This window comes from Tardiphaga sp. GW821-FHT12E02, from assembly GCF_058807155.1.
In genome coordinates, this window is the sequence record NZ_JBXAQK010000002.1 from 1 (window position 1) to 226859 (window position 226859).

Here is a 226859-nt window from a genome sequence, read left to right on the forward strand (position 1 = left end):
CCATGGTCTCCCGCATCGCACAAGGAGTCGTCGATGCAGGACATGGAACAAGCTATCCGCGAGCGCGCCTATCACATCTGGAACGATGCCGGTCGTCCGGAGGGCGATTCGGAGTCGTTCTGGCTGAACGCCCAGCGCGAGCTGATCGCGGAATCGCTGGCGCAGATCGCCAATATCAAGGCCGCAGCACCGAAGAAGGCTACCCGCGCGAAGGCGACGTCGCCGAGGAAGCGCAAAGTCGCCTGAGCGGCCACGTTTGTGTCCTATCGGCGCTCGAAGGGCAGGCGGTGAGCCATCTTCCAGGGGCCGCTGAGATATTCCCAGACCAGAAGCCCGAGCACTTCGCCGTCGCGTGGGGTGAAACCACTATCGAGCGTCCTAAACAGATCGCGGGCCTCCTTGGGAGGCACCTTATTCTGGACCGTCACGTGGGGCGACCAATGTTGTGTGTCCTGACGCGAAAATCCGTCGACCATTTCGTCCCTGAGATCTTGCCGCAATCGCTCCAGTTCGCCTGATGTGGCGCGGATCGCGCTGCCGAAGCCCAGGAAGGTGACGCCGGAAAACGCGATCTTCATCGGGCCTGATGGAAGCGGGATCGCGAGCAGGCGCCCGATGTGCAGCGGCGATAACCGATGAAACATTGTGAGATGAGCAGACAGGACGTTCCGCTCCGGTGGAAAATGCGCTCGTCGTAGGCCATCCAGCCACGCAAAACTCTCTGCATCCAGTTCGGCTGTCAGAATGAATGCGGGGCGGTGCTATCGGTCATCGCTAGATCGGCAATCCGAGTTGTTCGGCCTCGTCATCGTTACGTTGCAGCGACGACAGCGAAACGCCCAGCAATCGAACCGCCTTAGGTATCGGCGAGACGCCCCTCAGCAACTGGGTGGCGGCGCGCTCCAGGTCGTCGCGGCTACTGATCGTAGCGTCCGTCGAGCGGCTCCGCGACACGATCTCGAAATCGAAGAACTTGACCTTCAACGTGACGGTACGCCCTCGATTTCCGGTCGATTCGCAGTGGCGCCAGACCTTGTCGATGAGTGGCTGCAGCGCTTCGATCATGGCGTCGAGCTCCGTCAAATCCTCGAAAAAGGTGTTTTCGGCGCCGACGGACTTCCGAATTCGGTTGGCACGAACCGGCCGCTCGTCGATGCCGCGCGAGATCCAGTAGTAGTAGGTCCCCGACTTCCCGAAATGAGCTTCGAGGAACGCTCGGGTGTGATTGCGGATATCGAGCCCGGTCCGGATGCCGAGCGCGTTGAACTTGGTCGCGGTCGCGGGGCCGATGCCGTGGAACTTGCCGACAGCGAGGTTCTCGACGAACGCTGGGCCCATTTCCGGAGAGATGACGTATTGGCCGTTGGGCTTGCGGTGATCCGAGGCGAGCTTGGCGAGGAACTTGTTGTAGGAGATCCCGGCCGAAGCGTTGAGACCGGTCTGCTCCTTGATCTTCGCGCGGATCTTCAGCGCGATGTCGCGGGCCAACGGGATGTTCTGCAGGTTCTCGGTGACGTCCAGGTACGCTTCATCCAGCGATAGAGGCTCGATCACCGGCGTATGCTCGGCGAAGATCTCGCGTATCTGCTGGCTGATCGCCTTGTAGACCTCGAAGCGCGGTTTCACGAAGATCAGGTCCGGGCATTGTCGTCTGGCCGTGACCGAGGGCATCGCCGAGCGGACGCCGAACTTACGTGCTTCGTAGCTCGCCGCGGCCACGACCCCCCGCTCCCGTGATCCTCCGACCGCGACGGGCTTTCCGCGAAGGTCCGGATTGTCCCGTTGCTCGACGGACGCGTAGAAGGCGTCCATGTCGACATGTATGATCTTGCGGGGCTGAGCCGCGATCGGTCTATCATCGGTGTCGGTCTCTAGCATTCCGGCTGAACTCGCTTCGGTTACGCGTCCGTTCCGGATTGGAAGCTGAAGCCGATCAATGCGAACAGGCAGGCCACGCTGAAGCCGTGCATCGAGATGATGGATCGATATTCGGCGACGCTGTATGTCGCGAGCGGCGGTCCGACAGCGGGGTCTAGCAGGAAGTAGGCGGCGAACGGCAGTGTCAACACGACGAGCATCACGTATCGTTCGCCGGGTCTGAACAGCAGCGCTGCCAGCAACACGCAGGGCAGCAGGAAGAGTTCGACGCCGGTTTCGGTTCCGATCAGTTTGACGGCAAGTATACCGTTCAGCGTTCCGATCGTTGGCAGCAGAGCACGGCCCAACATGGAGTTGCGTCTGGAGAGTGCAGGGACGATCGCGAACACTGGCATCGTGATGAGCGTGATCCACGCTGGCCAGGCGGACTCGCCGACGATGGCGTGCAGATACAATGGATAGAACGGCTGGTTGCCCGCGATGACGAGTGCGACCGTGTTGGCAAGCGCCACGCGCGGGTCGGGGCTGGCCTTGTAGGCTCGGAGGGCGTTCAGCAGGGAGATCAGCACTGATGTCTTTCGTCGTTCGGGAGATCATGCGCGAAAGCACGGGTCATTCTTCGGAGACGCCATCGTTCTTCACGCCACGGGCGACGATCTGCAACGCGCCGTCGAGCAGCGGTCGCTGCAAGTCCTTGGCTTCGTCCCAAGGAGCGCTCATCCAGACGTCGACCTCTTCCGGCTTCGTGAGGATCACGGGCATCGCCTTCGGATGAACGGCATGCACCTCGGCATTGGGATCCGTCGTCAGGAACGCAAACAGATGGTTGGTGGTTTCGCCCTCCTTGATAATCCGGACCGATGTCCAATTCGTCCAGAGACCGGCGAAGCAGACGAGAGGCCTGGTCTCGTCGAGCGCGAACCACACGTCGAGTTTCGCGACCTTGTCGAACTCGCTGAACGACGAGAACGGCACGATGCAGCGGTGCTCGACGCCGAACCACCGCTTCCAGTGCTTGCTCGTCGTGTTCCGGATGTTGGTCGTGCCCTTGTCGGGCTCCATCCGGAGCAGTTCCTTGAAGTCGTATTGCCTGCCCTTCGCCGCGAGCTTCTCTGCACGCGTCGTCGCCTTCTTGAATATCGCCTGCGATGACGAGGGCATGCCCCAGCGTAGCATCGCGAGCTCACGACCGCCGTCGGCGTTCCGGACGATCGGCGCCATCCTGTCGGGAAAGATGCCCGGCATGGAAGGCAGGTTGCCGGTCGAGTCCTTCGTGACCGCGAAGAGCTGCCGGATCGCGTCCTGCGCTCTCGTCATCGAATAGAGGTTGCACACCGGCGGTATCCTTTTGCTCGTGGATCGAGCGCGAAAAATTTATGTCAGCGCAATTCGTCAGCGGATTCAATCGACTGAGGAAAATCGACTATCGAGCGCGGCGAAAGCCGCGTTGACTCCTGCTTCATCTATAGAACATATCATGAACAATCAATTCAGCATCGGGATCACGGCGAATGAGAGGGGCCGCATCGGACGTTCTGGCCGATCTGCGCGCGCGTGTTGGACGACTGGAGGGCGCGACCACACGAAAGCGGTCCGTTCTGCCGTTCGGGGTGAAAGCGATCGACCAAAAGCTGCCTGATGGAGGGCTTGCGATCGGCGCGCTCCACGAAGTCGCTGGCGGCGGCAATGGGGCCGTCGATGGCGCTGCGGCTGCATTGTTCGCGGCGGGGATCGCAGCGCGGACGAAGGGCCAGGTCCTTTGGTGCGTCACGCGGCATGACTTGTTCGCCGCAGCACTTGCTCAAGCCGGCCTGGCGCCGGAGCGTGTGATCTACGTCGAGACGGGCGACGAGAAGGCGCTGCTGGCGAGCTTCGAGGAGGGTGCACGACACGGTGGTCTCGGAGCAGTGGTCGCTGAGGTTTCGCGCTTGTCGATGACTTCGTCGCGCCGCCTCCATCTAGCGGCGGAAGCTTCCGGAACGATGGCGATCGCCGTGCGGCGTTGGCGGCGTCAGACGGAAGCGGCTGATTTCGGCCAGCCGACCTCGTCGGTCACGCGGTGGCGGGTCTCGGCGCTCCCGTCCGAGGTGTTGCCGGTCCCGGGCGTCGGCCGGGCCAGATGGCTTCTTGAACTGATCCGATGCCGCGCCGGAGAAAGTGCGGATTTCGTTGTGGAAGCCTGCGATGCCGAGGGTCGTCTCGATCTACCTGCCGACCTGGCCGATCGATCGCATGATGCGGGCGATGGGCGCCGCCGCGCCTGATTGCGCTAAACCGCTCGTCCTCGTCGGCCAGCACGGCCGCCAACGGATCGTGACCGCCGTCAACGCCGCTGCGGCCGTCGTCGGCCTACGGGCGGGGATGCCGGGGACCAAGGCGCATGCTCTCGTTCCGGATCTCATCGTGCAGCACGCCGATCTTGACGCGGATGCCAAGGCACTCGACCGGCTGGCTGCGTGGGCGCTGCGCTATTCGCCTGTAGTGGCGACCGATGCGTCGGACGGTCTCGTCATGGACACCACGGGAGCCGACCATCTGCATGGTGGCGAGGCCGTGATGGCCGCTGACGTCGGAAGGCGGCTGCGCCAGGCAGGCATCCTGGCAAAAGTCGCGATATCGGATGCCTGGGGCGCTTCGCATGCCTTGGCGCGCTTCGCTGCCGACGAGAGCATGGTGTCGCCAGCGGGGACCGCGCAAGAAGCTGTCGAGCGGTTGCCGATCGCGGCGCTACGTCTGCCTGCGGACATCGTGCGTGATCTCCGTAAATTGGGCTTCGAGCGTATCCATAATCTGCTGGCGGCACCGCGGGCCCCGCTGGCGCTGCGGTTCGGGCCTCTGGTCGGGCGAAGGCTCGATCAGGCCGTCGGGCAGGCCTCGGAGCCGATCGATCCGATCCGGCCAGCGGAGATGATCGAGGTTAAGCGGACCTTCGTCGAGCCGATCGGCGCCGCGGAGACCATCGCGCGCTATGTCGGCAAGCTGGTCGTGCAATTGAGCGCCGCGCTGGAGGAGCGCGGGCTCGGCGCTCTCCGTGTCGATCTCGTCTGTCATCTCGTCGACGGTCGCATCGAGGCCGCCAGGGTTGGCACGGCGCAGCCGGTCAGGAGCGTGCAGCGTCTTACGCGCCTGTTATGCGACAAGATCGAAACGATCGATCCCGGCTTCGGCATCGAAATGCTGCGGCTTGCGGCGACGTCGGTACAGCCCTTCGCGACCGTGCAGTCGAGCTCGTCGTTGATAGAAGCCGCGCCGCCGGACGTCACGGATCTCGTTGATATCCTCGCCAACCGGCTGGGTTCACGATCGCTGTTCCGGATGGCGCCGGCGCAGAGCGACGTTCCGGAACGCGCCTTCGTGCGCGTGGCCGCGAACGCGCCTGCGACTGCGATCGTCTGGCCGTCCGAATGGCCGCGGCCTTCGCGGTTGCTGCCGTCTCCGGAGCCGATTCAGACCGTGGCTCTCCTTCCGGATCATCCGCCGGTGAGCTTCACCTGGCGGGGTATTCGCCGGCGGGTGAAGCGTGCGGACGGTCCGGAACGGGTGTTCGGAGAGTGGTGGAAGCGCGATGCCGAACTCGCCGCTGTCCGCGACTACTTCCGCGTCGAGGACGAGGGCGGCGAGCGGTTCTGGATCTACCGCGCCGGCGACGGAGAGGACGCCGCGACCGGATCCCATAATTGGTATCTGCATGGGATCTTCGCATGACGGCGCGGTATGCCGAGCTCCAATGCACGTCGCACTTCTCGTTCCTGCGCGGAGCGAGTTCGGCTGAAGAGATATTCGCCCAGGCCGCCATTCTCGGCATCGAGGCGGTCGCGATCGCCGACCGCAACACAATGGCCGGAATCGTCCGGGCCCATGAGGCAGCGAAGGCGACCGGCACGCGTCTGATCGTCGGCTGCCGGTTGGATCTCGTCGATGGGACGTCGCTGCTCGTCTATCCGACCGATCGTCCAGCATATTCTCGGCTCTGTCGCCTGCTGTCGATCGGCAAGAAGCGGGGCGGCAAAGCGAAATGCGTGCTCGAATGGACAGATGTCGTCGATTGGCAGGAGGGGGTCATCGCGGTCCTCGTTCCGGATCAGGCCGACGACGCCTGCGCGCTGCGGCTCCGGAGGCTGCGGGACGTGTTCGGCGACCGCGCCCATCTGGCGCTCACGCTGCGCCGGCGCCCGAACGATCAGTTGCGGCTGCATGAGCTCTCTAGCCTGGCGCAGCGCTACCGCGTGCCCACGGTGGTGACCAACGACGTGCTGTTCCACGACCGGTCGCGGCGTATCCTGCAGGACGTCGTGACGTGCATCCGCCACGGCGTCACGATCGACGAGGCCGGCTTCCGGCGCGAACGCCACGCGGACCGATACCTGAAGCCGCCCGAGGAGATGACACGCCTTTTCACGCGCTATCCGGAAGCGGTGGACCGCACGGTCGAGATCGCGAACCGCTGCCGGTTCAGCCTGGACGAGCTCGCCTACCAGTATCCGGAAGAGCGCACGATGCCGGGCCTGACGCCGCAGCAGGCCTTGGAGCAACTGACCTGGGAGGGGGCCGCGGGCCGATACCCGGAAGGGCTTCCGGACGAAGTCGTCGGTAAGTTAAAACACGAACTGCGCCTGATCGAGCGCATGGACTACGCGCCGTACTTCCTGACGGTGAATTCGATCGTCCGCTTCGCCCGCAGCCGCGACATCCTCTGCCAGGGGCGCGGCTCGGCGGCGAACTCCGCCGTCTGCTTCGTGCTCGGCATCACCTCGATCGATCCAGGCCGCAACGATCTGCTTTTCGAGCGCTTCGTATCCGAGGAGCGCCGCGAGCCGCCGGACATCGATGTCGACTTCGAACACGAACGCCGCGAGATCGTGATGCAGTGGGTCTACGAGACCTACGGCCGCAATCACGCGGCCCTTTGTTCGACGGTCATCCGATATCGGGCCAAAGGCGCGCTGCGCGACGTCGGCAAGGCGCTGGGGCTGACCGAAGACCTCATCAAGATGCTGTCGTCGCAGGTCTGGGGATGGTCGGAGGAGGGCGTCGAAGCCAAGCACGCCGAGGAGCTCAATCTCAATCTTGGAGACCGCCGGCTTCGCCTTGCGCTGGAGCTTGCCCGCGAACTGATAGGGGCTCCGCGACATCTCTCGCAGCACCCGGGCGGCTTCGTGCTGACGCACGACCGGCTCGACGAGCTGGTGCCGATCGAGCCTGCCGCCATGGTCGATCGCCAAGTGATTGAATGGGACAAGGACGACATCGACGCGCTGAAATTCATGAAGGTCGATATCCTGGCGCTGGGCATGTTGACCTGCATGAAGCGGGCTTTCGGGTTTCTGAAGGACAAGAAAGGCATCGAACTGGATCTCGCGACGATCCCGTCGGAGTGTCCGAAGACCTACGCCATGATCCGGCGGGCGGATACGCTCGGGACCTTTCAGATCGAGAGCCGCGCGCAGATGTCGATGCTGCCGCGGATGAAGCCGAGGACCTTCTACGACTTGGTCATCGAGGTCGCCATCGTGCGGCCCGGCCCGATCCAGGGCGACATGGTCCATCCCTACTTGCGCCGCCGGGAGGGGAAAGAGGAGGTCGTCTATCCCAAGCCTGAGCTTGAGAAGGTACTCGGCAAGACGCTCGGCGTGCCCCTGTTCCAGGAACAGGCGATGCGCGTCGCCATCGAATGCGCCGGCTTCACGCCGGGCGAGGCCGATCAGTTGCGCCGCGCGATGGCGACGTTCAAGTTCACTGGCGGTGTCTCCAGGTTCAAGGCCAAGCTCATCGACGGCATGGTGGAGCGGGGCTACGACCAGCAGTTCGCCGAACGCACCTTCGGCCAACTCGAAGGGTTCGGCAGCTACGGTTTTCCGGAAAGCCACGCGGCATCTTTCGCATTGATTGCCTACGCGTCGTCGTGGATGAAGTGCCACCATCCGGACGTATTCTGCGCCTCGCTACTGAACGCGCAACCGATGGGCTTCTACGCGCCGGCGCAGATCGTGCGCGACGCCCGCGAGCACGATGTCGAGATCCGGCCGGTCTGCATCAACGCGTCGAGATGGGATTGCACGCTGGAGCCGGCACGCGACGAGATGTTCGCCGTCCGCTTGGGTCTCCGCATGGTGCGTGGATTGGCGAATAAGGATGCCGCGGCCGTCGTCGCGGTCCGTGCCGACCAACCGTTCTCGTCGATCGACGACCTCTGGCGCCGGACCGGCGTCCCTGTCTCGTCGTTGGTGGAGATCGCGGAAGCCGACGGGATGCGCGAAAGTCTCGGTTTGGCGAGGCGGGAGGCGCTATGGGCGATCAAGGCACTGCGTGACGAGCCGCTGGAGCTCTTCGCTGCCGCTGCCGAACGCGAGCGTCGTACGGTCGCGGAGATCGTCGAGCCCGAAGTCGAGCTGTCGCCGATGACCGCCGGCAGCGAGGTCGTCGAGGACTATCGGCACGTGGGCCTTACGTTGCGTGCTCATCCGGTCGCATTCCTGCGCGAAGAGCTGACCGCAAGGCACATCGTCAACTGCGCGGATGCGATGTGTGCCCGCGACGGCAAGTGGCTGACGGCGGCCGGTATCGTCCTCGTCCGGCAGAAGCCTGGCTCGGCCAAGGGCGTCATGTTCATCACGATCGAGGACGAAAGCGGCGTTGCTAACCTCGTCATCTGGCCGTCGCTGTACGAACAGCAGCGCCGGATCATCCTCGGCGCATCGATGATCGCCGTCCAAGGACGCATCCAACGGGAGGGAGAAGTCGTCCATCTGGTGGCGCGGCAATTGACCGACCTGTCGTTGGATCTCGCCGGGGTCAGCGATCGCGAAGAGAGATTTACGCTGCCCCACGGTCGCGGCGACGAATTCCATCACGGCGGCTCGCCCGACGCGCGCGGCCTGCCGCCGAAGGGGCTTCGCACGCGCGACATCTATATTCCGGACCTTCACATCGACAGCCTACGTTTCAAACCGCGAAATTTTCGGTGATAGGACGCCCGCTCGTGGCACAAAGCGGCCATACATGACGCGGTACATGTCGAAAAAGGATCGTGGGAAATCGGTGCAGGTTTGGGAACGTGCGCTCGCGCGCGTGTCGCTTAAGGAGTTAAAGAACACGTTCCTGGCGTCTGATCCTGCTATTAAGTCCGAGACAAAGCCCAGGGAGTAAAACCTACCATCGTACTTTTCGGCAAGGATACCCAGTTCACTGTCAAATAGGGCGTCCGCAAATAACCTTCCAGGTCAGAAATCCCTTAAGGTTTGCGATCAAAAGCGCCGACCGACTTGAGATTAGCGCGGACTTGGCGGACGCCGTCGAACTGCTTGCCCAACGATCTCGCTTTTTTCTGCACCGAAGCCGTTCCGCGATTGAGGGCGGCGGCGGCACGCATCAGGGTCGCGGCTTCTTTAATCAATTGAAGCAGATGTGCGATGTCTTCTTCGGTCCATCTGCGAGTGATCGGCTGTTTCGGCATACTATGTTTTCGGTGGCTTCAATTCGCTCGCAAGCCAGCCCTTGGCTTGCTCCATCGGATCTGGCTCAATTATCGCCTGGACAAAGCTGCATTGCGGGCACTTGTAGGCGTGCGCCACATAGCTGCTCTTGTCAGGGGCCGAACGTACCCACGCGGAAAGCGAGCCGCATTTTGGACAGGGCGGGGTGCGTAGGCGTGGCATGAAACAGTATTAGGGGACTGTCGATGGCGATCCCAGTCCAGACGGGCGACATCCGAACTTTGCCTGGATGGATTGAGATGCGAGAGCGCCGAGTGCCGCTGTCTCTTCAGACAACCGTCTTTGAATGTATGACCGTTCTAAATCCGTCAGTTCGGTTCTCAGAATGCGATTGTAGCGAGCGATGTTGTTTCGATATGTACGCGTTCGGGCCAAAATCTCATCGGTCATCATCGTCACCAGACGTGTATACGGGTTTGCCTTTTGTGTGGGCCATAGACGGCCGAGCAGTAATTTATAACTTGATCAAACGCCGTCAAGATTCAGATTTTGGTTTGCAGGACGACACCCACGGATCATTTTGACGCCTGTGATGGATTTCTGGAAAACGGCGTCCTGTGTGGAAGCGACGATGCATACGATCTGCCCACTCATGCAACGCGACAGCTTCTACGCCGGCTGAAATCAATGCCCGAAGTCAGACCGCGACTGGAATGTCCTCAATGACGGGCGGTATTTCCGTGTCGCGTTCCCGACACTCAATTTCAGTTCTGCCTCCGTCAATCGCGTGAGGCATCAGGTGGTGACCGCGCTGCTCGGAGCAGAATGATGCTTCTTTGTCGAGGAGGCTAGAGGCAGGCCTTGCTCCGCAGAGACAATCAATCTCGCCGCAACCAAGGCAGTCGAGAATCTCCGGCGTTAACATTCTCGTTAGGTCGGTTGTCTTGCCAGATTGAAGGCCGTTCGCTTCGGGCAATAGGAACGGAAGTTCTTTGATACTCTTCTGCCAAAGCGACGATATGTTTACGCCGCTTTGGTTCGCTGATGTTCAAGTAAGCAACAATGAGCTTCAGGGCCTCGTCATCAGACGCTCGGCCAAAATTCCACATGTTCCCACTCCCACGCCCTATAATGGCGCTTCAGTGGGCCAACCTGGCAAGCGCACGGTATCCCGCCAAATCCTATTCGCAAGTTAAAAATGTTCTGCTCGTCGAAAATGGGCGAGTGTCCGGTAGATGACTCATCTTCGCTGCGAGGTCGCAATTTCGATTCGCTTCGGTCTTCAAGCAAGCTTGCATCATCAAAGCACTGCAATGACGACCCTAGGGCGGAACACTGCGCGGCGGCGTCAGTCATTGCGATACGACAGCTATTTTGAAACTAGTGTTGTTGTCCGGGCGGATTGTGCCCGACAGTCCTCGCATTGGAGGCGCTCAACCTGTTTGTCGGATCGCTTAGGGTGAGGACCGCGTCGATAAGCGATCATTCGGCCTCCGCATTTTCCGCACGTCTCGCCACTTTGGGGCGCTTGTGAAGTGTTCACTGTTTATCGGCCTTCGCCGCCATGCGTTCGGATTGTCTAGAGAATCGCTCCTTGTCTATCTCAGACTGGCCAAGTTGTTTGGTTTGAGCTGCGTCCATCACGGCGATGATTGCATCTGTATGTTCAACGCCCTCTCTGACCGCAACGGGCAACCGTCTATTGGGCAGAACCAAAAGCCAGCTCATCGATCTGAACTTCTCGTAACGGAGGGGATCATCGTGCGATCAAAGTGACCATCGATGTCCCGGCTAACGCGAAACATATACAAGCAAGCAGCCCAAGGCCGATGATCGTCTTTTCAAGGTTGCAGATCCGCCTTCCCCGGGTGGGCCTGCTCGCTCGAAACGCAAAACGCCTTTGGAGCTCATTTGTTCCGAGGCGGTCGGGGAGATGTGCTGCCACCAACGATAAGCGTGGGCCCGCGCTGACCGCGTTAAGGTAGTGAGCATAACGGCCAGAGAAGGTGGGACCCGAAAGCTCTCAGCACTGCTTCCGCGTTGTGCTGGACTAACCCGGCAAAAACTTAGAGGGACGACTGCATTATCCGCCGTTCCAGCCAAGGGATTTGCTTCAAGTTCGACCTTCCTATCTCACACGCCCGTGACTGCACTTGCCGGCAATACGCTGCGCGAATGTCGGACAGTCGCGTCCCCGCACATCCTGTAGCATGGCCGCTCATGGCGCAAAGCGGACGTCGAAGATCAATGTCGGCAAAGGTGTTCGATATCACGTCGCTTAAATCATCTTGACCTGCTTCCTGGTCGATTGTCTGGAGCAATCCTTGCTCAGGTTGAAGCAGACTCCAGATCTTTCATCTTTTGGATCATGAGAGGGTCGCGAAGTGCTGCGGGCGAGGTCAGAAGCTGATTAACTTCGAACATAAGCCGGTGAACTGACTCGTCATCGGCGGCGAGTCTCTGCAATTGGCGGCCGAAGTTAAGCCGATGCTCAAAGTTTTCAGGACGTTTACCGCGCGTTTTCGGATATACAAAATCGCCTTCAGCCGCCGTCCAGGGGGCTGCTAGGACGTTCGGAATTGCCGCAAAGTATGCAGAGGCTAGAGATGAAAGCGTGGACTGCTTGCCGATGTTTTCGTCGAGCAATCGTCTAAGAAGAACAGCTTGTTGTGCAGCCACAGTCATCCCTTGCCCTAGCGCGGGATTAAAGCGGCAGATTGCATCACCAAGCGGCAGAAGACCGTCAGGAAAGGTCGCAAGAGTGTCGAAGTTCCTGCGGATGCTCGAGGGAAAAACGAAGCGGTGGATCGGGCCTACCTGAACTGCGGTCCGAATTGCTTCGTACACCGTAGACGTCCGTAGGGATCTCGCAAATTCCATAAAGCCCATCGGATCATCGGGAGGCATATCTCCATGCATCCCGTTGAGAGAAACCTGCCAACGGTTGTTCTCGATCGGGAAGAGAAATGCGCCGCGGCCGCGTTCGAAATGGGGACGATGAATTAGGCCTCGCCAAGTGTGCGTCTCATTAGGAGGAATCTCGAATAGTGCTGTGGCGTAACTGACATCAATGCCAATTTCGATTTCCTCAGGCTTTGAAATGCCAAGTTTATCTAGAAGGTCGAGCGTTGGGCTGCCGCGCGACGACGCGTCGATAACTAGATCTGCGTTAAGCAGCTCCTGTCGACCATTCGCTCCGATATAGCGGACGGCGCAGACTGCAGAAGTGCCATCGAGCACTTCTAAGCCGAGGACCCGGCTCTGCGGTTGAAGTGCTATAATGTTATCGCGATGTACCGAGTGCCTGATCGCAGATTCCACCAAGGGTCTGCTCATGCAGAGCGTGTGATATCCCAAATCCCGCTGCGGCCAAGGATCGAGGCCTGGGGTTTCCAACAAAATATCAAATCCGACGCGCGTTCGAATTGCGCCAGCGGACTCAAGCTCCATTTCAATATCTGGGAAAAGCTCCTGTAGTGCATTCAATCCAGCTCTGAGGAGAAGGTGCGCCTGTCTGCAATGCGGCGTACCAATACGCGCTTCCGGGCCATCCGGCAAAGGATCCCGTTCGAGCACGGTGACCTTTTCAAAGTGCGCAGACAATGCTTTCGCGGCAGAAAGTCCTGCTATACCAGCACCAATGACTATGGCGTGTGAGCAGCGCATAGCTTCTCCAATATATGGTCTAAGGCGCACTGCAATCATTAAGAGAGGGGAGTAGGACCGAGCCGGTTCCCGTCGAAGCGCCTTTAAATGATCGATCAAAGCAATCGCGTCTATTCTAGCAATAGACGAAATGTCAGCGAATATTATTGGCACGTCAAGGCCAGTGGGAGCAGAAGGTAGATTAACAGCCTGCGCGGTTGTGAAAACCTATCCGCGAGAAGCGAGGGAAAGCGTATAGCTACAGATTTGAAATGGTCTTGTGCGGGGCTCGCGTCCGCTTCTGCGCAGTGCTGCCCCGGCATCATTGATGAATACAGGATGATCAAGACAAAAACCGGAGTGCTTGCAGACTTGTCGTCTCGAAGTATCACGCTAGGAACGATCGGTTGCTCGGGTAGGGTTAGACGCTGCCGACGGCGCTATCCCCAGTCACTCCCCGCCGCAACTCGTCATTCCGAGCCCGGCGTAGCTCAAGGTTTGTTGAGGCGGATACTCTGGCTTTAGTCGCTTGCACTTTCACTGCGGCCTCTGACCGCTTCAGCGTTTTGGCGACTTTGGCCACGGACCATCCGGCCACAAAGAGAGCGACCAGCTTCTCCCGCTCAGGTTCTGTCCATTTCCGTTTGGGTCTGAGAGTGATTATAGGAACGTTTGACACAGGCACATTCTAGCAAGGCCCGTCGCTAGTCGGCAAGACTTCGCGCCTTACCCATATGCTTGAAAGAAATCTCGTCGAGACAATAAACTGAGCCGAGATGTGCCTTCTGACGTCACCAACACCGAACCTATCCCATCATCGCCCCAGATCATGTGGCAGAATGGCTGGCTGGTTGTCCGTTGGGCATAGCACAAGCGGCCGATAATGGCGCAAAGCGGCTCTTCACATCGCTTATAGAGGTGGCGCGCACCGGGGTCCGTAAATTGTCGGAGCTGCTGCGATCCGCAGCCGCTCCGACGCGTGTGGGACGAGCCCGAAGGTCAGGCAGTCGCGGCCGTAGCGGTTGCGAGTCGCGATAGGAATGCAGCGGGCGACCCAGCATTGCGGTCAAGCGTTCGACGTCGCCCTGGTCCGGGATCAGGCCGTCGCTCACATAACGCTCGGCCATCAGGCGCATTTCATAGGCCATCCATGGCGGCATGAAGGTCGCCATGTTCTGCTCGAAACCGCTGGGATCGTCGCCGCCATAGACGATCGGGCGGCCCAGCGCTTCCGACCAGATCGCGGCGACGCTCGCGCCGGTCAGCGTATCCGGGCCGACCAGGTTGATGGTCTCGATCGGCAGCTTGCCCGGCGCCTGATCGCGGCGGATCAATTCGATCGCCGCCACCTCGGCGATGTCGCGGGCGTCGACCATGGCGATGCCCTTGCTGCCGATCGGGTTCGGATAGATTCCGTGGTTAAGGATGACGTCCTTGATCATCACTTCGTTGTCGATGAAGTAGGACGGCCGCAGGATCGTCGCGTTGAAATCCATCGCCTGCAGCATGCGCTCGGCGCCGGACTTCACGGCAAAATGCGGCACGTTGACCGAGCGATCGGCGTGCAGCACTGACAAATAGACCACTCGATCCACGCCGGCTTCGCGGGCGATATTCAGGGTGATGATCGCCTGGGTGAATTCGTCGCCGGTTACCGCGTTGAGCAGAAACAGCGTGCGAACGCCTTTGAACGCGGCGCGCAGCGCGCCGATGTCGAGCAGGTCGCCTTGAGCCACTTCGACATGGGCCGGGAAATTGGCTTTGGCGGGATCGCGGGTGAGCACCCGCACGCTGGCGCCGCGATCGACGAGTTGCTGCACAACGTGCCGGCCGACACGGCCCGTGGCGCCGATAACGAGAATGGTCATGGATTTCACTCCTGATTGAGAAAGCCGGAATGGCATGGCTCACAATATTGATCCATACTGATGCTAATAGCCGTCGAATCTGGACGTGCTGTCTCACAGGTGGAACGATATGGACCTGCTGGCCCTTGCCGATTTTAATCTGGTGGCCCGTCACGGCGGTTTTGGAAAAGCCGCCCGAGCGTCGCTTCGCCTCAAGGCGACCCTGTCGCGGCGCGTCGGGGAACTTGAGGCCAGCCTCAATCTGCGGCTGTTCGAGCGTAGCGCCCGCGCGCTGAAACTGACGCAGGAGGGACGCGCCCTCTATGAGCGGACCAGCGCCTTGTTGCTCGAACTGGACGAGACCGCGGCAACCATCGCGTCCGGTGGAACGAGGCCGCACGGGCGGTTGCGGATCAGTGCGCCGTTACTGTTCTCCCAGACGGCAATGGGCAAGATCGCCGGCGAGTTCGCGGTAAAATTCCCGGACGTCAGCCTCGAAGTCACGGCCGAGGATCGCGGCGTCGACATGATTGAGGAGGGCTATGATCTCGCGATCCGCGTCAATCCGGCACCGGATGAAAGCCTGGTCGGTCGCGTCTTCTTGCATGACCGTCTGATCGTTGTCGCAAGTCCATCCCTTGATCGCGGTGCCGGGGACGCGCCCATCCCGGCCATCGTTCGCGGCGGCAGCCATCTCGTCGAAACATGGGACGTGGTGACGCCCTCCGGCAAATCGCGGCTCACCGCGCATCCGATCCTCAGATTGTCGACGCTGCCGATGATCCGCGACGCCGTCCGTTCAGGCGCAGGCGCCGCGCGCCTTCCGGTCTCGCTGGTGAAGCACGACATCGCGGCCGGAAGGCTGCTGCATTGGGCGGACGTCGAGGGGCCGGAGATCGCCCTTTGGGCGCTCTATCCCTCCCGCCGCCTGCTCAGCGCGCGCGTATCGGCCTTCCTCGATTTTTTGAAGGCCGCGTTTCCAGAGGGAACGCCGGACGAACTTGCGAGCTACGTTAGCGACGGTTGATGGAAGTTGCGCATGACCGAGTAGAGTTAATCGATAGGCAGCTTCTGGCGCAAAGCGGACATTCTGCTTGCAAGTGCGATGGCTCGAGCGATGACAGATCGCCTCCCAATGTGTCGCATAACGTAAACGGCCTGCCGGTAAGGGAAGGCCGTTCGTCAAAGTTATCCGAGCGGTGTTACTCGACGATCTGCACAACGCGACGAGTGCGCGGATCGACCAGCACCGTGCGGTCATTCACGACGGTGTAGCGATATTCTCGCACCGACGCATAGTCATCTGGCACGTCGTAATAGGTCACGCCATCAGCTGGCAGCACGGTGCCGACGGCGACCGGTTCAGCATAGGTGTACGAACGGACGTTGCGGCCTCGGACATAGGTGCGGAAGCGGGGACGGTCGTCCACACCAAGCACGCCAGCTACGCCGCCGACAACCCCACCCACTGCCGCGCCGACCGCGGCGCCTACCGGACCAGCAGCGCGTTCGCCATCACGGGCGCCACGCTCCATGCCACCAGGGACGCCCTGAGCCATGACAAGCGAGCAGGTCGCCATCAGAACCGCGGCGGTCGCGAGAGTTTTGATATGATGAGACATTGCTGAACTCCTTGGATCAAAGATCCGTGCTTAAGTTGCGGTGCGGCACTTTGTTCCGGCAGCATACCGGTCATCTACAAAACGAAACGCCGCCGGACGACCGGCGGCGCTTGCGTTACCTCAGGAAGAGGATCAGCAGGATGATCGGAAGAGGGATTCCAAGTAACCAAAGAAGGATGGGCATAGCGAAGCTCCTGTTTGATAGAAATCAGCGACGACGCTTCCAAGTGCCGTCGCGAAGACCGCCGCCTTCCGTGGCGGCGAGACTTGCTGAGAAGGCGCCAATCAGCAAAGATGCGGTGAGCCAGAAAGCGAGTTGCATGGCGGCCTTGCGAGCAGCATCGGCAGCGGCCTTTGCGTCGTTGACGACATCAGTGACCCGCTTGTCGGCGTCAGCTTCGGACAGGCCAGTGCGGGCAGCGATGACCTTGACCACGTAGGAACGATCCGCCGGCTTAACTTCACCGCTGCGCAGGCTTGATGCAAAGATACGCGAAAACTCGCTGCGGCTGGCGTTTGAGTCACCATTGGGGGCAGGGGTGTTGGGACGAAGCAGCGTGTCAACGTAAGTATCGACCGGACCCGACTGAGAAGCGGCCGCAGTTGCACCTGCAGTTACGCCGGAAGCGGCGCCTCCAAGAATGGTGGAAGCAGGCGCCGCAAGCAGAATGGCGCCAAGAACGGTTGCGAATGACCAAGCCAGGAAGCCGTGGGCCGTGTCGCGGAAGTAAACCTCGTCGGTGTGCACACCGACCCAGCGCGACCGCAGACGGCCGGCCAGATACCCGCCGACGGACGACGAAATCATTGCAATCACCACCAGATACAAGCCCGTTGTAATTTTGAAAGTCGTGGCGGACGCGCCAGAATTGCCCCAGGGCGAAACGACCGAAAGGCCAAGGCCGGTGCCAAACGCCAGAAGGACGAGCGTCAACGCCAGCGACACAGTCGCGCCCGCGGCAACCGCAGGCCAGGATACGCCAGCCACTGCTGGCTCGTCGGAGCCGCCAGCCGGCGTCACTACCACAGTATCAATCATGCTTAGTCTCCCCACAGCTCCCAGCGAACTATCTGCCCATTCAAGATGCAATCGGGCTCAAAGTTCCCCGTCCTGCCTGCATTCGGAGAACGGCATGGAAAGAGCATGGCGCAGGTCCTACGGCCTGACATGTCCTAACCGTCCCAAACTGGTGAGGCAGAAGCGCCTCACCAGCAGGAGAGCTTACTTCTTCTTGTTCAGGTTCTGCGCCATCTCAAGGTGATGCTGCAGATGAGGCAACGTCTTGCCGGCCCAGTCCTTCAGCTTCGCATCATCGCCGCCCTTGGCGTAACGCTCGAACAAAGACACTGCGTCCTTGTGCGCACTCACCTGCATGGAGGCATAGTCGGCGTTGAAGTCTTCCGGCTTGGCGTCCTTGAGCTTATCGACCTTCGTTTGGTGAGTGTCATCAAGCGCCGGCGGGATCTCAGCCTTCACGCCGGAAGAGACCAGCGCCTTGAGTTCGGTCGAGGTTTTGGTGTGGTCGGTGATCATCTGCGCGGCAAAAGTCTTGGCGTCCGCATCACCGCGCTCCTGCGCGAGCTTGGCGGTTGCGATTTCGGTTAGGTCGCTGAGCGCGGCTTCCTTTACGAAATCGCCGGTGCTTGGCGCCACGCCGAGCAAGGAATTCACGCCGGTCTTCTCACCGACCGATTGAGCGGAAACGGCGGAGCTGAACGCGAGCGTCAGCACGGCAGCTGTTGCGAGCAAGAATTTGTTCATGAGAGCATTCCTCGGTACGACCAACACCTGTTTGCAACCGGAAATGTCCATTCACGAAGCTTGTTCCATTCCGCAAAAAAGCCCGGCGCGCCGGGGAATGCTGTGGGTTGGCGCGCCGGGAGCCAAGCAAAGCGGATGGGATCTACTGTGCCGACAATCCATATGATCATCCCTGCCGACTTCGGGCCAGCACTTTTGCTGAGAGCTGTGGACAGCATGCTGTTACACCAGCATGACGCGTTACGTTCTCTTAACGGTCGCAGGGCACCTTAACGCACGCTCGAAGATAGCCCATGATGAGATGACATCACCAGGAGGTTTAGTGTTTCGCGTTCTATATGTGAGCTCTGCGACAGATCCTTTTAGCGCCCAGGATTTGACCCGGCTTCTCGAGGAAGCCCGCCGCAACAACGCTGCGGCCAAAGTCACCGGCATGCTCGTGTATTGCAAAGGGGAATTTCTGCAGGCCCTCGAAGGGCCACCCGCCGCCGTCCGCGATACGTTCGCCCGCATCGAGCGGGACCAGCGGCACCGCGACATCCTCCAGCTGCAACGAGGAGACGCTGGCCGGCTGTTCTCCAACTGGGCGATGGGCTTCAGCAATCTGGACGGCCGCTCGGCAGGCCCCGGCCATGTGCAGGTCAACGACCGGCTTAACCTCCGACGCCTGGATGCGCTTGCCGCCCTCGACTTTCTGACCGCCAGCGCTGCGGAGCAGGATTGAACGATATCGGCGTTCGGCAATTCACACGGTGAAGATCGGGTAAGTCGCAGATCTCGCGTGAGGAATTCAATGTTTGTGGTCGAGGTGTTTGTGCCTCTTTGCGATGACGATGGCTGGGGCATCGGCAACGCGAAGGTCATCGAAGTACGGAGGCAGCTGTTTGACAAGTTCGGAGGGCTGACGGTCAAACCAAGATCTCCGTCGCAAGGCTACATCCGGGAAGGGACGTCGCCCGCCAAGGATGATCTCGTTGTGCTTGAAGTGACGGTGCCGAAGCTGGACCGCGCTTGGTGGGACGCATTCAAGGCAGATCTAGAACAAAGGTTTCGACAGCTCGAGATCCAAATCCGGGCCACGGAGCTCGACCGGCTCTGACCGGAACAAGTGATTTGAGCCGTTGTTCACTTTCGCCAGCCAAAAGGGCTGAGCTTTAAGGAGACAAGAGACGTGGCATTGCCTGGCAAAACCGAGATGGCGCGGGATCGTGCGCCGCTGGAAGAAGTCCTTGTTGCGCTCGAACGCGCTCGATTAGCCCTCAAGTCTTTTCGACAAACCGGTCAGGTGCGGGACACTCAGCGCCTTAAGCGCTCGGCCAAAGCTTTCCGCGATGTGCTGCGGATGACGCGATCCGAAGCTGAAGCGCTTAAAAGTACGTGGGACAGGACAGTTGAGGGTCCCCCTTCGTCTAAAATGAAATGAACGATCACCTCATTTTCTGGCTGGGGATACTTGCCGCCGGCCTCACGTCCCTCTCGTATTGGCCGCAGGTGCAAAAAGCACTGCCGCCAGGTGCGACGAAGGATTTGTCGGTTAAAACACTGATTGCACTCACTGCCGGACTTTCCTGCTGGGTCGCTTACGGCGCCTTCAGGCAGGACATCATCATCGTCATTGCGAACAGTATCGGTGCCGCATTGGCTGCGACGACGCTTGCCTGCAAAATCCGTGACTCGAGACACTAAAGTTCGTTGGCCAAGAGGCGCGGCGGATCTTCCAGAAACGTCGTTGGATCGCCCGCGGCGCGCGCCTCATCAATGCAGGCGATGAGGAGCCGTTTCAGACCGAGCTGATCAAACGGTTTAAATGTCCGCGGATCAAGCCAGCCTTCGAAATACCGATCAAGATATCCAATTCCAGCGCCGTTATCTTCCACCCACGCCGGTCCTGCGAGACGGGACGGTCGTTCGGCCAATGACCGATAATCGTCCCGCGATCTTGCGCGAATGCCAGAATGCTGGTGCCGTCCCTCGGCGCGCTGCGCATGGGCTGCACGGCCTGGCCATATTCGAAGAGCACCTGCTCGATGCGCATCTAACTGACCTTGCGGGAAGGGGAGGGGTTGCCGTTGCGGCAACCCCCGTTCCTTAGGCGAGCTCCTTCTCGGCATCGAGATTGATGGCCGAGATCGCCAGTTTGGAAAGCGCCTTGTCGGTCGCCTTTTCCTCTTCCAGCGTCTGGTCAAGAAGCTTGACCGCTTTGTCGAAGCCGAGCTCGGAAGCCCAGGTGCGGATGGTACCGTAGCGGGCGATCTCGTAATGTTCGACCGCCTGTGCCGCAGCGACCAAGCCTGCGTCGAGCGCCGGCATGTCCTTGAACTCTTCCATGATCTCGGCGCCTTCATCGGTGATGCCGTTGATGGCTTCACAGGTTTTGCCGCGGGCCGGCTTGCCGATAATCTCGAACACTTCTTCGAGCCGCTCGATCTGCACCATGGTCTCGTCGAGGTGCTTTTCGAAGGCCGCCTTGAGATCAGGCGACTGTGCCGCCTTTGCCATCTTTGGCAGGGTCTTCGAGATCTTCTTCTCGGCGAAGTAGATGTCTTTGAGCGTGTCGTAGAACAGATCTGCCAGCAGTTTTGCTTTTTTCGCCATAACTGAGCCCCTTCAAGCTGAGTGAAACGCTTTGCATAAGCTTGAGAGTGGAAGATTGTTCCGGGGTCGTTGCAGCTACGCAGAAAGGAGTGCCAGACGCAGTATAGCAGCCGCTGATGAATTGCTTCTCGGCTTGCAACCCTACTACGTGCCGGCCGCGGCATAACAGTGTCGCGCCCGCCTGCTGTTCAACGTATTGGTGTTCGTTCGCTCGAGGCGAATTGCTGATGATGGGGGAACCCGCGTTCGTTCAAATGCGTTTGCGCGCGCTTTCACAGCAATAGGAGGACACCGACGATGCCGAGTGCAGCGCTGCAAGCACAGGACTTCAAAAACCCGGCCATTCTTCTTTCCGGGACGGTCGATAATGACATGTACAAGCAATTCAGATCGCAGCTTGAAGCAGCAAGCGGCCGAGATCTGGTCGTGGCAGAACTTTCGACTCTTGGCGGAGATCCTGAGGTCGCCCGGATGATGGGTGAGGGCATCCGCTTTCACAGCGATCTGTCTCCTGAACGCCGGTTTGTGTTCCTCGGCAAGGCGCCATCTATTCGGCCGGAGTGACATTCATGAGCTTCTTCGCCCGCGAGAACCGCTATGTGCGGCGCGGCAGCCGGCTGATGGTCCATGAGCGCAAGCTGTCGAAGACGCTGACGATCGACGGGCCGCTCACGGCATGTCTGGCCAACATACAGGGGACCTTGAATGAGATCGAATGCTCCATTGCAATTCAGAACGAGGGTTTTGCGAACCTCGTGCACGGCTCGCAGGTTTCCCTTGAAGAAGTCGTCAAGCGCGCGCCGAGCAACTGGTACCTCGAAGCAGAGGAGGCAAAGCGGCTTGGCATCATCGAAGCTGTCATCTGAGATATTCGGCGGAGCCGCCCTTTCGATGCAGTCGAGTATTGCAGGTATCTTGCATGCCGATGACTCGAAGCTTTCAGCATGCGTCCGGTTAGAAGCGCCACGTCATGAAGTATACTTTAAAAGTAGGTCGGCGACGGTCTACCAGAATTGCGATCGATGAAGCCTTTCTCAATGCTCTGGATGAAATTGCCACTACGGAGGGCACGTCCAGGGCGGCCGTAGTCAGGAGGATTGCGGCCAGCCATACGGGACCAAACCTGTCTTCAGCCGTCCGCGTGTATGTGGTAGAGCATTACATGCGGGAAAGCCGTTGCACCGCTGGTCAGGCCCGAGGAAGGACTGATTGACCTGGAGGTGCGCACGGCTGGCGGCCCCTGCGTCTAAAGCCAACGCGGCAGCCGCTTTCGAGCGGTTGCCGTGTCCGTTTAAATGTGGATGTCGGCAAGTCGGCGGCGCTGCTCCCACGCCGTCTGCCCGACCGCGCGGGTCTTTCGGAGAGGCCTGGGGAGGGCCGATTGCGACGGACAGGGCGGCGTGCCGTCGCCATCATCCAACATCTTCAAAGCGTTTATGATGTCGCCGATCCTGACCTGCGTGGCTGATCCGGGAATTTGGCGAAGCCATGGCTTGCCCTCGACGGCAAAGGCGTCGGATGCCCAGGTCGCTAAGATGCACCGCTTCTGCAAGGTGTCGAGGAAGAAATTTGCCAGGACTTCGCGGGGATGCGTAAACGTACTGGCAAGAAGAGAGTTTGCATGGATCTCATTCATTGAGCTGACAGGTGCTGTCATGCTGGCCTCCTAACTCCTTTCGATAAGGCTCGATGCGCTGCTGCGGCGTAGGTACGCCACAGCAGCAGTGACGATTGATCAAGCAGCCTTAGACGTCAGCTGCTCAACGTTGGACCGTGCCGATGTCGCGATTTCGATCTTGCGCGGCTTCTTGGCTTCCGGCACCTCGCGCAGCAGGCCGATCCGCAGTAACCCGTTCTCGAAATGGGCGCCGGTCACCTGCACGTGGTCGGCCAGATTGAATTGTCGCTTAAAGGCGCGGCCGGAGATGCCCTGGTAAAGGAAGTCGCGTTTCTGCTCCTCCCGGCGTCCTTCCACCGTCAGCACGTTCTGCTCGGCGGTCACCGACACGTTGTCTGGCGTGTAACCGGCGAGAGCGAGCGTGATCTGGTAACGATCGTCACCGACGCGCTCGATATTATACATCGGGAAGGCATCCTCGTTGCCGCGCTGGGCGGAGTTTAAGGAGTCGAAGAGGCGATCAAAGCCGATGCTCGAACGCCAAAGCGGGGCGAAGTCATGATTGGTCATAGCCAAATCCTCCAATGAGCAAAATGGGTATGAACGGACGTCGGACGCTGCCGGCGCCCGCCTCGCGCCAGGCCCTGGTGGCGCCTGGCGATTCCGAAAATAGCTAAGCCCCCCGGCAAGTTTCAAGAGGAGGCGAGAAATTTTTTTTAAGCGCCGTTCGGTAGCTTTAAGCGCAATGCCGCCCTTCCTAATCGGCACGACCAGGTGCCGAGGCAAAGCGCGACGATCTTCGTGTCGTTGGGTTACCTATTGAAGGAACGGATCACCAGACTTCGGATTGGATCGATCAGGCAACTCAGAAAGAGATCGAACATGATGAAGTTTGTGACATGCGCGACCGCAGCAATTCTATTGGCCGGCACGTTGTCGGGCGCTACTGCAGGGACATCCCACAAGCGGAACGTCAACCGAGGGATGACTTCGCAAGACGGAATGACAACCGGGCAAGCGCGGTCGGGTACCTACACGGGTGGCAATGCCGCGCTACAAGGTAACAACGGCAATTCGGGCCAGGGCAGCAATTCGCTCGGCCACATAAAGGGCGGCAACATCGGCGCTGGCAAATAATAGCGTTGTCACACTGTGTAGAGGAACGACCGCTGGGGCGAGCTGCCCTGGCGGTCTTTTCTTTGATTAGCCTCGGGTCTGTAAAAATGAAAAGACGCCAAGCACAGCGAGCGCTCCAACAAGCACCCAGACGATCAGGCCAATCGAAAGTGCTTTTGCAGCTGTCGGTGTGCGGTCGTTGGCCGGCGTCTCATGCTCCGAAACAGCTGTCTCTTTCTGATCTACCATTACGATAACCCCTTACGTGGGTTGTTTATGCCCATAAGCAAAAAGCCCCGGTTTCCCGGGGCCCGTGCTTAGTTTCCGCCGCCTGCGCCGCCACCAGCGCCGCCGCCGGCACCGCCACCGCCAGATGTCCGGCCGGCGTCGGTGTTGCTCGGCGCGTTGGCGCCGCTGTAGGTACCGGACGCTGCGTTCGATCCGTTCAACGAGCTTGCGTTGTTACCGCGTTCCGATCCAGTCGCGACCGGAGCTGCGCCCGTCGTCCCCGTAGGACGATCGATGGCGGTTCCGCGCGCATCGACGTCGGGCTGAGTGACACCAGTACCGGTCGAGTTCATTTGAGGCGCGCTGGGATTGGCTCCGCTTTGAGCCAGGGCTGGAGCCGCGCTGAGCATGGCGACGGCTGCAATTGCAAACATCTTTCTCATCAGGTTTTTTCCTCTCCAGTTTGTAACTCTGGTGAGAATTCAGCATACGGCGCTACGTTCCATAGGAGCTCCTGGAACGTCGCCGCAAACCGCAGGTTGCTCGGAAGCCTCGTCTGAGGCGTTCCTCTGTCCCTCCGGGCCTGATGCGTTTCGGCGCATCAGGTTCTGGGAGATCCACATGCACCGGCCACGGCTTCCCATCATAGCACTCGCATCTGCGGCAGCATTCGTCATGCTACTGCTGTATGCTACGAACTATATGAGGCTGGACGGCGTCCGATCACCGCCCGATTCCGCATTCAGGCCGGACAAGTCGAACTAGGATGACGATCGGCCCTTGCGATCCGGTCCTGGCTCAAGGGCCCCTGTCGATCGAAGACCCGCACGTACCAGACGAACGCCCGCAAAACTTTTGCCGAGCTCCCGCGCATTTTTGAACGGAGGACGTGCCGCGGTTCAAGGCGCTGGCGGCGCGTAGAAGTGTTGCCCCTTCCTCAAGTAAGACGCTCAAGCGAACGACATCTTCTTCAGTCCATTTCTTTGTAATAGGACGCATGGGTTCTATTTGGTGGGGGGTCAATTCGCTTCGAAGCCAACCTTCGGCTTGCTTAATAGGAACAGGTTCGACGACCGTGTTGATGAAATTACATTTCGGACATTCATAACAATGCGTGACAAACCCCTTATTGGGCGGCATCGAACGGACCCAGGCCGTCACAGCCTCGCACTTAGGGCAGATTGGCGTCTTCGTCTTCGGCATAACAGGCTGAAAATATCGGCCGTTTGCATGGCCGCAATAGAAAAAGTGGAAACGGGCAGAGCCGCCGAACGGTGAACGAAGCCATCAATCGCTTGATCGTTCACTCACAGGCCAAACAGGGCTTTAGCCGGAAATCGGTATACAGCTATGACAAGCTGCCCGCTGGCGGACCGGACCGGATCAAGAACGCGAAGCGCCCGCAGGGCCTGGCCTAGAGGCGGGCGGGACCGCATGCCAACCCGCCTGCGCCATCGCTTGCCTGCGATCACTCACGGCATAGTGGAATTGCTCGAGTACTAGACCAAACGCTAACAAAGACGCATTGCCTATCGCGCCATCCTGAAAGTACTCGAGCGTCCGTTCAAGAATGTCATCCGCCTGTCGCTGCAGAGCAGCAAGGCTCTCGTCGTCGGCTGCGGTGCGCGCCGAAGTTATCAGTTCCAGCACGCGATCCCGGGCTTTGAGATATTGGTCCCGCTCCTCCCGCTTAAGGTAGCTGCGCAGCCATGCCCCTGAAGATCCGAGGCCGGAAAGCAGAAGAACGGCCGCCCAGATCAGGTCACTGTAGCGCTCCAGAAAGGTGCGGTCTGATCCCTCGATATATGCGGCCGCGCCGGGATGTGGGGGAATAGGCGCATCCTTGTCGGTGTCGGGTTTCGCAAGGGAAGCCAGAGATGGTGCCTCCCGAAGCAGTTCAGGCCGGTTTTCGAAAAGCTGCCTACTGAGTGCTACGATTGACGGCCCGTCAAGCCGCTTGGGCGCGACGATCAACTTGTCGACGCTCAACGTTTCGACAGCGTCACTCGGCCGGGGAGGGGCCGAACGTATTGGGCGGGATTTCTGCAGAGGCAAGTCCTTGAAATTTTTTGCTGATGGCCTCCGATCCCTCGATCGCTAGGATGTGCGGCTCACCCCGAAGCCGGGCCGTCAAGGCGATGGCGTCGGTGAGTGCTTTGCTGGTCAACCCTCCGACAGCCGCGAATGCGTCGTTGCGCGCGTCGCGGATCGCGCGCTCTGTCGCTTCTAAGGGCGTGTCGGCAATCTCGACCCTGTCAGCGGCAACACCGGCTTCGCGGAGCACCAGCTTGAAAAGTGCGACATCGGTACTGCCGCCCAGTACAGCCACCTGCCTACCTGAAAGCTGCTTGATATCTTCGATCTTTTTGTTCGAAGACTTTCCCGTAGGGGCGGGATGAGGCGCCGACCAGATGACCAGAAACTCTTTGCGCAGGATGGCCACAGCCGTGAGATCTGCGGGAAGCGTCGCATCGGAGCGTGCGACGGCGAGCTCAGCCTTTTTGCTCATAACGGATTCGATTGCTGTCGGCTCGTCTGCGGTCTCGGCAATGGAAAGACGGACAGGGTCCCGATTGCGCGCAAACGTCCCGGCGATAACTCTAAGAGACCGAACTTCCTCCACCGGCACGGCAATGCGCAACTTGGTCGGACGCATCACGTAATAGGCAGCTGCGGCAAGAAAGGTCGCGCACAGTAAGCTGGCGACTGCGAGAAACCAGGCGAACGCTCGCGCGCTGCGGCGCCGCTTGCGGGTTTTCTGGGAAGCACTTTGCATCGCTTGCGCTTGGGACGCGCCCCATGTCTGCGGTGATCGTTGCCGCTCCAATCATCGCTCGGAGCCTTGGTTCCCGAGATCACAAATCGTCGAGCAGTGTGCGCGCACCTTTTCAGCCAGATCATTGATCGTATAGGTCTTCGGTAGGAGATGCGGAGCACGCCGTTGTGTACGATCGCGTTGCGCGTATAGCCGGTCGTAAACAGAATCTTCGCGTCAGGCAGCAGCTTGCGAACAACCTTAGCAAGCTCGGCGCCCGTCATTTCGGGCATGACGACGTCCGTAAATACCAAATCCGGCCGCGTACCGCTCTCGATAGGCCGGATGGCGGCGCAGCCTCGCGCTAATCGAAGAGCGCGGTTAGCTTTTTCGGCATCGTCGGATCCGTGCACTTGTTTAACGAGTGCGGATCGGGTGTCCGCCTCAAATGAGACGAGCGACGGTTTTCGCAGGTTTATAAGCGAGGTAACTTAAAGGGTCGCTAATGGGAAAACCGATCGTTAAGAGTTGGCGTCCAGAGGACGTTACTCTGCTTCTTAAACTTGCGGCCAGCGGAGCCACCTTACTGCGGGCATCGGCGGCGCTGGGTCGCCCAATAACTTCCGTGAGGAAGAAAGCCCATCAACTGGGAACGACATTTCCCGGCGTCCGACAAGTCCGCGCCGCGCTTCGCGAGACAGGTGCCATCGAGCGACCTCGAACTCGGTAGAATTGTTGAGCGAAGCCTCCATCAGAGGCTGAGCGGCTTCCGCAGATGCAGATAGGTCGGCTGAAACTGTCCGATATCCGATAGCATCTCCCACTCGCGGATTATGATGCGTCCATTCCGGAGATCGGCGGTGCCATTCGCTCGTAGTTCCGCCAGGGACCTGTTGACGGTTGCCAACGACAGCCCCAGCGTTTCACCCAATTGCCTCAGGCTGATCGGGGCATGGCATTCGTTGCTCGTCGTAAGTTTGGCGGCCTTCGACCGATAAACCAACTCGGAGAAAAGATGGGCCATGCGCGCGGTGGGACTGCGAGAGCTGTTGTTTGTAATCGCTTCGCGGAAGATCGCGGCGTCGATCAAGGTTTCGCGCCAAACGGCTCCTGCGAGAGACGGTCGTCGTTCGAAAGCCGCAAAAAGGTTGGTGTGAGGAACTAGGCCAACTACGGCAGATCCGATTGCGCATACCGCGTGGTCCATCTGATCTACGAAGAGCGCCTGGGTATCAGGAAGATCGCCGGATAGATGATAGGATAGATATTGGCGCCTCCCATCTGGCAGTAGGTGATAACGCGCGACCAGACCTTCGATCACAAGCGCGGAGGACGTCGGTCTGTCGCCCTGCCGTACGATATCGTCGTCCGGACGCAGCACTCGCGTTATCACAGGTAGCCTGCGAATTTCTGCGACATCGCGGGTCGTCAGTTGTGAATGCTCTGAAAGCTTACGGATCATCAGTTCAGCGGGTCGAATGAATGCCTCCCGTAGTGCCTCACGCGCCTCATCTCACGTTGGCACGGTGTTCTGTAGCGCTTCCACGATCCAAATATAAGTCGCCGAGCAGGAACAGACCACTCGAGCGCCGGTTCAGAGAGCACCACAACCGAGGAGGTAGCACGATGTTCCTTCGTGTCGATAAACTGCAGGCTGAGCTTCCGATCCCCAAGGCTCCTAACCCGAACGCGGGAGCTGCACTCCAGGAACTTCTCGGCGGCAAATACGGCGAGATGTCCACTCTCAATAACTACATGTTCCAGAGCTTCAATTTCCGTAGCAAGTCGAAGCTCCGGCCTTTTTACAGCCTCGTCGCCGCCATTACGGCAGAAGAACTGGGGCATGTCGAGCTTGTCAGCAACGGCATCGCAATGCTCAACAACGGTCCGGGGGATCCGACTGAAGGCGTCGATCTCAGCGGTGCGCCGTTTGAGGACATGCAGGATATCCGTCTTGCGGCATCATTCCTGTCCGGTGCGGGTGGAGCGATGCCGATGAACAGCAACGGCGTCTCATGGAACATGGACTTCGTGACCTCGAGCGGCAACGTGATCATGGACCTGCTGCATAACTTCCACCTTGAGTGTGGCGCACGCCTCCATAAGCTTCGAGTGTATGAGACAATGACGGAGCCCACCGGACGTGAAGTCTGCGGTTATCTGCTCGTGCGCGGCAGTGTTCATGCTCACGCCTACGCGCTGGCCATCAAGAAGCTGACCGGCGTCGAGATCGAGAAGATGCTGCCAGCACCGAACATCAACCTCGATAAGATTCCGGAATGCCAGAAGTACCTTGCCGAGGGATCCCACCGTCGTCTCTACACGTTCAGCCCGAAAGACTATGTCGAAATGGCTGGCATTTGGGGCAACGGCGAGATGGCTTTGCCGGGCGATCCTGTTGGCGATCTGGAGGTCGTAGAAGGTATGCCGGACGGTGCAAAGATTGCTGACCTTGAGGGGACGCCATCTGCCTTCGCACCGGACTACGCTCCGGAAGAATTCTACGAGATCGCATCGAAACTGTACAAAAAATCACGTTGACCGCACAGGCGGGGACTTTGTCCCCGCCTTCGTCGCGACTGGAGACTGATGTGGCAAAAACGACAAGTTTGGTCGGCAAGGCGTTAGCGGGCTTAAAGGCTGCGGCTGCGGGAGGCCGAGGATCCGCCGCGCCATCGGGATCTTCGGAGAAAATCGTCGCGGTACCGGAAATCTCGGTATTTTCCGAACTCCCGTTCGCGCCCGTTGGAAAGATTGGCGGCATTGGGGTGAACATTATCACCAATTCCACTGAAATCGTTCCGAGGACGCCTCCGAAGAAGGCGGCTTCGAAAAAACCTCCGGCGCCCAAGGCCAGCAAATCCCCGAAAAAGAAGTCGGCTGTCAAAAAGGCCGTGAAGCGTAAGAAGGCGAGGTAATCCGCATGCGCTTTGTCCCAACTGCAATTCATGGTGCCACCGATTATGTCGTCGGCTTCCTTTTGGCAATGTTGCCGCTGTACCTTGGATGGTCAGGAACAGGCCGTTTTGCATTCATCGCATTGGGCGTGTTCGTGATCCTTTACAGCACCTGCACGGATTATGAGCTTGGTCTTTATCGCTTTCTCCGTATCCGCTTTCATCTGATGCTCGACCGCATCCTCGGCGCGGCATTGCTCTTGGCGCCGACAGTGTTTCGAATCCCCGAAAATCACCGCCCGCTGATTTATGCGATCGGCGTGCTTGCATTGCTTCTGGCCGTAACGACCCGTATTCGAGCCCAGGGCACCCAATCAAACGTAGCTATTTGAGGAGCGGATCATGAAGGCATTGTGTTGGCACGGCAAAGGCGACATTCGATGCGATAGCGTTCCCGACCCGAGAATCGAACATGGCCGGGATGCCATCATCAAAATGACGGCGTGCGCCATTTGCGGCTCGGATCTCCATTTGATGGACGGGTACATCCCGTTCATGGAGAAGGGAGATATTCTCGGCCATGAATTCATGGGCGAAGTCGTAGAAGTCGGTCCCGAGAACAAGAAGTTGAAGGTTGGTGACCGCGTCGTAGTGCCATTCACGATCTGCTGCGGTGACTGCGAACAATGCCGAAAGGGTAATTGGTCGGTTTGCCAGCGCAGCAATCGCACGCCTGAAAACGCGGAAAAAGCATTCGGGTATGCGACTGCCGGATTGTTCGGATACTCGCACTTGACGGGCGCTTATGCAGGCGGTCAGGCCGAATATGTCCGCGTCCCTTATGCGGATGTGTCCCCGATCATTATTCCCAACGGCATGACGGACGAGCAGGCCTTGTTTCTGGGCGATATCTTCCCGACTGGATGGATGGCGGCCGACAATTGTGAAATCGAACCTGCTGACGTTGTCGCGATCTGGGGATGCGGGCCCGTCGGTCAGTTCTGCATCAAGAGCGCATTGATGCTCGGCGCCGCGCGAGTCATCGCCATCGACAACGTTCCGGAACGCCTCGCGCTGGCGAAACTGGCTGGCGCCGAGATTATCAACTTCGATGAAGAGGATGCCACGATCCTCGAGAAGCTGAAGTACATGACCGGCGGCAACGGCCCGGACAAATGCATCGACGCCGTCGGCGCCGAGTCACACGCGACCGCTTCGTTCGATGCTGTTATCGACAAGGCCAAGGCTGCCGTTTTACTCGGAACGGATCGGCCGCATGCGCTGCGCGCGGCGATCATGGCTTGTCGTCCGGGTGGTATCGTTTCGGTGCCCGGCGTGTATGGCGGGTTCCTGGATAAGATCCCCTTCGGCGCCGCCATGAACAAGGGCCTGACGATCCGTACCGGGCAGACCCACGTGAACCGCTACTCGCTTGACCTTCTTCGTCGCATTGAGGAAGGCGAGATTGATCCCAGCTTCATCATCACTCATCGTGCGAAGCTCGAAGACGGCCCAGCCCTCTATGAGACCTTCCGCGATAAGAAGGATGGATGCATTAAGGTCGTTCTTACGGCGTAGGAAAAAAAATGGCGATAGAACTGCGGCTGAAGAGCCGGCCTGTGAGATGAGTGGCATGCATTCCAAACCGCCGAAGTCGTCTACAGCAAAAACACGACGTCGTTCATCCAGCGCGTCGCCTCCGCCGATATCGTCCGATGCTCCGTTAGGTCAGTCAGCGCTCTATCTGCTTGAGGTCTGGCGCTCCGCAGGCCGCGCCGGATTGATCTTTATTTGCAATGACGAGCGCCGCGCGGAACAATTGGGCGCTGCCGTTCACGCATTCGAGCCCAGTTCCGGGGTTGTGGTGCTGCCAAGCCTCGGACCGCCGGCAATGGATGGTATCGAACCGTCGCCGGAGATCGCAGGGCGGCGCAGTTCGGTGCTGCGCCGTCTTGCTGAGGCGGAAGGCGCACTTGTAATCACCACGGTCGATGCTCTCGTAAGACGGGTGCCGGCGACGGAAACTATGTCGACATCGGCGTTGCACCTGTCGAATGGTGGGCCGTTCGCCGAAGACAAGGTGCGTGAGTTTCTGACTGGCAGCGGATATCTGGTCGATGAGCGGATCGAAGCGCCTGGCACCGCGATCTTTCTCGGCAATGCGCTTGAAATCTTCCCAGCGGGCGCGCTCGGTCCGGTGCGTATCGGATACGAGGCAGACCGGGTCACGGATATGCACCTCTACGATTTGACGGATCAGAGAGATCTCGATGCAATCGACGCGGTCGTGATCGATGTGGTTGATGAAACCAGTCCATGTGGGGCTGAAAAATCCGGAGGCTTGGAGAAATCTCGGATCGCGACGACGGTTTTCGACTATTGCCCGTCTTCAATAGTTGTCGTTGATCATGACGTGGAATCGCGCGCGAAACGGTGGCTGAGCCGTGTCGACGACGAGGAGGCGTCGACCGTCATGTCCCTCGACGAATGGAAGAAACATCTTTCGCGTCGCAACGCCGTTGTCCTGCCCGTGACATCTTCTGGGTCAGAGTCGCGAACGTTCTTTAAAGAAGCCGCACCCACGAGAGCCTTCCGGCTGTTTCTTAAGCGGCAACAGGATGGTGGTCGTCTGGTGATCTTTACGGCTGCGTCGAAGCGGGATCTGCGGGCAATGGACCGACGGGCGGGATTGGCCAGCACCCTATGCTCGGACTGGAAACAAGCCACCGCGCAAGCGAAGCCCGAACGTCCTGCAGCGATGTTTGCCGATCTCGATTGTGGTTTCGTCTGGGCCGACAGCGTGGTGGTTGTGGCTGCGGCCGATCTCCTTGGTAGCCGGGCGACGCATCAGGACATCATGAGGGTTGGTCGGCGACGAAGTTTCGGTGATCGATCTCTGTCGCCGGGCGATGTCATCATCCACATGGACCGCGGCATGGCCATTCTGCGGGATCTGGTCCCTTTGTCGGCGGCCGGTGTTCCGGACGCGGAAATGATCCGGCTGCAATTCGCAGACGATGACCACGTTTTGCTGCCATTATCGGATCTCCGATCGATCTGGCGCTATTCGTCGGATTCCGATGGCGTTTCCCTCGACAAAGCCGACGGCTCGTCATGGCTCGAACGTCGTTCGCGAGCCGAAGAGGACATTGCGGCGACAGCGGAGCACATCGCCGATCGCGTGAGCGAACGTCAGCAACGCCGGGTCGATCCCATCGTGCCAGACGTCGCGGATTATGAGACGTTTGCCGCGGCCTTCGATTACATCCCCACAGCCGATCAGGCTGTGGCCATCACCGACGTCCTGACCGACCTTTCGTCCGATAGTCCGATGGACAGGCTGGTGTGCGGCGACGTTGGATATGGCAAGACAGAAGTCGCGCTGCGTGCGACCGCAGCAGCCGTGTTCGCGGGAAAGCAGGTTGCTGTGGCCGTGCCGACGACGGTGCTGGCCCGACAGCATTTTGAGACCTTCCGTCATCGCTTCGCGCCGTTCGGCATTGAGGTGGGGTTGCTGTCACGCTTCACGACGGCCGCCGAGGCCCGCGCCATCAAGGCGACGTTAGCGGAAGGCTCGCTATCCGTCGTGATCGGAACCTATGCATTGGCCGCCAAGGGCGTCAAATTCAAGGACCTCGGCCTGTTAGTGATCGACGAGGAGCAGCATTTCGGAAAGGCGCAAAAGTCCAAACTCGAGGCGCTGGCTGAAGGTCTGAATGTGCTGACCATGACGGCCACTCCGATCCCCAGAACCTTGAATGAAGTGCGCGCAGGATTGCGCGCGCTTAGCATGATTGCAACGCCGCCGGTCAGACGTCTCCCGGTCATGACCATCGTCGAGCCATTTCACGAAACGACTGTCGCGGCCGCACTACGCCGCGAACATCGGCGCCGTGGACAATCCTTTGTCGTATGCCCACGGATCGAGGATATTGCGCCGATGGCACAGCGTCTTAAGGACGTGGTGCCGGAACTTAAAACCATCGCGCTGCACGGCAAAATGCCGGCCGCCGATATTGACGCTGCGATGATGAGTTTTGCTGCGGGTGAAGCCGACATTCTGCTCGCAACCAATATCATCGAAAGCGGCTTGGATCTTCCGCGAGCCAACACGATCATCGTGTGGCGTTCGGACAGGTTCGGCCTGGCGCAGTTGCATCAGTTGCGAGGCCGGGTGGGGCGCCGAAGCACAAGATCGTTCGCCCTGTTTTTGACTGACCCCGAAAATACCGTCTCGGGTGCAGCGGCTAAACGGTTGGACATGCTGAAGAAGCTGCGTGACCAGGGCGCTGGCTTCTTGGTCAGTGAAGGTGACATGGATATGCGCGGAGGCGGAGACCTGCTGTCGGACAAGCAGAGCGGACACATTCAGCTTCTCGGGACCGAATTGTCTGGTCATTTGCTCGATCGGGCGGTGAGCCGAGCTGATTTGCCGCCGGAGCTCGAGCAGCGTCCGGAGATCAATCTCGACATTCCGACCTTGTTGTCGGCCTCTTACGTCAAGGATGCAGGCATTCGTTTGGAGCTTTACGGCCGCATCTTCCGCGCAGGTAATGACAGTCAGTTGGAAGAATTGGAAGACGAGATTGACGAGCGTTTCGGAGATCTGCCAACCGAAGCTCAGAACCTTTTTGGCTTAGCGCGCTTCGGACTTGCCTGCATTCGGCAGGTATTTTGAGCGTGGATGCCGGACCAAAATCCTTGGCGGCTACATTTGACGAGGAACGTAGTGACCAGCTGCCTGAGATTTTCCCGGCCGAAGATATGCTCGAGTGGACTAATGACCGTTTGATCTATCGCCGATCGGCGCCACCGTCGGAGCGGGTGTCGGTTCTCGAAGCGTTTGTTGCTACGGTCGGACGCGTGATTGCTACGGATGTCGGCAGGAAGCGCCCCTCGCCATCGCGCAGAGCACGCAGCGAACAGCAGGGAGTATGATCCCTGACTTTATGCCATGGATTGGCGGTCTGGTAGCCGCTATGACGTCACTTCTATCTTCCGCAGGTCCCAAAGACATAGCTACGCGGCTCAACCGAATACTCGTCTATTAGGCTGCTTAACTCGCGAACTAGGGGACTTTGAGTTGGGTCGCGTTGTGTCGTTCTTAAAGGGAGCCAGATGTTGGTTTTGTCCAACGGCGTGCGTGCTGCGCTGGCCGCGGTGGTTCTGTGCAGTAACGTGAGAGACGCTGGCGCAGCGGAATACGGCCGCCCGCAGCCTTGATCTCCGCCTTACATCTGTAGCTGGAACGGTGATCGTAATCCGTCATTAGCGTCAGGTAAGACGTCGTGCGTGTCGCACGAGGGATGTTCGGAGATATATGATGGATATGGAAATCAAGGCTGTTTTCAAAGATCGCCGCGCTGCTGATCTCGCGCTTGAGCATCTCGTTCAGGAGGTCGGGCTGGAAAGAACAGACATCTTCATCGTGGCCCGCGGCGGTCGCAATACATCGGGAACGGAGCCAGCCGGTGCCGATGCTCAAGGTAGCCTCGCTGAATCCAGGACTGCGGCTCCTGCGTTGGAAGGGCAGATCGAGATGTCAGTTGGCTGTGATCAGGACAAGGTAGAGCGTGTTTCCAAGGCGTTGCAAGAGAACGGTGGATCAATAATCTAGCGCGCTTAGTTCTTGACCGGTCGGTTTCAACAACGGTTCCCGCATCATTGCCTATGGTAAGGTTTCAAGGCCTGCAATTGGGTTCGGTATTTCGCCCGTCTATTCGCTCCGATGAAGTTAGAAGCGCCGACGAAATTCGATAAGCCACTGGAATAATCTGGATCAAAAACGCTGTTCGCACGTCATCCAGCAGCGAAGGCGCCATACGGCCCCAACCGCTACTCTCGCCTTGCGGTCCGACCACGCCCCCAGCAGTCGGGCCGCTTGTCATTACTTAGTGGAAATCATGCCAAACAAAGAAGACGACCGGATAGTCGAGACTGCGACGGAAGCTCGCCAGGGCGAACGCGGACCTTCGGTTTTGACTCTGCTGGTGGTCAGTGTAGCTCTCGCGCTGGCAGCAATGGCTGTGGTGTGGTTCGTGTTCTTTCGAACGTAGTAATACAATCAAGCGCCGATGAGCTCTAAGGGGTCTCAATCAGGACTTCTAAAAATAGCGAATAATCCATGGATATCGGAGGGGGAGTCTTATGCTTACAGAAGAACAACTTGGAGTCTTGCGAGACATCGATAATTCGGTCGCGTTTGACGACGCGATCAGGGCTAAACAATTAGTTTTGGATGGTTACGCTGAAAAGGACGGCGATTTGTATCGGCTCACATCTAAAGGCGAAAAGAGCTTGCTGGATAACGGCGCGCTCGATCCGGGAGTTTGATCGGCGAGACGAAGAAGACTTTCCTGAAGCTTCAGATACAGCCTTGCTTGACTGCGCCCTAGAGTATTGTGGCCGTCTCCAGCCGGTGTCGTCGACCAGAAGGCACCGCGCGCCTGCACGGTGCATGTATCGTGCAGATTGGCGCGGTCAACCAGGCTGCTCATGGCATGCGGTACTTGCTGCAAAAAGGCATGCTTCGTAAACTGTGAATCGTTTTCGGTCAGTATGACGACATTATATGACACGACGACTCAAGGTGCACAAACATGATCGACCGACTGTCTTTTTCGCTGTCCAAGTTGCGCACAGTTTGACATTGCTCATTGCGTTCGGCGCACTTGTTCTTCTGACGGCATGGCTTCCCATGGTGCTGAAGGAAGCACCTTTGTCGCTTCCAATCGTCTGTGTTTTGATCGGCGCCGTCGCAGCTTGGATGCTTCCCGAGCTTCACGTACCGCACCCTTCGGCCAATTTGCCTTCCGTCGAGAAAGTCACGGAACTGGTGGTGATCATCTCCTTGATGGGGGCGGCTCTGAAGATCGACAGGCGCCTCGGGTGGACGTCTTGGATTACGACTTGGCGCCTTTTGGCGTTTGCTATGCCGTTGACGATCGGTGCACTGGCAGTCGCGGGGTATGGGATGCTTGGACTTTCCGCTGCATCTGCGCTGCTCCTTGCCGCGGCGCTTGCACCGACCGATCCGGTCCTCGCAAGCGATGTCCAGGTTGGGCCGCCAAAGTCAGGCGCAGAGGACGATACCCGCTTTGCGCTGACATCCGAGGCTGGCCTGAATGATGGGCTCGCCTTTCCCTTCGTCATGTGCGCGATCGCCATGGCGCAGGGGAACGGCACCGGCGATTGGTTGATACATTGGGTTGCCGTAGATGTCGCCTGGCGTCTGGGTGTTGGTGTCGCCGTAGGCGCCGCGCTAGGATACGGCTTGGGATGGATCGTCTTCCGCATCCCCAACCGTGCGGAGCTGTCCCGCACGGGAGACGGCTTCGTGGCATTGGGCATCACCGTCATTGTCTTCGGAATTTCCGAGACGCTGCATGGCTACGGATTTGTGTCCGTGTTCGTGTCCGGACTCGCGCTACGGGCGGCCGAGCGCGACCACGAATATCATCAGACACTGCATGATTTCTCCGAACAGCTTGAGCGGCTCATGATGATGGTCCTTTTGGTTCTGTTCGGAGCTGCGGCGGCCTCCGGAGAACTGCTTCGGGCACTAAGCTGGAATTCCGTAGTCTATGCACTCCTCGCGATATTCGTCGTTCGGCCAATACTCGCCTGGGTTTCGTTGTCCGGGACGACATGTCCGCCATTTGAACGCGCGACGATCAGCTTCTTCGGCATCCGCGGGATCGGGTCGATTTATTACCTAGCCTTTGCTCTCCAGAAGCACGACTTTGACGGAGCGGACACGATGTGGAGCACCGCCTCGCTGATCGTGCTCATTTCTATCATCCTGCATGGCGTGACCGTTACTCCGATGATGCGTCTGATCGATCGGCGTCAGGAGAAGGGCGTAACGGATCGCGAATCGAAAGCAATTGCAGAAACGAGATAGGTCACAAACCTCCGGAACGATGCAGTACTCGATCAGTCCGATCAAAGACTCCGCTCCAGATAGAGGCATCTAATCTCATGTTTGTATCCACCCTCGTTATGATGACCGAATCTACCCTTTTGACCATGGAGGCGAGTCGCGTCATCGCGCTACGAATGCAGGTTTTCATGCTCGGCGGCGCCGGTGCCCTGCAGGAAGCGGATCTGATGGTCAAGGAGAAGACGACGGCGTTTAATAAGGCGATGGTCGATCTATCCAATGGCGTTCCACAGTCGAGCGTACGGTCGGATATAAGAACGGTCGTGCAAGCCAACATCCGACGCCTGGCCGCTGCGTCAGCGTGAAGAAAGCCGGTTCGCTGTCGCAGCTAAAGTTCCGAAGCACGCTGGCGCTACGGGCCGAGGCTGGCTGCCGGAAAGCCTCGGTGGCAAGCATCGGCGCGCTCCATGATGCCTCTGAAGGTTGTTGGACAATCGAAGGCATCGTGCCTGGCGAGGCAAGGCAACTGGATATCGACCAGGCGAGAGGGGCGGTCCTTGCAAGGCTCAGGTCTGAGTATCGTTTGTTGTCCGACCAAAGACCTTTTAAGGAGCGCAATGATGATCAAGGGCGTCCTGTCTGATGTTGACGGCAGACTGCTCAATTCCAACTTGGCGCGAAGATCTCTCACACCAGCATTTTGTGCTGTATGACTAATAGCAATAACCCCTCGGAACTTCGGGAGAAAGCCAAGCTCGCACGTCGGCTGGCCAGCGGTGCTAGTCAAGACCACACCCGTGAGTATCTCCTCGCCTCGGCCTACGGATTAGAGAAACTAGCAGACGCGGCGCAGAAAGTTTTGCCCTCTGATCCGAATGACCTCGTAAACAAGTAACGACGCGCACAGCCTAGGTCTACGGCTCGCTCTCTCGCATGGAGAAGTGTGAGCCATATCCCCTGTTACCGCAACGCCGACCTGTTGGTCATCGAACGCCGGATCCAAAACGTGATGGCCTGCTTGTCCAGCCGGCACGGAGGCGAAGTCTGGACCGAACAAGTGTAGCCTTCTGTCGCCGGTTGCGAGATTTGTCCGGCCGTGCACGAGGTCGCAGATCAAGCAGCACCGGCTTGTCTTTTTATCCTCACCTGACGGAGGAATAATGATCAGAACTGCGCCGTCGTAGGCGTTTCAGCTAACGGCATCCGACGCAGCCAAACTCGCTAAGGAGGCGACGAATAAAGCAGCGCACCGTCTCTTGGAGATGGTTCACGGTTAGACTGTACGATCAGAGACAACAGCACGCTGTACGCAATTTCATTCATTGTGAGCCAAGAACTTGGCTAAGCAGGAACGATGGTTCAAAGCGAGCTTTATCCTCGTACGCATACACACAGACACGCATGATTGAGCCTACATGTTCATCCAAGCAGCCGACTGCGCATTGAACATCTATGGCGCATTGTCAGGCCACTCCGAGTTTCCGGGCGTCCGCGACAAATTGACGGTTCACCTGAGCCAGCTTCGCCGGGATGGAGAGACTGAATATCATAAGCTAACTGTGCACGGACTTGAGTTTCTCCGCCAGGAAGATCTTCGGCGCGACAGTTAATTAGAAGAAGCGCCGTATGAACTAGCTAAGAGCGATGAAGCGTCGCCTTCGATTAGCTCCTAGGGCGCGGATAGACGTAAACTGCGCGGCCGCTGCTTTCATGTGGATGCGCCAATGCAGTCAACAACAAAGCCGTTGAAATAGGCGTCCTGTGCTGGGGCGCTGAAGTTCCTTCGGGACGCGAACAATTCCTGCTCTTGATGCGGGAACCACCGGAGTACCATTTGCGTTATCAGATGTTACCAGGGCGGATGTACCTGTGATTACGCATGGCCTCGGTCCGATACCGGGGCCTTTTCTCATGGGGGGAGGGGTCGAATGGAAGACGTCACAGAATTGAGGAAGCTTGCGCAGATCGCGCGTGAGTTGGCTACCACAGCCTTCGATTTCGGTGCCCGCGAAAGGTTCACCGCAGCAGCGGCAGAATATGAGGAGCGAGCGAGGCTCAGCCTCGACATCCATGATGCCCCGGACCTAGTGCCCGCTACGTCTTGAAGAAGACGAACCAAACTAGGGCCATTGCTGCCGACGCGAGAGCTACGCTAACGACCAAAAGCGTTAAGACCGAAGGTCCTCGCTCGCCTTGGCGGGCTTCAGTCGCGGTCTCGACGATCCGTCCGTCTTCTTTTTGCGGCATGGGTTTCCGATCTGATTGAACCATGCTTGGCATGGCGCCAGGTTCAGGCCCCGCCCCTAAGCTGGGGGCTGGAAAGAGCGGGACCGTCCCCGCGCCAACGGTCTCGCCGGATCGCCGGCGCGCAGACTAAACTGCTGTTGCCTACCTAGTTCCCTCAAGCCAATGATCTCGTCTTGGAACGACGGAAGTGGTTGCCCATTGGGCTCTAAACGGAGACTTCCATGGCGAACGACATGCACACCGACGGCCGCGACACCGGAAGCGGCGCGTACGACGCGGTAACTCCCCTTAAAAAGCAGCCGACCGACCATGCCGCGCATCCTAACGCTGAAGGACACGTGGATACTCCTGAGGGCCTGCTGCGCGACCGCCAGGGACCGCTGAACGCCCGCACCGGACGCAAAGCCACTGATTAGCGGAGAGCGCGATGCTTGAAGAGCAGATCGTCGAGGCCATCAAGGTTGAGCTGTAACGGCAAGCGGCCGACAAGGCGACGGATTTGTCGATAGACACGACCAAGGGTTTCCGCGTGGACGGCGTTATCGACCTCGACTCCCTCGCTATGGCGATTGCTGGGAGTGTCGCTGGTGGCCCATGACGTCGAAACCAATCCCGTCAAGCTTCGCCTATTGTCCGAACGAGCAAAGCGACTTGCTGGTGGCGTCCATGATCCGGAGACAAAGTCTCGTTTGACCGAACCGGCCGCAGAATATGAGCAGCGGGCCAAAGATCGAGATGGACGAAGGCACTGGCCAATAGGGTAATTAGCCCGCCCCGAAATCAATTGAGCTGACCGTTTCCATGACCGCTTCTGGCGCAAAGCTGACTTCGCGGATCAATGTCGGCAAAGGTGTTCGATGGCGGCCAGCACGATCCAAACGCTGAAGGGATGCCGTCAGGCGCAGTATCCCTCCCGAAGCCTTACCTTTCGGCCATATGATCAGCGGGATGGTCTCTAGAATGAAGAACACCGTTTTGAACGGCGTCTAGGACGTATTTCCAGGCGACCGCCGTCCGCGGGCATCTTCCGGCTTTCGGAGCATGCGCATTCTCTATGACATCGGCATAGACATCGTTAAAAGGTATGCAAACGCAAGCGTTCGCTCCTTTTGTCGAGAGATCAATGAGCCTGGTGAAGACCTCCAAGATTTCCAAAGCCGCGGCCAAATCTCAGGCTTCGTCTCGCAAAGCTCCGTCAGCTCCTAAGTTGGGGTCACGTGCGCAGGCTTCTGCAGCCGAGCCCAATGCGGATCGGGTTGCGGAGCGGATTGCGGCCGCTACGGAAGAGCTTGCCAGCGGCCTGACCCAGGCGTCGGCGGCAGCAGAAGAGCTGCAAGGGGCCATGCAACAGATTGCCGTCGGTGCGGACGAAGCGGCGGGCGCCTCCCAGGAACAGCTCTCGGCCATCCGGAATATATCTGGCAACCTGGCCGTGGCGCGGAGCGAAGCGGACAATTCGCGACGGAAGACCGAAGCGACCCAACTCCTGCTGGCCGATGTGGCCGCTCAGATCTCCGTCTCCGTTCGCGCCATCGAGAAGAATGCAGAGCGGCAGATGGCTTCGGGAAAGGTCATCTCCGAACTCGAACGTCGTGCCCAGGACGTGGGGGCCATCACCGGCACGGTGAGCAGGATCTCGGACCAGACCAATCTCCTGGCATTGAATGCCGCCATCGAGGCTGCGCGCGCCGGCGATCAGGGCCGTGGTTTCGCAGTCGTGGCGGACGAAGTTCGGGCGCTTGCGGAGCAAAGCGACAAAAGCGCCCAGGAAGTTCAGGGTCTGGCCGAAGAGATCGCGGCCAATGTCCGAACTGCCGTGGATATCGTTGGGACTGTCGTGAACGCGGCGACCATCCAGGCCAAGGCGGGGGCCAGTGTTGTGGATACCCTGGCGACGATCCGGGAAGATATGGCCCAGCTGTCCGACGGAAGCCAGCAGACGGTCACCGCGTCGATAGGAGCCGAGCGCGCCGTTCTGGAAGCCCAGAAAGGCGCGGAATTGGTCGCCGGCGCGGCCGAAGAACAGGCGTCAGCCGCCAACGAGGCGCAATCCGCCATCCGTGAGCAGGCCAAAGCCCTGAGCCAGGGCCAGAGCGCAGCCGAGTCACTCGCAGCCCTTACGGAGGATCTCCACACCGGCAAGGCTGCGACGTCCGCGCATGAGCAGATCGCGAACATGGCGGAAGAGCTGTCAGCCACGATTCAGGAGCTGTCTGGCGCAGCGAGCGAGATCTCTACGGCGGTCGAGCAAATCAACCGCGGCGCTCAACAGCAATCAGCGGCGGCCCAGCAGACGTCGGTCGCGCTGGCGCAAATCGAGGACAGTGCGCAGCTCGCAGAAAAAAAAGGGCTTTCGGCGAGTGCACGAGTCACGGACGTCCAAAAAAAGTTGACCACTGCCACGTCAACCGTTGAACAACTGATCGACGGCGTTGAGCAGTCACTGAGCGAGACCCGCAAGAGCCTGACCACGATCGTCCAGCTCGAAGCAGTCGGCCGCAAGATCGGTAAGATTGTCGATTCCATCGGTCTGGTCACCGTTCAGACCAGCATGCTTGCCGTCAGTGGTTCAGTCGAGGCAGCGCGGGCCGGCGATGCCGGCCGCGGCTTTGCGCTGGTTTCCAACGACATCCGGGGGCTGGCGCGTGAGGCGTCCGACAGTATCGAGCGCATCAAGGACTCGGTGGAAAGCATTCTCGATCAGATATCGCTGCTTCGTCGCGATCTCGAGCAGATCATCGCCGCCGCTGAGATCGAGGTCCAGAACAACCGCTCAGTTGCGAAGGCGCTCGCGAATGTGACCGAGGATCTGGCTGCGTTGAGCGTCGCCAACCATGCCATCGTCGAGGGTGCCAAGAAGATTTTGGAAGCGGCCACCGGGTCCGCGCTGGCAGCAAAGCAAGTCGCGGCCGCGGCCGAGGAAGCGGGGGCGGCCGTGCGGCAGGCGGCGACGGCGTCGGCCGAACAGGCGCAGGGCGCGGACGACCTCGCGGCCGCGATCGAGGAAATCGCATCGCTCTCCAGTGAGCTCATGCAGTAGCATGCCGGACCACGACGCCGAACACGGTGCCCGTTACCTGACGTTCCGGTCTGCGGGACGTCTCTACGCCGTCATTGCGGACAAAGTGTCCGAGGTGGTCAGAATGTCGCCGCTGGCGCGCGTCCCCCAGGCGCCGAAAAGTCTGCTGGGGCTGACCAATCTGCGCGGAACAGTGGTCCCTGTCGCTGGCGTACGCAGCCTGCTTGGACGGAGCGAGATCGCGGTGTCCGATCGGTCGCGTTTGGTCGTGCTCGGCGGGGCAACGCCCGTCGCCCTGGCGGTCGATGAGGTCGCATCGCTGGAAACCGTCGATGCGCGCCACGTCAAACTCGCCGAGGCTGACATGTCTGCGGAAGCGGACGAGCAGTTAGACGGAATCTTCCAAACCAGGACTGGCATCACCAAGATCCTGAACATCGACGCATTGCTGGCCAGGGCCTTTCCCCGAACAACAGCACGTCGTGCCACGGGAACGGCCACCAGGGCGGCAGTCGCGGTCCCCGTGTCTTATGCGGCAGGACGACGCCTGGTCACGTTTCTTGTCGCTGGTCAGGAATATGCGCTGTCGCTGGACGCCATCCGTGAAATCGTGCTTGCTCCGGACGATCTGACGCAAGTGCCCGGCAGCGATGAAGCCGTGCGTGGCGTGATGGCCTATCGCGACAGACTGCTGCCATTACTGTCATTGCGCGTTTTGCTCGGTGTCGGCGCCGCGGCGGAGACCGGCAGGACGGTGATCGTGACTGCGGTGCGGGGCGTGATTGTCGGCCTCGTCGCCGACAGCGCACGTGACATCCTCACGGTCGATCCGCAACGCGTCGAGCCGGCTCCGAAGGTGTTGAGCGCGCGGGCAGGTGGAGAAGCAAGGATCCAGGAGATCTACCGTTCTAGCGAGCGGCGCCTGATCTCCATTCTGGTTACAGAAGCGCTGTTCCGGGAAGACGTCATGCAGAAATTGTCGCAAGCCACGGCAGGAGCCACCGCGATCGGCAAGGCCGTCACCAACACACAGACGGCCGAGCTGCGCTTTCTGGTCTTCAGACTGGACGGCAATGAGTTCGCACTGCCGATCGATGCCGTCGGCGAGGTGGCGCGTGTGCCTGATCAGATCACCAAATTGCCCAAAACACCAAAATTTCTCGAAGGCGTCATCAATCTGCGGGGCGCCGTGCTGCCGGTCATCGATCAGCGCCGGCGTTTCGAGATGGCGCCATCGGACGGCGGCGCGAGCCGGCGCCTGGTGGTCGTGACGTCGCAAGATCATCGCGCCGGGCTGATCGTGGACGGTGTGACCGAGGTCCTTCGCTGCAGCGCCGAGGCCATTCAGCCGGCACCGGATCTCACCGGCGGTGCGCTCTCGCTGGTCGGTTCGGTCATCAATCTCGGCGGGGCGGGACGGATGGTCCTGCTGCTTGATCCCGCTGAATTGCTCAGCCGAGCGGAGCGCGGCCTGTTGGATTCGTTTAACGGGACCCCGTCGGCCAAGGGCGGGCGGCCGTCAGCTCAGTGATCAAGATCCTTGTCGTTGACGATTCCGCGCTGGTCCGGAAGCTTCTGGGCCAGATCTTCTCGACGCAGGACGACTTTCAGGTTGCTTTCGCGCGCAATGCCAAGGAGGCGCTTGACTCCATCGCCGCTGCGGTGCCCGACGTCGTGACCCTCGATGTCCATATGCCGGACATGGATGGGCTGCAGTGTCTCGACCGGATCATGATCGAACATCCCTGTCCCGTCATCATGGTTTCATCGATGACCGCCGACGGCGCGGATGCGACGCTGGAAGCGCTGCGCCTTGGCGCGGTCGATTTCGTGGCAAAGCCAACGGGCGCAGTTTCGCTCAAGATGGATGCGCTTGCGCCGGAGCTGGTCAGCAAGGCGCGACAGGCTGCTGGTGCGAAGTTGCGGACGTCGTTGCGGCTGCGCGAGCGCATCCGTCATAAATCTGCCGGTTTGCGCTCGGCGCTACCGCGCAAGGCAGCCGGCCCCAAACTCCAGCCCGCGGCCGGTGAAGGTCTGGTCCTGGTCGGCACCTCCACCGGCGGTCCGCCTGCGCTGGAGGCGCTGCTGGTGCCGCTCCCGTCATCCTTCCCGTGGCCGATCGTGGTGGCGCAGCATATGCCTGCGACATTCACGGGATCGCTCGCCCGCCGCCTGGACAGGATCTGTAGCCTCACGGTCAACGAGGTCGTCGCCGCGACAGCCTTGAAACCGGGACACGTCTATATCGGGCGCGGCGACGCCGACATCATCGTCTCCAGGCGCAAGGGGGGACTGGTGGCGCTGCCGGCACCCGCTGAGGCTGGCTATCCGTGGCACCCCAGCACGGACCGTTTGGTCCGGAGCGCGCTGAACCATGTCGATGCCGGCCAGTTGGTGGGCGTACTCATGACCGGCATGGGAGACGATGGAGCGCAGGCAATGACCGTCCTGAACAGCAACGGTGGACGGACCATCGCCGAAGCCGAAGAGACCGCCGTGGTTTGGGGAATGCCCGGCGAACTGGTGAAAGCGGGCGGCGCCGACTTCGTGCTGCCATTGCCCGACATCGCTGCGCAACTGAGAAAGCTGGTGCCTTGAATGCCCTTGATCAAAGGCAAATCCAACCAGCCCAACGATGAAACGACCGGCCGTGAAGCCGGGCAGGCGGACATCGCTGCCGCGATGTCGGGTGGAACGGTGGATGAGCGCTGGGCAGCAGTACGCGCCGCTGCGAATGTACCGGCGGGTCTGGATATTCTCAGGCACGCGCTCACGACCGAGACCGTGTCGCGGGTGAGAGAAGCAATATTCACCGCGTTGGCCAGGATCGGGACGCCGGCGAGCGCTGCGGTTGTGGCGGCCTATGTCGGATCGGATGATCCGGAAATGCGCACGGGTGCCCTCGACGCGCTACGTGCGATGCCCGAGGCAACGGCGCGTCACCTGCCAGATCTGCTGCGCGACAGCGACCCCGACGTGCGCCTGCTGGCATGTGAACTGGTGCGCAACCAACCGACTGAGGCCGCCAACGCGCTGTTGTCGTCCCTGCTTGCCGACGAAATGCAGGCCAATGTCTGCGCTGCGGCGGTCGAGGTTCTTGCCGAAATCGGCGATCACGCAATCCTGCCTGTCTTGCAGGGCTGCGCGGCACGCTTTCCGGACGATCCGTTCCTGGCATTCGCGATCGGACTGGCCAGCGATCGCATCGGTTCACAAGCGTCGTGCCGTGGCTGAACCGGCAACCATCACCGAGGACGAGTTTCGAAAACTCGCCGAATTCCTCTACCGGCGTACGGGAATGGTCTTCAATGAGGCGAAGCGATATTACGTCGAGCGGCGCATCCTGGACAGGATGGCTGCGACGTCGAGCGATACGTTTGCCGGCTATTTCATAATTCTTCGCGGCGAGATGCGGCGCGAGGTCGAGCATCTGATCAACGCCTTCACGGTCAACGAAACCTATTTCTACCGCGAAGACCACCAGCTCGAATGTCTTGCGCGCGATCTTTTGCCGGACCGGGTCCGGTCCAAGCGGCCGGGTGAAGCGATTCGGATCTGGTCGGCGCCCTGTTCGACAGGCGAGGAGCCCTATTCGATCGCGATGTGGCTTCTGGAAAACTGGCCGCTGGTGGATACCTACGACATCGAGATTGTCGGGTCCGACATCGACACGCGAGTCCTGGAGGCTGCGGCCAACGGCACCTATGGAAAGCGCGCGCTGATGCGCTTGCCAGCCGATGTCATCGCCAAATATTTCCATCAGGTCGACGAGCACAACTGGCAGATCCTCGATGACCTGCGGCAATCGGTGCAGTTTTCGCGCGTCAACATTATGGAAACCCGCGAGACCCGACCGCAGGGTCGGTTCGACGTCATCTTCTGCCGTAACGTGCTGATCTATTTCGACGACGAATCCCGCCGGATCGCCGCGGAAAACCTATTCGAGAACCTGCTGCCTGGCGGCTATATCTGTCTCGGGCACACGGAGTCGATGAGTCGAATTTCTCCGCTTTTCGAAGTGTGCCGGTTTTCCGATGCCATCGTCTATCGGCGACCGAAGGAGGGACGCGCATGACCGCAAAGCGTGTACTGGTCGTCGATGACGCCTCGCTGATGCGCGCCTATTACAGGCAGGCGCTGGAGCGCGCAGGCTATGTCGTCGATGAGGCGTTGAACGGTCTCGAGGCTCTGGAAAAAATCCTGGTGCAGCCGTTCGATCTGGCGATCGTGGACGTCAACATGCCGCAGATGGACGGCATCACCTTCATCAAAACGCTACGCGGAAAAGACCTTCCCACATCAGCCGTCGCCGTACTCGTTACCAGCACCGAGGCGAAGGACCGGGACATCCTTGGTGCCCGGATGGCCGGCGCAAACTACTATTTGACGAAGCCCATCAGTCAGGAAACGCTGATCGAGCATGTCGTACTTCTCTGTGGTGCTGCGTGATGGATGAGTTTGTCGAGCAATTTCTGGTCGAGGCGCGCGAGCTTGTCGAGCAGGCGACGGTGGCGCTGGATGCCCTCGACCGGGGCGGCGAGAAGCCGCGCGAGATCGACAGCCTTTTTCGCGCAGTGCATACCCTGAAAGGCGCCGCCGGCATCGTCGAATTCGACGCTATGGGCCGGGCCATGCATGCCGTTGAAGACGTGCTGTCGCGGCTGCGGACCTCACCGGAATCGATGCCGCCGACATTGGTTGTTGACAGCTATGCCAGCATCGACCAGGTGACGCGCTGGCTCGACGAGATGCAGGCGAGCGGCGAGCCACCCAAAAATGCGGATGCGGCCGCCGACGCCATCATCCGCCGTTTCGACAGAAGCTCACATGGGTCAGGTACCGAGCCTTCGCAGGTCGCGGATCCATGGCTGGACCGGCTGCGCAAGGCCCATCCCGTGCGATTCGTCGAAAGCGTTTGTGCGTTTCTGTATTGCCCGGCGCAGGACGCGTTTTTCGCGGGCGAAGACCCGCTGGCGGTCGCTGCAGCTGCGCCCGGCGCGAAAACTATGGATCTGTGGCTGGCGAATGACGTCGCGTTCGATGAGTTCGATCCGTTCAGTTGCGCGCTGCAGATAGTCGTGCTGTCGGACGCTCAGGCCAGCGAGACGCGTAATTTCTTTCGTGATCAGATCGACCGGGTCGAGATCATCGATCTGAAAGGACCCGCGAGCAGCCCGCTTTCGCCAACCGCTCGCGCGGTGCTGGACGCCCAACTTAAGATGCTCGCATTCGATGCACAGCACGGTGACGAAGGGCGTGTCGAAGCCGCCGCTAGGGTAGCCGTCAACGTCTTGCGCATCGCTGGCCTCCAGGAGAATGCTTCCGCAGTGGAGACAGCGCTTGCAGCACCGTCGGTAGATCGGCGGCGAGAAGGCGTGATGGGCCGGATCCGGGACGCGGTGGTGCAGCGCGACGACGTGATCATCCAGCACGAACCGGCACCACAAGCGGCCGTGGCTGCAACCCGGTCATTGCGCGTCGACATGGATCGTATCGACGCACTCGTCAATCTGACCGGCGAATTGACCGTTGTGAAGAACGCGATCGGCCACATCACGGGATCGCCCCCGGATCAGGTGGATGCAAATGCCATTCGCGTGGATCTCCGGAAACAGCACGATTTGCTTGAGCGGCTGGTGCAGCAGTTGCAAAGTGCCGTCTTGCAGGTGCGCGTCCTTCCGCTTCGACATGTGTTCCAGCGCTTTCCGCGTCTGGTGCGCGAAATCTCCGCGACGCTCGGCAAGCCCGTTGCCTTCGTGATGGAGGGCGAGGCGGTCGAGGCCGACGCCACAGTGGTCGAAAGCCTGTTCGAGCCGTTGCTGCATCTCGTACGCAACGCGATCGGCCACGGTGTCGAGCACGCCGTCGATCGCTCCGTGGTGGGCAAGCCTGCGACCGCCCGGATCACGCTGCGGGCACATCGCCAGCTTCAAAACGTCGTCGTCGAGATCGAGGATGACGGTAAGGGGATCGACATCGAACGCGTCCGGCAGACCGCCGCGGCCCGGCAACTGGCGTCCACCGACGAACTCGCCCGGATGACCGAGGCGGATGTCGTCGCGCTGATCTTTGCACCCGGGTTCTCGACGGCGGCCGAGGTCACCGGACTGTCGGGGCGCGGGGTCGGTATGGACGCCGTCAAGAACGCGGTCGAACGCATGGGCGGGACGGTGACGGTCGAAACCCGTGCTGGCCGCGGCACGATCTTTCGCCTCGTCCTTCCGTTTTCTGTGATGATGACGAGGGTAATGACGGCAGAAGTCTCCGGACAGGTGTTCGGCGTGCCGCTCGAAGCGGTGGTGGAGACCGCGTCGGTCGCAAGAGGTGCCATCAGCACGATCGGCGCCGGACGCGCGATTGTGTTGCGAAACCGCACTCTTCCGGTCCTTACTCTTGCTGCGGAACTCGGGCTTCCTGCCAGTTTCGAAACTGCCTCCGAGGCCAGGTTGATCGTCATCGCGAACAGCGACCAGCTCGTTGCCGTCGAGGTCGACAGGCTCGGCGAACGGATGGACGTTATGTTGAAGCCTCTGGAAGGATTGCTGCAGGGCATGAAGGGAGTTGCGGGGACCACTTTGCTAGGCGATGGCCGAGTATTGCTCGTTCTGGACGTGCAGGGGCTGTTCGCATGACCGTTGCCTTGGAAAACGGGATCGTTGTCCTCAGTGGCGATTGTCCCGCCGGAGACGCGGAGGAGCTTCTCCAGCACCTCCTCGCCGAGCCGGCTGCCGCCATCGACTGGCAACGATGCGACACCGCGCATTCCGCGGTCATTCAAGTCCTTCTTGCCGCCCGGCGTCAGATTTCTGGGCCTCCGGGAGGCGAATTCCTCCGATCTTGGGTCGAACCAGCGATAACGCGGGCGCGGAGCAGCATTTGAGCTTCCGGAATGGCCACGAAGGTGCGAAACAGCCAGTCTCATCTGCCTTGGCGGCCCCTGATGGACGAAAAATGACCCGCAAGCTCTTGATCGTAGACGACAGCAAATTGGCCCGAATGTCGGTAGCGAAGGCCCTTAAGGCTCTCTATCCCGACTGGGTGCGCGTTGAGGCCGCCAATGCCGACGAAGCGCTCGCCTTGTCGCGCGATGACGCTTTCGACATCGCTTTGCTCGACTTCAACATGCCCGGCCGCGATGGTCTGGATCTGGCGGGTGACCTCCGGAAGGCGCACCCGACCATGCCGGTGGCAATTATTTCCGCCAACCACCAGACTGAAATCGTGGCGCGCGCGACGGCGATCGGCGCCACGTTTCTGCCGAAGCCGCTCACCGAACAGGCTCTGTCCGACTTTCTGAAAGCTTCGCTCAATCAAATCGAAGCATCGAACCGATGACGGACGACCAGGCGAATATTCTGACAGAACTGCAGCTTGATGCGTTGACCGAGCTCGTCAATCTTGGCGTCAGCCGGGCTGCGACAAATTTGCGGGAAATGGTGGGCGCTCAGGTACACCTGTCGGTGCCCAATGTTACCTTGGTGAACCGGGCCCGCGCGATTGCCATTCTTGCCGAGCGCGAGAGCGACAATCTGGTCGCGGTGCACCAGGTCTTTGAAGGCGACATCGGCGGCCGGGCGCTCCTGATCTTTCCGGAGACGAAAAGTCTAGAACTGGTACGGGCCATCACCGGTGGCGACCTGCCGCTGGAGGACATCATCGAGTTGGAACAGGAAGCCCTCGCCGAAACCGGCAATGTCCTGCTTAACAGTTGTCTCGCGACCATTGCCAATATGCTAAATCGCAGCCTGAAAATGTCGTTGCCGGAAGTCTTGCGCGGCAATGCGGCGACGTTCTTCAGTCTCGAACCGCCTCCCGAGGCCGGCGACGTGGTGATGTTTCTCTACATCACTTTCGCCGTTCGCGAACGCGACATCAGCGGCTACATTGCGATGATCATGGACCTGCCTTCCCTCACGGCACTTACGCATCTGCTTGACGAATTCATCGAGCGGGAAGCAGGCTGACGATTTCGATGACCCAGGTCGATCATGAGGTAATGAGGTCGGCTCTCGATGCGCTCGATGCGGGCGTGGCGATCCTTGACGCTTCACAGCGCGTGGTCGAGTGGAACGAGTGGCTCGTCACCGCGAGCGGCCTTCCGCGCGCGCAGATTTTGGGAAAGACGCTGCCCGAGATATTCGGACACGACCTCTCGAACAGGCTCATGACGGCGATCTCGGACACGCTGGCTCTCAATTCCTCCAGCTTTCTGACCTATTCACTCAACCCAAAACTATTTCCGTTCCGGACGCGCGCCGGAATTCCGATGCTGCAGAATATCACCATTCGTGCACTCGGATCGGCCGCAAACACGCAGTGCCTGATCCAGGTTCTTGATGTGACGGCTGCGGCGCATCGCGAGAAAGTGCTGCGGGAGCGTCAGAACGCCCGCTACGATGCCGTGGTGGAAAGTGCTCCGGATGCGATCCTCACGCTGGACGTAGACGGCGTCGTGCGGTTCGCCAACTCCTCTGCCGAGCGTGAAATCGGCTATACGCAAAAGGAACTGATCGGCCAGCGTCTTGAGATGCTGTTTGATGATCGCTCGGCGTGGGAAGAGCTGCTTCGCAATGTGCTGCAAGGCGAGCGCTGGGTGCGATCGCGCGATCTGCTGGCGCGGCACAAGGATGGCTCCGAAATCCATCTGGAAATTTCTGTTGCGAGATGGGTGAGTGCCGGGCGCCCGCTCGTGACCGCAATCTTGCGCGATGTGACCGAGAGAAATCTGGCGCAACAGGAACTGCGAACGCTAAACCTGACGCTCGAGAAGCGGGTAGCGGAGCGCACCGAGGAGCGCGATCAAGTCTGGCAGGTCAGTCAGGACATGCTGGGCGTGGCCGACACGCAAGGGATCTGGATTAGCATCAATCCCGCTTGGGCTCGCACGCTGGGATGGCGGCCCGACGATATCCGCGGCAAGACGCTGGCCTGGCTTCAGGACGCGGCCGAAAGCGCTAACAAACTCTCGGAATTCGTCACGCTGGCCGCCATCGGGCAGACCTTCCATTTCGAAAACAGCCTGCGAACTCGGGATGGCGACTATCGCGTCCTGTCATGGACAGCTGTGCCGGCCGATGGTTTGATTTACTGCGTGGCGCGCGACATTACGGACCAAAGGCGGCAGCAGGACGCCTTGCTCAAGGCCGAAGAGGCGCTGCGTCAGTCGCAGAAGATGGAGGCCGTGGGCCAGTTGACCGGCGGGCTGGCGCACGACTTCAACAATCTTTTGACCGGCATTTCGGGCAGCCTAGAGCTTCTGCAGCTGAGAATCTCCCAAGGGCGCCACAAGGACGTCGAACGCTATATCTCGACGGCGCAGGGCGCTGCCAACCGCGCGGCAGCCTTGACGCACCGACTACTGGCTTTTTCACGCAGGCAAACACTTGATCCGAAGGCAACCGACGTGAACCGGTTGATCTCTGACATGACCGGTTTGATCGATAACACGGTCGGTCCAAGCATCGAGACGACTATCACTGACGCTCCAACTTTATGGACGACACTGGTCGACCCAAATCAGCTCGAGAATGCGCTTCTGAATCTCTGTATCAACGCACGTGATGCAATGCCCGAAGGCGGCACCCTGCATATCGCCACAGGAAATCGTTCATTCGTTGAAGCAGATGCGCAATTGCTGGAAATGCATGGCGGCGACTACGTCTGTCTTTCAGTTACAGATTCCGGAACAGGAATGCCCGACGACGTCATCGCGCGTGCCTTCGATCCATTCTACACGACAAAGCCTTTAGGGCAGGGCACAGGCCTCGGCCTGTCGATGATCTATGGCTTCGCTAAGCAGTCCGGTGGACAGGTCCGTATCTCTTCGCACGTGGGTGCCGGCACGAACGTGGAGATATTCCTTCCCCGCCACGACCAGCGTGAGGTCGAAGCGGAAGTGGCAGTGGATCTCGCTCGCTCCCCTCGAGCCCAAGCGGGCCAAACGGTACTCATCGTTGACGACGAACCGTCCGTGCGGATGCTCATTACCGAAGTGCTCGCCGAATTGGGCTATACGTCGATAGAAGCGTCCGAAGGATCGAGCGCGCTCCGCGTCCTTGAGTCAGACGTACGCATCGATCTTCTAGTGACGGACGTCGGTCTTCCCGGCGGCATGAATGGGCGGCAGGTCGCCGACTATGGTCGGATCGCGCGTCCCGGCCTCAAGATTTTGTTCATCACCGGCTATGCTGAAACATCGGTGCTGGGCGGAGCCCAGCTGGATGACGGAATGGGCATTCTTACCAAGCCATTCGCTATGGACGGACTTGCGTCGCGGATCAAAGAGCTGATTTCATCGAATTAGTCAGGGACTCGCGGGATTCTGCCTGATCATCGAGGCGGATCATGGCAAACTGTCATGGTCTCCTTTTGGCGCAAAGCTGACATCCGCAAAAGAGCCTGAAATCTACTAACATGCGCGTTTGCTCGCAACCGTATCGCCGCGCATCCTAGCGGCAGGCTGCGGCTTTGCGATCGCCAATCCAGTCCACGACTAGGTTTCCTCACTGCGCATCAATGAGCGCGGACTCTTCGTGCACTGTCACGGTTCGACCTCCGCCAGAACGCCGCTCGCGCATTCGGGATCGGCAGCTTGGCGTGCGTTACCGTGGATGACCAGATCTGGGAATAGGGGCGAGTAGCTTTCGCATCAAACCTGAAAATTTTCAGCGATGGAAAATCCGGCGGATTTAAACCGGCAAGAATTCCGGTAAGCTCTGCCGAGTTTCTCGTGACTAAGAAAAGCGCGTTACAATGTAATCCATATACGAAAGTGCTTCGCGTCCCTGATTGATTGTCGCATGCTTTAAGTGCCCTGCGCGCTCGTCCAGTGCTGGCAGGAGGACCGGCGCCCATTCGGGCCATCTTCGCATGGCCCACTCTCCAGCGGCGCTCTTGCCGATGATTTCGCCAGTTTCAAGCGTTGCCGCCATGCGGGACACGCCGAGAACTCCCCACGATAGTGCGGCCGCATTCAATTCCTCGTCTGGCTTTCGGGTATCGACCTTCGCCTTCGCCTCTGCCATCCAGCTCCGCCAGTAACCTCGAAGGTTTGATCGGATCCAATTACCCGTTGATGTCCGGTCGGCGACAATTCCAAGCGTAGAAGGCTGGAGCTCCAAAGATCGTCAGGCCGTGTTCAACAAGGCACTGGCGGAGTACGGGGTTTAGGTCGCCAGATGGCTTGTCGCTGCTGAAGACGCCGTTGACGACAAACGGAATGGGCAATCCGTCGGCCGCAGGCGTATTCAATTGATGCCGCGTGGCGTATACACCATCAAAAAACGGAGGAGCCTGAGACATCAATCCAAGATGGAGCCCGGCAAGAGATTCAATTTCATCGCGAGATGGCTCATTTTCGAGGAGCCAAACAGCGTCGATGCCGCTCTTGCCGTTCAGGAACTCACCTAAGGCGATTGATCCGACGATGTACATGCCCGAAAGAGCAGGATGCCGCTTACTACTAGCCAAATAATTGATATTGGGAGACAGCCTGCTTTCAAACGGTCATTGTTGAAACGCTGTGCCCTATCCGGAACTAACTACATAGCAGTGTAGTGCCGGACTACCGGGTTTCAAAGAAGGCTTCTTTGCAGAAACCTGGATATCTCTGATACGTACATCAGCAATGTTCTCGATGCGCGCCGACCTGCCTAAATCGTTCTAATGGATTCGAGTGTGCGCCTTTTGATTTCGTGCGCTGCTTCTTCTGGGGTGGAAATGACGACGCCTGGCTTTTTAAATCATCCCGGAAGCGTTGTGGCCGCCGAAATCAAGGCTTTCGACTGGCAGTCAACGTCCCTCGGAGCATTCGAGGAGTGGCCAAAGTCGCTTCAGAGTCTCATCGCAGTTATGCTCGGATGCCCGACGCCTATGTTCCTCGCATGGGGGCCTGACCTGCTCTCGTTCTATAATGACGCGTATAGGCCAATCCTCGGGTACCGTGCCCAAACAGCGACCGGAAAACCATTTCCGGAACTTTGGCGAAGTCTCTGGGCCGACATTTCACCACTCGTGGACGAAGCCTTGGCTGGCCGAAACACTCGCGTCGTGAACATGCGGCTCGATCTTAGCCGCGAAGGCGTTCCGGAAGAGAGTTATTGGACGTTCTCCTACTCGCCAGCTTTTGACGACGACGGCAAGCCAGCCGGGATGCTGTGCATCACCGAGGAGACAACGAGTACGATTCTGGCGATCCGCGACAGGGAAAGCGCGGACGAACGCCTTCAGCTTGCATTGTCTGCGGGCAACAGCATTGGGGCATGGGACTGGGACGTCCCAAACAATATCGTGCGCGCTGACGCCCGTTTTGCCGTCTTGTACGGCGTCGATCCCGCCAAAGCTGCGGCCGGAGCGTCCATCGACGAGTTTTTCGGCGGAATTTACCCGGATGATCTGCCTCGTGTTCAAGCTGAGATCGAATCAGCCTTGGCAAGCGATGACCTGTTCCGGTCGGACTACCGACTATTGCGTCCCGACGGATCAATAAGGTGGGTGTCGGCGCAGGGCCGATGTATGCGTGACGGCGAGGGAAGAGCCGTTCGTTTTCCCGGTGTCAGCTTCGACATCACTGATCGCGTTATGGCAGACGCCGCATTGAAGGCTGCAAAGGAAGAGCGGGACTTCGTTATCGATTTGACGGCGAGACAACGCGCCGCCACTGACCCGTTTGCTATCATTCGATTGTCAATGGAAGCGCTTGGCAAGCGCGTCGGCGCGGACAGGGCTGGCTTTTACAGGCTGCTCGACGCCAACAGAATGCAGCATACAGGCGGTTGGTCTGATGGAGTGCTGAAAACCCTGATCGGAGAACAGCCAACCGGCGCTTACGGTGCTTTTGCCGAAAACGAGCGGCGTGTTGGCCGCACACTCGTATTCAGCGACAGCCGTTACGATTACGACGGTCGGATACGCTCATACAACGAAGACGGCGTATTAGGCGGGATATGCGTACCCCTTTCCGATGAGGGGCGTTGGTCGGGCGGCATCTATCTTCATCAGGCAAGCGTAAGGGCTTGGACGCCTTCCGAGATTTCACTCGTCAAGGAAATCGCAGGTCTGACGGCGCAAGCCGTCGAACGAGCGGAAGCAAATGTCCGTCTTACGCAGCGCCTCGATCAGCAGGAATCGGCACTCTCGAATGCCAATATTCTTGTTGCCGTACAATCGAAAGAGCGGCTCGAGGCCGAGACGACGATCCGGCAACTCCAGAAAATGGAAGCGGTTGGTCAGCTGACAGGCGGGATCGCGCACGACTTCAACAATATGCTTGCGATCGTGATCGGAGGGTTGAACTTCGCCCAGCGGAAGCTTGCTCGTGGCGACGTTGAAATCGGGCGGCACCTCGACAACGCCATGGAAGGCGCAACGCGCGCAGCAGCGCTGACGCAGCGATTGCTCGCCTTTTCGCGTCAACAACCATTGGCGCCGGAAGCCATCGATACCAGTCGTCTGCTTAGCGATCTTACCGAGCTTCTGGCACGAACCCTAGGCGAGCAAGTTGCTTTGGAGACCGCGCTTGGGGTTGGCGTTTGGAAGATCAATGCCGATCCTAATCAACTCGAGAACGTGATTATCAATCTGGCAGTCAATGCGCGCGACGCGATGCCCGATGGCGGCAAGCTTACCATCGAAACCTCAAACGCATCTATTGACGAAGACTACGCGCGTGACGCGGATATCAAGGCCGGACAATACGTCTTAATCGCCGTAAGTGACACGGGCACCGGAATGACGGCGGACGTCTTGGCGAAGGCTTTCGATCCCTTCTTCACGACCAAAGGGGTCGGGAAGGGGACGGGCCTTGGTCTCAGCCAAGTTTTCGGTTTTGTCCGTCAGTCTAATGGTTACGTGAAGGTCTACTCGGAGGTGGGCCACGGCACGACGATCAAAGTCTACTTGCCGCGGTTCTGGGGGGAAGCGGCCAAGCCGGTCATCAAACGTGCGACCACGGCGGTGCATGTTGGAAAACCGACTGAAATTATTCTGGTCGTCGAAGACGAGAACCGGATGCGCAACTTCACGGTCGAGGCATTAAGGGAGTTCGGCTACTCGGTTCTTCACGCCGCCAATGGCGCTGAGGGGTTGGCAATCCTGGAGAGCGAACAGGACGTGACTCTGCTGTTTACCGATATTGTTATGCCTGACATGACCGGCCGCAAACTCGCGGACCGGGCTTTGCAACTACGCCCTTCTCTGAAGGTCCTATACACGACCGGCTACACGCGAAACGCTATCGTTCACAACGGTGTTTTGGACCCCGGAACCAACTTTATCGCAAAACCATTTCGCCTTGATCAGTTGTCGGAAAAGGTCCGAGAAGTTCTCGATAGCCAGCTCCAAGAATGAGGGCGCCACTAACTCATAGGACCGAACTGCTGAAATAGCGTGTAACTCCGTTTATTCTTGCGAGAATGAAGTGGTGGGTGGGTCGGCTCTCACCTGCACGCTTACGTTCATGCCGATTTCATCGTTAGTGTTTCCGTAGTAATACCCGGACAGCGGTGTAGCTTGCAGTGGCGTACGGGCCACGCCGACACGGATTAGATCGCGATTGCCCACGATGCCGTTGGTAGGATCGAACTCGGCCCAACCGGAACCGGGAAGGTAGATCTGACACCAAGCGTGTGTGGAGCCGCCACCGAGCCGCGACGTCTGGTCACGGTCCGGTACGTAAACATATCCGGTGACGAAGCGTGCGGCGAAGCCAAGCTGACGCGCGCCCTCCATCATGAGGAGCGCGAAATCACGACAGGTGCCCTCTCGGCGTGCAATCGTTTCTCCGGGTGTACGCGTGCCTAACACCGTGCGGCGATTATATGCAAATCCGTCGCGGATAGCCTCATTCAATGTCATGAGCAATTGCCCGGTCGGTGTACGCGCGTTCGCGTGCATGAACGTTGCAAGCCATTGCTCAACGCAGTCGTCTTCCGCGTGATGGCGCCGCATATACGGGGCGAGGTCTGGGAGCTCTTCCTCGGAATAATCGAAGGGGTGATTTCTCGCATACTCTTCGATGCTAAAATCCGGCGAGTCTTCGGGGCGGTGGTCGATTAATAGCCTGGTTTCAAAACTCATAGACGTGGTTGGCGCGTCGAATTCCACGTGAGTGATGCAGTTTCCGAATGCATCGTGCGTCCACCGGATATCGACCGGCGTCGGCAAAACCACCAAGTTGCTCGCGAGTAAACGCTGGTCGAAACTGTCCCTCGGCCTAAACATGAGCCTGTGGATACCTGGCACGATCGGGTTTCGGTAGCTGTATCGGGTGGTGTGCTCCACAGAAAAGATTGTCATGGCGGATAGATAGATCCTGCTGGTCGAAGCTGTTCTGTCGCAGCGTCTGCGTGATTTGGCCTACTTTATAAGCGTCTGATCCTTCCGGGATAGCGGAACCCAAAGAAGCCCAAGATCTTAACAACCGGAAAAATGGAGGTTGGTTCGTGAAGATCGAGGCGGGCTACGATATAGGCTTCGAATGCGACGCAGAGGTGCCGATGCTGCTGATGCTCTCGGTCCATCCGAGCCGCCATCATGATTTAATTGGCGAAGCCGACACGCATTTCTCTCCCACAATTGCTGCACGTGACTACGTCGACGTTTTCGGCAATCTATGCACAAGGCTGACCGCACCAGTCGGGCCTTTGCGTATTAAAAGCCATTTCATCATAGCCGACAGCGGAAGCCCTGACGAAGTCGCGTGTAACGCGAATCAATGGGAAATCGACCGTCTGCCAGACGATGTCTTGGTTTATCTGCTAGGAAGTCGTTACTGCGATACTCAGAAGCTGATCGATCTTGCGTGGCAGGAGTTCGCATCGGCGACGCCGGGATGGGAGCGCGTCCAGGCTATCTGCGATTACGTTCACGACCGAATTACGTTTGGCTATCATCACGCGCGAAACGACCGCACCGCTGCGGAAGGCCATGAAGAGCGGATCGGAGTCTGTCGGGATTTCGCGCACTTGGCGATCGCCCTCTCCCGTTGCATGAATATCCCTGCCCGGTATTGCACCGGTTATCTGGGCGATATAGGCGTGCCGCGGGACCCGGCTCCTATGGATTTCAGCGCCTGGTTCGAGGTTTTTCTGGGCGGGAAATGGTACACGTTCGACGCGCGGCATAACATTCCAAGAATTGGACGCATCCTTATAGGACGTGGGCGCGATGCTGCCGACGTGGCTATCTCCACTTCATTTGGCAATGCACGGCTGACGCATTTTTCGGTCGTTACGGAGGAGTGCGCCTAACATACCGTATTTCAAACTGCTGAAGATCGGATCACCGCATCGCTGAGCCCCCACGCCGCTGCCGGAGTCGAGTATGCTGTGGCATGGAGAGAAGGGTGGATCGACGAGGTCAGCGGGAGCCCTTAAAAGGCGCTACGGTGTTCTGCCCATTGTCTCGTTCATCTTTGGCCTCATCGACACTAATGCTCAACGCAACCCGGTACTATTTTTCCCCAGTATCTGAATTGTCGTTTGACGCCGGACGATGCAGAGACAAAAACTCTTCGTTTTCGGCGAGCTGTATCCAAGCCAGGGCCTGTTTGACTAGCTCGGTTTGCTCGACGATATCGTCGGAGTTTTCCGTTCGGCGAGCCAGCTCTGCAGCTCGTTTACGGTACGACCATGATTGGGGCGTCGGGACATGATCGACCGTTGTCTTTCCCAGCAGGATGTTCCTTACATAGTCTAAATAGGTCGCGTCATAAAACAGCATGTGGCTGCACGTGATGTTATTTGCTCGACGATTTCACGCACCTTTTGCGCGGCGCAGCGGTTAAAACCACAAACTCACAGAATTATTAGAAGTTGCATTGCGCAAATGTGCATGCGCGGTCTCGGCAAGATAGCCGACTATCGGATTAAGGGATCACCGATTTCTTCTTAATCTCGGTAACGAGCCGATGCACTTCGTAGAATGACAACATGGCGAGGGGTAAAATGATCCGCGCCTTCGGCTTTCACAGCGACGCCCATCTCGTCGAAATTATCATTGAGGTGACGATGTTCGAACATCAACATTCCGTCTTTTGGAATTGGACGGCAGCAGAGTGCACTCTCAGTCACCGAAATCAGCCAAGGGTAGCGCGGCGATAATCGAATCCACCAGATTGCAAGCGCAATGCTAGTTATTCCGGGCTGTCCAGGTCCTGCCTCTTCACTTGGGCGATGTGGTTTTCAAGGTCGCTGACAAGTGTCGCGATGCGTTCTTTTGTGATGGGATCAAGAGTTGGGATAAGCATCCGGCGCGCTTGTGCCAGCCTGCGGTACAGTTCCTCGATGCCTACTTCGCCAAACAAATCGACCACTCCGCAGCGCGCGACTGTATACGACGTGCGCTACAAATGGTTCTTAGGAACCGGTATTTTTTGGGGGCAACACCGCGATCTTGCGGTCGAGTATCCACAATTCTACGCCGCATTCGACGCCGAGACTGCCAGCGGCCCTGATCGCGGCAGCGTCGTTGTCCGCAACGATAATCTGGGACGACTTATAGTGTCCGTCGGAACCGACGGTGTAGGCGCGATATTCGGGCATCAGACGGGCTCATGGATGAGCGCGGCTCTGGTTGCCGTCGATCATGATGATCGATGACATTACCAAGAGAGCCTCTCTCAAATTGAAGGGTTCAGCCGGCTCACGCCCGAACCGCTGAGGTCGGATCGAACTAATGTTCATTCAGCGGAGAAATTGAGTGGCGCGCGGTTGTCAGGGCTTCCTCGTTTTCAGCAAGCTGGATCCAAGACAGCGCCTGGTGGAGCTGTCGGAGCATCTCATCGACATCCTCGATCTGGTACGCTTGCCTGCCGACTGCGGAAGCCCGCAGCCGGTAAGTAAGGGACAGCGGCGATACGTGAAGATTTACGGACACGCCTGCATCCACTTCTTTGATCAGTAGCGCTGTCGCTGCGTGATAGCGCCCCAAACGAATAGGACGATGATAGCGCCGACGGTGGCGCCGATCAGACCGGCACCTTCACCGATCCGATACCAACCGAGCGCTTGCCCGAGGAAATTTGCGACAACCGCGCCAACTATGCCGAGCAGCGTCGTCATGATGAAGCCGCGAGGCTCATTTGGTCCGGGCATAATAAACTTGGCGATGATGCCAGCCAAAAACCCAATAACAATGGTCCAGATAATTCCCATAGTGCACCTCCGCGTCTCGTGAGAGCGGAACCTATTGGTGGACATGCTGTTCTGCAATGATGCGCGATGACCACGGTCTAGTGCAGTTTTACCAATTTATATGATCTTTATCATGCTACCTGCACGGTTTTCTTATGCCGCATTCGGTTGATCGCACTCAGCTTCAGATGATCATTGCCGGTTTGAGCGAAGGCGTCATGATCATTGAGAACGATCAGACAATCGCATGGGCGAACGACGCTGCATTGGCGATGCATGGCGTGGCCGATATCCGAGCCTTGGGTCGCACGGTCGATGATTATCGAACCCGCTTCTCGCTCCGCTATCGCAACAATCACGTTTTGGAAAGATCTCAGTATCCAGCCGACCGCGTGGTTGCGGGCGAGGTCTTCGTCGATGTCGTGGTTGTGGTCAGCCCGGCATCAGATCCGGAAAACGAGTGGGTCCACCAAATCCGAAGTCTCGTGATAACCGACAAGAAGGGCGAGCCGGATTGTCTTGTTCTCGTCATGGCTGACGTAACCGAGCGATTCGCGGCCGAGGCTCGTTTTGAGCGAACGTTCAACGCCAATCCGGCGCCGGCTTTCATCTGTCGCTTGTCAGATCAGATCGTCGTCAAGGTCAATCAAGGCTTTCTCGAAATGATGGCGCTCGAGAAGGATGAGATCCTCGCCCAGCCTTTAAGCAGAATCGACATCTTCGCCGAAGCGCCCGACCCGGAGATGCTCGCCGAGCGGCTGAATGACGGGCGTACTGTCCCTCAGACCGAACTCGTCGTGCGTACCGGAGATGGAGGGCGCAAGCTGGTGATCATGGCCGGGCAGCCCATGGAAGTCGGCGAAGAAGATTGCATGCTTTTCACGTTCGCAGACCTCGACGCCCGCGAAAAGGCGGAGTCTGCGTTGCGTCAGAGCGAAGAGCGATTCGCGAAAGCTTTCCAGCTATCGCCGGTCGCGACCGCCTTGATGAAGCTGGACGAGGGCACATTTCTGGATGTGAACGCTGCATTCACGACGCAGTTTGGCTTCGGAGAAGCAGAACTAATCGGGCGTCGCCCACGCGACATCGAACTCTGGGGCGATCCAGACGCGAGACAGGAGTTCGAGAGCAAGATCGTGCAGACCGGAACTGTTGCATCGCTTGAAGCGAGTATGACCTGCCGCAACAAAAATGAGCTCTACTGCATCGTGTCGGCTGAGACCGTCACCATCGCTGACAGCAAATGTATCCTTGCAACATTCCTGGACATCTCCGAACGGAAGCGAACCGAGCGTGAGCTCATGCAGGCGATCGACGCCGCGATGGCCGACGCATCATGGCTGAGCAAGGGCATTATCGAGAAGCTGGGGGCACTTCGCCGTCCGGCTGCGGAGACAAAGGCGTCGCCGATCAAGGATCTGACAGTCAGAGAACGAGAGGTTCTAGTCCTGATCTGCGAAGGATTGACGGACGCGAATATCGCAAAACGTCTGTCGGTATCCCTCAACACTGTCCGCAATCACGTCGCGTCGCTCTATCGCAAGCTCGGCATCCATCGTCGAAGCGAGGCGGTGATTTTTGGACGTAAGCACAATCTCGGTCCGAAAGATGAGTGAATATGATGTTTTCGCACCATGCATATGAGACGTCCGCACTATTGGCTGATGCGGTCGGGCTGCCCAGTATCTGTGTCGTGACGCAAAGCACTATTCGATGACCGAGAAGTTTCCCAAAGGTGCGAAGCAGCAAGCCTCCGGATCCATCAAGGAAGCGCTTGGCAAAATAACCGGCGATGACGCGATGGCGGCAGAAGGACGTGCCGACAAAGCCTCGGGAAAAGCAGAGGCTGCCGAGCCACGCAGCGAGAAATCGAGCAGAAAGTGAAAGCGAACCGGCCGTTCGGCGGCCGAATGGAGATCGAGCATGGATTTAGATCGCGTTGAAGGCGTCGCGAAGGATGTCGCGGGCAAGGTGACCGAGATTGCTGGCAACGCAGTCGGTCATGAGAGGACGCGTGCCGATGGGGTAGGCCTGCAGATTGAAGGTAAGGCGCAGAACCTCTACGGCCAGGCGAAGGACGGAGCTCGCGAACTCGGAGATCGAGCTGAGGACGCGCTACAACAAGCAGATGACTTGGCCGACCGCGCAATCGCCGAGGGAAAACGCCAAGCGCAGCGTGGCGCCGATGAATTCGAAGACCTGGTCAGGGAACGACCGGGCAGGGCCATCATAGCAGCCCTCACTACCGGGTTTCTCGTCGGACGGCTGTTCCGAAAAATGTGAGATCGCGCGTCGTTGATGCGCGCCGATGTATTTTAATGATGCTTGGAGTTACTGATGACCGTAAATGCTCTCGATCAGAACCACTTCGACGCCGGCGCCACGGCTTCACGCGTGGGCGACAGAGATGTGCACACCGTTGTTCTCAACGAAATTTCGTGGGGCGCCGTATTTGCCGGTGCTGTGATGGCTCTGGTGATCCAAACCATCCTGAACATGGTAGGTATCGGCGTCGGCCTAGCATCCGTCGATGCGGTCGCCGGCACGTCGCCAACCGCAAGCACTCTCACCGTCGGCGCCGGTGTTTGGGTGGTAGTTTCCGGTATTGTCGCGTCGGCAATCGGCGGTCACCTTGCGGGCCGTTTATCCGGTAAGCCGATACCGATGACTGCAGCCTACCACGGGCTGATGTCGTGGGCTGTGTCCACTCTTGTGGTGCTTTACGTTATATCGTCGGCTGCGACCGGTGTCGCTGGCGGCGCGCTTAGCACCGTATCCTCCGCCATCGGCGGCGCAGGGCGCGCTGTCGGTGCGGCCTCTCAGGCCGCCGCGCCTGCGCTCAATGACATCAATGATCCGTTGAAGCGGATTGAAAACCAGGTTCGAGACGCATCCGGCGGACAAGACCCTGCTGCGCTTCGCGACACGGCCGTCTCTGCGGTCCGTGCAGCGCTGGTCGGCAATGCCGACGAGCAAGCGGCCGCGACCGCCAGGGCGACCGATGCCCTCGCGAAAGCGCAGGGCATTTCGCAGGATCAAGCGCGACAGCAGGTAGCCGACATGCAGAAAAAATATACGGCCGCTCTTGAGAAGACGAAGGAGCAGGCCAAGGTTGCTGCAGATGCGACAGCCAAGACCGTTTCAAGGGGCGCGATCATCGGTGCTGTCGCCTTGCTGCTCGGCGCTCTTGCAGCATTCTTCGCAGGAAATGTTAGCGCAGTTGCGACGTTCACCGGACTGACTGGCACTCGCAGGGTTTGAGGTTAGGTGGAATAAAAGCTAGGGAGTGGCTTTGCTGCGCCCTAGCTCTTCCTTCAATCTCTAGTACAGGCTGCGATAAGAGCTACCGAAGAGGGACGTGACGCATGACAGTTTACGCTGAGAAAATCGAAGATGCGATCTCTCAGGGAGATATCGATCGCCTCATCCGTTACGCGTATGGAGACACTTGCCGCTGCCATACGATTAAGGGCGAGCCAATGTGTGTGTGCAAGATGTTCGGCGCCGCTCTTCGCGAGAAGATCGTACCGCGCGCACTATTTCAGGATAGGATCGAAAGAACAACCGGGATCAAGTGAAGCTCAACCGAAGCTCGTTCTCATCAAAAAAAAGGGCCGCTCAAGCGGCCCTTTTCGTATTCGAACGCTCAAAGTGGTTTTCTGAGAGTATCGGCTGTCTTATCGACCGCGTCCTTTGCAGCGTTCTTCGCGTCGCCCATGGCCTGTTGGGCGTCGCCTTTGGCTTCCTGCGCTGCGCCTTCAACCTTCATCTTGTCTGAGCCCGTCACTTCGCCAATGCCCTGTTTGGCCTTGCCGATGGCTTCGTTGGCCATACCTTTAATCTTATCCGTGGTACCGCTCATGAGATTTCCCAATCTGAATAATGAAACAACGATCGACAAACTTACATGGCCACCTGCTGGTTCCTGTTGGGTGGATAATATGTCGACCGTCAGACAATCATGATGATCGGCAGCTTATTTTCGTCATGCTGTGATTGGCCGCAACGCTGGAGTGCAGGTAAATGAACGTCAGCTCCGAAGTAAGTTGTTACCGCGGACTAATGGCGTAGGAACGATTGGTGCACGTGCACTGTTGTGCTGCTCCATAGGCGCGGGAGCGAAAAGTGCTGACGAATCTAGCTAGAAAGATTGAGCCGCGGCCGCCACGAGATCGAGATCAGATCGAAGAGATCGTCCTGGCACTTCTCGTCATCTCAATTCTCGTATTGTCTATGCCAGTCTTGTTTCATTTGGACGCATTATAGGGCACGTCAAGAACGAAGTGTAAGCCACCTATAATCCTTTGATCGCAGGATTGCTTTGGTCCGGCAGTTCGCTGCGGTTTTCGCCCGTCTTGCAGCGTGCCAGACCAATGAGATGCCGCTAAGTAGGTAGAGGCTTGTTGGGCGATCTGATGGAGATGCTTCCCACATTCTCGATTAAAGGTCTGCCTTTTGGGGCTAGACCCGAAGTGGCATTGGAACCAAAAGTCTGCTCTGAGTCTTGTAACGCGCCGAAGGTCACGCGTCGTTTAGTGACCTTGCGAGGGTGGCATATTCGACGGTGGCTGTCTTTTCGATCAGATTTCGTGGTGGCGCAAATAACGCTTATGGATATCTTTCAACGGTTCAGTTTTGCTAATCTCGCCCTCTTGGCAAACGATGGTGCGGTATCTGAGACGCTCCTAAGTTGTGCCACCGAAAGCCTTGAGCCGGTTATAAGTTTCAAGAGTGGTTTCTGACATATGGATACGACCCGCGTCGAAGCAGAGACGACTTACAATTCCGAAATTATCGCTCACGACTTGGTCAGCCTAGAAGGCGATGCTGACCTGGATCGCATTACGGCCTTTGCGGCCAAGCTTTGCGACGCCCCCATATCCCTCGTGAGCCTTATCGGTCCAATCACACAGCGTTTTGTGTCAGATCACGGCTTGGGACAACGCGGGACGCCGCGCGCCTGGTCTTTTTGCGCTCATGCAATGGAAGGCCCGGACGTCATGGTCGTTCAGGATGCGACCAAGGATGATCGATTTTCCGCAAACCCCCTTGTGACCGGAGATCCCGCGATCCGCTTTTACGCCGGTGCTCCGCTCCGCTCTTCGAGCGGCATCTCGCTCGGCTCGCTTTGCGTGATTGATAATGTCCCCAGAGACGGTCTCACCTCATTGCAGTTGGACGGACTGCGATTACTGGCAAATCAAGTTATGGTCGTCTTTCGCGCGCGAAAGCAGATGAAGGCAGAAAAGGACGCGCAGGCGAAAGTCGAAAATGCTCTTTCACAAACGGAAGAGAAATTTAGAATTCTCGCCGACACCATGCCTCAGATGGTATGGTCAACATTGCCCGACGGCTTCCACGACTACTACAATGCTAGGTGGTACGAGTTCACTGGCGTCGCGATGGGATCGACGGACGGTGAGGGGTGGAACGGAATGTTTCATCCCGACGACCAAGAACTCGCCTGGAGCAAATGGCGGCAATCATTGGCCACCGGCGAGCCATATGAGGTAGAATACCGTCTCAAGCACACGAGCGGCGAGTACCGATGGACACTTGGGCGCGCTCTGCCTATGCGAAGCAACGGTGGAGACATCATACGGTGGTTCGGAACTTGCACCGATATTCACGAACAAAAGTTGCTGATGCATCAAAAGGAGATCGTCAGTCAGGAATTGAGCCACCGCATCAAAAATATTTTTGCCGTCGTCGGCGGGTTGGTCGGGCTTTCGAGCAAAGCGTATCCGGAGATTAAAGACGTTGCGCGCGACCTTCGCGCACGCATCGTTGCCTTGGGTAAAGCGCACGATTTCGTAAGGCCGCACAGTGCCAAATCGAAGCCGTTGGCCGGGCAAACCAGCTTGATCGGGCTCTTCGAAACACTATTGGCGCCATATGCGGCTGGTAGAGCCAGAGTGACGTTGCAAGGTGTCGATCTGGCGATCGATGACAGGTCTGCTACGCCCTTAGCCCTCATCTTTCACGAACTTGCCACCAACGCCGCCAAGTATGGCGCTCTCTCGGAACCCGATGGCGTCGTCGAAATCCATATCGAGGATTGCGCGGGCGATGTTGCCATCAGTTGGACAGAAAAGGGCGGTCCGCCCGTTGCGGCTGTGCCCGGCGTTGATGGATTTGGCTCGCAATTGATCGAAATGAGCGTCAAAAGCCAGCTCGGCGGCAACATCGAACGAACGTGGTCGTCAAACGGCCTGAACTTTAAGGCAATCGTTCCTAAATCGTCGTTGAACCGCTCACATCACTGAAAAGGCTGATCTCAGGACTGATCAGCTCAGATGTCCTTCCAGCCGCGAAGTTTGCAACCGCGACGATCGCGTCTTCGCTAAAAGGTTTGCGTATGTACCCGATGGCTCCATCGGCTTTGGGATCGATCTGACCTGGATTGGCGGTGACATAGACGATGCGTATGCCGTACTCGCGCGAAAGATCATACGCAACCTGAGGGCCAGTCCTACCATCCCGAAGATTGACGTCCACGAAGGCGATCTTCGCTAGTGGCGCCGCGGCGAGAGCCTCACGACGATCAGCAGCAATGCCGACAACGTCATGGCCTGCTTCCTCGAGAACACGTTCGATATCGCCGGCAACAAAAATCTCATCTTCCACAATCAGAATGGACGCCACGAAGGTTTCCCGGGAGTTGTCTACAAGGTCTGGCAATTCTGGGGGAGCACAGAAGTTCCATCAAACGATGTCATTTTTAGGAATGTGCGCATTCTTGCCGCGGGGCTCATCTACTCATTGTCTTGGGCGCGAGCACTGCGAATCAATCGGACTGTAGAGATGGCGGCATCCCTTACTAATGTATCGAGAGGTGGAGCCTCAGCAGTCTTCTTACTCTTCAGGCTTGCCGGCTGGATAAGAGCGGACGTCCGCAAATGGCGCAAAGCGGACCTGAACAGATCGGCTACGTCATGTCTTTGGTCGGCGATTAAAGAACTCAACAAGACTGCTTAGCAACGGTCACGACCGGCACCCCTTCCTTCAAGAGTGCAACCATGTTTGCGAACTCGGCTTCCGTCCATTTCCGACGTGACCGCAAGGTGCGTTTCATCGTTATTGCCCCCCTTTAGCAAAGCGCTTTCGCGAAAGGAAAGACTTTGGCACGGGCGCTGGTACACGTTCAGCGCGACATCGTCCTGGAACTGAACGCATACTGATTGGGTTTGGACGCGACGCCGCTGAAGTCGCGATTTTCACCCCTTTCGGTGCGCACGTTTGATGCATTTCTTTGTACCCACCAAGGAGCGCTTCTCTTTTCCAAACAATCTCTAGCCGCACCGTTCGCGATTTCCATCGATACCGAGGCTGAAAACCGAGAAGATGGTGCTTGACGCGGCAGTCCTGACATCTCCGTGACCGCTGAACCTCCGCGGACGGCTCTGCGTAACTGAGGTGAAACAGAGGCAGTTATGAACGCGAATGAGTATTTGAAAAAGTCACGTGAGCTAATGATGCTTGCAGAACGAATGATGTCCGGCAAGGAGCGCGATCGTCTGATCCAAGAAGCTGAGGAATTGGGGCGCCGGGCGCACAGCGCCGGCTGGGGGCGAGGCCAATCTCCGAGCTCCCGACTAACGGCGAGAGCCCCGCCAGGGGGGACGGGGCTTCCTCAGTCCGGAGGCGACAGTTAGCGCGCTGTTGAACGTCGCTCACTGACAGGATGAACCAAAGCTACATTCAAAGCGGCGACATCCGGACAAGCAAAAGCCCCACGCTGGGGAGGGCAGGCGCATTGGTGCTGGAGGATCCTTGGTCTGCACTTCCGCTGCTGTTCCCCGCCACCTTGGCCAAATGCCGCTACCGATGCGGCGATAACTGATGCGACAAGAGCTGTCACCTGCTCACAGCTTCGTCATTATTTCCGTAAGCGAACAGGAAAGGTCTCGTAGAGGATTTGTACTGCGCTTGCGTAAGCCGGTTTGGAAAATGTCCGCAGAAATCGACGCGAAACGCTGCAGCTTTATGTCATCGCTGAGCTGTCGATAAGTTCCGGTCGCGTTGAGTTCAGATTTTATGAACTCATGAACCCTTGTGCCCACGCACTGTGGTTTAACATCACCAGTATAAAATCAACCTTCCGCATCTCATTGAACCGACCGCAGGTATCGAAGCCAGCGCCCATCGCGATATTGTCTCTGTCTTTTAGAGAGGGTCAGCTCGAAAACTAGAAGAGTGGCAGCAAGTAGGCGCTTTTCAAAAGTTTCACTAGAACTCAAGCCGCGCAAGGTATCTACAGCCGAACGATGCGTCAGTCATTATTCGCTTATTGATTATCATCGAATTGCGGGCTCGCGGTCACTTCTCCCAACGGCGTCTCAGGTCTGAAGGTGGCCAGCAGGTTGCTGCCGCGCCAAAGCTCTACGACACAATCTACCGCCAGTCTCCGCGCCGTGATCACCGCCTCAGGACCCTCGATATCACCCGGCAAGTCCAGTCGATTAGACACTTTGCCTGCGCTATCGAGTTCGTATATCCGATAGACGAACATGTGAGCCTCCAGGCATCTGGATCGAGATAGCAGCTACGACGTCGGTCTGGCGCCACCTAGCCCGCGTTATCAAATAGGGAAGCGAAACGTCGTGCTGCATCGATCGGTCAAGTACGACATTCAAGAAGTCGAGCCAGGCTTGTGGTTTTGGACTATCCATCAAGGCAACAAAGCCATCCGGGGTCTCGACCAGTTTCGCAGTTACGAGGCGGCTGTGTCTTCGTGCATAAACGAGATCAACAATGGCCTTGAAAGGTCGCGAAATCCGCGCGTCAGTTAATTGTTCGGCTCGAGATCACGTATTCGAGCCTTCATCGCACGTACCCCCGGAAAACTCTTTCCAAGTTCGCGAGCTTTTTTCGTCACCGAGCTCGAAGGCCGGTTGAGGGCGGAGGATGCCCTGAGGAGGGACGCGCCTGCGTCTGCCAAAGCGATGAGCTTTGCGACATCCACCTCAGTCCAAAATTTTGTAATAGAGCTTTTCGACATGTGCGCTGGTAACATGGATGGGGTCCCAACAGTGTCCGGTGCGCGACATAACGGCAGCATCTAATCGAACAACGGCCGGCCTGCATTCTGATCCAGGAGAAAGCGCCTTTGCATAGGTGCTCATTGATTCAAGGCTTGTTAACGTCGGCTGGGCAGGGTCCTACCTATAGCAAGTTGAGGGTGGGATGCTCGACGAGAAGATCAAAATCAAATGCACAAGATGCAGTTCGGTCTTCCGAGAGCGCGGTAGTCGGATCCAAAACGGATTCCAGGTCAACTGCCCTCAATGCAATCGCCTGATAACGTTCGACACCTCATCAGAGGACCCAAACGTGCGCAAAACTTTGCAGGCTACTAGGGCCCTGAAGACTGCACTGGAGAGCGCGCAGAGCCCAGATGCGTCGGCACAATTGCGTCATTCCTATTAAAGCGGATCACGATGGCTATCCGTGGATTGATGTTGGCTTGATCGCTATTCTTCGAAGCGCTTATATTCAACCTCGTGCGAGTCACTATCGGGTCTGCGAGGGGCGGGGAAGCCGTCGAGACGTCGTCTCGCAGGCTGCGTCAAGCGAGCGCTCAAGTTAAAATATGGATACCGCCCTCTCAGCGCGTGTAGAGTAGCGGCAACTTCGATATCAGAAACTGACACCGGGCAGCCGCTCCAATTCGCGATAAGGTCTCTGATCGGAAATCGTTTTGTCGAGGTGTCACTGGTTCTCGCTTGTGCGTCGAGCCATTCGTAGGCAATCCGTATGAGATCATCATGCGCGTGATGAATGACAAGGCTGCCCCAGTAGGTTGTCTGGCGCTTTCCCTTCGCAATCTCTTCGGCGGTTAAATTCATTGCCGACGACTAATCGAGCATGGGCCGGCCTGCCTTTTCGTTAAGCAGGTAACGCTCCATGCGCATGATAAAATCTCGATCAAGCTGTCCGTGCGGAGAATCGTCACAGGCGTCTGCCATCATAGTCAAACCCATAATCAGGTCTGGAAAGCTCGCCTCTGAGGCAAGCCGCAATGCCTCGTCGGCGCGTCCTTGCTTGCATAGAGCCATGAACATTATTGCAGCGCTGTCGGTCTCATTCATAGTTGGAATCAACACCCTCCTGGGGAAGCTTTACCATCCCCGGGATTGGACGCAAAGTGCCGCTGAAGTGCTTTTGTGCCGGTTATTTGGGAGCGAAGAAGGTTCTCTTCGTTAGGTGAATTGTAGCTGTCGCCGGGGATCAGTCGTTCTCAGCGGCGCGATCGTCAATTAAAGGATTAGCGACCAAAATATCGTCAATCTTCGCGCTACGGCGTTCTGCCCACTCAGTCTTTAGTTTGCTCAGCAATTTTAGTTGGTAACTAAACAAAAGACGTCGTGTATCCCCGGCTCTTGGATCGCGATGGATTAGCTCGTAATTGCTTGCTACAGCCGATGTAACGTCACAAAAGACCCAATACAGAGCCTCGTCCATGTCGGCAGACGTGCGTACATCGTAGCGTTCGCCTCGCTCGACGTAAAAGTAGTGGAACTTCCCGTCATACTCAATTTGAGCCCAACCAAAATCGGCGCCAGTGTCGGTGGGAATGAACTCTCCAGGCACGTCAATGATCTTCGCAAGAGATCTGATGCGGGAGTATAGCTGTTCTATTGGAGGCAGCGCCGCATCGGTATCGATGGCTTGACTTCTTCCTAGCCACATTTTGATTGCTAGTGTTACCGGCTGAAGGCGCAGGTCTGGAAACTGCAGAAACGTTGCAGAGATGGAGATCAAACCAAGGAGCGCTCCGAACAAGACAATGAGAATTGCAACAAGAGTTGAGAGTATCGCTCAGCCAAGGAGTTGCAACGATGATCGTCGGGTCGGTAGCCACGAGCACGCAGCTGCTGGGATCGATCCTCTAATGCGACAGGTGAATCGACTAGGATGTTTCATGACTCGAGCAATATGCGCGGCCACGACCATTGGTCGGCGTTGGTGCGATATCGTTCAATCTCGATGGAGGTAATTGCGTCATCCATCCCATCACCGTGCCGCTTACTGGAGCGGTGACACAGAGCGCCGTCGGCCGGTGAAAAGTCGCCAGGTGGTCGCCGTCATCCAAGTGATAAGCCATCCAATCACGAACAGCAGGAGCAGCGTTAGTGGGAAAAGCACCAAGTACGCGCTGGACCATGACAGAACTTCTAAATGTTTGAGAAGTCCCGTGCTGCCGAGTATGGCCATACTAGGAATAAGCGGCAATTGAGTGAAAACGAAAGCTCCCTTCTGATCAGTGCTGGTATAAACGACGACCCAACAAGCCACGGTCGCCGCGATGTATAAGCCGCAAAGGACAATGCTGAGTAGATGTCGTTTCATATCGGTTTCCCCTCGCTCGGACTCCATCACCGCTCGCGCGGTCGTGCGGTAGGGAGCCATCTTTTTCGCCAAATGCGACATCCGTTTTGCCAAAAGCTCTTCACTTAAGTCTGCTGCAGTCTCCAGTAGATGGGATAGGCATTTATTTGTAGTGGCCCTGTGACCGCTCCTGGCGCAAAGCTGACATTCTTAGGAAATGCGGATATACGGTGAGAGTCGGACAGTTGCGGCAACGACGCACCCGCACGTCATTCGGCTTGCGGCGTCTTTTCCTCGGTCACAGAATCTCTAGGCGGAAGAACGCGAGCGCAGCGTTCGCTCAGGCGCTCCCGGTTGTCGTGGAGACATTCCGAGACACGCCTAGTGTCCGGAATGGCATCGAAGCACAAGGTGACTGCGTCGCGGGTGCACGCACGTCTTTGCTCGGCGGTCCCTTGCGAAAATGCCACCGTCGCCACCGACAGTACAGATAGGGAGCATACGGCGAGTAGGCGCATCGTGTCTCCTCCAATCAACGTAGAGTCGAACCAGAAAGGCCAACGCGGTCGTCGAGCCACAGTCGCCGCTATGCCGATGCAAAGCGCGACGAAGACAGAGCCCGCTCCTCGTCTCGCACGTCTGCTATCTTGCTGGTGACGCCAGTGCTGTCCCATCGATGATCAGCGCTTGCGGCTCCAGAACGGTTCGATGCGCTGCGCATTGCGGATGAATATTGTCATCACCACAACACCCAGACACATCAGCACCGCCTGCAAGATGTATGTCGCGTTGTCGCTCAGCCCGAGCAGAATGCCAAATGCCCAGCCGCCGGCGAACGCTGCCCCGAAAACCTCGGCGCCGATGAGGATCGCCGCGGAGATGACGGTGAGAATACTCGGCCAGTGTATTGTATTTGGCTTGTTGTTGTCGGACTTCGTTGCTCCAATCGCCGACTGGCTATCCCTGTTCGCCTTAAAAACAAAGGGCCTTCGGCGCGTCATCTTCGTAGACCTGCCTGAAATGTGAGTTGCAGTCACGTCGGCCGCGTTGGCGTCTTACTGATGGCAAGCGCGGCTACGCCGACCATCCCTGCAGCGAGCGATCCGAGGAGGACTCCGACTTTGACTTCGTTCTGAAGGAGCTCGTCATCCGGGAACGCCAGTAATCCGATAAAGAGGCTCATCGTGAAACCGATGCCGCAGAGCAAAGAAACTCCATAGACCTGAGGCCAGCTCGCGCCCGCTGGGGGCCGCGCCAGCTTTAATGCGACCACACCCCAGCTTGCCAGGAACACACCGATCTGCTTGCCGAAGAACAAGCCCGCCGCAATGCCAAGCGTCACCGGCGCCATCAGCACCGATGCTGTCATGCCAGCGAAAGACACGCCTGCGTTTGCGAAACCGAAGATCGGAACCACAAGGTAAGCGACCCATGGTTGAAGGGCGTGTTCGAGAACGATGAGCGGCCGGTGATCTTTGCCGCCCTCTGTCTTGCGCGGCAGCGGGATCGCAAAGGCGAGCAGCACGCCGGCTAAGGTCGCGTGAACACCGGATTTGAGCGTAAAGAACCACAAGAAGACACCGGGGATCAGATAGAGCCAGAGCGACTGCTGCCCGATCAGTTGAAAGGCGAAAAGCATTACGACAACGGCGCCGGCAGCCATTAGCCAGCTCATCTGCAAGTTGTCCGTATAGACCAGCGCAATAATCGTAATCGCGCCCAAGTCATCGAGAATAGCAAGGGCTGTAAGGAATATCTTGAGCGAGACTGGGACACGTTTGCCCAGTATCGCAATCGCACCGAGCGCGAATGCAATGTCTGTCGCCGTGGGTATCGCCCATCCTCTCGCGGTAGGAGCAGAAATGCCGTTGATGAAAAGATAGACGAGTGCTGGAACAAGCATGCCGCCAAGCGCAGCGACACCCGGCAAGATCCGGTCTTCCCACTTCGCCAATTGCCCTTCCAAAAGCTCGCGCTTGATCTCCAGGCCCACGAGCAGAAAGAAAACTGCCATGAGCCCGTCGTTGATCCAGTGCAGAGTGGATAGCCCCGCGATCTTCACATGGAGAGCATCGAAATACAGAGGCGCCAGCCGCGAGTTGGCGACAAGCAAGGCGGCGCTGCGGCTAACATCAAAACGATGCCGCCAGCGGCCTCATTGGCAAGCAGAGCGCGGAGCGCCGAGGTCGGACCGGAACGGGGTAAAGTCATGCGGCTGGGTCGCATGCACCTGCTGTTCGGACAACCCTAATCGGTGTGGCTCATTGTCACTTTTGCAAGTTCAGCGAAAGCTGATCCCTGTGACAATCTGGACGAAGAGCAGCAAGAAACTGCCAACGCTGAGTATTCCGAAAAAAGCCTGCATGCCATCACCTCTGTAAGCAGTTACCTCCACGTTTATGGTTAATGCTCTGTAAATTTTTGGATGAGCGCGTCAGCATGACGCGATCGCCAAGCCGTAGGTATCGGCCACTTCTGTAAGCCAGCGTGTTAGAAAGCGCGCCCCGCATCGACGGCAAATTCAATGAGGGGCCGCCCAGAAAGGTAGCGCGTTCAATCCGCGTGAGGGCGAGGCTGTGGTTGTCGGCGGCTTATGTATCCGACTGAACAGGAATTTCGCCGAAATTTTCGCCAATCGGCAAGGGCGCCGTTCGGATTAAACGAGAATCTTCAACCGCAGCTTGGCGGTGCTTCACCGCTTCGCGGTATACCGGATCCCTAAGCATCTGAACGAAGGCATCGACGCTTGGGTATTCAGCAATGAAACAGTGGTCCCAGCGTTCATGCGCAGGTCCGATGAGCATCAGCTCGAATCGACCTTGCCAGATTATTCGCCCGCCGAGGCGTCGAAAGACGGGGCCACTTTCTTCGCCCTAACGCGCATAGGCTTCCGCACCCGTCGCTGTGCGTAAATCCGGATACTTGGCTTCAGGTAGCAGTCGCACCAAGTTCAGCATCTGTATCGCGCCAGGCCGATCATTCTTGCGAAAGAGCGAAAATGTCTCCTTAGTCGGATCAACGAAACCTTGAGCCATTTTTACCTCCAGTGATTTTATGCCTCAGAGAAACACAAACGATGCCTGCGAGAACGACTTTTGGATCCTCAGGACTGCATAGCCAAGGTGCAGCGAGTCCACTAGTCCCGCGTCTGGGTTTGCGTCATTTCGTAAAGACAATATGCGCAAAGCGGACATTCATGAGCTTGGCAGTTCGCTTTTCAGAACGTGACATTTGACATGACGAGTTCGCCTTGGCGCAATACGTGGCCTTTAGAAGTTCCAGCGATTGGCTTCGCATCACACCGGTTGTCAGATTAGATCTCGGGGTATTCAATGAGACTGAAACTGGATTGGATCGCCAAGGACGTTGCTAATCAGCTTTGGTTCACCGTCGCACTTTACTGCTTACTCGGCGTCGCAGCCGCCCTCAGTGCGCTTTTTCTCGATCGCCTCATTCCTGACGCCGTGTCGAGCCGCGTGGGCGCCGACGCCGTCGATCGCATTCTCGGCATTATCGCAGCCAGCATGCTCGCTGTCGCAACATTCTCCATCTCGACGATGGTTCAGGCCTTTGCCTCGGCGGCCACGGGAGCGACGCCCCGCGCAGCCCAACTGGTCGTCGAAGACAGGACGGCCCAGCGCGCCCTTGCTACCTTTATCGGCGCTTTTGTCTTTAGTCTGGTCGGATTGATCGCGCTGTCCACAGGCGCTTATGGCTCGAGCGGGCGATTGATCTTGTTCGCAGCCACTGTTGTCGTCGTTGTTCTGATCGTTGTGATGCTGCTGCGCTGGATCCATCGTTTGTCACGCCTCGGGCGCCTTGGCGAAACCATTGATCAGGTCGAGCGGGCGGTGAATAAGGCGATTGATGATCGTCGCCAAAACCCTTGTCTTGGCGGCAGGCGGGCGCCATCGCTGGAGCCGCTTGGAACGCCCGTCGTCTCTCGGAAGATTGGATATGTCCGGCGGATCGATATCGGCGGGCTCTCACGCATTGCAGAACGCGGCCAATTCGACATCTGCGTCACGGCGCTTCCAGGAACCTTTGCGACATTGGACCGCAGGCTTGCGGTCATGGTCGCGTGTCACGACGACGAGATCGCACGGGAGGTCGCCAATTGTTTCCAGATCGGCGACCAGCGATCATACGACCAGGACCCACGCTTCGGGTTGATCGTTCTGTCAGAGGTGGCGTCGCGGGCGCTGTCACCGGCAGTCAATGATCCTGGCACTGCTATCGACGTCATAGGGACGATGGTGCGTGTCCTTTCGAACTGGGCGGATGGAGCTGATTGTCCGCGCGATGAGATCAAGTATCCGAGGATATTTGTGCCAGCCGTGGCAGCGCGTGATTTACTTGACGACGCTGTCGCCCCGATTGCCAGGGATGGTGCCGGACTGGTGGAGGTGGGTATGCGTCTGCAGAAGGCGATGCAGGCATTAGCGAATCTTCGCAACGCAGAGATGGCCGAAGCCGCGACGGCACATGCGGAACTGGCTCTTGCTCGTGCCACACAAGCCCTTAGCTTTGCTCCTGACATCCAACGGTTGAGCAGCGCTTCGACTAGGGAGGCGTAATGGCACCATCGTCTCGAAGGCAGGAGATCAACGCTAGGCGCAAACCTTTCTTTGCCCAAGGTCTCAATTCGTTCCTCGTACGTCGTGATGAATTAGGGACATGCAACGCAATAGTTCGCGCATCAAAGCTTACTGTTGAAAGAAGGGCGGTTGCAGGAGTGCTGGAAGGAATTGAAAGCGGGATCTTGCCAACGATTGACCACCGAGGGTGACATGGCCGTCGGACGGAAATTCCGGCGGCCATGTCGATCGATAGGCTTACTTCGGATATTTGAACTCAGGCGCGTTCTTCAGGGTGTCCTTATTTGTATCCATGGTGGCGGTCCACTTCTCCGCCTTCGCATCGTACATCATCTTCACCGAATCCGGAGCCACGGCGACATAGCGCTCTCCTACCCCAAGGAAGCCGCCAACAGACAGGATCAAGGCGCTGATCTCCTTACCCTTAAAGGCGATGTCGCTGATTTCGCCAATCGTCTCTTTTTGATTGTACATGACGTTGAGCCCCTTGAGCTTCGACGTGAACACCTCATCCTTTGTGACCGTGGCAAACTTGGCGGCATTAGCTGCCGGGGCCGCTGGTGTCGTCGTCGCAGTCTGTGCGAGAGCGGGAGATGCGAGCAGGGCCAGCGATGCAGCGGTCATAAGCAGTTTATTCATAGTGTTCTCCATTTCGATCCAGAAGGTAGGATCGATGGCGTAGCAACCGACCGTCTGGGTTATCGTTCCTCGCGGCCTTGTCAGGATTTTCCGCAATTGATCCTCTCACCGATGTCGCTTATTACGGTCGAATGAATTGCACGGAAGCGTCATGCGAAAATTTCAGTGGGCGTGGACACCGGAGGAAAATGCCAAGCTGATCGAGCTTGCCGATAGCGGGGCGACACTGATGCGAGCCGCAGCTATCCTCAACAGACCGCAGATCTCGGTGCGGCGACAAGCAGCGGCGTTAGGCCGGTTTTTGCCGAGCGCGACGAACGCTCTTTCAGGTGCAGATGTCGTCAGAGCGATGCAGACGTTTGGCAAGGACGATTAGCGGCGCCTGGGAAGCGAGAGGCGCGCTGCGTATCAGCGAGATCAGCCTGTACCATCTCCCCGTAAGAAGCAGAGAGCAAGCCGTTGCAGGTGAACGTCAAGACGTTAATGACTAGAACGGCAATTGTCGTGATGTTGGGTTCGGTATTCATAGTGGAAGCCGACGCCGAGCCGGCGCGCTCACGGGGACCGGTCAAGCTACGCGCAGCACCGGACGCGAGCTTTGCAGTAATCGACGTCATTCCAAGAGGAGCACGTGTCGATACACGGTACTGCATCAGCAATCGCTGGTGCAGGGTCATATGGCGTGGGAGTATTGGCTGGGTGGAATACCGTCAACTTCGACTGCTCAGCAGGAAATCTTGAGTTGGCGCGCGGCAACGGTCGTGTTCGCCACAAGCGAACGCAGCCGTCAATGTGCAATGACCGTCGGCACCTCCACGCGGGATAATATCGAGCGCGTCACGCCGCCGAAAACCAGTTCCTTGAGCCGGTTGTGGCTGTAAGCGCCGATCGCAATCAGATCACATTGCAGGTCATGCGCAGTTTGTCGCAATACGGTAGCGATAGGTCGGCCGGCTGATTGTCTCTGCTCCACGCTGACATTGGCCCCATGACGACAGAGATACTGTGCGACGTCCGCCCCCGGTTGTTCACCATATAAGGCGTTTTCATGAGCATCAACAACCGTAACGGTGACAGACTTGGCTCTTTTGATAAGCGGCAACGTGTCTGTAATAGCTCTGCGTGCCTCTCGACTGGCGTTCCATGTGATCATGATGTTCTGTGCAACCGGCGCGGTCCGATGCCAGTCGTCTGGGACGATTAGGAAGGGCACGCCGGTCTTGACCAGCATTGCGTCGGGCGAAGACGCATGGGACAAGCCGTCGGGTCGGGAGTGGCCGACAATTACAAGATCGGCATGCAGTGCGTGAAGTCTCGCGATTTGATCTGCCTCCATCTCGCGAATAGCGCGAAACTCATGACTTAGGCCTGTTGGCCTGAGCAACTCATCGAAAGCGCGTTTCGACCTTTCGTGAGTGGCGGCTTCCTGCGCACTGTGGCGCTCAACCATCTCCTCAACGGCGGCAGTCCCTCGCGTGTAATCAATCGCCCCGCTGGTTCGCGTCCAGAGCGGCGGGGACACGGAAATGCCGATGAGGTGTGCTTGGTGTTGCTCTGCCATATTGAGCGCATAAGCCATCCGGGTATTCATTCCGGAGGTGGCGTCGAGAAACACGATGAGAGATTTGATCGACATAAGCGGTTCCTCAAACGCCACACGCCGATCTCTTGCCGAGCGGAAATCAGCGCTGGAAGGTCGGACTCTTTCCATATTTGCGCGAACGATGCCTCAACGCGCAACAACCGCTGCCACAAACTGCGAAGCGCCGCCCGCCAGCAACACGGCGATGATGGCTGGATATATCAGGGCAAGGCCGCTCCGCGTCATGAAGAATGGACTTTGCCCGTACCGATTCGGCAGGCCGCAATAGGCGAGCGCGGCGCCTGACATCATGAGCAGAAGTCCCAGCAACAGCGGATTGTGCATCTGTCCCTCGATCGGCGTCTTCAACGATCGAGACAAGTTGATGCATTAAGAGGCTGACCACCAGTCAGGCGGCGCGAGTGGATGTCAGGATTTTCCTGCCATCCACTCTGGCTCACGTGAATGCTGCCTATGGGCACGGATGACGATTGCCATCGTATCCCAAATAGGTGCCAGAGCCCGGATCGTACGACTTGTAGCGGTTCATGCAGTAAGCCTCGTCGTTGGCCGCTCGCGCGTTGCTATTTGCAATAGCTCCACCAATGATCGCTCCTGCAGCAAGGCCGCCGAGAGCCGGTCCCCATCCTGGGCCCCGATTATAATAACCGTGGCGCCATCCACGATGCCCATGATGCCATCCACGCCCCCTCCACCGGATATCGAGGACGTTGTCGTTCCGATCCGTGTGTGCAGCCTGTGCCAAAAGGGGCGCAGCTGACGCTGGCCCGGCACTTGCGAAGGCGCTTGAGACGGCCAGCAAAGTGGCTGCGAGTACCAAGGTTGATCTCATGCAGATATCTCCTGTATGTGTGCCGATTGACGCGACGACAAACCCCGGAGACATTAAGAGTTTCAGATAAAGCCGGTACGCTGGCGTACACTATGTGCCGTTGGCTATTCGCTCAGGTTGTCCAGCCATCTATGAGCAATCCCGTATCGGACGATTTCCGCTCGCGTGCGCAAGCCAAGTTTCTCCAGGGCGCGCGCCTTGTGAGTCTCTACGGTCTTGACGCTGATCTCCAGGCGGCCGCCTATCTCCTTGTTGCTGAGTCCTTGAGATATCAACTGAAGAACTTCGGTCTCGCGCTGGCTTAGCTCCGCCGCCGCAACCTTACCAAGACCGCCGCTGTCGCCGGGTAGATCCGGAATTGCTTTGCCTGCGATCGCAGGATCGAGATAGACGCCGCCACCGTCGATGGCACGGATGGCACGGATCAGCTCGTCTGCAGCAGAGCGCTTGAGGAGATATCCCTTAGCTCCGGCCTTGAGCAGCGGCTGGACATAGGCACGATCTTCGTGAACCGTAAGCGCGAGCAATTTTACGCTCGGCACTTTTTCCGCAACTTGCTTTGCCAATTCCAGCCCGTTGATCTCTGGCAACGATATATCGATAACCGCGATGTCGGGCTTGCGGTCGCTGATGAGCCGAAGCGCCTCGGTTCCTGTTGTCGCTTCCCCCACGACATCAATATCGCTGACATTATCCAGGAGCGCCTTGATCCCTGCCAAGACCACCGGGTGATCATCGGCCAAAGTGATTCGGATGATGCTCATGTCGGACCTGCTGCAGTGACAAGCGATATTGCGATGAAGATGGTCGTTCCCGCGTTTGGTTCGGATTCGATGGTCATGGTCCCCGAAATCAGGCTCAAACGTTCGCGCATTCCCGAAAGACCGAGCCGCACCGGCATAGGCTGACCTGCAGGCTCCGAGGGGACGGGATTGAACCCAATCCCGTCATCCTCGACGATGATCCGCAGCTCCGTCGCCCGCCTATCGATCAAGAGGCTGACATTCTTGGCCCTCGCATGCTTGAGGATATTCGTCAACGCTTCCTGGACCACCCGGTAGACGACAATCTCGATGTCGGAGGGCACTCTCGTGACCTCACCAGAGATCTGCAGATCGAGCACGATGTCGAAACGTGTGCTCCATTCCGCCGCAAGCGCACGCAAGGCATCATGCAAGCCGAGATCATCGAGCGCAGTTGGCCTCAGATCCGCTGCGACGCGATGTATGTCGCGGCCTATGTCGTTTGCCAATTTGCGCAACCATGCGATGCGGTCGTATCCGGGCTTGCGGTCACCTGTTTCGATCGACTGCTCAAGGTTCTTGAGGCCGAGAAGCAATCCTGTCACGCTCTGACCAATCTGGTCATGTAATTCACGCGCAATCCGGCGACGCTCGTTCTCCTCTGCCTGGGCCAGCCTGAAAAGCAGTTGCTGGCGTTCAGTTTCAGCTCTTTTCGCCGCATCAATATCAATGATGACGCCAAGGACAGTCCGCGTTGTGTCGATCTGCGACGGTCGCCCTGTAGCGCGACGCCATTGGAGTTCGCCGCCATCCGAGACTGTTCGAAATTGAACATCGACCAATCGGTCCGTGGAGCATTGGTCAAATGCACCGGCAACGATAGCTTGATCGTCGGGGGCAACACCTTTCAGAAAGGCTTCCCGACTATAGCGTTTGTCACCTCCAAGCGGGGGATCGTCAGAAAGATGGAGTAATTCTCTGCATCGCGTGGACGCAACCACGTCCCCACCTTGCGTGCTCCAATTGAATACGCCCATCGCGGCGGTGTCGATGGCCAGCCGTCGTCGCTCTTCGCTCAGACCGAGCTCTAGCGCCGCTTTGGCTTCCTGATCACGTCTCCTTTGAGCGATATCACGGCCCGTTAGCCAGGCAAGTATAACGGCAACACAGAGACTACCTGTTCCACCTGCAGCAAGCAGATATCCTGATCGCTTCACCGGCGCATTTAATGCGTCGGATGGGATTCCAAAATGAACCGACCAACCACCGGTGCCGGGCAACGTGCGATAGATCGTATCTACCTCGATCCCATCCAGCGATCGGCCTACATATGAGCCTTCCGGGGCGCGCTCGATTGCGGCTCGGACCGAAGGGCTCGCAGCGCTTCCGAGTTCAAAATGCCTGGCCAACGTGCGCGCGACGATATTGCCTTTGGCGTCCACGACTTCACCGACCCATCCCTTCGGTGCTCCCGCGCTGCGTAGTATCTGACTGACGGCGTCCGGCACGAGAGCAACGGTAAGAATATAATTGACCTTACCACCACGCTCCACAGGGGCCCGAAGCGCGATAAGTCGTTTTCCTGAAATGGGCCCCAATGGCCCGATCCCACCGATGGCAGCCTTTTTTGTTTCCATGACCTTGTCGAAATTGTCGCGATCGGCGGTCGCACCAAGTTCCGAGCCCATGGGTCTGAGAAGGTTTAGTACCTGGCGGCCGTCACGGTCCACAAGCTCGATGGTCTCCCACAACGGACGGGCGTCCTTGAGACGCTTGGCCTCACGGTAGAACATAGGAAGGTCCGGTTGGTCGAGTGAAGCGGATGCTGCGAGTGTGTCGGCGACCTCGATCTGAGTCACGAGTTCCGAAGAGACCCGCGTCACAACACGATCGAGCGTATCGAAGGCCGCGTTCAGCGACGCCGCGCGCTCCTCACGGGCGCTGAGAAATATCACCCAGCCCCCAAACACCAGCAATGGAATCGCCGCCGCCATGACGAGCAGAATTAATGAGTGGCGAGCAACGTGTGAGTGAGAGGCCATGATGTCCCTTTGATCGGCCCGCCGACGTTAACGATCTGCTTTGGATAAGCAATTCGCGTTGTGATGGGTGTCACCGCGCTCGGTTGTCAGGATTTCCCCGACCCTGAGGCGTGCTGCGCCTGACTGGCAGGTATCACTTCGGCGCTTAGGTTAGTGCTTCGAAGGCTGGAAACAATTTCTCCCTGGACGCGAAGGGATCGAATGCTCGCTTTGAACGATACAAGTCACGACCGGCCGAATATCGCTCGCGAGAGTGTCCCGGCTCTCTGTAACAACAAACTTGTCGCAGGTCTTCCGGTGGCCTGTCAGTCAGCCATCTTGCGTCACGCGGAACCGACACTGCTGGAGACGCGTCAGGTGCTTCAGGAGCGGAACGCTCAGCTGCAGAACGTCTATCTGATCGAGAGCGGCATGGCTTCGATGGTGGCCAAGGCGGACGAGGGGCGCCCGACAGTCGAGGTCCAGACCCTCGGTGTCCACGATTTTGTCGGCTTGCCGCTATTGCACGGAGCCGAAGTCTCTCCTCACCGATGCATTGTGCGGGCTTCCGGAATGGCGCTTCGCATCAATGCGAGATCATTCAGAGAGCTGCTTGCGATCCAGCCGGAATTTCAAAAGTGTCTCCTACACTATTCTCACGACATGGCCACACATGCTTTGCAACTCATCGCATGCAATACAACGCATAACCTGCGACAGCGTCTCGCCCGCTGGCTCCTCGTCGCGAGCTCCCGATTAGAAGCAGATCGAATCGACATCACTCATGACGGATTAAGCCGAGCAATTGCAGTCCGACGCGCAGGTGTCACCACTGAGATGGGTCGCTTGGAGCAGGTCGGTCTCATTCGGCGAAGTAGGGGCGCCATACTTATTGAAAATCGCAAGGAACTTGAAGCGACCGCTTGCGCTTGCCATCGGCTGTTGAGATCCGGAAGCTCACATTCACCTATCTCTACTCATGCGCAAAGTCGGTGTGAGGCAGTTCATCCCGTTGACATTTCGCAGACGAAGCGCAGGTCGTCTCTGTTGATCGAGCCTGCTTGGTTGCAATCATGAGCAATGCAAAGCGAAACACGGCCGCTAAGACCCTCGCTTCGATGACGATGGAAACGTCTCGCGAGGCCGGTAATGACAATCGCATCAACTTACATGATCTCCGAATGAGCAACAGGCAGGAGAGCAACCGCGACGCAGTCGTAGTGGTGCTCGCAATCCTAACACTGATCACATTGTTACCGTTCTTGCTGATTTAAGCGTAAAGCGATGAGGAGGAAATATGAAACGGACTGAAGGTACTTGGGATAGTGCCACCAAGATCAGAGCAACTATCGACGCAATGATCGAGGAGGCGGCACGTCGGACTGCAAGCGCTGCATTCGAGATGATTGAGCGATGCCGCCGAGTGGCGAGGCAGGCAGACGGCGGAACATTTTGCGTCAACAGGCGTCGTCAACCTTCTTCGCGCCGGGGACGAGCACCGATCAATCGTCAAAAAGCCATGCTCCGCTGATCCCGGCTCGCGCTTTTAGAACCTCCAAGCCTGTAGATCATCCATGAATCCTTTGCGGCTCGCTGTGATTGCGGTCCTTCTGCTCGTATCGCCATCGCCCTTTGGTTTGAATGGCAGAGTCTCTCCAGCCGCCGCCGCGCCGGGCGACTCCAAAGCCACACCTACAACCTCGGCGAAGGAAGCGGTCGCTCCAAAACGGGACGACGATCTGCCGACAGTTCCAGCGCCGGTGTTTCCGGATGCTCAAGGCAAGTTGAATTCCTGGAAGGAAACATTGGACACGGCGGCGCAGGCGCTCCGATTTCGCGTGATTTCCGAGACAACGCTCGATGACCTGCGCGATCGCGCTGGTCTCGTTCAAGCAGGTGTCCGCGAACTCATCGGTGAAATGACGCCAAAACTCGACGAAGTTACGCAACGCGCTGCGGAACTGGAACCGAATGCAGCGGATGCGGCATCGCAGTCCGATGACATCAAGCTGGAACGCGCCAAGTTCCTGGCGGAAAAAGTGGCGCGGCAAGGCATCGTTCAGCAAGCCAGATTGCTGAACGTGCGCGCGCAGCAAGTCGCTGACGCCGTCTCGGACCGACGCCGGGCAATTTTCACGGACTCAGTTACAGAACGCTCGCCCAGCGTTTTAAACCCTTCGTTCTGGATGGACCTTGCCGCGACCGTTCCCGACTCCGTATCGCGATTTCGCGAGCTCGTGTCGCGCTGGATCAATAGCCTTGCGTCGCAGCCGTTGCGTGCTTTCTCGGGCGTTGCGATCGCAGCTATCGTTGTCTTGGGATTCTTTCTTCCGCCCGGCCGTCGTTGGCAGTCGCGCTGGACGTCGCGCGACCCGCAAGTCGCCACTCCGCCGGAATTGCGCAAGGCAGGTAGTGCGGCGGCGATTGTTTTCGTTGGCACTGTGATCCCCGGAGTCGCGCTACTTGTCCTCTATCACGCCTTGATCGCGCTGGGCGTGCTGCCACTCGATGTTGCGGGAATCGTCCGCGCACTTTTTGTGGGAACAACATTTGCAGCCTTTTTCTCCAGCCTTGCGACCGCCGCGCTGGCACCGGGACGCCCATCATGGCGATTGATCGAAATCGAAGATGCGGTCGCCGAGCGTGTCGTGCCGTTGGCCGTCCTGCTCGGCTTTGCCGCGGCCGTTGGCGTGCTCATCGACGCGACCAATCGAGCGATCGCGGCACCGACCGCGTTGTTGACCTTTAGCCAGGCCAGTATCGCTTTGACCAAAGCCTTCCTGTTCATCGCGGTGTTGCGCGCATTTGGACCAGCCACGACCGATGAGGATGAAACGGCCGTTGCGGATGTTCGAGGTCGCTCGGCGTGGCGGCTACTCATTCCGCTCGGATGGCTGGCGGCCATGGCTACGGTCCTCGCCGCCATCAGCGGATATGTGGCCTTTGCGCGCTTCGTGACCGGGGAAATGACGATCATCTGCGCGGTGCTGATGAGCTTGATCTTGCTGAGCCAGCTGAGCGACGCGCTCGTCAGCGCAACCTTCGCCTTCCAGGGGCGGACAGGACGGTTTCTGCGGCAGACAGCCGGTCTCGGCAATGCGGCGGTTCGTCAGATCGCCACGCTGATCAGCGGAGTTCTGCAACTGGCCCTGATCGGCCTGGCCGCGTTCACGGTGCTGGCCACATGGGGCATCAACTCCGATGATGTTCTTGGCTCCGTCTCGTCGGCTTTCTTCGGCTTCTCGATCGGGCAATTCACCATCTCGCCTTCGGCCATTCTCGGTGCCATCGTCGTTCTTATTTTCGGCATGGCAGCCACCAGGGCGTTACAACGATGGCTTGATGGCCGTTTCCTTCCCGAAACAAATTTGGATCTTGGCGTCCGCAGCTCGATCCGTACCGGCGTCGGCTATCTTGGCATCATCCTGGCCGTGATTGTCGCCCTGTCATATGTCGGGCTCAACCTGCAGAACATCGCGATCGTCGCGGGCGCGCTGTCTGTCGGTGTCGGCTTCGGTCTGCAGTCCATCATCAACAACTTCGTCTCGGGATTGATCTTGTTGGTCGAGCGGCCGATCAAGGTCGGGGACCGGATCGAGGTTGGCGCCCGTATGGGGGTCGTCAAACGCATCAACGTCCGCGCTACCGAGATCGCAACCTACGACAATGTTTCGGTCATCGTGCCAAATGCTGATCTCATCAGCGGCCAGGTCGTCAACTGGATGCACGGTAGTTATACGGCGCGCCTGTCGGTCATGGTTGGCACCGCATATGACACGGACCCTGACCAGGTCATTGCCATCCTGCTCGATATCGTCGGCCAGCATGAGCGGGCTTTGAAGACGCCCGAGCCCTTCGCAATTCTCGGCAATTTCGGCGCGGATGCGCTGGAATTCACTGTGTTTTTCCATGTCGGTAACATCAGCACCGACGCTGGGGTGGCCAATGATGTTCGATTGGAAATCCTGAGGCGCTTCAAACGCGAAGGCATCGAGATCCCCTTCGCACAACGCGATCTTCGACTGCGCGACCTCGATCGGATCGAGGCGATCTTTCGTCGGGCGGGACAACCTGACTCCAAAAGCGAGGGTACAAGTGGATAGAGTTGTCGGTTATCACCACGTTCTGCAGCCGCGCTATCGGTTTGAGGTACGACATCATGGCGGCGGCTGGAAAATCCTGGACAATGAGAACGGTGCTTTCGTGCCGGTCAGTCCAGGGCACAGCGATGCCGTACTGCGAGGAGAGGCTCAATTGATCTGCGACTGGCTGAATCAGGCCTGGCAGCACTTTTGCTCGCAGCCATGCGCGAATTGGCAACCAGTAGATCCAACTGCGTCGAGGCGATGTTAGATCTACGCTTGGTGCGGTGTATCAGCGCATGTACGCCAAACCTCGCAGCAACCAGTGATCCTCCTGGAGGGGAAGAAGTTGTCTCATCGGTCACTATGTTGACTTCGCCGTAGATCGCGTGATCTCATTTGGAAAAATAATCCATCACTGCTCGATGATGAATATAGGAGGAGCCTCGATGCCCGATCATGGCAAGACCATCAACCGACGCAATCTTGTGGGGGGATCGCTGGCAGCGGCATCGGCATTAGCAATGCCTGCGATCGTAAGTTCAGCCAACGCTCAGGAGAAAGTTTCCTGGAAAGTACAGGCCCATTGGCCCAAGGCGTCGGGGTCTTACAACGACAGTCTCGGCGTGTTGCAGAAGGAGCTCGAGCAGCGAACCGGTGGCCGCTTCAAGCTTGAATTGTTTGGTGCCGGCGAGATCGCCAAAGATCGCGAGATCTACAATATCGTGCGCCGCGGCGTCGTGCCGATGGGGACGATCTCGCCCGGCTATGTGCTCGGCGAGGCGCAGGCGATGGGCCTGTATTACGGCGTCCCGGGTGCGCTGCGCGAGAGCTGGGAAATGATGCATGTCACCAAAAATCTCGGCATCGAGAAGATGGTGAATGGCGAGCTGCAGCCGAAAGGTGTGATGATGCTCGGTGACAAGGCTTATCCGACAGAGATCGTGTTGAAGAAAAAGATCACCTCAGTCGCGGATCTCGGCTCGTTAAAAGTTCGCTCTGCGGGGACGATGCTTGAATATCTTGCCGCAGCAGGCATGGCGCCGCAGCAAGTCGCCGGGCCCGAGATCTATCAGGCGATGTCGACGGGTGTGGTCGATGGTGCCCATTGGGGCGCTGCGGTCGGTGCGTTATCGATGAAGTTCTGGGAAGTCGCGCCATTTCACATGAAGCCTGCACTCGGCTTCACGAACGATGTCTATGTCTTCAATCTCGCGGCGCTGAACAAGCTTCCCGCCGATCTTCGGCTCATCCTGACGTCACTCGTGGAGGAGCGCTATTACCGGCGGACGATCGAATACCTTCAGCAGGAAGCCGTGGCTTTGAGCACGGGGCGGGCAAAGATGAATGTCGAGGTCGTCCGTTTTCCGGATGACGTTCTGAAGAAGCTTTCCGAAGCCTCGAAGGTCATCATGCAAAAAGAGATCGACAAAGGGCCTATCGCGGCGGCAGGCGCCGAGGCGATGAACAAGCTGAGAGGCGACCTGGGCTACGTCTGACAACGGACCTGTCGATGATATCACCGCTAGTATGCATGGCTGCGCGCAGGGGGAGGCGGGTTCGATCCGCATCCCCGCCGCCGCTCAAGAGGTTCGGATGACGAGATGCTGAAACTGGCCAGAGCTGTGACATCGCTGAATGCGGTGATCGGACGGGTTGCCTCATGGCTGATCGTGCCGATGTTCGTCCTTCTGCTCGCCGACGTCGTCATGCGCTATGTGGTCGGTCGAGCCGCGATCTGGACGGCGGAATTCGCCCAGCTCATTTTCGGCGTCTATGCCGTCATCGCGGGCGGCTATTTGTTGGTCGAACGCGCGCATGTCAATGTCGACATCATCTATGGCCGCTTTAATCGCGTGAAGAAGGCCATCGTCGATCTCGCAACGTCGTTCCTGTTCTACATCTTCATGGGCGTGCTGATCTATCAGGGGATCGATATGGCCTGGGAATCGGCGGCGCAGGGCGAGACGTCGTCGAGTATCTGGGATCCGTATATCTGGCCCGTCAAGATGGTCATTCCGGTGGCCGGCATTCTTCTGCTTTTGCAGGGCGTCGTGCGAACGGTGTCGGACATCCGCACCGTAAATGGGGCAGAGAACGATCCGGCCACATTCGGCAAGCAGGCCTCCGACGAACCCACTCATTGAACGAACGGACCCATCGTGTCAGTCGAGCTTCTCACACTGCTGTTCTTCGGCTCTCTGCTATTCTTCCTTTTTGTCGGAACTCCGCTCGTCTTCACCCTGGGCGGCATCTCCTGCATCTTCCTGTATTTCACGATGGGGCCGGTGGGCTTCTATATCGTCGCCTCCAAGTTCTGGGACTCGATGATGAGCTTCACGCTCATCGCCATCCCGATGTATGTGTTCATGGCAATGCTGCTGGAGAAGTCCGGTGTCGCTAATAACCTCTACCGGATGATGCATGTCTGGTTTGGCGGATTTCGCGGCGGCCTCGCCATCGGAACTGTCGCAATTTGCGCGGTATTCGCTGCGATGAGCGGCATTAGCGGAGCTGCGGTGGTTACTATGGGCACGATCGCGTTACCGCGGATGCTGGAGCGCGGCTACGATAAACGTCTGGCAGTGGGGGCGATCAATTGCGGTGGCGGCTGGGGAATTCTCATTCCGCCGTCAATTCTAATGGTGCTCTATGCGATGTTGACCGAGGTCTCGGTCGGACGACTTTTCGCATCGGGCATCGGGCCCGGAATTCTTCTGTTCGCGCTTGTGTCGATCTATATTGGCGTTCGTGCTTGGCTCCAGCCTTCGCTTGCGCCGGCGTTGCCGATGGAGGAGCGCGGCGACTGGCGCTTGAAGCTAGAGTCGCTGAAGGCGGTGTTTTTGCCGTTGTTCATCGTGGTCCTTGTGCTTGGTGCGATCTTCGGCGGTTTTGCGACTCCGACCGAAGCGGCTGCGCTCGGTGTTTTCGGCGCCCTGATGGCATCCGCCGTCCACCGCAAATTGACGATAGCGGTGCTTAGTGAAGCTGCGATCCAGACATTGCGGCTCACCGCATTGGTGATGTGGATCCTATTCGCGGCGCATGCGTTCTCGACAGCATATACGACACTCGGGGCCAATGAGCTCATGAATCAGCTGATGACCCTCGTGCCCGGCGGAAAGTGGGGCTCACTGGCGTTCATGCTAGTCGTGTTGCTGATCCTCGGAATGGTGTTGGACCCGGTCGGCATCATGTTGATCACGTTGCCGGTGTTCCTGCCCGTGATCCAATCCTATGGTTTTGACGCAATCTGGTTTGGCGTGATCTTCATCATCATGATGGAGATTGGATACATGACACCGCCTTTCGGCTTCAATCTATTCTATTTGAAGAGTGTTGCGCCTCCCGAGGTGACAATGAGCGACATTTATTGGTCGGTAATTCCCTATGTGCTCGTGACGATGCTCGGAGTTCTCATCATTATCTTGTATCCAGATATCGCACTGTACCTACCGAACTTGTTTTTTGGTCCAGCGAAGTAGGATGTACCCACACCGGCCATTCTCAGCTGGGGCGTCGATTGTACGCCTGCCCGTAAACCCTCGATTACGTACCGGCACCGTCATCGCCCAAAGCGAACGCCAGGCAGGCCTCGCGACGCCGCGGCGGCGATGTTCAATCCGCCGCCTGCTATAAAAGTGCCAGTCGGCCCGGTTCGGTGACCTCGACCTCGCCGTCGCGGTCTTCGACCCATTTAAGCTCACGCAACCGCTGAATCTTGGTCAGTCACGCGAAGGAATCGGTGTCGGCGGGCAATGATGTCTCTCAAGGCCCATCGCAGATCGATTTCGTCAATGATCTCGTCCATGGCGCGCTCTGACGCGGTGTCAGTTCAGGGTCCAGATCCTGAAGTTCAACGCCGCTGCGAACGATATCCATAAGAGATAGGGCACCAGTAACGTGTCCGGAATCCAGTCGACCTCGAGCGCCATGATGACGGTGAACGTCAGCGTGACGGCCAGTAGCGAAATGATGACCAGCCCGCCAGTGATGTCGTGCCGACCGAAAAACACGGGCGACCAGATCGTATTGAGGACGAACTGAGCTGCGAAGCCGATCAATGCAGCCGTCCGGGTAGGAGACGGCTCGGCCTGCCAGAGCAGCCAAGCAGCGACGGCCATGAGCAAGTAGAGAATGGGCCAGACGATCGGAAAGGAGGCCCGCGGTGGCGTCCAGGACGGCTTCGCTAGGCTCGCGTACCAAGTCGGGATTTCGGGCGTCGTCACTCTCGCACCGAGCGCCGCTGCGCCGAAGCACAGGCCAAGCGTAACAGCCAGGGCCAAGAGCGAATTCGTACTGAAGGACATCGGAGAACCGCAGGTTTTCAGAGACGCCGACGATACGTCGGCGTTGCATAGCCGAGACCCGGCGACCGGGGAATGCTGGAGGGAGTGCGCCGGGGTTGCCCGCGGAGGATAGGGTCCCGTCGGACGCTCCATCAAACCATCGAGTTGAACGAACGACTAGTGGCAAGGACTTTCAGCACGGCGGAATGCTCTTACGCGGTCACCTCGCGGACCCAGAACGCTGGTACCACCTTCAAAAAGATATTGAACCACGACGATTCACGATCCCGGATCGGGGCCGCCTCCCGACGAGAGGACTGGAGGCTCGGGCGGACATCGACGGATCGCGGCAACGGACCGCAACCCATTGCGTTTCAGTGGTCATCTGTTGCCCTGCTCGTCGAGGGGCACCTCATCCCAGGGACGGTAGTAAAGCTTGCTGCACTCGTCCCGCAGCACGCCGCCCTGGATCGTGAGATCGTCGCGATACGCCTTGGTCACGAACTCCAACGTGTCGATGTGCCTGGCTTCGAAATACATCCGGTGGACGTCCTCGCGCCCCGCGCCGTAGACGATACGCCCGACCTTCGACCAGATCGACGCCATGGTGCACATGCCGCACGGTTGCAGCGTGGTGTAGAGCGTCGCGCCGCGGAGCTCGCCGTTGTCGAACTCGCGCCCTGCCTGCCGGATGGCCTCGATCTCCGCATGAGCGACCGCGTCGTGGTGCTCGGCAACATGATTACGTTCAGCGGAGATCACTTTGCCGTCCATGACGATGACGCAGCCGATCGGCGAGAGCGAGGGATCCGCACCGTTCTCGGTCGCGATCCGCAGCGCTTCCCGCATGAATTTCATGTCGCAGTCCATGGTCACGTTCGTCGCTCCTCTGGCACGGGAGTTCTGAACCCATGAACGCGTCTCTGGTTCGATCGACGGCCCCGGGAAGCACATCCTGCCCGGCAGCAGCCCGCCGGGGAACTAGGGTGAGGTGCAACGATTGTGACAGGCGATATGCAACGGAGCTCCGACATGCCGACCGATCATCCCAAGCCGCCTTTCCCGTCCCAGAAGCAGTCCACCCCGGGCTCTACGGCTGCCATGCAGCCACGGCCGGATCACGGCGAGACGAGCTACAAGGGGGCCGGACGGCTGAAGGGGATGAGGGCCGTCATCACGGGCGGAGACAGCGGCATCGGGCGCGCGGTCGCGATCGCCTATGCCCGGGAAGGCGCGGATCTCGTCATCGCTTATCTGAGCGAGAATGCCGACGCCGACGAGGTGAAGGAACTTGTCGAGGCCGAAGGCCGCAAGGCGGTGCTGGTTCCAGGCGACATCACGGACCCGGTGCATTGCAGGAAGATCATCAAGACCGCCGTCGACGAACTTGGAGGCATCGACATCCTGGTCAATAACGCCGCGCACCAGGCCACCTTTAAGGACATCGGCGACATCAGCGACGAGGAGTGGGACCTGACGTTCCGGACCAACATCCACGCGATGTTCTATCTGACCAAGGCGGCAGTTCCGCATATGAAGCCGGGGCGGGGTGCAATCGTCAACACGGCTTCCGTCAACTCCGACATGCCCAACCCGATCCTCCTGGCCTACGCCACCACGAAAGGTGCGATACAGAATTTCACCGGCGGCCTGGCACAGCTGCTCGCCGAGAAGGGCATCCGCGCCAACGCGGTGGCGCCGGGGCCGATCTGGACGCCTCTCATCCCTTCTACGATGCCGGATGAGGCGGTGAAGTCGTTCGGCAGCCAGACGCCGATGAAGCGCCCGGGCCAGCCGGCTGAACTCGCGACGGCCTATGTGATGCTGGCAGACCCGTTGTCGAGCTACGTTTCGGGGACAACTATCGCCGTCACCGGCGGCAAACCCTTCATCTGAGCCCGAGATGGCGCTGCGACACCCCGTAACCCCGGACGGCCGCTACTTCATCGTGAAAGGGCGGCGTTGGCCTTTGGCGGATCCGAACGTTGCGGAAAGCGAAAAGTCCGCGCTGGAATCCGAACTCAAGCGTATTTGGCGCGCGGTGAGGACGGCGAAACGGAATGTCGACACCGAGGCGGAAACCGCGGCCCACCGGGACGTGGACGACGCCAAGTATGCACTGGGCGAACGTGGTCCCGTCTGCTTGACGACCGGCGATGCGGATCTCGACCGGCATCTAGTGAAGAACACGTCCTACACGAACCGGTGCGCGACCCTCGAGGCCGTCGGCAGATCGTGCGAGGCGTCATGAAGCGGGTTGAACGTGATCGGTCCGAAACACCTCGGCTAGACGACTTCGTCCGCGTCCGTGGCGCACGCGAGCACAATTTGAAGAACGTGTCCTTAGACATTCCCCGGAACGCCCTGGTTGTGTTCACCGGCGTGTCCGGATCTGGAAAGTCGTCGCTGGCGTTTGGCACGCTGTATGCCGAGGCGCAGCGGCGTTACCTGGAATCTGTATCTCCCTATGCGCGACGTCTGTTCAATCAGATGTCCATCCCGGAGGTCGACGAGATCGAAGGCCTGCCTCCGGCAGTCGCGCTGCAACAGCAGCGTGGCTCCCCGACGACGCGATCCTCCGTTGGAAGCGTGACCACGCTGTCGAACCTGCTGCGCATGCTCTACTCGCGCGCCGGCGACTACCCGCGGGGGCAGGGCCTTCTGTACGCAGAGTCGTTTTCGCCGAACACGCCGGAAGGGGCTTGCCCGAATTGCCACGGCATTGGCCGCGTCCATGACGTCACGGAGCGGACGATGGTTCCGGACGACAGCCTCACCATCCGCGAGCGCGCGGTCGCGGCCTGGCCGAGCGCCTGGCAGGGCCAGAATCTCCGCGATATTCTGGTGACCCTCGGACACGACGTGGACACGCCATGGCGCAGGCTTCCGAAGAAGACGCGCGACTGGATCCTGTTCACCGACGAGCAGCCCACCGTTCCGGTCTATGCCGGGTACACGCCTGCCGAGGTGAGGCGTGCGCTGAAGCGCAAGGAAGAACCGAGCTATCAGGGCACGTTCACGGGCGCCCGCAAATACGTGATGCAGACGTTCGCCACCACGCAAAGCGCGATGATGAAGCGGCGCGTAGCCCGGTATCTTCTCAGCAGCGATTGTCCGGTTTGTGGCGGCAAGCGCCTGAAGCCGGAGGCGCTGTCCGTCAAGTTCGCAGGCCTCGACATCGCGGAGATTTCCAGTCTGCCGTTGAAGCGGCTTGGCGATCTAATCCTACCTTACCTCGACGGAGAGACGCCGCGCTCGGTCGACCATCCAGAGAAGGCCATCGTGATCCGGCGTATCGTGGAGGATCTGGATGCGAGGCTGGCCGTCCTGCTCGACCTTGGTCTCGGCTATCTCGCTCTGGAGCGCGGCACGCCTACGCTCTCGCCCGGAGAATTGCAGCGTCTTCGCCTCGCAACGCAGGTCCGCTCCAATCTTTTCGGCGTTGTCTACGTTCTGGACGAGCCTTCCGCGGGTTTGCATCCTGCCGACACCGAGGCCCTTTTGCGTGCCATGGACCGGCTGAAAGCTGCCGGCAACTCGCTGTTCGTCGTCGAACACGAACTGGACGTGGTCCGGCACGCCGACTGGATCGTGGACGTGGGTCCGGGCGCCGGTATCCTCGGCGGAGATGTGCTGTACAGCGGCAAGCCCCTAGGGCTCGCGGACATCGAGCATTCTCAGACGCGGCGCTATCTTTTTGCTTCCGGCGCGAGGCCCGAGCGCCGTCAGCGGGAGCCGCAAGGTTGGCTTCGATTGCGCGGCGTCACGCGAAACAACCTCGACAACCTGGACGTCGATATTCCGATCGGCGTGTTCACAGCGGTGAGCGGAATTTCCGGCTCGGGCAAATCGAGCCTCATCAGCCAGTTCCTGGTGGATGCGGTGGCGGGCGCTCTCGGACAGGATCACGGCGGTGAAGGCGTCGTGGCGGAGAAAGCCGATCTTCTCGAAGATGAGATCGAAACACTCGGCGGCCGTATAGTCGGAGGCATGGACGAAATCCAGCGGCTGGTCGTCGTCGATCAGAAGCCGATCGGACGCACGCCCCGCTCAAACCTCGCAACCTATACCGGACTTTTCGATCATGTCCGAAAGCTGTTCGCGGCCACGAAACAGGCGAAGACCCGGCGCTACAACGCCGGTCGTTTCTCGTTCAACGTCGCCAAAGGACGCTGCGAGACCTGCAAGGGCGAGGGGTTCGTCAGCGTGGAATTGCTGTTCCTTCCGAGCGTGTACGCGCCGTGTCCCACTTGTCAGGGTTCGCGGTACAACGCCAGAACGCTCGAAATCAAGGTCCGCGGCAAATCGATCGCCGACGTGCTCGCCATGACCGTGGACGATGCATTCGCGTTCTTCACCGACGACGCGGCGTTGCGCCGTTCGCTCGGCGTCATCCGCGAGGTCGGCTTGGGATACATCCGCCTAGGGCAGCCGGCGACCGAGCTGAGCGGCGGTGAAGCGCAGCGCATCAAGCTCGCTACGGAACTGCAGCGCGGCCAGCGCGGCACCACCCTGTACGTGCTGGACGAGCCAACCACCGGCCTGCATCCGTCCGACGTCGAGAAACTAATGAAGCAGCTGCAGGGTCTCGTCGATGCCGGCAACACGGTGGTCGTCGTCGAGCACGACATGGCGGTGATAGCCGAGAGCGACTGGGTCATCGACATGGGTCCAGGTGCAGGAGACGAGGGCGGGCAGGTGGTGGTCGCCGGGGTCCCGACGCTGGTGGCCGCGACGAAAGAAAGCCGGACCGCGAGTTACTTGAGCGCCGCGCTGGACGAATAGCCGCGCGACTAAAACTCGGAAATCGCGCTCAGCATCGACGTGGTCGATCTCGGCACCAGTTTTCGGTTGAATTGAATGCCACGATGCATTGCGGATCGGAATACTCGCCTCGCATGAGATCGGAGATGACCGTTTCGAGATCAGTGCCGGTGATGTCAGCCTCCCGCCACACGCACCGCCGGTACCATGGCAATCGACGACGAGATACACGTTGTCGTGGACACCACCGGGCACGGCAGACGGGCTCCAGGCTGCACGCATAACGCAACTCCACTACTTACGGCAGGCTCAAGATATCTCCGATCGATTGGTTTCGGCGGGTTGCGGAACCTGCTGACAGCGTGTTGGTTTTGCTAGTGCCGCGGTATTGCGGTGGCGACCAGGGAGATGGACATGGCGACGAACAAGCCGACCGGCGACAACGCTCGCAAAGGAGCGGTCCGTAGACGTAGTCAGACGAAAACCACAATGGGCGGCGCAACGACCTGGACGAAACGGGACACGGCGTCTGGCGAGTTTTTGGCCGTAAAGAAAGCACCGAAAAAGACCGCGACGGCCAAGAAATTGGCACCAAAGAAGGCGGCAGCAGCCACGAAGAAGAGCGCCAAAAAGACGACAGTAGCTAAGAAGTATAAAGGCGTGCGTCGCGAAAAATGAGGGTTCGAATCGAGCGATGGAAAACCCCATCGCTCTATTCGTGCGAGTATTTACGCCGCAACCGAAGCCGGTTCGCTCACCACCTGCAAATCACTTGTCAGGGTAGGGGCGAGCGGCGCCTCGTTGTCGCAATCCCGACATTCGAATTCGGTTCGCCCGTATAGAACGGCAAATGGCATCAGGTGAAGACCGCAACGGTCGCAGCGAAATGTCTGGCTCAAACGAATTTCCTTTATTTTCGAGCACAGAACGCCGGAGCGGAACCATTGTTCCGCGAATGTGTTTGGATTTTCTCAAACTGGGGAATTTAAAATGCAAGATGCAATCGATCGCGTGATGAACACTTACACCATGATTGCAAACCTCAGCCCTGAGAAGGAACGTGACCTTCGACGGGCTGTCACCGCGCATCTTTCCAAATTTCCTGAGACCGATGCCAATGTCCTTGCGGTCGAAGGACTCCGTTTCGCCCGTGAAACGGCGGCCTAATCCATGAGAAATGTTGATCGTATCCGGCTCATTAGGCGAGCTTTCCCGCTAGTCGCCAGCGAACGCTGCCTTCATACTTTCACCGGACTTCGGCTCTCCGCGGACCGGTAGATCGCTTCCATCAGAAGCTGGTCGCGCAATCCTTCTTCACCCGGCGTGTTGGGCCGTGAGTTCTGTAGAACGCAATTGGCCATATAGTCCATCTCCGACGCAAAGTGGTCCCGATGCGCAATTTGAAGCTCGGTTTCCGTCTCGAACCGGTCCTGCGCTTTGACGATGCGCAATCGTTGGCCGCGATAGGGAAATGCGTTGTCCAGCAAGAGGCTTCCACCATCGAGATGGACCGCCATCCGGGAGGCGCGGTGCGTTCCGTAACTGGTCGATAGGTTTGCGAGGGCGCCCGACGGAAAGCGCATCAGCCAAGTGACAGTTTCCTCAACCTCGGTGAACCGCGGATCGCCGCGGGTAGACTGCAATTGAGCCTCGACTTCCGTGGGCTCCTCGCCCAGCGTGGCTCTCGCAGCATTGAGGCAATAAAGGCCGATGTCCGGCAGCGAACCGCCGCCGGCGAGCGCCTTCTTGAGCCGCCACTGATCGGGATCGCTCTGGTTTTGGGAGTTGATGGCCTCGATGATCTTGGCAGGTCCCAGCTTTCCGCCCTGCACGCGTCTAATGACTTCAAGATGGTGCGGTTGGTATCTGCAGCGGTAAGCGATCATGAGCTTTACGCCGGCGTCGGAGCAGGCGGAAATCATGGTCCTCGCGTCTGCCGAGGATGTCGCCATCGGCTTTTCGCAAAGGACGTGCTTTTTGGCTGCGGCTGCCCTCAACACCCATTCCTTGTGCATCGAGTTCGGCAGTACGATGTAGACGACCTGAACGGCCTCGTTTTCCGCAATGCGGTCGAAGTCGTCGTAGCTGTAGAGGCCGTTCTCCGGGACGCCGTATCGGGCACCGATATGCTTCAGCTTGTCCGGGCTGCCCGAAACCAAAGCGGTCAGACGGCAATTCTTTGTGCTGGCGAACGCCGGAAGAATCTCTTCGACCGACAGGCGGCCGAGAGCCACGACCGCAAATCCGATGCGCTTTTCCGGAGGCAGCGAGCCCTTGTCGGAATTCGGGGCGGCTTCGGACCCAGCGGCTATGGGCGGAAAGACGACATGACCGTTCTCCACGGTGCCGGTGTCTACCGAACTGGGGGCCGCCGACGCGGCCGTCAAGCGGCCGCAGGTCGCAACCACGGCCGCTGATGTCAGCGACATCATGAGACGACGGGACGGGCGGAATGATTTTTGATGAAACATGGTGACCTCCGGTCGGGTAATCGTCGGGGCGAAGCCACGTTCCAACGCAGTGCGCAACCAACTTGCTTAGGTCGAACGCTCGTCCACCGGAATTCATGGGCGTGGTTACGCGTGGCGAGAGACCGGCAAAACCGGGCAGGGTGCAGCTTGGTTTGAGGGGCAGGGTGCGTAACACAAAACGCGCTCGCCAGAACCAAAAAGCCCAGGAAGCCGTTAGCTCCTGATGTCGCGTGCCTTCGCTTTCGTCAACGCCGCTTCCAACGTCGCACGCTGGCGATCCCAGCGCTGACTTTCTGCGTCTGCGCGCCTCTCAATGGCGTCGCGTTCGGATTGGATGACTGCGGTCTTTTCTTTGTGGTCCGCTTCCGCGGAATCAAGCGCTGCTTGTGCTTTAGCGATCTGAATTGTTCGTCGCTTCAGCGATTTCTGCCTCGCGGCTGCTTCCTTGCGTCGAGCTTCATCGCGTTTTCTTTGCTGGCGGTCGAACATTTCGGCCGCTTTGCGCGATCGAGCGTCGTCGACTGTCGCGGCCTTTACACGGCGCTTTGGCCGTTCTCGAGAGACGCGTCCGTTGGTCAGATTTGTCGGGAGGCCACTGGTTTCCTTGAAAGCGCCATTGGTCCCCACGGGCCTTCGCAGCACGATGCCAGGGGTTGCGATTGTCGCCGATACGATTTCGGGATCGTGCGTTTCCTTCGCAAAACCTTGATGGAAGAGGTTGCTGTCGGCGCCCCAGATTTCAAGCGCGGCTTTCATGGAAGGGGCGGCGACCGCCAGATCATAGAAGCCGATCGAAGTCTGGTAGGTCTTGAGCTTGCGGACCATCAATCGCAGGCCGGGCAGGTGTCCGCCAGCCCATCGAGGACCTTATCGATAGCCTTTAGGCGTTCCTTCTTGTTCTTACCCGAGAACTTGCGCTGTTCCGCGATCGATCTCGCATATTCGACTGCGTGATGGCTATGACGGAGCCGGAGATAACCATGATCCGCACACGGTGCGATCGCGTGCGCCTCAAGCAAAATGTTGGTCGCCCACATAGAGAGCGTTTCGGCATCATTCTTGTTCTTCGCCATGATTATTTCCCTCGTCGTCGGTTGCTGTTGCTTGCGGCGTTCGGCGTTGACCGGAAAATCAAGTCGCCTATGACATGCCGTTCCTGCGTCTCCATGCTTTCCGCGACGAAACGCTTCTCATCGGCCCAGTCGCATCCCATTGGGTCGGCGAGCGTTGCGAGGCGACGGGCCTCCTCCTCTGTATCGGCGGGAACAAGCGCCACCATCCTGCTGGCCTTTAGCAGGTCGTCTCCACTGGGCCGCAGACGAAAGAGCCTATTGGTCTCCTCGACGATGACGGGAGGTGCCGCTACTTCAGTGATATTGTCGTGTTCTGACATGCCGGGAAAACGAAACGACCGGAGCGGGGTTCCAGCATGCTCCCGCACGGACCGATGCGAGGCTTGCTCTGGTCCGATCGTGGCTTCTCTGTATTCGATTATGCAGGAGGTCTACGGCGGCTACGGGCTATCGCTTAGTCTCGATCACGCCAGCCGATCTCAGATTGGCTCTCACCTGGCGAACACCATCGAAGCTCTTTCCGAGCGATCTCGCTTTCTTTTGCACGGACGATGTTCCCCTCCTGAGGGCAGCAGCGGCGCGCATAAGCGTTGCGCCTTCATCGATCAGTTCGAGAAGACGAACTTCATCCTCTGCCGTCCATTTCCGGGTTATAGGTTGCTTCGGCATGGCTAGGAATTCGGCGGTTTGAGTTCACTGGCCAGCCAGCCCTTTGCAGCCTCCAGCGGATCTTGTTCGACGGTCACTTGTATGAAACCGCATCGCGGGCATTCATAAGCGTGCGCGACGAACCCCTTTTTGTCGGGCGTGGATCTGATCCATGTGGCCCGCGTGCCGCACTCGGGACAGGATGGGGTTCGGTTACGAGGCATCGGGGAATGTGCTTCAGGCCGCGGCCGACGGCGATCCGAATTCTGACCGGATCACGCCCAAGGTTGGAGGAAACGACTGCGGGGCGAGGGCTTCAAGTGCGGCGCCTTCCTCGGCCATACGCCGCTCGATGAACGACCGCTCCAATTCCGTGAGCTCGGTTTTTAGGATTCGACAGTACCTAGCGATGTTGTTGCGGTGCGTTCGAATGCGAGCCAGGACTTCATCGGTCATGTCGTCACCAGACGGGTCTATGAGTTTGCCTTTGTGAAAGGGCCAAACGCGGCCGCTCGATAATTTAAAACCGGCGGCGCATCCGTCAAGATCCAAAAACGGCGGAGGCGATCGGTGAAGTTAGAGCTTTGCGGCCAGCGCTTCGGTCAGGCGCCTGTCGAGGTCGGCATTCCGGATCTCGATGGGTAACTTGAAAATATTGCCTTCAGCCAAAATCGCGCGTTCCGGGACCGACACCAACTCCGTGATATTGCAGTCTTCAAACGAGCAATGCGTGATCGACAAATCTTCGGTGTGATCGTCGATCAGGATTTCGCACTTCACGAACTCACATTCGTCGTATCGCACGAAAGCAAACCGACCGCGGAAATCTAACGTCCGTGCTTGGAAGCGCTCCGCATAGATAACTCGCTCTTCAATGTACTGGCCCACGCTACTCGTCCTCAGGCTTCGTCCATAGTGGCTCACCATAATCTCAGATCGTCAACGATTTGGACGGTTTTGCCTTGCGATTAAATGGCTTCGAAGTTGGGCGGTGATCGGACAGGCGAAGCAAAATTTGGGTTCCTTCGCCACGCCCAGTTGACTCTCTTGTTGCCGCTTTGTTCTATCTGACCAAATCGGGAATTGCAAGCATGGGCATCGAAGGAGTTCTCAAAGAAATCAATCACATGAAAACTCAGGCCAAACGTCAGCGAGCCGACATCCTGAGCCTGCGACGGGCTGGGATCGACACGGCCGCGGCTGAACTCCTGCTGGGGCGTGCGAAGCTTGACGGTCTTCACAACCAGCGGGATCAGCTCCTGCCAGAGACCCGCCGGACATACGCAAGCGGCAAAGCAATTCACGGCACGCCCTCTCACCGCCGTGCGTAGACCCGGTCTCCTCACCGAACGCCTTCCGGAACGGTAGGCACCGATCTGATCATCGCAAACGGGAGCGAGCTATGTCAGCCGGCCGACGTTGCAGTCCTCGAAGATGCAGCTGGTGAAAGCGAGGGCTTGCGTCGTTTCGTCGATGAGGATCGTGGCCTTCACGAATTCGCAGCAGTCGTACCTCTGAAAGCAAGTCCTCGCCCGAAAATCCCGAAGCGTTCCCTGAAAACGCTGAAGGCGGCCAAGAAGACAGCCGCAAAGAAGGCGCCGGGAAAGGCTGCAGCAGCGAAGAAGAAGGTCGCCAAGAAAACAACCGTCGCGAAGAAGTTCAAGGGCGTCCGGCGGGAGAAGGGCTCTCGATGAGCATCAAGAAGACACCCTCGGGCTCGTTGCTGGATCGGGTGGACAAGGCTGAGGATCCTGGACCACCTCGAGTGTCTGACGACGGCGACATTGCGACGCCGAAGTCAGAGGCGCCGACAGAGGACGACAAGCCGTTGGAATAGTTGGGGATCAAAACTCGCAATCAGCCGTAGTCGCACAGCGGCGGCGTATTGCCCCTCAGCCTCCGCCCCGCCTGGCGGTCCGGTTTCGTCCCAACGGCCGGGCCGCTTGTCGTCTCTGGATCGGAAATCAGATGTCCAAAAAAGAAGATGGTCGAATTGTCGAGACGGCCACGGAAGCTCGACAGGCGGAGCCAGGCCCATCGATCTTGATGCTACTGATCGTTAGCGTCGGATTGGCAGGCCTATTGATGGCTGTCTTGTGGTTCGTTTTCTTCCGGACCTAGAGCGAAGCGGCATTGTCGGCGCCCTCGATTTCGCACTTTTCCTGCCAAACCTCTTTTAATAAGCCACATCAATCCGATGGCAGCCTGTCGCAATTCATTCCTATCGGGTCCTACAGGCACCTTTCGTGCGCGCTGCATTATCTCAGCCGCCATACTTCGAACCTCGTCAGCTTGCTGTTGGTCGAGAGCAGCGGCAATCAATCTCACATATCGATCGACGGTCTCGTCGATATTTTCGATGCTAGGGGACGAAGGCTGCGTCATGTGTCGATGGGGGCAAGGGGACAAGTCTTATCACCGGGACAAGCCTCTGGCCGAACGGCGACGCCTGATTTTAATTGAAAATTGGAACAGGAGTCGAGACGAAACCGGCCAGGACCCGTTGTGGGCACAAGCTCACACCATCAGGAAATGAACAAGCCCCGGTACCACTTCGATCTAGTCGATGGAAGGCAATAGCTGATGAGGGTAGAGCCGAAGCCTCAGATGACATCATGGCCGCTGATATCGCAGACGGCATCGCGCAGCGATTGAGCTAAGAGCGTCCAGACTTAAAAGACCGGAACTACGCAATATCCGTTTCAAATGAGAAAGGCGATGAAGTCCATAGAGCGCCGTTAAACAAACGGCACTGCCTACTGACCTGTTCCGTCGTCCATCTCAACCTCTTTCGCCCTCTGCTCATACTCTGCAGCCGCTGCTGTTAATCGAGATTTTGTCTCCGGGTCATGAACGCCAGCAGCAAGCCGCTTCGCCCGATCAGCTAGTTGGCGAAGCCTAACTGGATTGGTTTCTACCTCATGGGCCACCAGCAACGCTCCCGGCGACCGCCGTGGCGAGGGCTTCGAGGTCGATACCGCCGCTAACGTAAAAACCTTTGGCCGTGTCGATCAACAAACCACTTGGCTTATCAGCCGCTTGGCGCTTCAACTCTACTTTGATGGCTTCCATGATCTTCTCTTCAAGCATCGCGCCCTCTTTCATTCGGATGTTTCGCGACCCGTGCGGGCTTTAACGGCCCCTGGCGTTCGCGAAAAAGCCCTTCGGGAATATCGACATGTCCCGAAGCGTTAGGGTGCGCTGCGTGGTCGGCCGGCTGTTTTTTCACAGGCGTAACCGCGTCATAAGCGCCGCTTCGAGTGTCGCGGCCACCAGTATGCATATCGTTTGCCATGGTGCCTTACTTTCAAGGCTCCAATGATCGCCCGACGACCTCGTTCCGCTGCGTAAAATGGAAAAGGCCCCGGTATCGGACCGAGGCCTTGCATCGTCAGGGGTACATCCGCCCTGATAGCGCTCAACAATGCAACTGATGCGGTTTAGTTCCCTCATCAGTCTGCGTCTCGCAGGGCAGCCCGCAACGCCCGCACCCGAGTAGCGCACCGATCTCGATGGCCAAGAACTGAACTAGCGGATCGATTGAGTGCCGCTGTCGCGCGGGTCACGGTCGCACCCGCCGCGCCTAATACTCGCAGACGATCGATCTCCTCCGGCTGCTAAGGGCACGTCAACGACCACTGCGAAATTATCCGAAGGTGGAAGCGATCGTGTTGACTACGCCTGGTCTTTCGCCGACCCCGGCTCCGCCATCTTCCGATGCTGCCCGGCGAGGATATCGGCGGGGATCACGTTGGCGGCGGCGGACTGGACCTTGTTCTTCAACCCGCTGACCACATATCCGGCGCCGCTCGCCATTGCTTCGAAGCCGTCGGCGGCCACCTTTGCCGGGTCGTCCTTTTCGTCCGACGCCCGTAACAACCATGTCGGCACGCCGGAAGAATTCGGTGTCGGTGGCACCAGGCATCAGGCAGGTTACCGTGACCTTGGTGTCCTTGAGCTCTTCCCGCAGCGCGACCGAGAACGAATTGAGGAAAGCTTTCGTTCCGTTGTAGACAGCCTGGAAGCTGCCGGGGATGAAGCCCGCGATGGAGCCCGTGATCAGGATACGTCCGGAATTCCGGCGTCGCATGTCGTTGCCGATCTTGTGGATCAGATAGACGGTGCCGGTGATGTTCGTATCGATGACCCGCTTCGCCTTTTCGAAGTCCTGATCGAGGAAAGCGCGTCCCAAACCTCGGCCCGCGTTCGCCAGGAGGGCATCCACTGGTCGGCCGGCAAGCGCTTCGTAGAGAGCATCCACTCCTTCGATCGTGCCGAGATCGGCGTTCAGCGCCTCGACCTCTGCCCCGGTGTCGCGCAACATCGCGGCCGCATCCTCAATGGACGGCTCGTCGGCTGCGATGAGCAGATCGTATCCGTCGCGGGCGCAGCGTTTGGCTAGTTCCAGACCTATGCCGGTGGAAGCTCCGGTGACGACGGCGAATGGTCGGGCATCTGACATGGCGCTCTCTTCTTGTATGCGGCCGAGCAACTCCCGTTTGCGGTGCGTGTTCCTCGTTCATGGAACGGTACCTCTTTCCATCGTTTGTGTTGGCAACCCACGGAGGACCCCATGAAAGCGCTGACATGGCACGGCAAGAACGACATCCGTTGCGAGAGTGTGCCGGACCCCAAGATCCAGCACGGACAAGATGCGATCATCAAGGTGACGGCCTGCGCGATCTGCGGATCCGACCTGCACATCTTCGACGGCGTGATTCCTTCGATGGAGCACGGCGACATCCTCGGCCATGAGACCATGGGCGAGGTCGTCGAGGTGGGCGCCGACAACAAGAAGCTAAAGGTCGGTGACCGGGTCGTGGTGCCGTTCACGATTTCCTGCGGCAAATGCTTCTTTTGCAAGCGCGGCTTCTACTCGGGATGCGAGCGATCCAATCCCAACGCCGAAAAGGCTTCCAAGCTCTGGGGCCACTCTCCGGCCGGGCTGTTCGGCTATTCCCATCTGCTCGGGGGCTATTCCGGTGGGCAGGCCGAATATCTTCGCGTTCCCTATGGGGACATCGGCCCCATCAAAGTGCCGGACCATCTCACCGACGACCAGGTCCTGTTTCTTTCGGACATCTTTCCCACGGGCTACATGGCTGCGGACTTCTGCAACCTGAAAGGAGGCGAGACCGTCGCCATCTGGGGATGCGGACCGGTCGGTCAGTTCGCCATCCGCAGCGCCTTCATGCTGGGCGCGGAACGGGTCATCGCGATCGACACCGTTCCGGAGCGGATGGAGATGGCGCGCGAGACCGGCGCCATGATCATCGATTTTCGGAACGAAGATGTCTACGACCGGATCCAGGAGTTGACGGGCGGGCGGGGCGCCGACGCGTGCATCGACGCTGTCGGGACGGAACCCGATACGATGTCCGGCCTCGATGCCGTCATCGACCGCGTCAAGGTCGCGACCTTCATGGGGACCGACCGCCCCCACGTGCTGCGACAGGCCATCCACTGCTGCCGCAACTTCGGCACGGTCTCGATCGTGGGAGTCTACGGCGGTTTCGTCGACAAGATCCCGATGGGGTCCGCGATCAACCGCGGTTTGACCTTTCGTATGGCGCAGACCCCCGTGCAGCACTATCTGCCGATCCTGCTCGAGCGGATCGAGAAAGGCGACATCGACCCGTCGTTCGTCATCACGCACAGCGCCAAGCTTGAGGACGGGCCGGAGCTCTACAAGACGTTCCGCGCCAAGAAGGACGGATGCATCAAGGTCGTGTTGAAGCCCTGACTTGATGGAAACTTTCCAAGGTATCCTGTCGTGGATCGGAGCGCTTGCCGCCCTGCTGACGTCGTTGTCCTATGTGCCACAGGTCCGCAAGGCATTGCCGTGCGGATCAACGGAGGACTTGTCACTCAAGACCTTGGGCATTCTCACGACGGGACTCGTCGTCTGGATCATTTACGGAGTTCTGAAAGCAGATTGGGTCATCGCGGCGGGCAACGGCGTCGGAGCGGCGCTTTCCGCCACTGTGCTTGCCTGAAAAGTACGAGACATGCGATCGACCCGACCTGAAAGTCCGGCGCCGGCCCGTGCGGCTCTTTTTGCATGAAACTCACTCGGTATCGCGGACTATTGAGTCACGATCAGTATCCTCGAGGCGTGCCGGCGACGGACCGCTCGCGGCTTGAGAACGCAAGGTCGGGCCATTAGGCCTTCATCGAAAATATGCAAGGTAGTGGAGGTGTGAATTGCCCAAAGCCGTAATCTTCGACCTGGACGGTACGTTGCTCGACTCCGTCGATCTACATGCGCTTTCATGGTACGAAGCCATGGGGGAGTTTGGCCACGCCGTCAGCTTCGAGCAGGTAAGAGGCCAGATCGGCAAGGGCGGCGATAAGCTCATTCCTGAATTCCTGTCTGCGGACGAGCAGCGGGACCACGGGAAAGAATTGGAGAACTGGCGCGGCCAGCGGTTCAAATCCCAGTACCTGCCCCTTGTACGTCCGTTCACGGCGGTACCCGACCTGGTGAAGCGTGCTCGGGAAGCCGGCCTTAGCATCGCCATCGGGTCTTCCGCCAAACGCGACGAGTTGGAGACCTATCTCGACATCGCGCGCATCGCAGAACTGGTCGACGTAAAGACGTCGTCCGAGGATGCCGAAGAATCGAAGCCTGCCGCGGACATATTCGAGGTCGCCCTGAAGAAGCTCGGCATGGACGGCCTCGACGTAGTCGCGATCGGAGACTCGCCCTACGACGCACAGGCCGCAGTGAAGGCAGGGATCACGCCTATCGGCGTGCTATGCGGCGGATTCACAGAGACCCTGCTGCGCCCGGCGGGATGTGTCGATGTCTATCCGGGCCCTGCGTCGCTCTTCGCCCGCTTCACGCAGTCCATCCTCGCGACATGACGCCCCAGTCGTCGCCGTTCAGATCTGTCCTCGCCTAGATCGAGCGTGCCACCCTCGTCATGGACGAGATCGCGGTCGTCCACTTCCGTGTTGCCGGCATCCGCGACGACTGCCTCCTGCGTCTCTCGCTCCGTGTCCTTGCGAGGCCGGAATGATGGATGATGGCTTGTGCAGGCTTGGTCGACATCCATGCATCTCCTACTGGAAGCCTTGCTTTCTAGGCCGTTTGTGTGGGCTGCGGCGGATGAGCGGTCTTCGGGTGACGGTCGTGAAGGAAGACCGCTAGAGAATTGCGATGATGCCCTCGTCCTCGCATCCTCTCAGTCGGACATCGGGAAGACTTGCACGCCCGCGACTATAAATATGCCTGCGAGCATCTGAGCAGGGATGGGGCGAGGCGGATCGCCAAGGCTATATCTCGCTTGCCCGACCTTCTAAGAAACCGCCGTACTGATCTTATTTTTTGGAAGGGTCGAGAGCCCCGGCCGATCTCAGCCCCGCGCGAACTTCGCGCACGCCTGGAAAAGCTTTTCCAAGCTGGCGAGCTTTTTTCTGTACAGATACGGTCGCGCGGTTAAGTGCAGCTGCGGCATGAAAGAGCGTCGAGCCGCCTTCGATCAGCTGCAGCAGCTTCGCGACATCATCCTCGGTCCATTTTTTCGTGAGTGGTCGGCGTGGCATGGCTACGAGGAAGGAGGTTTAAGCTCGCTTTTCACCCACCCTTCGGCAACCTTAATTGGGTCGGGCTCAATGACTGTGTAAACCTGCGAGCATTTGGCACAGTCGTATGTATGCGCCACAAAACCCGGCTTCGTAGGGGTCGAACGGACCCAACTCGTCGGGGTCTTGCAATCTGGGCAAAGCGGCTTGCGAGTGTGTGGCATGGCTAAACGCCGTACCAAATCTCTGTAAGACTCTAAACAGGAATTTGATCTGGACAGCGAACACGCCGGGGCCGCGAATGCGGCGGTTCAGTGGGTATTTGTCTTCTGCCACTTCTCCAGATCCGGCGCCGGCGTATCTGGCGACCCTGAGTCTGTCGTGTTCTGCGGGTTCTTCTCCCAGGGCTTGTCGCTCTGCGCCAGGCTGCCCTTGTCCTGCTCGGTACGGGGATCGGGTTTGACCTTATCACTCGGTGTGTTGTCTTCGACGTTCTTCACAGGCGTCTCCTTGATTTAAGGCTGGGCGAATAACCAGCTCCCGTATTGTCCGTTCCTCTTCAGAATGGAACGAGTCAGCCATGTGCCTCTTGTTTGTTCATGCAGCAGTCGACTTACCAGATGGCTCAGCTTTCCGTGCTCATGGAGCAGTCAGTGCAAGTCGCCTGGAACTATCTGGAGCGTTCTGGAGAAATTGACGACGCCTCGTCCTGCAGTTTTTCTCTCGAAAGCCGTTGAAGAAATGATTCGGCAGGGCGTGCGAAGTCGACTGCTGTTGTCGAACAGGGCGATTGACCGATACAAGCGCGCGACAGCGTCTCGGCCTCTGGAGGTTGCCTCCTGATGTCGATGGTGATGGGTTGCAAGCGTACGACAAAGCGGAAGCAGACGAGTATCGGATGGCTCAGGGATAAGTGGCTCGCAAGACGTGAGGCTGAAAAATGTTTGGACTGTTCGCCAATCGAGTTGGACCGGAGCCCCCGCCAGACAAAGACGATCCTGAAGGCTTGGTGCTGGGCCTCGTGACGCTGGGGCTATTGGCTATCAGCCTCCCTGCGCTGTTTCATATCATTGGCGCGTAGACGTATTGTCAGGGACGTGAATGCCGCGCAGAATCGCACAATGGTGGACAGACAGACAAGACCGACGATTAGAGGCGGAACTCGCCGCTTCGGTGGCTGTCGTCCTGGCAGCGGTCGCTATGGCGAGCCTGCGGTTCCTGTTCGAGACCCTGTAAGCCTCATCGGCCCGTGCAACGCTTTTGAACCAGGGCACGCGCAAACTTGCTCTCATCGATAAGGGGTAAACCAAGCGAAGCCTCTATCCTGGGCGCGTAAGTACGTGCTCGGCTTGGATCCCGGAACGTCGCTCGGCGTTGCCAGAATCTTCACAGACGGAGGTCTCGCTGCCCAGACAGTTCGGCTCGAAGGAACCATCGTCAGCCGTACGGTCGGCGTCGCCGGCATCGTTAAACGCGTCGCCGTCGATGTCCACATCGAAGAACTATTCTTCGGACAGTTCTCCAGCGTCAAAGCACTCTTTCCTATGCTTAGAGCTGCCATCCTCGCCTGCGAGCTGAAGGGGCTACCGCGGTCGGCAGTCCATCTCGCTCGAATGAAGACGAGCGCGACGGGGAAGGGTAACGCCAAGAACCTGAGATTCAGGCTGCTGCGAAAGCCCGCTTCGGGATCGCTCTGTAAGATGATGAAGCCGAAGCCGCAGACGGTAATCGACCGCGCACCGGCTACTTTCTTCACTGCGGCTCGGGCGGCTTTTCCCGCTCGTGACTCTCAGCTTCTGCAGCTGCGCATGCATCCCAACCGTGGCATTTGCTGCGATAGTACCAAGTGCCGACGGCCGCGGCCGAGAATACAAAGACTAAAGCGATGAACGTAAGCCATTTTCGACTGCTCATTTCAGCCACTGATCTTCTTCATCCGGGCTTCGGCTTCGCGCGCGAGCCGTTCCGCCTTAAGCCGTTCGCGATTATCGTCGAAAGCTTTCTTTTCCAAGGCCTGCCCTTCCAACGGCAGGGAATCCTTCTTCACAGGTTTAAAAACAGCTTCGGCGCGAGCGGCGTTTGTCATTCCTTCGGCAGACTTTTTCTTCACGGCTTTTCCTTTCGATCTTTCCCGCACGTCGCGGAATTCAACGGCAGCCAACCACGCCCTTTGTTACCCACCATTTAGCTGATGTCGGACTGACTAGATACTCGTGGCAAGCCAACGCCGGGCTCCATGGGCCGGCTTGCATCCATCTGCAAGGCTTGGTCTCCGCGCACAGTACAGTGCGCTTGTTGGCGGAACGTCCGCACTTTGAAAGTCTTTAGCATCAAACAATGGAGGGCCTGCCAATGAAGATTGAGAGACAAGGGACCGTCATTCCTGGAGCGAATGATGCGAACCGAACAAACGGAGACGAGCGCCAGGGAAGCCTCAATTTAGAGCCCGATCCAGCCGGCCTTCGCGATCTCGCAGCGCGTTTTCGAGAGGATGCGGCTATGGCAACGGGCAGCGGCGTGAAGAAGCACTTTATTAGATCCGCGGAAGAAGCCGAAAGCCGAGCAGAAGCAATAGAAGCATCGGCCCTCTGGAGCGCACCGGTCTTTCGATAAGGCCTTTGCGGGTAAATCATCTAGGAACTTCTAGAAGGCTATCGCTTTAACCGACGCGCTTGGCTTGGACGACGGGCGCGGGGAAGGTCCCGTTTCTTGCGCCCCCAGCCAGGAAGCGGGGCCGGCACCTCTACCGCTGCCGAGAGAAAGCCAAGGTATCGCGGCAACTGGCCTTCCAGTTCCGACAAGTCTCTCGCCGACGCGGATGCCTTTTCAATGCGAACGGAGTTCCGCGAAACCACGCAATAACATTCGAGGATCTCTCAGTACACACACATCTCACGGATCGTAACCGCGTGAGGGCAGCGTCCGCCCACCAGACCGCAAAAGAGCAGGAACGATGGCGGGCGGCCTATCGATTTGAGAGCCGAGATGTAGTCGATACTGTCGGCGGCGTGCGATGGCTCGATAACTGCTGCAGAGACTGGTGAGCGGTTAAAGCTCGTTCGCTATCAATAAATTATTACGCCTGTGGAACGAGCGTGCGACTGGAACATTGCACCGTCGATTTCCGAACCAATCCCGCCTTGCACCTTGACCCAGCGAGCATAACCATGGCCGACGAGCAAACTCCTTCCGTCACCGAGCAACTTTCGGACGTCGTCTCGACGGTTACCGAGGGCGTGAAATCTGCGGCAACAACCGTCAAGGAAACGATCGAGGAAGGACGTAAGCCCGGCAATTCTCTGGACACCTTGAGCAAGGTAGTGCGCCAAGCGCCACTCGCTGCTTTGATCGTCGCATTTCTGATCGGGAGAGCTTCGAAAAGGCGCTGGTGATGCTGGATGAGTTAAGCCGGAAGTTCGACCGGACAAAGCGCGCCGCTGGCTCCTATGTGCATGACCAAGTCGAACAGACGTGTGCGATCGCGGTTTCATACGCAATTGTTGCGGGCCTTTATTCAGCGGCAGCGATTTTTTCGATAGCTGCCCTTTTGGTCGGTGCAACGGCTGGTTTCCGATGGGTCGAGTTATACTACGGACTGTTCGAAGCGCTCGGTGCCTTGGCCGCTTTCCTTGTCGTTGCGGCTCTCATTTGCGCTATTTTGGCAATCTACCGACTGAAGCGACCAGCGAAGCCCATCGTGCCTCTCGCAAGTCGTCTGCGCGCCGCCGTAACCGCCGCGCCGTCGGCTGACAGAATCGGACCAGCGGCAACTATTGCATCACTATCGACGAAACCCCTGCGCAGTGCATCCGTGACGTCGGGTGTTGTCGTCGCGTCTTCTCTGATTTGTTGGGCGCTCATGCGCCGGCGGAATTCTGGGCACTCAGGCTAGGTCAGAACGTTGGGGGAGCTGAGTATGCATGTCGAACCCGCGCAGCAGGTGAACCGTATCAAAAGCGACCAGGAGCCCGCAGGGCTGGTCGCCACGGTGGCAAGCTCCATTCTAGCGGCAATGATCATTGCCGCGCTCTACTTTGGCCGGGAGATATTCGTTCCGGTAGCCTTGGCGATCCTTCTGACCTTCGTGCTGGCCCCTGCGGTCCAGGCTTTGCAACATGTTCGTGTTCCGCGCAGTGTGGCGGTTGTTGGTGTCGTGCTCTGTGCGTTCGCGTGCATCCTGGGGATGGCAAGCCTGTTCGCGGCGCAGCTGAGCGACCTTGCCGGCGAGCTTCCGAAGTACCAGACGACCGTGAGTCAAAAGCTCCATTCGGTGCGGGCCACGACAGCTGGGCGTGGCACGCTGGAGCGAGCTTCCGACATGCTCAAGGATCTGAGCAAGGAACTGGACAAGCCCGCACCTGCGACTGGCCCCCCTGGGCCAGCCTCTCTGACTCCATCTGGATCGGCGACGCCGGTCCCCGTCGAAGTGCGACAGCCAGACCCTAGCGCCTTGGAGAACCTACGGACGGTACTGTCGCCATTGGTTCACCCTTTGACGACCACCGGGATTATCATCATTTTTGTCATCTTCATCTTGATCCAGAGGGAAGACCTCCGCAATCGGCTGATCCGGCTGGCTGGGGCGCATGACCTGCAGCGAACGACGGCGGCACTCGACGACGCAGCCGCGCGTCTCAGTCGCTTGTTTCTCACGCAGATTGCCGTGAATGGCGCGTTCGGCATAGTGATCGGTGTCGGTCTATGGGCCATTGGCATTCCCAGTCCGATCCTGTGGGGCATCCTGGCGACGGTGTTGCGGTTCGTGCCTTACGTCGGCGCCGTGATTGCAGCGGCGTTTCCCCTGATTCTCGCCGTCGCCGTCGATCCTGGTTGGTCGCTTCTTCTTTGGACAGCAGCCCTGTTCTTAGTCGTGGAGCCACTGGTTGGCCACGTAATTGAACCACTGGTCTATGGACGCAGCACCGGCCTTTCGCCGGTTGCTGTCGTCGTCGCGGCGACCTTCTGGACCGCTTTATGGGGGCCGATTGGCCTTGTCCTCGCAACCCCGCTGACCGTTTGTCTCGTCGTTCTCGGCAGACATGTCGAGAAGCTGCAGTTTCTCGACGTCATGTTCGGCGACAGGCCGGCCCTGACTCCGCCTGAGATTTTCTATCAGCGCATGCTTGCCGCGGACCCCGAGGAGGCGGCGGAGAAGGCGGAGCAGTTCCTCAAAGAGAGCTCACTCGCGTCCTACTATGACCAGGTTGCGCTGCCTGGCCTGCGCTTGGCCCAGAACGACGCCGATCGTGGAGCGTTACATGCCGACCGTCAGGACAAACTACGCGATTCTGTCAATGAGTTCATTGCCGATTTGGCTAACATCGACGAGGAAGAAGAAGACCTAGTCCCGACGACGGATGCCGAGGCGGCCACAGCGGTTGATCGGACCAAGGAGGAGGCGAACATCGAGCGGATGCCGGTCCTCAAGCGAGACGATCTTGCGCGTGGTTGGGATGGACAGCATCCGGTGCTCTGTGTTGCTGGCCGCTCCATGCTTGACGAAGCCGCTGCCTCGGTAATGGCTCACTTGGCGACGACGCACGGGATCCCGGCGCGATCCGAACCATCCGAGGCTCTGACCAATACTAATATCGTCCGATTGCAGCCGGATGGTGTGCAGATGATCTGTCTGGTTCACATAAGCGACGAAGCAGCCTCCCGCACCCGTTTCGCGATCAGGCGCCTTAGACGCAGGATGCCAAAGGCCCGGATTGTCCTTTGTTGCTGGTCGGACCGCGTCGACGATGAGGCTGCGGAGCGGCACCGTATCGAGGCGAGGGCAGATCTCGCCGCTTCCTCTCCAAGCCGTACGCTGGCGACCATCCTAGAGGCAGCATCGGCCGAGCCGATCTCATTGCCTGCGCCCGAGCGCGCTACAATCGTCAAATAAGCGACGCTCAGGCATCAGTGCTACCACGGGACCATGTACGAGTGTGTCGCCTGAGGGCCGGTGGGTCTAGACTTTGGCCCCCCACAACGGCATCGTCTCGGGGCGGTGGCAAAACACCTCACGTGCAACGGTCGTGAAGATCAATAAGCAGATCAGCGATCTGGGTTTCGTCGGAAGTGATGCGGCAGGCAACGAAGAGGCGGAAGCTACGTTGCATCGTAACGGGGCGCAGCCAAGCAGGTACTGGGTGAGGTCCGGTCTGGTGGGAGGGCGGCGATTCTGACCCAACGGACACTTGGTCGAGGACACGCCGTACGCATCGTGATTCTATCGCCTTAAGGCGAGCCGAGCGAAAGAAAACGCGTGAAGATCGCAACCTTCAATGTCAACAATGTCAACAAGCGGCTTCCTAACCTGCTGGCTTGGCTGAATTCGTCAAAGCCCGACGTCGTCTGCCTGCAGGAGCTTAAGGCTTCGCAATCCGACTTTCCGGAAGGGGCACTGCGCAAAGCCGGCTATTCAGCGGAATGGGTCGGTCAGAAAACGTGGAATGGCGTCGCGATCCTCGCTCGGAAGTCCGAGATCGTCGTGACGCGACGGAGCCTTCCCGGCGATACGAAGGACGACCAGAGCCGCTACATCGAAGCCGCTGTCGATGGTGTACTCGTTGCCTGCATCTATGCGCCCAACGGAAATCCGCGGCCCGGACCCAAGTTCGACTACAAGCTGGCATGGCTCAAGCGGCTCAATGCGCATGCGAACAAGATCCTGAAATCGGGGGCGCCGGCAGTTATCGCCGGCGACTTTAACGTGGTCCCGACACCTTTCGACATCTACCCGACGAAGTCGTGGGACAAAGACGCGCTGGTTCAACCCGAAGGTCGGGCTCTGTTCGCAAGGCTTCTCAAGAAGGGATGGATGGACGCGCTGCGCGAGCAGCATCCTGGCGAGCCGATGTATACGTTCTGGTCTTACTGGAGAAACCGCTACGAACGAGATGCCGGCCTTCGCATTGATCACCTTCTTCTGAGTCCCAAGCTGGGCCGTAGACTCACCGCAGCCGGCGTCGATCGGAAGATTCGCGGCAAAGCAGATCCGAGCGACCACGCACCGGTGTGGATCACGCTTGCATGAGGCGGATCGCCCGGCATGGCCGCAGCGATGCGGCCCCGGCTTTGGGGTGCCAGATTTACGGAGTAGTCTCTTCAAAACTTGCCATCAAGCCCGGTATCTCATGTGGCAACTCTCTTGCGAGTGCTCCGACATTTCCAAGCTTGAGGCCTAGTCGTCTGCCCGCTTCACCATGGAGATACACGGCCCAGAGCGCCGCAAGCGTCGTCCGTTCAGTGCCCCGAGCAAGTAGGCCGCCGAGGATTCCTGCGAGGACGTCTCCTGAGCCGGATGTCGCCAGGGCAATCGAACCGAATGAGGCGCGCCAGATATCCTCTCCGACGATGAATGTGTCCGCGCCTTTCATCACGACCACACAACGCGACAGAGCCGCTGCTTGCTTGGCGGCTTCAAGCGGAGCCTGTTCGACCGCGGCCCGTTCGATGCCGAGAAAACGGGCCATCTCGCCCGCGTGCGGTGTGATGATCGCTCTGGACGTTCCAGCGCCATTGCAAAATTCGGACGCGGTCAAGCAAGTCAGCGCGGCGGCGTCCATAACGATGCGCGAGTTGCCCTTCTTCGCAAGCAGCGAGGTGACGAGCGGACGCACCGCGTCCTCTTCCATCATGCCCGGACCGACCACAATAGCATCGGCTCCCTCGGCAAGAGCCAAGATGTCATCTGAATTGGACGCGCTGATTTCGCCCTGCGGTGTCTCCGTGAAACCGACCACCATGGCCTCGGGCAAGGCCACGCCGATATGAGGCGCGACCGATGCGCTCGCTGCGATCTGCAGGATTCCAGCTCCGGCCCGTAATGCAGATACGCCTGCCAAGATCGCTGCCCCGGGAACACGCGCATTCCCTGAGATGATGAGCACGCGGCCGCGGGCTTCCTTGCCGGCTCCGTTCTCATGAACCGGAAGCGGATTGGCGCGCAGATGCTCTTCGGTAAGCTCAAGACAGGAGTTCATCGAGCGGCACCGTTGTCGTCGGGCTCATCGGTAATAGGCGCTCCTTCGCGCTCTAGGGGCGCTACAAAATTATATCTGACTAAGCGCATCGACTCTTCGCCGCCGATCCCCGGGGCGAACTCGGTAATCGAGCAGTTAGCGACGTCGCCTTCCTCATCGATCGAGAGAATTGTCTTCTCGTCCATCGTCTCCAGCAGGTATCGCAGACAGAGGACGACGACCTGATGCGCTACGATCAGCACCCGTTCCCCTGCGTAGTGTAAATTGACGGAGTCGAGAACGCTCCGAAGCCGTAGGACGACATCGGCCCAGCTCTCGCCGGCAGGTGGCCTATAGTAGAACTTCCCGATCAGCGCGCGCCGCGCGGCCTCTTCGGGGTAGCGTTGCTCGATGCCGGTTCTCGTTAGGCGATCCAGAATTCCGAATTCCTTTTCTCGAAGTCTTTCATCATGAGAGATTTTCAGGATCCGATTGTCGGACTCGGTCATCCGGATGACGATCTCGGCCGTCTGTTGCGCCCGAAGATAAGGAGAACTCAGTACGACACTAGGCCTCTCTTCAACCGGCAGGTCGGCGAACCAGCGCCCCAAAGCCTCGGCTTGCCGCACACCAAGTTTGCTGAGAGGCACATCGACGTCGCGCGAATCAATCGCGATGTCGGCACGGCCGGCGGCATGTGCCGCATCGCGTGCGACGTTTCCGGAACTTTCGCCGTGGCGGACTATCCAAAGCCTGACCGGCCATCGCTGTTTGGCGTCTTGAGGCTGGTTCCGATGTACCGGCATTTCCACTGCATGTCCCTTGGCAGGCGCTCGTTGGGTTAAGGCGAATATATAAGGGTCGCCTCAACTACGATTACGTTTCGTCGCGTCGATATCTCTCCGCTACGATCTTGTCGCCCTCGCGCACTGCCGCCTTGTTACGGCGATGATACTGATTCACGCCATAGATCAAGGCGCACAGCAGCAGGATCGCTCCGATGCCATAAAGTAACTCTTGGCCCATCATGTTTTCCTAGTTGGTTTTCCCGCCGAGGGCTGTCCCGTTGCCGGCTTCGTTGCCGGGGGAAGTCACGCGGACCTCATGACCTTGTCGGATGGCCAGCGAGGCCGCTGCCACCGCGGATTCGAAGGCAGCTTCCTTTGTTTCGTACTTGCCCTCGAGATTTCCGTCGTGGGAAATGCTCCACTCCGATCCGTTTGCGACTACATCGTAAGCTGCCAGTCCCATAAAGCCTCCTCCTATTCATCCAATCTGGATCCAAGCGGGGTCGGATAATGCTATCGTGGCCTGATCTGTCTCAGGCGCAATTGGCCACCGATGGCTTAGATCCGCGCTGTTTGCACGATCATGTCGCAAGAAGACATTCTGGCGAGGCGAGCGTTCTGCCTCGCCAGCAAGATTACCGTTATTTCTTCTTGCTCAGGTTCTGCGCCATCTCGAGGTGATGCTGCAGGTGGGGCAGAGTCTTGCCTGCCCACTCCTTCAGCTTCGCATCATCGCCGCCCTTGGCGTAACGCTCGAAGAGGGACACAGCATCCTTATGCGCGCTGACCTGCATCGATGCATAGTCGCCGGTGAAGTCATCCTTCTTGGCATCCTTGAGCTTGTCGACCTTCTTCTGGTGGGTATCGTCAAGAGCCGCCGGTATGTCGGCCTTCACGCCGCCGGTTACGAGCGCCTTTAGCTCGGTTGAGGTTTTGGTGTGGTCGGTGATCATCTGGGCGGCAAAGGCCTTCGCGTCAGCATCGCCACGCTCCTGCGCGATCTTCGCTGTTGCGATTTCGGTTAAGTCGCTGAGCGCGGCCTCTTTTACGAAGTCGGCGGTACTGGGGGCCACGCCGAGCACGGAATTCACACCGGTTTTCTCGCCGACCGATTGGGCGGATACAGCGGAGCTGAGCGCGAGCGATAGGGCGGCAGCCGCTGCGAGCAATGTTTTGTTCATGGGAGCGTTCCTCGGTAAATCCCAACACGTGTTGGCAACCGAGAATGTCCAGTCGAGCGGCATGTTCCGCTAAAATGGGAAAAACGGGCCCGTTGGAATGGCGGTGGCGGGCATGCCGAGGTGGTCCATCTTGTGGACGAGACCTGCTGGTTGAAGTCGCTGGCAGCCGTGCGGCGGCTGCCAGCAACTTTCAAATAGCGACGTCGGCTAAGCGACGGCGTTTCTCCCACGCCGTCTGCCCGACCGCACGGGTCTTACGGAGGGTTCTGGGGATGGCCGATTGCGCTGGACAGGGCGGTGTGCCGTCGCCATCATCCAGCATCTTCAACGCGTTGATGATGTCGCCTATCCTCACCTGCGTAGCTGATCCCGGAATCTGGCGAAGCCATGGTTTACCCTCGACGGCGAACGCGTCGGATGCCCAGGTCGCCAATATGCACCGCTTCTGCAAGGTGTCGAGGAAGGGATTCGCCAGGACTTCGCGGGGATGCGTGAACGTGCTGGCGAGTAGAGAGTTTGCATGGATCTCGTTCACTGAGCTGACAAATGATGTCATGCTGGCCTCCTAACTCCTTTCGATAAGGCTCAATGAGCCGCTGCGGCGTGAGTACGCCACAGCAGCAATGACGACTGATCAAGCCGCCTTGGACGTCAGCTGCTCGACGTTGGGCCGAGCCGATGTCGCGATCTCGATCTTGCGCGGCTTCTTGGCTTCCGGCACCTCGCGCAGCAGGCTGATCCGAAGCAGCCCGTTCTCGAAGTGGGCTCCGGTCACCTGCACGTGGTCGTCTAGATTGAACTGTCGCTTGAAAGCGCGGCCGGAGATGCCCTGGTAAAGAAAGTCGCGTTTCTGCTCTTCCCGGCGTCCTTCCACCGTCAGCACGTTATGCTCGGCAGTCACCGACACGTTGTCCGTAGTGTAACCGGCAAGAGCGAGCGTGATCTGGTAACGATCATCACCAACGCGCTCGATATTGTACATGGGAAAAGCATCCTCGTTGCCGCGCTGGGCGGAATTCACGAGGTCGAAGAGGCGATCGAAGCCGATGCTTGAACGCCACAGCGGGGCGAAGTCATGATTGGTCATAGCCAAATCCTCCAATGAGCAAGATGGGTATGAACGGACGTCGGACGCTGCCGGCGCCCGCCTCGCGCCAAGCCCTAATGGCGCCTGGCGTTTTCAAAAATAGCCAAGCCCCCCGGCAGGTTTCAAGTGGCTTCAAAAAATTTTTTAACTGTAGTTCTGGCTGGAAACGGCCTTACGGGAAGCGGACTCGGCAGGGAGCGGACGCGCGGGGGCTGAAAGGGCGTGAATTCCCTTACCAAGGAGCTCGGGGCGAGGGTACCAACTCGTCCGGCCACATCAATGGTGGCATCAACGGCGCTGGCTGGGGAGTTAATAGGAAGCTTTCGAACAGCTACAGAAACTTGAGCACAGCACCGGCGGTTCGGTTTACAGCGATTTCGATGGCGGCGGTGTGCCACTCTTCGTGAACCCATCAGCGAGACAAACCGGATACTTTTGGCGCATCTCGCTGTTGCGTTGTCCAGATGGTCAGGCTGCTTCAGCATTCACCGCGGTCAGAGCCAGTTTGGAAAGCGCGTCGTCGGTCTTTTTTTCCTCCGCCAGCGTCTGATCGAGAAGCTTGACTGCGTCCTTAAGACCGAGGGTCTGCGCCCAAGTGCGCAGCGTACCGTAGCGTGATATCTCGTAGTGCTCGACAGCTTGCGCAGCAGCCAGCAAGCCAGGATCGAGCGCCGTCGTATCGGCATACTCCTCCATGATTTCCTTGCCTTCGTCGAGAATGCCCTCGATGGCGTCGCACTTCTTGCCGCGAGCGGCCTTGCCGAGGCTTTCAAAGATCTGTTCAAGCCGCTCGATCTGCACTTCCGTTTCGCCATGATGCTTTTCGAAGGCAGCTCGCAACTGGTCCGAGGATGAAGCCTTTGCCATTTTCGGCAGCGCTTTGTAGATCTGCTTTTCGGCGTAGTAGATGTCCTTGAGAGTATCGAGGAAGAGATCGTTGAGGTCTTTATCTGCCATTTTGGCCTCCCATCATTGTCGCGCCGCTTAAACCCGAACGCAGACGAGTAGTTCCAAAGGAGATCCGGGCGACAGCGGTGACGACATGGCGCAGCGCCGGTGCACTTGAGTTCGGTAGAGCAGGCGCAAGCTAGGGCAGTGGCCGAAATGTCAGTTCAACACCCAGATCCTAAAGTTCAACGCTGCCGCAAAGCAGATCCAGACGATGTACGGCACAAGCAAGGCGCCCGGCCTCCAATCCACTTGGAACGACATGACGATCGTGAATGTCAGTGTCACAAGGAGCAGGGAGATGATGACTAGACCACCAAGTAGATTGTGCCTTCCAAAGAATACGGGCGACCAGATCGCGTTGAGAAGGAGCTGAGCGGCAAATCCGATCAAGGCGGCGGACTTGGCCGGCGAGGGAGGCGCAAGCCACAGCAGCCAGGCCGATACCGCCATAAGAAGATAGAGAACCGGCCAGACGATCGGAAACGCAATTCTCGGAGGCGTCCATGGTGGCTTGGTAAGGCTCGCGTACCAGGTCGGGATCTCAGGAGTTGTGACTTTGGCTCCGAGCGCGGCTGCTGCGAAGCAGATGACAAGCAGGGTGACCAGGACTGCAATGGAATTGACGTTGAACACGTTTCCTCCGGTTCATTTCGGACCGTTAGGGCTCGCTACAGATGGTGCCAGTCAGGTCGCGTTGCGTGCCCGATTGGTATGACCACCTGCGCCATTTTTCTGGTCGAATGTGACGACGCTGATGTCGCCGCTGCTTTCCAGACAAGCCAATTTGACTTTTTTCAGCTCATCTACGCCCTGCGTCCTCAACAGGGCCTGAAGCTCCTCTTCGGTCACAAGCTCTTTGCGCATGTTCCGGCGGAGCATCTTGCCGTTTTCGATTAGTTTCACCTGCGGTGACGAGATCATGAACTGAAGTCGCGGGAAACGAAACGCGATCCATTGCAATCCATAGCTCCAGCACATCACGGTGGAGATCAAAATTGCCGCCTCCGTGACGGTTTCATTGCGCCCCAACGCATCGGTTGTCGATTCCACGATGAGAACGACGACGAGAAGGTCGGGGATCCCGACGGCTCCCGCCTGACGATTGAGAAAGAACCGGAGCACGAAGAACAATAGGAAGTAGATCAACGTGCCGCGGAGGATGACCTCGGCGATCGAACTCTGCGGGACGAAAACGGCGGTCCAGTCGATCACCTTGCTACCTGCCGTAAAATATAGGTTGCAAGTCTGTAGCCACACTCTGATTGCATAGGTGGAGATCCGTTGGTGGATAGAGATTGCGGTTGTCGACGTCCGTCTTGCGGGAACACTCGACTACGGCATCTCGTACCTCCGGCGTCGCTAAGTCGCGCTGGCTACCGGTTGTCAGGCCGGGCCGGCATGGGTGCATACTCCGCAAAGTAGGCGCCATGTGCTCAGGCGATCTGCGTGGGGTGCGGCGGGTGAGCCGTCTTCGGATGACGATCGTGCAGGAACACCGCGAGGGAGTTCGCGATGAGGCCAGCGTCTACGGCGGCGGCGAACAGCCGCTCCTGCGCGTCGCGGGGAAGGTCCGGCCATTCGCTCAGGGCCGCGCGCCCCAGCAGTAACGCGAAGCCGTCGTGCTCCGTCGTCGCGGCTGCATTCGAGACGCTCGTATCGACGCCCGATGGGCGTCCTAATTCTACCGAGCGGTAGCCTGAAGGGAGAACCGGCGCGTTGCCGTTCGCCTGGCGCGAGCCTTCGTCAGCAAGGGCGCCATCACCCACGATCTCCGCGACCAGACGCTTGGTCGTTCCAATCACGGTGTCTTTCGCGTTCATGGCCGTCTCTCCTTGGTCGCTCTTGGCGCTGCGGGCCTGTCTCCACATCTCGACGGAGCAACCGGCCGAGGACACACCTGTTCCATGTTCAAATGCGCGGCGGATCCAAAGAGCACCTCAGGATGTTTCGCTCGGCAACTTCCGGTCCGGATCTGAGACGTTTCGGTCCTAGCTTCGCGTCGGCCTGCCTCGGATTGTTTCCCGGTTACCGTGCTCCTTCCTGCCCTTCAACGGAGCATGGTGTCTCTAAGGTGCGTCCGAGGCGGGCGCCTCTACGGGTGGTATGGCCATCCAGACCTTCGGACCGCGGATCAATGCGCGGGGACCTTCGTTGTCGCAGATCAGCCATTCGGTCTCATCCCACACCACCAGGCAGGGAAATGATTGGGGCAGCTGCTGCTTGTTGCCGCGTATCCAGGTCCCGCCAGCGACGATAATCCGCTCGTCATTTTTCGGTGCAGTCCTGATGGGTTGCCAATCTTGCGTCATGTAGAGGTCCTTGAGTGTGGCTGGACATCCGAGAGCACATCTCGTCGAGAGCGCATCGACAACTCAGATGGGCAGATCGAGTTGCGGCGGCCCGTCGATCTCCTGCCGGAGCGACGACAGCAATACACCGAGGAGTCGGACCGCCTTCGGCAGCGGCATCGTAGCGTCGAGTAGGTTGACAGCTAGGGTCGCGAGGTTGTTGCGGCTTTCGAGGAGTGATGGGACCGATCGGCTTCGCGACATGATCTCGAAGTCGGCGAACTTGACTTTCAGGGTCACCGTCCGTCCGCGGCAGTGGCGCCAGACCTTATCGACCAACAGCGAAGCTCAGCGACCAAGGCGTCGAAGTCCATGAGGTCGTCGGAAAAAGTGTTCTCGGCGCCGACCGACTTCCAGATCCGGTTGGCACGGACCGGCCGCTCGTCGATGCCGCGCGAGCTCCAGTAGTAGTAGGTCCCGGCCTTTCCGAAGTGCGCCTCAAGAAACGTCTGTGTCTGGTTGCGGATATCGAGGCCGGTGCGGATGCCGAGCGCATTGAACCGAGTAGCCGTCGCCGGGCCGATGACATGGAATTTACCAACGGGGAGGTCTTCAACGAATGCCGGTCCCGTCTGGAGGAACAACGTACTGCCAGTTCGGCTTGCGATGGTCGGAGGCGAGCTTCGCGAGGAACTTGCGGGCTGCCACCGAAAGGGCTTCGCACGCGGGATATCTACGTCCCCGACCTGCATATCGACGACCTGAGGCTGAAACCCAGGAATCTCCGATAAGTATGGAGCGTCTTGAAGTCGTCTTCGGCAGATCAACCCGCCGCCAGATCGAGTGACGCATCAATGCCTGCGACGTGCGGCAGCGACATCAATCCGGGCTTGGCGAAATGATAGCCTTGAAACAAGGTGATCCCCGCAGCTCGCAGGACGGTCAGTTCGGCCTCGTTCTCCACGCCTTCCGCAAGAACGACGATATCGAGCGCGTTCGCGATGTGAACGAGGCCGGCAACGATCGCCTGCTTGGCGTTGCTCAGGTGGATGTCGCGCAGCAATTCCATATCGATTTTGATGAGGTCAGGTTGCAACTGCGCAAGCAGGCCGAGACCGGCATAACCCGCCCCGAAGTCATCGAGAGCCGTGATGAAACCAAGTTTCCGGTAGGCGGCGACAATCCGCTTCACATGCTCTATATCGGTCATCTTCTCGTTCTCAGTGAACTCGAACATGAGATTCTTGTGCGGAAAGTCGGCGCGCTGAGCTGCCGCCAACGACTTTTGAATGCATGCACTTGGCTCGTACACAGCGTTGGGCATGAAGTTGATGGAAAGCTTGACGTCGTCGCGGCCGAAAAGTCGGCCGGCGGTTTCGATCGCCAACACGCGGGCGGCTTGGTCGAACCGATATCGGTTCTCTTCCGTCACTTGATTGAGGATGGAATGTGCGGACTCGCCATTGGCGCCGCGGACCAGGGCTTCGTAGCCCCAGACCCGATTTTCGGTGACGTCGACGATCGGCTGAAAAGCCATCTTGAACTCAAACGGGAGCGGAACGTCATCCCGGCATCCCTGACAACCGTTAATGCCCATCGAAAATCCTCACATGTCTCGGCAGCAACGTACCTACCCGTAATTTCGCGATCGTTAATTACACATGCGCGCATGGGACGCTCCAAAACGTCGAGTGACAGCATCTGCAGTCGTGGCCTTTCGCTTTTTCGCGAGGTCCATCCCATTCGGCATCGTCCCGATCGAGGCGCGCAACGATCGCGAGAATAGACAATGAGTGAAAGCGTCACGCAGGTGATCGTCGCGAACAACCTAATTTCTGCCACGGCCAGCCAAAGCACAGGCGCTTCCTGATGCCTTCTTGGCTGAGGGCGTCGCACTCTTCTGAACGTCTGATCATCTGTCTTTCGAACGCAATGTTGCGGTCGGCAGAAGCTTATGACGCGAAACTTGCAGAAGCGATTCACGCCCACGAACCGGCAACGCTCTATCGTCGAGACCGTCCACGCTGGTGAACAGCTAATTAAATCGTAAACACGTACAGAAGCTAAACCTCGGATTAAGGGGAGCGCCCTACGTTCGCAGGGCATTAACCAACAAGGCATTCGCTCAAAAATGAAGATTAGCACGTTGTTGACGGTCGCCGTCGTGTCGCTCTCGGTAGTCGGGGGAAGCGTTGCCCTCTACGTCGCCGGCACGAAGTACGCCACTCTCGACCGGGTGCACGAAGCGGAAGGGCGCCTGGCGATCGTTCGTGCCGTCGGCGACATTCCACGTTACCTGAATTCTGAGCGTGGCTTTGCCACTAATCTTCTATACGGGCCGTCGACCATCGATCCGAAAGCGAAAGCGGATCTGATCGAGATACCGCAAGCAGACGGACGGCGCGCGCGCCAAGATGCTGGAACTTCGTAAGGGGCTTCCGGGTCCGTTCGTTGACGGCGCGCGTATCGCGACAGAGATCGACGCCTTGAACGCCAAATTCGTGACGTTGCGGGAGGCCGTAGACAAGGCGATGGACGGCCCGGCCGACGCCCGCAAGGATGCCGGCCGCAAGATCGTGGCGGACAACGCCGTGTTCAACAACGCTGTCACCTCCCTACTCGACGAGCAGGTCCGTAGGATCGCAAAGCTTGACGGCGATGCTTACCGCCAGGCCAGTCTGGCGAACATCTCCTGGACGCTACGAGACGTCGGCGGTCTGAACGCGAGCCTGCATAAGAACGTCGTCGGGTCCGGGCGGCCGGCGACGGATGCGGAGCGGATGGAGCTCAGCCGGGTCCAGGGCCGTTCGGATCAGATACTGGCGTCTCTGCAGGCGCTGCGCGGTGTCGCGACGACGCCGGCCAACGTGTCCGCCGCCCTCGAGAAGATGAATGCGGCCTACGTCGATCGGTTCGGCAAGGAACTGAAGATGGTGAAGGACGGCGCGGCGACGGGCAAGTTCGAGCACGACGTCGACACGTATTATGCCGAGTCCCAGAGAGGCCTCGGCGCGATCATCGACGTCCGGGATGCTTTCTACGCGAATGCGGAGCAGGTGCTTGAAGAGGCGCGCTCGTCTGCCGGCTTCGGCCTAATGCTGGCCCTTTGTGGTCTCGCGATTCTTGCCGCGGCGGATGTCGCCGTCGTCGTGATGGTGCGGCGACGCATCTGCAGGCCCATCGTGGACCTCACCGCGCGCATGTCCCGACTGGCCGGTGGCGATTTCGCCGGCGACATCCCGAGCGTCGGTCGAAAGGACGAGATCGGGGCCATGGCGGCGGCAGTCGAGGTCTTCAAGAAAAGCATGATGGACGCCGCAAGGCTGGCAGCCGACAAGGCGGCCGATGGCGAGACCAAGCAAGCGCGGGCCAAGGCGTTGGAGGACCTCACTTTGACGTTTGAGGGCGCGGTCCAAGAGCTCGTGGGCGGCTTGTCGCGAGCCTCATACGCCATGGAGGATACCGCCCGATCCATGGAGGCGACCGCGAAGACCGCGGGCGATCAGGCCGTGGTTGTCGCCGGCGCCTCCGATCAGACGTCGGGCAACGTCCAGTCGGTCGCGAGCGCCTGTCGTCGTCGATCACCGAGATCGGGCGCCAGGTTGCTCAGTCGGCGGACATCGCGGCACGCGCGGTCGAGAATGCCCGCCGGACCGGCGAAACGGCGCTGTCCCTCGCCGATGGCGCGAAACGGATCGGCGACGTGGTGACGCTGATCCACAGCATCGCGGCGCAGACAAACCTTTTGGCGTTGAACGCCACCATCGAGGCGGCCCGTGCAGGCGAAGCGGGTAGGGGCTTCGCGGTCGTCGCATCGGAGGTGAAGTCGCTGACGGAGCAGACGGCGAAGGCGACGACGGAGATCGCGGAGCAGGTGACGTCGATCCAGTCGGCCAGCAATCAGACGGTCTCGGCCATCCGGGACGTCGCCGACGTGATCGGCGAGATAGATCAAATCAGCGCGGCGATCGCGGCAGCGATCGAGGAGCAGGGGTCCGCGACGATGTAGATTTCCCGCAGCGTCCAGGATGCTGCCCGAGGCACCCGGGAGGTGAGCACGAATATCGAAGGCGTTCGTCGGGCAGTGGACGATTCCGGCGCGGCGGTGGGCCACGTTTTGAACGCCGCGGAAGACCTGTCGCGGCAGTCCAGGGATCTTACCGACCAGGTCAATCAATTTTTGTCGGCGGTGCGGGCGGCCTAGAGCAGGTCATAGCCGGTGGTTCCGATCGAGCAGACGCCAGATCGCGTCACCGACTTCGCTAGGTGCCCTGAGACGGCGCGATGACCGGTAGCACAGGACCGTCAGGCTCTTCCGTAGCACCGTAGGACGATGGCAGGAGAGGCACGGAGTAGCTATCTTGGTCGCCGAGCTTGGGCGTCAGGAGCGCTCTTTTCAAGGAGGCTGCGCCGTGCCAAAACGCCGGTATTGCGCAGTCGTTTTCCAAAACATTCAATGATTGACCGCCTATTTAAATCGTTCGGGCTGCGGTTCGAGGATTCCGCCGAGGAACGGCGGTTCGTAAGTGAGTACATCGTGGGCAATGTGGGCTGGACCCAGATTGCGATGGTCCTCGGGGCGTTCACCTACGCCGGCTACACATTCTGGGACTGGGTGCTGTATCCGGAAGTGGTGCCAACCACCCTCGCGATCCGCGGCGGCACGGCGATCCTGTTCCTGCTGCCAATGACACTGCTTCTATCGACGCCGGCCCGGAGGTGGGCAGAACCTATCTATCTCCTGTACTGCGTGGTGCCCGGCTGCATCCTGCCGACGGTCTATCTCGTCCTGCCGTCCGGCTTCACGTTCGCGTCGGCCGGCATGATCATCATCATTCTGTTCGTCTCTACGATGCTGCCATTGCGTGTCGGATCGTTGTCCGTGTTCTGCATAAGCAGCTGGATCGCGTTCGCAGTGGCAGAACATTTCGCACCTGATATGTCTCCGGGCCTGAGCTTCATCAACCACTTCCTGATAGGCAACTCCTACGCGCTATCGTTGTACGCCGTTGGCGCGCGCGAGTTCAGGGCGCGGCGCCAGTTCCAGACCTCCGAAGCATTGCAGGCAGAGAAGGAACGGTCGGAAGATTCGCTGAGGGAGCTCCGAGCGACGCAGGCTCAGCTCGTACAGGCGGAGAAGCTGGCCTCGCTTGGCCAGCTCGTTGCCGGGGTCGGCCACGAAGTCAGCACCCCGCTCGGTCTCGCTGTCACCACATCGACGGCTATGCGCGGCGATATCGCGGAATTGCGGAAGGTCCTGACCGGCGGTCCGGTACGCCGCTCCGATCTGACGAAGGGGATCGACCGCATCGAGGAAGGCATTCGGCTCACGTGGGACAATCTCAATCGCGCGTCTGAGATGGTCCATAGCTTCAAGCAGGTCGCGGTCGATCAGACTTCCGCCGAGCGTCGACGCTTCGAGCTGAGCACTTGGCTTGCCGAACTGGAAATGAAGATTCGGCCTCTTCTACGCCGCCAAGGCGTAACGGTCGAAGTCGAATGCCCTCCCGACATCCAAATCGATGGTTATCCCGGCGCCTTGGGACAGGTCTTGAGCATCCTCGCGTTCAACGCTGCGGCCCATGCCTATCCCGACGCGAAAAGCGGTGTATTGAACATGACCGTTACCCGGCCCAAGGACGGGCGTATCGAGATCGCGTGCTGGGACACAGGTGTGGGCATTGCGGCCGACATCGCCGCCCGGGTCTTCGATCCTTTCTTCACAACCCGCCGCGAACGGGGCAATGCAGGTCTCGGTCTGCATGTCGCCTTCAACGTCGTCGTATCCACGCTCGGCGGAACGATCGCGGTTGATACCGCTCAGCGAAGTGGTGCGCGATTCGTCCTGAATCTTCCGATCGCGCATCCGGACGGCACGGTGCCTGCGTTCTAGAAAGCGTATCGTTCGGTTCGCGTTCTAGGATGCGTTACCGTGTGTCGAACCGATCGACCATATAGCGTCCAAGACAAGCGAAAGCCCGCCGGGGGACGGACGGGGCTATGGCCGACACAGCTTGTTCGGAGTGCACGGTCGAACTGCCTGGCTCCTCACATGCCCTGATGTTATCGCAGCCTGCCTCTGTTGCGATGCTGAGAAGGGACGCCGTGGGATTAGTTCTCCACCGCTCGGGCGAGGTTTAGGCACAATCCTGATGGTCCAACAGAGGACGTTGGCGTTTGATGGGGCTTCGGCGAGCTGCCGCAGAGGTTCTATGCAAGAGAACAGAAAAGGGGCCGCGATCACGCAGCCCCTTCCCGTAGACTCGCTGAACCAGGCGCAAGGCCGGCCGTACGGGGTTACTTACCGGTCGGCGCCAGCGAGGTGACAGCGCTTAGCATGAGACACTGGACCACCTCCTTTCATTGTTGATGATAACCAGCATATAGGCGGTCGCTGTCAAATGGGAAGACCGGCAGGCGCTCCTGACTTCCAATAATCCCGGTTATGAATGTCAAACCTAGCAGAAGGACCGCGGATCTTCAGTGAGGGCTTTTTCGAGATCGGCTGCCTGCCGTTCGTAGTTGCGAGCTGCTGTCAAAAGATGATCTCGCGTATCGTTCGAGGTCGAGGCGATAGCCAGCCGGCGGGCTTGGTCCGCTCGACGTCGGAGATCGGAGATCGCGGCGCGCATGGTGTCGTTCCTCTGATGGAAAGATGTCGCACAAGTTCGACCGCATGTGGCAACAACTCGGCAGTTGGTGCAATCGCTGCGATCTTAATTCAGGAAACTCTCACCGTATAATTTCCGCATTCACGTTACGCGATCGATGGCCCAAACCCAGACCCCACCTTACCTTCGATGTGGAGCTGCAAGCCATCGGCCCCGCTGTGGCCTGCCCGAGAAGGCGGTGCGGTACACCCTAGGAGTCCCGAAGTGCCCGTTCATCGATCTGCACCGGCAAAGCAGGCCGAAGGCTGGCTGAACAGCGAACTTATTCGTCCAGAACGCTGATCATGGCGCGACGGTTATTTACGCTCCCGTGGCAGCCCGAAGAAATTGATCGCGTGCGGGAATTGGGACACGGCGGCGTGACCGTTACGCGTGCGGCCGCGGCACTCAAGCGATCCGCCAGATCCTTTAAAAGAAAGCCGTTGAGATCGGCATCCTGCTGGTGAGCGTGCGAGCACTAACGCCGCGCTGCGGGAGGCGGACGATTGGCTCAGTGATTACGGAACTATAGGCAGGTTGAGTGCATTGTCCGGCGCTCAGGGCGGATGTACCCCTGACGATGCAAGGCCTCGGTCGAATACCGGGGCCTTTTCTTATGGGAGGGGCTGATGGAAAACTTAGCAGAATTGAAGAAGCTTGCGCAGATCGCGCGTGAGTTGGCCGCCACTGCCTTCGATTGTGGTGCTCGCGAGAGGTTCATGGCAGCAGCGGCCGAGTATGAGGAGCGAGCGAGGCTCGGCCTCCAAATTCACGTCGCGCCAAGCTTGATGCCCGCTACGTCCGGAAGAAAACGAACCAAACCACGGCCATTGCTGCGAGCGCGAGAGCTACGCTTACGACCAAAAGCGTTAAGACTGAAGGTCCTCGCTCGCCTTGGCGGGCTGCAGTCGCGGTCTCGACGATCCGTCCATCTTCTTTTTGTGGCATGGGTTTTCCGATCTGAGTGAGCCGGCTTGGCATGGCTGCCGGGCTTAGGCCTCGCCCTTTAGCTGGGGGCTGGAAAGAGCGGGACCGGCCCCGCGCCAACGGTCTCGCCGGATCGCCGGTGCGCAGACTAAATTGCTGGTGCCTACCTAGTTTCCTCAAGCCAATGCGATCTCGTCTTGGAACGACGGCAGTGGTTGCCCATTGGGCTCCCAAAGGAGACTTCCATGGCGAACGACATGCACACCGACGGCCGCGACACCCGCAGCGGCGCGTACGACGCGGTAACTCCCGTTAAACAGCAGCCGACCGACCATGCCGCGCATCCTAACGCTGAAGGACACGTGGATATTCCTGAGGGCCTGCTGCGCGACCGCCAGGGACCGCTGAACGCCCGCACGGGACGCAAAGCCACTGTTTAGCGGAGAGCGCAATGCTTGAAGAGCAGATCGTCGAGGCCATCAAGGTTGAGCTGGAACGGCAAGCTGCCGACAAACCGGCGGATTTGTCGATCGACACGACCAAGGGTTTCCGCGTGGACGGCGTTATCGACCTCGATTCCCTCGCTATGGCGATTGCCGGAAGTGTCGCTGGTGGCCCATGAAGTGGAAACAGACCCTGTCAGGCTTCGCCAATTGGCCGATCGGGCCAAGAGGCTTGCTGGTGGCGTCCATGACCCGGAGACAAAGTCTCGTTTGACGGAAGCGGCTGCCGAATATGAGCAGCGGGCCAAAGAGATCGAGATGGACGAGGGGACCGGTCAATAACCCTGTAGGGCTCTGCGTGCCTATTTGCCTATTTCTAATATGGGTTATGGAAATGGCCTTTAGCGCAAGGATACTGTGCCTTATCACCGCCCGGCCTTTGGCATCTATCGGTGGCTGAGAGTGCGTTCGCTCCCGTCGTAAACACAGGAGCACGCCATGCCCAAGTACAGAGCTATACCGTCGGGCACGACGGCCACTTCACCGCTTCCGAGATCATCGAAGCCGAAGACGACAAGCGCGTCATTAGGATCGCCGAGAAGCTCGTCGACGGGCACGACGTCGAACTTTGGATCTGGACCGGAAAATCAAAATGCTAAAAAGGGCCTGAATGATGGCGCACATCACCAACAGAAGCTGGACCGACGCTGACATCACTCGACTGAGGAATTAGCGGCGCAAGGGGCTTCCCTTGCCCGCGCGTCTGCGGCGTTGAATCGCCGGATGGCCAGCGTCACTAAAAAGGCACGTCTGCACGGGCTGCAATTTGCCGGGACGCGGCAATTGAAAGCCAAGATCCGCGCGCTTGATCCAGAGGCAGCGTTCTCTGCCCGGGGCTAATTGCCTTGCCACAACGCGTCCCAGCCGCTGGGGCGTGGGGCACAACTGAAACCCTGAAGAGCTCCCAAGACTCGCAGCCCCGCCGCTGCTGTCAGTTACAGTTGCAGGCGCACCCCCGCTGGCAATCGTTGGATGGTTTCTGGCAACGTTCGGCTAGTTTACCGATAAGGTCGAACGAGGCTGAGCGACCATGCTGATCCACGCACCACAGTGCTTGAAATGTAGCACACGAATGAATCTGCTACGGATATCTCCGCGGCCTGCTGGATTTGAGGTCCGCACGTTCGAATGTCCGCGCTGCGAACGTGTCATTGAGCATTTGAACCGATCGGATCCTGGCGGAATCGCCCCGTAGTGACTGCGCTGAGCAATCTCTCATCTGGACTGAGTTCTATAACCGCTTTACGCTTCCCCTCGGCTTTCCATGGAGGGGATCATATGGCGGGACAGCTCAAGGTCGGTTCAATTTGCGAGAGGCTTGAGCTTTTAGCTAGAGCAAAGGGACTGCAGTCCCTTTCCATGTGGCTAAAGCTGGCGGCCAGCGATGCATATTTCCACGACCTTCAAGCCGACACCCAACATGAGAGCCGGATTGGTATTTGGGACTGGGACATCACAAACAATCTCGATCACGCAAATCCTATCACAGCAGAGTTCTTCGGGATGACGCCAGACAACGCCGCTCTTGGGCTACCCGTAGAAGACTACATCAAGTCTGTGCACCAAGAGGATGTCCCGCAGTTTCTAGAAGAGCTCAAGCGCTCCACTGCTCCCGGCGAAACGTTTGCCCTTGACTTCCGTGTCATCGCGAACAATCGGCTTCGTGGGCTTAGCGGCCTTTGTTCCGCCGATGCAAGCGGTCGGCCAGTTAGGATGATGGGATCTCTGGTAGACATTACCAGCGAACGCCGGAACAGCAATGTGGTCTCTATGCGAAAATAGACCGTCAGAGCTTTTCCGCTTATCTTCCGACAGTCGCGGAACGGCTAGGCTGGCTTTGGGCGGCTTAGCGTGGTCAAATAACTCGCCGGTGTGTCGCCCAACTCATGCTGGCGGTCCCGGCGCGCCGTCCCTCCAGAATGCCCTGGCGCGTCGGGCTTCAATTATCGTTTGCCCGCGGACGATGCATGGCCATGAACTCGTCGTTTTCGGCCAAAGCGATCCACTGCAGCGCTTGCTTCACAAGCTCTGTCTGCTCCTGGATATCAATTGTCTCATCAGATACGCGAGCTAGTTCCGCCGCCCGCTTCCGATAGCGCCAAGACTGGGCTGTGGGTTTGTGCTGTGCGTCCATTTTCCCTCGCAGGATCGTCCGCACATACTCTAAACATCTGCCGTCATAAATAGACATTGGACACGATGCTGTTCCGTAATTGCATGACAGGTTCACCGTGTCGTCACAACAAGCATCTGGCCATGCGGGCATTTAGACCTCTTTTACGCCACCCTCCGTATTACGAATGTGCGCCGCGTGGGTTTCAAGATGTTTCCAGCGCGATGTAGGTATAGGCCCGCCATCCCTGCGGCATTTCGCTGGCGTAGTCGTGCCTCGGAATAGATGCCCGGCCGCTTCGGTCCCGCTGCAGACGTAGCAACTCCGCCGCCGAGTGAACCGCGAAGGCTCTGACCACTCGTTTGCCTGAGGGCGCGGGCTATACAGCGCGGCGCGGAAGACGTCGTCGATCGGCGATATGGATCAACTTTGCGAAGGTTTGCAGCGGGGAGCATTCCGGTTGCCACGATGGCGATAGCAGGCTTCGCATTGAGCGCAGGACGACTTGCTCCGTGACGGGCTCTGATGGGGCGCTCTGTCCATTCGTTGCAGGGCTTGCCGGCCGGCGTCAGTGATCTGCCAGCACCTTGCGTCGCGCACGACGTAGCTTTCGGTGAAGATGTCGAGCCCTGGCGCGCTACCGGTCATAGAGTCGGCCTAGATTAGCGATGGCATTTGGGACGCCGTCTCGTGGATCTCGCTCGGCTGCCCTTTCGCTGTCGCCGCATTCTTCGTGCTCAGATCAAGACATAATCGTAAGATCAAAGGTAATTCAGCGAATTTGGCCGCTCTTGGCGCAGAGCGGACATTCGTTTGAAATGCGGAGCGTGATGCGTTCTTCGCGCTTGTATGCCTCAACCTGGCGCAGATCGAACGGGCCACTTGCTCGATTAGGTGCCCGTGAGACGGGAACTCGCGGAGATTTTAATCGTTCGATCCATGCGTTCCCGCCGGACGCATCCTTGTGCCCAGCAACTCATAGATCTGCGAGCGTAGTTTGCATTTTGCCGGGAAAATCGTCGAGTTGTGGCAATACCCAGTCAGTTCAGTTGGCGGTGAGCCCGTGAGGTCCCTGGCTGTCGAGGCGTCGGGTATCACCGGAGACCGCAATTTCGTTCTGTTAGACGGTGAGACTGGCATGCCTGCCGTTCCGGAAAGAGACGCGCGTTGGCGTTCCGCGCTCCAACTAACCGCCCTAACTTTTGAGGGTGACCTGCCTGTCGTGGCATTTCCCGATGGAGCAACGATGTCGGTTGCCGATACAGGCATCAACGAACATTTATCGGGCTACTTCGGGTTTTCCGTCGCGATCGGGAAATTGGATGACGGCTCACCGGACCGCATTTTTCCAACCGCGGCACACCGCCATCATCATTTTCCGGTCCATATCCTCACGACCGGTTCGCTGCGCCGTCTCGCTGAAATCAGGTCGTTAAACGAAATCGATGTTCGCCGCTTTCGCCCGACCATACTTGTTGAGACCACCGACAGCACGGGCTTTCCGGAAGACGCTTGGGTTGGACACACCATTCGGGTGGGCACGACCGAACTTCGCGTTGAGGAGAAAACGAAACGTTGCGGAGTAACATTCATCGCGCAGCCGGGGCTCGATGAAGACCCGGACATCCTCCGAAGCATACTGCGGCACAACAAGCGACACTTCGGTGTCTATTGTTCAGTCGCCCTGGAAGGCATTATTCAGGTGGGGGATCAACTGACTATTCGGGATATCGCCTAAGCGCTTTCCAGAGTGTTGGTCCCGGCCACAGTCGCTGGGCGCTTATCGAGTATTGCGGTAGAAACGATATCGCCCAATTCCTTGGCGCTCGTCAGTCCTTGTACGAATGGCAGTTTGTGTAACAGGAAGCTGATCGCCGCACAGTAGAGTTTGTTGCAAAGATTCTCTTCAAAGATCGGGCGGAATGATCGGTCGAGATCGAGACCTCCGGTCCTGGCAAAACTCGCGTCTTCCTCGCCAATGATCAAGTTACCTAATGTCGTAGTCGCCGGACTCACGACGCCTTGCTCGACAAGGCTCGGAAAGGGAAGGTCCCGTGCCGACATAGCCGACTGACCTGTCGCATCGATAAATGCACCGAACACCTTTCGCTCACCACCGAACTCAAGAACTGCGCCGCGATCCAAACCATCAGTGTGGAGCTTGTACGCAGTCCCGAGCTTCAGAACGTCGAGCTTGCCCGCGCGCCTGAGAGCCAGAACACGCTGTATCGATTGATGAGGGACGGTGGCATAGTCATCGACGAACATGGTTTTGAGGTGTTTGTGAAAGCGCCTTAGGTCTGCCTCGTCGAGAAGCGGTACGACGCGCGCGATGACCTCATGCATGCGAAGGATGGCATAACGCCATTCGACCGTCCGTTCTTTGGTCTTGTTGTCTTCGGCCTCGGCGAGGTTCATGGCTGCCCAGACGAATGGGTCGGACTCCTCGCGCGCAGCAAAGTAGGCATTCGAGAACGTCTCAACGGTCAATAGCGAAAGGCCGATCGCTTGAGCGTACCCCGGATCTGCCGCTGCGAGCTCTTGCTTGAACAAATCAAAAGCGCGATTCAGGAGATTTCTGGACCCGATTTCGATTTCGGCGTCGATCGCCTCCGTCGTACATACCTGCAGCGGTCGGTACGGGTATTCACAGTAAAAGTCAGCTTCCGGAAGGACGCCTTTGCGCGACATCAGCGAGGCACTGAAAGCTTCGCTCTGTGCGGCTGCCCGGTACTGGAGTTGCCCTGCAGGATCCAGATAGAACGCTCCATGAGCGGTCGCCACCGTCATTAAAGCGTCGATGGCGCTTAATGACGTACCTAAAATGCCAATAGAACAGGGCTTAATGGTCTTTAAAGCGGGAGCTGGCCAGGGCGATATGAAATAGCCCGGCTTCACCTCGGTCGTTTCCGGCCAATTGTGGCCAGTCGCCATGACGACGTGGTCGTACGCATACTCCTTGAGATCACCGTTTGGAAGTGCTGCGGACACCTGTATGTCATCGGGCCGCAAGCGTATGTCTACGATCCTGTGGTTGGGCCTGATCAGGATCGCATGTCCGTTGGCCGAACCTTCTTCGACCAATCGCAGGAACTGGGACTGCAAATATTCGCCGATGACCACCCGAGGATAAAACTCTCGCTCTTTGATATTGTGGCGCGCCACGTTCAACCGCGCCAGCTCTTCGTCGGTTTGTCGCCGTAGCCAAGCGACAAGCGTTTCGCGTATCGGGGGCAATTCGACGCTCGCAATGTTTGCAAGCATCACCTGATCATTGGCGTCCGGATGATATGGCGTGCCTTTTCCCGCGTCCGCTTCAGCTTCAAAAACCGTAATCGACAGGGACGGGCCTTGCCCAATCAGTCCCGCCAAGGTGTAGATGCCGGTGGGTCCTGAGCCGATGAGGCGACTTTGGTGGTCATAATTGGTGGGCAACCGAAGGTGCGAGACGAAGGTTAGGCAACTAAGCCGCATCTAAGACCGTTATGGTCGAGAATGGTTCCCGGCATGCGAGCAGCAAAGCGTGCGCTTGTGGTCGGTAATTTGGGAAGAGCGGACGGACAAACAAATAGATGGCGAACTCGTCGAAGTTAGTTGCTGAGAAGCGGGGCAAAGTGCTGCTAGTCAAACGACGAAAGGATGGGCTCTGGATGTTTCCAGGCGGTCGCAAGCTGGCAGGCGAAACAGATAAAGAATGCCTTCGGCGCGAGATCAAGGAGGAACTGCCTAAGCTAAAAACAGGGCGGGTTACACTTTGGAAGGAGGCAACGAGCAAGAACCGTTTCTCGGGCAGAAAAATGAGTGATGCGATCTTTACTGCGAAAAATGTATCAGGCCGTCTCGACATTGGGGACAGAAAGGAGCTCGATCGCGCGGAGTGGCGGAAGCCGCACCGGCTTCGACTAACGCCGACGTCCCGGTACATTCGGGACAAACTCTTTCCGCGGAAGTGAACGGCGCGACAGTAGAGCTTGGATCGGCGCGGATGAAACGAACCGATGAATGGCATTCGACGGCCCTCACACGTAGATGGGTACGGTGGGCATGCCGTCGCGGGCCGCCATAGCCCACGATTCTAGAAGAAAATCTCTCGCCGCGTTTGTGCAGCACTTCCGAAGATCGGCCGCCAGTCGTCCCGTGTGTCCCCGGTCAAACTCTCGGTACGGCGGTAGGAACGTTGTGCATACCATCCAGTTTGGAATGCCTCAACATTTCAAGCAGGAGAGCGGTTCATGGCCACCAAAAAGGTCGCGGCAAAGGCAAAGGGCGCCGCACGCCCCCCGAAGGCTCGTTCGTCGGGTCAGTCATCAAGCCGATCAGACAATCGCTCGCGCGATATCGACAATGGCAAAAGTGCCGACCTCTCGCGCGACACCGTTGAGCCGGGCGTCGCCATGACGGGCAACCAAGGCGTCGTCATCTTAGATGACCAGAATTCCTTGAAGGCTGGTCCGCGCGGACCGACGTTGCTCGAAGACTTCCATCTCCGTGAAAAGATCACCCATTTCGATCATGAGCGAATTCCAGAGCGCGTCGTGCATGCGCGCGGCGCCGCAGCGCATGGCGTATTTGAACTATATGAAGATCTTTCAGATTTTACGTCTGCAGGGGTTTTGAACGACACCTCGCGCAAGACACCTGTCTTTGTTCGCTTCTCGACAGTCGCTGGCTCACGCGGCTCTGCCGACACACCGCGGGACGTGCGCGGGTTTGCGGTTAAGCTCTACACCGAGGAGGGAGTCTGGGACATCGTCGGCAACAATATGCCGGTCTTCTTTATTCAAGACGCTATCAAATTTCCCGATCTGATCCACGCGGTCAAACCGGAGCCGAATAACGAAATCCCGCAAGCGGCGTCGGCGCATGACACGTTCTGGGACTTCATTTCGCTGACGCCCGAGAGTGCTCACATGCTGATGTGGGTCATGAGCGATCGCGCGCTGCCGCGCAGCCTCGCCATGATGGAGGGTTTTGGCGTCCACACCTTCCGGCTTGTGAACTCCAAGGGCAAGGCATGCTTTGTGAAATTCCACTGGAAGCCGGTGAAGGGCGTGCATTCGCTGGTCTGGGATGAGTCGCAGAAGATCTCCGGCAAGGACGCCGATTTCCACCGGCGCGATCTTTTCGAGTCGATCGAGCGGGGCGACTATCCCGAATGGGAGCTTGGCTTGCAGATCGTTCCGGAAAAGGACGAATTCAAGTTTGATTTCGATCTTCTCGACCCCACCAAAATCATTCCGGAGGAATTGGTGCCGGTGCGTCGGGTCGGAAAAATGACGCTCAATCGCAACCCTGACAATTACTTCGCCGAAACCGAGCAGGTGGCGTTCCACACCGGGCACATCGTGCCAGGCATCGATTTCAGCAATGACCCGCTGCTGCAGGGGCGGCTGTTCTCCTACACGGATACGCAACTGCGTCGCGTCGGTCCGAACTTCGCAGAACTGCCGATCAACCGTCCACTGTGTCCGGTTCATAATAACCAGCGCGACGCTATGGCACGAACGACCGTTGACAAGGGGCGGGTATCGTATTTTCCGAACCGCCTTGGCGGTGGCTGCCCGATGCATTCGCCGGATGGAGCTCAAGCCTTCGTTAGCTACGGAGAAAAAGTCGATGGCGCAAAAATCCGCCAGCGCAGCGACAGTTTCTCCGACCATTTCAGTCAAGCGACCATGTTTTGGAACAGCATGGCGGATTGGGAGAAGGCACACATCGCCGAGGCTTTCGCGTTCGAACTGAATCAGGTTGAGAATGAGGAGGTTCGACACCACGTCATGAACGAGATCCTTGTCAATATTGCCGAACCGCTCGCCCAGGCTGTCTCTGCGCAGACTGGCATCGCAGTCGCTCCCGTGGGAACGGCTCGTAACCCCACACCCTCTGCGCCGAGCCCATCGGGTCCGTTGCGCAAAGACGCGAAGGATCTGGTATCGCCGATACTTAGCCTCGACAGGCCTTGCGACAGCATCAAGGGCCGCCGGATCGCCATCCTCGGCGGTGACGGCATGGACGCGGCGCAGTTCAAGTCCATCCTCGCTGCCTTGGCAGCCGAAGAAACGGTCCCCGAACTCGTCGCCGCTCATGCCGGGACGGTGCCTGACTCCAATGGAAAACAGCAGAAGGTCAATCGCGCAGCGCCGAACGCACCTTCCGTGATCTACGACGGCGTCATCGTCTTGGGTGGCAAATCAGCTGCGGCGCTTGCGGTCTCTGGCCTAGCCATTCATTTTGTGAACGAAGCGTTCAGGCACGGCAAGCCTTTGGCATTCTTCACTGACGGTAGGGTTGTTTTGGAAGCAGCCCATTTGCCAGAGGCTGATGAAAGCGTGGGCGTGGTTAAGGATGGAAACATCGCCTCTTTTATCGAGGCGATGCGTCAACATCGGTTCCCAAATCGGGATATTGATGCGGTGCCAGCCTGAAGGCGTCTCAGCAGCCTTACAGATGCTGTTTATCTTGCGATCAAGCTCGCGGTCGGCTTTGGCAGTCGCGGCATTCCCTGTGCTGGTGGCTGCAGAGCCACCGCGTGCACCACTGGATGGCCGTTGCAGCAGAGTAAGGTGCGCGGTTTCGTTGGAGCGGGGCGTCTTAAGCTAGTTCGTAAACCAAGAAACCTTTGATGCAGCTCGTGATTATGCTCATCCAAGGGAGTGAGCAAAAATGCGCCAGGGTACATCATTCCGGCTGAAGGCATCGGACTTCGCGAAAAAAGCGGAGATTGAAGTAGACCCACAAGAGAGCCTGCGGTTACTTCAAATGGCGCATTACTGGATATCTGCCGCTGATAACGAGGACTGGCTCAACGCCAATTCAATGCACAAACCGGCGCCGCCGGAACGATAGGAGGCGGCGCGCTTTGTCTCCGGTAACCAGCGTCAATCGCGTTGGCAACAGGTGGCGTTGGCCATCACAAAGGCCACCTATGATTATCGGAGCTGCAGACCGAGCCATGGACATCTATGGCGCCCTTTCGGATCGTGCTGAAGCGTTAGGTGTTCGTGCTGAGCTTACCAAACATCTCGATGAGCTTTATGCTGAGGGTGAGACAGACCGGCACCGTCTGACAGTCCACGGGCTGACTTTTCTCCGCGAGCATGACGCTGAGCGTAGTCGTTAGCGTTCCTGCTGCGCCCGCTGCTTTTTCAACGATTTCCTGCGGGATGCTTCCGCTAGAACGGCCTGTCTTTCATCTTCCGCCGTTCCCGGCGCCGGATGGTATGGGCCGTTCCTCGGCGCGCCTGGTGTCGGCATAGCTGGCATCAATTGCGTGCCGAGATTCCGACCGCTCGGCTGTACTTCCATGGGCGATGTCGGCTTGCGCTTGGGCATTGTGATCAACGTTGCGCTTCAGCCAAAGTTTCGCAAACTCAAAGCAAGTTCCTGATTGACTCTGTGTTCGCGTTTCGTTCCTATGGCGTATCATCAGGGAATTGGACCATGGGACTCGACCACATCAGGGCCGAGATTGTGCGCATGCGCGTGCAGATCAAGCGGCAGCAAAGAGACATTCTTGACCTCCAGAAAGCTGGCATCAATATCGCCTCTGCCGCTGCGTTGCTGGAGCGCATGTACGCCAAGGTCGATGAACTGATTGGTGAGCGTAATAAAGCGCTGGCTATTGCGCCTAGTTGGGCGCACTTTCCGAATATCACCGCCCGGCCCTTGGCCTCTATCGGTGATGAGATCGCCTATTGCGCTCCCGCCTTCCTCTCATGGAAAGGAGCGTGCGATGACTTCGCACTTGCTATTTGGTGAACCCATTCAGCTTGAGACCCATGCGGAATTCGAAGCTGTTGCAACGGATTTGCTTTCCAACCTTGCCTGTCGCCGCAATAAACGGCTCGAAAGCCGCGACAGAGCCCAACGAATAGATGCGTTGATTGAGCGCCTCAGTCAGCACGGGGCACGTTGATCATGACTATAACGAAACTCTGGACAGCTGAAGACGTGGCTCATCTTCTTAGGCTTGAAGCATCGGGCGCCACGCTACTCCGCGCGTCCGCAGCGCTGGGGCGGCGCAGCTCTGCGGTCACGAAGAAGGCCAATCAGCTCGGCAAATCGTTTCCGGGTGTAAGGAAGGTTCGGGCTGACCTTCGCCAATCAGGCGCTATCGAACCGTTACGAAGAAACACGGGCGCGACTTAAAACGAGTAGAGCCCATAGCCTCTCAATGCGTCTTGCGGTTCTGCCACTTCTCCAGGTCTGGCTTCGGGGTGTCCGGTAGACTCGGATCGGTCGTGTTCTGCGGGTTCTTCTCCCAAGGCTTATCGCTCTGAGCCAGACTACCCTTGTCCTGCTCGGTGCTCGGATCTGGCTTGAACTTTTCACTAGGCAGATTGTCTTCAGAATTCTTCACCGTTCGCTCCTTTGTGACAAAGCAATACGCTTTCGATGTCCACGTTCCGGGCGCTGGAACGAATAAGGTGTCTGCATATTGTCGAAGCATGGTGCATTTCGTTGATCAGTCCCCGCGTTACGCCGTCCTCGCCGAGGAGGCTACCGAGATCGCGTGGGATTACTTAGAGCGCGCCGGTAAGATCGACGATCCAGAGCGCTGCAGCTATTTTCTTCTCGGCCACATAGAATCGATGATCAAGCGCGGTGAACGAAGTCGCCTGCTGCTATCAAATCGTGCCATTGCGGAATACCTGCGGGTAATCGAACCGTGCACGCTTGAAGTGGCGTCCTGAGGGCCTGCGATGTCGATGGTGATGGGCAGCAAACGTACAGCGAAACGGAGACGAGCGGGCTTTGGTTGGTTCTACGATAAGCGGCTCGCAGAAAATAAGGCTGAGAAATGTTTAGTTCATTCGCCAAACAGGTTGGACCGAATCCCCCGCCAGCCGACGACGACTTTGAGGGCCTAACCTTGGGGCTCTTGACGCTCGGTGTTTTGGTTATAAGCCTGCCGATGCTGTTTCATATCATAGGCGCGTAATCGTGTTGTCATGGGCGTGAATGCGGCGCAGGATTGCTCAATGGTGGATAGACAGCCAAGATAAAAGATTAGAGGCGGAGCTCGCAGCCGCGCTGGCCGTCCAGTTGGCAGCGCTCGCTACGGTGAGCCTACGGTTCCTGTTCGAGTCCCTGTGAGGTTACATTCTGCTGTGCAGCTCCTTGTAGATCTCGGTCCGCGCAAGCTTCCCGTCATAGCTGTGGGTAAACCAAGCGAAGCCTCTATGCTTGGCGCGAGGGGCGTCAATCTGTGCATATGTATTCGTAATTTCCGAGGAACGGTGCAAGCGTTCGAGGTGTGAAACGAAAACCCTCGGGATCATCGGCAATTAAGTCAGTCATCTGAGATCGATGCGCCGCGATCGCTTGCGCTTTTATTTCTTTTTCGCTGGTTATATCGATACGATATCCGCTGGCGCCGTTGGTCAAAATTTCCGTCTCTGGATCGAGGTGCCAGCCCCAGATCGGGTATTCCCACAACTTGACGTCGGGGCACAGCGCGATCGTCGCCTTGCACAAAGCTGCTGCTGCAACATGATCGCAATGCGGGTCGTGTCGCCAAGTAACGAATAGATTCCTCGCACCGCTGTCTCTCACGATGGCAGACAGGTCGCCAGTGGCTTGCTCAAAAACGGTGCCGGACAACGGTGCCTTGGCGTCGGGCTGATCGAAGTGATGCAAGTCGGCGGCGTTCAGGCCAAGGATCCTGGCAGCCTCGAGCACTTCCTGCTTGCGTAGCGCAATCAAGCGAGGCGTGGGGTAGGTTTTCGATTTTGTATGGGAGCCGGCGCCGTCTGTCAGCACCACAATGATAACCCGCTGGCCGACGTCGCGGGCTTGCCTGATCAAGCCTCCCAGGCCGAGCGTTTCGTCGTCGGGGTGCGGCGAAACCACAACAAACGGCGCGTCACCAACTATTTCGGATCGGGTGGCGACAGGAAGCTGCCGCGTCTCCTCCAGAAACTGCGAAATTTTCATCAGAAGTCCCCGACGCCTGCAGATGCGTTTAAAAATGTTTTCGCCGCATCGCTCATCGCAAGATCAGGCGCAGGCTGTCGCAGATAAGTTGAAAGATCGCGGCAGATGCGTTCGACTTCGTTTGACCGAACAAACGCTCGAAGGCCTATGCCGCGCTGGACTGCCTCAATGACGGTTAGAGCACTTCTCTCAACCGTCATGCGGGTCAAATGAGCGATCGCGACAGTTTCGTCTGGATCGCCGTCGCCAGCCATCCTTCCGGCCGTTTCTTCCACCCAGAAGCGTGCCGTCTTGGCGGCCGACACACATATTGCGAGGCGCTGAAGCTGATAAGGATCCTCGCCACGTTTGGTGACGACCAGATGTCGCTTGAACAGGTCAACCAAGCGCTCGACCGCTCCAACATGCGCTGCGCAAAAACGCCACGCTCCGCCGGAAAAAGTTGGTTGTTGCATGTAATCGTTCGGTTTGCCTACTCGTTCGTGGGCGGTGACCAACATTCCTGTAAAATCCACCGTCCCGGTAGCGGTGGCTCGCATTCCTAGCGCCTGCCAGCCTCCGACGTCGTGTTCGTAGCCGGGATGCAACCGAAGCAGACACATCTGCTGCCCATCGGAATCAGTGGCTGTCACAAGCGGGCGAGCCACGAACCCAGCACCAGATGCTAGGATCTTGCGACCTTCGAGGACAGAGACACCTCCATTGGCTACAATCTTGAGGCCAATAGCGTCTTCGGCACCCCACACAGCCGAAAGTGCGCCTTTAGCGACATCGCGGGCCAGCTCTGCGACTTGGTCGGCAGTTCCGTATCGGCAAACTAAGCCGATGGCGTTCAGGTGACCTTCAAATAGGCGAGCCAGTGAGAGATCTGCCGCACCCAGCGTGCGGAGGATGGTGCATTGCTCGAAGCCAAATCGGTCATCCCACAACCCTGCGCCACCGAATTCGATCGGTAGCGGGCAAATCGCAACGCTGCCTGATGCAAAGTCGCTCCAGGTATCCCGCGATATAAACGCATCGGCATCGGTTTCAGCCGCACGCGCGGCGACTTTGGCGGCAAATGCTGCGACGTCCTGAATGACAGACTTGGGATCAGTGGAAATGAGAATGGGATGACCTCGTTCTGCGAAGGCGCCGAGGGCAAGCTGACGTTAGTCAATTAGTTCCGACCAGGAACAAGGAAGGTCACCGGTTCTTGGTTCGATTGAAGGTGGGATTGAATGATGGCAACTATTGAACTCATCCCGCACAACGAACGCGTTGGAACTTGGATTCTGTTCTGGGTCGAAGAGAACGAGCCTTTAGGCCGCGTTTTTGCGCAGGAAGACGGAAGCTATATCGTTAGCACGCAAGGTCCGTATTGGAATCCTATGAAAAGCTTCGCCGGAAACCGCTTCGCGACGGCGCAGGAAGCTCTGCAAGAAGTCCGACTATACTTTCAACATCGATAGCTATTCGCCAAATCCGAAGATCGCACGGGAACGTGCCACACTTCGCCGCATTCTACGCTCGGCGTTTCACACCGGACAGGGATCGGAAACTTCGCGTTGCGTATAGGCATAATCGCTCATCTTAAGCATCCGATCGTTGAACCATTTGCCGGAGGGCTGGAGATGCATACGCATTTGCTTGCGAAAACGTTGCGTAGCCGAGGTCACGAAGTCGTTGTCTTCGCATCCACGAAGTCGTGCGGCACGATCGGCGTCAAGCCAATCTGCTCTCAGACGGCTCTGGACGTTTATGGAATGGACGAGGCCGAAGACGTCGCTTTCTTCAAAGAGCACCACGCCTATCTCACGTTGATGAACCAGCTTCGTACCTCGTCATTTGACATCATCCACAATAACTCGCTTCATTATTTGCCGATAGTCATGGCAGACGCGTTGCCGATGCCGTTGGTCACGACCTTGCACACGCCGCCTTTCAAATGGCTCGCAAGCGGCGTCCGCATCGCAGGAGGTCAAAATCTCCGGCTTGTAGCCGTATCTGATGCGATCCGTCAGGAGTGGTCGGACGTTGCATTGGCGGAGGATGTCATCTTAAACGGCGTCGATCTGTCGGGCTTCCGTTTTCACCATAGTCCAGACCGCGAGCCCTATTTGGTCTGGTATGGCCGGATTGTGCCTGAGAAGGGGCTTCATTTTGCAATCGACGCGGCGCGGCGCCTCGGAATGAACCTGCGCTTCGCCGGACCGCTTCTTGACCAGGCTTATTTTGAGAAGCAGATCCGACCGCGACTTGGTAGCGATGCGCTCTATGTCGGCCATCTGACGCATCGAGACCTATCAGGTCTCATCGGCGGCGCTCGGACATTCCTTTGCACGCCTTGTTGGGAAGAACCGTACGGGCTGGTCGTCGCTGAAGCTTTGGCGTGCGGAGTGCCGGTCGCGGCGTTCGCTCGGGGCGCGATTCCGATGATCCTTACGCCGACGACAGGAGCGTTAGCCATTCCGGACGATGCCTTATCTTTGGCTGAGGCAGCAACGAAAGCGCTAACGCTCGATCGGGCAGATTGCCGACGGCGGGCGGAAAGCTTCTGCGACGCGGAGGTTATGGTCGATGGATACGAAACTGTTTATCGACGCGCTCTCGGCGGCACACTTTCGGAAGAAATTCTGACCCTGGATGACGCTAATTCGTTTTTACCGGAAGCGAACTAGCCATGGCGGACGGCAAGCTCGTCGTTTGCGTGCCCGCACGGAACGAGGAAGAGCGGCTTCCCCGCCTTATCGACGCTTTGAGCCGTCAAACGATCGATGACGCTACCGTGGTGGTGTCCTTAAACAATACCACTGATCGGTCCAAAGATGCGGTTGCCGCGGCGTCCCGTCGGTATCCAGCTCTAAACCTTGTATTAGACGAGGTCGTCTTCGCTCCCGCGGACGCCCATGCGGGAAACGCAAGGCGGCGCGCGATGGATTTAGCAGCCGACATAGCGGGACCGGCCGGGTACGTCCTCACAACCGATGCTGATACCCGACCTCCTGAAGACTGGCTCGCAGCTAACCTTGCGGCGATCTCGTCTGGCTTCGATGTCGTGGGCGGTCGGATCGCGATAGATCGAAGCGAGCCGTTGAGCGATGCTGTAACGGCGCTGGGTTTGCTCACGGATCGTTATTGGGCGCATGTTCGTGAAATCGAGGATGCCGTAGATCCCGTGCCCTGGGATCCACCGCCTCGCCACGGTGATCACACAGGCGCAAGTCTTTGCGTGACGGTGTCAGCCTATCGTCAATGCGGCGGCGTACCCGCCATACCAAGTAGCGAGGACCGGGCGCTGGTGCAGGCAATAGTACGTTGCGGTGGGCGTCTCGCTCATCCGGCCTCGATCTGGACGCGCGCATCGCCACGCACTGTCGGCCGAGCAGCCGGCGGTATGGCCGAACACATGATGCGGTTAGAAGGGCTATGCGGGACGGAAGGCCGCATCATGCTGCCGTCCTTCGCGCAATGGCGGCTGCGTGCCGCATGGCGGCGCGACGCCCGCCGGCGCGGCGGCGCGGCGTTGGTCGCCGAACTAGAGGAACTGCTCCCTCCCATGATCGACGACACGGTACTCCGAGAGGCCCTATTCGAGGCGGCGGGGTGAAGGGGCCCATCGGCTATTACGTGCATCACCACGGCGACGGGCACCGACAACGAGCTCTTGCCCTGGCCGCGGCAGCGCAATCAGGACGCATGGTCCTGTTAGGCACCGGGTTGGCGGGACGGACAGCCAATGTCGCCACGGTGGACCTGCCGGACGATCGTATGATGGACACTGACGCTTTCGACGGTGTGGATGGCACGACTTCTCGTCCCCTCGCTTGCCATTACGCGCCGCTCGATCATGAAGGCGTCAGAAAGCGCATGGGCCTCATCGCGCGCTGGATCATGGACAACCGGCCGGCAATGATGGTCGTCGATGTTTCGGTCGAGATCGCGATGCTCGCAAGGCTCTGCGCCACGCGCGTGGCGTTTGTTCGTCTCAGTGGCCCTCGGGACGATCCGGCACATATGGAAGCTTATCGTGCCGCTTCACTGTTGGTTGCGCCATTCTCGCAAACGCTCGACGACATGACGTTGCCCGCCTGGGTTCGAGAGAAGACGGTTTATTGTCCAGGAGTGACCATACATAGTGGCGCCTCGTCGCAACCGGTGTCCGGCAGAGTGCTGGTCGTTGGAGGGAAGGGCGGCGCACCCCAGGATGGCACACTTATCGCTGCCGCGGCGTCTGCAACGCCTGACCGTCAATGGCGGGTCATAGGGCCCGCGACACCGCCAAGACATTGCCCAGAAAATCTGGCGTTTGTGGGTTGGACCAATGATCCGTTGCGCGAGATCGCCGCCTCGGAAATCGTCGTGGGTGCTGCGGGTGACGGCTTGGTCAACGCGGTCATCGCGATCGGTCGCCCGTTCATCTGCATCCCAGAGCCGCGACCTTTCGGTGAACAAGTTCAGAAAGCTAGATCATTGGGAGAGGCACGCGCTGCCGTCGTCGTGGAAGCATGGCCACAAGTGTGGGAATGGGCGCGACTTCTTGAGCAAGCGCAAAACCTCGATCTCACGCGTGTGGTCGCTCTTGGCGATCCCAACGGGGCAGTCAACATGCTCGCAGCGCTCAATCGGAATCTGTCGGATCAGAAATAAGTGGACGGTGGTTGCGTCGCGGCTTTCAACTCCGCGGAGCTAGGCGCGCGCTCCAGACGTAGTACGCCGTTTGAGAACGAGACAAGTCCAAGCTCTTCGAACTGCTTCAGCCATCCATCCATGGGCCATGTGCCCCAACGAGTGTGAAAGCGGTTGGCGTTTCGCACGATGTCGGCGACATGTTGCAGCGGCGGGGAAATGACGCCGTGATGTTGGTGGAATGATCCCGTGCCACCGAGAAAGAGGAGAGGCAGCCCAGCTTCCGATGCTCGAAAGCCGAAATCTGTGTCCTCCGCTCCGTAGCCCTCATATCCCTGATCAAATCCCCCCAATGCGTCGAAGCGGACGCGGCGGATGCCGAAAGTCAACGACCAGAACAGCCCGGCGTTGCGCTCTCTACGGCTCCCGTGGTCGGGAAACGTCCTGACCGGATGCTGAACTGAGGCTTGTTCGAGCTTGATATCGTCATGGTGGCCGGAATCGTTGGGCCCGAGATACCGGACTTCAGGACAGATCAGCGCATCCCAAACACGGAGCTCGCGATCCATCGTCGCGACGAGGTTGGTGCGCGGAATGCAGTCCACGTCTAGGAATAGCAATCGCTTGCCGCCAGCAGCTCGCGCACCGAGATTGCGCGCTTCCGCCAAAGCAAGGCATTTGGCGTCGAACGCGATGCGCTGGCATGGGAATGGCAAGTCAGGGATCGCGACGGGAGCATCGCTCATATCGACGACGATCAGCTCCCGAGGGGATGTTGTGCTCCGCCTCAGGCCTTCGATCAGACGCTGGAGGTGCTGGGCCCGGTTGCGGACAATCGTGATGACGCTGAGCTTGATCACGCGGCGCGCCATAGGTCTAGGCGGTAAGCGTCGCGACGGTCGGATGCAATCGTTTGAAAGTTTGGCAGCGATTGGCGCAGCAGGCGCACGGCTTCGTCGCCAGTCTGCGGATAATCGGTTTCGCCGATCCAGTGCACGAGCAACAGAGCGCCTTTCGGTGCGATATGCTTTTCGATCCATGCGCCTGCCGCCGCGATGTCGGCAGTGCTCCAGTAATAAACAACTTCCGACATCAAGATCAGATCAAAAGAGCTGTTCGGTGTCTGGCGAGGAAACGGCATGTTGAAAAAGTGGACATGTGTCGAAGCCCGGTTGCGGTGACGGGCGCGCTGCAAAGCAGTATCGCTGACGTCAATTGCGACGACGGACTCACATACACTGCTTAGGCGCTGCGTGAGAAGCCCGTTGGCGCAACCGACCTCCAGAGCGCGCGCAAAATGGTGTGTACCAAGTGACGCAATGGTGTGGTCATATTTTCCGGCTTCATACGCGCTGGTTTCAAACTTCCATGGATCTGGATCGCCGGCATACATCCGCTCAAAGTATTCGGACGATATAGAATCCGACATCTAGCCTCCGCGTGTCTACGGGCAAATCGTTGGCGTGATGCCCATCCTGATCGGAACGTCCCGACACTAGTCGAGTTCCGGAAGTCGGTCCTTGCTTACGGTCGGAGCACCTCGCACAATGAGCCGGCAACATTCCGGAACGAGTAGGTCTTCCGCCTGTTGACCTTGCACTGTCACCGACTTGTGAGGACTTCCAATGAAACGTCTTTCCACCATTTGCGTAGCGACTGCCCTTTTGATTACGGGTGCCGCATATGCGCAGGCTCCCGCTGCGAAGGACGGCCCCGGCAATAACGCCGTTAACAACGAGCAAAAGAATTCTGACGCGCCAGTTGCTGGCCGCAACTCGTTCACCGAGGGACAGGCCAAGAGTGCAATCGAAAAGGCCGGCTATTCCGACGTTACCGAGCTGAAAAAGGATGACAACGGTGTCTGGCGCGGCAAGGCGAGCAAGAACGGCTCGGCAAGTGCGATCAGCGTCGATTTTCAAGGCAACGTAAACGCTGCCAAGTAATAGGGAGTCCATCAAATGACCGCAACGATTTCACGTCTTTACGATAACTACGCCGATGCACAGACTGCTGTTCAGGGGCTTGAAGCCGCCGGTGTCCCACATTCGGACATCAGCATCGTCGCGAACAATTCCGACAACTGGTTTGACGGAAAGAAGGATCGCGATGGCGACGGCATCGATGACCGGGCAGAAGCCGCGGGCACTGGAGCGGGCATTGGTGCTGGCCTTGGTGGCGCCGCAGGGCTTTTGACTGGTCTGGGCCTTCTCGCGATACCTGGCCTCGGCCCGGTTGTCGCAGCAGGCTGGCTTGCAGCAACTGCCGTCGGTGCTGCCGCAGGTGCTGCGACAGGTGGCATCGTCGGTGCGTTGACGCAAGCCGGTGTGTCTGACGAAGAAGCGCCGCTTTATGCGGAGGGTGTCCGTCGCGGCGGCACGTTGGTGTCCGCGAAGGTTGCTGATGCGGATCGCGATCGGTTGGATGCGATCCTCGATCAGTCGTCCGTCGACATTCGCGGGCGGGGCGCTACTTGGCAGAAGACCGGTTGGACGGGCTACGACCCGGCGAGCAAGCCGTATGGTGCAGACCAAGTTCGCAAAGAACGCGAGCTTTACCGATAATTAGAGGGCCCGCTTCGGCGGGCCCTTCGCATCTTTATGGTTGGAACTTTGCATACATAAACTTATTCGCCTGCCGTCTACGAAAGCGACGATCTCATGCTCTCACCAGACCGTGGCCGGACTCCTGAAGACCTCTTTGGCCTATTGAGCATCGTCGCAAGTGCCATCCTTGCAGGGATGATCATTGCAACCCTTTATTTCGGGCGAGACCTGCTTGTACCGATCGCGCTGGCGATCCTGCTGAGCTTCGCGTTGGCGCCTCCGGTTCGGCTATTGCAGTCCCTCCATGTACCGCGAAGCCTCGCCGTCGTAGGAATCGTGCTTTGCGCGTTCGCTTGCATATTTGGGATTGGCAGCCTGTTTGCCACCCAATTGGCCGACCTGGCGGGAGATTTGCCGAGATATCAGACGACGATCAGCGACAAGATCACAACGCTTAGATCGACCACGGCCGGAAGGGGTACGCTCGAGCGTGCGTCTGACATCCTGAAGGATCTCGGCAAGGAACTCGATAGGCCGAAACCAGTCCTATCGGAGCGCCCTCTCGCAGGAACCGGAGGCAACCCGAACGGGGGGGCGGTCGTTCCGGTCCCAGTCGAGGTCCGACAGCCCGATCCAAGCGCTTTGGAGAATTTGCGTACCCTGATTTCGCCGCTTGTTCATCCATTGGCGACGACCGGGATTATCGTCATCTTCGTGATATTCATCCTCCTTCAGCGCGAGGATTTGCGAAACCGTCTGATCCGTTTGGCGGGCACGCACGACTTGCAACGCACCACTGCTGCGATCGACGACGCTGGCGGCAGATTAAGCAGACTTCTTCTGACCCAACTCGCCGTGAACGGCGCATTCGGGCTGGTAATAGGAATCGGCCTTTGGGCTATCGGGATTCCCAGTCCGGTGCTTTGGGGCGTTCTGGCCGCGGTGCTGCGCTTCGTGCCCTATATCGGTGCCGTCATCTCGGCGGCCTTTCCACTGATCCTAGCAGTCGCCGTTGATCCAGGTTGGTCGCTCCTGGCGTGGACGGCGGCGCTTTTCATCGTCGTCGAGCCCATCGTTGGACACGTCATTGAGCCGATGGCCTACGGACGGAGTACAGGCCTCTCGCCAGTGGCCATCGTCGTCGCGGCGACTTTCTGGACAGCTTTATGGGGACCGATAGGCCTCGTTCTCGCAACGCCGCTGACCGTCTGTTTGGTCGTGCTCGGCCGACATGCCGAAAAATTCCAATTTCTCGACGTCATGTTCGGAGATAGGCCTGCGCTGTCGCCACCCGAAATCTTCTACCAGCGCATGCTTGCCGATGATCCCACCGAAGCGGCGGAGAAGGCGGAGGAATTCTTGAAGGAGCGCTCCCTTCTCTCCTACTACGAGCAGGTCGCATTGAAGGGGTTAATGATGGCGCGCCACGATGTGGAGCGCGGAGTGCTAGACGCCGTTCGGCAAGCTAAGATCCGCGATGCAGTTGAGGAGTTCATCGCAGATCTTGCAGACGTCGAAGACGTTTCCGAGGTTAGAGGCAAGACCACCGATGTCGAGGCGTCGTCGGCGGTCGATAAAGTCCCGGAGAACGGCCAGGCCGAACGTGTTCCTGTGTTGCAACGCTCCGTTCTTGCTCCCGAATGGAGAAGCGAACATCCGCTGCTTTGTATCGGCGGACGCAACAAACTCGACGAGACGGCGTCGTTGATGATGGCGCATTTGGCAAAGCATCACGGGATCGAGGCATTGGCCATGCCAGCCGACACGCTCGCGACGGCGAATATCTTCCGTCTGGAGGACAGAGGCGTAGCGGCGGTATGCCTGATCTATCTCGAAATCGGCTCGCCCTCGCATATTCGGTACGCGGTCAAACGTCTGCGCCGGAAGTTGCCGAAGGCCGCAATCATTTTGTGCTGCTGGGCGGAGGACGTCGACAGGCGTGCTCTTGAACAGCTTCGCGCGGACGCGAAGGCCGATCTGGTGGCGGCGTCTCCTGCCGAGGCATTAATGTTCTGCATCGATAGCGCTTCGAGGATCGACGGCGACCCGGACGATCGGTCAGAACCACAAATGGTGATTGAAACGGCATGAGGAGGCTTCGGCATTCGATATCTGCCGAGGAGCCTTGGGAAATGAAGGATGAAACGAGGTGAGCCATCATCCCGCAATTGCTCCGAATACACGTACTACCGCTGATCCAAAAACGCGATCACACTCGGAAGAGCATCCGCCGCCGGAAGATCTTCTCGGCGGCGGTGATATCTGTTCGCCAGAGGAGGAAGCCTCGACCGACGACGACAGGCCGTTGGAGTAATGTCGTCACTGATCGGCATTTACCTGGAAGGAGAAGCTTTATGAGCGATGGTAAAAATGATCATCCGTCTATGGCGGAGAAGGGGCTGGAAACGGCGAAGGACGCAGTCCATTCCGCATCCGATCATGTCGATGAGGTCGGGCGCCATCTGAGAGAAAAGCTCGAAGCCGCGAAACGTCCGGAAAACTATCTGCAGATGCTCAAGGACGTCACTAAGGCGGCGCCGCTTGGCATGTTGGCCGTTGCATTCGTGAGCGGAGTGATCTTCGCCAGAAGGCGTGATTAAGGAGGGGCTTCCTTTGCGGAGATCTGCGTCACCTTCAATGCGGCGACCGCTACGGAGAAGCTGATAGGGGCATCAGGGCCGACACAACCTCTGCAAGCTCAGAACTCCTTTTCCCGGAAAGGCTTCGTCAGTCGCGCGAAATCCGACGCGACGTCGTCCGTCTCCGCATATCTGAGACAATCGAGATGGGCAGATTAGTCCGCGTGGCCTCAAAGCGAAGCGCCGCCTCATGTCCGCTGTTGGCGCAAAGCGGCCGCTGCAATGAAGCCAGACCTGCGGCGCCAAAAAAGGTCCAAGATCCGCTTCTGCATCCGATGCCTAACGCAAGATCGCAACCGGCGGTCGGCGAATGCTTGCCGCTTATGTCGTCGGCTCTGAGATCGATCGAAATTCGATGTCACTCAGTTGCGGCAAGGATGACGGCAACGGTCTCGTCGGGCATGTCCCATGCGGGAAAGTGACCGCTGGACTCGAACCAGTGCAGATCTGCCGATGGGAAAGCTGCTTTGGCACGGGTCGCCTGGCGGGGCAGACAAAGCCGATCCTGCCTTCCCCATCCGATCACAACGCGCCCGGTGGTTAGCGCGGCTGGCCCAGTCTGCCCTGGGCCTGTGGCAAGATCATCGACCAGCGCGTCGAACGTCGGCGTGGTGCTGAGTCCCGTCAGTTCGGTTGTCACGACATGGGGGTCAAGCACCCAAGGCCGCGCTGACAATTGTACCAGCAACGCCGTGCGCGTGACTGCATTTCGGCTAAGCGTCGGCAGCAGCGGTCGGATCGCGCGCAGCAATCGTCCCGACAGTCCGATGGTCACCTTGAAGAAGGTTCGTTCCCAACTGCGCCAAAAACCTCCCGGATCGAGTGCGACCACGTTACCGACGCTGCCGCGCCGTGCAAGTTCGAGGACGATCCGTGCGCCCATCGAACTGCCGACGATGTCGACGCCTGTCAGATCATTTTCCGCGAGATAGCGCTCGACGCTGCCAACCAGTCCGGCGAACGTGCCGCTATCGCCTTCAACCGGCGTGGCACCATGTCCGGGAAGGTCGACAGCGATCACCGTGCGATGCGCGCTGAGCGCATCAAGGATCATGCTCCACGATTGCCAACTTCCGCCGAGACCGTGAATGAGCAGCAGCTTTGGCCCGGTGCCGCGTTGGATATGATACATCTTACGCCTTTTATATTACTGCAAACCCTAACGCACCAGATCGCTTTATGGGCCATTGACGCGCGTGGTCCGGCCGGTGCCCGGATTATACGGCGCTGACACCGTCGAGACTGCCGGCGGAGGAGAGCATCGGGTCGTGACTAACCTCGAAATTCGTGAAGATCGGCTCATCGCGCAAAGCGGACCTAAAGGAAGGAAATGCACGCTCATCGCTTCTTAGTTCCCGTCCCTGCGGCGGCAAAGCCCGCAAGCAGCGCGGGCAGTGATCCGAGCAAAAGCCAAGAAGCAAGATCCCACATCCCATCACCGAAGAGGGCGGCGGCCAGACCGATGACGCTGACCAAACCGATGACGGTCGGCCACAAGAACACTGTCCGGAATATCGATGCGTTGCGCCTCATTTCGAACCTGCGCCGATCGGCCTTCTGTCAAGGCGCCGCGTCTCCGGTGGACGCTTCGCCAACCAGAGATACAGCCCGGTTACAAGAAGCCCGATCGAAATTAGTGTTAGCGCCGCCCAGATGATCTTAAGGGGCAGTCCGCCGTAGTCGCCGTAGTGGATCGGACGCGACACCAGCAGAGTGTTGAGGTACCAAGGAAATTGAATCTTGGCCGTCACTGCACCTGTTGCGGCTTCGACCAAGACAGGCTGGAACATGCGCGACGTGATCGGGCCAGTCCCAACGATGTAGACAGCGTAATGATGCGGACTGGTCGCCGTCGTCGATCCCGGAAAGATGATCGAGAAGGGCTGCGCCCCGGGCGAGGTTGCCAAAGCCGCGTTGAGGGCAGCATCGACTGAGACCGGTTTCTCCACCTTCGGGTGATCGCGGTAAGGGGCAAGGACCGCAGCAAGATCAGTTCGCTGAAAGTTGCCGACCATCGGAGCGGTTAAGGTGTTGAGCGAGCCTGTTAGGCAAACAACGCTTCCCCAGATTAGCGTCAGTATTCCGATGAGGTTATGAAAGTCGAGCCACTGCACGCGGCGCGAACGTTCGCCCCGAATTGTACCGAATGCCAGTTTCCTCGTGAAAGGCCCATAAAGAACGACGCCCGACACCATGGCAACGAAGAACATGATGCCCATAGCCCCGAAGAACAATGCGCCGGGCAGGTCGAGGAAAGCATCGGTGTGGAGCTTCAGAATGAAGCCGGTCAGCGACAGGCCCGGTCGCAATTGATCGATCAAGGCGCCGCTGCGCAGGTCATAGATAAGCCGATGCGCGGGCGGTGCCGTCACCGTCTTCGCAAGGATCAGGCGTATCTGATCGGGATGATCGTGATCCCAGAAAACGAAGCGCGGAACGTTACCAGGAAAACGCTGAAGCGCCGATGCGATGACATCGTCCAAAGCGATGTTTGGACCTGGCACGCTGTGCAGTTCGGGGCGCGGCGACAGCAAGTCGTCGATTTCCTCGCGGAATATCAGCGGCAGGCCAGTCACGCATAAAAAGAGAAGGAACACCGTGCAAATCAGACTCGTCCACTTGTGGACGAGCCCCCATGCCCGAATGCTTGCAGCGTTCAACACTTCACCAGCGGTAGCTGGCGGTCGCGAGCAACGTCCGGCGCGGGCCGTAGTTGCAGGCGGTTACGCCCGTGCAATACGCTACATATTCCTTATCGAATACGTTGTTGGCATTTATGCGCAGCTTCAAACCTTGAAGCTGCCGCGAAGCGTAGCCGAAATCGTAACCGATCCCGAAATCGTACAGCGTGACGCTTGGGATGGGCAGGGCATTGACCGTATCGCCATAGAGGCTGTCGATATAGCGCGCACCGCCGCCGATTTCGAACCCAGCCAATGCAGGCTGCGTAAATTTGTAATTTACCCAAGCCGAAGCTTGATTGAACGGAACGTAGATCGGACGCTTTCCAAGATCGGTACCGGTGCTTTGCGTGACGACCGCGTCCATGTAGGCATAGGACACGATGGCATCGAGATTACGGTTCAGTGAGGTCTTCGCCTCAAATTCCAGACCCTTGACCTGGATTTCGCCGACTTGAGTCCGGACCGCCGTGATGCGATCCGTGGAGACCACATTCTGCTGTTTCAGGTCGAATAAGGAAACGGTCAGGAGTGTGTTCGCGATAGGCTCATACTTGATGCCCGCCTCGACCTGCTCGCCCGTGGTCGGCTTGAGAACGGCACCGGCGCTGACGGTGCCCGGGGTCGGCGCGAAGGAGGTTGAATAGTTGGCATACGGCGTGATGCCGTAATCCAGTAGATATGCGGCACCGATGCGTGCCGTACCCGCGAAATCCTCCTGTCGCACCGTCGTGTTGTTGATCCGATTGGTGGTGATCGTGTCGGCAATGTCGTATCGGCCGCCGGCCGTGACGACGAGGCGGTCGAACTTGATCTGATCCTGCATGTACAGTCCGACCTGTTCCAGCGTGCTGAAGGTCGAGGTGTTGAAGGCCGGGATGGGGAAAGTGCGGCCATAGACCGGGTTGAAGATATCGAGAGTTGGTGTGACGCCTGCTGCCGAGTTCCCGAAACGATAGTCGTTGCGCTGGTATCGGTAGTCGAGTCCGGTCAGGATAGTGTGCGAAACCGGACCGGTCCAGGCGTTGATCTGGACCTGGTTATCGACAGTGAACGCATTCGCGTTTTCATCGACGAGCACGTTCGAGCGATTGAGCGTGCGCAGGTTTGCTTGCAAACCCGTGCCGCGCACGATGCTCATATCGAGATCGACGTCGGTGTATCGCAGGTTCTGGCGCACCGTGAAGATGTCATTGAAGCGATGTTCGAACTCATAACCGACCGCGAACTGTTCGCGCTTGAAGCGGTCATTCGCGGGATCACCGAGATTGCGCGACGACGGGATTTGGCCGTTGGGGTTGGCGAGCAAGGTGCCTTGCGCGGGATAGAACGGGCCGCTGATGATCGGCGTGTCCTTCTGATAATGCGAGAGCAGCGTAAAGGTGGTGTCGTTGGTCGGCCGCCACGTCAGGCTTGGTGCGACAACGACGTGGTCATCCGTGTTGAAATCGACTTGTGTATCGCTCTTCCGACCGACGCCGACGAACCGGTAAAGGAGCGACTTGTCGGCCGTGAGCGGGCCGGACGTATCGACTGCAATTTGCGTTCGATTGTAATTGCCGACCTGCAATAGCACCTCGTTGAACGGCACTTCGGTCGGCCGTTTGCTGACAAAATTGACAAGACCGCCTGGTGCGTTCTGGCCATAGAGGACGGACGCAGGGCCCTTAAGAACCTCGATGCGTTCGAGCGTGTATGGATCGATGAAAGGCGTCGCATACGTCCCGCCGGGCAGGATCATGCCGTCCAGCGCGGTACGGTTGAGAACATCGAAGCCGCGCACGGTGATCCAATTATAACGAGGATCAAAGCCAGTTCGTTCGGCGTTCACGCCGGGCGTATATCTTAACGCCTCCGCTACTGAGTTTGCACCCTGTGCCCGGATCTGGTCCTGCGTGACAACGTTTATCGCCTGTGGCGTCTCCAGGATCGAGGTATTCGTTTTGGTCCCGGTCGCGCTTCGGCCAGCCACATATCCTTGAACTGCTCCCTTCGGTTGCTCAACAGCAACGGGGGCAGGAGCTGGTGCAACAGGAACGGCTGTGCGAGCGCGGGACGCGCTAACTGCGCGGGTCGTTCGCGCCGCAGATCGCGTTGCAGTTTTCGGGCGACTCGGCGAGGCGGTTGGCGCCGTCACGGTGACCGCGGGAAGCTGGCTCGATGTTGCGGGTGCAGTTTGCGCGTGGCTCGTTCCGTGAAATGCTGCAACCAGTGCGGCCGCAACGCTCGTCGTGCTGACAAAAAGTTTGCGTAAATGCATAGCGATCTCGATTGATTTCCGGCTCGGGAGGAGGGAGCTGGCAATTTTTTGATGATTGGGAGCGCGGAGCGGCGGCGGCGCATAAGTTGTCGGTAGCTTACGCGTCACATGGCTTGAAGTGCTCTCAGGCAACACTGCGCAGGAAAGCCACTGGTGCGACAAAAGGTCATTTTAGCTTCACACACGCCGTGTTCCAGGGAGGAACACATGATGGCTAACGGCGCGATCAGGCCTTAAGTTGAAGAGGCCCGGATGGCGGCCGCAACGTATACCGCGCGTGGCCGGGGTTTGGGGCAAAGCCGTCTAAGAACTAAAGGGACCGCATCTGCCGATGTCGCTTTTGACGTCTATCGTCGAATTGGATAGTCGGTCGCGAGGATGCTCTCTAGTTCGGCGATAAACATCCGCACTTTAGGTAGAACGAGTTTGGCGGTGGGATACACGACCCAGATCGTGTGATCGCCCGCACTGGCGCCGTCGAGGTCAATGCGGACAAGGGTGCCGTCGCGCAGGTTCTCCCGGACGTTCCAATGAGAGAGGAGAGTGATCCCGGCGCCGTGGAGACAGGCATCGTGGAGAGCATCGGCAGTTGCGGTAAGTCGCACGTCGATGGGGACTTGCCGCTCGCGGCCGTCGACGCGGAAAGGCCAGTGGGTTGATCCAGAGAGCGTCAGGCACGCGTGGAGCTTCAAATCCGCAGCAGTGCGGGGGCGTCCGAACTCCTCGATGTAGCTTGGTGCCGCAACCAATATGCGAGGGCTGATCCCGATCGGGCGTGCGACCAGGCTGTTCTCTCTCGGTTCTGAAAACCGGATCGCCAGATCCATGCCGGTCCCCGAGATGTCCACGACCTCGTCGGTCAACACCATGTCGATGCGAAGCGACGGGTGGCTTCTCAGCAAACGTGGAACGATCGGGGCTATCAGTTTCCGTCCGAAGGCTGTCGAGGTGTTGATCCGAAGCGTTCCGGAGACACCTTCCTTGGTGGCGCGAAGATTGGCACGTGCGGCGAGTTCGCCTTCGACGAGCGCCTGCGCGTACGGCAGGAATGCTTCGCCTTCGGGCGTCAGCGACATCGAACGGGTGGTTCGGTGGAATAGCCGGACGCCGAGATCTTGTTCCAGGGCGGCGAGTCGGCGTGTTGCCACCATGGGAGAAATGCAAAGGCGGCGGGCTGCGCCGGCAAGGCTTCCTGCCAAGGCGGCATCGACCATAACGGCCACGGCGTCGGTATCCATTGTATCGCATTCCGATATGACGGCTTATCGATTGGTGACACTACAGCGGAAATCGATGCGTGGCTAGTTTGGGCTCAGCAACGCACTCAAGGGGTTTCCGATGTCCGAACTTGCAACGCCATCCGTCGATTCGGTTGCTCGACCGCTCGGTCGCCCGCTGGCCTTCGCGATGGCCGCCGCGACCGGTGTGGCAGTAGCCAACATCTACTACAACCAGCCGATGCTCGGGGTGATACAAGCGGCGTTTCCAGGCCAGCGCGCTGCGGAGCTGATCCCGACGGCCACCCAGATCGGCTATGCCGCCGGGCTGTTTCTCCTCGTGCCACTCGGCGACATGATGGATCGGCGACGGCTCATCATCGTGCAGTTCGGCTTTCTCGCCGCAGCGCTTGCGCTTGCCGCCATGGCGCCTACTGCCTGGGCGCTGGTTGCGGCGTCCCTTGCGGTCGGCGTAACAGCTACCGTCGCGCAGCAGATCATTCCGTTCGCAGCTTCGCTCGTGTCACCGGAGCGGCGCGGCCAGGCCGTCGGCACGATCATGTCCGGCCTGCTATGCGGGTTGCTGTTCAGCCGCACGCTGGCAGGCTTCGTCGCCAGCCACGCGGGATGGCGCGAAATGTTCTGGTTAGCAGTTCCTTTGGCGGTCGTTGCCGCAGGCACGATGGCTGTCGCGCTTCCTCGCAATCATCCCTACATGGCGATGCCCTATACCGACGCGATGAGATCTATGGGCAAGCTGTGGAGGTCGGAGCCGACACTTCGATCGGCGACAATCGCGCAAGCAGCTCTTTTTGCGTCGTTCACGGTCTTTTGGACCATCTTGGCGTTCCATCTACGGGGACCGCAATTCTCCCTCGGCGCAGGGGTCGCGGGGCTTTTCGGAATCGTAGGCGCCATTGGCGTCGTAGCGGCACCGGTGGCCGGTCGGCTTGCCGATCGTCGTGGACCGCGCGCAGTCGCCGCCGTCGGCATTGCGATCACGATCGTTTCGTGGCTCATCTTCGGACTCTGGACCACCTTACTTGGACTGATCGTGGGGGTCATCGTTCTCGACTTCGGGGTGACGACAGCCCTTATATCCAATCAGCACGTCGCCTTCGGACTTCATCCGCAAGCACGCGGAAGGATCAACACGATCTTCATGACCGGGATGTTCCTTGGCGGTTCGTTGGGATCTGCAGGCGCGACGGTCGTATGGAACGAAGGGGGGTGGATCTCGACGACAGTATTCGGTGGCGCACTCGCGCTTCTTGCGGCAAGTGTCCATGCCTACCTCCGCAGACAGCGAATGCGACCGTAACTCCAACTTTGCTTGAATATTAGTACGGTAAGACGTACGTTTTAGCTTCTTGGATGAAATCCGCCACGTCTCGGACGAGATGGTAAGAAGCTGAACAACAACTATCCGCTTGGCTTAGTCTGTTCGCTAACAAATGCTAGTCGGGCGGCAGCTTCTGGCGCAGAGCAGACGACATGCAACGAGAACTGACCGGCGATGGCGCCTCTCCATCCGCTGCAATGGGGCTAAGCCCGCAAAGCCAGCAGGCGAATCGCCTAGCGAGCTGTTCTCAAAAATGGTTACCTCCCTCTTGCATTTCGGAACCAATCGGTTCATATCATTCGCATGCTGCCAAATAATGCCAATCTCCCCGTCGGTCGTCCTCGCGAGTTTGATCTCGACGAGGCTGTCAAGCGCGCAATGCATGTGTTTTGGGATCGCGGCTATCACGATGCATCGCTACCCGATTTGCTGAATGGAATGAAACTGTCGAAAGGCAGCTTCTACAAGGCTTTCGGCGACAAGAAGTCGGTCTTCCTGCGCGCGCTCAAGCTCTATACCGAAGATGGCGTTCGCAACGTGCAGGAGGTGCTTCGATCGGATCCGTCACCAAAGGCGGCAATCCGCAACGCCTTCATACGGTACGCGGATTTGTCGTCGGGTAGCAAAGGTGTCCGAGGCTGTTTCGCTGTCCTGACCGCCGCCGAGATGCTGCCGGGAGATCCGGACATTGCCGATCTTATCAAGCGTTTATTCGCGCGGCTGCAAGACCTGTTCGCCGCCACGGTGGCGAAAGGACAGGCTGCAGGTGAAATCAGGAATGATTGCGACCCCAAAGTCATCGCTCATTTCATCGTCTCCCATGCCCAAGGCATGCGGATTCTTGGAAAAGTTGGGTCGCGTCGCGACGACATGCTGAGAAATATCGATCTCCTGATGGAGGCTGTTCTCTAAACTCTAATTAGGAACCGAATGGTCCTTATTATGTTGAAATTTGCCATGACGAACGTACACCCAAGACAATTTGCGCGCCTCTCGTTGATCGGTGCAGTCACCACAATGCTCGCGGGCTGTGCAAGCAGCAGCGATCTGGTCAAGCGGGAAACCAACAAAACACCTGCTGCCTATGCGGAGCTGATCGACGGCGTTCATACCATACCGGAAGTCAACATATCCGGCGTGGATCCGGAGATGCTGCGACAGCGCGTGGACTATCCGACGAATGAACCGGCAGGAACGATCATTGTCGATACGCCCGCTCGCCATCTCTATCTTGTCGAGGGCGGTGGAAAGGCGATGCGCTACGGCATCGGCGTCGGCAAGGAGGGGCTCGCCTTCGCCGGCACGGCGATTATCAGGCGAAAGGCAGAATGGCCGCGCTGGAGTCCGACACAGAACATGATCGCTCGGGAGCCTACGCGATACCGGCCTTTCGCAGGCGGGATGGCGGGCGGCCTCGGCAACCCGCTCGGGCCGCGCGCGCTCTATCTGTACCAAGGCGAGCGAGACACCCTATTCCGTATTCATGGCACGACCGAGCCTGAGACGATCGGCAGCGCTGTCTCGAGCGGATGCATCCGGCTCATCAATCAGGACATCGTCGATCTGTACAGCCGGGCCTCGGTCGGCAGTCGCGTCATCGTGGTTCAGGGCGGCCGGGCGCTGAGTTCCTGAGCACAGTTTCCCAACAACAGGAGAACAGACATGCAGATTGGATTTATCGGTCTTGGCAGCATGGGCTCGGCCATGGCGCTCAACCTGGTGAAGGCCGGACACGATGTGCGGGCCTGGAACCGGAGCAAGGTTGCCCCGGGCGGCGTGCCCGGAGTCACGCTGGTCGAGAGCGCAGCGGAGGCATTCAAGGCCGACGCCGCATTTACGATGCTGTCCGACGATGCGGCCATCCGGGACGTGATCCTCGATGCCGGCTTGCTGGCCGGCGCCCGACCAAGGCTGACCCATGTCGTCACCTCGACGATCTCGGTTGCCTTCGCGCGGGAGCTCGCGCTCGCACACGACGCGGCAGGTGTCGGCTATGTGTCGGCGCCGGTGCTCGGCCGGCCGAATGTCGCAGCAAGTGGCCAGCTCAACATCCTGGCGGCCGGGAAGGGCGATGCACTCGCAGCGGTCGCGCCGCTGCTCGCACCGCTCAGCAAAAAGGTCTGGACGCTGGGGGAGGAGCCCGCTCGGGCCAATGCAGCCAAGCTCGCGTGCAACATGATGATCGCCATGGCCATCGAGGCAATGGGCGAGGCTGTGCTGCTGACAGAGAGCTTCGGCCTCGATCGCGCGGACTTTTTCGAGCTCATTCTTGGCACACTTTTCTCGGGTCGCGCCTATGAGAGCTACAGCGCGCAGATCACAGAGCGGGCGTTCGAGCCGGGCTTCAAAGCCAAGCTCGCGCTCAAGGACATGCGCCTGGCAACCGAAGCCAGCAACGCGATCGGACGCGAACTACCGATGCTCGATGTTGTGCGCGAACGGTTGAGCAACGCTGTTTCGGCCGGGCTCGGTGAAAAGGATTGGTCGATCATGGCTGACATCACGGTGCGCGGCAGCAGCCGCTTCGCGTCTGAAAGAAATTCGGAGAAGATGCAATGAAGACCTGGTTTATTACGGGTTGCTCAAGCGGCTTCGGACGACGGCTTGCTCTTGCCGCGGCGCTGCGCGGCGATCAGGTCATCGCGACAGCCCGCGATGTTGCGACCATTGAGGAGATGGCCCGGCCTTTCGCAGACCGCATGATCACGTTGCCGCTCGACGTGACGAACCCGGCAACTGCCAAAGAGGCTGTCGTCATGGCGGCCCATGCTTTTGGTGGGTTCGACGTGCTGGTCAACAACGCCGGCTACGGGCTTTACGGCGCGATCGAGGAAGGCACGCCCGAAGAATATCGACCGATGTTCGATGTGAATGTTTTCGGTTTGATCGAGACGACCAAGGCCGCCTTGCCTGTCCTGCGCCGTACGGGCGGAACCATCGTTAACATGTCGTCCGGCGCCGGCATCGCGGGCGGCGGAGGCGGCGGCTACTACAACGCCGCCAAGTTTGCCGTGGAAGGCGTTTCCGAGGCGCTCGCCGATGAGCTGAAGCCTTTCGGCATCCGTGTTCTGATCGTCGAGCCTGGACCGTTTCGCACTGATTTTCTCGGTCGCTCCATCACCATTGCAGCGAACGAGATGCCGGAATATGCCGCAAGCTCGCGCAAGCACTACCGCGAAACCAACGACGGCAATCAGGCTGGCGATCCCGACAAGGCGATCGCGGTGATCCTGCAAGCGGTTGATTCGGGTGACGCTCCGCTGCATCTGCCACTGGGCCCCGTCGCGCACTCGATCGCCGAGCGGAAGCTGGCCGCGTTCCGTCGGGATATCGACGCATGGCGCGACATCGCGATCGCTACCAACTTCGAGCAGCTCTGATCGCTGGTACGAACTCAAACGCCTGACCGAGGTGAAAGCATGATCGCAACTTTGAACGGGTTTATCCAGCGACTGATGCCGGTTAATGGCATCAAGATCAACGCCGTCACCGGAGGTTCGGGCCCGCCGATCCTTCTTCTTCACGGCTGGCCGGAGACGTGGTGGGAATGGCACAAGGTCATGCCGATGCTTGCCGAGAACTTCAGTGTGGTCGCCATGGATCTGCGTGGCGCGGGCTTCTCCGACTGTCCGCTCGACGGCTACGACAAAGCTACATTGGCGCGCGACGCCCATGAAGTGATGGTTGGTCTTGGGCATGAACGCTACGCCGTATGTGGACACGACATCGGCGGAATGGTCGCCTTGCCGCAGGCAGCCATTTATCGGAACGCCGTGACCCATCTGGCCGTCCTAGACGTTCCGCTTCCCGGTTGGACCGAGTGGGAGGCTACGACCGCAGAGCTCTGGCATTTCAGCTTCCACATGACCAGGGATCTGCCTGAGCGTCTGATTCATGGCCGTGAATATGACTACATCTCGACATTTATGGCTGAGCGCTTTTACGATCACAGCACGTTCAACTTGGCAGACATAGACATCTACGCCAAAGCTATGGCACTTCCCGGCCGCACGCGCGGCGGTATGGAATGGTATCGTAGCCTTGCCTCCGACCATGCAGCCGCGCTCGAGTACAAGAAGCAACCGCTCAAGATACCGGTGCTAGGCCTTGGTGGCGATCAGCGCTTCGGTGCGCATATGGTGCCGATGCTCAACGAGTTCGCCAGCAATGTGACGGGCGGCTCGATCGCACGGTGCAGCCATTATGTCGCGGACGAGCGGCCTGATGAAGTCGCAGCCGCTCTCACCGATTTCCTCAAGACCAACTGAATCCGGCGCTCGCGCCCTCTTGTCGAGAAAATAGCAAAGGAGACTGTCATGACGGCATCCGTTATTCGCGGCGTCAATCATATCGGCATCGTCGTGCCCGATATCGAAGCGGCCAAATCATTCTTGGTGGAAGCTTTCGGCGGCCAGGTGATCTACCAGTCCTTCGGACCGCAGGATCCGCCGCGGCAAGGATCGGAATTCGAGCGCGCCGTCGGTGCTTTCCCTGGAACGGTCGTGCGTGGCCAGGCGATGGTCAAGATTGGGACTGGAGCCGACATCGAGCTCTTCGAAATGCATGGCCCGGAGCAAGCTCAGCCGGTACGCGCAAGTGACTTTGGCATCACGCACTTCGGTATCTACACCGACGACATCGACGTGTCGGTCGAGCGGTTTGCGAAAGCTGGGGGCACGCCCCTTACCGCCCCGCGCGCTATTCCCTATGCGACGGAAAAAGGCCCTAGGAACAAGGTCTGTTACGGGCGCATGCCGTGGGGCACGACGGTTGAATTCATAACGACACCCGATCGTATGGCATATCGTGACCAGACCGATTTACGCAGATGGCAGGACGAGGATTGAGCAGAACGCGAGAGGGGCTGTATCGCTTAATGAGACCGAATAGCCGTAGATGGCGCAAAGCGAACGTTACTGACTTAGCGATCGATGCGCGATGACGTCGATGACCGCGACTCCTCCGTATGGGATGGCGGACACACCGATCACCGTTCGGGCGGGGCGCGGCGCGGCGAAACGGGCTTCGAATTGCGCATTGGCAGTTGCGCGTAAGCGTATGTCCAATAGGAAATACGTTACCTTGGTCACCGAATCCAAGCCGAGGCCGATAGAAGCGAGCCGGCGCTCCACCTCATCAAGGGCCGCGTCCATGGCTGCCTGGTCACCTGCGACGGGCAGATGTGTCGCGTAATCGATGGTGGTGGCGCCCGAGACATAGGCGACACCATCTCTCTCGTAGACCAGACTGTAGGGATGCTCGATGTTCGCCATGACGGTTTCCAATGGTGCCGTGACGCCAGTCGTCGCCGGCTACGCGTTGGTGAACGATCCGTCGAAGACGTCGGCGATGGCAAAGGATGACGTCAGGAAACCGTTCAGCTTGAGCAGAGCCTGGGTGGTGTCGAACTCGCCCGGCGAGAGCTTGCCGGTCTCCGAAACGGCGGGCTGAATGCGTTTGACCGAATCCAGCAGCACCGCCTCGCCAAGACTGCCCAAGGCGGGCATCAGGGCCGCAACGACGGCTTCGGGCGGAGATGTGCGGATGAAATCCGACGCCTTCTTGTAGGCGCTGACGGCGGCTTCGACGGTGGAGCGGTTGGCCGACAGATAGTCCGGCGTGGTCCAGAGTCCTTCCATCATGAAATGGGCGAGCTTCGGATCTTCACCGCGCGCATTGTTGACGAATGATGTGGCCTTGCCTTCCTGGATCAGTTTCTCGCCGATAGGCATGGAGATATAGATCACATCGACAGCGCCGTTATCGAGTGCGGCCGCCAGCGCGGGAGGACCGCCGACCGCAACGACCTGCGCGTCCTTGTCCGGATTGAGCCCGGCCGAGACCAGATTGAAACGGGCAAGCTGCCATGTCAGCGCACCCGGCCGGGTGACGCCGATCTTCATGCCCTTCATCCGGGCGAGCTTTTCGCCGAGCGGCATGTAATCGGTGATACCATATTTGGCCGCTGCGGCCTTGCTAATTGTCGCATTGACGATGGAGCGGTTTAAAAGACTGAGAACACAGATCAGCTTCTGCCCCTGCTGGAGAGCGGGAAGAATCTGGGCGCCGTCATTGACGGTCATCTCGGCGCGCCCGCCGAGCACCAGTTGAACATCGGGGCCGCCGCCGCCGGTGTCGATGATCTGGGCGGTCAGGCCGGCCTGGTTGAAATAGCCGTTCTGAGCGGCGACGTAGCTTTGCATATAGGCCAGCGAGGTGACCGCATGGGTGATGCGCAGCGGCTTGCCGCCGGCCTGGGCGAGAACCACGGTTGGCTGCGTCACGGTGGTGACCGTTGCGCCAGCAAGGCCGGAAACGAAGGCACGACGTGAAATCATCGAAGTCTCCTGTGCAATGACGTGATCACTGGGGCTGGTTGGTGGCGAAGCGCGCGCTGGGCTGCCAACGCAGCAGCCGGCGCTCCATGACGGCGAGAAGGGAATTCATCGCGACCACGATGACCATCATTACGATCAGGCCGGCCATGGTTCCGGTGGTGTTGTAGAGGCTGGTCTCCATCTGGATCTTCCAGCCGAGGCCAGCCGACGACGCGACGAATTCACCGATGATGGCGCCGATCAGCGCATAGGGAATGGAGAGCTTGACGCCGAGAAAGATGTGCGGCAGCGAGGCCGGCAGGATCACCTTGCGGAACAGTTCATTGGCGCTGGCGCCCATGACGAATGCGAGGTCGGTGAAACGTCGATCGACGCTCTTGATGCCGGCATAGGTGTTGTAAAAGATGACAAAAAACACCAGCGTGAAGACGAGAATGATCTTCGGCAGCATGTCGATGCCGAACCAGACAACGAACAGAGGCGCCAAGGCGACGCGCGGGATGCCGTTGATGGCGACGAGGAAGGGATCGAGTACATCCGACAAAAATTGCGATCGGCTGAGCACGATACCCGCCAGGAGGCCGAGTACCGTCCCGAGCGTAAAGCCCGCGATCATCGAACCGAATGTGAAGGAGAGCTGGTAGAAGAAATCGCCATGCACCACCCATTTGTAGATGTAGCCGGCGATCAGCGATGGCTTGGACACCCAGAATGCCGAGAACAGCGTGCCGGACGCATATTCCCAGAAGCCGAAGATTACGACAACGAGGGCGAGCCGCGCCAGGCTGATCCTGGATCGATAGGAGAGCGCACGGCGCCGGCTGTTCGGGCTGGTGACCGGAAGATCGATTGCTTCGCTCGACATCAATGCACCCCAGCCTGAACCTGGATCTCTTCGGCGAGTTCATCGCCGACTTTGCTCAACAGCTCCCGATAGGCCGCGTTCTCGTGGAGGTGGCGGATGTTGCGCGGGCGCGGAATGTCGATTGGATGCGATGACTTGATACGGCCCGGGCGGGCAGTTAGCACGACCAAGCGATCGCCGAGCGCGATGGCTTCGTGTAGGTCATGGGTGATGAAGATCACCGTCTTCTTCTCTTCCGCCCACAATTCGAGCAGCAGGTCCTGCAGCAGAAGCCGGGTCTGCGCGTCGAGCGGGCCGAACGGCTCGTCCATCACCAGAATGCGCGGCGAGAAGCACAGCGCGCGGATGATGTTGCCGCGCTGGCGCATGCCGCCCGACAATTCGTACGGATAAGCGTCGGCGAAATCCGCAAGCTGCACTTTTTCCAGATAGCGGGTGCTGATCCGGCGCCGTTCGTGGGCTGGAATTTTGCGCAATTCGAGGGGAAATTCGACATTCTCGCGCAAGGTGCGCCATGGATAGAGGTTGTCGTTCTGCATCACATAGCCGACGGTCTTGCGATCGACGGCCTTGGCGCCGTCGAGCGCGACCGTGCCGGCCGAAGGTGTCTCCAGACCGACCAGAATGTTCAGGAGAGTCGATTTGCCGCATCCGCTCGGGCCGACAATGGTGAGGAATTCGCCTTCCTTTACATCGAGCGATATGCCGTTGAGGGCGACGACCGAGCCGCGATCGCTGGAATACTTCTTGATGACGTCCGTGAAGGTGAGGACCGAAGGACGGTGACGCCCTTCGCCGAATGTCCGATCTAGTTCAAGGAGCTCTCTCACTGCGACGATCCTTCTGACGATCTCGGGGGTGGTTAGGACTGCAACGCAATCGCTTCCATCTCGATGTCGAATTCCCATGGCCATGCGCCAACCGTGCAGAAGGTGCGGGCCGGCGGATCGTTCGGGAAATATTCGGCATAGATGGCGTTGATGTCTTTGAAGTAGGCGCAGTTCACCGCGTAGATCGTGACCTTGAGCACCTGGTCCATCGACGAGCCGGCGACTTCGAGGGCGGCCTTGACGTTTTCGAGGCACTGCCGGGTCTGGACCAGGATGTCGCCGCGGACCAGTTCACCCGTCACGTGGTTGACCGGCGGCAGGCCAGACACGAAAACGAAGCCGTTGCCGCTGGTCACGGCCGACAGAGGGATCTTGCGATCACCGGCAATCGCTCCCGACAATTTGCCGACCACGTATGTCTGTTTACCCTTCATCAAAATCTCCTGCGCCGACGTAATGAACCAAAAGAAGACCAATGTGCTGCGTCGTGAACCATATTGGTGGAGCATGGACGGCGGTTGTCAAGGCCGTCGATTGTCGAAAATGTTGGCACTTATGCTTTTTTAGTGATCAAGAAACTGGTTGACGTGCCGGTCGATGGTTTGCATTATCCAGCGGAATCTGCCCAATCTGGGAAGATTGGCGCGTTAAGCGCCCAAAAGAGAACCAATATGCCGACCACGACGGACGACAATGTGCGCGACAGGGCGCGTGAAGCGGCGCGCGAGATTCGACGTTTTATCGAAGCCGGCATTGCGACGCAGGCCCTGAAGCCAGGCGACAAACTCCCGACCGAACGTGAGATCGCGGCGCGTTTCGTCGCGGCGCGCAACACGGTGCGCAAGACGCTGGACGGTCTCGAGCAGGAAGGCGTCATCGTCCGAGAAGTCGGTCGCGGGACATTCATCAGTGAGACATTGTCACTGGCACCCGTGGCAGGCGGCGCGACGCCGATGTCGGCCAATCTCGATCTCGTGCGGCAGACCAGCCCGCGCGACCTGATGGAATTCCGGCTGTCCCTCGAGCCGTCGATTGCCGAGCTCGCGGTCGCACGGGCAAGCGGCGCAGACATCGAGCAGATGCAGGCGGCCGTCGATCAGTCACGGGGCGCGAAAAGCCTGCAGCAGTTCGAGGATTGCGACGACGCTTTGCATTGTGCGATCGCTGCATCGACGCGCAACCCGCTGTTTTCGGCCTTTGCCGTCATCGTCACCCAGATCCGCAATCAGGGCGATTGGGGTGCGCTCAAGAAGAAGACGCTGACCGATCAGATGCGCGAAGTCCACACGATCGAACATGTGGACATCGTCGATGCGATCCGCCGGCGCGATGCCGCTGCCGCGCAGACCGCCATGAAAATTCATCTGCAGAACGTCAAGAAGATGATGTTTAAGGGCGAATAGACGCTCGACGACGTTTCTGCTTCAGCCATGCCTTCATCTCCCACATACGGATATGCGATGAAACTGGTCAGCTTTGGAATTGGCGCTCGGTCGTGCAAGGTCGGGATATTGACTGGAGACGAGGTGATCGATGTTGCAGCCGTGCTGCAGCATCATGGCGGAGATGGCGATTGCGCCCGCGACATGCGCGCGCTGATCAGTGCGTCCATCGAGGGCCGCCTGGACCTCAAAGCGATTGCGGAACGGGCCCCCGCCACCGCGATTCACGATCTCGCGGCGGTGCGCCTCGACGCGCCGATCATGCCATCGACGATCCTCTGTGCCGGCAGCAACTACCGCGCCCATAACAGTGAAAAGGCCAACACGCCGCTGTCCGGCAAGGAGCCGGAATTCTTCGTCAAGACGTCCGATTCGGTTGTCGGGCCGAATGGCGCGATCTTGTTCGACGCAGCGCTGACGCAGAAGCTCGATTGCGAGACCGAATTAGCCGTGGTGATTGGCAAGCCTGGCCGCCACATTCCCGTGAAATCCGCGCTGGACCACGTGTTCGGCTACACCATCGTCAATGACGTCACCGCGCGCGATCGCCAGGTGCGGACGGCCTCCAACGGCACCGTGTGGTACGAACTCGGCCGTGGCAAGGCGTTCGACACCAGTGCTCCGCTCGGCCCGGTGATCGTGACGGCAGATGAAATCCGCGATCCGCAGAGTCTGCAGATCTCGACACGCATCAATGGAGAATTGCGGCAGCACTCCGCGACCAGCGACATGATCTGGACCTGTGCCGACCTGATCCATTTCTTCTCGGTCAACTTCACGCTACGACCGGGTATGGTGATCATCACCGGGTCGCCTGCGGGAACGGCCTGGTCGGCCGATCGCGAACTCGGCGGCGTCTGGACCGGCGAGCAGGGGCTGGTTCGCGCGACGCGATATTGTCTGCCCGGTGATATCGTCGAATGCCATATCGACCGGATCGGCACGTTGAGAAATCACATTGAGGCGACCATCCGTCAGTAGTGGAAGATTCCCTAGTCTGCTCTTGGCGCAAAGCGGACATTTGGCGCGCATGTGCCAGTCGGCGAGCACCAGAGCCCTTAGTGGCCTTGTGCTCGCTCTTTTTATGCCCTCAACGACCACGGTCCCGTCACGGGCAATTTCGATACGGACGGACCTTCCCTGGTCGATGATCGCGGCGGAATGGCCGCCACATGCCATCGGGCATCGACATTGACGGTCGTAGAAATCACAAGGCCGCTGGTAATGCGATGGATGCTGCGCCGAGCCGGCTGATACAGGACGCGGCGACATTTAGCAGCTTCGCCGTGCCGCAATGGTGCCGGTGGCCATGACGGCACGAGCAAACGCGATCATTCAAAGCGTCAAACGATCGGCTGTCCGATGTTACTCCCTATGGCGGCAGGTTCTCAGTAGAACCAGCGGGCAGGCACCATCACGAGGCTTGGGAAGAGCACCATCAGAAACATGACGGCGAATTCCGCGGCCATGAATGGAAGCACGCCTTTGGTCACGGCATCCATGCTGACCTTGCCGACCCCTGCAACCGTATTCAAGACGACGCCAACGGGCGGTGTAATGAGGCCGATCGCGTTGTTGATCATGAACAGAACGCCAAAATAGACCGGATCGATCCCGGCCGCCTTGATCAGCGGCATGAGGACGGGGGTCAAAATAAGGATGGTCGGAGTCAGGTCCAAAGCGGTGCCGACGATCATCACCAACACCATGATGGCCAGCATCAGGAGTGTCGGCGAGCCGATCAGCGGTTCGAGCAGGGCAACGACTTCGCCGGGAATGTTTGCGACGGTGATCAGCCAGGCGCTAACCGCGGCGGCCGCCACCAGGAACATGACCACGGCGCTGGTCCGGACGGCCCGAACGAAGACGGGGTAAAGATCTGCGAAGCGCAACTCGCGATAGACCAGCGTCGAGATCAATAGGGCATAGAATGCCGCGACCACGCCTGCTTCCGTCGGAGTAAACACCCCCATCTTCAGTCCGACGATAATGATCACCGGCAGGACGAGAGCCCAAAGCGCTTCGCGGAATGCGCCAATCAGGTCGTTGAGTGGCCGACGTGGAGAAGGTTGAAAGTTCTCCCGCCTGGAGACCCACCACCAAGTGGTGCACAAGGTCATGGCCAACATAATACCCGGGAAGATCCCCGCCATGAACAGCCGCGAGATCGAGACGTTGGCCGCGACGCCGAAGACGACGTAACCGATGCTGGGCGGTACGACAGGCGCGATAATGCCGGCCGACGCGATCAGACCGGCGGATCGGGCCTTGTCATAGCCTGCGGCAACCATCATTGGCAGCAAAAGCGCGGATAGCGCGGCAGCATCGGCAACGGCCGAACCTGACAGCGCTGCCAGCAGTAGCGCGGCCACGATGGTGACGTAGCCGAGGCCGCCCCGGATGTGCCCGAAAGCGATCAAGGCCAGATTGACGATCCGGCGCGACAAGCCACCGGCGTTCATGACTTCGCCAGCGAGCAGGAAGAACGGAACGGCGAGCAGCGGATAGCTGTCGGCGCCATGAATAACGTTCTCGGCGAGGATCTGGGCATCGAACATGTCGAGGCGCCACATCAGGGCGGCACCGCAGACCAGAAGCGCGAATGCAATCGGAATGCCGAGCGCCATCGCGCCGATCAGCGATCCGACGAAGACGAGGATTGTCATGCTTCTTCCTCGGATTCCTTGATGATGGTGAGATCGCTGTCCTTTGTGCGTCCAGTGATCAGCCGGAAGAGATCGACCAGCAAGATGACGGCCGCGGAGACCGCAAAGACGACGCCGGCTGAGTAGAACCAGGCGAGAGAGGCACCGCTGGATGGGGCGCTGACATTCCAGTTCAGGCGGGTCTGTTCGAGCGCACCCTTGAAGATGAGCCAGCACACCAGCAGCATTAGGAGATAACCGACGACAAGGCACAGCTTTCGCCCGGACGCCCCGAGGCGACCGACGAGGAATTCCGTGCCGAGATGTCCGCGCTCCTTGAGGGCGACCACGCTGCCGAGAAACGTCACCCAAACGAACATCCAGCGCGAGACTTCTTCGGTGACCGTGATGCCGGAATTGAAGACATAGCGAAGCACCACGTTGCCGAAGACGAGAACGACCATCATCGCGAGCAGGGCGACGGTGATCACCTCCACGGCTTTGCAGTAATATGAGATCAGTCGCATCATGGCGCTCACGAAGCCTTATGGGTGGCGAGGTCGGTTTCGCTCAGGCTGTAGGCGAGGCGATACAGTCCCGATGTCGCGGATGGCTGAGCGCCCATGGTGGCGAAAGTCGCCTCGTTCATCACATTCGCATCGATGTCGGCGATCCTGTCCGCGTCGTATCCCGAGACGAGGATGATCCAGTCGGCCGCGGCATCCCCGCCACGGATGCTCTGTTCTGTCGTTTGCGCCATTCGGGGCGTTTCGGTCCGCAGCAGATGAGCGCCCGTCAGGCCCGGCGTTTCTGGGAGTTCTTTCATCAGCGCAACCAGTCCGCGCCGCAACTCATTATCTTGGCCCGGAATCGGAGACATCCGCTTGGTCAGCATCACGCGACCGATTCCGCCGCCAAAGCTGTCCATCACGTGACATTGGCTACGCACCATATCGCGATGATGCGGCATCATCTTCGTGGACCACGGCGTCGGCGCGTTCAGCCGGGCAAGATAGCCGGGCGAGGAGAGCGTGGCATAGTCGTCGAGTTCGTAGAGCACGAAGAAACCCGTGCCTCCCGTGAGGTCGGCCCAGCGCGATCCCCGGCGGAAGCCGGGGATGCCCATTCGTTCCGGGAAGTGTTCGTGCGAGTGCCAGTCCTCAAACTCAGTTCTCATTTCAGGAGCCATGTTCCACCACATGGCCACGGCGCCGAATCCAAGCAGTGACATCGAACGATCCTTAATTGGCGCGGAGACGAGCGAGTTGGTCGCTCACCTGCTTGGTCAGGCCATCACCAACTTCGGCGGCGAACTTGTCCACCACCGGCTTCACCGCTTCGCGCATCCGCTGGAGTTCGACGGCGGACACTTCGTTCACCTGCATCGCCTTGCGCAAGCGATCGATCGACTCCTTCTCCTGGCTCTGCAGAGCCTTCCGTTCTTCAGCTTTTGCTTCCTCGGCGGCAGACTGGATCACGGTGCGCTCATCCGGCGACAGCGAATCCCAGGTCTTCTTGCTCATCAGCAGCGGCATGCCGGTGTAGAGATGGCGGGTCAGCGAGAGATACTTCTGCACTTCCGCAAATTTTGCGGTCTCGATCACGGCGACCGGATTGTCCTGGCCGTCGATCGCGCGGGACTCCAGTGCGCCATACACTTCACCGAAGGTCATCGGCACCGGATTAGCGCCGAGCGCCTTGAACGTTTCGATATATATGGGCGATGCGATCACGCGGAGCTTGAGCCCTGCGATGTCTTCCGGCTTGGTGATTGGCCGCTTGCTGTTGGTGATGTTCCGGAAGCCGAGATCCCAGATGCCGAGGCCGACAACGCCCTGTTCTTCGAGTTTGCCGAGCAAGGATTTGGCGATTGGGCCATCGCTGAGCGCGTAGGCTTCCTTGAAATCCCGGAACAGGAACGGGAAGTCGAACACCATGAATTCCTTGTTCAAGCCGGCAAGGAGGCCGGTTGCCATGGTGGTAAAGTCGAGTGTTCCGCCGCGGATTGCCGACAGGTTTTGCGGGTCGCTACCGAGGACGGCGTTGGGAAACACATTGACCTTGAGCTTGCCGCCGCTCTTCGACGCGACGAGGTCGGCGAATTTCTGCGCGCCAATGCCCATCGGGTGGTCTTTGGCCAGGCTGAAGGCGAATTTCAGCGTGCGTTCCTGAGCGTGAGCGCAGATTGAGCTGAGCGACAAAGCGAGACCGGCGACGCAGGCAAGCGCATGCCGCCGCAAAATCGAATTTTTCATAATTCCTCCCCTGGCGCCGAGGGCGCTGGAACGCGCCTCCCGTTTTGCAACCGATCGCGTCGTTACCAGCCGAATATCCTATCGTCTATAATCTTTTGAATGGCATTCACAAAATGTACAACGTTCAAAAATTTGACGAAGGCGAAGAGGCTGGGTAGGTTCGCCCGCACAATCTCGGTGGGTGATGAGCGGTTCTCTCGAAAAGTCTTTGGCAGTACTGGAATATTTGTCGGCGCGGCCTGACGGCGCTTCGCTGGCGGCAATCGCCGATGACCTCGGTCAACTCCGCAGCGGATGCCATCGCACCCTGCAAGAGCTGGCCAAGTACGGTTACGTGCGGGCGCTGCCATTGAAGGGCGATTACGCCCTGACCACCAAGCTTGCTTCGCTCGGTCTCAGTTTCCTCAGCAAATCCGGGGTGCTCGATATCGCCCAGCCGATCATCGAGCGGCTCGCAAAAACAACTGAGGAGCTCGTTCGTCTCGCGATCGTAGACGGTGAGCGCCTGACGCTGGTCGCAAAGGCGCAGGGCGCCAAGTCCGGCCTCCTATACGATCCGGACATGGGCATCGAACTACGGCTCTCCTGCAGCGCTGCTGGCCATGCTTGGCTCATGACCCTGAAGGAAGACGAGGCGCTCGAGGCCGTGACCAGGCAGGGGTTCGGTCAGCCATCGAACTTCGGACCAAAGGCCCCAACCACGGTCAAGGCGCTCCTTGCCATGCTCCAGCAGAGTCGGAAGCGTGGTTACAGCATGCTTCGCGACGTCTATGCGCCAGGCATGAGCTCGATGGCGGCGCCTGTCCAACTCGGCGGAGAGAAGGCGAGGGGCGTCGTCATTATCGCCGGGCCCTCACAGCGTTTGACCGAAGAACGCATGCTGGAATTCGGGGGCGCCATTCGCGAGGCAGCGTCTGAATTGGCTCAGGCTGGAAACGCGTCGCCGCTTCTCAAATCAGCGCATCTCGGCACGTGGGGTAATGTCCTCACATAGGGGTCTTATCTAAGCGCGCTTGCGGTTCGATGTCTTGGTCGTCAGCGCGTCCTTCGAAGCTGTCGGCGTAAGCCAGTCGGAATTCTTCAATGCATGTTCGACGCAGCCCTGAATATGCGCGTGGAGCAGGGCCCGGGCCTTCTTTGCGTCCCGAGCGAGGGCCGCGTTCATCAGTTCCTTGTGCTGTTCGGCGGCAATTTCACCGCGAAACACAACCGCCAGCATCTGATAGCGCAGATACTTGTCGTAGGCGGCCGCCAACGCATCCAGCAGGACGCGCGATCCGCAGGCCGCCGTCAGTGCACGGTGGAATTGCCAGTCGCATTGCTTCCAGAACTCCGTCTGCGCCTTCTCGCCCGCCAGCATCGCCCGCTCCATGGCCGATAGCTTGTGGTGAGCCGACACAACGAGGGCTTCCCAGTCGAGATCGCCTGCCTTGAAGGATTGCTCGATGGCATATCCCTCCAGCAGTTCACGCAATTCCGCGACCTGCTGGAATTCGGCGGCGCTGATCGGCGAGACTTCGAAACCACGCTGACCTTCTGCGACCACGAAACCCTCCGAACCAAGGCGGTTCAGTGTCTCCCGCAAGGTGCTGATGCTCGTGCCATAGGCCGTGCTCATTTTCTCGAGCTTCAACTTTTGGCCCGGAAGCAAATTGCCGAAGATCACGTCATTGCGGATCCGGCGATAGGCATGGTCACCGACCGTCTCGGCTGAGCGGTCTGCGTTCGTGGAATCCTGCATTGGGGTCCTCATTGGCCCCCCTCTATATCAGCCGACACGACATCCGTAAATCGTATGCTAAAATCAAAAATATCGGTTGATTTTTACTTCATCCTACATCACGTTCCTCTCCAACAAGCAAAATATCAATCGGGGAGAGCAAAATGGTCATGTTTCCGAAGGTTGCCTTTGGCGTCGCCGCCTTCGCCGCGCTGGCGGCAATCTCGAAGCCGGTCTCGGCACAGGTGCAGGAACGCACAATCCGCTGGGGCCATCTCAACAACACCGACCATCCCGTCAGTAAGGGCGTTCAGAAATTCACCGAGCTCGTCGCCGCAAAGAGCGGCGGGAAGTTGAAGGTCCGCGAGTATCCGGCAAATCAGCTCGGATCGGAGATGCAGCAGCAGTCCGCGTTGCGGGCAGGGACGCAAGAAATGCAGTCGCCTGCGACCACGTCGCTGGTCGGCATCGTGAAGGACTATGGCCTGATCGACTTCCCGTTCATCGTCTCGACTCCAAAGCAGGCCGATGCGTTGCTTGATGGTCCGCTCGGCTCGGCACTCCTTGCCAAACTGCCCGAGAAGGGCCTGGTCGGGCTCGGCTACTGGGATCTGGGCTTCCGGAACGTCACCAATAGCCGCCGTGCAATAACGAAAGGCGAGGACCTTGACGGCATCAAGCTCCGTGTGATTCCGAACCCTGTCTATCTCGAGACTTTCAAGGCGTTCAACGCCAATCCAGTGCCGATGAGCTTCTCTGAGCTCTACACAGCGCTTGAGACCCGCACTGTTGATGGCCAGGAAAACCCGTTCTCGGTGATCCTGTCGAACAAGTTCTACGAGGTGCAAAAATATCTCAGCGTCACCAACCACACCTATTCGACTAACATCATTCTGGTCAGCAAGGTGTTCTGGGACAAGCTCTCCAAGGAAGAGCAGGCGATCCTGCAGGACGCTGCTAACGAGGCGCGTGATTATCAGCGTAAGGTCAGTCGCGAGCAGGCGCAGGCCGCGATTGCCGAACTGAAGAGCAAAGGCATGGAGATCAACGAGATCGCGCCCGCTGAACTCGCGAAGATGCGCGAGAAAACGAAGCCTATCGCGCAGAAATTTTCGGCTGAGTACGATCCGGCCATCGTCAAGCTCTTCAACAGCGAACTCGATCGTATCCAGAAGGATTGAGCGGACCTCAGAACCGCGACTTATCCCGGGGAAATCCAGTGACCGTCCAGCCTGCATCGCTCACCAGCAGGATCGTCGAAGCCTATTATTGGACCATTAAAATCGTCATGGCCGTCCTGTTGGCGGCCATGGTGGTGCTGGTCTTCGGCAACGTCGTTCTGCGCTATCTGTTCAACTCCGGGATTGCCGTCTCCGAAGAAGTGTCGCGCTGGCTCTTCGTCTGGATGGTGTTTTTAGGAGCCATCGTTGGCTTGCGTGAACATGCTCATCTCGGGGTCGATAGTCTGGTCAAGATGCTGTCGCCGCTGGGCCGGAAGGTGTGCTTCGTGGCGAGCCACGGGCTCATGCTATATGCCGCAATCCTCCTGACCGAGGGCGCGTGGAAGCAGTCGCTGCTCAACTGGGACACGACCGCTCCGGCGTCGGGACTGCCAGTCGGATTGTTCTATGCATCGGGCCTGGTTTTTGGCGTCGCCGCAATCCCGATCCTTCTCCACGACCTGTATCGCCTTTTCACGGGTCAGTTGGCGAACGCGGACCTCATCTCTGTCAGCGAGTCCGAGGAACATCCGCCGATCGCTACGATCAAGGGCAGCGAGAGCGAACGCCGATGACCATCAGCATCTTTATATTTTCGCTGCTCGGCGCCATGGCAATCGGGATGCCGATTGCATTCGCTTTGATCATTTGCGGTGTCGCGTTAATGACGTCGCTAGACATCTACGACTCCCAGATCATCGCTCAGAACGTGATCAATGGCGTCGATTCCTTCCCGCTGATGGCGGTGCCGTTTTTCATCCTCGCCGGCGAGATAATGAATGTCGGCGGCCTTGCGCGGCGCATCCTGAATTTTGCCATCGCGCTGGTCGGGCATCTCCGCGGCGGACTCGGCTACGTGGCCATCCTGACGTCCTGCATTCTGGCATCGCTGTCCGGATCAGCCGTCGCCGATGCCGCGGCGCTCGGTGCGCTGCTGGTGCCAATGATGGTGGCCGCTGGGCACAATCGGGCATCCGCTGCGGGTCTTGTCGCCGCGGGCGGCATTATCGCGCCGATCATCCCGCCCTCGATCGGCTTCGTCATCTTTGGCGTTGCCGGGGGCGTGTCGATTTCGAAGCTGTTCCTTGCAGGTGTCTTCCCCGGTCTGATGCTGGGCGTGAGCCTCTGCTTCGCCTGGTGGTGGGTGGCCCGCAACGAGAATTCGGTCAGCCCGCCGCGCCAGAGCCTTGCACAGATCTTCCGCGCTCTGATCGACGGCTTCTGGGCCCTGATGCTACCGATGATCATCGTGGTCGGCCTGCGTTTCGGCATCTTCACGCCGACGGAGGCTGCGGTGGTCGTCGCGGTCTATTCGTTCATCGTCGCGACATTCGTCTATCGAGAACTGAAGCTGTCGCAACTGATGCAGATCCTCATCAGTTCGGCGCAAATCACCGCCGTCGTCATGTTCCTGGTCGCGGCTGCGCTGGTGTCATCGTGGCTGATTACGGTCGCCGAGATCTCTTCGCAGATCGTCGAATTGGCCCGGCCCTTTATGGGCAATCAGACCCTGTTGATGATCGTGCTGATGATCATCGTCGTCATCGTCGGCACCGCACTCGACATGACGCCGACCATTCTCATCCTGACGCCGGTGCTGATGCCGATTGTGAAGGCTGCCGGGATCGATCCGGTCTATTTCGGCGTGCTGTTCATCATCAACAATGCCATCGGGTTGATCACGCCGCCCGTGGGCGTCGTGCTCAACGTAGTGTGCGGCGTGGCCAAGGTCAGCATGGACGAAATTATGCGGGGCGTTTGGCCGTTCATGATAGCCCAACTGGTCGTGCTGGCTCTGCTGACCCTGTTTCCCTCACTTGTTCTGGTGCCCGCGAAGTGGCTCGGTGGTTGACGAAAGGACCTCAAAATGAAGCGCGTGATGATCTTGAACGGTCCGAATTTGAATTTGCTCGGCGTGCGCGAGCCGCATATTTATGGAACCACGACGCTCGAACAGATCCGCGCAAGTTGCGAGGTCGAGGCGGGTAGGGTCGGTGTCGACATTTCATTTCATCAATCGAACCACGAAGGCGTTTTAGTCGATCTCGTTCAGTCGGCGCGCCAGGATGCGGACGCGTTGATTATCAACCCGGCGGGCTACTCGTTCACCTCGATCGCGATCCTTGATGCGCTCAAGGCATTGAACAAGCCCATTATCGAACTGCACATTTCCAACATTCATGCACGCGACAAATATCATCGTCACTCAGTGTTGTCGCAAGCGGCGACAGCGGTGATCTGCGGACTTGGCCCGTACGGTTACGTGGTGGCTATCCGTGCGGCCGGCGAGTTGCTCTCCAAGACCGACTAATTCTGCAATTCTTAAAGTGGACGCTTAAGGAACTTGGAGCTTCGCCGATGAATGGCTGGTATTGGCGCAAAGCCGACATTCTACTTTTAACGGTAGTGACTCAGGCAATTACAGATCTCTTCCGACGTGTCGCCTAACGCAAACGGCCCGCCGTTAAAGGCGAGCCGTCCGTCAACGTTACGCGAGCGGTGTTACTCGACGATCTGCACTACGCGACGAGTGCGCGGATCGACCAGCACCGTGCGGTCATTCACGACTGTGTAGCGATATTCTCGCACCGACGCATAGTCATCTGGCACGTCGTAATAGGTCACGCCATCAGCTGGCAGTACGGTACCAACGGCTACCGGCTCGGCGTAGGTGTACGAGCGAACGTTGCGGCCTTGGACGTAGGTGCGGAAGCGGGGACGGTCGTCCACACCAAGCACGCCAGCCACACCGCCGACAACACCACCAACTGCCGCGCCGACCGCAGCGCCTACCGGACCAGCAGCGCGTTCGCCATCACGTGCGCCACGCTCCATGCCACCGGGGACGCCCTGAGCCATTGCGACCTGGCTGGTGGCGATCAAAGCAGCGACTGCAACAAACGATATAAAACGAAAAGACATAGTGAAACCCCATGAGAACATTGCCCGCGCTACAAGTTGCGGTGCGGCAATATGTTCCAGAGGCTTTCGGGGTGAATGCCTATCCCTGACGAGCTTACGCGGCGCAGCTCGGAATCCTTCCTTAAGGATTGCAGGGCATTTTAATCATAGGCGGATCAGTAATGCGTACCGCCGGCAGGTAGACACGACAGACTCGCCGGGAGCGACACCGGCGAGTTTTTAGTATGTGATCAGAATAGGCCGGGGCTCAAGTCCAGTCCGTAAGTCATAAGCAAGAGACAGACGAATAGGCCAGCCGCAGTGAACATGGCGACATGGACCAAGGGGCTTGAGCTTTTTGGGGCCTCTTCTGCAACGATGGCTGGACGCTTCAAGGCTATAGGCATGACATCCTCCGCATTGCTTGCACACATAGGTGCGGCAGGCTGTCGCAGAGGTTCAATGGTTCTGGATGATTTTCTCTCGCGGCAAGTTTGGGCCAGACGCCTTCCGATCGGTTGATCGATGAACGGCGTTGTGGGAGGTGCCGCGGAAGTCTTTCTGATCTTCCTCAAACTCGGATTGACGTCGTTCGGCGGTCCCGTCGCCCACCTCGGCTATTTCCGGTCCGAGTTTGTCGAACGCCGGCAATGGTTGAGCGAAAACAATTACGCCGATCTGGTGGCTCTGTGCCAGTTCCTGCCCAGCCCGGCCTCGAGCCAGGTGGGAATCGCAATTGGCCTGTCCAGGGCCGGCTATCTCGGCGCTCTTGCCGCCTGGACGGCCTTCACGCTGCCCTCAGCCGTTGCGCTCATAATCGTCGCATACGGGCTGAATGCCGCGGGCAGCAATCTTGGTGGCGGCTGGCTGCACGGACTGAAGGTCGCCGCGGTCGCGGTCGTCGCGTTGGCCATCCTCGGCATGGCGCGGACGTTGACGCCCGATCGTCTCCGCGCGTCGATCGCCGTTGCCGCCATGACCGTTGCTTTCCTGCTGCCATCCGCTTGGGGGCAGATCGGAGGCATCGTATTCGGTGGAATCTTTGGATTGGTGGCCATCAAACCTGTGCTGCTGGTCGACGCGACCGTGCTACCGCTTCCGGTCAACCGGCGAGCGGGCATCGCTTCGCTCGCCCTGTTCGCAGGACTGCTTCTGGGGCTGCCGCTGCTCGCTTCCCTGACGGGCAGCGGAACACTACAACTCTTCGACATCTTCTACCGCGTGAGCTCCTTCGTGTTCGGAGGAGGTCACGTCGTGCTTCCTCTGCTTAAGACCGAGATGGTGCCGGCCTGGGTGAACTACGACGCCTTCCTCGCGGGATACGGCGCAACCCAGGCCGTTCCCGGCCCGTTATTCACCTTCGCAGCCTATCTCGGCGCCGTCATCGGAGGGTGGTCGGTCGCGTTAGTGTGCCTTCTCGGCATATTTCTGCCTTCCTTCTTGCTGGTGTTTGGCTTCCTGCCGTTTTGGGACGCGCTGAGGAAGATTCCCACGGCGCAGGCGGGGCTCGCGGGTGTGAACGCCGCGGTCGTTGGACTGCTGCTCGCCGCGTTCTACGACCCGGTCTGGACGGCGGGCATCACAGACCGGTTCGACTACGTCCTCGGCCTTGCCGCCTTCGTGCTGCTGTACGTCTGGAAAGTACCGCCCTGGCTGGTCGTCGCGCTATGCGGTGTGACGGGGCAACTCTTCATTTCCTGACAGCGTCCGTGCCGCGAGCATATTGCTGGTCCTGCCTCAGGCCCTCGACAGGCTGTTCGCCAGCCTCCTTACTCTGGCTGTCGAGGAGATGGAGGGCGAGCGAGAAAAGGCGTGAGGGTCTTCCCGCCGTCATTCTGCCGGTCGGTCGATCATTCAATCGCTCGAGGTGTACTATTTTCGAATGCGAGGCGCCGTCGACGTGCGCTCCTGCTCCTTCGGCGAGATGGCGAAGGTCACCCAGGTGTTGAATCCCTCCGGGCGGTTCTGCGCCGCGAATTCCTTGTAGCCCTTGATGTTGAGATAGCCCTGCATGTCGCCGACGGGAAACAGGAAGCCGAGCTGAGGTCCGATGCCGGCGATGCGCGTCCGGAAGCCCCCGAGGGCCGCCGGCGCGCCGAAGTCGTCGGTCACCTGCTGGAGATAGTATCCGACGAGACCGACCTGGAACTGCTTGGTCACGAAGTTCGAGGCGCCCCAGTCGACGTGGAAGTCGATGCCGTTCTGATAGTTCGTATAGGTGTTCTTGAAGTTGTAGGTGGCACCCGCGACCGCCGAGAACTCGTTGCCGGTCGTCGGATTGAAGTAGGTGTAGCCACCGCCGAAATCGATCGCGCCGTGGCCGATGCCGAGGTTGGCCAACCGGTTCGGATCGTAGTCGCCGACGGGGATGTCGCCCGTGCCGTAGACCATGTAGTTGTGAACGCCCTGGTTCCATTTCAGGGTGACCCGCGGGAGGATGTCGCCGTACGAGGTCAGGCCCTGGGTCCGGTCCAGCGCGATGGTGTTGCCGAGCGGTCCGGTCAGCGACAGCGCGGCCGAGGCCTGGTTGTGGCCGGCTATGCCGAGCACGCTGACCGATAGCTGACCGCTCAGAACCGGCGTCGCGAAAACGTAGCTCGGTCCGAAGCCGACGAGGTCGCCGCGTCCGCCGAGGCCGACATCCACGCGCCCGCCGCGGGGAAATTGCGCGCCCGCGCCGCTGGCGACGTTGCTGTGGATGTAGAGCGTCGCCCAGGACCAACCCGGCGTGCCGGGGGCCGCCGCGAGGCTGGCGAAGGTACCGGGAAGCCAGAATGTCAGGCCGCCTTCCGCAGCCGTCACCGGCCTTGTGGTCCCGAGGATGGCCGATCCCATCGCGGCCCACGCCAAGATCCTCGAGATCGTTCTACGCGTCATGACTTTCTCCATCGTGGGCGGGTCCTAGAAGGGATTGACGTAATCGAGGATCGCGACCTGACGCAGCAGGACGCGGCGGATCATGTGGCTGACCGTCACGTGGTCGGTGAAGATGGCTGCGGTCCCGGTCGCGCCGGCTGGCAGCTTCCGGGCAAACTCGACGTCGTCGAGCGCGACACGGGCGACGAATGGCACCGTCGTAATGCCTTTCGGCATGACCGCCTCGCCGGAGACCTGGGTCTGACCGCTCGCCACTGCCTGCAGGACGCTCTCCACCTTGCCAGTGAATACCCGGCCGGGCGCGAACTTGAAGGCGATCTCGACGTTCTGCCCGGAGGCGACGTAGCGCGCGTCGATCTGGTCGATCTCGATGACGATGTTCGTGCTGGACGTATCGATGAACGCCATCACGGGCGCCGTGCTGCCGACGCGGGCACCGCTGCGCAACGCGACGTTGGTCACGTAGCCATCCGCAAGTGCCCGCACCGTGGTCTTGTCGAGATTCCAGCGCGCGGTCTCGAGCTGCGCCTTGAGCTGATCCACCTGGGACTGGCGCTGTTCGACATCGAACCTGCGCCCCGCATCCCGTTCGAACAGGGTTGTCATCTGGTCGAGGCGGATGGTGGACAGCTTGAGCTGGGACTCGACGGCTTTGACCTGAGCGTCGAACTGGGTCGGATCGATCCGGAACAGCACGTCGCCGCTCTTCAAAGCCGCGTTCGCCGCGACAGGGACGTCCACGACTTCGCCTGCCACGTTGGGCACGATCGCCACGGCGTTCCGGTAGACCAGCGCCTTGCCCTGCGGCGCACCCCAGCCCATCGGGATGAACAGGAGGATGTTGAGCAGCAGCAGCACAATCAGGGGCGACGCCTTCCAGAAGGCGTTGAAGCGGATCAGCCCCAACCACACCAGCGAGAACAGAAGCGCGACATACAGCGCCATCAGTGCGATCATCATGGCCGCTGCTCCTGCCGTCGGGAGGGCACGTCCACATACGCCCAGATCATCGCAACGGGCCACAGGACGAAGCCGAACAGCAGCGTGACCCAGCCGGCGACGCCGACGGCGTCCGCCCATGGGTGTCCCCGCCGCCGCGCCACGTGGCCCGGCATTGATCCCATCAGCCAGATCACCAGTGCGATGACCAGGACCAGGATCGCCAGCACGCACCAAGCGAGGATATCAAGACCGCTCATCGGCATGCTCCGCTTCGACGGGGACCGCGGGCTTCCGCGCCACGCATCACTTGACCTCAACGAAATCGTCGGGCTTCCAGGTTCCGTCGAATGCGGCCGACTGTGGACCGTAGATCCTGAAATAGACGAACCATCCCTTGCCTGGCGGGGTCTTGATCCAGCGGTCTTCTTGACCGGCTGGGGCCGTCGGACCGAAATAGAGATCGGCCTTGTCTCCCGACAGGTTCTTGAGTTCGAACAGCGACCGCAAGGCCGCCTTTCCCTGATCGGTCTGGATCTGGCTGCGTGTTTCCGCGTCGTACACGGTGACCGACCAGAACAGCCGACCTGGTACGGGCAACGGAACGCTCAGCCTGTAGTTTCTGCCGCCGTCAAGATAAGCGCCGCCGCTATCCCGCAATCCAAGCCAGTAGAGCGAACCGGCCGCCGGGTCGCGTCGGAACATCGCGGGCGATGTCGCGATGGCCTGATAGAACCATTTATCCATCGCATAGGTGTCGCGATAATCCTTGGCGTCGAACGACCCGTTCTCGAAGCGAAGTGCCGCCCACTGCCACTGCCTGTCGGCCCAGACGACACGGTCGGATCGACGATCCGCAAGAGACTCGATCCGCATCTGCGCCGACGCGATCTGCGCCGCGTTTTCCAGGATCGCCCGCATGCGCGCGTCCGGATTGAACGGCTGTCCCTTGGCGATGCCGATTGCGGCGAGGTCGCCATACTGCGTTCGGGCGTCCGCGAGCGGCGGCTCGGTCTCCACGATCTCCGACAACGTCTCCCAAAATTGAAGCTTGTCCTCGAATTTTGTGGGCGTCTGATCCTGTGTCATCGGCGTCTGATCGATCCAGGTCGGCTCGGTCCATGAGATGGATTGATCGAGAGGACGGACCTTGATCGTCTTCAGCCGCTCGAATGCGCCGCCCACGTCGCCGTTCTCCGGAAGCGCCCGCAAACCGGCGATCACGCGGTACGAAGTTGCGCGACCGACGTGGTAGCCTTCCGGCACCGTGCCGCTGAAGCCGGGCGGCAACAACAAATGCTTCCCCCCGCGCCCGGCGTCGGGACCGGGTAAACCCATATCGGCGATCCAACGTTGATTGATGTCCAACGCGGCGCCCAGCAGCGGACCGGGCGGTACCTCTATGATCAGCGGCCCAGCGTTCAGGTCGAGCAGGATCGCCCCGTAGGGCGTGTCCGAGTTGAGTGTGAACCCGACGTGTTTCGGCAGGGTGTCGAGCGTTCCGAACACCTTATTCGGGCGGATACCAAGCCTCAGATTCTCCTTCCAGATCGCCGCGCTCGAGACCGTCGGATAGAAGAACCGGTAGGTCTGGATGGCCCTATTGAGGTCGAGATCGTCAAAGACCTTCTGAACGGTATCGGGCTTGGGATATCCGCCTTCGAACGAATATCTTTGAGCCGTGGCCGGGCAGGCCGAAGCAAGTGCGAGCGAACCGGCGACGAACAGACATCGGATGCGACGTTTCACGTGCTTATCTCCCTTTCGGATCCACTTGCCAGGATCGCATTGAGCGCATGACGGATGGTGTTGAAGACGAGCACGACGCCGGTGCAGTACACGGCGAGAAAGAAGGCCTGACCCAGCAGCCAGACGTTCTTTCCCATGATGTCCGGCACGTAATAGAAATTCGGCCACACGGCGTTGAAGACGAAATAGCCGGGATAGCCGATGGCGAAGACACCGAGCAGGCCTACGATGCATAGCAACAGTGGAAGACTGGTATGCTCGTCGGCGGGACGCTGCCGGTCGGTCACGATCAAGGTCAGACCGAGCACGACCATGCCGAGCCCGCCGCCCTGCACGATGGCGACGGACAATGTCCAAGGGCATGCCCACCAGAGCGTGACATTGCGCTTGAAAAGTTCACCCGCGTCTACACTGGCGCCGACGCAGTAATGTCCGATCACCCCGAAAGTGAGGATGAGGCCGAAGACAAAGAAACCAAGGCCCCACTTGCCGAAACGAGCGCCGCTTTCCATTTCCCGTCTCCGTCAACCAGGTGATTTCTCGACGTCAGGCAGTATCCATTTCTTCTCGAACAGCGCTTCCGTCGGCGCATAGAGCCGGAACAGCAGTTCGAATTGGCGGTCCGGGTCGGTGGGCACCCAATTGGATTCTCTGCCATCAGGAGCCCGGGGGCCGAAATAGACATCCACCGAACCGTCAGGGTTCTTCTTCAGATCCGTGAGATTGGATGCGCGGCTGGCGCGGTCCAGTTTCTTGATGAGCGCGTGCGTTTGTCGATCGTAGGCCGTCACCGACCAGTATTGCTTGACGGGGACATTGGCGGGCACGTGAAGGCGATAGGTGTTGCGGCCGTCGAACGTCGCGCCGTCCTTGTCCTTGCTGGCGATCAGATACGTCTGGGCGGTGCCGAGGCGTTTGATGCCGATGTAGCCTATGCTGTACGTGATGGCGCGATGATCGACCGGATAGCTGTCCGGCTCAGCGTAGCCCGAAGATCCGGCCTTGATGGTGTCCGGAAAGGCCGGGATGGCCCACCGACTTCCTTGGAAAAAAGGAGGGAAGCCCTTTTCATAGTTGCCGTCTATGATTTCCCGAGCAGCCGAAGCGGCCGACTCGAGCAGTTTCACGGTCTGATCGTCCGGCTGGAATTTCCGGCCCTTTTCGATGCCGATGGACCTGAGCTGGTCGATCATCGCCTTGTCGCGCGTCTGCCACGGCTCGGTCTGGACGACGCGATCGAGCGACTGGAAGAATCTGATGTCGAAGGGGATCGTCGAATCGTAGGAGATGCCGTTCGCATCTGTAAACTTGGTCTCCGGTGGCCGCGAAGCCTGTGCGAGAGGGTATATTTTCAGGCGCCGCCCATAAGCCGCGGCCTTCGCGATCTCCGCATCGCCATGACTCGTCAAATTGACCCTGAGAAGACCGTAACCCGCATACGTATCGGATTGAACGCCAATGTAGCCCGGCGGAGGTTTCCGCGCGTATCCGGGAGGCATGATGAGATATCTGCCGCCTTTGCCCTTATCCGCGCCGTAGGGTCCGGCGTCTTCCAGGGGCATCTGCCAGACCGTATCGATATTGGCCGCGAACGAATGGTCCTTGTCGGCGGGAGGAACTTCGATCACGACGGGGCCGACGGCCTTCGTATCGAAGAACGTCATGAAGTAGAGCGCGTCCGGATTTGGCGTCAGTGTCTGATTTTTCCAATCGACCGGCTTCGACCAGTAGACAAACTCGTTCTGCTTCGCCGCGGTCTTTGCGAGCATCGCCTGAAGCATGAGATCGTAGTTGACCGCGGGCATGCCCCAGATGACGGCCTGCACGGAGCGGCTGCGGATCAGATCATGCGCTGGTTTGTTGCTCTGAGCGCTCGCCAAATCTAACGAAGAACACATAATAACGAATGTAGCGGTCAGCTTTCTGAGAGCGAGCATACGTCGGTTCCCCCGGCCATTGATCGGATCTTGTAGTCGTCTGAAATCGCGCTGATTCTTCGTGAATTCGATCGTGCGCGTGGAAATGGCGCGGTGTGCCCAAACTGCAATCGGGTCGAGGCTGCCCAATCTCATCTTGATGAGTCCGAACCTTCCATCTCCGGCTCAAAGTATCCGGCATTGCTCGAAGGATGGCTGCAACGACCGTCACTCTGGATCTAAATTATCGCGGGCAATAATCCCAGAATCCTTGAGTGCGCGAAGGATCGGTATAGTACCAACACATACCCGGCGCAGGAGCGGTGCCCGCCCATGCAGCAGCGCTTGCCGCTGTTACAAAACCGACAGCGGCTCCGGCGGCTATTGCTCCCCCGACGGGCCATCGATACCAACCTGGACGAGCCCAACGGACGCCGCCTCCGCGCCAGCCCGGCCTGACCACGGTGTTTGTGCGGACGGCAACATTGCCCCGAGGACCTACGACCGCTGTCCGATTGCGATATGCTGCTCCGCGAGGACCGACAACAGCGCCACCGCGGCGTACAACAGCGCCGCCGCGCGGGCCGATGAACGCTCCGCTTCGCCGAACTCCCGCTCGTGCTTGTAACAACGGAATATCTGGAGCCACGTCGAAAACAGCGAATCCACCAGGAGATATAGGCGCCGATCGAGCAGTGTCAGATACAATTGGTCCGAAACCGACAGCTAAAAGAATAGCGCACCACCGCATAGCCTTCATCGTCACCTCCGTCACGGACCATCGAAATTCCGCCCTGGTTCGCTGACCACAGGCAGGCGCATCCCGGTCGACGATCTTGGCGACGACGACCGCGCCAATGTCGCAAGCCTGCAGCGATCTCCCGGCCGTATGTGGGATGCGGTTGCCATTGCGGAGGAAATGACAGGGGGCCGTGCCGTCAGCGGCGGCTTGTCGATGGATGCGCGTCAGTTGCGTTTCGTGGTGGTGGTTCTCAGCGGTGACGACCTGCGAACCGTATCGCTGGAGCCGCCGCAGTCGCCGCACGCGGGTACGAGATAGCTGCATCCCGTTCGTCGTCCAAAACCGATTGGACATTGTATGGCTCACACACCGATAGCGAATGCGCTCGGGCGCATCGCCGCAACCATTTTCCGGCTCCGCCTCGGACAATCGCAGTCCGCCGGGGTGGCAGACGGCAAGGCTCTTTCAGACAGGCCGTCCTCGCCACGAGGGGAACGCGAAACGCAATCCTCCGTCCGCGCGACCGAGGGATGGTTGAACAGCAATCTCAAGGCGCCCGACTGAAGCGACCATGACGTCATCATCATGAGAGGACAGGTGAATGCAGGACAGCAGCTCGATAATGAGGACCGGATCGCCAGCGGCACCCGATGCGAAGCATCTGCGCCAGCTCGCCAACTGTATTCCCGTCCTGGCAATGGATGCCGTTCAGGTGGGGAAAAGCGGACATCCCGGAATGCCGATGGGCATGGCGGAGATTGCGACAGTACTGTTTTCAGAATTCCTCAAATTCGATCCAGGCGATCCGCACTGGCACGACCGTGACCGTTTCCTGCTCTCGAACGGAGATGGCTCGATGCTGCTTGATGCACTGCTGTTCCTCACCGGTTACCGGGACATGTCCATCGAGGAGTTGAAGTGGTTCCGCAAGATCGACAGCAAGACGTCGGGGGGAAAGGCACATCAGCCGTGAGCACCGCCACTTACTCCACAAAGCGACAAATTGCCGGCTTCCCGTTGTCCGCATGGTCTTTCGGCGTGCGCAACTGGGCCGCGATGATGTTGGCGCTGTATTTGGCGTTCTGGCTGCAACTTGAAAACGCCCTGTCAGCTGCTGTCTGCGTCGGCATCCTGTCCCTGCCGACTCGCGGACAGGCCGCCGAAAAGGCATTCTGGCGTCTGCTTGGTACGTTCATTGGCATCGCCGCGGGCTTTGTCATTGCCGGCATGTTCAACCAGTTGCGCGAGCCGTTCATCATTGCCTATGCCGCATGGCTCGGACTCTGCGTATTCGTCGCGCGTTTTTTCGACGGCAATCGCGCCTATGGCGCGATGCTCAGCGGCTACACCGTATCGCTCGTGGCCATCACGCAGATCGATGCGCCGCAAAACGTCTTCTCGACCGGCGTCAATCGTGGCGCGGCGCTCGCCGTCGGTGTGATCGCGGTCGCTTTCGTCAACGATCTGCTCGGCGCGCCCGAGGTGTTTCCGCAACTCCGGGACAAAATCATCAGGACGCAGCGGCGTGTCCGAGGTTTTGTCAGCGACGCCCTGCGTCTCGGGCCCCCGCCTGACGTGGCGGTCGGTGATCTTCTGAAGGACGTTGTCGCGCTTCGCGCTGACGTCAACGCCATGCCGACCGAAGGCCCGATGGGCGGCGGGCGCGCCTCCCTGGCCCGCGTTGCCATCGCTGCGATGGTCCAGCAGATTGGAGTCGCTCGGGCGACTTCCGCAGTGATTTCCAGGGGCGGAGATGCCGGCCGCAGGATAGGCGAGAGCTGGTCGACCACGCTCAGCCATCCGGAAAGCCCGCAGGCGCGCGAATTGCGTGCGTCGCTGCGATCCGAGCTTGGCACCGAACGCGCCGATCCAGAGCGTCTGGTCGCGGCAAGCGGCGCGATGTTGCTGTTCGACCGCGATCGGGTGGCTCGCAATGCGATCCGCGATCTCGAGCAGGGCCAGAGCCGCCGCTTCGGCATGCGTCTGCCGACCTACAGTTCATACGAGGTCGCCTTGCGGGATGCCGCGCGGGCCTTCGCTGGCGTAGCTTTGGTCGGGATGATGCTGTCGCTGTCGAACTGGCCGCAGGTGTCCTTTGTTCTCGCCCTGATGAGTGGCGTTCTTGCGGTCAGCAGCGGGCTGCCCGATCCGCGTGGTTTTGCCAAAGCCGCCTGCATGTTCGTTCCAATCGTGGCGCTGCTGGCTGGCGTCATCAAGTTCCTGATCCTCGACGGTACCGATCAGTTTCCTCTTCTGGCCATGGCACTTGCGCCGGTCGTCATTACCGCCTCGCTCCTGGTCGTGAGCAATAAGCAGGCACTTTATATGTTTGGGTTCCTGACCCTGGTGTTCGTGCCGGCGCTGCTCGCGCCGAGCAATCCGCAGGACTACAGCCCGCTTGCCTTCCTGACGACGGCGATGCTGGCCTGGCTGGCGATGTTTCTTCTATTTCTCGTTCACACGCTTCTCTGGCCGACGAGCGACGCGATGCGTCGTCGATGGATCATGCGTTCGGCCCGCGCCGACTTTCAGCGTGCAATGGCCGGGCGCGATCGCGCGCGTGCAGGCCTGACAAGTTCTTTCCGTGCCGCCGACCGGATCGCCACCTATGCCGGCCTGAACATTGAAGAAATTCGAGACAGACGAGAGGCAGACACGCATGCGCTGCTGTGGCTCGCGGAAGCATCGACGGCCGCGCGCAGGGCACATGAGGCTATTGCACGTGTCCACAGCGCGGACGCGCGTCAGGCCCAGCGCGCGATATCCGCCTTGCATGCGATGGATGCGTCTGCGCTCCGGGCCGAAGCGGGTTGGTTGCTCGATGGCGCGGACGCCGCCGCTCTCCATAGCGATCGTCTGCGTGCGGCCGTGGCCATGATCTGGATGGCCGGGCTGATCGAGCAAAACCGGACGCTCGTCGCCGCGCTGAAGATGCGGAGGAAGCCATGAGCCACACGTTCTCCGAACTGGTGATCGGCGGCGTGATGATCGCGCCTTTCGTGACCTATCTCGTCGCCAGCGTCGTCGCATTTGCGCTGCTGCGGCCGTTGTTGGCGGCGATCGGCTTCGACAATTTCTTCAGCAATCCGCCGCTGGCCCAGGTCAGCCTGTTCATCATCATTCTGGCACTGGTCATGATGCTACTCTGAAAGGTTTTGCCATGGACGATCAACGCGTTGATCAGTGGGGCACGACATTGCGCGAGCCCCTCAACGACAGTGACGCTCACGGAACCGGGGCGGGAACGCTCCCCGCGGCGCGTGCGCCGGAGCCGAGCACCGACCGCCATGCGGAACGCGAGAGCGCCTCGCGCGGCGAGCCGGTGGATGCGAGTGGCGATGCCGACATCGCGTTCGATGACGAGAAATCGCGCGGCAATCGAATCGCGAAAATAATCGCAACCATCGCGATCGCCGTAATTGCAGTCGCCTCTACCGTTCTGATCTGGAGCTACTACGTAAATGCGCCGTGGACGCGGAATGGTCGCGTGCGCGTGCAGGTGGCCAGCGTCGCGCCCCAGGTGTCTGGACAGATTTCCGAAGTTCGCGTCTCCGATAACCAGTTCGTCAAGAAAGGCGACATCCTCTACGTCATCGAACCCTTCGACTACAAGTCAGCGCGCGAATCCGCCGAAGCCCAGATGCGGATGCGGGCCGCAGAGATGCAGGTGAAAAAGGTGCAGGCAGAGCGGCGCCAGGCACTGTCGGACTTGTCCGCGACAGTCGAAGACAAGCAGGTCTTTGCAGGAAATGCCGCCCAGGCGCAGGCCGCCTTCGACGCAGCGCAGGTCCAGCTTGCGCAGGCCGACGTAAATCTTCAGCGCACCGAGGTGCGCAGCCCTGTCAACGGCTACGTTACCAACCTGTTGCTTCGCGTCGGCGACGCCGCTGCGGCTGGTACACGCAACATCTCGATTATCGACGCTGACAGTTATTGGGTCGATGGCTATTTCGAAGAGACCAAGATGGCCAATATCTGCATCGGCGATCGCGCCGAGGCGCAGCTGATGGGATATGGCGCACCGATTATCGGCCGCGTCGAGACGATCACGCGCGGCATCAGCGATTCCAATGCGACGCCGAGTACCCAGGGGCTGCCCAGCGTCGATCCCGTCTACACTTGGGTTCGTCTGGCACAGCGCGTGCCGGTCCGCATTGCGATCACCGGAAAGCCTGAGGATATCCCGCTGGTCGCAGGCATGACTGCAACTGTGACAATCCGTGGCCCGGAGGCAGGCAATCATGGGACTGAGGACCGTCCCGGCGCGCTAACCCGCATTCGCCAGAGTTTCGGCGATGCCATTTACGGTCCAACGGCGCGTCCCGGATGCATGTCGATGTCAACGCCGACGCCGCCCGCCGCGTCCATTCAGTCGCCAACGCCGCCAACGAAACTGCCTGCGAGTTCCGTGGTGCCCGGCCTGACACCCGGCATGACGCTGCCTCCGGGCGCGAAATGATCTGCGCATGAACGAGAATTCAGAGAGAGCCAGAGGATGAACAAGCGCCGAAAGCAAATCGTGCTCGCGATCGATGTGGGCGGGACGCATGTCAAGGTAATGACGACCACCCACAGGACGAAGCGCGAATTCGAGTCCGGACCGCATCTGACGGCCAGAACAATGGTGAAGAAGGTCAAAGAACTCACGAGCGACTGGACATACGACCGCGTTTCCATCGGATATCCCGGTCCCGTCATCGGCAATCGTGCGATCCGCGAGCCCCATAATCTGGGGCGCGGATGGAAGGGCTTTGACTTCGAAGCCGCGTTTGATCGCCCGGCGCGTGTCGTCAACGACGCCCTGATGCAGGCACTCGGAAGCTATGACGATGGCCGCATGTTGTTTCTGGGTCTTGGCACCGGGCTCGGCTCCGCAATGATCATTGATGGCATCCTGGAGCCGATGGAGTTGGGTCATCTGCCGTATCGAAAGAAGACTTTCGAAGACTATGTCGGCGCTGCGGGGCTTGAACGGCTCGGGCGGAAGAAATGGCGACGGCGCGTTGCTGAAGTGATCAACGATCTGAGGGAAGCCCTCGAACCCGATTACATCGTCTTGGGCGGCGGCAATGTTGCGCATATCGACGAGCTGCCTCCGAAAACCCGACGCGGCGACAACGAGAACGCGTTTCTCGGCGGATTTCGACTGTGGGAGCCAACCACGCCGAGTGCGAGATCCAGGAAGAAGTTGCGGAAGAAATAAGACTGAACGCCGGTCGCGCCGGCAGAAGTCTCTCATGGCCCAACATGAAGCGCATAGATTTGTTCGGCCGCTTCCGATCGAGGATTACGGCCTGGTCGGCGACGGGCCGGCGATCCTCTCGGTGCGCACTGCGCCATCGTGATGCTCGCCGGTGTCGCCGGCATCTTCAAGATCATCAATGTCTACTACGATCCCGAACCGGGGGAGGCGCGGCTTGCGCTCTACTACGATGATGCCGCGCTACGCCGGCTTGCCCGAAACGGGCTGTTTGTGGAGCCAACCAGCGCAAGTGCTGCTGCGGCTCTAGACAGACTCGCACAAGAAGGTCTCATAAGGCAGAATGAGAGCACCGTAGTCGTACTGAGTGGTTCCGGGCTTAAGGCAGCTTCCGCTGTCGCGGATCTCGTGAAGTAGCGCGATGATCGTTTCGAGCTGCCCCTGCCACGCGCTTCAGATGATACACAGTGGTGGCGGTTTTAAAGGTTTAGAACGCCAGATCACGCGCTGCTGGGACACGATCATTCGTTATCCGCCTCATTCAGCCCGGTCAGTTAGCGACTTCACGAGAGAAGCGCGCACGCCGGAGACGTGTTCGCGCATCACCGCTTCGGCGCGCCACGGCTCCCGCGCCATGATCGCTTCGTAGATGCGGTGGTGATCGTCGTGTCGCCGCCGCACATCGCGATGCTCGAAGGCGACGATATTGCGGCTCGATGACATGGGGACATGGTGACAGATCCGGATCATCTCGCTCAGCATGCGGTTGCGTGCGGCGGCCAGCAGCGTGTCGTGAAAATCACCGTTGATGCGGCGATAGATGAGAAGGTCGCCTTCGGCAAATTCGCCGCGTGACAGCAAATCATCGCCGGCAACCAGGCTCCGCTCGATAATCGTGCGCTCGCTGTCGCTGAAGCCGCGTTCGGCTGCAAAGCGCGCGGCAAGACCCTCCAGCGATGCGCGGATCTCATAGGCATCGACGATGACGCTGAGCGGAAATTCCCGCACGATGAAGCCGCGATTGGGCGCGTAGTCCAGCAGGCCTTCGCCCGCCAGCGCCTGCAAGGCCGCGCGCACCGGGGTGCGTGAGACATCCAGAGTCTTGCTGAGCCGGACCTCGTTCATGCGCTCACCGGCACTGACGGTGCCATCCAGGATGAAATTGCGGATCTGCTCCATGACCGAGAGCGCCCGGTTGCCCGCGCGGACACCAGGCGTTTCTGTCGCTTTAAGGTCTGTCAGATCAGACATCTCGATCTCTCGCATTGCACAAAGTGTACACACTTTGGCTTCGGTTGCTTCGGTTCGATAGAGCATCTTACAAAGTTCGCGCAAAATCTTGCATGAAATTCGCGCATTTTTAGGAGGCAACCTGCGGAAATGATAATCAGATGGATAAAGTGTATGTAATTCTTGTTGACTCCGATTTCCGACACGCAATGATGCGCCATCGGAAATGACCAGTGAACGGCGTGTCTCATGGTTTCTGGGAAGACGATCGGCGAAAATGCCATCGAGGAGATCACTGCGGATCGTTCCCCGCATTATGAGCCGTTCGGCTGGCATCATTGGCCCGAGCATCCCTGGCTCGCTTATCAATTCCGCCGCGGTCTCGGTGAAACCCAGGAAGGCGGCGGCAGCGTTTCTGAAGTGATGCTGGCGGGATCACGCATGATCCCCGGCGATCTCGAAAGCTGGCACACAGAGTGGATGGTGATCGCCGATGCCAACTGGCAGCGCGGTCTGGCTGAGGAAGAGCTTGGCCATATCCGCACGGCGATGAACTGCTTTCTCCGTGCCGCGGACTACTACCGACAGGCCGAATTCCATCTGGAGCCGACCGATCCGCGCCGGCTTCCCACCTTCGAGAAGATGGAAGCCTGCTCGCACAAGTTCATCTCTTATCTCAATCCGCCCGGCGAAGTCGTCGAGATCCCTTACGAGCCGGGCAAGCCGATCTGCGGCTATTTCATCCGTGCGCCGTTCCCCGGCGACAAGCTGCCGGTGCTGATCTGCATGGGTGGGCTGGACTCCATCAAGGACGAGATGTGGTTCATGCAGGCCCATGGCTGCCTGCAGCGCGGCATCTCGGTGCTGATGGTCGATCTGCCCGGCCAGGGCGGCACGCTGCGGCGCCATGGTCTCGCGACGCGCGCCGATACGGAAGTGCCGGTCGGTAAATGTATCGACTGGCTCGAGCAGCGCAGCGACGTGGATACCTCGCGTATCGCCGTCTGCGGCTCCAGCATGGGCGGATACTATGCGGCCCGTGCCGGTTGTTACGAACATCGCCTTGCCGCGGTGATCTCGCATGGCGCGGTGTGGTCCGTGCATGACATGTGGGGCCAGAAGGGCGACGATTTCGGTCTGGCGATGCATATCCGCTGGGTGTTCGGCGCCAAGACCATGAAGGACGCCCACGAACTGATGAAGCCCTTCACGCTGAAGGGACATCTCGAACACATGAAGTGTCCGTATCTCGTGCTGCATGGCGGCCACGACGTGCTGACGGTGACGGCGGCGCGCTCGACCTATGATCACGCCATTGCCCATGGCGTCGACGCGACATTGCGTGTGCTCGAGCCAGATGAGACCGGCGCCGAACATTGCCAGCACGATAATCCGACCATTGGGCAGGAGGTGTTGGCCGACTGGCTGGCTGACAAGTTCGGCATCGATCAGCGCGCACTGCTGAAAACCTCATTCAATCCGCTGGTGTGACCATGAATCCAGCCTTCCAGAATTTGGGCGTCGATCACATCAAGGCTGCCGTTGTCGCGATCGATCTGCATCGCGGTCATCTCGATATGGCGGTCGCCACCATGCCGACCGCACCTGACGTCGCGGACCGCATCATCGCAGCGAACAAGCGCCTGTTCGATTGGTGCCGCGCCAACGGCATTCCTGTCGTGCATCAGCTCACCTCCTATCGCGACGAGGCGGAGATCCGTGCCAATCCGTTCTGGCGCACGCGCGCCGAAGATCCGAAGGCGACGCGCAAGAACGTGATGCGGCACAACATCATCGGTGGCCCCGGCTGCACCGTGATGCCGGAATTGCTCCACCCCAGCGATTTCATCGTCAACACCAAGAAGCGCTACGACTGCTTTCTCGGCACCGATCTCGATTTCGTGCTGCGCTCCCATGGCATCAACACGCTGCTGATCACCGGCGTGAACACCAATTCCTGCGTGCTGGCAACGACCACCGCCGCCAATGTGCGCGACTATTCGGTGATCGTTGTCGAGGACTGCGTCGACAGCATGGACGGGCCGGAGCTCCATGCCGCCGGTCTCGCCTGCATCCGCACCGCCTTCGGCTTCGTGATGGATGCCGATGCGGTGATGAAGCTCGACGGCCTCAAGGCCGGCCGGAGCGCCGCATGATCCGTTTCAATCTTTCATTGTCGAAAGGCATCCAGCCATGACCGGTCCCATGCAGCCGCGCGAGCGGTGCGAGTTCTCCGCCATCGTCGATCGTCCCAAGCTGAAGCTGCCGGGCAATGCCCGCCTGATCTTCTGGACCATCGTCAATTTCGAGGTCTGGGACATTTCCAAGCCGATGGCGCGTCAGGTGATCCCGGCGCCGACCGGCCTGCCGCTATTGCCCGACGTGCCGAACTGGAGCTGGCACGAATACGGCATGCGCGTCGGCGCCTGGCGATTCTTCGAACTCTACAAGAAGCTCGGCATCAAGCCGACGCTCTCCATCAATGCGCGCGTCTGCGAGGACTATGCCCGCGTCGCGCAGGAGGCCAAGGATCTCGGCTGGGAATTCATGGGCCACGCCTATGAGCAGGGGCCGATCCACAAGGAGGCCGACCAGAAGGCGATGATCAATCGCTCGATGGATGTGATCGAGAATTTCACCGGCAAGCGTCCGGTCGGCTGGCTCGGACCGGGCCTGACGCAGACGCTGGAAACACCGGAATATCTCGCCGAAGCCGGCGTGAAATATATCGGCGACTGGGTCTATGACGACGAGCCGACGGTGATCCGCACCGAGAAGGGGCCGCTGACCACGCTGCCTTACACTGTCGAGATGAACGATATCCCGATGATGATGGTGCAGCATCACGGTGCCACGCAATTTCTCGATCGCGCCAAGGATCAGTTCGACCGCCTCTATGCCGAAAGCGCAGATCGTCCGAAGATCATGTCGATCGCGATCCACCCGTATATCTCCGGCCAGCCTTTCCGCATCAAGTATCTCGAGGCGGTCTATGACTATGTGAACCAGTTCGAAGGCGTGGTGCATATGAACGGCGCCGAGATCCTTGACTGGTACAACACGCAGGCGGTGGCCAAGTGAGCGTGATCAGCCAGCAGGTTCTGCCGCCCGTGCCGGTCACCGGTGTTCCGGTGGTCGGCGGTGGCTTCTTCCCGGTGCGCCGCGTCTATTGCGTCGGCCGCAACTATCTCGACCATATTCGCGAGATGAAGGAAGCCGACGAGCGTGACCCGCCGTTCTTCTTCCAGAAGCCGCGTGACAGCGTGGTGCCGGATGGCGCACGGGTGCCCTATCCCGCATTCACCGAAGACTTCCAGTTCGAGGTCGAGCTGGTGCTGGCGATCGGCGAGCCCGGCCGCCATATCGCAGTGGAAGACGCACTCGAGCACATCTGGGGCTATGCCGTCGGCATCGATCTCACCCGTCGAGATCGTCAGCGCGACGCGCGCGACATGCGGCTGCCCTGGGAGATGGGCAAGAGTTTTGACGCCTCCGCGCCCTGCGGCGTCATCGCGCCGGCACGCGATGCACGACACTTCAACAATTGCGCCATCACGCTGTCGGTGAACGGCGTCGAAAAGCAGCGTGGCGATATCGGCCAGATGATCTGGAGCGTGCCGGAGATCGTGGCGCAGCTCTCCAAGCAGATGAAGCTGGAGCCCGGCGACCTGATCTATACCGGCACGCCCGCAGGCGTCGGTCCGATCGTGCCCGGCGACGTCATCGATGCGCGGATCGAAGGCCTGCCGTCGCTCGCCATCACCATCGTCGCGCCGGAGGAGTGAGCATGCTGCCGACCGAACGCATCAGCTACTCGCCGATCGACGGCCGCCCGCCGCTGAAGCTACCAGATGGCAAGCGCATGGCGGTGTGGATCATCGTCAATGTGGAGGAGTGGGACGCCAAGCAGCCGATGCCGCGCACGGTGCTGACGCCGCCGGCCGGCGGTTCGCCGTCGCCGGACGTGCCGAACTGGGCCTGGCATGAATATGGCAACCGCGTGGGCTTCTGGCGCATGCTGAAAGTGTTCGACGATTACAAGCTGCCGGCGGCGTTGGCGATCAACGGCGCGGCGATTGCCGCCTATCCGCCCATCGTCGAGGCTGCGAAGGCGCGCAATTGGGAGTTCATGGGCCACGGCTTCACCCAGCGCAACATGCAGAAGGTGGAGAACGAGCGCGAGGACATCCGCAAGACCGCGGATGTCATCGAAGGCGTTACCGGCAAGCGGCCGCGTGGCTGGCTCGGGCCCGGCCTCACCGAGACCTGGGAAACACCGGACCTGCTGAAGCAGGAAGGTTATGACTATGTCTGCGACTGGGTGCTGGACGATCAGCCCGTGTGGCTGAAGACCACGACCACGCCCATCGTCAACATCCCCTATACGCAGGAATGCAACGACGTCGCCATGATGCTGATCCAGCATCACAAGGCATCGGAATATTACGACCGCGCCATCGACCAGTTCGAGCAGATTTATGAGGACGCCGCCGACAGCGCCCGCGTGATGGCATTGGTTGTGCATCCCTACATCATGGGCGCGCCGCATCGCCTGAAGCATTTCCGCCGCATCTTCGAGACCATCGCGAAGAAGCCGGACGTGGCCTTCATGACCGGCGAGCAGATTCACGATTGGTATCTCGACGTCGGGCCGAAAGCGCCGGCGAGCTGAAACAAGATGGGAAGTCCGTCATTGCGAGGAGCGAAGCGACGAAGCAATCCAGCAAGCCAAAAGCAAGGGCTGGATTGCTTCGTCGCGAGGGCTCCTCGCAATGACGACGGAGATGTTCCGATGTCGGCAAATCTAGGACGCAAGCAAAGTCACAGGGCATGAGCCTCTTTCAAATCCTCAACGGCCTGACTTTCGCAGCGCTGCTGTTCGTGGTGGCGAGCGGCTTCACGCTGATCTTCGGTCTCTTGCGCATCGTCAATCTTGCGCACGGCGCGCTATATCTGTTCGGCGGCTATATCGGCTACAGCATTGCGGTGAAGACCGGCAGTTTCCTGCTCGGCGGCGTCGGCGCCATGGCGGCGATTGCTGCCATCGGCTTCGTGCTCGATCAGGGCCTGCTGCGCTTCGTGCGCGGCAACGAGCTGCGGCAGGTGTTGCTGACCCTCGGCGTCGCCTTCTTTCTGAATGACCTTGCGCTGGTGATCTGGGGCGGCGACAGCTTTACGGTCCCGATCCCGGAAGTGCTGCGCGGCGGCATGCGCGTGTTCGGCACCTTCTATCCGAAATATCGCCTGTTCGTGCTGGTGATGGGCATCCTCGTCTTCATCGGCCTGTGGGTGCTGCTCAACCACACACGGTTGGGCGCGCTGATCCGCGCCGGTGTCGATGATGCCGAGATGGTGGAAGCCTCCGGCGTCAATATCCGCCGCGTCTTCCTGTTCACCTTCCTGTTCGGCTCGGCCCTGGCCGGTCTCGGCGGCCTGATGGGCGGCGCGTTCCTGTCGCTCTATCCATCGGCCGACGCTGAAATCCTGACCTTCAGTCTTGCGGTGGTGATCATCGGTGGGCGCGGCAGCCTGGTTGGCGTCGCCGTCGGTAGCCTGCTGGTCGGCCTCTTGAATACGCTGGGGCAGGTGATGTTTCCCGAACTCGCTTATTTCGTGATCTTTGGCCCGATGGCGGTGCTGCTGGCATTCCGTCCGCTCGGTCTGTTCGGACGTGCCACATGACGCAGCCTGCATCCCCATCCCGTATTGCAGGCATGACTGGGCGCGGCCTCGTCATCGCCGCCGCCGTCGTCATTGTTGCCGCGCTGCTGCCGCTCGGCCTGTCCAGCTATCAGGTCGGCCTCGCCACCGAGATCCTGATCTTCGGCATTCTCGCAATGTCCATCGACATTCTCGCAGGCTTCGCCGGACGCACCTCGCTCGGCCATGGCGCCATCTTCGGCGTCTCCACCTATGTGGTGGTCTATTTCACCGGCCAGGCCGAGATGTCGCCCTGGATTGCACTGCTGCTTGGCGTTGCCGCTGCCACTGTCGTCGCGTCAGTGTTTGCGCTACTCGCGGTGCGGACGTCCGGCGTCTATTTCCTGCTGCTGACCCTCGCACTCGGCATGATCATCTGGGGCGTCTGTCTGCGCTGGACCAATGTGACCGGTGGCGAGAATGGCATGCGTGGCGATGTGCGTCCCGCCATTCTGGTCGGGCAGAGCGCATTCTATTGGGCCGTGCTCGCCTGTGCCGCCGTCGTGTCCTACGCCATGTGGCGGTTCGTCCGCTCGCCCTTCGGCCTGACCCTGCGCGGCATTCGCGACAGCGAAAGCCGCATGCGCAGCCTCGGCTACAATGTGCCGCTGCATCTGTTCATCGGCTTCACGGTGTCCGGCGTCTTCGCCGGGATCGCCGGTGCGCTCTATGCGATGTTCAACAACTTCGTCAGCCCCTCCACGGTCGCCCTCGCGCAATCCGTCGAAGGCGTGCTGATGATGATCGCCGGCGGTGTCGGCACGTTGTTCGGCGCCTTTGTCGGCGCTGCAGCCATCATCGTTCTGGAAAACATCGTCAGCTCCTACACCGAACGCTGGCTGATGGTGCTCGGCATCACCTTTGTCCTGATCATGATCTTCGCCCCCGAGGGCATCATCGGAAAGCTGCGCGCGATCATGTCGCGCAAGGCCACGGGTTCTAGAAAGTCTCCCTAATCGCGCTTGTGTTTCAAACGGATTTTCCACGAAAGGGCTTCGAGATGGATCGCAGACAGTTTCTCAAGACTTCGACCGCCGCGGTTGCCGCAGCGGGTGTGGGCGCAGCGCCGTGGCGCGCCGCGCAGGCACAGGCGACGCCGATCAAGATCGGTCTGCTCGCGCCGCTGACCGGCGTCGTTGCCTCCGGCGGCAAGGAAATGGTCGAGGGCGTGCAGTTCTATCTCGAGCAGGTGAAGAACGAGATGGGCGGCCGCAAGGTCGAGTTGGTGATCGAGGACGATGCGTCGAATCCCGACACCGCGCTACAGAAGGCCCGCCGCCTGGTGGAGCAGGGCAATTGCCACATGCTGATCGGCAATCTGCTCGCCAATACCGGCCTTGCCGTCGCCAATTATGTGAAGGGCACCGGCACGCCTTACTTCATCCCGATCATCGCCGCCGACGATCTCACCCAGCGGGCGCGCATCAAGAACGTGATCCGCGTCGCCGGCTACACGGCCTCGGCCTTCACCCATCCGTTCGGCGACTGGTGCCTGAAGCAGGGCTACAAGCGCATTGCCACCATCAGCCAGGATTACACGTTCGGCCATGAACAATGCGGCGGCTTGGCCCAGGTGTTCACCGAAGGCGGCGGCACCATCGTGCAGCAGTTCTGGCATCCGTTGAACACCGCGGATTTCAGCCCCTATCTCGGCCAGCTCGCCGATCTCAAGGTCGATGCCATCTTCGCCATGGAGACCGGTGCCGACTCGACCCGTCTCATCCAGCAATATGCGTCCTTCGGCCTGAAGGAAAAGACGCCGCTGCTGATGGCCATGAACGGCACCGACCAGTCGGTGATCCGCACCATGGGCCCGGAATGCGAAGGCATCGTTGCGGCCGCGCATTTCGCCGAAGGTTCGGATGTGCCGACCACGGCGAAATTCGAGAAGGACTATGAGGCCAAATACGGCAAGATCCCGTCGCTCTACGGTTTCTCCATGTATTCCGGCATGATGTGGATCGATGCGGCGCTGAAGAAGATCGGCGGCAAGGTGGAGGATCGCGAGACCTTCATCGACACGGTGCTGAAGACGGAGCTGGACAACTCGCCGCTCGGCAAGGTCGTCAAGTTCGACGACTACGGCAACCCGATCTACGACGTCTATATCCGCAAGGTCGTCAAGCGCGCCGATGGCAAGTTCTGGAACGTGCCGATCGAGACCTATCCGAATGTCTCGCAGTTCTGGAAATACGATCCCGCGACTTACCTGAAGCAGCCGCCGTATAGCCGGACCTTCCAGGGCATCAAGAAGACCTGATCTTTCTTACCTCTTCCCTCCGGGGAGAGGTCGCCGCATCTTCGCGGCGGGAGAGGGGGCGCCACAAACGACGTCGCTTGTGGCGCCCCTCACCCTAACCCTATCCCCTAGCGAAGCTTCGCTTCGCACTGGGGGAGAGGGGACCCCGCTGCGCTTGCTGCTCGTTCGCGTTTCACTTCCAACGGAAATTCTTGTGTCCGAACCGATCCTGACGCTAAGCAATGTAACGGTGGCTTTCGACGCCCTCAAAGCGGTCGATGGCGTCAGCCTGACGGTGCCGCACGGCCAGCGCCGGGCCATCATCGGCCCCAACGGTGCCGGCAAGACGACCTTGTTCAATGCCATTGCCGGCGCGCATCCGCCCACCTCCGGCAAGATCACGTTCAACGGCCACGACGTGTCTCGGCTGCCGCCGCACCGGCGTGCGCAACTCGGTATCTCGCGCACCTTCCAGATCACCAATCTGTTTCCCACGCTCAGCGTGCAGGACAATATGATGCTGGCACTGCGCGGATTGCAGCCGAAGAAGTTCTCGCTGTTCGGCTCGCCCGATCCGGATGAGAATGAATCCGCGCGCATCGCTGCCGCGCTGAAGGCGGCACGCATCGCCGAGCGCGCCGATGTCATCGTCAAGGAAATGTCCTATGGCGAGCAGCGTCAGCTCGAAATCGCCATCGCGCTGGTGACGACGCCGACCATGCTGCTGCTCGACGAGCCCGCGGCCGGCCTGTCACCGTCGGAGCGCTCGATGATTGCGGAAGTTATCCGCTCGCTTGATTCGGCCATCACCGTGATCCTGATCGAGCACGACATGGATCTCGCACTCGGCCTTGTCGATTTGGTCACCTGCATGTTCGAGGGCCGCGTGCTGGTGGAAGAGCCGCCGGACGGCATCCGCCGCAATGCCAAGGTCCAGGAAGTCTATCTCGGGAAGCCGCGTCATGCTTGAGATCCGCGATCTGCATAGCGGCTATGGGGATGCCGTCGTCGTGCGTGGTGTCTCGCTCGATGTGAAGCCCGGAGAAATCGTGGCGCTGCTCGGCCGCAACGGCATGGGCAAGACCACGGTGATCCGCTCCATCATGGGCCTCGTCCCGCCGCAGGTGCGCTCGGGCACGATCACCTGGCGGGGCGATAGTCTGCTCGGCCTGCCAGCGCATGACATTGCCGGCAAGAAAATCGCCATCGTGCCGCAGGGCCGCCGGCTGTTTCCATCCCTGACGGTCACCGAACATCTCACCATGCTGAAAAGCGCGCGCGCCAAGGATGGCTGGACGCTCGATCGCGTGTTCGGAATCTTCCCGCGCCTGGCCGAGCGCCGCCATCATCGCGGCGGTCAGCTCTCCGGTGGTGAGCGCGGCATGCTTGCGGTCGGCCGCGCGCTGATGATCGATCCCGAACTGATCCTGATGGACGAACCGTCCGAAGGCCTCGCGCCGGTGATGGTGCAGCATCTCGAAACCATCATCGTCGATCTGAAGAAGGAGGGGCTCTCGATCCTCCTGGTCGAGCAGAATCTCTACAGCGCGCTCGCGGTCGCCGATCGTGTCTATGTGCTCGAGACCGGGCAAGTCGTGCATCACGGTACGGCGGAAGAGTTGAACAACCAGACCGACGTGCTGTTCCAGCGCCTCGGCGTGCAGTGAGGTTGTCATGAGCGAAGACCTTTTGCGGCAGATCGCAGCCGAACTGAATCAGGCACCGGATACGGCCGGCCGGACTGCGCGCATGAGCGCGCAGGTCGGCGACGTCAATACCCGCATCGCTACCGAGGCTCTGCAACGGCTACCGTTCGATTCATCGCCCTACGCCTATCAGGCGTGGCTCGCAGTGGCGGGCCGCCGGTGATGCAGGCGGCACAGATTGCGGCACTCGATCTCGACGCGCTGGCCACGGCCATTGCCGAAGGTGATGTGACGTCGGTGGACGCGACGACTGTGGCGCTCGACAGGCTCGATGGTGTCGGCCGCAAGCTCAATGCCGTGGTGCGGCTCGAGCGCGAGGCCGCCCTCGAAGCCGCGGAGGCTGCCGACAGGCTGCGCGCGTCCGGCGCCGCATTGCCGCCACTGCATGGCGTGCCCCTGGCGCATAAGGATCTGTTCTACCGCGCCGGACATCTCTCCGGCGGCGGTTCGAAAATCCGCTCGGATTTTCGCGCCGAAGTGACATCCACGGCGATCGCGCGACTGGATGCGGCTGGCGCGCTCGATATCGGGCGTCTGCAGCTTGCCGAATTCGCCATGAGCCCGACCGGCTATAACGAGACCCTCGGTCACGCCCGCAATCCCTGGAACCCGGCTCATGTGCCGGGCGGCTCGTCATCGGGCTCCGGCGTCGCCGTAGCGGCGCGTCTCGTCACGGCCTCGCTCGGCACCGACACCGGGGGCTCGCTGCGCCATCCCGGTGCCATGTGCGGATTGATTGGCCTGAAGCCGACCTGGGGACTGGTGCCGACCGATGGTGTGATGCCGCTCTCTGCATCGCTTGATTGCTCGGGCCCCCTCGCGCGTACCGCGAAGGATGCAGCACGCATCCTGTCGGTGATCGCCGCGGGTGACTATCTCACTGGCATTGACGCTGGCATTGCCGGCCTGCGTATCGCCGTGCCCGGCGGCTATTATCGCGAACTACTCGATCTCGAAGTCGCTGCCGCGCTGGACGAAGCCATTCGGCAATTGTCATCGCTGGGTGCGATCGTGTCCGAGACGGCGCCGCCCGACATGGCGTTGATCAATGCGCTGATGCAACTGGTCATGAGCGTCGAGGCGGCCACCATCCATCGCCGCTGGCTGATCGAGCGGCCGCAGGATTACGCCGACCAGGTGCGGGCGCGGATCGAGCCGGGGCTTTATTATCCGGCGACGCGCTATGTGGAGGCGCTGTCGATGCGCGCAGCAATCTCGGACGAGTGGATCGCGTCATGCATGGGCAATGCCGATGTCGCATTGCTGCCTGCGATCTCGATTCCGGTGCCGACCATTGCCGCGACCACCGAAGGCGATCCCGCCGATATCGCGCGGGTGATCGGCCAACTCACCCACTGCACGCGCGGCATCAACTATCTCGGTCTGCCCGCGACATCGGTGCCGTCCGGTTTCGATCGCGCCGGCCTTCCCATCGCTTTCCAACTCGTCGGCCGACCCTATAGCGAGGCCACCATGCTGCGCGCAGCACACGCCTATCAAGGCCTCACCGATTGGCATCGACACATGCCGGCCGCAGCCGAACTCAACTAGAAGAGACGTTTCATGCCCATCATCGACATGCATACCCACGCCCTCAGCAAGCGCGTCGAGCCGCTCTTGGCCGGCAAATACGATCCGATGGACAATCCCTATCGCCGCGACATGTCGCCAGCAAGCCGCGAAACCGATGCCGAGCAGGGCAAGATCCTGCCGGGCTTGATGCTCGATATCGCCAAGCGCCGCGAGATGATGGCGCGCATGGGCGTCGATATCCAGGTCATCGCGCCGGCACCGGCGCAGCAGAATTACTGGGCCGATGAGGAACTGCTGGTCGCGCTGTCGCGTGTGCAGAATGAGGACATCGCCGCGCTGGTGGCGCAGGACCCCGCGCATTTCGCCGGCATGGGCACGCTGCCGATGCGCTTTCCGCAGCGCGCCGTCGAGGAGGCGGTGCATGCGGTCGAAACGCTGGGCCTGCGCGGCTTCCAGATCGATACGCGGGTGGAGAATCTCGAACTCTCCAATGCCGTCTTCGATCCGCTCTATGCGCGTCTGGCAAAATTGCGGGCGCCGCTGTTCATCCATCCGCTCGGCTTTTCCCATGGCCAGCGCCTCGGCGATTTCTTCATGGTCAACAGTGTCGGCCAGCCGGTCGAGGAGACCATGGCGATCGCGCATTTCATCATGGGCGGAATTCTCGATCGCCATCCCGATCTCGACGTCGTGATCGCCCATGGCGGCGGCTATTACCCGTTCTACGCCGCGCGCATGGACCACGCCTGGAAGGTGCGACCGGAAGTGCGGCGCCTGACGACCGATGCGCCATCGACCTATCTGAAGCGCATGTGGTTCGACACCTGCGTGTTCTCGTCCGACTTGATCGACACGCTTGTGGCCACCGTCGGCGTCGATCGCGTGATGATGGGCTCGGACTATCCGTTCGACATGGGCGATGACGATCCGGTCGGTCTCGTAAAGCAGTCAAAACTCTCGGAGGCCGATCGCGAGAAGGTCTTGTTCGGCAATGCCAGCCGGCTGTTCCGGATCGCGTAGGGAGAACAGGGCATGATGAATGATGGCAAGCCCTATGGGCTCTATATCGACGGCCGTTTCCAACCTGCATCAACGGGGCGCGTGATTCGGGTCGAGAATCCCAAGGACCGCAGCCATCTTGCTGATGTTGCCGAGGGCGACGAGGCGGATATCGATCGCGCCATCGATGCCGCCGAACGCGCTTCGGCGATCTGGGCCGCGACGCCCGGCGCCGTGCGTGGCGACATCATGCATCGCGCCGGCGAATTGCTGGCGCAAAGGCTCCCGCAACTGGTGACCGTCGAGGTCGACCAGATCGGCCGCGCGCGGCGCGAGATGAGCGCGCAGCTCGGCCGCCTGCCCGAATGGTTTCGCTATTTCGGCGCGCTCGCGCGCACGCATGAGGACACGGTGCCGCCTTTCGGCGGCAACTTCCTGAACTATACGCGCCGTGTGCCGCTCGGCGTGGTTGGCCATGTCACGCCGTGGAATCATCCATTGCTGATCCTGACCAAGAAGATCGCGCCGTCCATGGCGGCCGGCAATACGATGGTGGTGAAGCCAAGCGAACTGGCGCCGATCACGCCGCTATTGCTTGGCGATATCTTCAAGGAAGCCGGCGTGCCGGACGGCGTCTACAATGTCGTGCCCGGCTATGGCGCGACTGCAGGCAAGGCGCTGACGACCAGCAGGCACATCAAGAAGATCGATCTCACCGGCGGCACCGAGACCGGCAAGATGGTGGCATCGCTCGCCGGCGCCAATCTGACAAAAGTGTCTGCGGAGCTCGGCGGCAAGGCTGCGGTGATCCTGTTCGACGATACGCCGATCGAGCGCGGCGTTGCGGCGGCCCTGTTCGCGTCCTTCATCGCCACCGGCCAGACCTGCGTGCAGGGCGCGCGTCTTCTTGTGCAGCGGTCGGTACATGATGCTGTCGTGGCCGAGCTGGTGAAGCGCACCAATGCGATCCGCATCGGCGATCCCCAGGACATGGCGACCCAGATGGGCCCGCTGGTGTCCGCCAAGCAGCGCGATCTCACGGAACGTTATGTGACAATCGGTCTGGAGGAGGGCGCGACGCTCGCGGCCGGCGGCAAGCGGCCGGAAGGTGCGGTGTTCGACAAAGGCTATTTCCATCAGCCGACGATATTCACCGATGTGACGCCGAATATGCGCATCGCCCAGGAGGAGATTTTCGGGCCGGTCGTCTGTGTCATCCCGTTCGACACCGAGGAGGAGGCGATTGCGATCGCCAATGGCACCGAATTCGGCCTCGCCACCTCGATCTGGACGCGCGACATCACACGTGCGCACCGCGTCGCACATCAGCTGCAGAGCGGCATCGTCTGGATCAATGATCACCACCGCATCGATCCATGCTCGCCCTGGGGCGGCTTCAAGATGAGCGGCATCGGGCGCGAGAACGGCGTCGTCGCCTATGAGGAATACACCCAGATCCAGAACGTCATCGTCAATCTGTCGGACGAAGCGTTCGACTGGTACGCTGAAGACGGCAAGGAGAAACGCTACAGCTAGCAGTGCGGCGGGAGCGGGGACGCAACATGCAAGCTCGCGAGGGTGTCCCGTTCTTGGAGATTCGTCGTAAACACAGCGAATGTGAGATCGCATGGCGGTGAATGACATGCCGCCGGTCTAGTCGTGATGCTGAATAAATGGGCGCGTGTTGCCTAATGCATGGAAGCAGCTAATCCAATTTATTGTGCGCTCCCAGACAAGTCTTCCGGTGGTGACCGCCGCTAGCTTCTTCGAGGTTCGAACCGTGGCTTGTGCCGCGACAACGTCGAAGGAGGGATCAAATGGTCACGCTGTCTTTTCCGCGTATTCACAAGCTGATGCATGTCGCAGCAATCGGGGCGTTGCTGGTGGTGGGCGTCGGTGTCTCGACCGGCGCCAGGGCCGCCGCGCCGGCGGCCTGTGCCGCTCTGCAGGCGAAATTCCCGGACTGGAAGGGCAAGACGCTCGTCAACGCCATCAATCCGCATACGCCAGGCTATGAATCCATCGATCCCAAGGATCCCAGCAAATATATCGGCTTCGACATCGATCTCGGCGAGATGATCGGCGAATGCCTCGGCTTCAAGTTGACCTACAAGGCCGTCACCTTCGCGGCGCTGCTGACCACGCTGCAGAGCGGACAGGCCGATATCGTGATCTCCGACATCTATGCCACCGAGGAGCGCGCCAAGGCGGCCGACTTCATCACCTATTCGAAGGTGTTCGACGGCGTGCTGGTCGCCAAGGGTAATCCGAAAAAGATCACCGGCATCGACACGTCGCTCTGCGGCACGGCGGCAGCGGAGAACACGGGCTATGTGGAAGTGCCCCTGATCCAGGCGCTGGGCCCGGAATGCAAGAAGCTCGGCAAGCCGGAGCCGACCATCCAGCTCTATGACAACAATGCCAACTGCATCCAGGCCATCCTCGCCGGTCGCGCCGACACCTATATCAACGACGTCAACACCGTCGACAATGCGGTGAAGGCCTATCCGGACAAGCTGGAAAAGGCGATCGCCGTCACGATCCCGTATCAGGTCGGCATCGGCGTGCCCAAGGACAAGCCGAAATTCCGCGAGGCCGTGCATGCGGCGATGATCGAGATTCACAAGTCAGGCGATCAACTCGCGCTGCTGAAGAAGTGGAATCTGGATCCGAACAATCTGATGGAGCCCGGCCTGTTGATGGTCAAGTAGGACCAGTTCGCGCGCAGCCGTCATTGCGAGGAGCGTAGCGACGAAGCAATCCAGAAGCCACGAGTCAAGACGACTGGATTGCTTCGCTGCGCTCGCAATGACGACTGACGGATAGCCCTTGCTCTATCATTGCCTTGCTAAGGACCATCGGTCTCCATGGAGCTGTTCCTCCACTATCTGACCATGCCGTATATGATCGAGGGCATCGTGGCGACCTTGCAGGTCACCGCCCTCGGTCTGCTCGGTGGTCTCGTCCTCGGTGTGATCCTGGCATGGATGCAGCTCAGCCGCTTCAGGGCACTGGCGTCCTTTGCCCGGGTCTACACCGTAATCTTCCGCGGAACGCCGCTGATCCTGCAGATGGTGTTCGCCTATAACGCCCTCCCGCAGATCGGCATCAAGCTGCCCGCCATTCTCGCCGCCGGTCTGGCGCTCGCGTGCAACGAGGCGCCGTTCATCGCCGAAATGCTGCGCTCCGGCGTGCTCGGCGTCGATCGCGGCCAGAAACTGGCCGGGCAGGCGCTCGGCATGACGCCCGGCGTGCTGATGCGCCGGATCATCGCGCCACAGGCGATCCGCTCGATGATCCCCGCTTTCGGCAACGAGACCGTCAGCGCGCTCAAGAATTCCTCGCTCGCATCCGTCATCGCCGTGCAGGAACTGACATTGCGCTCGACCCAGCTGGCGTCGGCGACGTTCGATTTCTTCTCGATCTTCTTCGCCTCGGGCCTGATCTATCTGGTGCTCACCGCGGCCATCGCCGGCATCCAGTTGTTTCTCGAATGGCTGTTCGATCTCGATCGCACGTCGAAACAGGTCAAGCGGATGCGGATGATGCCGTGGTCTCTTGCTCCGGGCCCCGACGATCCGTTGACGTCCGTCCAGGCTACGGAGCCTGACATTCTGCCCGATGCGGGTGTCGCCGAACTGCCGCCGGCGCGCGCACAGTTCGAACGGGTCGATCGCGCCAAGCGGGCCGAGATGCTGGCCCGGAACAATGTCGCCGTCGAAGTCACGGCCCTGCGCAAGAGCTACGACAGCCAGACCGTGCTCGATGGTGTCGATCTCACGGTGCGGATCGGCGAGGTGATCGCGCTGCTCGGGCCGTCGGGCTCCGGCAAGAGCACGTTGCTCCGGTGCATCAACAATCTCGAATTGTGGAACGGCGGCGCCATCAAGGTGGGCGGCCGCCAGCTCGGCTTCAACGAGCGCGGCAAGGCGCTGTCGCCGCGCCTGCTGGCCCAGGCCCGTGCCGAGGTCGGCGTCGGCATGGTGTTCCAGCAGTTCAATCTGTTCGGCCACCTCACCGCGAAGGAAAACATCGCCGGTCCGCTACGCTGGGTGCATGGCATCTCGCGCGCCGACGCGGATCGCCGGGCGTCGGAGCTGCTGGCCCGCGTTGGCCTCATCCATCGCGCCGATGCGTTGCCACGGCATCTGTCCGGCGGGCAGCAACAGCGCGTCGCCATTGCGCGTGCGATCGCGCCAAATCCGAGCGTGTTGCTGCTGGATGAACCGACATCGGCACTGGATCCCGAACTGGTCAATGAAGTGCTCGAAGTCATTCGCCGTCTCGCGGTGGAAGACGGGCTCACTATGATCATTTCCACGCATCAGCTGCGCTTCGCCAGCGAGGTGGCCGACCGGGTTGTGCTGCTGGCGGGCGGCGCGATCATCGAGGAAGGGCCGGCCGATCAGGTGCTCAATCATCCGCGCAATCCGATCGCCCAGCGCTTCCTTAATGCCATGGAGGCCGAGGTCGCATGAGCCGCAGTCCATTCGTTCTATCGTTGTGAGGGCCTTTGCATGAAGCATCATCTCCTGCCGGTATCGCCGAAGACCATGCATTGGGGCTATTTCAGCAAGGTCGTGGCACCCGCGCTGACGCTGAAATCCGGCGACCGCGCCACCATCGAAACGCTGACCCATCATGCCAATGATGACTACGAGCGCATGATCGAGGGCGATCCCGGTGCGGAAAGCGTGTTCAAATGGACGCGCGAGCACAAGGCCATGGCGCGGCGAGGCTCGGGCCCGACCGAAGGCCCGTTCATCCGTGGATCCGGCGAAGGCGTTGGCGTGCATCTGCTCACCGGTCCGGTGGCGATCGAGGGCGCCGAGCCGGGCGACGTGCTGGAGGTGCGTATTCTCGACGTTCGCCCGCGACCGGCCTGCAAGGCCTGCCATGCCGGCAAATGTTTCGGCTCCAATGTCGCGGCGAATTGGGGCTTTCACTATCACGACCTGATCGAGGAGCCGAAGCCGCGCGAGGTGGTGACCATCTTCGAACTCGATACGTCCGGCGAGCCGTTTGCGAAAGCCGTCTACAACTATGTCTGGACGCCGCAGACCGATCCCGACGGCATCCTGCATCCGACCATCGACTATCCCGGCGTCCGCGTCGATCACGCCACCATCGTCAAGCGCGAGAATATCCTCTCCAATGTGCGCGTGCCCGCGCGGCTGCATTTCGGAACCATGGGGCTTGCGCCATCGGAGGAAGATTTCGTGTCGTCGATCCCGCCAAGCTATACGGGCGGAAATATCGACGACTGGCGCGTCGGCAAGGGCGCCAAGATGTTCTATCCGGTGGCGGTGCCCGGCGCGTTTTTCTCGGTCGGCGATCCCCATGCGGCGCAGGGCGATAGCGAACTCGGCGGCACCGCGATCGAGACCTCGCTAACCGGCGATTTCGAATTCATCCTGCACAAGCATCGCGATCTCGGGGGCACCCCGCTGGAGGGGCTGACACATCCGATGCTGGAAACGCCGGATGCCTGGTCGGTCTATGGCTTTACCTATCCGAACTATCTCGCCGAGCTCGGCGCCAATGCGCAGGCCGAGATCGCCAATCATTCCAGCCTCGACCGCGCCATGCGCGACGCCTTTCGCAAGATGCGCCGTTTCCTGATGACGGTCCACAAGCTCAGCGAGGACGAGGCAATTTCGCTGATGTCGGTGGGCGCGGATTTTGGCGTCACCCAGGTGGTGGACGCCAATTGGGGCGTCCATGGCACCATCCGCAAGAACGTGTTCCGGTGTGACTGATCACGCGGCATTCGCGGGGCAGGGGGTGTCATCCTTCGGGATGGCACGGAGGTTGCTTCGCTTCGGCTATGAAGGTCGAAGCATGACCCTGCGTCCATATACGAGTGAGTCTTATTCCGAAGGCGAGCGCCCGGAGGCGTGGCGCGACGTACTCGCGTCCATCGGCTTGCAGCCGACGGCGGCCACAACCACTCATGCCAGCCACGCCACCGCGGTGCGTCGCAATTGTCAGGGCGTCACGCTTGCGAAACTTTCGGCAGGGCCACAGGCGGTGTCGGCGGCCACCGATCATGCGTCGGATCATCTGCTGGTACTGCTTCCCGTCGACGACAATGTGGTGCTGAAGACTGCGGCCGGCCATCAGATCGTCGCTGCCGGTCATCTCATTCTGCTACCGCGTGCAGGCGGCTGGAGCATCTCGTTCCAGCGCGAGATGCGTGCGGTGGTGCTGGCGGTGACATCCGAGCCGACCCATGGCCGCCGGGGGACGTCGTCGGGCGGCGAGGTCCGCGTGCTTTCGCCTGCGGGTTTTGGCCATGTCTTCGCACAGATGATGGAACTTGCAGCGCGCGATCTCGAAGCATTGTCCGATGTCGAGTGGAACGCGCTGGCGCAAAGCCTTGCCGATCTCCTGCCGACCTTGATGCACCAACACGCCGATATGATCGGCGATGTCGGTGGCGGTACGGCCAACAAGGCGGCCACGCTGCATCGCCTGTGTCAGGCTGCCGAGCGCAGGCTGGACGATCCTGAACTGACGCCTGCCAAGATTGCGGCAGCCGAAGGGATTTCGGAGCGATACCTGCAAAAACTGTTCGAAGGCACCGGTAGCAGCTTCACAAACTATCTGCGCGAGCGGCGCCTGCAGCGCGCCTGGTCGGATCTGTCGAATCCTGCCGAAGCGCATCACTCGATTTCCGAGATCGCATTTCGTGTCGGGTTCAACGACTCCGCGCATTTCAGCCGCACGTTCCGCCAGCGTTTCGGCGTGTCGCCGCGTGAATTCCGTCAGGCCGAGACGGAACGGCAGACGGCATCGGCGGCAGCCGCCGGGCAGCGCGGCTGGCCCCAGCAGGCGCTGGCCCAGCTTCGCAGCCAGAATACGTTCGTCACGCCAAAGATCGCTGCGCATCTGGATCCGGGCGATCCGCCGATCGCAGATACGCCGCGCCACCATTATCTTGCCGCGCATGCATCGGGGGTGCATTGGGGCTATTTCAGTCGCTCGCTGCCGCCGCAGATCGAGATCGGCTCCGGCGACACCATCACCATCGAGACGCTGACGCAACACGCCTCCGACGATCCCGAGCGCATGATCAAGGGCGATGCGGGAGCGGAAAGCGTGTTTCACTGGACGCGCGATCAGAAGAATGTCGATCGGCGCGGCGCCGGTCCGCTCGATGCCTCGATCTATGGGCGCGGCGCCGGCGAAGGTTTCGGCGTCCATATCTGCACCGGGCCGGTGGCGGTGAAGGATGCCGAGCCCGGCGACGTGCTGGAAATCCGCATTCTCGACATCGTGCCGCGCGCCAGTCGCAATCCGGACTTTGCCGGTCGCGTATTTGGCAGCAGCGTCGCGGCGTGGTGGGGCTATCACTACAAGGAGTTTCTGGCAGAGCAGAACACGCATGAGGCGGTGACCATCTACGAGATCGTCGATGACGACGCCGAGCCATATGCGCGCGCCCTGTATTCCTATCGCTGGCAGCCGCAGACCGATCCTTTTGGCACGCTGCACACCACCTATGACTATCCGGGCATTCCGATCCCGCCATCATCGGTCCGGCGCCGGCATGACGTGCTTGACGGTATCCGCATTCCATTGCGTCCGCATTTCGGCGTCATCGCACTGGCGCCGCGCGAGGTCGATCTCGTGGATTCCGTGCCGCCGTCCTATTTCGGCGGCAATCTCGACAATTGGCGGCTCGGCAAGGGATCGACGATCTATCTTCCGGTCTCGGTGCCCGGCGCCTTGCTGTCGGTGGGCGATCCCCACGCGGCGCAGGGCGACGGTGAACTCGGAGGTACCGCCATCGAATGTTCGATGACCGGCACCTTCCAGGTGATCCTGCACAAGAAGAGCGACCTCACGAACCAGCCTTTCGCCGATCTCAGCTACCCACTCATCGAGACGACGAGCGACTGGGTGTTGATGGGCTTCAGCCACCCGAACTATCTCGCCGAATTCGGCGCCAAGGGACAGAGCGAGGTCTACGCCACCTCGTCGCTCGATCTCGCGATGAAGGATGCATTCCGCAAGATGCGACGCTTCCTGATGAGCGTCAAAGGCCTCAGTGAGGACGAGGCGATCGCGCTGATGTCGGTCGCGGTGGATTTTGGCGTGACGCAGGTGGTGGACGGCAATTGGGGCGTCCATGCCATTCTCAGCAAGCGCGTCTTCGATCACGCGCCGGCAAACTAAAAAAGCAAGCGAGGAGACGTCATTGCTGTTTCACATGATATCCGGCGGCCCGCGACCTGTCGCGCCGTTCAGCCACGCCGTCGAGACCGACGGCTTCGTGTTCGTGACCGGCCAGATGCCTGACACGCCGGCGGCGCCGGGCGTATTGCCCGAGGGGATCGAGGCGCAGACCCGCGCGGTGATGGAAAACCTGCGCGTCGTGCTGGCAGGCGTGGGTCTCGGTCTCGAGCATGTCGTAATGTCGCGCATCTATCTGACGCGCTTCAAGGACGACTATGCGACAATGAACGAAACCTATCGCAGCTATTTTCCGCAGGACCGCCTGCCGGCGCGCACTTGCGTCGGTGTCACCGGTCTTGCCTATGATGCTTTGATCGAGATTGATCTGGTTTGCCGGCGGCCTGCATAGCGACAGGCACGTGCTGGAACGAAGCTTGCTAGGTATCGGGATGACATTGCGGCTTGGATGCAAGTCGCTTCCACTGACTCAACAGAAGGAAGCTGAGCATGGATCTTGGACTGAAGGGCATCAATGCATTGGTCACCGGCGGCAGCAAGGGCATCGGGCTCGCGATCGCCGAACTGTTCGCTGACGAAGGCGCCAATGTCGCGATCTGCGCGCGCAATGCAGAGGATGTGGGCAAGGCAACTGACAGACTGACGGCCAAGGGTGTCAAGGCACAGGGCAGCGCAGTCGATGTCGGCGATCCCGCCGCGTTGAAGGCGTGGGTCGATGACGCCGCCGCCGCGCTCGGCGGTGTCGATATTCTCGTCTGCAATGTCAGTGCGCTCGCCGTCGGCGATACGCCGGAGACATGGGATAAATCGTTTCGCGTCGATATGATGCACACGGTGAATTCAGTCGCGGCGGCAATGCCGTATCTGGAGAAATCCGGGGCTGCGTCGATCGTCATCGTCTCCAGCGTGTCCGGCTTCGAGGTCGATTTCGCCGCCGGTTCCTACGGTGCGATCAAGGCAGCGCTGATCCACTACGCCAAGGGGCTCAGCACGCAACTCGCCACCAAAGGCATCCGTGTGAATGCGGTGTCGCCAGGAAATACTTATTTCGAAGGCGGCATCTGGCACAATATCGAGAACGGAAACCCGGACCTGTTCAAGATGGCGATGGGTCTGAACCCGACTGCCAAGATGGGGACCGCACAGGAAGTAGCCGCCGGCGTTGTCTTCGTTGCGAGTCCCGTTGCCAGTCGTATCTCGGGCACCAATCTGATCATTGATGGTGCATTGACGAAAGCTGTCTGACCGATTGCGCACGCATTCAGAGGGAGAATCGACATGTCATGGCTCGAAAATTCCATCATGACCCGCCGCGGCGTCGCCAAGGGCAAGCCCGGGCAATCCTATGCGATCACCGAGGAAAGTCAGGGCAAGTATCACTATGTCTATGGCCCGTTCGTCGAACCGGTGCTGACCGTCGATCCCGGTGCCGTGATCTCGGCCGAGACGCATGATGCCTTCGAGGGCAAGATCAAGCACGAGACCGACAAGCCGAGCGAGATCCTGAATTTCCCCTATCTCAATCCGCAGAATGGCCCAGTCTATGTCAATGGCGCGGAGAAGGGCGATGTGCTTGCGGTCTATATCAAGTCCATCGTGCCGCGTGGTCCGCAGCCGGTCGGCACCACCTGCCTGATCACCGAATTCGGCGGCCTGGTCGCCACCGGCGATACCGCACTGCTCAATCCGCCGCTGCCGGAAAAGGTGAAGAAGCTCGAAGTCACCGTCGAGGGCGGCGTCAAGTGGAGCGACAAGATCACGCTGCCCTATGAACCGTTCATCGGCACCATCGGGGTGTCGCCGGAGATCGAGGCGATCTCCTCGCTGCAGCCGGATTACTACGGCGGCAACATGGATCTGCCGGATGTCGGCGTCGGCGCGGTGATCTATCTGCCGGTGAATACGCCGGGCGGGCTGCTGTATCTCGGCGACTGTCACGCCTGCCAGGGCGACGGCGAGCTCTGCGGTGTCGCGCTCGAACATCCCACCGTGACCACGGTGCAGGTCGATCTGATCAAGAACTGGAAGTTCAAATGGCCGCGGCTGGAGACGGACAAGTTCATCATGACCATCGGCTCGGCGCGGCCGATGGAGGACGCGTCCCGGATCGCCTATCGTGAACTGATCCGCTGGATGGCGGCCGATTACGGCTTTGACGAGACCGAAGCCTACATGCTGCTGACCCAATGCGGCCGCGTCCGCCTAGGCAACATGGTCGATCCCAAATATACGCTGGGCGCGTCGATCCTGAAGACGTATCTGGGATAATGCTTTTCGTCATTGCGAGGAGCGTAGCGACGAAGCAATCCGGCCCTTTCTTCACTCGACTCTGGATTGCTTCGCTGGCGCTCGCAATGACGAGGATACTCAGTTCGCCTTTTCGATCAGGCTCTCGAGCAGACGCTTCAGGTCGGCCGTGGCCTTGTTGCCGTAGTTCTCGGCAATATGGGCTTCCTGGCTCAGCGCCAGCGAATTGAGGCGCTGGGTCAGCACCTTGCCGCGATCGGAGATGAACATCAGCACCTTGCGGCGATCATCAGGGTCCTGCACGCGATAGACGAGCGCATCGGACACCATCCGGTCCACCATCTTGGTCAAGGTTGGATGGTTGAGTAAAACGGCTTCGGCGAGATCGCCCATCGAATGGCCCTGGCCATCCGACAGGATCTTGAGGATGCGCCATTGCTCCACCGGCACGCCTTCTTTCTTGAAGCGCGCGTCGAGCTGACGATTGATCTCGCGATTGGCCTGCGCAAGCAGATAAGCGAGATGGTCGGTGATGGGTGTCGATGGCGACCTGGCCACTGGTCTGTGCTTTGCTGGAACGGGTTGAAGTTTAAGCTTTGCTGCCCGAACTCTATGCATGGGAATCGTTGAAGTTTCAATATTTTCCGATAACATATTTTCCTTGTGCCATTTTACCGCTTTCGACGCCGACAACGATAAAAACTGATCATGCCGAAAGGGGAGCCGCATGCTCTCATCTGTGCAGACCGGATTGACAGGCGCTCCTCCGCCCGCGTGGCTGTTCAGGGGCATGGGAGGCGGCGGCAGCGACGGTCTGTATGATCGTGCGGATGGCTCGTTGCGGCGGCGCGATTCGCGCAAATTGCGGGTCGTCAATTTCATCGGATTGACCGGCCCCGCCGGCATCTGGGGCCTTGCCGGCACCAACAGCATGATGCTGGCTGCCTCCGAGATCAATCGCCGTGGCGGGGTTCTGGGGCGCGAGATCGAACCCGTGTTCTACGACGCCGGCGGCGACATCGACGACATCGCGCAAACGGCGCGCGAGATCATCGCGCAGGGTGAAGCCGATATCATCATGGGCTCGCATATCAGCGCCGTCCGCGTGGCTTTGCGCAAGGCGATCGGTGGTCGCGTGCCCTATATCTACACGCCCGTCTATGAAGGCGGCGAGCGCACGCCGGGTGTGATGGCCATCGGCGAAACGCCGCGCGATCAGTCCCGGCCGGCGATCCGGTGGCTCGCCGAGCGCAAGAAGGCGAAGCGCTGGTATCTGATCGGCAGCGACTATGTCTGGCCCTGGCTCGCTCACAAGGCCACCAAGAAATACATCGCCGAGGCCGGCGGGCAGGTGGTCGGCGAGGAGTTCGTGGCCATGGGCGAGCATGACCACTCCGCCGCCATCGATCGCATCCGGGCTGCCAAGCCGGATGTGGTGGCGATTTCACTCATCGGCACCGACAGTATCGTCTTCAATCGCGCCTTTGCCGAGCATGGTCTCGCGTCAAAGATGTTGCGTCTGGCCGGTGCCATGGACGAGACGCTGCTGCTGGGCATCGGCGCCAGCAATTCCGAGAATCTCTATTGCTCGTCGGGCTATTTCATCGACCGCGGTTCGGCGGCAAATGATGCCTTTCGCGGGCAGTATGAAGCGATGTTCGGGCGATGTTCGCCGCCGCCGGGATCGGTCGCGCAGTCGAATTATGAGGGGCTGCGCTTTCTCGAGGCGGTGGCATCGAAAGCCGGCAGCGTCGGCGTCAGGCCGCTGCTGCAGGCCGCGTCGCGCAGCCGCTATCACGGCGCGCGGGGCGAGATCGTGATGACGGCGGGCCGTGCCAAAATGCCGATCTATCTGGCCGAAGCCGACGGTCTGGATTTCAAGCTGATCGAGACGTTCTGACGGCGCTTCCACGTCATTGCGAGGAGCCCTTGCGACGAAGCAATCCAGTTCTTCCGTCGTGCGGCTCCTGGATTGCTTCGCTACGCTCGCAATGACGACGACAAAAATAATACTTGAAAAAGAAAATATTTCCGTTTCCTATGATGCGCGTGGAGCGACATTGTCGTCGTTCCCTTCGATGCGGCCGCGTCCTGCGGTCGCATCGCCGGACATCGTTGATATCAGGAGACCTCGTCGTGGCCGTTGCACTTCCCACCCCCGATCAGATTCTCGCCGTCGCCGATCAGTGCGGGCTCGCGCTGTCCGATGATGACGTCACCTCGTTCCGCGCGCTGATGCTGCCGTCGGTGGAGGCCTACAATGTCGTCGCCGCCATGCCGGACGAAGTGCCCGAGGTGAAATATCCGCGCACGCCGGGCTATCAGCCGGCGCCGGAAGAGAACAAGCGCAATGCCTGGTACCGCAAATCGCTGGTGAAGGGCGCGGCGAGCGGCAAGCTGAAGGGCAAGACGGTCGCGCTCAAGGACAACATCATGCTGGCCGGCGTGCCGATGATGAACGGCTCGTCCACGCTGGAAGGCTATGTGCCGGATTTCGACGCCACCATCGTCACCCGCATGCTCGATGCCGGCGCGGACATCCTGGGCAAGGTGCATTGCGAGCATTTTTGCATGTCCGGCGGCAGCCACACCAATTCGACCGGGCCCGTCCATAATCCGCACAAGATGGGCTATTCGGCCGGTGGTTCGTCCTCAGGCAGCGCGGTTGTCGTGGCATTGGGCGAAGCCGACATGGCGATCGGTGGCGACCAGGGCGGCTCGATCCGCATGCCGTCGTCCTTTAGCGGCACCTATGGCATGAAGCCGACCTGGGGTCTTGTGCCCTATACCGGCATCATGCCCATCGAGATCTGTGTCGATCACACCGGGCCGATGACGGCGAATGTCGCCGACAATGCGCTGCTGCTGGAAGTCCTCGCGGGCGACGATGGGTACGATCCGCGCATCAAGGCCCCTGTCGTGCAGGACTACACCAAGGCGCTGGGCGGCGGCGTGCGCGGCATGAAGATCGCCATCGTCAAGGAAGGTTTCGAGCAGGCCGGCGCGGAGACCGCGGTGAACGAGAGCGTCCGCGAGGCTGCGAAACGTCTCGCCAGTCTCGGCGCCGAGGTCGAGGAGATCTCGATCCCCATGCATCTCGCGGCGGCTGCGGTGTGGATGCCGATCGGCACCGAGGGCATGACGCAGACCATGATGTATGGCGACGGCTATGGCCTCAGCCGTTCCGATCTCTATGCGACCTCGCTGATGGACGCCCATCGCGGCTGGCGCGGGCAGGCGGATTCGCTGTCAGAGACGACAAAGCTGATGCTGTTGTTCGGCACCTATATCAACAACACCTTTGGCTCGCGCTTCTATGGCAAGGCGCTCAACATCTCGCGGCGCGTCACGGCGGCTTACGATGCCGCGCTGGCCAAATACGATCTGCTGCTGATGCCGACCACGCCGATGAAGGCGACAAAACTGCCGGAGCCGGGCGCGCCGCGCGAAGAGATCATTGGACGCGCCTTCGAGATGATCACCAACACGGCGCCGTTCGACATCTCGCATCATCCCGCGATGTCATTGCCCTGCGGCATGGTCGATGGGCTGCCGGTGGGCCTGATGCTGATCGGCAAGCATTTCGACGAGATGACCATCTATCGCGCGGCCCACGCCTTCGAGCAGGCCGGCGACTGGAAGACCATGTGAGGGGGACTGTGCGAAAGATGGGGCCGGTGATCGCGCATGGATAGTCTGGTGATGGCGATCTTCGAGATCGCCAGTTTCGGAGCGATCGTGGTGCTGGTGGTGCTCGGTCTCGGCATCATCGCCAGCATGATGGGCATCTTCAACTTCGCGCAGGGCGAGTTCGTCTTGCTCGGCGCCTATGTCACCTATATCGTCCACGCCGCCGGCGCGCCGGTCTGGCTCGGCATGCTGGCCGCGCCCTTTGCGGTCGGTGCGCTCGGCTTCGTGCTGGAACGGCTGATCGTGCGCCGCTTCTACGCAGCGCCGATCGTGGCGATGCTCGGCACCTATGCGCTCGGCCTCATCATCCGGGAGGTCGTGCGCGGTCTGATCGGCGGCCTTTATCTCTCGGTGCCCGAGCCGATCGGCGGATCGGTCACCATCGGCAATATGCATTTCTCGGCCTGGCGGCTGGTCATCATCATCATCACGGCGCTGGTGATGCTGGGCAGCTATCTGCTGCTGGCCAGAACTGCTTTCGGCCTGCGCATCCGCGCATCGCTCGAAAATCCGTCACTGGCGCGGGCGTCCGGCATTTCGACCAATGCCATCTATGGCGCCACCTTTGCGTTCGGTGCGGCGCTGGCGGGGCTCGCCGGCGCATTGATCGTCCCGGTGTTCACACTGTTCGCCGATCTCGGCCTCCGCTTCCTGATCCAGGGCTTTGTCGCCGTCATGGTCGGCGGCATCGGCTCGTTCGCCGGCCCGGTCGCCGGCGCCGGCGTGATCGGCACGCTGAGCGCAGCGCTGCCCTGGATCATCTCGCCGGTTATCGCCGACGTGGCGGTGTTCGTGCTCGCCATCATCTTCATCAAGTTTCGGCCGCAGGGCCTCGTTTCGGGAAAAGGGGTGTAATCCATGTCGCGCGATCATCATCATCTCACACGCCGCCGCTTCCTCGGCAATTTCGCCTTCGCTTCGACGGCCATCGCCACCGGCGTCGGCAGCTGGGTGATCCCCGCGGATTGGGCCAATGCGGCGGCCGGCCCGATCAAGGTCGGCATCGGCACCGACCTCACCGGCCCCATGGGCTATGCCGGCAATGCCGATGCCAATGTTGCGAAGATGGTGGTGAAGCAGATCAACGACGCCGGTGGCCTGCTCGGCCGTCCGCTCGAGCTCTATATCGAGGACACCGCCTCGAACGAATCCGTCGCCGTCGGCAATGTGCGCAAACTGATCCAGCGCGAAAAAGGTCGATCTCGTACTGGGCGGCATCACCTCCTCCATGCGCAACGCCATCAAGGACGTCATCGTCTCCCGCGGCAAGACGCTCTACATCTATCCGCAGCTCTATGAGGGCAAGGAATGCACGCCCTATCTGTTCTGCACCGGCCCGACCCCGGCACAGCAATGCGATGAGTTCATCCCCTGGCTGATCAAGAACGGCGGCAAGCGCTTCGCGCTGCCGAGCGCGAACTATGTCTGGCCGCATACGCTGAACGTCTATGCGCGCAAGGTGATCGAGGCCAATGGCGGCGAGGTCGTGTTCGAGGAATACTACCCGCTCGACCAGATCGATTTCTCATCCACGGTGAATCGCGTCATCTCCAACAAGGTCGATGTGGTGTTCAACACCGTCATCCCGCCCGGTGTCGGCCCGTTCTTCAAGCAGCTCTCGGAAGCAGGCTTCCTCAAGAATGGCGGCCGGCTGGCTTGCGTCTATTACGACGAGAACACGCTGAGCATCAATCAGCCCTCCGAGATCGAGGGGCTGGCAAGTTGCCTCGATTACTTCAAGGCGCTGACGCCGGAACAGCCGTTCAGCGCCAAGCTGCAGGAGACCTATGAAAAGCAGTTTCCCGGCAACTTCCTGTTCGCCGCCGGCAGCGCCGCAACGGGTACCTATCGCGGCCTGAAACTGTGGGAGGCCGCGGTCAAGGAAGCCAACAGCGTGGAGCGCGATGCCGTGGCCAAGGCGCTTGATCACGCCAAGATCGCCGAAGGGCCGGGCGGGCCGGCCGAGATGGTCCCCGGCAAGCGCCATTGCAAGATGAACATGTACACGGCGGTGGCGAAGGGCGGCAAATACGAGATCGTCGCGCGCAGCGCCGGTCTCGTCGATCCGAAAGAATGTTGAAGCGCGTTCGATGACAGAGATCACACATTCGTCCGCGCCCCCGGCGACGCGTCTGCAAGGCGCATCGCGGCGATGGGCCGTATTGCCGATCCTGGAAATCGCGGTGCTTGCGATCTGCCTGGTGCTGCCCTGGCTGTTGCAGGACTATCTCACCGTCTTCGCCACGCGTGTGCTGATCCTCTGCCTGTTTGCATTGTCCTTCGATCTCGTCTGGGGTTATGCCGGCATCATGAGCTTTGGCCAGGCGGCCTTTTTCGGCTCGGCCGGCTATGGCGTCGCATTGCTGGCGCGCGATCTCGGCGTCACCTCGATGTTGCTGGTGCTGCCGGCTGGCATTCTGATCGGCTTCGCCTTTGCGCTGCTGCTCGGCGGCTTCCTGCTGCTCGGGCGGCATCCGGCCAGCGTGATCTTCGTCGCGCTCGGCACGCTCACCGGCTCCTATGCCTGCGATCGCCTGGCGCGCGGCTGGTATTATCTCGGCGGCCAGAACGGCATCCCGTCGATCCCGCCGATGACGCTCGGCAGCTACGACCTCACCGAGGGCATGGCCTATTACTATGTCGCGCTTGGCTTCCTCATTGCCGTCTATCTGCTGTGCCGCTTCCTGATGCGCTCGCAATTCGGCCTCGCGCTGGCGGGCCTGCGCGAGAACGAGCAGCGCATCGCTTTCTTCGGCTACAAGGTGCAGCATCTCAAGGCGATCATCTTCTCGCTTGCCGGTGCCATCGCCGGCCTCGCCGGCAGCCTCTATGCCTTTCATGAAGGCTTCGTCTGGCCCAACATGCTGGGCGTGGTGATCTCCACACAGGTGGTGCTCTATGTGCTGTTCGGTGGCTCCGGCACGCTGATCGGCGCGGTCATCGGCACCATTGTCATCGAGGCGATCAGCTTCTGGCTCTCCAACAGCTATCAGGACATCTGGCCGATCATTCTCGGCGTGCTGCTGCTGCTGGTGATCCTGTTCCGCCCGGCCGGTCTCGTCAGCCTCGTGCTGTCGGAACGCGAGCGCGTCGGCAGCTTCGGCCGCCCGCCGGGGAAGGCGTGATCATGGCGCTTCTCGACGCGAAAGACCTGATCAAGATTTTCGGTAAGCTGACGGCGCTGAACGGGGCCGCGCTCTCCGTGGCGGAGAACGAATTTCACGGCCTGATCGGGCCGAACGGCTCCGGCAAGAGCACGCTGATGAAATGTATCGCCGGCGCGGAAGTGCCGACCCGGGGCAGCGTCACCTTCGCCGGCACCGATATCACGCAGGCCTCGCCCGCCGAGCGTGCGCGTGCCGGCATGAGCCTCAAATTCCAGATCACCAGCGTGCTGCCGGCCTTGACGCTCTACGACAACATCCTGCTGGCGCTGCAGGCGCAGACATCGCTGTGGCAACTGGCTCTGTCCCGCACGCGCGGCGTGTTGCATGACAAGGCGATGGCGATGCTCGAGCAATTCCGGCTTGCCGATCTGGCGCAGGAGCCTGCAGCGGCGCTGTCGCATGGCCAGCAGCAATGGCTGGAGATCGCCATGGCGCTGGCGCCCGAACCGAAATTGCTGCTGCTCGATGAACCCACCGGCGGCATGAGCCTCGAAGAGCGTCGCGTCACCGGCGAATTGCTGCAGCCGATCAAGGCGCGCTGTTCCCTCGTGATCGTCGAACACGACCTCGATTTCATTCGCGACATCTGCGACCGGCTGACGGTGCTCGATCAGGGCCAGATCCTGCAGACGGGATCGGTGCAGCATGTGCAATCCTGCCCCCGCGTTCAGGAGGTCTATCTCCGCCGTGCCTGACGACAAATTTCTCGACATCCAGAATCTCGATACCGGCTATGGCCGCAGCCAGGTGCTGTTCGGCGTGACGCTCAGTGTGCCGTGGCGCGGCGGTGTCGCCATTCTCGGCCGTAACGGCGCCGGCAAGACCACGCTGATGAAGGCCATCGTCGGCGAATTGCCGGTGCGTGGTGGCGCCATCCAGTTCGACGGACGCGATGTCGGCACCTTGCCCACCGAGCAGCGCATCCGCCGTGGCATCGGCTATGTGCCGCAGGAGCACTCCGTCTTCGCGAAACTGTCGGTGCGCGACAATCTCGCCGTCGGCGCGCTCACCAATCGCGACAGCCAGGCGGTCAATCGCGTGCTGGAGATTTTCCCGAAGCTCGGCCAGCGCCTCGACCAGTTTGCCGGCACGCTCTCCGGCGGCGAACGCAAGATGCTCGCGATCGGACGCGCGATGCTGTCGGACCCGAAGATCCTGCTGCTCGACGAGCCCACCGAGGGCGTCTGGATCGGCGTCATCGAGGAGATCACCGAGCGGCTGATCGAACTTGCCAAGGAGATCGCGGTCGTGATCGTGGAGCAGCATCTCGATCTCGCATTACGTGTCGCAAAACAGGCTTATGTGCTGGATCGAGGCACGGTCGCCATGGTCGGCGACGCCGCCGTGATCCGCGACGATCCGCGGCTGTTCCAGTTCCTCGCGCCTTAATGATTCGCGCCGCCGCACAAGACGGTGTTCGCGTGGCGCATGGTTAAGCCGATATTGATGGTTCGCGCTTGGTGCCGACAATGGCGCGATGCTGGCGCGTTATTGTGCGAATACGGCCGGATTCTCTGCCATTTCACGCGTTTGCGTTCTCTCAACCATCGCCGCCATTCACCTGTCGGCAACCACGCCTGTTAGGCCGCGGGGAAGCCGCGGGAGGCGATGGTGGTCGCACGATCGAAAATCAATTTCGACAGGAGGCGACTTTGGCTCTTACCGTTCTTCCCTATATCGCTGCAGCCCTCGGCGTAGCCGTGTTTGCACTCACCACCAGCGCGCCGGCCATGGCGCGTGCGGAAAAGCAGGCGCCCGTCAACCCGCGCCGCTAGAGCGTTTTCACTTTGAGAGGACGCGACGAACTCTCCCTCATCCTGAGAGTCTGACTCATAAAGCGGTGGGGCACTTTTGGCTGGGCTTGCTCGGGACAGTAATCCCAGCTCGGTTCTCCGTCCCTCATCCTGAGGAGCCGCGCAGCGGCGTCTCGAAGGATGGCCGCAGGCTCTGAGCCCGGCCAACTCATGGTTCGAGACGGCGCCGAAGTGGCGCCTCCTCACCATGAGGGTGGTGGTCGTCTCAAGACAAAGAGACCCTAACGCATCAGCATCCGGTCGGTCAGCGCCTTCTGCTCCGGCCGGATGTGCCCGATGCCCCAGTCACTCTGCAGGCCGAACGGCGTATCGTCCGACGGCCCGATCAGCCACCAGCTGCCGCTGATCGGCTGGTTGTCGCCGCGGAATGTTGGCCCGCCCTGCTTGCCATAGGCACCATTCATGTAGTCGAGCAATGTCTCCGCCCAGGCGCGCTGGCCCTGCGTGCGCAGGGACGTGCCCATCTCGCCGATCCAGACCGGCGCGATATTGTCGCGCACCAGATATCCCCATGTGCGATTCATGCGGTCGATATAATCCGGTCCGTTCTCGGCATGGCCGTAACGTGTGATGTCGGCAATCTCGTCGGGATATTCGTGCACGGTGTAGACGAGCTTGTTCGGCACCGGCAGCTTGACGGGACTGGCGCCCGCCGCCGTCAGATTGCCGGCCGGCGCAGCCCATCGCGGATCCATGCCCGAATCCTTCGGCGGCAGCCGATAGAAGAACGGACCGGGGCAGATGATCAGCACGTCGGGATTCACATCCTGGATCGCTGCGCCGACATTTTCACACATCGCCTTGATGTCGGTCGGCCCGCCGCCGCCCCAGGTGATCTTGCCGGCATCGCCATTGGGCTCGTTGTGCAGATCGAAACCGATCACGGTCGTATTGCCGGCGAAGGTGCGCGCCATCCGCACCCAGTTCTGCTTGAAGGTCTCTGCCGTGACCTCGCCCTTGACGAGACCCTCGGTGCCCGGCCCGAGGTTGAACCACAGACCATTGGGCTGCTGTTCGGCACTGCCTTCATTGTTGTGATGATCGAAGATCACCTTCAGCCCGATGCGGCCGGCATGGGTGACGACCTTCTCGAACAGCTGCATCGTCGTGACATAACGATAGCGCCCTTGCGCGTCCGGCGTGGGATCGGCCACGAGATCCTGGTTCAGCGTGGTGTGGATCCAGCCGAGCTTGTCGTTATAGCCATTCAGCGGCGCGTCGAGGCCGGCATCGGTCCAGGGAATGCGTACGGTGTTGAAGCCGGCATCGACGATGGAGTCGAGCACGGTCTTGTAGCTCACCCGCCACAGGCCGGAGAGTGATGCGCCCGGCCGTCCGTCCGTTCCGTTCCAGCCGATCGAGGCGATGCGCACCTTGCGGCCGGTGTCGGAGACGATCTGGCTTCCCGATGTGCTGAGGAAGCCCGGTGGCAGGCGCTGCCCCTGAGCCGGGCGCAGCTTGCGATCGCTGATCTCCATGACGATAGCAGGCGGCGGCAGGTGATGGTCGAGCGCGATCGGCATCGGGTCCTCAGCTCACATGATGCGGCGAGGCATCCTTGCGCCGGAACAATGTCGTCACCACGACAATGAAAATGGCGAAATTGATGAAGCGGCCGGCGAAAGAGCCGAAGGTGTTGCACAACATCATATAGATGACGATCGGATAGATCGCCCGATAGTCCAGTCGCTTCCAGGTGTCATAGAGCATGCACAGGAATCCGGACATGATCAG

General features: G+C 59.5%; 226 protein-coding genes and 11 pseudogenes (1 of these 237 running past the window's edge). 134 read left to right on the forward strand and 103 right to left on the reverse strand.

Translation table 11 applies throughout. The features are described from left to right. Positions 1 to 246: DUF2934 domain-containing protein (locus tag AC1RQ5_RS27425; protein ID WP_493203679.1), on the forward strand; the 246-nt coding region annotated here is incomplete at its 5' end. Positions 247 to 263: 17 nt separating this feature from the next. Here AC1RQ5_RS27425 and AC1RQ5_RS27430 read toward each other — a convergent pair. Genes AC1RQ5_RS27430 through AC1RQ5_RS27445 form a run of 4 tightly spaced genes read right to left on the reverse strand, consistent with a single transcriptional unit; the run spans position 264 to position 3213 of the window. Continuing rightward, positions 264 to 746, reverse strand: coding sequence for a 2'-5' RNA ligase family protein (locus tag AC1RQ5_RS27430; RefSeq protein WP_493204511.1), 483 nt, complete (start codon positions 744 to 746; stop codon positions 264 to 266). Between the two features lie 28 nt (positions 747 to 774). Next, entirely contained in the window at positions 775 to 1878 is a 1104-nt protein-coding gene (gene dinB, locus AC1RQ5_RS27435) for a DNA polymerase IV (protein WP_493203681.1), read from the reverse strand. A gap of 20 nt (positions 1879 to 1898) precedes the next feature. Then, positions 1899 to 2447, reverse strand: coding sequence for a hypothetical protein (locus AC1RQ5_RS27440; protein WP_493203682.1), 549 nt, complete (start codon positions 2445 to 2447; stop codon positions 1899 to 1901). A gap of 43 nt (positions 2448 to 2490) precedes the next feature. Beyond that, the gene (locus tag AC1RQ5_RS27445; protein WP_493203684.1) at positions 2491 to 3213 is read right to left on the reverse strand and encodes an SOS response-associated peptidase; all 723 of its coding nucleotides are present in this window, start codon (positions 3211 to 3213) and stop codon (positions 2491 to 2493) included. A 176-nt stretch (positions 3214 to 3389) separates the two neighbouring features. Between AC1RQ5_RS27445 and AC1RQ5_RS27450 the strand changes: the two genes are divergently transcribed. Genes AC1RQ5_RS27450 through AC1RQ5_RS27460 form a run of 3 tightly spaced genes read left to right on the forward strand, consistent with a single transcriptional unit; the run spans position 3390 to position 8843 of the window. Then, positions 3390 to 4142 (forward strand): ImuA family protein, encoded by a 753-nt coding sequence (locus AC1RQ5_RS27450; RefSeq protein WP_493203685.1) that lies wholly within the window; start codon positions 3390 to 3392, stop codon positions 4140 to 4142. Further along, positions 4063 to 5583 (forward strand): DUF6504 family protein, encoded by a 1521-nt coding sequence (locus AC1RQ5_RS27455; protein ID WP_493203687.1) that lies wholly within the window; start codon positions 4063 to 4065, stop codon positions 5581 to 5583. The genes AC1RQ5_RS27450 and AC1RQ5_RS27455 overlap by 80 nt, the downstream gene beginning before the upstream one ends. Beyond that, on the forward strand, positions 5580 to 8843 hold the full coding sequence (locus AC1RQ5_RS27460) for an error-prone DNA polymerase (RefSeq protein WP_493203689.1): 3264 nt from the start codon (positions 5580 to 5582) through the stop codon (positions 8841 to 8843). The genes AC1RQ5_RS27455 and AC1RQ5_RS27460 overlap by 4 nt, the downstream gene beginning before the upstream one ends. A gap of 266 nt (positions 8844 to 9109) precedes the next feature. On the opposite strand, the gene AC1RQ5_RS27465 is transcribed toward AC1RQ5_RS27460, so the two are convergent. The 4 genes and pseudogenes from AC1RQ5_RS27465 to AC1RQ5_RS27480 all read right to left on the reverse strand — a co-directional run. Beyond that, positions 9110 to 9331 (reverse strand): hypothetical protein, encoded by a 222-nt coding sequence (locus tag AC1RQ5_RS27465; RefSeq protein ID WP_493203691.1) that lies wholly within the window; start codon positions 9329 to 9331, stop codon positions 9110 to 9112. 1519 nt (positions 9332 to 10850) lie between these two features. Then, complete coding sequence (locus tag AC1RQ5_RS27470; RefSeq protein ID WP_493203692.1) at positions 10851 to 11039, reverse strand: hypothetical protein; 189 nt, start codon at positions 11037 to 11039, stop codon at positions 10851 to 10853. 600 nt (positions 11040 to 11639) lie between these two features. Continuing rightward, the gene (locus AC1RQ5_RS27475) at positions 11640 to 12977 is read right to left on the reverse strand and encodes an NAD(P)/FAD-dependent oxidoreductase (RefSeq protein ID WP_493203694.1); all 1338 of its coding nucleotides are present in this window, start codon (positions 12975 to 12977) and stop codon (positions 11640 to 11642) included. A 1007-nt stretch (positions 12978 to 13984) separates the two neighbouring features. Further along, positions 13985 to 14824: pseudogene (locus tag AC1RQ5_RS27480) on the reverse strand (SDR family oxidoreductase); the annotation flags it as partial. Between the two features lie 109 nt (positions 14825 to 14933). Here AC1RQ5_RS27480 and AC1RQ5_RS27485 point away from each other — a divergent pair. Continuing rightward, positions 14934 to 15830 (forward strand): LysR family transcriptional regulator, encoded by an 897-nt coding sequence (locus AC1RQ5_RS27485; RefSeq protein ID WP_493203696.1) that lies wholly within the window; start codon positions 14934 to 14936, stop codon positions 15828 to 15830. 175 nt (positions 15831 to 16005) lie between these two features. Here AC1RQ5_RS27485 and AC1RQ5_RS27490 read toward each other — a convergent pair whose 3' ends face one another. From AC1RQ5_RS27490 to AC1RQ5_RS27500, 3 genes are all read right to left on the reverse strand, one after another. Continuing rightward, positions 16006 to 16425, reverse strand: coding sequence for a DUF1236 domain-containing protein (locus AC1RQ5_RS27490; RefSeq protein ID WP_493203698.1), 420 nt, complete (start codon positions 16423 to 16425; stop codon positions 16006 to 16008). Positions 16426 to 16633: 208 nt separating this feature from the next. After that, positions 16634 to 17464, reverse strand: a complete 831-nt coding sequence (locus AC1RQ5_RS27495; protein ID WP_493203700.1) for a hypothetical protein — start codon at positions 17462 to 17464, stop codon at positions 16634 to 16636. A 183-nt stretch (positions 17465 to 17647) separates the two neighbouring features. Then, entirely contained in the window at positions 17648 to 18187 is a 540-nt protein-coding gene (locus AC1RQ5_RS27500; RefSeq protein WP_493203702.1) for a DUF4142 domain-containing protein, read from the reverse strand. 301 nt (positions 18188 to 18488) lie between these two features. Here AC1RQ5_RS27500 and AC1RQ5_RS27505 point away from each other — a divergent pair, with 301 nt between their 5' ends. From AC1RQ5_RS27505 to AC1RQ5_RS27520, 4 genes are all read left to right on the forward strand, one after another. Beyond that, positions 18489 to 18911 (forward strand): BLUF domain-containing protein, encoded by a 423-nt coding sequence (locus AC1RQ5_RS27505; RefSeq protein WP_493204513.1) that lies wholly within the window; start codon positions 18489 to 18491, stop codon positions 18909 to 18911. A gap of 69 nt (positions 18912 to 18980) precedes the next feature. Beyond that, the gene (locus tag AC1RQ5_RS27510; protein ID WP_493203704.1) at positions 18981 to 19286 is read left to right on the forward strand and encodes a hypothetical protein; all 306 of its coding nucleotides are present in this window, start codon (positions 18981 to 18983) and stop codon (positions 19284 to 19286) included. Between the two features lie 72 nt (positions 19287 to 19358). Beyond that, on the forward strand, positions 19359 to 19610 hold the full coding sequence (locus AC1RQ5_RS27515; RefSeq protein ID WP_493203705.1) for a hypothetical protein: 252 nt from the start codon (positions 19359 to 19361) through the stop codon (positions 19608 to 19610). Then, complete coding sequence (locus AC1RQ5_RS27520; RefSeq protein WP_493203706.1) at positions 19607 to 19873, forward strand: SemiSWEET family sugar transporter; 267 nt, start codon at positions 19607 to 19609, stop codon at positions 19871 to 19873. The genes AC1RQ5_RS27515 and AC1RQ5_RS27520 overlap by 4 nt, the downstream gene beginning before the upstream one ends. A gap of 94 nt (positions 19874 to 19967) precedes the next feature. On the opposite strand, the gene AC1RQ5_RS27525 is transcribed toward AC1RQ5_RS27520, so the two are convergent. After that, complete coding sequence (locus AC1RQ5_RS27525; RefSeq protein ID WP_493203708.1) at positions 19968 to 20222, reverse strand: hypothetical protein; 255 nt, start codon at positions 20220 to 20222, stop codon at positions 19968 to 19970. Positions 20223 to 20275: 53 nt separating this feature from the next. After that, complete coding sequence (locus AC1RQ5_RS27530; RefSeq protein WP_493203710.1) at positions 20276 to 20782, reverse strand: YciE/YciF ferroxidase family protein; 507 nt, start codon at positions 20780 to 20782, stop codon at positions 20276 to 20278. 297 nt (positions 20783 to 21079) lie between these two features. Between AC1RQ5_RS27530 and AC1RQ5_RS27535 the strand changes: the two genes are divergently transcribed. The 3 genes from AC1RQ5_RS27535 (at position 21080) to AC1RQ5_RS27545 (ending at position 21995) form a co-directional block, all read left to right on the forward strand. Further along, complete coding sequence (locus AC1RQ5_RS27535; protein WP_493203712.1) at positions 21080 to 21346, forward strand: hypothetical protein; 267 nt, start codon at positions 21080 to 21082, stop codon at positions 21344 to 21346. Positions 21347 to 21351: 5 nt separating this feature from the next. Continuing rightward, complete coding sequence (locus AC1RQ5_RS27540; RefSeq protein WP_493203713.1) at positions 21352 to 21648, forward strand: hypothetical protein; 297 nt, start codon at positions 21352 to 21354, stop codon at positions 21646 to 21648. A 104-nt stretch (positions 21649 to 21752) separates the two neighbouring features. After that, complete coding sequence (locus AC1RQ5_RS27545; RefSeq protein WP_493203715.1) at positions 21753 to 21995, forward strand: ribbon-helix-helix domain-containing protein; 243 nt, start codon at positions 21753 to 21755, stop codon at positions 21993 to 21995. Between the two features lie 78 nt (positions 21996 to 22073). Here AC1RQ5_RS27545 and AC1RQ5_RS27550 read toward each other — a convergent pair whose 3' ends face one another. Further along, positions 22074 to 22439: a hypothetical protein gene (locus AC1RQ5_RS27550; protein ID WP_493203717.1), complete on the reverse strand. Its 366-nt coding sequence runs from the start codon at positions 22437 to 22439 to the stop codon at positions 22074 to 22076. 78 nt (positions 22440 to 22517) lie between these two features. Next, complete coding sequence (locus AC1RQ5_RS27555; protein ID WP_493203719.1) at positions 22518 to 22970, reverse strand: Hsp20 family protein; 453 nt, start codon at positions 22968 to 22970, stop codon at positions 22518 to 22520. A 312-nt stretch (positions 22971 to 23282) separates the two neighbouring features. Between AC1RQ5_RS27555 and AC1RQ5_RS27560 the strand changes: the two genes are divergently transcribed. After that, entirely contained in the window at positions 23283 to 23537 is a 255-nt protein-coding gene (locus AC1RQ5_RS27560) for a hypothetical protein (protein WP_493203721.1), read from the forward strand. A 66-nt stretch (positions 23538 to 23603) separates the two neighbouring features. Here the strand turns inward: AC1RQ5_RS27560 and AC1RQ5_RS27565 are convergent, their stop codons facing one another. The 6 genes and pseudogenes from AC1RQ5_RS27565 to AC1RQ5_RS27590 all read right to left on the reverse strand — a co-directional run bounded on the left by AC1RQ5_RS27565 (position 23604) and on the right by AC1RQ5_RS27590 (position 27961). Continuing rightward, positions 23604 to 23765, reverse strand: coding sequence for a hypothetical protein (locus AC1RQ5_RS27565; protein ID WP_493203722.1), 162 nt, complete (start codon positions 23763 to 23765; stop codon positions 23604 to 23606). A 68-nt stretch (positions 23766 to 23833) separates the two neighbouring features. After that, a complete protein-coding gene (locus tag AC1RQ5_RS27570; protein ID WP_493203724.1) occupies positions 23834 to 24187 on the reverse strand; it encodes a hypothetical protein in 354 nt (117 codons plus the stop codon). Positions 24188 to 25127: 940 nt separating this feature from the next. Continuing rightward, positions 25128 to 25733 carry a hypothetical protein gene (locus AC1RQ5_RS27575; protein ID WP_493203726.1) on the reverse strand — a complete coding sequence of 202 codons (606 nt, stop codon included), beginning with the start codon at positions 25731 to 25733 and terminating at the stop codon, positions 25128 to 25130. Positions 25734 to 25746: 13 nt separating this feature from the next. Continuing rightward, a complete protein-coding gene (locus AC1RQ5_RS27580; RefSeq protein WP_493203728.1) occupies positions 25747 to 26520 on the reverse strand; it encodes an ABC transporter substrate-binding protein in 774 nt (257 codons plus the stop codon). Between the two features lie 230 nt (positions 26521 to 26750). Further along, positions 26751 to 26912, reverse strand: a pseudogene (locus AC1RQ5_RS27585) (hypothetical protein); the annotation flags it as partial. Between the two features lie 338 nt (positions 26913 to 27250). After that, positions 27251 to 27961: a Crp/Fnr family transcriptional regulator gene (locus tag AC1RQ5_RS27590; RefSeq protein WP_493203730.1), complete on the reverse strand. Its 711-nt coding sequence runs from the start codon at positions 27959 to 27961 to the stop codon at positions 27251 to 27253. Between the two features lie 164 nt (positions 27962 to 28125). Here AC1RQ5_RS27590 and AC1RQ5_RS27595 point away from each other — a divergent pair, with 164 nt between their 5' ends. The 21 genes from AC1RQ5_RS27595 (at position 28126) to AC1RQ5_RS27695 (ending at position 52847) form a co-directional block, all read left to right on the forward strand. Further along, the gene (locus tag AC1RQ5_RS27595) at positions 28126 to 29040 is read left to right on the forward strand and encodes a manganese catalase family protein (RefSeq protein ID WP_493203732.1); all 915 of its coding nucleotides are present in this window, start codon (positions 28126 to 28128) and stop codon (positions 29038 to 29040) included. 50 nt (positions 29041 to 29090) lie between these two features. Next, positions 29091 to 29417 carry a hypothetical protein gene (locus AC1RQ5_RS27600; RefSeq protein WP_493203734.1) on the forward strand — a complete coding sequence of 109 codons (327 nt, stop codon included), beginning with the start codon at positions 29091 to 29093 and terminating at the stop codon, positions 29415 to 29417. A 5-nt stretch (positions 29418 to 29422) separates the two neighbouring features. Further along, positions 29423 to 29788 carry an SPW repeat domain-containing protein gene (locus AC1RQ5_RS27605; RefSeq protein ID WP_493203736.1) on the forward strand — a complete coding sequence of 122 codons (366 nt, stop codon included), beginning with the start codon at positions 29423 to 29425 and terminating at the stop codon, positions 29786 to 29788. Positions 29789 to 29798: 10 nt separating this feature from the next. Next, positions 29799 to 30974: a zinc-dependent alcohol dehydrogenase gene (locus tag AC1RQ5_RS27610; RefSeq protein WP_493203738.1), complete on the forward strand. Its 1176-nt coding sequence runs from the start codon at positions 29799 to 29801 to the stop codon at positions 30972 to 30974. Between the two features lie 55 nt (positions 30975 to 31029). Beyond that, positions 31030 to 34074, forward strand: coding sequence for a DEAD/DEAH box helicase (locus AC1RQ5_RS27615; RefSeq protein ID WP_493203740.1), 3045 nt, complete (start codon positions 31030 to 31032; stop codon positions 34072 to 34074). Between the two features lie 645 nt (positions 34075 to 34719). Then, positions 34720 to 35013 carry a hypothetical protein gene (locus tag AC1RQ5_RS27620; protein ID WP_493203742.1) on the forward strand — a complete coding sequence of 98 codons (294 nt, stop codon included), beginning with the start codon at positions 34720 to 34722 and terminating at the stop codon, positions 35011 to 35013. Positions 35014 to 35543: 530 nt separating this feature from the next. Continuing rightward, a complete protein-coding gene (locus AC1RQ5_RS27625) occupies positions 35544 to 35729 on the forward strand; it encodes a hypothetical protein (RefSeq protein ID WP_493203744.1) in 186 nt (61 codons plus the stop codon). Positions 35730 to 35967: 238 nt separating this feature from the next. Continuing rightward, on the forward strand, positions 35968 to 37299 hold the full coding sequence (locus AC1RQ5_RS27630; protein ID WP_493203745.1) for a cation:proton antiporter: 1332 nt from the start codon (positions 35968 to 35970) through the stop codon (positions 37297 to 37299). 77 nt (positions 37300 to 37376) lie between these two features. Further along, positions 37377 to 37643 carry a hypothetical protein gene (locus AC1RQ5_RS27635; RefSeq protein ID WP_493203747.1) on the forward strand — a complete coding sequence of 89 codons (267 nt, stop codon included), beginning with the start codon at positions 37377 to 37379 and terminating at the stop codon, positions 37641 to 37643. Positions 37644 to 39206: 1563 nt separating this feature from the next. Further along, on the forward strand, positions 39207 to 39383 hold the full coding sequence (locus tag AC1RQ5_RS27640) for a hypothetical protein (RefSeq protein WP_493203748.1): 177 nt from the start codon (positions 39207 to 39209) through the stop codon (positions 39381 to 39383). 363 nt (positions 39384 to 39746) lie between these two features. Beyond that, positions 39747 to 39941 carry a hypothetical protein gene (locus tag AC1RQ5_RS27645; protein WP_493203750.1) on the forward strand — a complete coding sequence of 65 codons (195 nt, stop codon included), beginning with the start codon at positions 39747 to 39749 and terminating at the stop codon, positions 39939 to 39941. Between the two features lie 707 nt (positions 39942 to 40648). Next, on the forward strand, positions 40649 to 42565 hold the full coding sequence (locus tag AC1RQ5_RS27650; protein ID WP_493203752.1) for a methyl-accepting chemotaxis protein: 1917 nt from the start codon (positions 40649 to 40651) through the stop codon (positions 42563 to 42565). A gap of 1 nt (position 42566) precedes the next feature. Then, the gene (locus AC1RQ5_RS27655; RefSeq protein WP_493203754.1) at positions 42567 to 44075 is read left to right on the forward strand and encodes a chemotaxis protein CheW; all 1509 of its coding nucleotides are present in this window, start codon (positions 42567 to 42569) and stop codon (positions 44073 to 44075) included. Next, a complete protein-coding gene (cheB, locus tag AC1RQ5_RS27660) occupies positions 44072 to 45142 on the forward strand; it encodes a chemotaxis-specific protein-glutamate methyltransferase CheB (RefSeq protein WP_493203756.1) in 1071 nt (356 codons plus the stop codon). Before AC1RQ5_RS27655 ends, cheB begins: the two co-directional genes overlap by 4 nt. Beyond that, complete coding sequence (locus AC1RQ5_RS27665) at positions 45143 to 45778, forward strand: HEAT repeat domain-containing protein (protein WP_493203758.1); 636 nt, start codon at positions 45143 to 45145, stop codon at positions 45776 to 45778. Further along, entirely contained in the window at positions 45771 to 46619 is an 849-nt protein-coding gene (locus AC1RQ5_RS27670; protein WP_493204514.1) for a CheR family methyltransferase, read from the forward strand. Before AC1RQ5_RS27665 ends, AC1RQ5_RS27670 begins: the two co-directional genes overlap by 8 nt. Next, positions 46616 to 46993 (forward strand): response regulator, encoded by a 378-nt coding sequence (locus tag AC1RQ5_RS27675; RefSeq protein ID WP_211910760.1) that lies wholly within the window; start codon positions 46616 to 46618, stop codon positions 46991 to 46993. The genes AC1RQ5_RS27670 and AC1RQ5_RS27675 overlap by 4 nt, the downstream gene beginning before the upstream one ends. Next, complete coding sequence (locus AC1RQ5_RS27680) at positions 46993 to 49176, forward strand: chemotaxis protein CheA (RefSeq protein WP_493203760.1); 2184 nt, start codon at positions 46993 to 46995, stop codon at positions 49174 to 49176. Before AC1RQ5_RS27675 ends, AC1RQ5_RS27680 begins: the two co-directional genes overlap by 1 nt. 205 nt (positions 49177 to 49381) lie before the next feature. Continuing rightward, positions 49382 to 49879, forward strand: coding sequence for a response regulator transcription factor (locus AC1RQ5_RS27685; protein ID WP_493203762.1), 498 nt, complete (start codon positions 49382 to 49384; stop codon positions 49877 to 49879). After that, positions 49876 to 50508, forward strand: coding sequence for a chemotaxis protein CheC (locus tag AC1RQ5_RS27690; RefSeq protein ID WP_493203764.1), 633 nt, complete (start codon positions 49876 to 49878; stop codon positions 50506 to 50508). Before AC1RQ5_RS27685 ends, AC1RQ5_RS27690 begins: the two co-directional genes overlap by 4 nt. Positions 50509 to 50516: 8 nt before the next feature. After that, the gene (locus AC1RQ5_RS27695) at positions 50517 to 52847 is read left to right on the forward strand and encodes a PAS domain S-box protein (RefSeq protein WP_493203766.1); all 2331 of its coding nucleotides are present in this window, start codon (positions 50517 to 50519) and stop codon (positions 52845 to 52847) included. A gap of 430 nt (positions 52848 to 53277) precedes the next feature. On the opposite strand, the gene AC1RQ5_RS27700 is transcribed toward AC1RQ5_RS27695, so the two are convergent. Then, the gene (locus AC1RQ5_RS27700; protein ID WP_493203768.1) at positions 53278 to 53568 is read right to left on the reverse strand and encodes an aminoglycoside adenylyltransferase domain-containing protein; all 291 of its coding nucleotides are present in this window, start codon (positions 53566 to 53568) and stop codon (positions 53278 to 53280) included. A 40-nt stretch (positions 53569 to 53608) separates the two neighbouring features. Further along, positions 53609 to 53977, reverse strand: coding sequence for a hypothetical protein (locus AC1RQ5_RS27705; protein ID WP_493203770.1), 369 nt, complete (start codon positions 53975 to 53977; stop codon positions 53609 to 53611). A 285-nt stretch (positions 53978 to 54262) separates the two neighbouring features. Between AC1RQ5_RS27705 and AC1RQ5_RS27710 the strand changes: the two genes are divergently transcribed. Beyond that, on the forward strand, positions 54263 to 56890 hold the full coding sequence (locus AC1RQ5_RS27710; RefSeq protein WP_493203772.1) for an ATP-binding protein: 2628 nt from the start codon (positions 54263 to 54265) through the stop codon (positions 56888 to 56890). Positions 56891 to 56941: 51 nt separating this feature from the next. Here AC1RQ5_RS27710 and AC1RQ5_RS27715 read toward each other — a convergent pair whose 3' ends face one another. Beyond that, positions 56942 to 57838, reverse strand: coding sequence for a transglutaminase family protein (locus AC1RQ5_RS27715; protein ID WP_493203774.1), 897 nt, complete (start codon positions 57836 to 57838; stop codon positions 56942 to 56944). Positions 57839 to 57984: 146 nt separating this feature from the next. Here AC1RQ5_RS27715 and AC1RQ5_RS27720 point away from each other — a divergent pair, with 146 nt between their 5' ends. Continuing rightward, complete coding sequence (locus tag AC1RQ5_RS27720) at positions 57985 to 58791, forward strand: transglutaminase-like domain-containing protein (protein ID WP_493203776.1); 807 nt, start codon at positions 57985 to 57987, stop codon at positions 58789 to 58791. A gap of 202 nt (positions 58792 to 58993) precedes the next feature. Here AC1RQ5_RS27720 and AC1RQ5_RS27725 read toward each other — a convergent pair whose 3' ends face one another. The 3 genes from AC1RQ5_RS27725 to AC1RQ5_RS27735 form a co-directional block, all read right to left on the reverse strand. Continuing rightward, complete coding sequence (locus AC1RQ5_RS27725) at positions 58994 to 59263, reverse strand: hypothetical protein (protein ID WP_493203778.1); 270 nt, start codon at positions 59261 to 59263, stop codon at positions 58994 to 58996. A gap of 412 nt (positions 59264 to 59675) precedes the next feature. Beyond that, on the reverse strand, positions 59676 to 59855 hold the full coding sequence (locus tag AC1RQ5_RS27730) for a hypothetical protein (protein ID WP_493203779.1): 180 nt from the start codon (positions 59853 to 59855) through the stop codon (positions 59676 to 59678). Positions 59856 to 59898: 43 nt separating this feature from the next. Beyond that, positions 59899 to 60084, reverse strand: coding sequence for a hypothetical protein (locus AC1RQ5_RS27735; RefSeq protein WP_493203781.1), 186 nt, complete (start codon positions 60082 to 60084; stop codon positions 59899 to 59901). 157 nt (positions 60085 to 60241) lie between these two features. On the opposite strand from AC1RQ5_RS27735, the gene AC1RQ5_RS27740 reads away from it, so the two are divergent. Then, entirely contained in the window at positions 60242 to 60445 is a 204-nt protein-coding gene (locus tag AC1RQ5_RS27740) for a hypothetical protein (protein ID WP_493203783.1), read from the forward strand. Here AC1RQ5_RS27740 and AC1RQ5_RS27745 read toward each other — a convergent pair. Continuing rightward, positions 60439 to 60696 (reverse strand): GlsB/YeaQ/YmgE family stress response membrane protein, encoded by a 258-nt coding sequence (locus AC1RQ5_RS27745; protein WP_493203785.1) that lies wholly within the window; start codon positions 60694 to 60696, stop codon positions 60439 to 60441. The two genes, AC1RQ5_RS27740 and AC1RQ5_RS27745, sit on opposite strands and share 7 nt — an antisense overlap. 167 nt (positions 60697 to 60863) lie before the next feature. On the opposite strand from AC1RQ5_RS27745, the gene AC1RQ5_RS27750 reads away from it, so the two are divergent. From AC1RQ5_RS27750 to AC1RQ5_RS27765, 4 genes are all read left to right on the forward strand, one after another. After that, complete coding sequence (locus AC1RQ5_RS27750) at positions 60864 to 62291, forward strand: PAS domain S-box protein (protein ID WP_493203787.1); 1428 nt, start codon at positions 60864 to 60866, stop codon at positions 62289 to 62291. Between the two features lie 97 nt (positions 62292 to 62388). Further along, positions 62389 to 62559, forward strand: coding sequence for a CsbD family protein (locus tag AC1RQ5_RS27755; protein WP_493203789.1), 171 nt, complete (start codon positions 62389 to 62391; stop codon positions 62557 to 62559). A 39-nt stretch (positions 62560 to 62598) separates the two neighbouring features. Then, positions 62599 to 62958 carry a CsbD family protein gene (locus tag AC1RQ5_RS27760; protein WP_493203791.1) on the forward strand — a complete coding sequence of 120 codons (360 nt, stop codon included), beginning with the start codon at positions 62599 to 62601 and terminating at the stop codon, positions 62956 to 62958. A gap of 54 nt (positions 62959 to 63012) precedes the next feature. Further along, positions 63013 to 63936, forward strand: coding sequence for a PhnA-like protein (locus tag AC1RQ5_RS27765; RefSeq protein WP_493203792.1), 924 nt, complete (start codon positions 63013 to 63015; stop codon positions 63934 to 63936). A gap of 385 nt (positions 63937 to 64321) precedes the next feature. Here AC1RQ5_RS27765 and AC1RQ5_RS27770 read toward each other — a convergent pair whose 3' ends face one another. Next, complete coding sequence (locus AC1RQ5_RS27770; RefSeq protein WP_493203794.1) at positions 64322 to 64537, reverse strand: CsbD family protein; 216 nt, start codon at positions 64535 to 64537, stop codon at positions 64322 to 64324. A gap of 883 nt (positions 64538 to 65420) precedes the next feature. Between AC1RQ5_RS27770 and AC1RQ5_RS27775 the strand changes: the two genes are divergently transcribed. Then, the gene (locus tag AC1RQ5_RS27775) at positions 65421 to 66941 is read left to right on the forward strand and encodes a sensor histidine kinase (RefSeq protein ID WP_493203796.1); all 1521 of its coding nucleotides are present in this window, start codon (positions 65421 to 65423) and stop codon (positions 66939 to 66941) included. Here AC1RQ5_RS27775 and AC1RQ5_RS27780 read toward each other — a convergent pair. The 7 genes and pseudogenes from AC1RQ5_RS27780 to AC1RQ5_RS27810 form a co-directional block, all read right to left on the reverse strand. Beyond that, entirely contained in the window at positions 66910 to 67320 is a 411-nt protein-coding gene (locus AC1RQ5_RS27780; protein ID WP_493203797.1) for a response regulator, read from the reverse strand. The genes AC1RQ5_RS27775 and AC1RQ5_RS27780 overlap by 32 nt on opposite strands. Positions 67321 to 68962: 1642 nt before the next feature. Further along, complete coding sequence (locus tag AC1RQ5_RS27785) at positions 68963 to 69187, reverse strand: hypothetical protein (RefSeq protein ID WP_493203799.1); 225 nt, start codon at positions 69185 to 69187, stop codon at positions 68963 to 68965. A gap of 1345 nt (positions 69188 to 70532) precedes the next feature. Continuing rightward, positions 70533 to 70766, reverse strand: a complete 234-nt coding sequence (locus tag AC1RQ5_RS27790; protein ID WP_493203801.1) for a hypothetical protein — start codon at positions 70764 to 70766, stop codon at positions 70533 to 70535. Between the two features lie 139 nt (positions 70767 to 70905). After that, complete coding sequence (locus AC1RQ5_RS27795) at positions 70906 to 71439, reverse strand: Imm63 family immunity protein (protein ID WP_493203803.1); 534 nt, start codon at positions 71437 to 71439, stop codon at positions 70906 to 70908. A gap of 1247 nt (positions 71440 to 72686) precedes the next feature. Continuing rightward, positions 72687 to 73007, reverse strand: a complete 321-nt coding sequence (locus AC1RQ5_RS27800; RefSeq protein WP_493203805.1) for a hypothetical protein — start codon at positions 73005 to 73007, stop codon at positions 72687 to 72689. Between the two features lie 32 nt (positions 73008 to 73039). Continuing rightward, positions 73040 to 74119 (reverse strand): Na+/H+ antiporter NhaA, encoded by a 1080-nt coding sequence (gene nhaA / locus AC1RQ5_RS27805; RefSeq protein WP_493203807.1) that lies wholly within the window; start codon positions 74117 to 74119, stop codon positions 73040 to 73042. Positions 74120 to 74597: 478 nt separating this feature from the next. After that, positions 74598 to 75041: pseudogene (locus tag AC1RQ5_RS27810) on the reverse strand (DUF1330 domain-containing protein). Between the two features lie 297 nt (positions 75042 to 75338). Between AC1RQ5_RS27810 and AC1RQ5_RS27815 the strand changes: the two are divergent. Continuing rightward, positions 75339 to 76583 (forward strand): DUF2254 domain-containing protein, encoded by a 1245-nt coding sequence (locus AC1RQ5_RS27815; RefSeq protein ID WP_493203809.1) that lies wholly within the window; start codon positions 75339 to 75341, stop codon positions 76581 to 76583. Positions 76584 to 76841: 258 nt separating this feature from the next. Here the strand turns inward: AC1RQ5_RS27815 and AC1RQ5_RS27820 are convergent, their stop codons facing one another. Further along, positions 76842 to 77243: a PRC-barrel domain-containing protein gene (locus AC1RQ5_RS27820; RefSeq protein ID WP_493203810.1), complete on the reverse strand. Its 402-nt coding sequence runs from the start codon at positions 77241 to 77243 to the stop codon at positions 76842 to 76844. 151 nt (positions 77244 to 77394) lie between these two features. On the opposite strand from AC1RQ5_RS27820, the gene AC1RQ5_RS27825 reads away from it, so the two are divergent. Beyond that, the gene (locus tag AC1RQ5_RS27825) at positions 77395 to 77619 is read left to right on the forward strand and encodes a hypothetical protein (protein ID WP_493203811.1); all 225 of its coding nucleotides are present in this window, start codon (positions 77395 to 77397) and stop codon (positions 77617 to 77619) included. A 131-nt stretch (positions 77620 to 77750) separates the two neighbouring features. Further along, complete coding sequence (locus tag AC1RQ5_RS27830) at positions 77751 to 77984, forward strand: SH3 domain-containing protein (protein WP_493204516.1); 234 nt, start codon at positions 77751 to 77753, stop codon at positions 77982 to 77984. Between the two features lie 46 nt (positions 77985 to 78030). On the opposite strand, the gene AC1RQ5_RS27835 is transcribed toward AC1RQ5_RS27830, so the two are convergent. From AC1RQ5_RS27835 to AC1RQ5_RS27855, 5 genes are all read right to left on the reverse strand, one after another. Beyond that, positions 78031 to 78879 (reverse strand): universal stress protein, encoded by an 849-nt coding sequence (locus AC1RQ5_RS27835; protein WP_493203813.1) that lies wholly within the window; start codon positions 78877 to 78879, stop codon positions 78031 to 78033. A gap of 93 nt (positions 78880 to 78972) precedes the next feature. After that, entirely contained in the window at positions 78973 to 79170 is a 198-nt protein-coding gene (locus AC1RQ5_RS27840; protein ID WP_493203814.1) for a hypothetical protein, read from the reverse strand. A gap of 127 nt (positions 79171 to 79297) precedes the next feature. Continuing rightward, on the reverse strand, positions 79298 to 79732 hold the full coding sequence (locus AC1RQ5_RS27845; RefSeq protein ID WP_493203816.1) for a BA14K family protein: 435 nt from the start codon (positions 79730 to 79732) through the stop codon (positions 79298 to 79300). Between the two features lie 50 nt (positions 79733 to 79782). Continuing rightward, positions 79783 to 80442 carry a response regulator transcription factor gene (locus AC1RQ5_RS27850; RefSeq protein ID WP_493203818.1) on the reverse strand — a complete coding sequence of 220 codons (660 nt, stop codon included), beginning with the start codon at positions 80440 to 80442 and terminating at the stop codon, positions 79783 to 79785. Further along, on the reverse strand, positions 80439 to 82463 hold the full coding sequence (locus AC1RQ5_RS27855; protein WP_493203820.1) for a sensor histidine kinase: 2025 nt from the start codon (positions 82461 to 82463) through the stop codon (positions 80439 to 80441). Before AC1RQ5_RS27855 ends, AC1RQ5_RS27850 begins: the two co-directional genes overlap by 4 nt. Before the next feature lie 201 nt (positions 82464 to 82664). Here AC1RQ5_RS27855 and AC1RQ5_RS27860 point away from each other — a divergent pair, with 201 nt between their 5' ends. From AC1RQ5_RS27860 to AC1RQ5_RS27880, 5 genes are all read left to right on the forward strand, one after another. Beyond that, positions 82665 to 83519 carry a Crp/Fnr family transcriptional regulator gene (locus AC1RQ5_RS27860; protein ID WP_493203822.1) on the forward strand — a complete coding sequence of 285 codons (855 nt, stop codon included), beginning with the start codon at positions 82665 to 82667 and terminating at the stop codon, positions 83517 to 83519. Positions 83520 to 84016: 497 nt separating this feature from the next. Then, a complete protein-coding gene (locus AC1RQ5_RS27865; RefSeq protein ID WP_493203823.1) occupies positions 84017 to 86545 on the forward strand; it encodes a DUF3772 domain-containing protein in 2529 nt (842 codons plus the stop codon). A 428-nt stretch (positions 86546 to 86973) separates the two neighbouring features. Continuing rightward, positions 86974 to 88023: a TRAP transporter substrate-binding protein DctP gene (gene dctP, locus AC1RQ5_RS27870; protein ID WP_493203825.1), complete on the forward strand. Its 1050-nt coding sequence runs from the start codon at positions 86974 to 86976 to the stop codon at positions 88021 to 88023. Positions 88024 to 88128: 105 nt separating this feature from the next. After that, complete coding sequence (locus AC1RQ5_RS27875; RefSeq protein WP_493203826.1) at positions 88129 to 88671, forward strand: TRAP transporter small permease subunit; 543 nt, start codon at positions 88129 to 88131, stop codon at positions 88669 to 88671. Positions 88672 to 88686: 15 nt separating this feature from the next. Continuing rightward, positions 88687 to 90009, forward strand: coding sequence for a TRAP transporter large permease (locus AC1RQ5_RS27880; RefSeq protein WP_493203828.1), 1323 nt, complete (start codon positions 88687 to 88689; stop codon positions 90007 to 90009). Positions 90010 to 90354: 345 nt separating this feature from the next. Here the strand turns inward: AC1RQ5_RS27880 and AC1RQ5_RS27885 are convergent, their stop codons facing one another. Continuing rightward, positions 90355 to 90810: a TspO/MBR family protein gene (locus tag AC1RQ5_RS27885; RefSeq protein ID WP_493203830.1), complete on the reverse strand. Its 456-nt coding sequence runs from the start codon at positions 90808 to 90810 to the stop codon at positions 90355 to 90357. A 384-nt stretch (positions 90811 to 91194) separates the two neighbouring features. After that, positions 91195 to 91683, reverse strand: coding sequence for a nucleoside deaminase (locus tag AC1RQ5_RS27890; RefSeq protein ID WP_493204518.1), 489 nt, complete (start codon positions 91681 to 91683; stop codon positions 91195 to 91197). Positions 91684 to 91845: 162 nt separating this feature from the next. Here AC1RQ5_RS27890 and AC1RQ5_RS27895 point away from each other — a divergent pair, with 162 nt between their 5' ends. The 5 genes from AC1RQ5_RS27895 to AC1RQ5_RS27915 all read left to right on the forward strand — a co-directional run bounded on the left by AC1RQ5_RS27895 (position 91846) and on the right by AC1RQ5_RS27915 (position 96744). Further along, positions 91846 to 92709 carry an SDR family oxidoreductase gene (locus AC1RQ5_RS27895; RefSeq protein WP_493203831.1) on the forward strand — a complete coding sequence of 288 codons (864 nt, stop codon included), beginning with the start codon at positions 91846 to 91848 and terminating at the stop codon, positions 92707 to 92709. Positions 92710 to 92716: 7 nt separating this feature from the next. Next, complete coding sequence (locus tag AC1RQ5_RS27900) at positions 92717 to 93064, forward strand: hypothetical protein (protein ID WP_493203833.1); 348 nt, start codon at positions 92717 to 92719, stop codon at positions 93062 to 93064. Continuing rightward, complete coding sequence (locus AC1RQ5_RS27905; protein ID WP_493203835.1) at positions 93061 to 95598, forward strand: excinuclease ABC subunit UvrA; 2538 nt, start codon at positions 93061 to 93063, stop codon at positions 95596 to 95598. Before AC1RQ5_RS27900 ends, AC1RQ5_RS27905 begins: the two co-directional genes overlap by 4 nt. A 393-nt stretch (positions 95599 to 95991) precedes the next feature. After that, positions 95992 to 96255 (forward strand): hypothetical protein, encoded by a 264-nt coding sequence (locus AC1RQ5_RS27910; RefSeq protein WP_493203837.1) that lies wholly within the window; start codon positions 95992 to 95994, stop codon positions 96253 to 96255. Positions 96256 to 96567: 312 nt separating this feature from the next. Beyond that, a complete protein-coding gene (locus AC1RQ5_RS27915) occupies positions 96568 to 96744 on the forward strand; it encodes a hypothetical protein (protein WP_493203839.1) in 177 nt (58 codons plus the stop codon). A gap of 71 nt (positions 96745 to 96815) precedes the next feature. Here AC1RQ5_RS27915 and AC1RQ5_RS27920 read toward each other — a convergent pair whose 3' ends face one another. From AC1RQ5_RS27920 to AC1RQ5_RS27950, 7 genes are all read right to left on the reverse strand, one after another. Then, a complete protein-coding gene (locus AC1RQ5_RS27920) occupies positions 96816 to 98048 on the reverse strand; it encodes a Gfo/Idh/MocA family protein (RefSeq protein WP_493203840.1) in 1233 nt (410 codons plus the stop codon). A 213-nt stretch (positions 98049 to 98261) separates the two neighbouring features. Continuing rightward, positions 98262 to 98873, reverse strand: coding sequence for a cell envelope biogenesis protein TolA (locus AC1RQ5_RS27925; protein WP_493203841.1), 612 nt, complete (start codon positions 98871 to 98873; stop codon positions 98262 to 98264). Then, positions 98873 to 99121: a hypothetical protein gene (locus tag AC1RQ5_RS27930; RefSeq protein WP_493203843.1), complete on the reverse strand. Its 249-nt coding sequence runs from the start codon at positions 99119 to 99121 to the stop codon at positions 98873 to 98875. The genes AC1RQ5_RS27925 and AC1RQ5_RS27930 overlap by 1 nt, the downstream gene beginning before the upstream one ends. Before the next feature lie 2 nt (positions 99122 to 99123). Then, a complete protein-coding gene (locus tag AC1RQ5_RS27935; protein WP_493203845.1) occupies positions 99124 to 99441 on the reverse strand; it encodes a hypothetical protein in 318 nt (105 codons plus the stop codon). A gap of 565 nt (positions 99442 to 100006) precedes the next feature. After that, complete coding sequence (locus tag AC1RQ5_RS27940; RefSeq protein ID WP_493203847.1) at positions 100007 to 100225, reverse strand: hypothetical protein; 219 nt, start codon at positions 100223 to 100225, stop codon at positions 100007 to 100009. 120 nt (positions 100226 to 100345) lie between these two features. Then, positions 100346 to 100657, reverse strand: a complete 312-nt coding sequence (locus tag AC1RQ5_RS27945) for a hypothetical protein (protein WP_493203849.1) — start codon at positions 100655 to 100657, stop codon at positions 100346 to 100348. 80 nt (positions 100658 to 100737) lie between these two features. Then, a complete protein-coding gene (locus AC1RQ5_RS27950) occupies positions 100738 to 101073 on the reverse strand; it encodes a hypothetical protein (RefSeq protein WP_493203850.1) in 336 nt (111 codons plus the stop codon). A 153-nt stretch (positions 101074 to 101226) separates the two neighbouring features. On the opposite strand from AC1RQ5_RS27950, the gene AC1RQ5_RS27955 reads away from it, so the two are divergent. Next, the gene (locus tag AC1RQ5_RS27955) at positions 101227 to 101463 is read left to right on the forward strand and encodes a hypothetical protein (RefSeq protein WP_493203852.1); all 237 of its coding nucleotides are present in this window, start codon (positions 101227 to 101229) and stop codon (positions 101461 to 101463) included. Further along, positions 101460 to 101606 carry a hypothetical protein gene (locus tag AC1RQ5_RS27960; RefSeq protein ID WP_493203854.1) on the forward strand — a complete coding sequence of 49 codons (147 nt, stop codon included), beginning with the start codon at positions 101460 to 101462 and terminating at the stop codon, positions 101604 to 101606. The genes AC1RQ5_RS27955 and AC1RQ5_RS27960 overlap by 4 nt, the downstream gene beginning before the upstream one ends. A 1082-nt stretch (positions 101607 to 102688) precedes the next feature. On the opposite strand, the gene AC1RQ5_RS27965 is transcribed toward AC1RQ5_RS27960, so the two are convergent. Together AC1RQ5_RS27965 and AC1RQ5_RS27970 are read right to left on the reverse strand one after the other, a co-directional pair. Continuing rightward, complete coding sequence (locus tag AC1RQ5_RS27965) at positions 102689 to 102874, reverse strand: hypothetical protein (RefSeq protein ID WP_493203856.1); 186 nt, start codon at positions 102872 to 102874, stop codon at positions 102689 to 102691. 570 nt (positions 102875 to 103444) lie between these two features. Then, positions 103445 to 104231: pseudogene (locus AC1RQ5_RS27970) on the reverse strand (SDR family NAD(P)-dependent oxidoreductase). A 111-nt stretch (positions 104232 to 104342) separates the two neighbouring features. On the opposite strand from AC1RQ5_RS27970, the gene AC1RQ5_RS27975 reads away from it, so the two are divergent. The 3 genes from AC1RQ5_RS27975 to AC1RQ5_RS27985 all read left to right on the forward strand — a co-directional run bounded on the left by AC1RQ5_RS27975 (position 104343) and on the right by AC1RQ5_RS27985 (position 106636). Beyond that, complete coding sequence (locus AC1RQ5_RS27975; RefSeq protein ID WP_493203858.1) at positions 104343 to 105512, forward strand: zinc-dependent alcohol dehydrogenase; 1170 nt, start codon at positions 104343 to 104345, stop codon at positions 105510 to 105512. Between the two features lie 4 nt (positions 105513 to 105516). Continuing rightward, positions 105517 to 105765, forward strand: a complete 249-nt coding sequence (locus AC1RQ5_RS27980; RefSeq protein WP_493204520.1) for a SemiSWEET family sugar transporter — start codon at positions 105517 to 105519, stop codon at positions 105763 to 105765. Between the two features lie 208 nt (positions 105766 to 105973). After that, positions 105974 to 106636: an HAD family hydrolase gene (locus AC1RQ5_RS27985; RefSeq protein ID WP_493203860.1), complete on the forward strand. Its 663-nt coding sequence runs from the start codon at positions 105974 to 105976 to the stop codon at positions 106634 to 106636. Positions 106637 to 107607: 971 nt separating this feature from the next. Here AC1RQ5_RS27985 and AC1RQ5_RS27990 read toward each other — a convergent pair. Further along, positions 107608 to 107796, reverse strand: a complete 189-nt coding sequence (locus AC1RQ5_RS27990; protein WP_493203862.1) for a hypothetical protein — start codon at positions 107794 to 107796, stop codon at positions 107608 to 107610. Between the two features lie 1415 nt (positions 107797 to 109211). Then, positions 109212 to 109406 (reverse strand): hypothetical protein, encoded by a 195-nt coding sequence (locus AC1RQ5_RS27995; RefSeq protein ID WP_493203863.1) that lies wholly within the window; start codon positions 109404 to 109406, stop codon positions 109212 to 109214. Positions 109407 to 110463: 1057 nt separating this feature from the next. Between AC1RQ5_RS27995 and AC1RQ5_RS28000 the strand changes: the two genes are divergently transcribed. The 3 genes from AC1RQ5_RS28000 to xth all read left to right on the forward strand — a co-directional run bounded on the left by AC1RQ5_RS28000 (position 110464) and on the right by xth (position 114320). Next, complete coding sequence (locus AC1RQ5_RS28000) at positions 110464 to 110688, forward strand: hypothetical protein (RefSeq protein WP_493203865.1); 225 nt, start codon at positions 110464 to 110466, stop codon at positions 110686 to 110688. 524 nt (positions 110689 to 111212) lie between these two features. Further along, positions 111213 to 113186, forward strand: a complete 1974-nt coding sequence (locus tag AC1RQ5_RS28005; RefSeq protein ID WP_493203867.1) for an AI-2E family transporter — start codon at positions 111213 to 111215, stop codon at positions 113184 to 113186. A gap of 363 nt (positions 113187 to 113549) precedes the next feature. Beyond that, positions 113550 to 114320: an exodeoxyribonuclease III gene (gene xth, locus AC1RQ5_RS28010; protein WP_493203869.1), complete on the forward strand. Its 771-nt coding sequence runs from the start codon at positions 113550 to 113552 to the stop codon at positions 114318 to 114320. Positions 114321 to 114375: 55 nt separating this feature from the next. On the opposite strand, the gene AC1RQ5_RS28015 is transcribed toward xth, so the two are convergent. From AC1RQ5_RS28015 to AC1RQ5_RS28080, 14 genes and pseudogenes are all read right to left on the reverse strand, one after another. Next, positions 114376 to 115269 carry an NAD(P)H-hydrate dehydratase gene (locus AC1RQ5_RS28015; RefSeq protein WP_493203871.1) on the reverse strand — a complete coding sequence of 298 codons (894 nt, stop codon included), beginning with the start codon at positions 115267 to 115269 and terminating at the stop codon, positions 114376 to 114378. After that, a complete protein-coding gene (locus AC1RQ5_RS28020) occupies positions 115266 to 116054 on the reverse strand; it encodes a histidine phosphatase family protein (protein ID WP_493204522.1) in 789 nt (262 codons plus the stop codon). The genes AC1RQ5_RS28015 and AC1RQ5_RS28020 overlap by 4 nt, the downstream gene beginning before the upstream one ends. 70 nt (positions 116055 to 116124) lie before the next feature. Further along, positions 116125 to 116274 carry a hypothetical protein gene (locus AC1RQ5_RS28025; protein ID WP_493203873.1) on the reverse strand — a complete coding sequence of 50 codons (150 nt, stop codon included), beginning with the start codon at positions 116272 to 116274 and terminating at the stop codon, positions 116125 to 116127. 9 nt (positions 116275 to 116283) lie between these two features. Beyond that, a complete protein-coding gene (locus AC1RQ5_RS28030; protein WP_493203875.1) occupies positions 116284 to 116499 on the reverse strand; it encodes a hypothetical protein in 216 nt (71 codons plus the stop codon). Positions 116500 to 116677: 178 nt separating this feature from the next. Then, positions 116678 to 117217 (reverse strand): DUF4142 domain-containing protein, encoded by a 540-nt coding sequence (locus AC1RQ5_RS28035; RefSeq protein ID WP_493203877.1) that lies wholly within the window; start codon positions 117215 to 117217, stop codon positions 116678 to 116680. Between the two features lie 190 nt (positions 117218 to 117407). Beyond that, entirely contained in the window at positions 117408 to 117773 is a 366-nt protein-coding gene (locus AC1RQ5_RS28040; protein ID WP_493203879.1) for a hypothetical protein, read from the reverse strand. 78 nt (positions 117774 to 117851) lie between these two features. Further along, positions 117852 to 118304 (reverse strand): Hsp20 family protein, encoded by a 453-nt coding sequence (locus AC1RQ5_RS28045; protein ID WP_493203881.1) that lies wholly within the window; start codon positions 118302 to 118304, stop codon positions 117852 to 117854. Between the two features lie 468 nt (positions 118305 to 118772). After that, a complete protein-coding gene (locus tag AC1RQ5_RS28050; protein ID WP_493203883.1) occupies positions 118773 to 119261 on the reverse strand; it encodes a YciE/YciF ferroxidase family protein in 489 nt (162 codons plus the stop codon). Positions 119262 to 119411: 150 nt separating this feature from the next. Next, positions 119412 to 119888 (reverse strand): TspO/MBR family protein, encoded by a 477-nt coding sequence (locus AC1RQ5_RS28055; RefSeq protein ID WP_493203885.1) that lies wholly within the window; start codon positions 119886 to 119888, stop codon positions 119412 to 119414. A gap of 51 nt (positions 119889 to 119939) precedes the next feature. Then, positions 119940 to 120467 carry a DUF421 domain-containing protein gene (locus tag AC1RQ5_RS28060; RefSeq protein WP_493203887.1) on the reverse strand — a complete coding sequence of 176 codons (528 nt, stop codon included), beginning with the start codon at positions 120465 to 120467 and terminating at the stop codon, positions 119940 to 119942. Positions 120468 to 120688: 221 nt separating this feature from the next. Continuing rightward, entirely contained in the window at positions 120689 to 121075 is a 387-nt protein-coding gene (locus AC1RQ5_RS28065) for a hypothetical protein (RefSeq protein ID WP_493203889.1), read from the reverse strand. A 246-nt stretch (positions 121076 to 121321) separates the two neighbouring features. Continuing rightward, on the reverse strand, positions 121322 to 121564 hold the full coding sequence (locus AC1RQ5_RS28070) for a hypothetical protein (protein WP_493203891.1): 243 nt from the start codon (positions 121562 to 121564) through the stop codon (positions 121322 to 121324). A 63-nt stretch (positions 121565 to 121627) separates the two neighbouring features. After that, positions 121628 to 122251, reverse strand: a pseudogene (locus AC1RQ5_RS28075) (DinB/UmuC family translesion DNA polymerase); the annotation flags it as partial. Between the two features lie 115 nt (positions 122252 to 122366). Beyond that, on the reverse strand, positions 122367 to 123080 hold the full coding sequence (locus AC1RQ5_RS28080) for an EAL domain-containing protein (RefSeq protein ID WP_493203892.1): 714 nt from the start codon (positions 123078 to 123080) through the stop codon (positions 122367 to 122369). Positions 123081 to 123674: 594 nt separating this feature from the next. Here AC1RQ5_RS28080 and AC1RQ5_RS28085 point away from each other — a divergent pair. From AC1RQ5_RS28085 to AC1RQ5_RS28105, 5 genes and pseudogenes are all read left to right on the forward strand, one after another. Further along, positions 123675 to 125747, forward strand: a pseudogene (locus tag AC1RQ5_RS28085) (methyl-accepting chemotaxis protein). A 252-nt stretch (positions 125748 to 125999) separates the two neighbouring features. Then, positions 126000 to 127436 carry a sensor histidine kinase gene (locus AC1RQ5_RS28090; protein WP_493203894.1) on the forward strand — a complete coding sequence of 479 codons (1437 nt, stop codon included), beginning with the start codon at positions 126000 to 126002 and terminating at the stop codon, positions 127434 to 127436. Between the two features lie 1929 nt (positions 127437 to 129365). Beyond that, on the forward strand, positions 129366 to 129560 hold the full coding sequence (locus AC1RQ5_RS28095) for a hypothetical protein (protein WP_493203895.1): 195 nt from the start codon (positions 129366 to 129368) through the stop codon (positions 129558 to 129560). An 11-nt stretch (positions 129561 to 129571) separates the two neighbouring features. Further along, a complete protein-coding gene (locus AC1RQ5_RS28100) occupies positions 129572 to 129742 on the forward strand; it encodes a hypothetical protein (RefSeq protein WP_493203897.1) in 171 nt (56 codons plus the stop codon). Between the two features lie 1159 nt (positions 129743 to 130901). Beyond that, entirely contained in the window at positions 130902 to 131405 is a 504-nt protein-coding gene (locus tag AC1RQ5_RS28105; protein WP_493203898.1) for a hypothetical protein, read from the forward strand. Positions 131406 to 131562: 157 nt separating this feature from the next. On the opposite strand, the gene AC1RQ5_RS28110 is transcribed toward AC1RQ5_RS28105, so the two are convergent. Then, on the reverse strand, positions 131563 to 131757 hold the full coding sequence (locus tag AC1RQ5_RS28110) for a hypothetical protein (protein WP_493203900.1): 195 nt from the start codon (positions 131755 to 131757) through the stop codon (positions 131563 to 131565). 976 nt (positions 131758 to 132733) lie between these two features. On the opposite strand from AC1RQ5_RS28110, the pseudogene AC1RQ5_RS28115 reads away from it, so the two are divergent. Together AC1RQ5_RS28115 and AC1RQ5_RS28120 are read left to right on the forward strand one after the other, a co-directional pair. After that, positions 132734 to 132865, forward strand: a pseudogene (locus AC1RQ5_RS28115) (MOSC N-terminal beta barrel domain-containing protein); the annotation flags it as partial. A 9-nt stretch (positions 132866 to 132874) separates the two neighbouring features. Next, the gene (locus AC1RQ5_RS28120) at positions 132875 to 133474 is read left to right on the forward strand and encodes an MOSC domain-containing protein (RefSeq protein WP_493204524.1); all 600 of its coding nucleotides are present in this window, start codon (positions 132875 to 132877) and stop codon (positions 133472 to 133474) included. Here the strand turns inward: AC1RQ5_RS28120 and AC1RQ5_RS28125 are convergent. Beyond that, positions 133471 to 135171 (reverse strand): FAD/NAD(P)-binding protein, encoded by a 1701-nt coding sequence (locus AC1RQ5_RS28125; protein WP_493203901.1) that lies wholly within the window; start codon positions 135169 to 135171, stop codon positions 133471 to 133473. The two genes, AC1RQ5_RS28120 and AC1RQ5_RS28125, sit on opposite strands and share 4 nt — an antisense overlap. Before the next feature lie 137 nt (positions 135172 to 135308). On the opposite strand from AC1RQ5_RS28125, the gene AC1RQ5_RS28130 reads away from it, so the two are divergent. The 5 genes from AC1RQ5_RS28130 (at position 135309) to AC1RQ5_RS28150 (ending at position 139651) form a co-directional block, all read left to right on the forward strand. Beyond that, positions 135309 to 135689, forward strand: a complete 381-nt coding sequence (locus tag AC1RQ5_RS28130; RefSeq protein ID WP_493203903.1) for an NUDIX hydrolase — start codon at positions 135309 to 135311, stop codon at positions 135687 to 135689. A gap of 279 nt (positions 135690 to 135968) precedes the next feature. Then, complete coding sequence (locus AC1RQ5_RS28135; protein ID WP_493203905.1) at positions 135969 to 138161, forward strand: catalase; 2193 nt, start codon at positions 135969 to 135971, stop codon at positions 138159 to 138161. A gap of 238 nt (positions 138162 to 138399) precedes the next feature. Further along, a complete protein-coding gene (locus AC1RQ5_RS28140) occupies positions 138400 to 138582 on the forward strand; it encodes a hypothetical protein (protein WP_493203907.1) in 183 nt (60 codons plus the stop codon). Positions 138583 to 139176: 594 nt separating this feature from the next. Next, positions 139177 to 139494 carry a hypothetical protein gene (locus AC1RQ5_RS28145; RefSeq protein ID WP_493203909.1) on the forward strand — a complete coding sequence of 106 codons (318 nt, stop codon included), beginning with the start codon at positions 139177 to 139179 and terminating at the stop codon, positions 139492 to 139494. After that, positions 139469 to 139651, forward strand: a complete 183-nt coding sequence (locus AC1RQ5_RS28150; RefSeq protein ID WP_493203911.1) for a hypothetical protein — start codon at positions 139469 to 139471, stop codon at positions 139649 to 139651. The genes AC1RQ5_RS28145 and AC1RQ5_RS28150 overlap by 26 nt, the downstream gene beginning before the upstream one ends. Before the next feature lie 255 nt (positions 139652 to 139906). On the opposite strand, the gene AC1RQ5_RS28155 is transcribed toward AC1RQ5_RS28150, so the two are convergent. Then, entirely contained in the window at positions 139907 to 140095 is a 189-nt protein-coding gene (locus AC1RQ5_RS28155; RefSeq protein WP_493203913.1) for a hypothetical protein, read from the reverse strand. Between the two features lie 88 nt (positions 140096 to 140183). On the opposite strand from AC1RQ5_RS28155, the gene AC1RQ5_RS28160 reads away from it, so the two are divergent. After that, on the forward strand, positions 140184 to 140429 hold the full coding sequence (locus AC1RQ5_RS28160) for a hypothetical protein (protein ID WP_493203915.1): 246 nt from the start codon (positions 140184 to 140186) through the stop codon (positions 140427 to 140429). A 508-nt stretch (positions 140430 to 140937) separates the two neighbouring features. Here the strand turns inward: AC1RQ5_RS28160 and AC1RQ5_RS28165 are convergent. Further along, positions 140938 to 141672, reverse strand: a complete 735-nt coding sequence (locus AC1RQ5_RS28165) for a PIG-L deacetylase family protein (RefSeq protein ID WP_493203916.1) — start codon at positions 141670 to 141672, stop codon at positions 140938 to 140940. After that, entirely contained in the window at positions 141672 to 142781 is a 1110-nt protein-coding gene (locus AC1RQ5_RS28170; protein ID WP_493204526.1) for an acyl-CoA dehydrogenase family protein, read from the reverse strand. Before AC1RQ5_RS28170 ends, AC1RQ5_RS28165 begins: the two co-directional genes overlap by 1 nt. 114 nt (positions 142782 to 142895) lie before the next feature. Between AC1RQ5_RS28170 and AC1RQ5_RS28175 the strand changes: the two genes are divergently transcribed. The 4 genes from AC1RQ5_RS28175 to AC1RQ5_RS28190 all read left to right on the forward strand — a co-directional run bounded on the left by AC1RQ5_RS28175 (position 142896) and on the right by AC1RQ5_RS28190 (position 146301). Further along, positions 142896 to 143123, forward strand: a complete 228-nt coding sequence (locus AC1RQ5_RS28175) for a hypothetical protein (RefSeq protein ID WP_493203917.1) — start codon at positions 142896 to 142898, stop codon at positions 143121 to 143123. A gap of 162 nt (positions 143124 to 143285) precedes the next feature. Next, positions 143286 to 144332: a glycosyltransferase gene (locus AC1RQ5_RS28180; protein WP_493203919.1), complete on the forward strand. Its 1047-nt coding sequence runs from the start codon at positions 143286 to 143288 to the stop codon at positions 144330 to 144332. 2 nt (positions 144333 to 144334) lie between these two features. Beyond that, positions 144335 to 145261 (forward strand): glycosyltransferase family 2 protein, encoded by a 927-nt coding sequence (locus AC1RQ5_RS28185; protein WP_493203920.1) that lies wholly within the window; start codon positions 144335 to 144337, stop codon positions 145259 to 145261. Next, positions 145258 to 146301 carry a glycosyltransferase gene (locus AC1RQ5_RS28190; protein ID WP_493203922.1) on the forward strand — a complete coding sequence of 348 codons (1044 nt, stop codon included), beginning with the start codon at positions 145258 to 145260 and terminating at the stop codon, positions 146299 to 146301. Before AC1RQ5_RS28185 ends, AC1RQ5_RS28190 begins: the two co-directional genes overlap by 4 nt. Here the strand turns inward: AC1RQ5_RS28190 and AC1RQ5_RS28195 are convergent. Beyond that, positions 146292 to 147140, reverse strand: coding sequence for a glycosyltransferase family 2 protein (locus AC1RQ5_RS28195; RefSeq protein WP_493203924.1), 849 nt, complete (start codon positions 147138 to 147140; stop codon positions 146292 to 146294). The genes AC1RQ5_RS28190 and AC1RQ5_RS28195 overlap by 10 nt on opposite strands. After that, the gene (locus AC1RQ5_RS28200; RefSeq protein WP_493203926.1) at positions 147137 to 147709 is read right to left on the reverse strand and encodes an SAM-dependent methyltransferase; all 573 of its coding nucleotides are present in this window, start codon (positions 147707 to 147709) and stop codon (positions 147137 to 147139) included. Before AC1RQ5_RS28200 ends, AC1RQ5_RS28195 begins: the two co-directional genes overlap by 4 nt. Before the next feature lie 196 nt (positions 147710 to 147905). On the opposite strand from AC1RQ5_RS28200, the gene AC1RQ5_RS28205 reads away from it, so the two are divergent. From AC1RQ5_RS28205 to AC1RQ5_RS28220, 4 genes are all read left to right on the forward strand, one after another. After that, positions 147906 to 148223 (forward strand): hypothetical protein, encoded by a 318-nt coding sequence (locus tag AC1RQ5_RS28205; protein WP_493203928.1) that lies wholly within the window; start codon positions 147906 to 147908, stop codon positions 148221 to 148223. A gap of 15 nt (positions 148224 to 148238) precedes the next feature. Beyond that, positions 148239 to 148841 (forward strand): general stress protein, encoded by a 603-nt coding sequence (locus AC1RQ5_RS28210; RefSeq protein ID WP_493203929.1) that lies wholly within the window; start codon positions 148239 to 148241, stop codon positions 148839 to 148841. A 96-nt stretch (positions 148842 to 148937) separates the two neighbouring features. Next, entirely contained in the window at positions 148938 to 150914 is a 1977-nt protein-coding gene (locus AC1RQ5_RS28215) for an AI-2E family transporter (RefSeq protein ID WP_493203931.1), read from the forward strand. A gap of 263 nt (positions 150915 to 151177) precedes the next feature. After that, complete coding sequence (locus AC1RQ5_RS28220) at positions 151178 to 151423, forward strand: hypothetical protein (protein WP_493203933.1); 246 nt, start codon at positions 151178 to 151180, stop codon at positions 151421 to 151423. Between the two features lie 397 nt (positions 151424 to 151820). Here the strand turns inward: AC1RQ5_RS28220 and AC1RQ5_RS28225 are convergent, their stop codons facing one another. The 5 genes from AC1RQ5_RS28225 to AC1RQ5_RS28245 form a co-directional block, all read right to left on the reverse strand. After that, positions 151821 to 152594 (reverse strand): alpha/beta fold hydrolase, encoded by a 774-nt coding sequence (locus AC1RQ5_RS28225; protein ID WP_493203934.1) that lies wholly within the window; start codon positions 152592 to 152594, stop codon positions 151821 to 151823. A 206-nt stretch (positions 152595 to 152800) separates the two neighbouring features. Continuing rightward, complete coding sequence (locus AC1RQ5_RS28230) at positions 152801 to 152959, reverse strand: hypothetical protein (protein WP_493203936.1); 159 nt, start codon at positions 152957 to 152959, stop codon at positions 152801 to 152803. A gap of 32 nt (positions 152960 to 152991) precedes the next feature. Further along, a complete protein-coding gene (locus AC1RQ5_RS28235) occupies positions 152992 to 154059 on the reverse strand; it encodes a PepSY-associated TM helix domain-containing protein (RefSeq protein ID WP_493203938.1) in 1068 nt (355 codons plus the stop codon). Between the two features lie 67 nt (positions 154060 to 154126). Further along, a complete protein-coding gene (locus tag AC1RQ5_RS28240; RefSeq protein WP_493203940.1) occupies positions 154127 to 156403 on the reverse strand; it encodes a TonB-dependent siderophore receptor in 2277 nt (758 codons plus the stop codon). Between the two features lie 347 nt (positions 156404 to 156750). Next, positions 156751 to 157641 (reverse strand): LysR family transcriptional regulator, encoded by an 891-nt coding sequence (locus tag AC1RQ5_RS28245; RefSeq protein ID WP_493203941.1) that lies wholly within the window; start codon positions 157639 to 157641, stop codon positions 156751 to 156753. Positions 157642 to 157741: 100 nt separating this feature from the next. On the opposite strand from AC1RQ5_RS28245, the gene AC1RQ5_RS28250 reads away from it, so the two are divergent. The 7 genes from AC1RQ5_RS28250 (at position 157742) to AC1RQ5_RS28280 (ending at position 163809) form a co-directional block, all read left to right on the forward strand. Next, the gene (locus AC1RQ5_RS28250) at positions 157742 to 158941 is read left to right on the forward strand and encodes an MFS transporter (RefSeq protein ID WP_493203943.1); all 1200 of its coding nucleotides are present in this window, start codon (positions 157742 to 157744) and stop codon (positions 158939 to 158941) included. A gap of 324 nt (positions 158942 to 159265) precedes the next feature. Further along, complete coding sequence (locus AC1RQ5_RS28255; protein ID WP_493203944.1) at positions 159266 to 159874, forward strand: TetR/AcrR family transcriptional regulator; 609 nt, start codon at positions 159266 to 159268, stop codon at positions 159872 to 159874. Between the two features lie 45 nt (positions 159875 to 159919). After that, positions 159920 to 160594, forward strand: a complete 675-nt coding sequence (locus tag AC1RQ5_RS28260; protein ID WP_493203946.1) for a L,D-transpeptidase — start codon at positions 159920 to 159922, stop codon at positions 160592 to 160594. 30 nt (positions 160595 to 160624) lie between these two features. After that, on the forward strand, positions 160625 to 161521 hold the full coding sequence (locus tag AC1RQ5_RS28265) for an NAD(P)-dependent oxidoreductase (RefSeq protein WP_493203948.1): 897 nt from the start codon (positions 160625 to 160627) through the stop codon (positions 161519 to 161521). Further along, entirely contained in the window at positions 161518 to 162342 is an 825-nt protein-coding gene (locus AC1RQ5_RS28270) for an oxidoreductase (RefSeq protein WP_493203950.1), read from the forward strand. The genes AC1RQ5_RS28265 and AC1RQ5_RS28270 overlap by 4 nt, the downstream gene beginning before the upstream one ends. A gap of 39 nt (positions 162343 to 162381) precedes the next feature. After that, the gene (locus AC1RQ5_RS28275; RefSeq protein ID WP_493203951.1) at positions 162382 to 163230 is read left to right on the forward strand and encodes an alpha/beta fold hydrolase; all 849 of its coding nucleotides are present in this window, start codon (positions 162382 to 162384) and stop codon (positions 163228 to 163230) included. Between the two features lie 48 nt (positions 163231 to 163278). Beyond that, the gene (locus tag AC1RQ5_RS28280; protein WP_493203953.1) at positions 163279 to 163809 is read left to right on the forward strand and encodes a VOC family protein; all 531 of its coding nucleotides are present in this window, start codon (positions 163279 to 163281) and stop codon (positions 163807 to 163809) included. A 66-nt stretch (positions 163810 to 163875) separates the two neighbouring features. Here AC1RQ5_RS28280 and AC1RQ5_RS28285 read toward each other — a convergent pair whose 3' ends face one another. Genes AC1RQ5_RS28285 through AC1RQ5_RS28305 form a run of 5 tightly spaced genes read right to left on the reverse strand, consistent with a single transcriptional unit; the run spans position 163876 to position 167429 of the window. Next, positions 163876 to 164235, reverse strand: a complete 360-nt coding sequence (locus tag AC1RQ5_RS28285) for a RidA family protein (RefSeq protein ID WP_493203955.1) — start codon at positions 164233 to 164235, stop codon at positions 163876 to 163878. Between the two features lie 39 nt (positions 164236 to 164274). After that, on the reverse strand, positions 164275 to 165300 hold the full coding sequence (locus tag AC1RQ5_RS28290) for an ABC transporter substrate-binding protein (RefSeq protein WP_493203957.1): 1026 nt from the start codon (positions 165298 to 165300) through the stop codon (positions 164275 to 164277). A 25-nt stretch (positions 165301 to 165325) separates the two neighbouring features. After that, positions 165326 to 166165, reverse strand: a complete 840-nt coding sequence (locus tag AC1RQ5_RS28295) for an ABC transporter permease (protein WP_493203959.1) — start codon at positions 166163 to 166165, stop codon at positions 165326 to 165328. Next, positions 166165 to 166995, reverse strand: coding sequence for an ABC transporter ATP-binding protein (locus tag AC1RQ5_RS28300; RefSeq protein WP_493203961.1), 831 nt, complete (start codon positions 166993 to 166995; stop codon positions 166165 to 166167). Before AC1RQ5_RS28300 ends, AC1RQ5_RS28295 begins: the two co-directional genes overlap by 1 nt. A 32-nt stretch (positions 166996 to 167027) precedes the next feature. Then, complete coding sequence (locus AC1RQ5_RS28305; protein ID WP_493203963.1) at positions 167028 to 167429, reverse strand: RidA family protein; 402 nt, start codon at positions 167427 to 167429, stop codon at positions 167028 to 167030. A 237-nt stretch (positions 167430 to 167666) separates the two neighbouring features. Here AC1RQ5_RS28305 and AC1RQ5_RS28310 point away from each other — a divergent pair, with 237 nt between their 5' ends. Both AC1RQ5_RS28310 and AC1RQ5_RS28315 read left to right on the forward strand, forming a co-directional pair. Next, a complete protein-coding gene (locus AC1RQ5_RS28310; protein ID WP_493203965.1) occupies positions 167667 to 168398 on the forward strand; it encodes a FadR/GntR family transcriptional regulator in 732 nt (243 codons plus the stop codon). Between the two features lie 123 nt (positions 168399 to 168521). Beyond that, positions 168522 to 169418 (forward strand): fumarylacetoacetate hydrolase family protein, encoded by an 897-nt coding sequence (locus AC1RQ5_RS28315; RefSeq protein WP_493203967.1) that lies wholly within the window; start codon positions 168522 to 168524, stop codon positions 169416 to 169418. A gap of 407 nt (positions 169419 to 169825) precedes the next feature. Here the strand turns inward: AC1RQ5_RS28315 and AC1RQ5_RS28320 are convergent, their stop codons facing one another. Genes AC1RQ5_RS28320 through AC1RQ5_RS28335 form a run of 4 tightly spaced genes read right to left on the reverse strand, consistent with a single transcriptional unit; the run spans position 169826 to position 173337 of the window. Further along, positions 169826 to 171103, reverse strand: a complete 1278-nt coding sequence (locus tag AC1RQ5_RS28320; protein WP_493203969.1) for a TRAP transporter large permease subunit — start codon at positions 171101 to 171103, stop codon at positions 169826 to 169828. Then, positions 171100 to 171612 (reverse strand): TRAP transporter small permease, encoded by a 513-nt coding sequence (locus AC1RQ5_RS28325; RefSeq protein ID WP_493203971.1) that lies wholly within the window; start codon positions 171610 to 171612, stop codon positions 171100 to 171102. The genes AC1RQ5_RS28320 and AC1RQ5_RS28325 overlap by 4 nt, the downstream gene beginning before the upstream one ends. Positions 171613 to 171617: 5 nt before the next feature. Next, complete coding sequence (locus tag AC1RQ5_RS28330; RefSeq protein ID WP_493203972.1) at positions 171618 to 172313, reverse strand: hypothetical protein; 696 nt, start codon at positions 172311 to 172313, stop codon at positions 171618 to 171620. 10 nt (positions 172314 to 172323) lie between these two features. After that, on the reverse strand, positions 172324 to 173337 hold the full coding sequence (locus tag AC1RQ5_RS28335) for a TRAP transporter substrate-binding protein (protein ID WP_493203973.1): 1014 nt from the start codon (positions 173335 to 173337) through the stop codon (positions 172324 to 172326). 184 nt (positions 173338 to 173521) lie between these two features. Between AC1RQ5_RS28335 and AC1RQ5_RS28340 the strand changes: the two genes are divergently transcribed. Further along, a complete protein-coding gene (locus AC1RQ5_RS28340; protein ID WP_493203975.1) occupies positions 173522 to 174331 on the forward strand; it encodes an IclR family transcriptional regulator in 810 nt (269 codons plus the stop codon). A gap of 9 nt (positions 174332 to 174340) precedes the next feature. Here AC1RQ5_RS28340 and AC1RQ5_RS28345 read toward each other — a convergent pair whose 3' ends face one another. Next, complete coding sequence (locus AC1RQ5_RS28345; RefSeq protein WP_493203977.1) at positions 174341 to 175078, reverse strand: GntR family transcriptional regulator; 738 nt, start codon at positions 175076 to 175078, stop codon at positions 174341 to 174343. A gap of 143 nt (positions 175079 to 175221) precedes the next feature. Here AC1RQ5_RS28345 and AC1RQ5_RS28350 point away from each other — a divergent pair, with 143 nt between their 5' ends. The 4 genes from AC1RQ5_RS28350 to aroQ all read left to right on the forward strand — a co-directional run bounded on the left by AC1RQ5_RS28350 (position 175222) and on the right by aroQ (position 178588). Beyond that, the gene (locus AC1RQ5_RS28350) at positions 175222 to 176238 is read left to right on the forward strand and encodes a TRAP transporter substrate-binding protein (protein ID WP_493203979.1); all 1017 of its coding nucleotides are present in this window, start codon (positions 175222 to 175224) and stop codon (positions 176236 to 176238) included. Positions 176239 to 176345: 107 nt separating this feature from the next. Then, positions 176346 to 176852, forward strand: coding sequence for a TRAP transporter small permease (locus AC1RQ5_RS28355; protein WP_493204528.1), 507 nt, complete (start codon positions 176346 to 176348; stop codon positions 176850 to 176852). Further along, on the forward strand, positions 176849 to 178129 hold the full coding sequence (locus AC1RQ5_RS28360) for a TRAP transporter large permease subunit (protein WP_493203981.1): 1281 nt from the start codon (positions 176849 to 176851) through the stop codon (positions 178127 to 178129). The genes AC1RQ5_RS28355 and AC1RQ5_RS28360 overlap by 4 nt, the downstream gene beginning before the upstream one ends. A 15-nt stretch (positions 178130 to 178144) precedes the next feature. After that, positions 178145 to 178588: a type II 3-dehydroquinate dehydratase gene (gene aroQ / locus AC1RQ5_RS28365; RefSeq protein ID WP_493203982.1), complete on the forward strand. Its 444-nt coding sequence runs from the start codon at positions 178145 to 178147 to the stop codon at positions 178586 to 178588. A gap of 191 nt (positions 178589 to 178779) precedes the next feature. Here aroQ and AC1RQ5_RS28370 read toward each other — a convergent pair whose 3' ends face one another. After that, on the reverse strand, positions 178780 to 179199 hold the full coding sequence (locus tag AC1RQ5_RS28370; RefSeq protein WP_493196790.1) for a DUF1236 domain-containing protein: 420 nt from the start codon (positions 179197 to 179199) through the stop codon (positions 178780 to 178782). A gap of 504 nt (positions 179200 to 179703) precedes the next feature. Here AC1RQ5_RS28370 and chrA point away from each other — a divergent pair. Then, entirely contained in the window at positions 179704 to 180879 is a 1176-nt protein-coding gene (chrA, locus tag AC1RQ5_RS28375; RefSeq protein WP_493203984.1) for a chromate efflux transporter, read from the forward strand. A gap of 171 nt (positions 180880 to 181050) precedes the next feature. Here chrA and AC1RQ5_RS28380 read toward each other — a convergent pair whose 3' ends face one another. From AC1RQ5_RS28380 to AC1RQ5_RS28410, 7 genes are all read right to left on the reverse strand, one after another. Then, a complete protein-coding gene (locus AC1RQ5_RS28380) occupies positions 181051 to 182055 on the reverse strand; it encodes a SphA family protein (protein WP_493203986.1) in 1005 nt (334 codons plus the stop codon). A 24-nt stretch (positions 182056 to 182079) separates the two neighbouring features. After that, positions 182080 to 183015, reverse strand: a complete 936-nt coding sequence (locus tag AC1RQ5_RS28385) for an HlyD family secretion protein (RefSeq protein WP_493203988.1) — start codon at positions 183013 to 183015, stop codon at positions 182080 to 182082. Continuing rightward, positions 183012 to 183254 (reverse strand): DUF3302 domain-containing protein, encoded by a 243-nt coding sequence (locus tag AC1RQ5_RS28390; RefSeq protein ID WP_493203990.1) that lies wholly within the window; start codon positions 183252 to 183254, stop codon positions 183012 to 183014. Before AC1RQ5_RS28390 ends, AC1RQ5_RS28385 begins: the two co-directional genes overlap by 4 nt. A gap of 46 nt (positions 183255 to 183300) precedes the next feature. Then, positions 183301 to 184743: a DUF1254 domain-containing protein gene (locus AC1RQ5_RS28395; RefSeq protein WP_493203992.1), complete on the reverse strand. Its 1443-nt coding sequence runs from the start codon at positions 184741 to 184743 to the stop codon at positions 183301 to 183303. Then, positions 184740 to 185255 carry a hypothetical protein gene (locus tag AC1RQ5_RS28400; RefSeq protein ID WP_493203993.1) on the reverse strand — a complete coding sequence of 172 codons (516 nt, stop codon included), beginning with the start codon at positions 185253 to 185255 and terminating at the stop codon, positions 184740 to 184742. The genes AC1RQ5_RS28395 and AC1RQ5_RS28400 overlap by 4 nt, the downstream gene beginning before the upstream one ends. Positions 185256 to 185267: 12 nt before the next feature. After that, a complete protein-coding gene (locus AC1RQ5_RS28405; protein ID WP_493203995.1) occupies positions 185268 to 186809 on the reverse strand; it encodes a DUF1254 domain-containing protein in 1542 nt (513 codons plus the stop codon). A gap of 348 nt (positions 186810 to 187157) precedes the next feature. Then, complete coding sequence (locus AC1RQ5_RS28410) at positions 187158 to 187367, reverse strand: hypothetical protein (protein WP_493203997.1); 210 nt, start codon at positions 187365 to 187367, stop codon at positions 187158 to 187160. Positions 187368 to 188023: 656 nt separating this feature from the next. On the opposite strand from AC1RQ5_RS28410, the pseudogene AC1RQ5_RS28415 reads away from it, so the two are divergent. The 6 genes and pseudogenes from AC1RQ5_RS28415 to AC1RQ5_RS28440 all read left to right on the forward strand — a co-directional run. Continuing rightward, positions 188024 to 188353, forward strand: a pseudogene (locus AC1RQ5_RS28415) (thiamine pyrophosphate-binding protein); the annotation flags it as partial. A gap of 17 nt (positions 188354 to 188370) precedes the next feature. Beyond that, positions 188371 to 190350: an FUSC family protein gene (locus AC1RQ5_RS28420; RefSeq protein ID WP_493204529.1), complete on the forward strand. Its 1980-nt coding sequence runs from the start codon at positions 188371 to 188373 to the stop codon at positions 190348 to 190350. Beyond that, on the forward strand, positions 190347 to 190550 hold the full coding sequence (locus AC1RQ5_RS28425; RefSeq protein ID WP_493203999.1) for a DUF1656 domain-containing protein: 204 nt from the start codon (positions 190347 to 190349) through the stop codon (positions 190548 to 190550). Before AC1RQ5_RS28420 ends, AC1RQ5_RS28425 begins: the two co-directional genes overlap by 4 nt. An 11-nt stretch (positions 190551 to 190561) precedes the next feature. After that, entirely contained in the window at positions 190562 to 191860 is a 1299-nt protein-coding gene (locus AC1RQ5_RS28430; RefSeq protein WP_493204001.1) for an efflux RND transporter periplasmic adaptor subunit, read from the forward strand. Between the two features lie 36 nt (positions 191861 to 191896). After that, positions 191897 to 192604 carry an ROK family protein gene (locus AC1RQ5_RS28435; RefSeq protein ID WP_493204003.1) on the forward strand — a complete coding sequence of 236 codons (708 nt, stop codon included), beginning with the start codon at positions 191897 to 191899 and terminating at the stop codon, positions 192602 to 192604. 234 nt (positions 192605 to 192838) lie between these two features. Continuing rightward, positions 192839 to 193018 (forward strand): annotated as a pseudogene (locus AC1RQ5_RS28440) (pyridoxal-5'-phosphate-dependent protein subunit beta); the annotation flags it as partial. Positions 193019 to 193138: 120 nt separating this feature from the next. Here the strand turns inward: AC1RQ5_RS28440 and AC1RQ5_RS28445 are convergent. After that, a complete protein-coding gene (locus AC1RQ5_RS28445) occupies positions 193139 to 194041 on the reverse strand; it encodes a GntR family transcriptional regulator (protein WP_493204005.1) in 903 nt (300 codons plus the stop codon). Between the two features lie 39 nt (positions 194042 to 194080). Between AC1RQ5_RS28445 and AC1RQ5_RS28450 the strand changes: the two genes are divergently transcribed. The 21 genes and pseudogenes from AC1RQ5_RS28450 to AC1RQ5_RS28550 all read left to right on the forward strand — a co-directional run bounded on the left by AC1RQ5_RS28450 (position 194081) and on the right by AC1RQ5_RS28550 (position 216475). Continuing rightward, complete coding sequence (locus AC1RQ5_RS28450) at positions 194081 to 195322, forward strand: alpha/beta hydrolase family protein (RefSeq protein WP_493204007.1); 1242 nt, start codon at positions 194081 to 194083, stop codon at positions 195320 to 195322. Between the two features lie 2 nt (positions 195323 to 195324). Continuing rightward, positions 195325 to 195987 carry a cysteine hydrolase family protein gene (locus AC1RQ5_RS28455; protein WP_493204009.1) on the forward strand — a complete coding sequence of 221 codons (663 nt, stop codon included), beginning with the start codon at positions 195325 to 195327 and terminating at the stop codon, positions 195985 to 195987. A 37-nt stretch (positions 195988 to 196024) separates the two neighbouring features. Beyond that, positions 196025 to 196912: a polysaccharide deacetylase family protein gene (locus tag AC1RQ5_RS28460; RefSeq protein ID WP_493204010.1), complete on the forward strand. Its 888-nt coding sequence runs from the start codon at positions 196025 to 196027 to the stop codon at positions 196910 to 196912. Next, positions 196909 to 197616: a fumarylacetoacetate hydrolase family protein gene (locus AC1RQ5_RS28465; protein ID WP_493204012.1), complete on the forward strand. Its 708-nt coding sequence runs from the start codon at positions 196909 to 196911 to the stop codon at positions 197614 to 197616. The genes AC1RQ5_RS28460 and AC1RQ5_RS28465 overlap by 4 nt, the downstream gene beginning before the upstream one ends. 2 nt (positions 197617 to 197618) lie before the next feature. Further along, the gene (locus AC1RQ5_RS28470) at positions 197619 to 198503 is read left to right on the forward strand and encodes a polysaccharide deacetylase family protein (RefSeq protein ID WP_493204013.1); all 885 of its coding nucleotides are present in this window, start codon (positions 197619 to 197621) and stop codon (positions 198501 to 198503) included. A gap of 158 nt (positions 198504 to 198661) precedes the next feature. Further along, entirely contained in the window at positions 198662 to 199513 is an 852-nt protein-coding gene (locus AC1RQ5_RS28475) for a branched-chain amino acid ABC transporter permease (protein WP_493204015.1), read from the forward strand. Further along, on the forward strand, positions 199510 to 200487 hold the full coding sequence (locus AC1RQ5_RS28480; protein WP_493204017.1) for a branched-chain amino acid ABC transporter permease: 978 nt from the start codon (positions 199510 to 199512) through the stop codon (positions 200485 to 200487). Before AC1RQ5_RS28475 ends, AC1RQ5_RS28480 begins: the two co-directional genes overlap by 4 nt. Before the next feature lie 44 nt (positions 200488 to 200531). Further along, complete coding sequence (locus AC1RQ5_RS28485) at positions 200532 to 201791, forward strand: ABC transporter substrate-binding protein (RefSeq protein WP_398484866.1); 1260 nt, start codon at positions 200532 to 200534, stop codon at positions 201789 to 201791. A gap of 193 nt (positions 201792 to 201984) precedes the next feature. Beyond that, on the forward strand, positions 201985 to 202740 hold the full coding sequence (locus tag AC1RQ5_RS28490; protein ID WP_493204019.1) for an ABC transporter ATP-binding protein: 756 nt from the start codon (positions 201985 to 201987) through the stop codon (positions 202738 to 202740). Next, on the forward strand, positions 202733 to 203437 hold the full coding sequence (locus AC1RQ5_RS28495) for an ABC transporter ATP-binding protein (RefSeq protein WP_398482144.1): 705 nt from the start codon (positions 202733 to 202735) through the stop codon (positions 203435 to 203437). Before AC1RQ5_RS28490 ends, AC1RQ5_RS28495 begins: the two co-directional genes overlap by 8 nt. Positions 203438 to 203444: 7 nt before the next feature. Further along, on the forward strand, positions 203445 to 203639 hold the full coding sequence (locus AC1RQ5_RS28500; protein ID WP_493204021.1) for a hypothetical protein: 195 nt from the start codon (positions 203445 to 203447) through the stop codon (positions 203637 to 203639). Beyond that, a complete protein-coding gene (locus AC1RQ5_RS28505; RefSeq protein WP_493204023.1) occupies positions 203612 to 205027 on the forward strand; it encodes an amidase in 1416 nt (471 codons plus the stop codon). Before AC1RQ5_RS28500 ends, AC1RQ5_RS28505 begins: the two co-directional genes overlap by 28 nt. A 12-nt stretch (positions 205028 to 205039) precedes the next feature. Then, entirely contained in the window at positions 205040 to 206029 is a 990-nt protein-coding gene (locus tag AC1RQ5_RS28510) for an amidohydrolase family protein (protein WP_493204025.1), read from the forward strand. 12 nt (positions 206030 to 206041) lie between these two features. Continuing rightward, entirely contained in the window at positions 206042 to 207544 is a 1503-nt protein-coding gene (locus tag AC1RQ5_RS28515; protein ID WP_493204027.1) for an aldehyde dehydrogenase, read from the forward strand. A 317-nt stretch (positions 207545 to 207861) separates the two neighbouring features. Then, on the forward strand, positions 207862 to 208719 hold the full coding sequence (locus AC1RQ5_RS28520; protein WP_493204531.1) for an ABC transporter substrate-binding protein: 858 nt from the start codon (positions 207862 to 207864) through the stop codon (positions 208717 to 208719). Between the two features lie 156 nt (positions 208720 to 208875). Further along, a complete protein-coding gene (locus AC1RQ5_RS28525; RefSeq protein WP_493204029.1) occupies positions 208876 to 210486 on the forward strand; it encodes an amino acid ABC transporter permease/ATP-binding protein in 1611 nt (536 codons plus the stop codon). A gap of 39 nt (positions 210487 to 210525) precedes the next feature. Then, complete coding sequence (locus AC1RQ5_RS28530) at positions 210526 to 211767, forward strand: acetamidase/formamidase family protein (protein ID WP_493204031.1); 1242 nt, start codon at positions 210526 to 210528, stop codon at positions 211765 to 211767. Between the two features lie 364 nt (positions 211768 to 212131). After that, a pseudogene (locus tag AC1RQ5_RS28535) lies at positions 212132 to 214189 on the forward strand (acetamidase/formamidase family protein); the annotation flags it as partial. A gap of 22 nt (positions 214190 to 214211) precedes the next feature. Next, positions 214212 to 214598 carry a RidA family protein gene (locus tag AC1RQ5_RS28540; protein WP_493204032.1) on the forward strand — a complete coding sequence of 129 codons (387 nt, stop codon included), beginning with the start codon at positions 214212 to 214214 and terminating at the stop codon, positions 214596 to 214598. Between the two features lie 98 nt (positions 214599 to 214696). Then, complete coding sequence (locus AC1RQ5_RS28545) at positions 214697 to 215452, forward strand: SDR family NAD(P)-dependent oxidoreductase (protein ID WP_493204034.1); 756 nt, start codon at positions 214697 to 214699, stop codon at positions 215450 to 215452. Positions 215453 to 215485: 33 nt separating this feature from the next. Continuing rightward, on the forward strand, positions 215486 to 216475 hold the full coding sequence (locus AC1RQ5_RS28550; RefSeq protein WP_398482127.1) for an acetamidase/formamidase family protein: 990 nt from the start codon (positions 215486 to 215488) through the stop codon (positions 216473 to 216475). Positions 216476 to 216574: 99 nt separating this feature from the next. Here AC1RQ5_RS28550 and AC1RQ5_RS28555 read toward each other — a convergent pair whose 3' ends face one another. Then, a complete protein-coding gene (locus AC1RQ5_RS28555; protein ID WP_398482125.1) occupies positions 216575 to 217012 on the reverse strand; it encodes a MarR family winged helix-turn-helix transcriptional regulator in 438 nt (145 codons plus the stop codon). Positions 217013 to 217181: 169 nt separating this feature from the next. Here AC1RQ5_RS28555 and AC1RQ5_RS28560 point away from each other — a divergent pair, with 169 nt between their 5' ends. The 8 genes and pseudogenes from AC1RQ5_RS28560 to AC1RQ5_RS28595 all read left to right on the forward strand — a co-directional run bounded on the left by AC1RQ5_RS28560 (position 217182) and on the right by AC1RQ5_RS28595 (position 225086). After that, on the forward strand, positions 217182 to 218354 hold the full coding sequence (locus AC1RQ5_RS28560; RefSeq protein WP_493204036.1) for a substrate-binding domain-containing protein: 1173 nt from the start codon (positions 217182 to 217184) through the stop codon (positions 218352 to 218354). A gap of 236 nt (positions 218355 to 218590) precedes the next feature. Further along, positions 218591 to 220105: an amidase gene (locus AC1RQ5_RS28565; RefSeq protein ID WP_493204038.1), complete on the forward strand. Its 1515-nt coding sequence runs from the start codon at positions 218591 to 218593 to the stop codon at positions 220103 to 220105. 36 nt (positions 220106 to 220141) lie between these two features. Further along, complete coding sequence (locus AC1RQ5_RS28570) at positions 220142 to 220999, forward strand: branched-chain amino acid ABC transporter permease (RefSeq protein WP_398482119.1); 858 nt, start codon at positions 220142 to 220144, stop codon at positions 220997 to 220999. 3 nt (positions 221000 to 221002) lie between these two features. Then, positions 221003 to 222224: pseudogene (locus tag AC1RQ5_RS28575) on the forward strand (substrate-binding protein). A 10-nt stretch (positions 222225 to 222234) separates the two neighbouring features. Continuing rightward, a complete protein-coding gene (locus AC1RQ5_RS28580) occupies positions 222235 to 223269 on the forward strand; it encodes a branched-chain amino acid ABC transporter permease (RefSeq protein WP_398482115.1) in 1035 nt (344 codons plus the stop codon). A gap of 2 nt (positions 223270 to 223271) precedes the next feature. Next, complete coding sequence (locus AC1RQ5_RS28585) at positions 223272 to 224006, forward strand: ABC transporter ATP-binding protein (RefSeq protein ID WP_493204041.1); 735 nt, start codon at positions 223272 to 223274, stop codon at positions 224004 to 224006. Next, positions 223957 to 224700 carry a branched-chain amino acid ABC transporter ATP-binding protein gene (locus tag AC1RQ5_RS28590; RefSeq protein ID WP_493204043.1) on the forward strand — a complete coding sequence of 248 codons (744 nt, stop codon included), beginning with the start codon at positions 223957 to 223959 and terminating at the stop codon, positions 224698 to 224700. The genes AC1RQ5_RS28585 and AC1RQ5_RS28590 overlap by 50 nt, the downstream gene beginning before the upstream one ends. A gap of 263 nt (positions 224701 to 224963) precedes the next feature. Further along, the gene (locus AC1RQ5_RS28595; protein ID WP_398482107.1) at positions 224964 to 225086 is read left to right on the forward strand and encodes a hypothetical protein; all 123 of its coding nucleotides are present in this window, start codon (positions 224964 to 224966) and stop codon (positions 225084 to 225086) included. Between the two features lie 260 nt (positions 225087 to 225346). Here the strand turns inward: AC1RQ5_RS28595 and AC1RQ5_RS28600 are convergent, their stop codons facing one another. Together AC1RQ5_RS28600 and AC1RQ5_RS28605 are read right to left on the reverse strand one after the other, a co-directional pair. Next, positions 225347 to 226648, reverse strand: coding sequence for a glycoside hydrolase family 5 protein (locus AC1RQ5_RS28600; RefSeq protein ID WP_493204045.1), 1302 nt, complete (start codon positions 226646 to 226648; stop codon positions 225347 to 225349). A gap of 7 nt (positions 226649 to 226655) precedes the next feature. Beyond that, positions 226656 to 226859, reverse strand: the 3' portion of a protein-coding gene (locus AC1RQ5_RS28605) for a VpsF family polysaccharide biosynthesis protein (RefSeq protein ID WP_493204047.1). Its footprint extends 1128 nt past the window's final position; the window shows 204 of its 1332 coding nt (coding positions 1129-1332); the start codon falls outside the window, past its right edge; the stop codon is at positions 226656 to 226658.

Coding starts and splice junctions, on each gene's coding strand:
- AC1RQ5_RS27760 (WP_493203791.1), top strand. CDS start 62,599: ATGGATTTAGATCGCGTTGAAGGCGTCGCGAAGGATGTCGCGGGCAAG.
- AC1RQ5_RS28280 (WP_493203953.1), top strand. CDS start 163,279: ATGACGGCATCCGTTATTCGCGGCGTCAATCATATCGGCATCGTCGTG.
- AC1RQ5_RS27710 (WP_493203772.1), top strand. CDS start 54,263: ATGACGACGCCTGGCTTTTTAAATCATCCCGGAAGCGTTGTGGCCGCC.
- AC1RQ5_RS27705 (WP_493203770.1), bottom strand. CDS start 53,977: ATGTACATCGTCGGATCAATCGCCTTAGGTGAGTTCCTGAACGGCAAG.
- AC1RQ5_RS28600 (WP_493204045.1), bottom strand. CDS start 226,648: ATGCCGATCGCGCTCGACCATCACCTGCCGCCGCCTGCTATCGTCATG.
- AC1RQ5_RS28355 (WP_493204528.1), top strand. CDS start 176,346: ATGGCCGTCCTGTTGGCGGCCATGGTGGTGCTGGTCTTCGGCAACGTC.
- AC1RQ5_RS27750 (WP_493203787.1), top strand. CDS start 60,864: ATGATCATTGCCGGTTTGAGCGAAGGCGTCATGATCATTGAGAACGAT.
- AC1RQ5_RS28580 (WP_398482115.1), top strand. CDS start 222,235: ATGACAGAGATCACACATTCGTCCGCGCCCCCGGCGACGCGTCTGCAA.
- AC1RQ5_RS27620 (WP_493203742.1), top strand. CDS start 34,720: ATGGATATGGAAATCAAGGCTGTTTTCAAAGATCGCCGCGCTGCTGAT.
- AC1RQ5_RS27680 (WP_493203760.1), top strand. CDS start 46,993: ATGGATGAGTTTGTCGAGCAATTTCTGGTCGAGGCGCGCGAGCTTGTC.
- AC1RQ5_RS28020 (WP_493204522.1), bottom strand. CDS start 116,054: ATGCCGGTACATCGGAACCAGCCTCAAGACGCCAAACAGCGATGGCCG.
- AC1RQ5_RS27645 (WP_493203750.1), top strand. CDS start 39,747: ATGGCGAACGACATGCACACCGACGGCCGCGACACCGGAAGCGGCGCG.
- AC1RQ5_RS28150 (WP_493203911.1), top strand. CDS start 139,469: ATGACTTCGCACTTGCTATTTGGTGAACCCATTCAGCTTGAGACCCAT.
- AC1RQ5_RS27850 (WP_493203818.1), bottom strand. CDS start 80,442: ATGAGCATCATCCGAATCACTTTGGCCGATGATCACCCGGTGGTCTTG.
- AC1RQ5_RS28475 (WP_493204015.1), top strand. CDS start 198,662: ATGAGCCTCTTTCAAATCCTCAACGGCCTGACTTTCGCAGCGCTGCTG.
- AC1RQ5_RS28320 (WP_493203969.1), bottom strand. CDS start 171,103: ATGACAATCCTCGTCTTCGTCGGATCGCTGATCGGCGCGATGGCGCTC.
- AC1RQ5_RS28050 (WP_493203883.1), bottom strand. CDS start 119,261: ATGGCAGATAAAGACCTCAACGATCTCTTCCTCGATACTCTCAAGGAC.
- AC1RQ5_RS28040 (WP_493203879.1), bottom strand. CDS start 117,773: ATGACATCATTTGTCAGCTCAGTGAACGAGATCCATGCAAACTCTCTA.
- aroQ (WP_493203982.1), top strand. CDS start 178,145: ATGAAGCGCGTGATGATCTTGAACGGTCCGAATTTGAATTTGCTCGGC.
- AC1RQ5_RS28345 (WP_493203977.1), bottom strand. CDS start 175,078: ATGCAGGATTCCACGAACGCAGACCGCTCAGCCGAGACGGTCGGTGAC.
- AC1RQ5_RS27510 (WP_493203704.1), top strand. CDS start 18,981: ATGTTTGTGGTCGAGGTGTTTGTGCCTCTTTGCGATGACGATGGCTGG.
- AC1RQ5_RS28285 (WP_493203955.1), bottom strand. CDS start 164,235: ATGGCGAACATCGAGCATCCCTACAGTCTGGTCTACGAGAGAGATGGT.
- AC1RQ5_RS28360 (WP_493203981.1), top strand. CDS start 176,849: ATGACCATCAGCATCTTTATATTTTCGCTGCTCGGCGCCATGGCAATC.
- AC1RQ5_RS27505 (WP_493204513.1), top strand. CDS start 18,489: ATGACATCACCAGGAGGTTTAGTGTTTCGCGTTCTATATGTGAGCTCT.
- AC1RQ5_RS28335 (WP_493203973.1), bottom strand. CDS start 173,337: ATGAAAAATTCGATTTTGCGGCGGCATGCGCTTGCCTGCGTCGCCGGT.
- AC1RQ5_RS27830 (WP_493204516.1), top strand. CDS start 77,751: ATGTTGGGTTCGGTATTCATAGTGGAAGCCGACGCCGAGCCGGCGCGC.
- AC1RQ5_RS27800 (WP_493203805.1), bottom strand. CDS start 73,007: ATGACGCGCCGAAGGCCCTTTGTTTTTAAGGCGAACAGGGATAGCCAG.
- AC1RQ5_RS27485 (WP_493203696.1), top strand. CDS start 14,934: ATGGACCTGCTGGCCCTTGCCGATTTTAATCTGGTGGCCCGTCACGGC.
- AC1RQ5_RS28350 (WP_493203979.1), top strand. CDS start 175,222: ATGGTCATGTTTCCGAAGGTTGCCTTTGGCGTCGCCGCCTTCGCCGCG.
- AC1RQ5_RS27940 (WP_493203847.1), bottom strand. CDS start 100,225: ATGACCGATGAAGTCCTGGCTCGCATTCGAACGCACCGCAACAACATC.
- AC1RQ5_RS27700 (WP_493203768.1), bottom strand. CDS start 53,568: ATGGCAGAGGCGAAGGCGAAGGTCGATACCCGAAAGCCAGACGAGGAA.
- AC1RQ5_RS27860 (WP_493203822.1), top strand. CDS start 82,665: ATGCTCGCTTTGAACGATACAAGTCACGACCGGCCGAATATCGCTCGC.
- AC1RQ5_RS27790 (WP_493203801.1), bottom strand. CDS start 70,766: ATGAATGAGACCGACAGCGCTGCAATAATGTTCATGGCTCTATGCAAG.
- AC1RQ5_RS27470 (WP_493203692.1), bottom strand. CDS start 11,039: ATGAGCTGGCTTTTGGTTCTGCCCAATAGACGGTTGCCCGTTGCGGTC.
- AC1RQ5_RS28120 (WP_493204524.1), top strand. CDS start 132,875: ATGCCTGCCGTTCCGGAAAGAGACGCGCGTTGGCGTTCCGCGCTCCAA.
- AC1RQ5_RS27895 (WP_493203831.1), top strand. CDS start 91,846: ATGCCGACCGATCATCCCAAGCCGCCTTTCCCGTCCCAGAAGCAGTCC.
- AC1RQ5_RS28500 (WP_493204021.1), top strand. CDS start 203,445: ATGAGCGAAGACCTTTTGCGGCAGATCGCAGCCGAACTGAATCAGGCA.
- AC1RQ5_RS28260 (WP_493203946.1), top strand. CDS start 159,920: ATGACGAACGTACACCCAAGACAATTTGCGCGCCTCTCGTTGATCGGT.
- AC1RQ5_RS28035 (WP_493203877.1), bottom strand. CDS start 117,217: ATGAACAAAACATTGCTCGCAGCGGCTGCCGCCCTATCGCTCGCGCTC.
- AC1RQ5_RS28200 (WP_493203926.1), bottom strand. CDS start 147,709: ATGTCGGATTCTATATCGTCCGAATACTTTGAGCGGATGTATGCCGGC.
- AC1RQ5_RS27935 (WP_493203845.1), bottom strand. CDS start 99,441: ATGTCAGAACACGACAATATCACTGAAGTAGCGGCACCTCCCGTCATC.
- AC1RQ5_RS28180 (WP_493203919.1), top strand. CDS start 143,286: ATGCATACGCATTTGCTTGCGAAAACGTTGCGTAGCCGAGGTCACGAA.
- AC1RQ5_RS27765 (WP_493203792.1), top strand. CDS start 63,013: ATGACCGTAAATGCTCTCGATCAGAACCACTTCGACGCCGGCGCCACG.
- AC1RQ5_RS28400 (WP_493203993.1), bottom strand. CDS start 185,255: ATGGAAAGCGGCGCTCGTTTCGGCAAGTGGGGCCTTGGTTTCTTTGTC.
- AC1RQ5_RS27450 (WP_493203685.1), top strand. CDS start 3,390: ATGAGAGGGGCCGCATCGGACGTTCTGGCCGATCTGCGCGCGCGTGTT.
- AC1RQ5_RS27905 (WP_493203835.1), top strand. CDS start 93,061: ATGAAGCGGGTTGAACGTGATCGGTCCGAAACACCTCGGCTAGACGAC.
- AC1RQ5_RS28270 (WP_493203950.1), top strand. CDS start 161,518: ATGAAGACCTGGTTTATTACGGGTTGCTCAAGCGGCTTCGGACGACGG.
- AC1RQ5_RS28330 (WP_493203972.1), bottom strand. CDS start 172,313: ATGTCACTGCTTGGATTCGGCGCCGTGGCCATGTGGTGGAACATGGCT.
- AC1RQ5_RS28140 (WP_493203907.1), top strand. CDS start 138,400: ATGCGCCAGGGTACATCATTCCGGCTGAAGGCATCGGACTTCGCGAAA.
- AC1RQ5_RS27560 (WP_493203721.1), top strand. CDS start 23,283: ATGATGAAGTTTGTGACATGCGCGACCGCAGCAATTCTATTGGCCGGC.
- AC1RQ5_RS27785 (WP_493203799.1), bottom strand. CDS start 69,187: ATGTTCGTCTATCGGATATACGAACTCGATAGCGCAGGCAAAGTGTCT.
- AC1RQ5_RS27590 (WP_493203730.1), bottom strand. CDS start 27,961: ATGATCCGTAAGCTTTCAGAGCATTCACAACTGACGACCCGCGATGTC.
- AC1RQ5_RS28015 (WP_493203871.1), bottom strand. CDS start 115,269: ATGAACTCCTGTCTTGAGCTTACCGAAGAGCATCTGCGCGCCAATCCG.
- AC1RQ5_RS28225 (WP_493203934.1), bottom strand. CDS start 152,594: ATGTATCATATCCAACGCGGCACCGGGCCAAAGCTGCTGCTCATTCAC.
- AC1RQ5_RS28480 (WP_493204017.1), top strand. CDS start 199,510: ATGACGCAGCCTGCATCCCCATCCCGTATTGCAGGCATGACTGGGCGC.
- AC1RQ5_RS27820 (WP_493203810.1), bottom strand. CDS start 77,243: ATGAATAAACTGCTTATGACCGCTGCATCGCTGGCCCTGCTCGCATCT.
- AC1RQ5_RS28385 (WP_493203988.1), bottom strand. CDS start 183,015: ATGATGATCGCACTGATGGCGCTGTATGTCGCGCTTCTGTTCTCGCTG.
- AC1RQ5_RS27775 (WP_493203796.1), top strand. CDS start 65,421: ATGGATACGACCCGCGTCGAAGCAGAGACGACTTACAATTCCGAAATT.
- AC1RQ5_RS27900 (WP_493203833.1), top strand. CDS start 92,717: ATGGCGCTGCGACACCCCGTAACCCCGGACGGCCGCTACTTCATCGTG.
- AC1RQ5_RS28005 (WP_493203867.1), top strand. CDS start 111,213: ATGCATGTCGAACCCGCGCAGCAGGTGAACCGTATCAAAAGCGACCAG.
- AC1RQ5_RS27725 (WP_493203778.1), bottom strand. CDS start 59,263: ATGCTGTTTTATGACGCGACCTATTTAGACTATGTAAGGAACATCCTG.
- AC1RQ5_RS28045 (WP_493203881.1), bottom strand. CDS start 118,304: ATGACCAATCATGACTTCGCCCCGCTGTGGCGTTCAAGCATCGGCTTC.
- AC1RQ5_RS28550 (WP_398482127.1), top strand. CDS start 215,486: ATGTCATGGCTCGAAAATTCCATCATGACCCGCCGCGGCGTCGCCAAG.
- AC1RQ5_RS28185 (WP_493203920.1), top strand. CDS start 144,335: ATGGCGGACGGCAAGCTCGTCGTTTGCGTGCCCGCACGGAACGAGGAA.
- AC1RQ5_RS28070 (WP_493203891.1), bottom strand. CDS start 121,564: ATGACGCAAGATTGGCAACCCATCAGGACTGCACCGAAAAATGACGAG.
- AC1RQ5_RS28570 (WP_398482119.1), top strand. CDS start 220,142: ATGGATAGTCTGGTGATGGCGATCTTCGAGATCGCCAGTTTCGGAGCG.
- AC1RQ5_RS28305 (WP_493203963.1), bottom strand. CDS start 167,429: ATGAAGGGTAAACAGACATACGTGGTCGGCAAATTGTCGGGAGCGATT.
- AC1RQ5_RS27825 (WP_493203811.1), top strand. CDS start 77,395: ATGCGAAAATTTCAGTGGGCGTGGACACCGGAGGAAAATGCCAAGCTG.
- AC1RQ5_RS27520 (WP_493203706.1), top strand. CDS start 19,607: ATGAACGATCACCTCATTTTCTGGCTGGGGATACTTGCCGCCGGCCTC.
- AC1RQ5_RS28000 (WP_493203865.1), top strand. CDS start 110,464: ATGGCCGACGAGCAAACTCCTTCCGTCACCGAGCAACTTTCGGACGTC.
- AC1RQ5_RS27535 (WP_493203712.1), top strand. CDS start 21,080: ATGCCGAGTGCAGCGCTGCAAGCACAGGACTTCAAAAACCCGGCCATT.
- AC1RQ5_RS27610 (WP_493203738.1), top strand. CDS start 29,799: ATGAAGGCATTGTGTTGGCACGGCAAAGGCGACATTCGATGCGATAGC.
- AC1RQ5_RS28100 (WP_493203897.1), top strand. CDS start 129,572: ATGCTTGAAGAGCAGATCGTCGAGGCCATCAAGGTTGAGCTGGAACGG.
- AC1RQ5_RS27980 (WP_493204520.1), top strand. CDS start 105,517: ATGGAAACTTTCCAAGGTATCCTGTCGTGGATCGGAGCGCTTGCCGCC.
- AC1RQ5_RS27475 (WP_493203694.1), bottom strand. CDS start 12,977: ATGCGCTGCTCACACGCCATAGTCATTGGTGCTGGTATAGCAGGACTT.
- AC1RQ5_RS28485 (WP_398484866.1), top strand. CDS start 200,532: ATGGATCGCAGACAGTTTCTCAAGACTTCGACCGCCGCGGTTGCCGCA.
- AC1RQ5_RS27530 (WP_493203710.1), bottom strand. CDS start 20,782: ATGGCGAAAAAAGCAAAACTGCTGGCAGATCTGTTCTACGACACGCTC.
- dctP (WP_493203825.1), top strand. CDS start 86,974: ATGCCCGATCATGGCAAGACCATCAACCGACGCAATCTTGTGGGGGGA.
- AC1RQ5_RS27570 (WP_493203724.1), bottom strand. CDS start 24,187: ATGAGAAAGATGTTTGCAATTGCAGCCGTCGCCATGCTCAGCGCGGCT.
- AC1RQ5_RS28370 (WP_493196790.1), bottom strand. CDS start 179,199: ATGTCTTTTCGTTTTATATCGTTTGTTGCAGTCGCTGCTTTGATCGCC.
- AC1RQ5_RS27465 (WP_493203691.1), bottom strand. CDS start 9,331: ATGCCGAAACAGCCGATCACTCGCAGATGGACCGAAGAAGACATCGCA.
- AC1RQ5_RS27745 (WP_493203785.1), bottom strand. CDS start 60,696: ATGGGAATTATCTGGACCATTGTTATTGGGTTTTTGGCTGGCATCATC.
- AC1RQ5_RS28165 (WP_493203916.1), bottom strand. CDS start 141,672: ATGAAAATTTCGCAGTTTCTGGAGGAGACGCGGCAGCTTCCTGTCGCC.
- AC1RQ5_RS28135 (WP_493203905.1), top strand. CDS start 135,969: ATGGCCACCAAAAAGGTCGCGGCAAAGGCAAAGGGCGCCGCACGCCCC.
- AC1RQ5_RS28530 (WP_493204031.1), top strand. CDS start 210,526: ATGAAGCATCATCTCCTGCCGGTATCGCCGAAGACCATGCATTGGGGC.
- AC1RQ5_RS27455 (WP_493203687.1), top strand. CDS start 4,063: ATGCCGAGGGTCGTCTCGATCTACCTGCCGACCTGGCCGATCGATCGC.
- AC1RQ5_RS27815 (WP_493203809.1), top strand. CDS start 75,339: ATGAGACTGAAACTGGATTGGATCGCCAAGGACGTTGCTAATCAGCTT.
- AC1RQ5_RS28110 (WP_493203900.1), bottom strand. CDS start 131,757: ATGGACGCACAGCACAAACCCACAGCCCAGTCTTGGCGCTATCGGAAG.
- AC1RQ5_RS27910 (WP_493203837.1), top strand. CDS start 95,992: ATGGCGACGAACAAGCCGACCGGCGACAACGCTCGCAAAGGAGCGGTC.
- AC1RQ5_RS27495 (WP_493203700.1), bottom strand. CDS start 17,464: ATGATTGATACTGTGGTAGTGACGCCGGCTGGCGGCTCCGACGAGCCA.
- AC1RQ5_RS27770 (WP_493203794.1), bottom strand. CDS start 64,537: ATGAGCGGTACCACGGATAAGATTAAAGGTATGGCCAACGAAGCCATC.
- AC1RQ5_RS27490 (WP_493203698.1), bottom strand. CDS start 16,425: ATGTCTCATCATATCAAAACTCTCGCGACCGCCGCGGTTCTGATGGCG.
- AC1RQ5_RS27615 (WP_493203740.1), top strand. CDS start 31,030: ATGCATTCCAAACCGCCGAAGTCGTCTACAGCAAAAACACGACGTCGT.
- AC1RQ5_RS27845 (WP_493203816.1), bottom strand. CDS start 79,732: ATGTCTCCGGGGTTTGTCGTCGCGTCAATCGGCACACATACAGGAGAT.
- AC1RQ5_RS28290 (WP_493203957.1), bottom strand. CDS start 165,300: ATGATTTCACGTCGTGCCTTCGTTTCCGGCCTTGCTGGCGCAACGGTC.
- AC1RQ5_RS28325 (WP_493203971.1), bottom strand. CDS start 171,612: ATGATGCGACTGATCTCATATTACTGCAAAGCCGTGGAGGTGATCACC.
- AC1RQ5_RS28275 (WP_493203951.1), top strand. CDS start 162,382: ATGATCGCAACTTTGAACGGGTTTATCCAGCGACTGATGCCGGTTAAT.
- AC1RQ5_RS28380 (WP_493203986.1), bottom strand. CDS start 182,055: ATGACGCGTAGAACGATCTCGAGGATCTTGGCGTGGGCCGCGATGGGA.
- AC1RQ5_RS28585 (WP_493204041.1), top strand. CDS start 223,272: ATGGCGCTTCTCGACGCGAAAGACCTGATCAAGATTTTCGGTAAGCTG.
- AC1RQ5_RS28520 (WP_493204531.1), top strand. CDS start 207,862: ATGCATGTCGCAGCAATCGGGGCGTTGCTGGTGGTGGGCGTCGGTGTC.
- AC1RQ5_RS28455 (WP_493204009.1), top strand. CDS start 195,325: ATGAATCCAGCCTTCCAGAATTTGGGCGTCGATCACATCAAGGCTGCC.
- AC1RQ5_RS28430 (WP_493204001.1), top strand. CDS start 190,562: ATGGACGATCAACGCGTTGATCAGTGGGGCACGACATTGCGCGAGCCC.
- AC1RQ5_RS27925 (WP_493203841.1), bottom strand. CDS start 98,873: ATGGTCCGCAAGCTCAAGACCTACCAGACTTCGATCGGCTTCTATGAT.
- AC1RQ5_RS27460 (WP_493203689.1), top strand. CDS start 5,580: ATGACGGCGCGGTATGCCGAGCTCCAATGCACGTCGCACTTCTCGTTC.
- AC1RQ5_RS28025 (WP_493203873.1), bottom strand. CDS start 116,274: ATGGGCCAAGAGTTACTTTATGGCATCGGAGCGATCCTGCTGCTGTGC.
- AC1RQ5_RS27875 (WP_493203826.1), top strand. CDS start 88,129: ATGCTGAAACTGGCCAGAGCTGTGACATCGCTGAATGCGGTGATCGGA.
- AC1RQ5_RS28240 (WP_493203940.1), bottom strand. CDS start 156,403: ATGCATTTACGCAAACTTTTTGTCAGCACGACGAGCGTTGCGGCCGCA.
- AC1RQ5_RS27640 (WP_493203748.1), top strand. CDS start 39,207: ATGGAAGACGTCACAGAATTGAGGAAGCTTGCGCAGATCGCGCGTGAG.
- AC1RQ5_RS27555 (WP_493203719.1), bottom strand. CDS start 22,970: ATGACCAATCATGACTTCGCCCCGCTTTGGCGTTCGAGCATCGGCTTT.
- AC1RQ5_RS28065 (WP_493203889.1), bottom strand. CDS start 121,075: ATGAACGCGAAAGACACCGTGATTGGAACGACCAAGCGTCTGGTCGCG.
- AC1RQ5_RS28545 (WP_493204034.1), top strand. CDS start 214,697: ATGGATCTTGGACTGAAGGGCATCAATGCATTGGTCACCGGCGGCAGC.
- AC1RQ5_RS27655 (WP_493203754.1), top strand. CDS start 42,567: ATGCCGGACCACGACGCCGAACACGGTGCCCGTTACCTGACGTTCCGG.
- chrA (WP_493203984.1), top strand. CDS start 179,704: ATGAACGGCGTTGTGGGAGGTGCCGCGGAAGTCTTTCTGATCTTCCTC.
- AC1RQ5_RS27915 (WP_493203839.1), top strand. CDS start 96,568: ATGCAAGATGCAATCGATCGCGTGATGAACACTTACACCATGATTGCA.
- AC1RQ5_RS27565 (WP_493203722.1), bottom strand. CDS start 23,765: ATGGTAGATCAGAAAGAGACAGCTGTTTCGGAGCATGAGACGCCGGCC.
- AC1RQ5_RS28175 (WP_493203917.1), top strand. CDS start 142,896: ATGGCAACTATTGAACTCATCCCGCACAACGAACGCGTTGGAACTTGG.
- AC1RQ5_RS28245 (WP_493203941.1), bottom strand. CDS start 157,641: ATGGATACCGACGCCGTGGCCGTTATGGTCGATGCCGCCTTGGCAGGA.
- AC1RQ5_RS27605 (WP_493203736.1), top strand. CDS start 29,423: ATGCGCTTTGTCCCAACTGCAATTCATGGTGCCACCGATTATGTCGTC.
- AC1RQ5_RS28080 (WP_493203892.1), bottom strand. CDS start 123,080: ATGGCTTTTCAGCCGATCGTCGACGTCACCGAAAATCGGGTCTGGGGC.
- AC1RQ5_RS28090 (WP_493203894.1), top strand. CDS start 126,000: ATGATTGACCGCCTATTTAAATCGTTCGGGCTGCGGTTCGAGGATTCC.
- AC1RQ5_RS27630 (WP_493203745.1), top strand. CDS start 35,968: ATGACACGACGACTCAAGGTGCACAAACATGATCGACCGACTGTCTTT.
- AC1RQ5_RS28560 (WP_493204036.1), top strand. CDS start 217,182: ATGCTCTCATCTGTGCAGACCGGATTGACAGGCGCTCCTCCGCCCGCG.
- AC1RQ5_RS28205 (WP_493203928.1), top strand. CDS start 147,906: ATGAAACGTCTTTCCACCATTTGCGTAGCGACTGCCCTTTTGATTACG.
- AC1RQ5_RS27965 (WP_493203856.1), bottom strand. CDS start 102,874: ATGAAAGAGGGCGCGATGCTTGAAGAGAAGATCATGGAAGCCATCAAA.
- AC1RQ5_RS28105 (WP_493203898.1), top strand. CDS start 130,902: ATGGCGGGACAGCTCAAGGTCGGTTCAATTTGCGAGAGGCTTGAGCTT.
- AC1RQ5_RS28425 (WP_493203999.1), top strand. CDS start 190,347: ATGAGCCACACGTTCTCCGAACTGGTGATCGGCGGCGTGATGATCGCG.
- AC1RQ5_RS28390 (WP_493203990.1), bottom strand. CDS start 183,254: ATGAGCGGTCTTGATATCCTCGCTTGGTGCGTGCTGGCGATCCTGGTC.
- AC1RQ5_RS28510 (WP_493204025.1), top strand. CDS start 205,040: ATGCCCATCATCGACATGCATACCCACGCCCTCAGCAAGCGCGTCGAG.
- AC1RQ5_RS28295 (WP_493203959.1), bottom strand. CDS start 166,165: ATGTCGAGCGAAGCAATCGATCTTCCGGTCACCAGCCCGAACAGCCGG.
- AC1RQ5_RS27855 (WP_493203820.1), bottom strand. CDS start 82,463: ATGGCCTCTCACTCACACGTTGCTCGCCACTCATTAATTCTGCTCGTC.
- AC1RQ5_RS27550 (WP_493203717.1), bottom strand. CDS start 22,439: ATGACAGCACCTGTCAGCTCAATGAATGAGATCCATGCAAACTCTCTT.
- AC1RQ5_RS27675 (WP_211910760.1), top strand. CDS start 46,616: ATGACCGCAAAGCGTGTACTGGTCGTCGATGACGCCTCGCTGATGCGC.
- AC1RQ5_RS27580 (WP_493203728.1), bottom strand. CDS start 26,520: ATGCAAAGTGCTTCCCAGAAAACCCGCAAGCGGCGCCGCAGCGCGCGA.
- AC1RQ5_RS28160 (WP_493203915.1), top strand. CDS start 140,184: ATGGTGCATTTCGTTGATCAGTCCCCGCGTTACGCCGTCCTCGCCGAG.
- AC1RQ5_RS27545 (WP_493203715.1), top strand. CDS start 21,753: ATGAAGTATACTTTAAAAGTAGGTCGGCGACGGTCTACCAGAATTGCG.
- AC1RQ5_RS28470 (WP_493204013.1), top strand. CDS start 197,619: ATGCTGCCGACCGAACGCATCAGCTACTCGCCGATCGACGGCCGCCCG.
- AC1RQ5_RS27715 (WP_493203774.1), bottom strand. CDS start 57,838: ATGACAATCTTTTCTGTGGAGCACACCACCCGATACAGCTACCGAAAC.
- AC1RQ5_RS27695 (WP_493203766.1), top strand. CDS start 50,517: ATGACCCAGGTCGATCATGAGGTAATGAGGTCGGCTCTCGATGCGCTC.
- AC1RQ5_RS27865 (WP_493203823.1), top strand. CDS start 84,017: ATGAATCCTTTGCGGCTCGCTGTGATTGCGGTCCTTCTGCTCGTATCG.
- AC1RQ5_RS27755 (WP_493203789.1), top strand. CDS start 62,389: ATGACCGAGAAGTTTCCCAAAGGTGCGAAGCAGCAAGCCTCCGGATCC.
- AC1RQ5_RS27835 (WP_493203813.1), bottom strand. CDS start 78,879: ATGTCGATCAAATCTCTCATCGTGTTTCTCGACGCCACCTCCGGAATG.
- AC1RQ5_RS28095 (WP_493203895.1), top strand. CDS start 129,366: ATGGCGAACGACATGCACACCGACGGCCGCGACACCCGCAGCGGCGCG.
- AC1RQ5_RS28255 (WP_493203944.1), top strand. CDS start 159,266: ATGCTGCCAAATAATGCCAATCTCCCCGTCGGTCGTCCTCGCGAGTTT.
- AC1RQ5_RS27920 (WP_493203840.1), bottom strand. CDS start 98,048: ATGTTTCATCAAAAATCATTCCGCCCGTCCCGTCGTCTCATGATGTCG.
- AC1RQ5_RS27525 (WP_493203708.1), bottom strand. CDS start 20,222: ATGCGCATCGAGCAGGTGCTCTTCGAATATGGCCAGGCCGTGCAGCCC.
- AC1RQ5_RS28450 (WP_493204007.1), top strand. CDS start 194,081: ATGGTTTCTGGGAAGACGATCGGCGAAAATGCCATCGAGGAGATCACT.
- AC1RQ5_RS27960 (WP_493203854.1), top strand. CDS start 101,460: ATGAGCATCAAGAAGACACCCTCGGGCTCGTTGCTGGATCGGGTGGAC.
- AC1RQ5_RS28525 (WP_493204029.1), top strand. CDS start 208,876: ATGGAGCTGTTCCTCCACTATCTGACCATGCCGTATATGATCGAGGGC.
- AC1RQ5_RS28145 (WP_493203909.1), top strand. CDS start 139,177: ATGGGACTCGACCACATCAGGGCCGAGATTGTGCGCATGCGCGTGCAG.
- AC1RQ5_RS27635 (WP_493203747.1), top strand. CDS start 37,377: ATGTTTGTATCCACCCTCGTTATGATGACCGAATCTACCCTTTTGACC.
- AC1RQ5_RS28590 (WP_493204043.1), top strand. CDS start 223,957: ATGTGCAATCCTGCCCCCGCGTTCAGGAGGTCTATCTCCGCCGTGCCT.
- AC1RQ5_RS28030 (WP_493203875.1), bottom strand. CDS start 116,499: ATGGGACTGGCAGCTTACGATGTAGTCGCAAACGGATCGGAGTGGAGC.
- AC1RQ5_RS28130 (WP_493203903.1), top strand. CDS start 135,309: ATGGCGAACTCGTCGAAGTTAGTTGCTGAGAAGCGGGGCAAAGTGCTG.
- AC1RQ5_RS28310 (WP_493203965.1), top strand. CDS start 167,667: ATGCCGACCACGACGGACGACAATGTGCGCGACAGGGCGCGTGAAGCG.
- AC1RQ5_RS27650 (WP_493203752.1), top strand. CDS start 40,649: ATGAGCCTGGTGAAGACCTCCAAGATTTCCAAAGCCGCGGCCAAATCT.
- AC1RQ5_RS28460 (WP_493204010.1), top strand. CDS start 196,025: ATGACCGGTCCCATGCAGCCGCGCGAGCGGTGCGAGTTCTCCGCCATC.
- AC1RQ5_RS28215 (WP_493203931.1), top strand. CDS start 148,938: ATGCTCTCACCAGACCGTGGCCGGACTCCTGAAGACCTCTTTGGCCTA.
- AC1RQ5_RS27890 (WP_493204518.1), bottom strand. CDS start 91,683: ATGGACTGCGACATGAAATTCATGCGGGAAGCGCTGCGGATCGCGACC.
- AC1RQ5_RS28220 (WP_493203933.1), top strand. CDS start 151,178: ATGAGCGATGGTAAAAATGATCATCCGTCTATGGCGGAGAAGGGGCTG.
- AC1RQ5_RS27735 (WP_493203781.1), bottom strand. CDS start 60,084: ATGCCCGAATATCGCGCCTACACCGTCGGTTCCGACGGACACTATAAG.
- AC1RQ5_RS27975 (WP_493203858.1), top strand. CDS start 104,343: ATGAAAGCGCTGACATGGCACGGCAAGAACGACATCCGTTGCGAGAGT.
- AC1RQ5_RS27690 (WP_493203764.1), top strand. CDS start 49,876: ATGACGGACGACCAGGCGAATATTCTGACAGAACTGCAGCTTGATGCG.
- AC1RQ5_RS28265 (WP_493203948.1), top strand. CDS start 160,625: ATGCAGATTGGATTTATCGGTCTTGGCAGCATGGGCTCGGCCATGGCG.
- AC1RQ5_RS27595 (WP_493203732.1), top strand. CDS start 28,126: ATGTTCCTTCGTGTCGATAAACTGCAGGCTGAGCTTCCGATCCCCAAG.
- AC1RQ5_RS27540 (WP_493203713.1), top strand. CDS start 21,352: ATGAGCTTCTTCGCCCGCGAGAACCGCTATGTGCGGCGCGGCAGCCGG.
- AC1RQ5_RS28210 (WP_493203929.1), top strand. CDS start 148,239: ATGACCGCAACGATTTCACGTCTTTACGATAACTACGCCGATGCACAG.
- AC1RQ5_RS28515 (WP_493204027.1), top strand. CDS start 206,042: ATGATGAATGATGGCAAGCCCTATGGGCTCTATATCGACGGCCGTTTC.
- AC1RQ5_RS28435 (WP_493204003.1), top strand. CDS start 191,897: ATGAACAAGCGCCGAAAGCAAATCGTGCTCGCGATCGATGTGGGCGGG.
- AC1RQ5_RS27625 (WP_493203744.1), top strand. CDS start 35,544: ATGCTTACAGAAGAACAACTTGGAGTCTTGCGAGACATCGATAATTCG.
- AC1RQ5_RS27840 (WP_493203814.1), bottom strand. CDS start 79,170: ATGCACAATCCGCTGTTGCTGGGACTTCTGCTCATGATGTCAGGCGCC.
- AC1RQ5_RS28340 (WP_493203975.1), top strand. CDS start 173,522: ATGAGCGGTTCTCTCGAAAAGTCTTTGGCAGTACTGGAATATTTGTCG.
- AC1RQ5_RS27930 (WP_493203843.1), bottom strand. CDS start 99,121: ATGGCGAAGAACAAGAATGATGCCGAAACGCTCTCTATGTGGGCGACC.
- dinB (WP_493203681.1), bottom strand. CDS start 1,878: ATGCTAGAGACCGACACCGATGATAGACCGATCGCGGCTCAGCCCCGC.
- AC1RQ5_RS27665 (WP_493203758.1), top strand. CDS start 45,143: ATGCCCTTGATCAAAGGCAAATCCAACCAGCCCAACGATGAAACGACC.
- AC1RQ5_RS28495 (WP_398482144.1), top strand. CDS start 202,733: ATGCTTGAGATCCGCGATCTGCATAGCGGCTATGGGGATGCCGTCGTC.
- AC1RQ5_RS27500 (WP_493203702.1), bottom strand. CDS start 18,187: ATGAACAAATTCTTGCTCGCAACAGCTGCCGTGCTGACGCTCGCGTTC.
- AC1RQ5_RS28250 (WP_493203943.1), top strand. CDS start 157,742: ATGTCCGAACTTGCAACGCCATCCGTCGATTCGGTTGCTCGACCGCTC.